Origin of the sequence: Nocardioides sp. GCM10023255 (assembly GCF_042653125.1) — a bacterium.
Taxonomy (GTDB): domain Bacteria; phylum Actinomycetota; class Actinomycetes; order Propionibacteriales; family Nocardioidaceae; genus Nocardioides.
Genome location: NZ_JBHSHU010000004.1, coordinates 115,344 through 326,868 on the forward strand (window position 1 = coordinate 115,344; position 211,525 = coordinate 326,868).

207 protein-coding genes and 1 tRNA gene (1 of these 208 running past the window's edge) are annotated in these 211,525 nt (G+C 73.2%); 105 read left to right on the forward strand and 103 right to left on the reverse strand.

Features of this window, described 5'->3' with window-relative positions; all coding sequences use genetic code 11:
- Positions 1–930, forward strand: the 3' portion of a protein-coding gene (locus tag ACFO9I_RS08055; protein WP_379179586.1) for a glycoside hydrolase domain-containing protein. 423 nt of this gene lie to the left of the window's left edge; only the last 930 of its 1,353 coding nucleotides appear in the window; its start codon lies beyond the left edge, outside the window; its stop codon occupies positions 928–930.
- Positions 931–960: 30 nt separating this feature from the next.
- On the opposite strand, the gene ACFO9I_RS08060 is transcribed toward ACFO9I_RS08055, so the two are convergent.
- The 3 genes from ACFO9I_RS08060 to purS are packed head-to-tail and all read right to left on the reverse strand — an operon-like array spanning position 961 to position 2,332.
- Positions 961–1,407 carry a DUF3817 domain-containing protein gene (locus ACFO9I_RS08060; protein WP_379179588.1) on the reverse strand — a complete coding sequence of 149 codons (447 nt, stop codon included), beginning with the start codon at positions 1,405–1,407 and terminating at the stop codon, positions 961–963.
- Positions 1,404–2,072 carry a phosphoribosylformylglycinamidine synthase subunit PurQ gene (gene purQ / locus ACFO9I_RS08065; protein ID WP_379179590.1) on the reverse strand — a complete coding sequence of 223 codons (669 nt, stop codon included), beginning with the start codon at positions 2,070–2,072 and terminating at the stop codon, positions 1,404–1,406. Before purQ ends, ACFO9I_RS08060 begins: the two co-directional genes overlap by 4 nt.
- On the reverse strand, positions 2,069–2,332 hold the full coding sequence (gene purS / locus ACFO9I_RS08070; RefSeq protein WP_379179592.1) for a phosphoribosylformylglycinamidine synthase subunit PurS: 264 nt from the start codon (positions 2,330–2,332) through the stop codon (positions 2,069–2,071). The genes purQ and purS overlap by 4 nt, the downstream gene beginning before the upstream one ends.
- A 101-nt stretch (positions 2,333–2,433) precedes the next feature.
- On the opposite strand from purS, the gene ACFO9I_RS08075 reads away from it, so the two are divergent.
- The gene (locus ACFO9I_RS08075) at positions 2,434–2,940 is read left to right on the forward strand and encodes a general stress protein (RefSeq protein ID WP_379179594.1); all 507 of its coding nucleotides are present in this window, start codon (positions 2,434–2,436) and stop codon (positions 2,938–2,940) included.
- A gap of 12 nt (positions 2,941–2,952) precedes the next feature.
- Here the strand turns inward: ACFO9I_RS08075 and ACFO9I_RS08080 are convergent, their stop codons facing one another.
- The 3 genes from ACFO9I_RS08080 to ACFO9I_RS08090 are packed head-to-tail and all read right to left on the reverse strand — an operon-like array spanning position 2,953 to position 5,912.
- A complete protein-coding gene (locus tag ACFO9I_RS08080) occupies positions 2,953–4,530 on the reverse strand; it encodes a long-chain-fatty-acid--CoA ligase (protein WP_379179596.1) in 1,578 nt (525 codons plus the stop codon).
- A gap of 36 nt (positions 4,531–4,566) precedes the next feature.
- Positions 4,567–4,974: an SRPBCC family protein gene (locus tag ACFO9I_RS08085; protein ID WP_379179598.1), complete on the reverse strand. Its 408-nt coding sequence runs from the start codon at positions 4,972–4,974 to the stop codon at positions 4,567–4,569.
- Positions 4,975–4,985: 11 nt separating this feature from the next.
- Positions 4,986–5,912 carry a phosphoribosylaminoimidazolesuccinocarboxamide synthase gene (locus ACFO9I_RS08090; protein ID WP_379179600.1) on the reverse strand — a complete coding sequence of 309 codons (927 nt, stop codon included), beginning with the start codon at positions 5,910–5,912 and terminating at the stop codon, positions 4,986–4,988.
- Positions 5,913–5,996: 84 nt separating this feature from the next.
- Between ACFO9I_RS08090 and ACFO9I_RS08095 the strand changes: the two genes are divergently transcribed.
- On the forward strand, positions 5,997–6,959 hold the full coding sequence (locus tag ACFO9I_RS08095) for a sulfotransferase family protein (RefSeq protein WP_379179602.1): 963 nt from the start codon (positions 5,997–5,999) through the stop codon (positions 6,957–6,959).
- Between the two features lie 30 nt (positions 6,960–6,989).
- Here ACFO9I_RS08095 and ACFO9I_RS08100 read toward each other — a convergent pair whose 3' ends face one another.
- Together ACFO9I_RS08100 and ACFO9I_RS08105 are read right to left on the reverse strand one after the other, a co-directional pair.
- Entirely contained in the window at positions 6,990–7,880 is an 891-nt protein-coding gene (locus tag ACFO9I_RS08100) for a hypothetical protein (RefSeq protein WP_379179604.1), read from the reverse strand.
- 137 nt (positions 7,881–8,017) lie between these two features.
- The gene (locus ACFO9I_RS08105) at positions 8,018–8,608 is read right to left on the reverse strand and encodes an antibiotic biosynthesis monooxygenase (protein WP_379179606.1); all 591 of its coding nucleotides are present in this window, start codon (positions 8,606–8,608) and stop codon (positions 8,018–8,020) included.
- 62 nt (positions 8,609–8,670) lie between these two features.
- Between ACFO9I_RS08105 and ACFO9I_RS08110 the strand changes: the two genes are divergently transcribed.
- The gene (locus ACFO9I_RS08110) at positions 8,671–9,282 is read left to right on the forward strand and encodes a hypothetical protein (RefSeq protein ID WP_379179608.1); all 612 of its coding nucleotides are present in this window, start codon (positions 8,671–8,673) and stop codon (positions 9,280–9,282) included.
- A gap of 6 nt (positions 9,283–9,288) precedes the next feature.
- Here the strand turns inward: ACFO9I_RS08110 and ACFO9I_RS08115 are convergent, their stop codons facing one another.
- A complete protein-coding gene (locus tag ACFO9I_RS08115; protein WP_379179610.1) occupies positions 9,289–9,561 on the reverse strand; it encodes an acylphosphatase in 273 nt (90 codons plus the stop codon).
- Between the two features lie 69 nt (positions 9,562–9,630).
- Here ACFO9I_RS08115 and ACFO9I_RS08120 point away from each other — a divergent pair, with 69 nt between their 5' ends.
- Positions 9,631–11,073, forward strand: a complete 1,443-nt coding sequence (locus ACFO9I_RS08120) for an MFS transporter (protein WP_379179612.1) — start codon at positions 9,631–9,633, stop codon at positions 11,071–11,073.
- On the opposite strand, the gene purB is transcribed toward ACFO9I_RS08120, so the two are convergent.
- The 4 genes from purB to ACFO9I_RS08140 form a co-directional block, all read right to left on the reverse strand.
- Positions 11,070–12,488, reverse strand: coding sequence for an adenylosuccinate lyase (gene purB, locus ACFO9I_RS08125; RefSeq protein ID WP_379179614.1), 1,419 nt, complete (start codon positions 12,486–12,488; stop codon positions 11,070–11,072). The genes ACFO9I_RS08120 and purB overlap by 4 nt on opposite strands.
- A 48-nt stretch (positions 12,489–12,536) precedes the next feature.
- Positions 12,537–13,133: a hypothetical protein gene (locus ACFO9I_RS08130; protein WP_379179615.1), complete on the reverse strand. Its 597-nt coding sequence runs from the start codon at positions 13,131–13,133 to the stop codon at positions 12,537–12,539.
- A gap of 181 nt (positions 13,134–13,314) precedes the next feature.
- A complete protein-coding gene (gene purD / locus ACFO9I_RS08135; RefSeq protein ID WP_379179617.1) occupies positions 13,315–14,580 on the reverse strand; it encodes a phosphoribosylamine--glycine ligase in 1,266 nt (421 codons plus the stop codon).
- A gap of 49 nt (positions 14,581–14,629) precedes the next feature.
- Positions 14,630–15,916 (reverse strand): adenylosuccinate synthase, encoded by a 1,287-nt coding sequence (locus tag ACFO9I_RS08140; RefSeq protein WP_379179619.1) that lies wholly within the window; start codon positions 15,914–15,916, stop codon positions 14,630–14,632.
- A gap of 137 nt (positions 15,917–16,053) precedes the next feature.
- Here ACFO9I_RS08140 and ACFO9I_RS08145 point away from each other — a divergent pair, with 137 nt between their 5' ends.
- Positions 16,054–16,971, forward strand: coding sequence for a diacylglycerol/lipid kinase family protein (locus tag ACFO9I_RS08145; RefSeq protein ID WP_379179621.1), 918 nt, complete (start codon positions 16,054–16,056; stop codon positions 16,969–16,971).
- A gap of 39 nt (positions 16,972–17,010) precedes the next feature.
- Here ACFO9I_RS08145 and ACFO9I_RS08150 read toward each other — a convergent pair whose 3' ends face one another.
- Positions 17,011–18,003: a DNA-binding response regulator gene (locus ACFO9I_RS08150; RefSeq protein WP_379179623.1), complete on the reverse strand. Its 993-nt coding sequence runs from the start codon at positions 18,001–18,003 to the stop codon at positions 17,011–17,013.
- Between the two features lie 330 nt (positions 18,004–18,333).
- Here ACFO9I_RS08150 and lysS point away from each other — a divergent pair, with 330 nt between their 5' ends.
- Positions 18,334–20,082 carry a lysine--tRNA ligase gene (gene lysS, locus ACFO9I_RS08155; protein WP_379179625.1) on the forward strand — a complete coding sequence of 583 codons (1,749 nt, stop codon included), beginning with the start codon at positions 18,334–18,336 and terminating at the stop codon, positions 20,080–20,082.
- 60 nt (positions 20,083–20,142) lie between these two features.
- On the opposite strand, the gene ACFO9I_RS08160 is transcribed toward lysS, so the two are convergent.
- The gene (locus ACFO9I_RS08160; protein ID WP_379179627.1) at positions 20,143–20,568 is read right to left on the reverse strand and encodes a DUF3151 domain-containing protein; all 426 of its coding nucleotides are present in this window, start codon (positions 20,566–20,568) and stop codon (positions 20,143–20,145) included.
- A 28-nt stretch (positions 20,569–20,596) separates the two neighbouring features.
- Here ACFO9I_RS08160 and ACFO9I_RS08165 point away from each other — a divergent pair, with 28 nt between their 5' ends.
- Positions 20,597–22,135 (forward strand): DHA2 family efflux MFS transporter permease subunit, encoded by a 1,539-nt coding sequence (locus ACFO9I_RS08165; RefSeq protein WP_379179629.1) that lies wholly within the window; start codon positions 20,597–20,599, stop codon positions 22,133–22,135.
- 73 nt (positions 22,136–22,208) lie between these two features.
- Here ACFO9I_RS08165 and fbaA read toward each other — a convergent pair whose 3' ends face one another.
- Entirely contained in the window at positions 22,209–23,243 is a 1,035-nt protein-coding gene (gene fbaA / locus ACFO9I_RS08170; RefSeq protein WP_379179631.1) for a class II fructose-bisphosphate aldolase, read from the reverse strand.
- Between the two features lie 111 nt (positions 23,244–23,354).
- On the opposite strand from fbaA, the gene ACFO9I_RS08175 reads away from it, so the two are divergent.
- From ACFO9I_RS08175 to ACFO9I_RS08190, 4 genes are read left to right on the forward strand one after another with little or no spacing between them, the layout of a single operon-like run.
- Positions 23,355–23,843 carry a DUF2867 domain-containing protein gene (locus ACFO9I_RS08175; RefSeq protein ID WP_379179633.1) on the forward strand — a complete coding sequence of 163 codons (489 nt, stop codon included), beginning with the start codon at positions 23,355–23,357 and terminating at the stop codon, positions 23,841–23,843.
- The gene (locus ACFO9I_RS08180; RefSeq protein ID WP_379179634.1) at positions 23,840–24,307 is read left to right on the forward strand and encodes a TIGR00725 family protein; all 468 of its coding nucleotides are present in this window, start codon (positions 23,840–23,842) and stop codon (positions 24,305–24,307) included. The genes ACFO9I_RS08175 and ACFO9I_RS08180 overlap by 4 nt, the downstream gene beginning before the upstream one ends.
- Positions 24,308–24,363: 56 nt before the next feature.
- The gene (locus ACFO9I_RS08185) at positions 24,364–25,281 is read left to right on the forward strand and encodes a hypothetical protein (protein WP_379179636.1); all 918 of its coding nucleotides are present in this window, start codon (positions 24,364–24,366) and stop codon (positions 25,279–25,281) included.
- Entirely contained in the window at positions 25,278–25,766 is a 489-nt protein-coding gene (locus ACFO9I_RS08190; protein ID WP_379179638.1) for a SigE family RNA polymerase sigma factor, read from the forward strand. The genes ACFO9I_RS08185 and ACFO9I_RS08190 overlap by 4 nt, the downstream gene beginning before the upstream one ends.
- 23 nt (positions 25,767–25,789) lie before the next feature.
- Here ACFO9I_RS08190 and ACFO9I_RS08195 read toward each other — a convergent pair whose 3' ends face one another.
- Together ACFO9I_RS08195 and ACFO9I_RS08200 are read right to left on the reverse strand one after the other, a co-directional pair.
- A complete protein-coding gene (locus tag ACFO9I_RS08195) occupies positions 25,790–26,482 on the reverse strand; it encodes a TrmH family RNA methyltransferase (RefSeq protein ID WP_379179640.1) in 693 nt (230 codons plus the stop codon).
- Positions 26,483–26,496: 14 nt separating this feature from the next.
- On the reverse strand, positions 26,497–27,138 hold the full coding sequence (locus tag ACFO9I_RS08200; RefSeq protein WP_379179642.1) for a maleylpyruvate isomerase N-terminal domain-containing protein: 642 nt from the start codon (positions 27,136–27,138) through the stop codon (positions 26,497–26,499).
- Between the two features lie 69 nt (positions 27,139–27,207).
- Here ACFO9I_RS08200 and ACFO9I_RS08205 point away from each other — a divergent pair, with 69 nt between their 5' ends.
- A complete protein-coding gene (locus tag ACFO9I_RS08205; RefSeq protein WP_379179644.1) occupies positions 27,208–27,894 on the forward strand; it encodes a DedA family protein in 687 nt (228 codons plus the stop codon).
- Positions 27,895–27,918: 24 nt separating this feature from the next.
- Here ACFO9I_RS08205 and pyrE read toward each other — a convergent pair whose 3' ends face one another.
- Complete coding sequence (gene pyrE, locus ACFO9I_RS08210; protein ID WP_379179646.1) at positions 27,919–28,452, reverse strand: orotate phosphoribosyltransferase; 534 nt, start codon at positions 28,450–28,452, stop codon at positions 27,919–27,921.
- Between the two features lie 32 nt (positions 28,453–28,484).
- Between pyrE and ACFO9I_RS08215 the strand changes: the two genes are divergently transcribed.
- Positions 28,485–29,651 carry a pyridoxal phosphate-dependent aminotransferase gene (locus ACFO9I_RS08215; protein WP_379179648.1) on the forward strand — a complete coding sequence of 389 codons (1,167 nt, stop codon included), beginning with the start codon at positions 28,485–28,487 and terminating at the stop codon, positions 29,649–29,651.
- A gap of 75 nt (positions 29,652–29,726) precedes the next feature.
- On the opposite strand, the gene ACFO9I_RS08220 is transcribed toward ACFO9I_RS08215, so the two are convergent.
- The 5 genes from ACFO9I_RS08220 to ACFO9I_RS08240 form a co-directional block, all read right to left on the reverse strand.
- Positions 29,727–30,743 carry a hypothetical protein gene (locus ACFO9I_RS08220; protein WP_379179650.1) on the reverse strand — a complete coding sequence of 339 codons (1,017 nt, stop codon included), beginning with the start codon at positions 30,741–30,743 and terminating at the stop codon, positions 29,727–29,729.
- Positions 30,744–30,765: 22 nt separating this feature from the next.
- The gene (clpB, locus tag ACFO9I_RS08225; protein WP_379179652.1) at positions 30,766–33,351 is read right to left on the reverse strand and encodes an ATP-dependent chaperone ClpB; all 2,586 of its coding nucleotides are present in this window, start codon (positions 33,349–33,351) and stop codon (positions 30,766–30,768) included.
- A 141-nt stretch (positions 33,352–33,492) separates the two neighbouring features.
- Positions 33,493–34,992: a cobyric acid synthase gene (locus ACFO9I_RS08230; RefSeq protein WP_379179654.1), complete on the reverse strand. Its 1,500-nt coding sequence runs from the start codon at positions 34,990–34,992 to the stop codon at positions 33,493–33,495.
- A gap of 19 nt (positions 34,993–35,011) precedes the next feature.
- Positions 35,012–35,980 (reverse strand): Abi-alpha family protein, encoded by a 969-nt coding sequence (locus ACFO9I_RS08235; RefSeq protein WP_379179656.1) that lies wholly within the window; start codon positions 35,978–35,980, stop codon positions 35,012–35,014.
- Entirely contained in the window at positions 35,977–37,296 is a 1,320-nt protein-coding gene (locus ACFO9I_RS08240; RefSeq protein ID WP_379179658.1) for a hypothetical protein, read from the reverse strand. Before ACFO9I_RS08240 ends, ACFO9I_RS08235 begins: the two co-directional genes overlap by 4 nt.
- A gap of 158 nt (positions 37,297–37,454) precedes the next feature.
- Between ACFO9I_RS08240 and ACFO9I_RS08245 the strand changes: the two genes are divergently transcribed.
- Positions 37,455–38,297, forward strand: coding sequence for a pentapeptide repeat-containing protein (locus ACFO9I_RS08245; protein WP_379179660.1), 843 nt, complete (start codon positions 37,455–37,457; stop codon positions 38,295–38,297).
- Here the strand turns inward: ACFO9I_RS08245 and ACFO9I_RS08250 are convergent.
- Positions 38,254–39,141 (reverse strand): alpha/beta hydrolase family protein, encoded by an 888-nt coding sequence (locus tag ACFO9I_RS08250; RefSeq protein WP_379179662.1) that lies wholly within the window; start codon positions 39,139–39,141, stop codon positions 38,254–38,256. The genes ACFO9I_RS08245 and ACFO9I_RS08250 overlap by 44 nt on opposite strands.
- A 306-nt stretch (positions 39,142–39,447) precedes the next feature.
- Between ACFO9I_RS08250 and ACFO9I_RS08255 the strand changes: the two genes are divergently transcribed.
- Positions 39,448–40,149, forward strand: a complete 702-nt coding sequence (locus tag ACFO9I_RS08255) for a hypothetical protein (protein ID WP_379179664.1) — start codon at positions 39,448–39,450, stop codon at positions 40,147–40,149.
- 11 nt (positions 40,150–40,160) lie between these two features.
- Here the strand turns inward: ACFO9I_RS08255 and ACFO9I_RS08260 are convergent, their stop codons facing one another.
- From ACFO9I_RS08260 to dnaK, 4 genes are read right to left on the reverse strand one after another with little or no spacing between them, the layout of a single operon-like run.
- On the reverse strand, positions 40,161–40,613 hold the full coding sequence (locus ACFO9I_RS08260; protein WP_379179666.1) for a heat shock protein transcriptional repressor HspR: 453 nt from the start codon (positions 40,611–40,613) through the stop codon (positions 40,161–40,163).
- Positions 40,613–41,785, reverse strand: coding sequence for a molecular chaperone DnaJ (gene dnaJ / locus ACFO9I_RS08265; protein ID WP_379179668.1), 1,173 nt, complete (start codon positions 41,783–41,785; stop codon positions 40,613–40,615). The genes ACFO9I_RS08260 and dnaJ overlap by 1 nt, the downstream gene beginning before the upstream one ends.
- Before the next feature lie 34 nt (positions 41,786–41,819).
- On the reverse strand, positions 41,820–42,443 hold the full coding sequence (gene grpE, locus ACFO9I_RS08270) for a nucleotide exchange factor GrpE (RefSeq protein WP_379179670.1): 624 nt from the start codon (positions 42,441–42,443) through the stop codon (positions 41,820–41,822).
- Positions 42,440–44,293: a molecular chaperone DnaK gene (gene dnaK, locus ACFO9I_RS08275; RefSeq protein WP_379179672.1), complete on the reverse strand. Its 1,854-nt coding sequence runs from the start codon at positions 44,291–44,293 to the stop codon at positions 42,440–42,442. The genes grpE and dnaK overlap by 4 nt, the downstream gene beginning before the upstream one ends.
- A 249-nt stretch (positions 44,294–44,542) precedes the next feature.
- Between dnaK and ACFO9I_RS08280 the strand changes: the two genes are divergently transcribed.
- Together ACFO9I_RS08280 and ACFO9I_RS08285 are read left to right on the forward strand one after the other, a co-directional pair.
- Positions 44,543–45,046 (forward strand): SigE family RNA polymerase sigma factor, encoded by a 504-nt coding sequence (locus ACFO9I_RS08280; protein WP_379179674.1) that lies wholly within the window; start codon positions 44,543–44,545, stop codon positions 45,044–45,046.
- Complete coding sequence (locus ACFO9I_RS08285; RefSeq protein WP_379179676.1) at positions 45,043–46,035, forward strand: hypothetical protein; 993 nt, start codon at positions 45,043–45,045, stop codon at positions 46,033–46,035. The genes ACFO9I_RS08280 and ACFO9I_RS08285 overlap by 4 nt, the downstream gene beginning before the upstream one ends.
- Positions 46,036–46,074: 39 nt before the next feature.
- Here the strand turns inward: ACFO9I_RS08285 and ACFO9I_RS08290 are convergent, their stop codons facing one another.
- Positions 46,075–46,518, reverse strand: a complete 444-nt coding sequence (locus ACFO9I_RS08290) for an NUDIX hydrolase (protein ID WP_379179678.1) — start codon at positions 46,516–46,518, stop codon at positions 46,075–46,077.
- Positions 46,519–46,604: 86 nt separating this feature from the next.
- Here ACFO9I_RS08290 and ACFO9I_RS08295 point away from each other — a divergent pair, with 86 nt between their 5' ends.
- Entirely contained in the window at positions 46,605–47,450 is an 846-nt protein-coding gene (locus tag ACFO9I_RS08295) for an aldo/keto reductase (RefSeq protein ID WP_379179680.1), read from the forward strand.
- A 15-nt stretch (positions 47,451–47,465) separates the two neighbouring features.
- On the opposite strand, the gene ACFO9I_RS08300 is transcribed toward ACFO9I_RS08295, so the two are convergent.
- The gene (locus ACFO9I_RS08300; protein ID WP_379179682.1) at positions 47,466–47,963 is read right to left on the reverse strand and encodes a MarR family winged helix-turn-helix transcriptional regulator; all 498 of its coding nucleotides are present in this window, start codon (positions 47,961–47,963) and stop codon (positions 47,466–47,468) included.
- Positions 47,964–48,002: 39 nt separating this feature from the next.
- Here ACFO9I_RS08300 and ACFO9I_RS08305 point away from each other — a divergent pair, with 39 nt between their 5' ends.
- Positions 48,003–48,929, forward strand: a complete 927-nt coding sequence (locus tag ACFO9I_RS08305; protein ID WP_379179684.1) for a DMT family transporter — start codon at positions 48,003–48,005, stop codon at positions 48,927–48,929.
- 114 nt (positions 48,930–49,043) lie between these two features.
- On the opposite strand, the gene ACFO9I_RS08310 is transcribed toward ACFO9I_RS08305, so the two are convergent.
- From ACFO9I_RS08310 to ACFO9I_RS08320, 3 genes are all read right to left on the reverse strand, one after another.
- A complete protein-coding gene (locus tag ACFO9I_RS08310; RefSeq protein ID WP_379179686.1) occupies positions 49,044–49,598 on the reverse strand; it encodes a hypothetical protein in 555 nt (184 codons plus the stop codon).
- Positions 49,599–49,667: 69 nt separating this feature from the next.
- Positions 49,668–50,915, reverse strand: coding sequence for an MFS transporter (locus ACFO9I_RS08315; protein WP_379179688.1), 1,248 nt, complete (start codon positions 50,913–50,915; stop codon positions 49,668–49,670).
- Positions 50,912–51,556: an ArsR/SmtB family transcription factor gene (locus ACFO9I_RS08320; RefSeq protein WP_379179690.1), complete on the reverse strand. Its 645-nt coding sequence runs from the start codon at positions 51,554–51,556 to the stop codon at positions 50,912–50,914. The genes ACFO9I_RS08315 and ACFO9I_RS08320 overlap by 4 nt, the downstream gene beginning before the upstream one ends.
- A gap of 132 nt (positions 51,557–51,688) precedes the next feature.
- Here ACFO9I_RS08320 and ACFO9I_RS08325 point away from each other — a divergent pair, with 132 nt between their 5' ends.
- Together ACFO9I_RS08325 and ACFO9I_RS08330 are read left to right on the forward strand one after the other, a co-directional pair.
- The gene (locus ACFO9I_RS08325) at positions 51,689–51,871 is read left to right on the forward strand and encodes a hypothetical protein (RefSeq protein ID WP_379179692.1); all 183 of its coding nucleotides are present in this window, start codon (positions 51,689–51,691) and stop codon (positions 51,869–51,871) included.
- Entirely contained in the window at positions 51,858–52,304 is a 447-nt protein-coding gene (locus tag ACFO9I_RS08330) for a hypothetical protein (RefSeq protein WP_379179694.1), read from the forward strand. Before ACFO9I_RS08325 ends, ACFO9I_RS08330 begins: the two co-directional genes overlap by 14 nt.
- A 12-nt stretch (positions 52,305–52,316) precedes the next feature.
- On the opposite strand, the gene ACFO9I_RS08335 is transcribed toward ACFO9I_RS08330, so the two are convergent.
- On the reverse strand, positions 52,317–53,633 hold the full coding sequence (locus ACFO9I_RS08335; RefSeq protein ID WP_379179696.1) for an MFS transporter: 1,317 nt from the start codon (positions 53,631–53,633) through the stop codon (positions 52,317–52,319).
- Positions 53,634–53,692: 59 nt separating this feature from the next.
- The gene (locus ACFO9I_RS08340; protein ID WP_379179698.1) at positions 53,693–55,078 is read right to left on the reverse strand and encodes a cytochrome P450; all 1,386 of its coding nucleotides are present in this window, start codon (positions 55,076–55,078) and stop codon (positions 53,693–53,695) included.
- A 73-nt stretch (positions 55,079–55,151) separates the two neighbouring features.
- Between ACFO9I_RS08340 and ACFO9I_RS08345 the strand changes: the two genes are divergently transcribed.
- The 4 genes from ACFO9I_RS08345 (at position 55,152) to ACFO9I_RS08360 (ending at position 58,832) form a co-directional block, all read left to right on the forward strand.
- Positions 55,152–57,314 (forward strand): PAS domain-containing sensor histidine kinase, encoded by a 2,163-nt coding sequence (locus ACFO9I_RS08345; protein WP_379179700.1) that lies wholly within the window; start codon positions 55,152–55,154, stop codon positions 57,312–57,314.
- Positions 57,307–57,801 (forward strand): pyruvoyl-dependent arginine decarboxylase, encoded by a 495-nt coding sequence (locus ACFO9I_RS08350; protein WP_379179702.1) that lies wholly within the window; start codon positions 57,307–57,309, stop codon positions 57,799–57,801. Before ACFO9I_RS08345 ends, ACFO9I_RS08350 begins: the two co-directional genes overlap by 8 nt.
- On the forward strand, positions 57,794–58,378 hold the full coding sequence (locus ACFO9I_RS08355) for a hypothetical protein (RefSeq protein WP_379179704.1): 585 nt from the start codon (positions 57,794–57,796) through the stop codon (positions 58,376–58,378). Before ACFO9I_RS08350 ends, ACFO9I_RS08355 begins: the two co-directional genes overlap by 8 nt.
- 73 nt (positions 58,379–58,451) lie before the next feature.
- The gene (locus tag ACFO9I_RS08360) at positions 58,452–58,832 is read left to right on the forward strand and encodes a response regulator (RefSeq protein WP_379179706.1); all 381 of its coding nucleotides are present in this window, start codon (positions 58,452–58,454) and stop codon (positions 58,830–58,832) included.
- A gap of 52 nt (positions 58,833–58,884) precedes the next feature.
- Here the strand turns inward: ACFO9I_RS08360 and ACFO9I_RS08365 are convergent, their stop codons facing one another.
- Together ACFO9I_RS08365 and ACFO9I_RS08370 are read right to left on the reverse strand one after the other, a co-directional pair.
- Complete coding sequence (locus ACFO9I_RS08365; RefSeq protein WP_379179707.1) at positions 58,885–61,431, reverse strand: ABC transporter permease; 2,547 nt, start codon at positions 61,429–61,431, stop codon at positions 58,885–58,887.
- Position 61,432: 1 nt separating this feature from the next.
- A complete protein-coding gene (locus ACFO9I_RS08370) occupies positions 61,433–62,191 on the reverse strand; it encodes an ABC transporter ATP-binding protein (RefSeq protein ID WP_379179708.1) in 759 nt (252 codons plus the stop codon).
- 206 nt (positions 62,192–62,397) lie between these two features.
- Here ACFO9I_RS08370 and ACFO9I_RS08375 point away from each other — a divergent pair, with 206 nt between their 5' ends.
- Entirely contained in the window at positions 62,398–63,726 is a 1,329-nt protein-coding gene (locus ACFO9I_RS08375) for a GAF domain-containing sensor histidine kinase (RefSeq protein WP_379179709.1), read from the forward strand.
- A 1-nt stretch (position 63,727) separates the two neighbouring features.
- On the forward strand, positions 63,728–65,779 hold the full coding sequence (locus ACFO9I_RS08380) for a GAF domain-containing protein (protein ID WP_379179987.1): 2,052 nt from the start codon (positions 63,728–63,730) through the stop codon (positions 65,777–65,779).
- On the opposite strand, the gene ACFO9I_RS08385 is transcribed toward ACFO9I_RS08380, so the two are convergent.
- Together ACFO9I_RS08385 and ACFO9I_RS08390 are read right to left on the reverse strand one after the other, a co-directional pair.
- The gene (locus ACFO9I_RS08385) at positions 65,717–66,112 is read right to left on the reverse strand and encodes a response regulator (protein WP_379179710.1); all 396 of its coding nucleotides are present in this window, start codon (positions 66,110–66,112) and stop codon (positions 65,717–65,719) included. The two genes, ACFO9I_RS08380 and ACFO9I_RS08385, sit on opposite strands and share 63 nt — an antisense overlap.
- A 108-nt stretch (positions 66,113–66,220) precedes the next feature.
- Complete coding sequence (locus ACFO9I_RS08390) at positions 66,221–66,901, reverse strand: response regulator (protein ID WP_379179712.1); 681 nt, start codon at positions 66,899–66,901, stop codon at positions 66,221–66,223.
- 72 nt (positions 66,902–66,973) lie between these two features.
- Here ACFO9I_RS08390 and ACFO9I_RS08395 point away from each other — a divergent pair, with 72 nt between their 5' ends.
- On the forward strand, positions 66,974–67,852 hold the full coding sequence (locus ACFO9I_RS08395) for a DMT family transporter (protein WP_379179714.1): 879 nt from the start codon (positions 66,974–66,976) through the stop codon (positions 67,850–67,852).
- Positions 67,853–67,892: 40 nt separating this feature from the next.
- Entirely contained in the window at positions 67,893–69,188 is a 1,296-nt protein-coding gene (locus ACFO9I_RS08400) for a cytochrome P450 (RefSeq protein WP_379179716.1), read from the forward strand.
- Here the strand turns inward: ACFO9I_RS08400 and ACFO9I_RS08405 are convergent.
- From ACFO9I_RS08405 to ACFO9I_RS08435, 7 genes are all read right to left on the reverse strand, one after another.
- The gene (locus ACFO9I_RS08405; protein ID WP_379179718.1) at positions 69,154–70,026 is read right to left on the reverse strand and encodes a hypothetical protein; all 873 of its coding nucleotides are present in this window, start codon (positions 70,024–70,026) and stop codon (positions 69,154–69,156) included. The genes ACFO9I_RS08400 and ACFO9I_RS08405 overlap by 35 nt on opposite strands.
- 54 nt (positions 70,027–70,080) lie before the next feature.
- Entirely contained in the window at positions 70,081–71,001 is a 921-nt protein-coding gene (locus tag ACFO9I_RS08410) for a sucrase ferredoxin (RefSeq protein WP_379179720.1), read from the reverse strand.
- Complete coding sequence (locus ACFO9I_RS08415) at positions 70,998–72,155, reverse strand: cupin domain-containing protein (protein WP_379179722.1); 1,158 nt, start codon at positions 72,153–72,155, stop codon at positions 70,998–71,000. The genes ACFO9I_RS08410 and ACFO9I_RS08415 overlap by 4 nt, the downstream gene beginning before the upstream one ends.
- Positions 72,156–72,157: 2 nt before the next feature.
- Positions 72,158–72,448 carry a hypothetical protein gene (locus ACFO9I_RS08420; RefSeq protein ID WP_379179724.1) on the reverse strand — a complete coding sequence of 97 codons (291 nt, stop codon included), beginning with the start codon at positions 72,446–72,448 and terminating at the stop codon, positions 72,158–72,160.
- Positions 72,449–72,622: 174 nt separating this feature from the next.
- On the reverse strand, positions 72,623–73,510 hold the full coding sequence (locus tag ACFO9I_RS08425) for a sucrase ferredoxin (protein WP_379179726.1): 888 nt from the start codon (positions 73,508–73,510) through the stop codon (positions 72,623–72,625).
- A gap of 57 nt (positions 73,511–73,567) precedes the next feature.
- Positions 73,568–74,218: a response regulator gene (locus ACFO9I_RS08430; protein ID WP_379179728.1), complete on the reverse strand. Its 651-nt coding sequence runs from the start codon at positions 74,216–74,218 to the stop codon at positions 73,568–73,570.
- Positions 74,215–76,191, reverse strand: a complete 1,977-nt coding sequence (locus ACFO9I_RS08435) for a sensor histidine kinase (RefSeq protein WP_379179730.1) — start codon at positions 76,189–76,191, stop codon at positions 74,215–74,217. Before ACFO9I_RS08435 ends, ACFO9I_RS08430 begins: the two co-directional genes overlap by 4 nt.
- A 174-nt stretch (positions 76,192–76,365) precedes the next feature.
- On the opposite strand from ACFO9I_RS08435, the gene ACFO9I_RS08440 reads away from it, so the two are divergent.
- Positions 76,366–76,908 carry a hypothetical protein gene (locus ACFO9I_RS08440; protein WP_379179732.1) on the forward strand — a complete coding sequence of 181 codons (543 nt, stop codon included), beginning with the start codon at positions 76,366–76,368 and terminating at the stop codon, positions 76,906–76,908.
- 12 nt (positions 76,909–76,920) lie between these two features.
- Here ACFO9I_RS08440 and ACFO9I_RS08445 read toward each other — a convergent pair whose 3' ends face one another.
- The 5 genes from ACFO9I_RS08445 to ACFO9I_RS08465 form a co-directional block, all read right to left on the reverse strand.
- On the reverse strand, positions 76,921–79,857 hold the full coding sequence (locus ACFO9I_RS08445; RefSeq protein ID WP_379179734.1) for a helix-turn-helix transcriptional regulator: 2,937 nt from the start codon (positions 79,855–79,857) through the stop codon (positions 76,921–76,923).
- Between the two features lie 60 nt (positions 79,858–79,917).
- The gene (locus ACFO9I_RS08450) at positions 79,918–80,061 is read right to left on the reverse strand and encodes a hypothetical protein (protein ID WP_379179736.1); all 144 of its coding nucleotides are present in this window, start codon (positions 80,059–80,061) and stop codon (positions 79,918–79,920) included.
- A gap of 184 nt (positions 80,062–80,245) precedes the next feature.
- The gene (gene hutI, locus ACFO9I_RS08455; RefSeq protein WP_379179738.1) at positions 80,246–81,415 is read right to left on the reverse strand and encodes an imidazolonepropionase; all 1,170 of its coding nucleotides are present in this window, start codon (positions 81,413–81,415) and stop codon (positions 80,246–80,248) included.
- Positions 81,412–82,827: a formimidoylglutamate deiminase gene (locus ACFO9I_RS08460; RefSeq protein ID WP_379179740.1), complete on the reverse strand. Its 1,416-nt coding sequence runs from the start codon at positions 82,825–82,827 to the stop codon at positions 81,412–81,414. Before ACFO9I_RS08460 ends, hutI begins: the two co-directional genes overlap by 4 nt.
- A complete protein-coding gene (locus ACFO9I_RS08465) occupies positions 82,824–84,038 on the reverse strand; it encodes an allantoate amidohydrolase (protein ID WP_379179742.1) in 1,215 nt (404 codons plus the stop codon). The genes ACFO9I_RS08460 and ACFO9I_RS08465 overlap by 4 nt, the downstream gene beginning before the upstream one ends.
- A 10-nt stretch (positions 84,039–84,048) precedes the next feature.
- Here ACFO9I_RS08465 and ACFO9I_RS08470 point away from each other — a divergent pair, with 10 nt between their 5' ends.
- The 5 genes from ACFO9I_RS08470 (at position 84,049) to ACFO9I_RS08490 (ending at position 87,642) form a co-directional block, all read left to right on the forward strand.
- A complete protein-coding gene (locus tag ACFO9I_RS08470) occupies positions 84,049–84,690 on the forward strand; it encodes a nitroreductase family protein (RefSeq protein ID WP_379179744.1) in 642 nt (213 codons plus the stop codon).
- A 138-nt stretch (positions 84,691–84,828) separates the two neighbouring features.
- Positions 84,829–85,386, forward strand: coding sequence for a DUF1992 domain-containing protein (locus ACFO9I_RS08475; protein WP_379179746.1), 558 nt, complete (start codon positions 84,829–84,831; stop codon positions 85,384–85,386).
- A gap of 64 nt (positions 85,387–85,450) precedes the next feature.
- Positions 85,451–86,542 carry an HpcH/HpaI aldolase/citrate lyase family protein gene (locus tag ACFO9I_RS08480; RefSeq protein ID WP_379179748.1) on the forward strand — a complete coding sequence of 364 codons (1,092 nt, stop codon included), beginning with the start codon at positions 85,451–85,453 and terminating at the stop codon, positions 86,540–86,542.
- Positions 86,539–87,411: an HpcH/HpaI aldolase/citrate lyase family protein gene (locus ACFO9I_RS08485; RefSeq protein ID WP_379179750.1), complete on the forward strand. Its 873-nt coding sequence runs from the start codon at positions 86,539–86,541 to the stop codon at positions 87,409–87,411. Before ACFO9I_RS08480 ends, ACFO9I_RS08485 begins: the two co-directional genes overlap by 4 nt.
- Positions 87,412–87,501: 90 nt before the next feature.
- On the forward strand, positions 87,502–87,642 hold the full coding sequence (locus tag ACFO9I_RS08490) for a hypothetical protein (protein WP_379179752.1): 141 nt from the start codon (positions 87,502–87,504) through the stop codon (positions 87,640–87,642).
- Between the two features lie 34 nt (positions 87,643–87,676).
- On the opposite strand, the gene ACFO9I_RS08495 is transcribed toward ACFO9I_RS08490, so the two are convergent.
- The 3 genes from ACFO9I_RS08495 to hutU are packed head-to-tail and all read right to left on the reverse strand — an operon-like array spanning position 87,677 to position 90,979.
- Positions 87,677–87,970, reverse strand: coding sequence for a peptide methionine sulfoxide reductase (locus ACFO9I_RS08495; protein ID WP_379179754.1), 294 nt, complete (start codon positions 87,968–87,970; stop codon positions 87,677–87,679).
- A gap of 47 nt (positions 87,971–88,017) precedes the next feature.
- On the reverse strand, positions 88,018–89,277 hold the full coding sequence (locus tag ACFO9I_RS08500) for an MFS transporter (protein ID WP_379179756.1): 1,260 nt from the start codon (positions 89,275–89,277) through the stop codon (positions 88,018–88,020).
- A 25-nt stretch (positions 89,278–89,302) separates the two neighbouring features.
- Complete coding sequence (gene hutU, locus ACFO9I_RS08505; RefSeq protein ID WP_379179758.1) at positions 89,303–90,979, reverse strand: urocanate hydratase; 1,677 nt, start codon at positions 90,977–90,979, stop codon at positions 89,303–89,305.
- 148 nt (positions 90,980–91,127) lie between these two features.
- Between hutU and ACFO9I_RS08510 the strand changes: the two genes are divergently transcribed.
- Positions 91,128–91,814, forward strand: coding sequence for a helix-turn-helix transcriptional regulator (locus tag ACFO9I_RS08510; RefSeq protein ID WP_379179760.1), 687 nt, complete (start codon positions 91,128–91,130; stop codon positions 91,812–91,814).
- Between the two features lie 55 nt (positions 91,815–91,869).
- On the forward strand, positions 91,870–93,114 hold the full coding sequence (locus ACFO9I_RS08515; protein WP_379179762.1) for a vanadium-dependent haloperoxidase: 1,245 nt from the start codon (positions 91,870–91,872) through the stop codon (positions 93,112–93,114).
- Positions 93,115–93,126: 12 nt separating this feature from the next.
- Here the strand turns inward: ACFO9I_RS08515 and hutH are convergent, their stop codons facing one another.
- Positions 93,127–94,692 (reverse strand): histidine ammonia-lyase, encoded by a 1,566-nt coding sequence (gene hutH, locus ACFO9I_RS08520; protein ID WP_379179764.1) that lies wholly within the window; start codon positions 94,690–94,692, stop codon positions 93,127–93,129.
- A gap of 252 nt (positions 94,693–94,944) precedes the next feature.
- On the opposite strand from hutH, the gene ACFO9I_RS08525 reads away from it, so the two are divergent.
- From ACFO9I_RS08525 to ACFO9I_RS08560, 8 genes are all read left to right on the forward strand, one after another.
- The gene (locus tag ACFO9I_RS08525) at positions 94,945–96,219 is read left to right on the forward strand and encodes a choice-of-anchor P family protein (RefSeq protein WP_379179766.1); all 1,275 of its coding nucleotides are present in this window, start codon (positions 94,945–94,947) and stop codon (positions 96,217–96,219) included.
- A 161-nt stretch (positions 96,220–96,380) separates the two neighbouring features.
- Positions 96,381–97,568: an MFS transporter gene (locus tag ACFO9I_RS08530; RefSeq protein WP_379179768.1), complete on the forward strand. Its 1,188-nt coding sequence runs from the start codon at positions 96,381–96,383 to the stop codon at positions 97,566–97,568.
- 96 nt (positions 97,569–97,664) lie between these two features.
- Positions 97,665–98,003 (forward strand): hypothetical protein, encoded by a 339-nt coding sequence (locus tag ACFO9I_RS08535; RefSeq protein WP_379179770.1) that lies wholly within the window; start codon positions 97,665–97,667, stop codon positions 98,001–98,003.
- 30 nt (positions 98,004–98,033) lie between these two features.
- Entirely contained in the window at positions 98,034–98,807 is a 774-nt protein-coding gene (locus ACFO9I_RS08540; protein WP_379179772.1) for an IclR family transcriptional regulator, read from the forward strand.
- Between the two features lie 52 nt (positions 98,808–98,859).
- Entirely contained in the window at positions 98,860–101,337 is a 2,478-nt protein-coding gene (locus ACFO9I_RS08545) for a hypothetical protein (RefSeq protein ID WP_379179774.1), read from the forward strand.
- A 154-nt stretch (positions 101,338–101,491) separates the two neighbouring features.
- Positions 101,492–103,048, forward strand: a complete 1,557-nt coding sequence (locus ACFO9I_RS08550) for a M4 family metallopeptidase (protein WP_379179776.1) — start codon at positions 101,492–101,494, stop codon at positions 103,046–103,048.
- A 233-nt stretch (positions 103,049–103,281) separates the two neighbouring features.
- Positions 103,282–107,034 (forward strand): heterodisulfide reductase-related iron-sulfur binding cluster, encoded by a 3,753-nt coding sequence (locus tag ACFO9I_RS08555; protein ID WP_379179778.1) that lies wholly within the window; start codon positions 103,282–103,284, stop codon positions 107,032–107,034.
- 474 nt (positions 107,035–107,508) lie between these two features.
- Complete coding sequence (locus ACFO9I_RS08560) at positions 107,509–108,882, forward strand: HNH endonuclease signature motif containing protein (protein WP_379179780.1); 1,374 nt, start codon at positions 107,509–107,511, stop codon at positions 108,880–108,882.
- Positions 108,883–109,254: 372 nt separating this feature from the next.
- On the opposite strand, the gene ACFO9I_RS08565 is transcribed toward ACFO9I_RS08560, so the two are convergent.
- Together ACFO9I_RS08565 and ACFO9I_RS08570 are read right to left on the reverse strand one after the other, a co-directional pair.
- Positions 109,255–109,539, reverse strand: a complete 285-nt coding sequence (locus tag ACFO9I_RS08565) for a hypothetical protein (RefSeq protein WP_379179782.1) — start codon at positions 109,537–109,539, stop codon at positions 109,255–109,257.
- 10 nt (positions 109,540–109,549) lie between these two features.
- Positions 109,550–111,298, reverse strand: a complete 1,749-nt coding sequence (locus ACFO9I_RS08570; RefSeq protein WP_379179784.1) for a sodium:solute symporter family protein — start codon at positions 111,296–111,298, stop codon at positions 109,550–109,552.
- Between the two features lie 192 nt (positions 111,299–111,490).
- Here ACFO9I_RS08570 and ACFO9I_RS08575 point away from each other — a divergent pair, with 192 nt between their 5' ends.
- The 3 genes from ACFO9I_RS08575 (at position 111,491) to ACFO9I_RS08585 (ending at position 113,218) form a co-directional block, all read left to right on the forward strand.
- Complete coding sequence (locus ACFO9I_RS08575) at positions 111,491–112,036, forward strand: pilus assembly protein HicB (RefSeq protein ID WP_379179786.1); 546 nt, start codon at positions 111,491–111,493, stop codon at positions 112,034–112,036.
- 162 nt (positions 112,037–112,198) lie between these two features.
- Positions 112,199–113,023: a DUF4097 family beta strand repeat-containing protein gene (locus ACFO9I_RS08580; RefSeq protein WP_379179788.1), complete on the forward strand. Its 825-nt coding sequence runs from the start codon at positions 112,199–112,201 to the stop codon at positions 113,021–113,023.
- Between the two features lie 45 nt (positions 113,024–113,068).
- Positions 113,069–113,218, forward strand: coding sequence for a hypothetical protein (locus ACFO9I_RS08585; protein ID WP_379179790.1), 150 nt, complete (start codon positions 113,069–113,071; stop codon positions 113,216–113,218).
- Between the two features lie 4 nt (positions 113,219–113,222).
- On the opposite strand, the gene ACFO9I_RS08590 is transcribed toward ACFO9I_RS08585, so the two are convergent.
- The 6 genes from ACFO9I_RS08590 to dcd form a co-directional block, all read right to left on the reverse strand.
- Positions 113,223–114,176, reverse strand: a complete 954-nt coding sequence (locus ACFO9I_RS08590) for a siderophore-interacting protein (RefSeq protein WP_379179792.1) — start codon at positions 114,174–114,176, stop codon at positions 113,223–113,225.
- A complete protein-coding gene (locus ACFO9I_RS08595; RefSeq protein WP_379179794.1) occupies positions 114,173–115,042 on the reverse strand; it encodes an ABC transporter ATP-binding protein in 870 nt (289 codons plus the stop codon). Before ACFO9I_RS08595 ends, ACFO9I_RS08590 begins: the two co-directional genes overlap by 4 nt.
- 1 nt (position 115,043) lies before the next feature.
- Positions 115,044–116,090 (reverse strand): FecCD family ABC transporter permease, encoded by a 1,047-nt coding sequence (locus tag ACFO9I_RS08600; RefSeq protein ID WP_379179796.1) that lies wholly within the window; start codon positions 116,088–116,090, stop codon positions 115,044–115,046.
- Positions 116,087–117,103, reverse strand: a complete 1,017-nt coding sequence (locus tag ACFO9I_RS08605) for a FecCD family ABC transporter permease (protein WP_379179798.1) — start codon at positions 117,101–117,103, stop codon at positions 116,087–116,089. Before ACFO9I_RS08605 ends, ACFO9I_RS08600 begins: the two co-directional genes overlap by 4 nt.
- Positions 117,103–118,152, reverse strand: coding sequence for an iron-siderophore ABC transporter substrate-binding protein (locus ACFO9I_RS08610; RefSeq protein ID WP_379179800.1), 1,050 nt, complete (start codon positions 118,150–118,152; stop codon positions 117,103–117,105). Before ACFO9I_RS08610 ends, ACFO9I_RS08605 begins: the two co-directional genes overlap by 1 nt.
- Positions 118,153–118,309: 157 nt before the next feature.
- On the reverse strand, positions 118,310–118,885 hold the full coding sequence (gene dcd, locus ACFO9I_RS08615) for a dCTP deaminase (protein ID WP_379179802.1): 576 nt from the start codon (positions 118,883–118,885) through the stop codon (positions 118,310–118,312).
- Positions 118,886–118,945: 60 nt separating this feature from the next.
- On the opposite strand from dcd, the gene ACFO9I_RS08620 reads away from it, so the two are divergent.
- The 5 genes from ACFO9I_RS08620 to ACFO9I_RS08640 all read left to right on the forward strand — a co-directional run bounded on the left by ACFO9I_RS08620 (position 118,946) and on the right by ACFO9I_RS08640 (position 123,424).
- Positions 118,946–119,752, forward strand: a complete 807-nt coding sequence (locus tag ACFO9I_RS08620; protein WP_379179804.1) for an SGNH/GDSL hydrolase family protein — start codon at positions 118,946–118,948, stop codon at positions 119,750–119,752.
- A gap of 36 nt (positions 119,753–119,788) precedes the next feature.
- Positions 119,789–119,864: transfer RNA gene (locus tag ACFO9I_RS08625), tRNA-Gly, on the forward strand.
- 285 nt (positions 119,865–120,149) lie between these two features.
- The gene (locus tag ACFO9I_RS08630; RefSeq protein ID WP_379179806.1) at positions 120,150–121,442 is read left to right on the forward strand and encodes a C39 family peptidase; all 1,293 of its coding nucleotides are present in this window, start codon (positions 120,150–120,152) and stop codon (positions 121,440–121,442) included.
- Complete coding sequence (locus tag ACFO9I_RS08635) at positions 121,442–122,617, forward strand: hypothetical protein (RefSeq protein WP_379179808.1); 1,176 nt, start codon at positions 121,442–121,444, stop codon at positions 122,615–122,617. Before ACFO9I_RS08630 ends, ACFO9I_RS08635 begins: the two co-directional genes overlap by 1 nt.
- 144 nt (positions 122,618–122,761) lie before the next feature.
- Positions 122,762–123,424 carry a DUF2461 domain-containing protein gene (locus tag ACFO9I_RS08640; protein WP_379179810.1) on the forward strand — a complete coding sequence of 221 codons (663 nt, stop codon included), beginning with the start codon at positions 122,762–122,764 and terminating at the stop codon, positions 123,422–123,424.
- 7 nt (positions 123,425–123,431) lie between these two features.
- Here the strand turns inward: ACFO9I_RS08640 and ACFO9I_RS08645 are convergent, their stop codons facing one another.
- Together ACFO9I_RS08645 and ACFO9I_RS08650 are read right to left on the reverse strand one after the other, a co-directional pair.
- A complete protein-coding gene (locus tag ACFO9I_RS08645; protein WP_379179811.1) occupies positions 123,432–124,256 on the reverse strand; it encodes a hypothetical protein in 825 nt (274 codons plus the stop codon).
- Positions 124,257–124,263: 7 nt separating this feature from the next.
- Positions 124,264–124,770: a SigE family RNA polymerase sigma factor gene (locus ACFO9I_RS08650; protein WP_379179813.1), complete on the reverse strand. Its 507-nt coding sequence runs from the start codon at positions 124,768–124,770 to the stop codon at positions 124,264–124,266.
- Positions 124,771–124,905: 135 nt separating this feature from the next.
- Between ACFO9I_RS08650 and ACFO9I_RS08655 the strand changes: the two genes are divergently transcribed.
- A complete protein-coding gene (locus ACFO9I_RS08655; protein ID WP_379179815.1) occupies positions 124,906–126,000 on the forward strand; it encodes a hypothetical protein in 1,095 nt (364 codons plus the stop codon).
- A gap of 4 nt (positions 126,001–126,004) precedes the next feature.
- Here the strand turns inward: ACFO9I_RS08655 and ACFO9I_RS08660 are convergent, their stop codons facing one another.
- Together ACFO9I_RS08660 and ACFO9I_RS08665 are read right to left on the reverse strand one after the other, a co-directional pair.
- Positions 126,005–126,463 carry an RrF2 family transcriptional regulator gene (locus ACFO9I_RS08660; RefSeq protein WP_379179817.1) on the reverse strand — a complete coding sequence of 153 codons (459 nt, stop codon included), beginning with the start codon at positions 126,461–126,463 and terminating at the stop codon, positions 126,005–126,007.
- A gap of 41 nt (positions 126,464–126,504) precedes the next feature.
- A complete protein-coding gene (locus ACFO9I_RS08665; RefSeq protein WP_379179819.1) occupies positions 126,505–127,404 on the reverse strand; it encodes a sulfite exporter TauE/SafE family protein in 900 nt (299 codons plus the stop codon).
- A 223-nt stretch (positions 127,405–127,627) separates the two neighbouring features.
- Here ACFO9I_RS08665 and ACFO9I_RS08670 point away from each other — a divergent pair, with 223 nt between their 5' ends.
- Positions 127,628–129,502, forward strand: coding sequence for an acyl-CoA dehydrogenase (locus ACFO9I_RS08670; protein WP_379179821.1), 1,875 nt, complete (start codon positions 127,628–127,630; stop codon positions 129,500–129,502).
- Positions 129,503–129,511: 9 nt separating this feature from the next.
- Here ACFO9I_RS08670 and ACFO9I_RS08675 read toward each other — a convergent pair whose 3' ends face one another.
- Positions 129,512–132,262 carry a cation-translocating P-type ATPase gene (locus ACFO9I_RS08675; protein WP_379179823.1) on the reverse strand — a complete coding sequence of 917 codons (2,751 nt, stop codon included), beginning with the start codon at positions 132,260–132,262 and terminating at the stop codon, positions 129,512–129,514.
- A gap of 176 nt (positions 132,263–132,438) precedes the next feature.
- Here ACFO9I_RS08675 and ACFO9I_RS08680 point away from each other — a divergent pair, with 176 nt between their 5' ends.
- A complete protein-coding gene (locus tag ACFO9I_RS08680) occupies positions 132,439–132,645 on the forward strand; it encodes a DUF6458 family protein (RefSeq protein ID WP_379179825.1) in 207 nt (68 codons plus the stop codon).
- A 23-nt stretch (positions 132,646–132,668) separates the two neighbouring features.
- Positions 132,669–133,271: a LysE/ArgO family amino acid transporter gene (locus ACFO9I_RS08685; RefSeq protein ID WP_379179827.1), complete on the forward strand. Its 603-nt coding sequence runs from the start codon at positions 132,669–132,671 to the stop codon at positions 133,269–133,271.
- A 132-nt stretch (positions 133,272–133,403) separates the two neighbouring features.
- Here the strand turns inward: ACFO9I_RS08685 and ACFO9I_RS08690 are convergent, their stop codons facing one another.
- Positions 133,404–135,167: an NHL domain-containing thioredoxin family protein gene (locus tag ACFO9I_RS08690; RefSeq protein WP_379179829.1), complete on the reverse strand. Its 1,764-nt coding sequence runs from the start codon at positions 135,165–135,167 to the stop codon at positions 133,404–133,406.
- Positions 135,168–135,279: 112 nt separating this feature from the next.
- Between ACFO9I_RS08690 and ACFO9I_RS08695 the strand changes: the two genes are divergently transcribed.
- The 3 genes from ACFO9I_RS08695 (at position 135,280) to ACFO9I_RS08705 (ending at position 138,250) form a co-directional block, all read left to right on the forward strand.
- Entirely contained in the window at positions 135,280–136,218 is a 939-nt protein-coding gene (locus ACFO9I_RS08695) for an acetoacetate decarboxylase family protein (protein WP_379179831.1), read from the forward strand.
- Positions 136,219–136,493: 275 nt separating this feature from the next.
- Positions 136,494–137,309 (forward strand): maleylpyruvate isomerase family mycothiol-dependent enzyme, encoded by an 816-nt coding sequence (locus ACFO9I_RS08700; RefSeq protein ID WP_379179833.1) that lies wholly within the window; start codon positions 136,494–136,496, stop codon positions 137,307–137,309.
- Complete coding sequence (locus tag ACFO9I_RS08705) at positions 137,306–138,250, forward strand: oxidoreductase (protein WP_379179835.1); 945 nt, start codon at positions 137,306–137,308, stop codon at positions 138,248–138,250. The genes ACFO9I_RS08700 and ACFO9I_RS08705 overlap by 4 nt, the downstream gene beginning before the upstream one ends.
- Before the next feature lie 6 nt (positions 138,251–138,256).
- Here the strand turns inward: ACFO9I_RS08705 and ACFO9I_RS08710 are convergent, their stop codons facing one another.
- The 8 genes from ACFO9I_RS08710 to ACFO9I_RS08745 form a co-directional block, all read right to left on the reverse strand.
- Complete coding sequence (locus ACFO9I_RS08710; RefSeq protein WP_379179837.1) at positions 138,257–138,598, reverse strand: hypothetical protein; 342 nt, start codon at positions 138,596–138,598, stop codon at positions 138,257–138,259.
- A 119-nt stretch (positions 138,599–138,717) separates the two neighbouring features.
- Entirely contained in the window at positions 138,718–140,289 is a 1,572-nt protein-coding gene (locus ACFO9I_RS08715) for a hypothetical protein (RefSeq protein ID WP_379179839.1), read from the reverse strand.
- Entirely contained in the window at positions 140,286–141,080 is a 795-nt protein-coding gene (locus tag ACFO9I_RS08720; protein ID WP_379179841.1) for a crotonase/enoyl-CoA hydratase family protein, read from the reverse strand. Before ACFO9I_RS08720 ends, ACFO9I_RS08715 begins: the two co-directional genes overlap by 4 nt.
- A 67-nt stretch (positions 141,081–141,147) precedes the next feature.
- Complete coding sequence (locus ACFO9I_RS08725) at positions 141,148–142,260, reverse strand: glycerophosphodiester phosphodiesterase (RefSeq protein ID WP_379179843.1); 1,113 nt, start codon at positions 142,258–142,260, stop codon at positions 141,148–141,150.
- A 119-nt stretch (positions 142,261–142,379) separates the two neighbouring features.
- Entirely contained in the window at positions 142,380–144,029 is a 1,650-nt protein-coding gene (locus tag ACFO9I_RS08730) for a phospholipase D family protein (RefSeq protein WP_379179845.1), read from the reverse strand.
- A 46-nt stretch (positions 144,030–144,075) separates the two neighbouring features.
- Positions 144,076–144,822, reverse strand: coding sequence for an ABC transporter permease (locus ACFO9I_RS08735; RefSeq protein ID WP_379179847.1), 747 nt, complete (start codon positions 144,820–144,822; stop codon positions 144,076–144,078).
- A gap of 45 nt (positions 144,823–144,867) precedes the next feature.
- Positions 144,868–145,257 carry a phage holin family protein gene (locus tag ACFO9I_RS08740; RefSeq protein ID WP_379179849.1) on the reverse strand — a complete coding sequence of 130 codons (390 nt, stop codon included), beginning with the start codon at positions 145,255–145,257 and terminating at the stop codon, positions 144,868–144,870.
- Between the two features lie 81 nt (positions 145,258–145,338).
- The gene (locus tag ACFO9I_RS08745) at positions 145,339–145,623 is read right to left on the reverse strand and encodes a DUF2218 domain-containing protein (protein ID WP_379179851.1); all 285 of its coding nucleotides are present in this window, start codon (positions 145,621–145,623) and stop codon (positions 145,339–145,341) included.
- 397 nt (positions 145,624–146,020) lie between these two features.
- Between ACFO9I_RS08745 and ACFO9I_RS08750 the strand changes: the two genes are divergently transcribed.
- Positions 146,021–147,061: a PP2C family protein-serine/threonine phosphatase gene (locus ACFO9I_RS08750; protein ID WP_379179853.1), complete on the forward strand. Its 1,041-nt coding sequence runs from the start codon at positions 146,021–146,023 to the stop codon at positions 147,059–147,061.
- Between the two features lie 9 nt (positions 147,062–147,070).
- Here the strand turns inward: ACFO9I_RS08750 and ACFO9I_RS08755 are convergent, their stop codons facing one another.
- The 3 genes from ACFO9I_RS08755 to ACFO9I_RS08765 form a co-directional block, all read right to left on the reverse strand.
- Entirely contained in the window at positions 147,071–147,229 is a 159-nt protein-coding gene (locus ACFO9I_RS08755) for a hypothetical protein (protein ID WP_379179855.1), read from the reverse strand.
- Between the two features lie 173 nt (positions 147,230–147,402).
- Complete coding sequence (locus ACFO9I_RS08760) at positions 147,403–148,389, reverse strand: fumarylacetoacetate hydrolase family protein (RefSeq protein WP_379179857.1); 987 nt, start codon at positions 148,387–148,389, stop codon at positions 147,403–147,405.
- Positions 148,390–148,570: 181 nt separating this feature from the next.
- Positions 148,571–149,134, reverse strand: a complete 564-nt coding sequence (locus ACFO9I_RS08765) for a hypothetical protein (RefSeq protein WP_379179859.1) — start codon at positions 149,132–149,134, stop codon at positions 148,571–148,573.
- Positions 149,135–149,206: 72 nt separating this feature from the next.
- Between ACFO9I_RS08765 and arr the strand changes: the two genes are divergently transcribed.
- Complete coding sequence (arr, locus tag ACFO9I_RS08770) at positions 149,207–149,623, forward strand: NAD(+)--rifampin ADP-ribosyltransferase (RefSeq protein WP_379179860.1); 417 nt, start codon at positions 149,207–149,209, stop codon at positions 149,621–149,623.
- 3 nt (positions 149,624–149,626) lie between these two features.
- On the opposite strand, the gene ACFO9I_RS08775 is transcribed toward arr, so the two are convergent.
- On the reverse strand, positions 149,627–149,923 hold the full coding sequence (locus ACFO9I_RS08775) for a DUF4193 family protein (RefSeq protein WP_379179862.1): 297 nt from the start codon (positions 149,921–149,923) through the stop codon (positions 149,627–149,629).
- Positions 149,924–150,244: 321 nt separating this feature from the next.
- On the opposite strand from ACFO9I_RS08775, the gene ACFO9I_RS08780 reads away from it, so the two are divergent.
- Positions 150,245–150,448: a cold-shock protein gene (locus ACFO9I_RS08780; protein ID WP_379179864.1), complete on the forward strand. Its 204-nt coding sequence runs from the start codon at positions 150,245–150,247 to the stop codon at positions 150,446–150,448.
- Between the two features lie 57 nt (positions 150,449–150,505).
- Here the strand turns inward: ACFO9I_RS08780 and ACFO9I_RS08785 are convergent, their stop codons facing one another.
- Positions 150,506–150,946 carry a VOC family protein gene (locus ACFO9I_RS08785; protein ID WP_379179866.1) on the reverse strand — a complete coding sequence of 147 codons (441 nt, stop codon included), beginning with the start codon at positions 150,944–150,946 and terminating at the stop codon, positions 150,506–150,508.
- A 207-nt stretch (positions 150,947–151,153) separates the two neighbouring features.
- On the opposite strand from ACFO9I_RS08785, the gene ACFO9I_RS08790 reads away from it, so the two are divergent.
- Complete coding sequence (locus tag ACFO9I_RS08790; protein ID WP_379179868.1) at positions 151,154–151,354, forward strand: hypothetical protein; 201 nt, start codon at positions 151,154–151,156, stop codon at positions 151,352–151,354.
- A 109-nt stretch (positions 151,355–151,463) separates the two neighbouring features.
- Positions 151,464–153,098 (forward strand): phosphoglucomutase (alpha-D-glucose-1,6-bisphosphate-dependent), encoded by a 1,635-nt coding sequence (gene pgm / locus ACFO9I_RS08795; protein ID WP_379179870.1) that lies wholly within the window; start codon positions 151,464–151,466, stop codon positions 153,096–153,098.
- Here pgm and ACFO9I_RS08800 read toward each other — a convergent pair.
- Positions 153,079–153,648: a hypothetical protein gene (locus ACFO9I_RS08800; protein ID WP_379179872.1), complete on the reverse strand. Its 570-nt coding sequence runs from the start codon at positions 153,646–153,648 to the stop codon at positions 153,079–153,081. The two genes, pgm and ACFO9I_RS08800, sit on opposite strands and share 20 nt — an antisense overlap.
- Before the next feature lie 208 nt (positions 153,649–153,856).
- Between ACFO9I_RS08800 and ACFO9I_RS08805 the strand changes: the two genes are divergently transcribed.
- The 5 genes from ACFO9I_RS08805 (at position 153,857) to ACFO9I_RS08825 (ending at position 158,489) form a co-directional block, all read left to right on the forward strand.
- Positions 153,857–154,789, forward strand: a complete 933-nt coding sequence (locus ACFO9I_RS08805) for an ABC transporter ATP-binding protein (RefSeq protein WP_379179874.1) — start codon at positions 153,857–153,859, stop codon at positions 154,787–154,789.
- On the forward strand, positions 154,773–155,708 hold the full coding sequence (locus ACFO9I_RS08810) for an ABC transporter permease (RefSeq protein ID WP_379179876.1): 936 nt from the start codon (positions 154,773–154,775) through the stop codon (positions 155,706–155,708). Before ACFO9I_RS08805 ends, ACFO9I_RS08810 begins: the two co-directional genes overlap by 17 nt.
- Positions 155,705–156,619 carry an ABC transporter ATP-binding protein gene (locus ACFO9I_RS08815; RefSeq protein WP_379179878.1) on the forward strand — a complete coding sequence of 305 codons (915 nt, stop codon included), beginning with the start codon at positions 155,705–155,707 and terminating at the stop codon, positions 156,617–156,619. Before ACFO9I_RS08810 ends, ACFO9I_RS08815 begins: the two co-directional genes overlap by 4 nt.
- Entirely contained in the window at positions 156,616–157,341 is a 726-nt protein-coding gene (locus ACFO9I_RS08820; RefSeq protein ID WP_379179880.1) for an ABC transporter permease subunit, read from the forward strand. The genes ACFO9I_RS08815 and ACFO9I_RS08820 overlap by 4 nt, the downstream gene beginning before the upstream one ends.
- Positions 157,342–157,436: 95 nt before the next feature.
- Complete coding sequence (locus ACFO9I_RS08825) at positions 157,437–158,489, forward strand: SIS domain-containing protein (RefSeq protein WP_379179882.1); 1,053 nt, start codon at positions 157,437–157,439, stop codon at positions 158,487–158,489.
- Positions 158,490–158,511: 22 nt separating this feature from the next.
- Here ACFO9I_RS08825 and ACFO9I_RS08830 read toward each other — a convergent pair whose 3' ends face one another.
- Both ACFO9I_RS08830 and ACFO9I_RS08835 read right to left on the reverse strand, forming a co-directional pair.
- Positions 158,512–159,741 carry a fatty acid desaturase family protein gene (locus tag ACFO9I_RS08830; protein WP_379179884.1) on the reverse strand — a complete coding sequence of 410 codons (1,230 nt, stop codon included), beginning with the start codon at positions 159,739–159,741 and terminating at the stop codon, positions 158,512–158,514.
- 41 nt (positions 159,742–159,782) lie between these two features.
- Positions 159,783–160,946, reverse strand: a complete 1,164-nt coding sequence (locus ACFO9I_RS08835; protein ID WP_379179886.1) for a ferredoxin reductase — start codon at positions 160,944–160,946, stop codon at positions 159,783–159,785.
- A 98-nt stretch (positions 160,947–161,044) separates the two neighbouring features.
- Here ACFO9I_RS08835 and ACFO9I_RS08840 point away from each other — a divergent pair, with 98 nt between their 5' ends.
- From ACFO9I_RS08840 to ACFO9I_RS08855, 4 genes are all read left to right on the forward strand, one after another.
- The gene (locus tag ACFO9I_RS08840) at positions 161,045–162,223 is read left to right on the forward strand and encodes a PucR family transcriptional regulator (RefSeq protein WP_379179888.1); all 1,179 of its coding nucleotides are present in this window, start codon (positions 161,045–161,047) and stop codon (positions 162,221–162,223) included.
- A gap of 114 nt (positions 162,224–162,337) precedes the next feature.
- A complete protein-coding gene (locus ACFO9I_RS08845; protein ID WP_379179890.1) occupies positions 162,338–162,883 on the forward strand; it encodes an RNA polymerase sigma factor in 546 nt (181 codons plus the stop codon).
- A complete protein-coding gene (locus tag ACFO9I_RS08850; protein ID WP_379179892.1) occupies positions 162,880–163,560 on the forward strand; it encodes an anti-sigma factor in 681 nt (226 codons plus the stop codon). Before ACFO9I_RS08845 ends, ACFO9I_RS08850 begins: the two co-directional genes overlap by 4 nt.
- Before the next feature lie 31 nt (positions 163,561–163,591).
- Entirely contained in the window at positions 163,592–164,272 is a 681-nt protein-coding gene (locus ACFO9I_RS08855; protein WP_379179894.1) for a fasciclin domain-containing protein, read from the forward strand.
- 44 nt (positions 164,273–164,316) lie between these two features.
- Here ACFO9I_RS08855 and ACFO9I_RS08860 read toward each other — a convergent pair whose 3' ends face one another.
- Positions 164,317–165,312, reverse strand: a complete 996-nt coding sequence (locus ACFO9I_RS08860) for a cation diffusion facilitator family transporter (RefSeq protein WP_379179896.1) — start codon at positions 165,310–165,312, stop codon at positions 164,317–164,319.
- Between the two features lie 96 nt (positions 165,313–165,408).
- Here ACFO9I_RS08860 and ACFO9I_RS08865 point away from each other — a divergent pair, with 96 nt between their 5' ends.
- Positions 165,409–166,353, forward strand: coding sequence for an SGNH/GDSL hydrolase family protein (locus ACFO9I_RS08865; RefSeq protein ID WP_379179898.1), 945 nt, complete (start codon positions 165,409–165,411; stop codon positions 166,351–166,353).
- A 5-nt stretch (positions 166,354–166,358) separates the two neighbouring features.
- On the opposite strand, the gene ACFO9I_RS08870 is transcribed toward ACFO9I_RS08865, so the two are convergent.
- The gene (locus ACFO9I_RS08870) at positions 166,359–167,543 is read right to left on the reverse strand and encodes an MFS transporter (protein ID WP_379179900.1); all 1,185 of its coding nucleotides are present in this window, start codon (positions 167,541–167,543) and stop codon (positions 166,359–166,361) included.
- 138 nt (positions 167,544–167,681) lie between these two features.
- Here ACFO9I_RS08870 and ACFO9I_RS08875 point away from each other — a divergent pair, with 138 nt between their 5' ends.
- Positions 167,682–168,116: a MarR family winged helix-turn-helix transcriptional regulator gene (locus ACFO9I_RS08875; protein ID WP_379179902.1), complete on the forward strand. Its 435-nt coding sequence runs from the start codon at positions 167,682–167,684 to the stop codon at positions 168,114–168,116.
- 46 nt (positions 168,117–168,162) lie between these two features.
- Entirely contained in the window at positions 168,163–168,303 is a 141-nt protein-coding gene (locus ACFO9I_RS08880) for a hypothetical protein (RefSeq protein WP_379179904.1), read from the forward strand.
- 19 nt (positions 168,304–168,322) lie between these two features.
- Here the strand turns inward: ACFO9I_RS08880 and ACFO9I_RS08885 are convergent, their stop codons facing one another.
- Both ACFO9I_RS08885 and ACFO9I_RS08890 read right to left on the reverse strand, forming a co-directional pair.
- Complete coding sequence (locus ACFO9I_RS08885) at positions 168,323–169,831, reverse strand: amidohydrolase (protein ID WP_379179906.1); 1,509 nt, start codon at positions 169,829–169,831, stop codon at positions 168,323–168,325.
- Positions 169,832–169,890: 59 nt separating this feature from the next.
- The gene (locus ACFO9I_RS08890; RefSeq protein ID WP_379179908.1) at positions 169,891–171,351 is read right to left on the reverse strand and encodes a DHA2 family efflux MFS transporter permease subunit; all 1,461 of its coding nucleotides are present in this window, start codon (positions 171,349–171,351) and stop codon (positions 169,891–169,893) included.
- A 125-nt stretch (positions 171,352–171,476) separates the two neighbouring features.
- On the opposite strand from ACFO9I_RS08890, the gene ACFO9I_RS08895 reads away from it, so the two are divergent.
- Complete coding sequence (locus ACFO9I_RS08895) at positions 171,477–172,118, forward strand: hypothetical protein (protein WP_379179910.1); 642 nt, start codon at positions 171,477–171,479, stop codon at positions 172,116–172,118.
- Between the two features lie 167 nt (positions 172,119–172,285).
- Here ACFO9I_RS08895 and ACFO9I_RS08900 read toward each other — a convergent pair whose 3' ends face one another.
- A complete protein-coding gene (locus tag ACFO9I_RS08900) occupies positions 172,286–173,770 on the reverse strand; it encodes a serine/threonine-protein kinase (RefSeq protein ID WP_379179989.1) in 1,485 nt (494 codons plus the stop codon).
- 124 nt (positions 173,771–173,894) lie between these two features.
- Between ACFO9I_RS08900 and ACFO9I_RS08905 the strand changes: the two genes are divergently transcribed.
- The 5 genes from ACFO9I_RS08905 (at position 173,895) to ACFO9I_RS08925 (ending at position 178,793) form a co-directional block, all read left to right on the forward strand.
- Positions 173,895–174,794 (forward strand): ABC transporter ATP-binding protein, encoded by a 900-nt coding sequence (locus tag ACFO9I_RS08905; protein WP_379179911.1) that lies wholly within the window; start codon positions 173,895–173,897, stop codon positions 174,792–174,794.
- A complete protein-coding gene (locus ACFO9I_RS08910) occupies positions 174,791–175,591 on the forward strand; it encodes an ABC transporter permease (protein WP_379179913.1) in 801 nt (266 codons plus the stop codon). Before ACFO9I_RS08905 ends, ACFO9I_RS08910 begins: the two co-directional genes overlap by 4 nt.
- Before the next feature lie 73 nt (positions 175,592–175,664).
- Positions 175,665–176,234, forward strand: a complete 570-nt coding sequence (locus tag ACFO9I_RS08915) for an RNA polymerase sigma factor (protein WP_379179915.1) — start codon at positions 175,665–175,667, stop codon at positions 176,232–176,234.
- Positions 176,234–177,715, forward strand: coding sequence for a M1 family metallopeptidase (locus ACFO9I_RS08920; protein ID WP_379179917.1), 1,482 nt, complete (start codon positions 176,234–176,236; stop codon positions 177,713–177,715). The genes ACFO9I_RS08915 and ACFO9I_RS08920 overlap by 1 nt, the downstream gene beginning before the upstream one ends.
- Positions 177,716–177,785: 70 nt before the next feature.
- Positions 177,786–178,793 carry an NAD-dependent epimerase/dehydratase family protein gene (locus ACFO9I_RS08925; protein WP_379179919.1) on the forward strand — a complete coding sequence of 336 codons (1,008 nt, stop codon included), beginning with the start codon at positions 177,786–177,788 and terminating at the stop codon, positions 178,791–178,793.
- Positions 178,794–178,799: 6 nt separating this feature from the next.
- Here the strand turns inward: ACFO9I_RS08925 and ACFO9I_RS08930 are convergent, their stop codons facing one another.
- A complete protein-coding gene (locus tag ACFO9I_RS08930) occupies positions 178,800–179,405 on the reverse strand; it encodes a nitroreductase family protein (protein WP_379179921.1) in 606 nt (201 codons plus the stop codon).
- Between the two features lie 136 nt (positions 179,406–179,541).
- Between ACFO9I_RS08930 and ACFO9I_RS08935 the strand changes: the two genes are divergently transcribed.
- Positions 179,542–181,035: a carboxyl transferase domain-containing protein gene (locus ACFO9I_RS08935; RefSeq protein WP_379179923.1), complete on the forward strand. Its 1,494-nt coding sequence runs from the start codon at positions 179,542–179,544 to the stop codon at positions 181,033–181,035.
- On the opposite strand, the gene ACFO9I_RS08940 is transcribed toward ACFO9I_RS08935, so the two are convergent.
- From ACFO9I_RS08940 to pdhA (ACFO9I_RS08955), 4 genes are all read right to left on the reverse strand, one after another.
- Positions 181,026–182,396 (reverse strand): serine/threonine-protein kinase, encoded by a 1,371-nt coding sequence (locus ACFO9I_RS08940; protein ID WP_379179925.1) that lies wholly within the window; start codon positions 182,394–182,396, stop codon positions 181,026–181,028. The genes ACFO9I_RS08935 and ACFO9I_RS08940 overlap by 10 nt on opposite strands.
- 136 nt (positions 182,397–182,532) lie before the next feature.
- Entirely contained in the window at positions 182,533–184,020 is a 1,488-nt protein-coding gene (locus ACFO9I_RS08945; protein ID WP_379179927.1) for a dihydrolipoamide acetyltransferase family protein, read from the reverse strand.
- A 10-nt stretch (positions 184,021–184,030) separates the two neighbouring features.
- Positions 184,031–185,014 carry an alpha-ketoacid dehydrogenase subunit beta gene (locus ACFO9I_RS08950; RefSeq protein ID WP_379179929.1) on the reverse strand — a complete coding sequence of 328 codons (984 nt, stop codon included), beginning with the start codon at positions 185,012–185,014 and terminating at the stop codon, positions 184,031–184,033.
- Positions 185,011–186,234: a pyruvate dehydrogenase (acetyl-transferring) E1 component subunit alpha gene (gene pdhA, locus ACFO9I_RS08955; RefSeq protein WP_379179931.1), complete on the reverse strand. Its 1,224-nt coding sequence runs from the start codon at positions 186,232–186,234 to the stop codon at positions 185,011–185,013. Before pdhA (ACFO9I_RS08955) ends, ACFO9I_RS08950 begins: the two co-directional genes overlap by 4 nt.
- A 146-nt stretch (positions 186,235–186,380) precedes the next feature.
- Here pdhA (ACFO9I_RS08955) and ACFO9I_RS08960 point away from each other — a divergent pair, with 146 nt between their 5' ends.
- Together ACFO9I_RS08960 and ACFO9I_RS08965 are read left to right on the forward strand one after the other, a co-directional pair.
- On the forward strand, positions 186,381–186,848 hold the full coding sequence (locus tag ACFO9I_RS08960; protein WP_379179933.1) for an SRPBCC family protein: 468 nt from the start codon (positions 186,381–186,383) through the stop codon (positions 186,846–186,848).
- Complete coding sequence (locus tag ACFO9I_RS08965) at positions 186,845–187,057, forward strand: DUF2945 domain-containing protein (RefSeq protein WP_379179935.1); 213 nt, start codon at positions 186,845–186,847, stop codon at positions 187,055–187,057. Before ACFO9I_RS08960 ends, ACFO9I_RS08965 begins: the two co-directional genes overlap by 4 nt.
- A gap of 7 nt (positions 187,058–187,064) precedes the next feature.
- On the opposite strand, the gene ACFO9I_RS08970 is transcribed toward ACFO9I_RS08965, so the two are convergent.
- On the reverse strand, positions 187,065–187,481 hold the full coding sequence (locus ACFO9I_RS08970) for a nuclear transport factor 2 family protein (protein WP_379179937.1): 417 nt from the start codon (positions 187,479–187,481) through the stop codon (positions 187,065–187,067).
- A gap of 107 nt (positions 187,482–187,588) precedes the next feature.
- Positions 187,589–188,155 (reverse strand): DinB family protein, encoded by a 567-nt coding sequence (locus ACFO9I_RS08975; protein ID WP_379179939.1) that lies wholly within the window; start codon positions 188,153–188,155, stop codon positions 187,589–187,591.
- 61 nt (positions 188,156–188,216) lie between these two features.
- On the opposite strand from ACFO9I_RS08975, the gene ACFO9I_RS08980 reads away from it, so the two are divergent.
- Positions 188,217–189,197, forward strand: coding sequence for a helix-turn-helix transcriptional regulator (locus ACFO9I_RS08980; RefSeq protein WP_379179941.1), 981 nt, complete (start codon positions 188,217–188,219; stop codon positions 189,195–189,197).
- A 21-nt stretch (positions 189,198–189,218) separates the two neighbouring features.
- Here the strand turns inward: ACFO9I_RS08980 and ACFO9I_RS08985 are convergent, their stop codons facing one another.
- On the reverse strand, positions 189,219–190,217 hold the full coding sequence (locus tag ACFO9I_RS08985; protein ID WP_379179943.1) for a LacI family DNA-binding transcriptional regulator: 999 nt from the start codon (positions 190,215–190,217) through the stop codon (positions 189,219–189,221).
- 126 nt (positions 190,218–190,343) lie between these two features.
- Here ACFO9I_RS08985 and ACFO9I_RS08990 point away from each other — a divergent pair, with 126 nt between their 5' ends.
- The 3 genes from ACFO9I_RS08990 to ACFO9I_RS09000 are packed head-to-tail and all read left to right on the forward strand — an operon-like array spanning position 190,344 to position 194,424.
- Positions 190,344–191,735 (forward strand): MFS transporter, encoded by a 1,392-nt coding sequence (locus ACFO9I_RS08990; RefSeq protein WP_379179945.1) that lies wholly within the window; start codon positions 190,344–190,346, stop codon positions 191,733–191,735.
- Positions 191,732–192,628 (forward strand): shikimate dehydrogenase, encoded by an 897-nt coding sequence (locus tag ACFO9I_RS08995; protein WP_379179947.1) that lies wholly within the window; start codon positions 191,732–191,734, stop codon positions 192,626–192,628. The genes ACFO9I_RS08990 and ACFO9I_RS08995 overlap by 4 nt, the downstream gene beginning before the upstream one ends.
- Positions 192,625–194,424 (forward strand): sugar phosphate isomerase/epimerase and 4-hydroxyphenylpyruvate domain-containing protein, encoded by a 1,800-nt coding sequence (locus ACFO9I_RS09000; protein ID WP_379179949.1) that lies wholly within the window; start codon positions 192,625–192,627, stop codon positions 194,422–194,424. The genes ACFO9I_RS08995 and ACFO9I_RS09000 overlap by 4 nt, the downstream gene beginning before the upstream one ends.
- Positions 194,425–194,449: 25 nt before the next feature.
- Here ACFO9I_RS09000 and ACFO9I_RS09005 read toward each other — a convergent pair whose 3' ends face one another.
- Both ACFO9I_RS09005 and ACFO9I_RS09010 read right to left on the reverse strand, forming a co-directional pair.
- The gene (locus ACFO9I_RS09005; protein WP_379179951.1) at positions 194,450–195,364 is read right to left on the reverse strand and encodes a cation diffusion facilitator family transporter; all 915 of its coding nucleotides are present in this window, start codon (positions 195,362–195,364) and stop codon (positions 194,450–194,452) included.
- 9 nt (positions 195,365–195,373) lie between these two features.
- Complete coding sequence (locus ACFO9I_RS09010) at positions 195,374–196,288, reverse strand: glutathione S-transferase family protein (RefSeq protein WP_379179991.1); 915 nt, start codon at positions 196,286–196,288, stop codon at positions 195,374–195,376.
- A gap of 152 nt (positions 196,289–196,440) precedes the next feature.
- Here ACFO9I_RS09010 and ACFO9I_RS09015 point away from each other — a divergent pair, with 152 nt between their 5' ends.
- The 3 genes from ACFO9I_RS09015 to ACFO9I_RS09025 all read left to right on the forward strand — a co-directional run bounded on the left by ACFO9I_RS09015 (position 196,441) and on the right by ACFO9I_RS09025 (position 199,212).
- Complete coding sequence (locus ACFO9I_RS09015) at positions 196,441–197,172, forward strand: hypothetical protein (protein ID WP_379179953.1); 732 nt, start codon at positions 196,441–196,443, stop codon at positions 197,170–197,172.
- A 118-nt stretch (positions 197,173–197,290) separates the two neighbouring features.
- Positions 197,291–197,863: an ArsR/SmtB family transcription factor gene (locus ACFO9I_RS09020; protein WP_379179955.1), complete on the forward strand. Its 573-nt coding sequence runs from the start codon at positions 197,291–197,293 to the stop codon at positions 197,861–197,863.
- A complete protein-coding gene (locus ACFO9I_RS09025) occupies positions 197,860–199,212 on the forward strand; it encodes an MFS transporter (RefSeq protein WP_379179957.1) in 1,353 nt (450 codons plus the stop codon). The genes ACFO9I_RS09020 and ACFO9I_RS09025 overlap by 4 nt, the downstream gene beginning before the upstream one ends.
- 116 nt (positions 199,213–199,328) lie before the next feature.
- Here the strand turns inward: ACFO9I_RS09025 and hisC are convergent, their stop codons facing one another.
- Both hisC and ACFO9I_RS09035 read right to left on the reverse strand, forming a co-directional pair.
- Positions 199,329–200,408 carry a histidinol-phosphate transaminase gene (gene hisC, locus ACFO9I_RS09030; protein WP_379179959.1) on the reverse strand — a complete coding sequence of 360 codons (1,080 nt, stop codon included), beginning with the start codon at positions 200,406–200,408 and terminating at the stop codon, positions 199,329–199,331.
- A 10-nt stretch (positions 200,409–200,418) separates the two neighbouring features.
- The gene (locus tag ACFO9I_RS09035) at positions 200,419–200,982 is read right to left on the reverse strand and encodes a VanZ family protein (RefSeq protein ID WP_379179961.1); all 564 of its coding nucleotides are present in this window, start codon (positions 200,980–200,982) and stop codon (positions 200,419–200,421) included.
- Positions 200,983–201,105: 123 nt separating this feature from the next.
- On the opposite strand from ACFO9I_RS09035, the gene ACFO9I_RS09040 reads away from it, so the two are divergent.
- The 11 genes from ACFO9I_RS09040 to ACFO9I_RS09090 form a co-directional block, all read left to right on the forward strand.
- Positions 201,106–201,777, forward strand: coding sequence for a GntR family transcriptional regulator (locus tag ACFO9I_RS09040; protein WP_379179963.1), 672 nt, complete (start codon positions 201,106–201,108; stop codon positions 201,775–201,777).
- A 40-nt stretch (positions 201,778–201,817) separates the two neighbouring features.
- A complete protein-coding gene (locus tag ACFO9I_RS09045) occupies positions 201,818–202,204 on the forward strand; it encodes a phage holin family protein (protein WP_379179965.1) in 387 nt (128 codons plus the stop codon).
- Positions 202,204–202,755 carry a low molecular weight protein-tyrosine-phosphatase gene (locus ACFO9I_RS09050; RefSeq protein WP_379179967.1) on the forward strand — a complete coding sequence of 184 codons (552 nt, stop codon included), beginning with the start codon at positions 202,204–202,206 and terminating at the stop codon, positions 202,753–202,755. The genes ACFO9I_RS09045 and ACFO9I_RS09050 overlap by 1 nt, the downstream gene beginning before the upstream one ends.
- Complete coding sequence (locus ACFO9I_RS09055; RefSeq protein ID WP_379179969.1) at positions 202,752–203,609, forward strand: fructosamine kinase family protein; 858 nt, start codon at positions 202,752–202,754, stop codon at positions 203,607–203,609. The genes ACFO9I_RS09050 and ACFO9I_RS09055 overlap by 4 nt, the downstream gene beginning before the upstream one ends.
- A gap of 46 nt (positions 203,610–203,655) precedes the next feature.
- A complete protein-coding gene (locus ACFO9I_RS09060) occupies positions 203,656–204,381 on the forward strand; it encodes a response regulator transcription factor (RefSeq protein ID WP_379179971.1) in 726 nt (241 codons plus the stop codon).
- Positions 204,378–205,859, forward strand: a complete 1,482-nt coding sequence (locus ACFO9I_RS09065) for a sensor histidine kinase (RefSeq protein ID WP_379179973.1) — start codon at positions 204,378–204,380, stop codon at positions 205,857–205,859. The genes ACFO9I_RS09060 and ACFO9I_RS09065 overlap by 4 nt, the downstream gene beginning before the upstream one ends.
- Positions 205,860–205,943: 84 nt before the next feature.
- Positions 205,944–207,272 (forward strand): phosphoribosyltransferase family protein, encoded by a 1,329-nt coding sequence (locus ACFO9I_RS09070; protein WP_379179975.1) that lies wholly within the window; start codon positions 205,944–205,946, stop codon positions 207,270–207,272.
- Between the two features lie 107 nt (positions 207,273–207,379).
- Positions 207,380–209,125, forward strand: coding sequence for an acetate--CoA ligase (gene acsA / locus ACFO9I_RS09075; protein ID WP_379179977.1), 1,746 nt, complete (start codon positions 207,380–207,382; stop codon positions 209,123–209,125).
- Positions 209,122–210,138 (forward strand): pyruvate dehydrogenase (acetyl-transferring) E1 component subunit alpha, encoded by a 1,017-nt coding sequence (pdhA, locus tag ACFO9I_RS09080; RefSeq protein WP_379179979.1) that lies wholly within the window; start codon positions 209,122–209,124, stop codon positions 210,136–210,138. Before acsA ends, pdhA (ACFO9I_RS09080) begins: the two co-directional genes overlap by 4 nt.
- Position 210,139: 1 nt before the next feature.
- Positions 210,140–211,138 carry an alpha-ketoacid dehydrogenase subunit beta gene (locus tag ACFO9I_RS09085; RefSeq protein WP_379179981.1) on the forward strand — a complete coding sequence of 333 codons (999 nt, stop codon included), beginning with the start codon at positions 210,140–210,142 and terminating at the stop codon, positions 211,136–211,138.
- Positions 211,135–211,525, forward strand: a 391-nt coding sequence (locus ACFO9I_RS09090; RefSeq protein WP_379179983.1) for a biotin/lipoyl-containing protein, incomplete at its 3' end; no start/stop codon positions are given. The genes ACFO9I_RS09085 and ACFO9I_RS09090, both read left to right, overlap by 4 nt.

The window sequence follows — 211,525 nt, forward strand, 5'->3', positions numbered from 1 at the left end:
CAGGGCCGGGCCGAGGCGGTGAAGACGGTCGGAGTCGCCACCTCGCTGGGCATCGTGAAGGGCAGCACGCTCTGGTACGACCTCGAGGGCTACGACAACTCCAACACCAACTGCCGGGAGTCCGCGCTGGCGTTCCTCAGCGGCTGGACCTGGGCCCTCCACGACCTCGGCTACGTCTCCGGCGTCTACTCCAGCGCCGGCTCGGGCATGGTCGCCCTCGACAACGCGCGGGTGAGCCGTCCCGACGCGTTCCACCTGCCCGACCAGATCTGGATCGCGCGCTGGGACGGCAAGGCTGACACCTCCACGTCGTACATCCGCGAGGACGGTTGGCAACCGCACGCCCGGATCAAGCAGTACCAGGGTGGTCACGACGAGACCTGGGGCCGGACCCGCATCAACATCGACCGCAACTACCTCGACCTGGGCCGCGGCTCGGTGGCGGCGCGCGAGACCCACTGTGACGGGGTGCGCGTGAACTGGCGCGACTACGTCCGGATCAGGCCGGCGACCGAGCAGCGCACCCCCGATGCCGGCCAGGTCTCCGCGCTGCAGTGCCTGCTCAAGGAGCACGAGGTGTACGGCGGCAAGGTCAACGGCGTCTACAACGCCAAGACCGTCGCCGCCGCCAACGCCTGGCAGCAGCAGCACGGCCTCGAGGTCAGCTCCACCTGGTCGCGCACCAGCTGGATGACGCTGCTCGCCGACGGCGACCGTCCGGTCCTGAAGATCGGCTCGGCCGGACCCGCCGTACGCCGCGTCCAGCGGGCGCTCAACGCCGCCAGCCGCTCCTCGCAGGTGGTCGTCACCGGGGTCTTCAGCCCCGCGACCCAGTCGGCGCTGCGAGCCTGGCAGGACCGGGCCGGGCTGACGGTGGAGGGCATCGCCAACCCGAAGACGTGGCAGGCGCTGGCCGCCGGTCGGCGCTGACCTGCCGCAAGCCCGCAGGTCGGCCGGGGATCAGCCCGCGGGCGGACCCACCAGCAGGGCGACACCGGTGAGCGCGGCGACCGCGACCAGGCCGGCCAGTGCGCCGCGCAGCGGGTTGCGCAGCAGCCAGGCGGCGACCCGCTCGTCCGGGCGGACCGGCGCGTCCGAGAGCAGCCGCCAGGAACCGGCCAGCGCGCCGCGCCTCTCGGCGTACCGGTCGAAGGGGATCGTCGCGAACGGCGGGATCGACGACACCAGGCCGAGCAGCAGCCGGCCGCGCGACCAGCGCTGGTCGACCGCGACCAGGACCGTGGTGAGGCAGTAGGCGATGAACACCACGCCGTGGACCATCCCGAAGACGCGGACCCCGAGCTCGGTGGTCTGGGTGACGTACTTCAGGAACATGCCGGTCAGCAGCAGCGCCCAGGTGACCGCCTCGGCGATCGCGACCCGGCGGAACAGCAGCAGGGGGCTCACGACAGCACGACCTCCGCGAGCGAGGCGAAGAAGCCCAAGCCGTCGACGCCGGACCCGGTGAGCTCCTCGACGGAGTGCTCGGGGTGCGGCATCAGGCCGACGACGTTGCCGCGCTCGTTGGTGATGCCGGCGATGTCGCGCATCGACCCGTTGGGGTTGTCCACGAGGTAGCGGGCGACGACCTGGCCCTCGCCCTCGAGCCGGTCGAGGGTCTCGGCGTCGGCGACGAAGCCGCCCTCACCGTTCTTGAGCACGATCGTGACCTCGGCGCCGGCGGCGTACCCCGACGTCCAGGCGGTCCGGTTGTTCTCGATCCGCAGGCGCTGGTCGCGGCAGACGAACTTGCGGTGGTCGTTGCGGATCAGCGCACCCGGCAGCAGGTGGGACTCGCAGAGGATCTGGAAGCCGTTGCAGATCCCGAGGACGGGCATGCCCCTGCGGGCCGCCTCTACGACCTCGGTCATCACCGGCGAGAAGCGGGAGATGGCCCCGCAGCGCAGGTAGTCGCCGTAGGAGAAGCCACCCGGGAGGACCACCGCGTCCACACCGCGCAGGTCGTGGTCGCCGTGCCAGAGCGCGACGGCCTCGTGGCCGCCGAGACGGACCGCGCGCTGCGCGTCGACGTCGTCCAGCGAGCCCGGGAAGGTGACGACCCCGACCTTCACTCGACGGCCCCGACGGGGGTCTCGACCGAGACGGTGAAGTCCTCGATGACCGGGTTCGACAGGAGGGTCTCGGCCATCTGGCGGACCTCGGCCAGCGTGTCCTCGGTCAGCTCGCCTGCGATCTCGAGCTCGAACCGCTTGCCCTGGCGGACATCGGTGACTCCGGAGAACCCCAGCCGCGGCAGGGCGCCGAGGACGGCCTTCCCCTGCGGGTCGAGGATCTCGGGCTTGGGCATGACGTCGACGACGACTCGGGGCACGGACGGCTCCTACTGCTCGGGCGAGCGGGCGGGGGGCGGCTCCGATTCTACGGGACCTTCGACCTGCGGCCCCCGCTGGTCCGCTCGGGCAGACTGGACGCATGAGCATGAGCACCGGCTTCGCCCGCCAGCACCCCATGAAGCTGCAGTTCCCGCAGTCGCTGGCGGTGTACGACGACTACGAGTCCGCGCAGAAGGCCGTCGACTTCCTGTCCGACAACAAGTTCCCCGTCGAGCAGTGCATGATCGTCGGCACCGACCTGAAGCGGATCGAGCGGATCACCGGGCGGCTCACCACCGGCAGGGTCGCCGCGGGCGGTCTGCTGTCCGGGCTCTGGCTCGGCCTGTTCGTCGGCCTGGTCTTCGCGCTCTTCGACACGGGCAACAACGCGGTCGCGGTGGTCACCTCCACCATGCTGTTCGGCGCGCTGTTCGGCGTCGTCTGGGCACTGGCGGGGTACGCCGCCACCCGCGGCCACCGCGACTTCTCCTCGGTCACCTCCGTGGTCGCCACGAAGTACGAGGTGCTGGTCGAGCACAAGGTCGCCCAGCAGGCCCGCGAGCTGCTGGCACAGCTGCCCGGGGCCCTGCCGAACCCGTTCGCCTGAGCCGGACCGACGTCAGGTCAGCTCGCGCTTGAGGATCTTGCCGGTGGCGGTCATCGGCAGGGACGGGACGATCTGGACCAGCCGCGGGTACTTGTAGCTGGCCATCTGCTCCTTGCTCCAGGCCACCAGGTCCTCGGCGGTCGTGGTGGCGCCGTCGTTGAGGATCACGAACGCCTTGATCTCCTCGCCGTGGCTCTCGTGGGGCACGCCGACGACCGCGGCGAGCGACACGTCGGGGTGCGTGAGCAGGACCTCCTCGATCTCGCGGGGGTACACGTTGTAGCCGCCGCGGATGATCATGTCCTTGGACCGGTCGACGATGTAGTACCAGCCGTCCTCGTCGCGTCGGCCCAGGTCGCCGGAGCGGAACCAGCCGTCCCGGATCGCCTCCTCGGTGGCCTCGGGCCGCTTGTAGTAGCCCTTCATGATGTTGTGGCCCTTGATCGCGATCTCGCCGACCTCGCCCTCGGGGGCCTCCTCCCAGCTGTCGGGCCTGATCAGCTTCATCTCGACGCCGGGGATCGGGATGCCGATCGAGCCCACCCGCACCTCCCCGCCGTACGGCGAGAAGCTCGCCACCGGTGAGGTCTCGGACAGCCCGTAGCCCTCGAGGATGGTGACCCCGAACTTCTTCTCGAAGTCCTTGTGCACCTCGACGGGGAGCGCGGAGCCGCCCGCGGCGGCGACCCGGAGGTTGCCGGCCAGCCGCTCGACGTCGACCGCCTTCCCGTCCGGCTGGGTGCCGAGGGCGCCCAGCAGTCCCCAGTACATCGTGGGGACGCCGGCGAAGAACGTGACCTCCTCCTTGCCCATCAGCGCCAGCGCCTGGTGCGCCTCGAAGCGCGGCAGCATCACGACCGTGCCGCCGAAGGCGAAGGCACCGTTCTGGATGACGGTCTGGCCGAAGGAGTGGAACAGCGGCAGCACGCACAGGTAGGTGTCGGGCCTGTCGGCGTCGGCACCGAAGAGGTCCGCGCCCGCGAGCGCGTTGTCGCGCATGTTGCGGTGCCGCAGCTCGGCGCCCTTCGGCTGCCCGGTGGTGCCGGAGGTGTAGAGGATGACCGCCGTGTCGTCCTCGTCGGTCGCGACCGTCTCGAAGGTCGCAGGCTGCCCGGCGACGGCCCGGCCGAAGGTCTCGACACCCTCGATCGGGGACTCGGCCGCCGGATCGGCAGTGACCAGGAAGAAGTCGGTGCACCCGTCGGCCTGCTGGAAGCCCGCATACCCCTCCTGGCCGATCGGGAGGTCCGCGGTGCCCTCGAAGCAGAAGTAGGCCTTCGCGTCGGAGTCGCCGAGGTGGTAGGCCACCTCGCGGCCCTTGAGCAGCACGTTGAGGGGAACCACGGTCGCGCCGGCCTTGAGGATGCCGTAGTAGACGATCGTGAAGTACGGCAGGTTCGGGCAGCTCAGCGCCACCTTGTCGCCGTGCTCGATGCCGCGCGAGACCAGCAGGTTGGCCACCCGGTTGGCGGCGCCGTTGACCTGGGCGTACGTCAGGCGCGTGTCACCGAGAACCACCGCGTCGCGGTCCGGGAACCGGCGGGCGCTGTCCTCGAGCAGGGTCGACAGGTTGTACAACGTGGCCTCCATCACGAAAGGGCGTGGTGGGGCCAACCTACTCAGGAGTCATGACCGCGACGAGAGGATGTCCGCGGCACGGCGCAGGTCGGCACGGACCGCCGGCACGGCCAGCCTCGTCAGCGCCGTCCCGACCGGGCGCAGCGGCCCCGCCCCCTCGACGGCGAAGTCGAAGCGCACGTCGCACCCCGAGGCGGTGGGCGTGAAGGCGAGGTCGAGCACCGCCCGGAAGCCGCGCCAGGTGCCGCGCTCGGACCAGCGGCGCGGCCGGTCCAGCTCGGTGGTCTCCATCGCCGGGCGCAGCCCCGGGCGGGTCACGTCCACCCACCGCTGACCGACCCGCGGCTCACCGGTGACGCCCTCGACGCCGGCCAGGCTGGACTGCCACGCCGGCCGGTTGGCCGGGTCGGCGAGGTAGTCGAAGGCGACCTCCGGCGACACGGGGAACGCCACCACGCCCGAACCCGTCACCAGGCCTGCCCGGTGAGCAGCTCGAACGCCTCGACGTAGCGGGCGCGGGTGCGCTCGACGACCTCCGGCGGCAGCGCCGGCGGCGGGCCGCCCGCGGCCCGGTCCCAACCGGCCTCGGGGGACAGCAGCCAGTTGCGGACGATCTGCTTGTCGTACGACGGCTGGGTGCGGCCCGGCTGCCACTGGTCGGCCGGCCAGAACCGCGAGGAGTCGGGCGTGAGCACCTCGTCGCCCAACACGATCTGGGGCAGCACGGTCTGGGGGCGCACGCTCGCACCGCCGGTGCGTCGCCCGAACTCGAGCTTGGTGTCGGCCAGGACGATGCCCCGCTCGCGGGCCACCTGCTCGGCGCGCGCGTAGACCGCCATGGTCAGCCGGCGCAGCTCCGCGGCCGCCTCGTCGCCCACCTCGCGCACCACCGCGTCGTACGACACGTTCTCGTCGTGGTCGCCGAGGGCCGCCTTGGTGGCGGGCGTGAAGATCGGCTCCGGCAGGCGGCTGCCGTCCTCGAGGCCCTCCGGCAGCGCGATCCCGCACACCTCGCCGGTGGCCCGGTAGTCGAGCAGGCCGGAGCCGGTCAGGTAGCCGCGGGCGACGCACTCCACGGGGAACATCTCGAGCTTCTCGCAGACGACCGCCCGGCCGCGCACGGCCTCGGGGACCTGCGTGGACACCACGTGGTTGGGCACGATGTCGGCGAGCTGCTCGAACCACCACAGCGACATCCGGGTCAGGATCTCGCCCTTGTCGGGGATGGTGGTGTCGAGCACGAAGTCGAACGCCGAGATCCGGTCGCTGGCGACCATGAGCAGGCAGCCGGCGTGCTCGCCGGTCTCGAGCTGGTACAGGTCGCGCACCTTGCCCGAGTGCAGGTGCCGGGCACCCTCGATCGTCGGGGCGTCGGGGATGTCGATGTCGGCCACGGGGCCAGCCTAGTGAGGACCGGGTGCGCATCGTCCGTCGAGTAAGTACAGTGGTTTACACGTCTTACGATCAGGGTGGTGCCCATGGAACGCAGACCCCAGCCCGACTTCCTCATCATCGGCGCGCCCAAGGCCGGCACGACGGCGTTGCACGCCGCGCTGGCCCAGCACCCCGAGGTGTTCATGAGCAGCCCGAAGGAGCCCAAGTTCTGGCTCTGCGACGAGGCGCCGCCGCCGGCGTGGCGCGGGCCGGGCGACGCCCACTCGCAGCAGGAGTGGGTCTGGCGGCGCGACGACTACGAGCGGCTCTTCACCGGCGCCGGCCTCGCGCAGGTCCGCGGCGAGAGCACGCCGTTCTACCTCTGGAGCAAGGGGGCGCACCGGCGGATCGCGGAGGCGCTCCCCGACGTCCGGCTGGTCGTCGTCGTCCGCGACCCGGTCGACCGCGCCTACAGCAACTGGATGCACCTGTGGTCCGACGGGCTCGAGCCCCTCGACGACTTCACCGAGGCCTTCGACCGCCAGGACGAGCGGGTCCGCGCGGGGTGGGCGCCGTTCTGGCGCTACCGCGAGCTGGGGATGTACGGCGAGCAGCTGGCCCACCTCTTCCGCTACGTCGACCCGCAGCGGGTGCTCCTGATGCGCTACCGCAGCCTGGTCGACGAGCCCCGCGCCGCCATCGACCGCACCTGCCGGTTCCTCGGCATCAGCCAGGGGCTGGTCGGCAGCATCCCCCGCGACAACTCCCGACCGTTCGTGCCGCCGGGCTGGCGGCCGCGGCTGATCGGCCCGGTCGTGCGCGCGGGGGCCCGGATGGGCCAGTTCGCGCCGCCCCACGTCTGGCGTCGCGCGAGCGTGCCCCTGGTGTCGCAGCTCAGCAGCGCCGCCGACGCGGCCCGGCCGCTCCTCGACCCGTCCAGCCGCGAGCGCCTGGTCGCGGCGTTCGCCGACGACATCGCCACCCTGGGACGGCTCACGGGCGAGGACTTCGGGGACTGGCTCTCCCCCACCAGCCGCGGCTCGTTCGTGCAGCGCACCTCGGCCTGACTCCTGTCCTCGGGCCCGGACCGGCGCCGGTCAGCGCACGCAGGTCACCAGGTCGTGCGCGCCGTCCGGGCGGGCCACCTCGGCGTAGAACCGGGTCCCCCCTCCGGGCAGCGCGACCGACGTGACGTAGCGGAAGGCGCCGTCGGAGTGCGGCGAGGCCAGCGGCGCGAGCCGGGCGTCGGGCACCAGCCGGGCGCCGTCCCACCGGGCCACACCGGTGCGCTCGTGCCAGTTGGAGGCGGCGTCCGGGCGCCCGTCGTACAGCACGACGAGGGGGTCGGCCGCCAGCACCGCGGTCACCCGCGCCCCGCGCGCGTCCCACTCCCCGGATCGCCCGGCGAGCACCTCCCCGTTGTCGGTCCACTCCAGACCATCGGCGCTGGTGAGCCGGCGCGTGGTCATCCGGTCCTCGTGCCCGGGGTCGGTCAGCGGGTGGCAGCACAGCCACATCTCCCACCCGTCGGCGGTCCGGGTGACGACCGGGTCCTTGACGGCGGTGTCGTCGTCACCGGCGAGGACGAGACGGCGCTCACCGGTCGGGAGCGCCTCGGGCGTGAGCGCCGTCAGGCTGTCGACCCACCAGTGCTTGCTGCCCGGCGTCGCGCAGGAGAGGTAGAGCCGCCAGCCCACGTCGGGGACCGGCACGAGCACGGGTCGCTCGAACGACTCGCTGCCGAACGCCTCGCGCTCCACCTCGGCGACGGTCTCGAAGCGGACCCCGTCGCAGGAGCGCGCGACGACCACCGAGACGCCCCGGCCGTCGGTGAGCGGCCGGCGGTTGCGATAGGTCAGCCAGTAGGTGCCGTCCACGAGCACGGCGCTGGCGGCGCCGGCCCAGTTGCCCGGGCCCGGCCCCGGGGCCGCGACGACCACCTCGGCGTCGTCCGCGGCCGGCAGGGGCGGGAGCGTGTCGACGGTCATCCGGTCAGCATAGTCGACAAATTTCGTCGACTATAGGGCCGAGGCGACGCTCCTGCCGATCGCACGGGCGTGAGAGGTGGTTCCCGAGAAGTTCATGGCCAGCATCCGACCCCACCGCGGCCGGCCTCGGAACCCCCTCAGGCGGTGGCCGTTCGCCGCCAGGGGGCCGGCTCGCCCTGCAGCCACCAGCTCAGCGTCCGGGTCATCCGGGGCAGCACGACGTAGGTCATCAGCGGCGTCATGACCAAGGTGGTCACCAGCGCGCGCTCCAGCAGCGTGATGTCGGGCGCCACGTGCGTCAGGACCCACGACGCCAGCAGGCTCAGCGGGAAGAACGCCAGCCAGATCACCGTCGCCTGCTTGTACCGCGGCGGTGCGGCCTGCGGCAGCCGCAGGTCACGGACGTCACGCGTGGTCGGGTCGTCGAACCAGCCCTCGATGCCCGTCCGCCGCTCCACCCGCGACTCCACGACCCCGAGACCGGCGGACGCGTCGCGCCACCACTGGCGCTCGTGCGAGGACTCCCAGCCCGCGAGCGCATCGGCGTCCGCGAACCGGTAGAGGACGTGCCAGGTCTCCGAGTCGCGCTCGGGCCGGACCCATCCGGCGCCCAGGAAGCCGGGGAACTTCTCGGCGAGGGTCATGCCGGCGGACATCCAGCTCATCATCTCGGCCTCGCGGCCGGGGTCGAGATGACGCGTGATGGAGACGGTCACGGGTGAGCTCATCGGAAAATCGTCGGCCCGGGGGCGTTGCCCCGCAAATTCGCGTCTGCTGGCACAGTGTGCCCATGCCGGAGTCTGCTGAAGAGGTCTACGCCCGGGTCGTCGCCGCTGTCGGGGAGGACGGCCGCCTGCCGACCCCGCCGCTCGTCGAGTGGGACATCTTCCCGTGGGAGGTCGTCGACGGCGCGATCGTGCCGAAGGTGCTGCCGCCCCCGGCCGACGAGGAGCCGCGGGCCGGGGAGGCCGGCGCGCCGTGCCCGACCTGCGAGCGGGACCCCGCCCGCGACATCTGGGAGAACGAGCGCTGGGTCGTGACCCGGATGGCGGAGCCGACCGGGCTGCCGATCGCGCTGTTCCTGCAGAGCAAGGAGCACCAGGACTTCAGCGAGATGGACGACGAGCTCGCCTCGGAGTACGGCCGGATCTCGGTCTGGCTGAGCCGGATCATGTGCCGCCTGCCGAACATCGGGCGGGTGCACGTGAGCCGCTGGGGCGACGGCAGCAGCCACCTGCACGTCTGGTTCGTGGCGCGGACCGCCCGACAGGCCGGCGTCAAGGGCAGCTTCGCCATCCAGTGGGACGACGTGCTGCCGCCGGTGCCCGAGGACGTGTGGCGCGCGGACCTGGCCACCATCGCCCACAAGCTGGCCAACCACGACGGGCGCGCGCTGGTCTGAGCCGCCTCAGAAGCGGACCTCGAACGACCGAGCGCCGCCGTCGCGCGACTCCCGCACGGCGACGTGCTGGACGCGGGCCATCGGCGGGCCGCTGCTGCACCACCCGACGAGCGCGTCGACCGCCTCGGCGTCGCCCTCGAAGTGACCGCCGACGGAGCCGTCCGGCTCGTTGCGGACCCACCCGGCGACGCCCAGCCGGTGCGCCTGCTGCTCGGTGTACATCCGGAACGCGACGCCCTGCACCCGACCGGTCACCCGCACGTCCACTGCCTTGCGCACCCGCCCATTGTGCGCGTCGTACGACGGACCGACGCGCCACGGCTTGGGCGGCCGGGTCAGAGTGAGGGGGTGAGCGAGGAGACCGCGACCGCCGCGCCGGGCGAGCAGGAGGCCTACGAGCCCGACCCCCGGCGCTGGCGGATCCTCGGCGTCACGCTGGTGATCGGGTTCATGGCGCTGCTCGACGTCACCATCGTCAACGTCGCGATCCCCTCGATCCGCGCCGGGCTCGACACCTCGGCCTCGACGGTCCAGTGGGTGGTGTCCGGCTACGCGCTGGCCTTCGGCCTGACGCTGGTGACGGGCGGGCGGCTCGGCGACGCCTACGGGCGGCGCCGGATGATGCTCGTCGGGCTGACCGGGTTCGTGGTCGCCAGCGCGGCGGTGGGGCTGGCGCCGACCGCGGGGTGGGTGATCGGCGCACGGCTGGTGCAGGGGGCGGCCGCCGGGTTCCTGACGCCGCAGAACTCGGGGCTCATCCAGCAGCTCTTCCGGGGGCCAGAGCGCGGGCGCGCGTTCGGCTTCTTCGGGCTGACGGTCTCCATCTCCTCCGGACTGGGGCCCGTGATCGGCGGCGTCATCATCACCCTGCTCGGCGAGGAGAACGGCTGGCGCTACCTCTTCCTCGTCAACGTCCCGATCGGCCTGGTCGCGATGGTGTTCGTGGCCCGGATGGTGCCGCAGCGGCCGCGGGAGTCCCAGGACCGGACCCGCCTCGACCACCTCGGTGCGGCGCTGCTCGGGGGCGGGGTGCTGTGCCTGCTGTTCCCCCTGGTGAGCGTCGAGAGCGGGGCCCGGCTGCCGTTGCTGCTGCTGGCCGGCGCCCCGGTGTTCCTCTGGGGCTTCGTGCGCTGGGAGCGGCGGGTCGGGCGGCGTGGCGGCGCACCGCTGCTCGACGTCGGCCTGCTGCGGCGTACCCCCGGCTACGCCAACGGGCTGGCGGTCGGCGCGCTCTACTTCACCGGCTTCACCGGGATCTTCCTGGTGCTCTCGGTCTACCTGCAGGAGGGGATGGGGTTCTCGCCGCTGGCCGCCGGCCTGCTGCTGACACCGTTCGCGGTCGGGTCGGCGTTCACCGCGCCGCTGGCCGGCAGGCTGGTCTCGCGGATCCACCGGCTCATCACGGTCATCGCCCTCAGCGTGATGATGGCCGGGGTGCTGGTGGTCGCGCTGCTCGTCCCGGGGCGTGGCGCCGAGGGACTCTGGCTGGTGCTGGTGCCGCCGCTGCTGGTCGCCGGCCTCGGTGGGGGCGGGGTCGTCTCCCCGAACTTCACCCTGTCCCTGGCGGAGGTCCCACCCCAGATGGGCGGCGCTGCCGGTGGTGCCCTCCAGACCGGCCAGCGGATCGGGTCCTCGATCGGCGCGGCCCTGTTGATGACGGTCTACGGCCTCGCCGCCACCTCGTCGCCGGGCCGGGGTCTCCAGCTCGCACTGCTCTCCTCGCTCGCGGTCCTCGCCGTCGCCATGGTGATGGCCGTGCGGTCGCTGCGCCAGGAGGGCCGGAGCGGCTAGAGGATCGCGCCCGGGGAGTACGCCGCGGCCTCCGGGTACCGCGCGGTCACCTCGGCCACCCGGCGCACGACGCTCTCGACCTGGTCGACCGCGGCGCCGGTGAAGGTGATCGGCTCGGCGACCAGCGACTCCAGCTGCCCGGCGGTGAGGCCGAGGCGCGGGTCGGCGGCGAGGCGGGCGAAGACGTCGTTCTCGGCCTGGCCACGACGCATGTCGAGGGCGACGCCGACGGCGGCCTCCTTGATCGCCTCGTGGGCGACCTCGCGGCCGACCCCGTTGCGGACCGCGGCCATCAGCACCTTGGTGGTGGCGAGGAACGGCAGGTAGCGGTCCAGCTCGCGCTGCACCACCGCCGGGAAGGCGCCGAACTCGTCGAGCACGGTCAGGAAGGTCTGGAAGAGCCCGTCGGCGGCGAAGAAGGCGTCCGGCAGAGCGACCCGGCGTACGACGGAGTCGGAGACGTCACCCTCGTTCCACTGGTCGCCGGCGAGCTCGCCGATCATCGACAGGTGGCCGCGGAGCACGACCGCCAGGCCGTTGACCCGCTCGCAGGAGCGGCTGTTCATCTTGTGCGGCATCGCCGAGGAGCCGACCTGGCCCTCCTTGAACCCCTCGGTCACCAGCTCGTTGCCGGCCATCAGCCGGATCGTGGTGGCCAGGTTGGACGGGCCGGCCACCAGCTGCACCAGCGAGGAGACCACGTCGAGGTCCAGCGAGCGCGGGTAGACCTGGCCGACCGAGGTCAGCACCCGCTCGAAACCGAGGTGGGCAGCCACCCGCTGCTCGAGCTCGGCGAGCTTGGCGGCGTCGCCGTCGAGCAGGTGGAGCATGTCCTGGGCGGTGCCCATCGGCCCCTTGATGCCGCGCAGCGGGTAGCGACCCAGCAGGTCCTCGATCCGCTCGAGCCCGATCAGCATCTCGTCGGCGACGGTGGCGAACCGCTTGCCGAGCGTCGTCGCCTGCGCCGCCACGTTGTGCGAGCGGCCGGCCATCACCGTGGTCTCGTGCTCGGCGGCCAGGCGGGCCAGGCGCGCCAGCGCCGCGACGGCCCGGTCACGCAGCAGCGCCAGCGACTGGCGGACCTGGAGCTGCTCGACGTTCTCCGTCAGGTCGCGCGAGGTCATGCCCTTGTGGATGTGCTCGTGCCCCGCGAGCGCGCTGAACTCCTCGATCCGCGCCTTCACGTCGTGGCGGGTGACCCGCTCGCGCGCGGCGATCGACTCGAGGTCGACCTTGTCGACGACGTCGCGGTAGGCCTCGACGACCCCGTCGGGCACCTCGATGCCGAGGTCACGCTGCGCCTCGAGCACGGCGATCCAGAGCTGCCGCTCCAGCACGATCTTGTGCTCGGGGGACCAGATCTGGGCGAGGTCCGCTCCGGCGTAGCGGGTGGCGAGGACGTTGGGGACGGTCACGCGATCTCCTGCACTGCGGTGGCTCGGTCCCCCGATTGTCCCACGCGCTCAGCCGGTCTCCGGACGGGAGGGAGTGCCCGTCCACTGGGCGAACGCCGGCATCCGCCGGATCGCGAAGTCCCGGCCCGGCCCGCTGTGAAGGCGGTGCCCACGCACCTGCTCGAACCACGGCCCCGGCTCGCGGAGGGTCAGGTCGGCACTGCGGACCTGACGCAACGCCACGCCGGTCAGCTCCGCGCCGAGGGCCACGAACCCCGCGACCGTGGCCACGAACGGCACGAACCCGAGCTGCTCGCACCGGGCAGACAGCAGGACGCGGGTCAGATCGGACAGGTCCCACCCGCCCCGCAGCCCGTGCAGCTGAAGGTCTCGAGGGGCCGTCATGTCCACGTCCCGACGAGCGATGAAGACCTCGCGGCCCCGCCGCCGGATCTCGGCGTCCATGGCGAACGGCGCGCTCTGCCCACCGTGCTCCAGCCAGGGCCAGGTTGCGAGCTCGAGCACCTTCGCGCGCTCGTACAGATGGGCAGCCGACGTGATCTGCGCTGGCCCGGCGAACCCGGCCGCCAGCAGACGACGGGCCTGCCGACCGGTCACGCCTGCGCACGCGAGCAGCGACGCAGCCTGACGAGCGGAGATGAGCACCACGGCACGCTAACCGTGCGCGGATCGGTCCGACAGTGCGCGCCGTCGCGCCTGTGGAAGAGGCACCTCGCCGGGGCTCCGTGCACCGGCTGCCTGCCGAGGACGCCTGACCAGCACGCCCGACGAACACCTGCGTCGAGCACTGGGGAGAGGGTCGCGAGTGTGCCCCTCTCCCCAGTGCTCAGCCGGATGCCTTGAGGGCGATGTCGGTGCGGCGCTGGACGCCCTCGAACTCGATGGCGGCCACACCCTCGTACGCCGCGGCACGGGCGGCCGCGACGTCGGGACCGGTCCCGACCACCGCGAGCACCCGCCCGCCGGCCGTCACGAGGTCGTCACCGGACAGGGCGGTGCCCGCCTGGATCACGTGGACCCCCTCGATCGCCTCGGCCCGATGGAGGCCGGTGATCACCTCGCCCGACGACGAGGACTCCGGGTAGCCGCCGCTGGCGAGGACGACCGCCACCGCCGCGCCGTCCTTCCACGCCGGGGGCGGCACGTCGGCGAGGGCGCCGGTCGCGGCGGCGTGCAGCAGCGTGGCGAGCGAGGAGTCGAGCAGCGCGAGCAGCGGCTGGGTCTCGGGGTCCCCGAAGCGGGCGTTGAACTCCACCACCCGGGTGCCCCGCGAGGTGAGCGCGAGCCCGGCGTACAGCAGCCCGGCGAACGGCGTGCCGCGGCGGGCCATCTCGTCGACGGTCGGCTGCAGGACGGTGCGCAGCACCTCGTCGACCAGCCCCTCGGGCGCCCAGGGCAGGGGCGTGTAGGCGCCCATGCCGCCGGTGTTGGGGCCCTGGTCGTCGTCGCGGATCCGCTTGAAGTCCTGGGCCGGCAGCAGCGGGTAGACCGTGGTGCCGTCGGTGACGGCGAAGAGGGAGACCTCGGGGCCGTCGAGGTACTCCTCGATCACGACCTGCTCGCACGCGGCCGCGTGGTCCACCGCCGCCTGGCGGTCCTCGGTCACGACGACCCCCTTGCCCGCGGCGAGGCCGTCGTCCTTGACGACGTACGGCGCCCCGAGCTCGTCGAGCGCGGCCGCGGCCTGCTCGGGGGTGGTGCAGACGAACGCCCGTGCCGTCGGCACCCCCGCGGCCTCCATGACCTCCTTGGCGAACGCCTTGGAGCCCTCGAGCCGGGCGGCCTCGCGCGTCGGCCCGAAGCAGGCGATCCCACGCTCGCGGACGGCGTCGGCGACCCCGGCCACCAGCGGCGCCTCGGGGCCGACCACGACGAGGTCCACGCCGAGGGAGGCCGCGAGGCCGGCGACAGCCTCACCGGACAGCGGATCCACCGGGTGCAGGGTCGCCGGGCCGGCCATGCCGGGGTTCCCGGGGGCCGCGTGCACCGCGGTGACGACCGGGTCCTGGGCCAGCGCCCGCACCAGGGCGTGCTCACGACCACCGGTGCCGATGACCAGGACCGAGAGGGAGGACGGCGAGGGGGAGGTCACGGGCGTCAAGGGTAGTGCCGCTCGACGTCCACCCCCGCCGCGGTCCGCGTCAGGCCGGGTGCACCTCGATCGTCTGCTCGCGGCCCGGCCCCACGCCCACGCCCCAGATGCGGGTGCCGGAGATCTCCTCGAGCGCCTGGACGTAGGCCTGGGCGTTCTTGGGCAGGTCCTCGAAGGTCCGGCAGCCGGAGATGTCGGTCCTCCAGCCGTCGAAGTACTCGTAGACGGGCTTGGCGTGGTGGAACTCGGTCTGCGTCATCGGCATCTCGTCGTGGCGCACGCCGTCGATCTCGTAGGCGACGCACACCGGGATCCGGTCCCAGCTGTCGAGCACGTCGAGCTTGGTGAGGAAGTAGTCCGTCAGCCCGTTGACGCGGCTGGAGTAGCGCGCGACGACGGCGTCGTACCAGCCGCAGCGACGGGTCCGGCCGGTGGAGACACCGATCTCGCCGCCGATCCTCTGCAGGTTGATGCCGTCCTCGTCGAACAGCTCGGTGGGGAACGGGCCGGAGCCGACGCGGGTGGTGTAGGCCTTGATCACGCCGATCACGCGGTCGATCCGGGTCGGGCCGACCCCGGCGCCGGTGCAGACCCCACCCGCGACCGGGTTGCTGCTGGTCACGAAGGGGTAGGTGCCGTGGTCGACGTCGAGCATCGTGGCCTGGGCGCCCTCGAACAGCACGGTGCGGCCCTCGTCGAGCGCGGTGTTCAGCAGCAGTGAGGTGTCCTTGACCATCGGCCGCAACCGGTCGACGTACGACAGCAGCTCCTCGACCACGGCGTCGACCTCGATCGCGCGGCGGTTGTAGACCTTGGCGAGCAGGTGGTTCTTGATGTCGAGAGAAGCCTCGACCTTCTGCCGCAGGATGCCCTCGTCGAAGAGGTCGGCGACCCGGATCCCGACGCGGTTGATCTTGTCGGCGTACGCCGGGCCGATGCCCCGCCCGGTCGTGCCGAGCTTGCTCGCGCCGAGGAACCGCTCGGCGACCTTGTCGATCGTCGAGTGGTACGACGCGATGACGTGCGCGTTGGCGCTGACGACGAGGTCGGCGACCTCCACCCCGCGCTCGAGCAGCGCGTCGAGCTCGCGGAACAGCGCCTCGGGCGAGACCACGACGCCGTTGGCGATCACCGAGGTGGCGCCGGGCGTCAGGATCCCGCTCGGGAGCAGGTGCGTGGCGAACTTCTCGCCGTTGACCACGATGGTGTGGCCTGCGTTGTGGCCGCCGCTGGTGCGGACGACGTAGTCGATGGTCTCGGTCGTGGCGAGCTGGTCGGTCGCCTTGCCCTTGCCCTCGTCGCCCCACTGGGCGCCGAGGATGACGATGGCGGGCATCGCTTACCCCTCAGGTGGACTGCAGGAAATGCAAGGAGCCCCGGCAACAGCGCACCGGGGCTCTTGCGGCCACACGATACCGCAGGACGTCCGGATGGCCCTGCTCGACGGACCGCGCCTCGGATAGGGTCCGGCGAGTGGACCCCCTACTCGTCATCACCAACAGCGACGCCGGCACCGCCGACCAGGAGTCGCTGGAGCTCGCCCTGACGGTGCTGCGCGAGCACGCGTCCGTGGAGGTCCAGGCCACCGGCGACCCCGGTGAGCTCGACGGCGTCCTGCACCGCGCCGGCTCCCGCCGGATCGTGGTCGCGGGCGGCGACGGCAGCCTGCACGCGGTCGTGTCGGCGCTGCACCGTCGCAACGACCTGAAGGGCTCGGTGCTCGGGCTGCTGCCGCTCGGCACGGGCAACGACTTCGCCCGCGGCGTCGACATCCCGCTCGACATCGAGGAGGCCGCCCGGGTGATCCTGCACGGCGAGGTGCGGCCGATGGACCTGGTGGTCGACGAGGTCGGCGAGGTGGTCGTCAACAGCGTCCACGTCGGGGCCGGGGCCAACGCCAGCCGCCGCGGCGCGCGCTGGAAGGAGCGGCTGGGCTCGGTCGGGGTGGGCAAGGTCAACCTCGGCAAGCTCGGCTACCCGATCGGCGCCGCGCTCACCGCCTGGAACCCGCCGATCCTGCGGCTGCGGGTCGAGGTGGACGGACGTGTGGTGAACGACTTCGACGACCCGGTCCTGATGGTCGCCGTCGGCAACGGCTCCTCGGTCGGCGGCGGCGCCGAGCTCACCCCCGACGCCACGCCGGAGGACGGCCGCGTCGACGTGATGATCTCGCGGGCGGTCGGCCCGCTGGAGCGGGTCCGGTACGCCATCCACCTCGGCCTCGCCCGGCACCCCGAGCGCGACGACGTCACCTACCTGCGCGGCTCGACGGTGTCGGTCTCCGGCGAGGAGTTCTGGGTGAGTGCGGACGGGGAGATCTACGGCCCCGAGCGGCAGCGGACCTGGCACGTGGAGCCCGAGGCCTACTCGATGGTGCTGCCCCGCTCGTAGCCAGTCGCGTCACCGGGAGTCGCGTCACCGGCAGCCACGTCACAACCAGCCGCGGCGCACGGCCTCCACCCCGGCCTGGAACCGGGTGTCGGCGCCGAGCTCGGTCAGCACGTCGGCGACGCGGCGGCGTACCGTCCGCAGGCTGATGCCGAGGGTCCGGGCGACCTGCTCGTCCTGGGCGCCCGAGGCCAGCTGCTGCAGCATGAACCGGCGCAGGTCGGGTCGAGCCTCGCCGCGGTCGAGGGCGGGCACCGGCGCGGCGCGCTCCCACAACAGCTCGAAGAGCAGCGTCAGCGCCTCGACCAGTCCCTGCTGGCGCACCAGCGACCGGGGCTCGTCGGTGAAGCCCAGCGGCTCGGGCAGCACGGCGTGCGTGGTGCCGATGATGAACATGCGGGTCGGGAGGTCGGGCAGCACCCGGATCTGCTCCCCGATCTCGGCGCGGGCTCGCAGGGTGTCCGGCGCCTCGGTCAGGGCCCGCACCGGGTAGATCGCGCGCGAGCGCCGGCCGCTGGCGATGAGGTCGCGGACCACGCCCAGCATCGCGTCCTCACGGGGGATCCGCCACTGGTCGGGGCGCAGCCAGAGGATGTCGCCCTTGCTCTGCGCCATCAGCGCAGCGATCAGCGCGACCGGCTGACCGCCGGAGCTGATCTCGCCGTCGATCGGCTCGACGTCGTGCACCTCTCCCGGCGCCGGACGCGCTGCACCGGCGGTCAGGAAGGGGATCGCGGCGGCCAGCGCGTCGAGGCGGCGGCGGGCCCGGGCCGCCTCGCCGGCCTGGTCCGCGACCAGCCTGGCCAGCGCCTCCGAGGGCGTCTCGACGAACACCCGGCCGGCCTCGATCCGGACCACCTCGTGCTCCATCAGCGGCGCGAGGTCGGACATCAGCTCCTGGGGCGAGCGCAGCAGCGCCTGCGCGACCGAGACCAGCTCACGGCCGGACTGCTTGAGCACCCGCTCGTAGAGCCGGTCGACCGTGGGCGGGAAGCCGAGGGCGGTCATGACGCTGATCGGGGCGCGGCGCGGCATTCTGGCAGGTTAGTGTCAAGGGCCGCTGTTAGCCAGCTGGCACGGACCTGTCAATGCGAAGATTCCTGTGCGCGTCGCGCAGCCGCACCTCCTCTCGGGGAGGGCGCGGCGGCAGGCACGACCCACATCGGGGGATGCGGTCGAGCAGCCGACGCAAGGGACAGGGCGTCGGAATCGCCACAGGGGACGATTCCGAGGCCCTTCCCGCATTTGCGGCCCGTTCCCGCCGCGGACGCCTCGTCCGCCTTTCGGAGCGGTGCCCCGCGCCCGGTAGCGTTGCGGCTCGGCACACCACCCGAGCACGACCGAGCAGCAGGAGCAGCGAGCAGCATGGGACGAGGCGCAGAGGCCTCCACGGGGCACGCCCCCACCGACTGGGTCACCCGCGCGGCGGACGACGCGATCCGCCACGCCCGGCAGGCCGACGAGCTGGCCGGCACCGACGGCGGCCGGGTCATCACCTGCGCGTCCGGTGCCAGCCCGTCCGGACCGGTGCACCTGGGCAACCTGCGCGAGTTCCTCACCGTGCACTTCGTCGCCGAGGAGATCCGGCGGCGCGGGATCGCGGTGCGCCACCTGCACAGCTGGGACGACTACGACCGCTTCCGCAAGGTGCCGGCCGGCGTCGACCCGTCCTGGTCCGAGCACATCGGCCGCCCGCTGTCCGCCGTGCCGGACCCGTGGTCCTGCCACGAGTCGTGGGCCGAGCACTTCAAGGCGCCGCTGCAGGCCTCGCTGCGCGAGATGGGCGTGGAGATGGAGGAGGTCTCCCAGACCGAGCAGTACCGCGCCGGCGCCTACCGCGACGAGATCCTCACCGCCGTGCGCCGCCGCGACGAGATCGAGACCGTGCTCGCCGCCTACCGCACCAAGAAGACCGCCCCGGTCGCCGAGAGCGAGCAGGAGGCCGAGGCGCTCGAGGAGTCCGTCGCCGACGAGGACGACGAGACCGGGGTGCCGGACGGAGCGGCGGGCGACCTGTCCCGCTTCCCCTTCAAGCCCTACTGCCGCGACTGCGGCCGCGACACGACCACGGTCACGTCGTACGACGACGAGACGACCGACCTCGCCTACACCTGCCAGGCGTGCGCGTTCGAGGGCGTCACGAACCTGACCACCCAGCACGAGGGCAAGCTGGTGTGGAAGGTCGACTGGCCGATGCGCTGGTCGGTCGAGGGCGTGGACTTCGAGCCCGGCGGCGTGGACCACGCGACGCCCGGGTCGTCGTACACCGTCGGCAAGGAGCTGGTGAAGAGGATCTACGGCGGGCGCGCCCCGTCGTTCGTCGGCTACTCCTTCGTCGGCGCGGGCGGCCAGGTCAAGATGTCGTCGTCGCGGGGCAAGGTCCCGACCGCGGCCGACGCGCTGAAGATCCTCGAGGCGCCGATCCTGCGCTGGCTCTACGTCCGCCGGCAGCCGAAGCAGGCGTTCAACGTCGACTTCGGCGCCGAGGTGGTGCGCCTCTACGACGAGTGGGACGCGCTGGGCCGCAAGGCGGCGAACCCCGACAAGCGCGACGCCCAGGTCCTCGCCTTCGAGCGCGCCTCCGCGACCGCCGCAGCCGGCACCCTGCCCACCCCGGCGGTGGTCGTGCCGTTCCGCGTGCTGTCCTCGGTCGCCGACGTGACCGCCGGCAGCGCGGAGCTGATCAGCCGCACGATCGGGCACGTGGGCTACGAGCACGCCGACGTCGACGAGCTCGAGCCCCGGCTCAGCCGGGCGATGACCTGGATGGCCGACTTCGTCCCCGCCGAGGACCGCACCACCGTGCGCACCGAGCCGGACCGCGACCGGCTGGCCACGCTCTCCGACCGCGAGCGCCAGTGGATCAGCCTGCTGCTCGACGGCCTCTCCGAGGAGCTCGACATCGAGCCGGTGACCACGCTGGTCTACGGTGTGCCGAAGCTCGCGCACGGGCTGCCGCTGGACGCCGACCCGACCGACGAGGTCAAGGCCGACCAGAAGGCGTTCTTCAAGCTGCTCTACAACCTGCTGGTCGACGCCGACCGCGGCCCGCGGCTGCCCACGCTGATCGTCGCGCTGGGCACCGGCCCGGTGCGCTCGCTGCTGACCCCCTGACGGACCGGCCCGGCGGCGTCACCCGGGCAGCGTCACCCGGGCAGCGTCATCCGAGCGGCGTCATGCGAGCAGGGCGTCGTAGGCCGCGGGGCTGGAGTCGCGCAGGAACTCCGAGCAGCGCTCCCACTCCGCGGTCTCGCCGATGGCGCGCGCCGCTGCGGCGAGCATCGCCAGGCAGCGCAGGAAGCCGCGGTTCGGCTCGTGCTCCCACGGGACCGGGCCGTGGCCCTTCCAGCCGTTGCGACGCAGCATGTCCAGGCTGCGGTGGTAGCCGACGCGGGCGTAGGCGTAGACGGTCACGTCGTCGGCGTCCGCGTCGCGGGCCTGCTCGGCCAGCGCGGCCCAGGCGAACGGCGAGGCAGGGTTACGGCGTACGACGTCCACCGGAGCCTCCCCCGCAGCCAGCTCGGCGGCGGCCGGGTCCTCCGGCAGGTGGGTGGGCGGGGGGCCGGCCATCAGGTCACCGAAGGAAGTCATGGAGGCCATTGTCCATGGCCGGGTGTTGACTTCTCCCATGACCCACTCCGCACCTGTCACTCGGGCCGAGACGCAGGAGAAGGACCCGTGGCCGGCCCTCTTCGCGCTGTGCATCGGCTTCTTCATGATCCTGGTCGACACGACCATCGTCTCGGTCGCGACCCCCGCCATCATCGAGGACCTGCACGCCGGCGTGAACGACGTCGTCTGGGTGACCAGCGCCTACCTGCTGGCCTACGCCGTCCCGGTCCTCATCACCGGGCGGCTCGGCGACCGGTTCGGCCCCAAGCGGCTCTACCTGACCGGGCTCACGGTGTTCACCCTGGCCTCGCTGTGGTGCGGGCTGACGGGCACCATCGAGGGCCTGATCATCGCGCGGGTCGTCCAGGGCCTCGGCGCCTCGATGATCACCCCCCAGACGATGGCGATCATCACCCGCATCTTCCCTGCGGCCCGGCGCGGCGCGGCGATGGCGCTCTGGGGTGCCACCGCCGGTGTGGCCACGCTCGTCGGCCCGATCCTCGGCGGCGTGCTGGTCGACGCGCTCGGCTGGGAGTGGATCTTCTTCATCAACGTGCCGGTGGGCCTGGTCGGCTTCGTGCTCGCCTGGCGGCTGGTGCCGACCCTGCCGACGCACTCGCACAGCTTCGACTGGCTCGGCGTCGCGCTCAGCGGCCTCGGCATGTTCCTGCTGGTCTTCGGCATCCAGGAGGGCCACCAGTACGAGTGGAGCACGGCGATCTGGCTGATGATCGCCACCGGCCTCGTCGTGCTCGCGGCCTTCGTGTTCTGGCAGTCGCGCAACACCCGGGAGCCGCTGGTCCCGCTGGGCCTGTTCCGCGACCGCAACTTCTCGCTGGCCAACGTCGCCATCACGGTCATGGGCTTCTCGATCACGTCGCTGTCCATCCCGATCATGATCTGGGCCCAGGTGGTCCGTGGCCTGAGCCCGACGCGGGCGGCGCTGCTGCTGGTGCCGATGGCGGTCATGACGCTGGTGCTGGCCCGGCTGGTCGGCCAGCTGACCGACCGCGTCCACCCGCGGATCATCACGGCGTTCGGGTTCGCCTGCCTGTTCGCCGGCCTGCTGTGGCTGTCCACCGTGATGACCCCGGACACCTCGATCTGGTGGACGGTGCCGCCCATGGTCGTCTTCGGCATCGGCAACGCCTTCGTCTGGGCGCCGAACAGCGCGACCGCGACCCGCAACCTGCCGGTCCAGCAGGCCGGTGCCGGGTCCGGCGTCTACAACGCCACCCGCCAGGTCGGCGCGGTGCTGGGCTCCGCCGCGATCGCGGTGCTGATCGACTCGCGGCTCGCTGCCGAGGGGCTGCCGTCGTTCAGCGGCCAGGGAGGGGGCGAGGGCGCCTCCGCGGGCAGCGGCCTGCCGCCCCAGGTCGCGCAGGCGTTCAGCGACGCGATGGCGACCTCGGTGCTGCTGCCCACCGCGGCCTTCGTCCTCGGTTTCATCGCGGTGCTCTTCTTCGAGAAGCCGAAGCACCAGGGCTTCGGCGTGACCGCCGGTGAGTCCGCCGCACCCGGGACGGGCGCCCGACCGGTCGTCGACGCGGGCTGACCTCCAGCAGGACGTCAGACGGCCCGGTCGCTGGAGCGACCGGGCCGTCTGACGTTGCGGGGGGTGCGGAGCCTCAGGCGGAGACGGACTTCCCGGCCGAGCGGAGGTTCTCGCAGGCCTCGACGACACGCGCGGCCATGCCGGCCTCGGCGGCCTTGCCCCAGGCGCGCGGGTCGTAGGCCTTCTTGTTGCCGACCTCGCCGTCGACCTTCAGGACGCCGTCGTAGTTGGTGAACATGTGGCCGGCCACCGGGCGGGTGAAGGCGTACTGCGTGTCGGTGTCGACGTTCATCTTCACCACGCCGAAGTCGACCGCCGCACCGATCTCCTCCGCGGTCGAGCCGGAGCCGCCGTGGAAGACCAGGTCGAACGGGCGCGCGCCGGCCTCGAGGCCGAGCTCCTTCACGACCGCCTCCTGGGCGTGCTTGAGGATCTCGGGGCGGAGCTTGACGTTGCCGGGCTTGTAGACGCCGTGCACGTTCCCGAAGGTCAGCGCGGTCATGTAGCGGCCGTCCTCGCCGGTGCCGAGCGCCTTGACGGTGGCGATGGCGTCCTCGGGGGTGGAGTAGAGCTTCTCGTCGATCGCACCGACGACACCGTCCTCCTCGCCGCCGACGACGCCGACCTCGATCTCGAGGATGATCCGGGCCTTGGCGCACTTCTCGAGCAGCTCGCGGGCGATCTGGAGGTTCTCGTCCAGCGGCACGGCGGAGCCGTCCCACATGTGCGACTGGAACAGCGGCAGCTCGCCGCGGGCGACGCGCTCGGCCGAGATGTCGACCAGCGGGCGCACGAAGCCGTCGAGCTTGTCCTTGGGGCAGTGGTCGGTGTGCAGCGCGACGTTGACCGGGTAGTTCTTGGCAACCTCGGCGGCGAACGCGGCGAAGGCGACCGAGCCGGTGACCATGTTCTTCACCGACGGGCCGGAGAAGTACTCCGCACCACCGGTGGAGACCTGGATGATCCCGTCGGACCCGGCGTCGGCGAACCCCTTGAGGGCGGCGTTCAGGGTCTGCGACGACGACACGTTGATGGCCGGGAACGCGAAGGCGTTCTTCTTGGCCTCATCGAGCATCTGGGCGTAGGTCTCGGGGGTGGCGATGGGCATCTGGAACTCCTCGGCCGGCGTGCTGGGCGCGTCCCACCCTAGTGGCTCCGCGACGGACCGCAGAGGGGTCGTTCGGTCCTCGGTGCCGGGGGCAGCGCCTAGGGTCGGGGCGTGACCCTCCCGACGTTGCGCACCAGCCGCCGCAGCAGCGAGCTCGACCTGCCCGCGGACGCCGCGTGGGCCGTGGTCGCCTCCGGCAGGGCTGGCCGCCAGTGGTACGTCGACGCCGCGCCGTTCGTGCTGCGCGGCGGCCTCGACCGGCTCGTCGGCGGCCGTGGCCGGCCGTGGGACCCGCCCGGCACCCCGCTGCTGGCGGCGGGCGACACCGCCGGCTTCTGGCGCGTCCTCGCCGCGGGCCACGACGGCGACCGGCGCCGGCTCGTGCTCGAGGCCGCGGTGCGCGCACCCGGCCGGGTCGTGCTGACCACCGAGGTCGAGCCCGCCGACGAGGCGCGCAGCCGGCTGCACCAGGAGGTGGCGTTCGAGCCGCACGGGGTGCTGGGCCGCGCCTACCTGCTGGTCGACCTGCCGGCCCGCGAGGCGGTCGCGGAGCTCGTGCACCGGCGGCTCCTGGCCGACCTGGTCACGGGACCGCGATGAGCGTCGCGGGGCGCTACGTCGCCGTGGTGGGGCCGGCCGGCACGGCCCGGGGGTCCGACCTCGTGCACGCCGAGGGGGTCGGCCGCCGGCTCGCGCTGGCCGGAGCCGTCGTGCTCACCGGCGGGCACCACGGGGTGATGCGGGCAGCGGCCGCGGGGGCGACCGGCGCCGGCGGGGTGGCCATCGGCCTGCTGCCCGGGCTGGACCGCGCCGCGGGTGCCGTCGAGCACACCTACCTGCTCCCCACCGGGCTGGGCGAGCTCCGCAACGGGCTGCTGGTCCGGGCCGCCGACGCGGTGGTGGCCGTCGGGTGCAGCTGGGGCACGCTCAGCGAGATCGCGCTGGCCCGGCGGACCGGCGTACCCCTCGTCCTCCTCGACCCCTGGGAGCTGCCCGAGGACGTGGGCACGGTGGTGGCCGACGCCGCCGCGGCGATCGAGGCGCTGGCGGAGCTGCTGCCATGACAACCTTTCGCCGCTGCGAGCCGTATCCCACCTGAGAGCACACGACAGGGGGAGCCATGGACATCCGCGACGAGATCGACCGCAGCTTCGGCTCCGGTCCCGAGCCCGGGCCGGTCACCGCACTGGTCTCCGAGGGACGGCGGGCGCTGCGACGTCGGCGGCTCGTGACCGGGGCGGCGGCCGCCGCCGTGGTGGTCGCGATCGGCGGCACCACCGCCCTGGCCACCGCCGGCGGCGGTCATCCTCAGGGAGCTCCGGTCGCCGGCGAGCCGAAGGCCACCACGACGACCGGATCGCCCACCCCGTCACCCACGACCGCGCCCGAGCGGTTGGCTGTCGTGACGGACAAGAGGGCCGCGCTCATGGGCATGGACGTCTCGCTCCAGCCGGACGGCACCCTGCACGTGGCTCCGGGCGTCAAGGTCGTCCGCGTGGTCGACAACCCCTACCACCGCAAGGCGCCGTCGATCTCCGCCGCGGTCGTCTACCGGCTCAACGGCCAGACCTACTGGTACGCCGGCTACGTCGACAAGCTCAAGGGCGGGGGCTCCGCCAGCCAGCAGGCGATGACCGAGCTCGGCTTCCGCGACTGGATCGACGAGCAGGCCCCCATCCAGGGCTCCGAGCGGGGCGGCGACCCGGGCAGCGACGTGACCGAGTGGCCGGGCCAGGTCACCATGCAGCTGGTGCGCTTCGACGGCGACAGCGAGCGGCTCCAGCCGCTCGACGCGGTGACGATGGTCCAGCAGCGACCGCACCCCGCCGTGGGTGAGTCCTTCGCGGGCCCGGACGACCGGACCGCGGTCGCGGAGGTGGAGTTCGAGGGCGAGCGCTACTACGTCCTGGCCCGCCGCTCCGCCGGCGCCCCGGCGCAGTACATCGCGGTCTCCGCCGCCGACGGGGGCGCCACCCTGGACGCGTTCCTGGACCTCGCGCGCCAGCGCTACGCCGAAGGCGGCGGTGGGCTGCTGTGAGGGCCGAGAACCGCGACGCGGCGTACACCGACTTCGTGCGGGCGCGCCGCACCCACCTGCGGCGGATCGCCTACGCGATCTGCGGCGACTGGCACCGCGCCGACGACCTGGTGCAGACCGCCCTGGTCAAGCTGTACGTCGCCTGGCCGCGGGTGCGCCGCGACGGCCACGAGGAGGCGTACGTCCGCACGATCATCGTGCGGGCGAACATCGACGAGTCCCGACGGCCGTGGCGCCGGGAGGTGTCCGGCCTCGACGGACCCGAGCGCGAGGCACGCGAGCCGCTGCCGGTCGAGGAGCGCTCGGCGCTGTTCGACGCCCTGCAGCAGCTGCCGCTCATGCAGCGCAAGACGGTGCTGCTGCGGCACTGGCTGGGCCTGTCCGTGGCCGAGACCGCCGCGGAGCTGTCCATCAGCCAGGGCACGGTCAAGAGCCACAGCTCCCGCGGGCTGGCGGCGCTGCAGGAGGTGCTCGCCTCGCACTGAGCAGGGGTCGTGCGGCCCTCGGGTCAACCCCGCCAGGCGGCGTCGCCGGAGAGATCGGCGTGCGCGCGCACCCACGCGTGCATCGCGATCGCGGCCGCGGCCGAGGCGTTGATCGAGCGGGTGGAGCCGAACTGCGCGATCGAGAACGTCCCGTCGACGGCCTCGCGGGCCCCCGCCGAGAGCCCGGGCCCCTCCTGGCCGAACAGGAAGCAGACCCGGCGCGGCACGGTCATCGTCTCGAGGTGCTGCGACCCGGGCAGGTTGTCGATGCCGAGCAGCGAGACCGGCCCACCCGGCTGCTCGTGGAGGTACGCCGCGAGGTCGGCCACCGTCGGGTGGTGCCGCACGTGCTGGTAGCGGTCGGTCACCATCGCGCCGCGTCGGTTCCAGCGGCGGTTGCCCACGATGTGCACCTCGGCGGCGAGGAACGCGTTCGCCGAGCGGACGATGGTGCCGATGTTGAAGTCGTGCTGCCAGTTCTCGATCGCCACGTGGAAGTCGTGGCGCCGGCTGTCGAGGTCGGCCACGATCGCCTCGACCGTCCAGTACCGGTAGCGGTCCACCACGTTGCGGCGGTCGCCCTCGGCGAGCAGCTGCGCGTCGTACTGCTCCCCCGTCGGCCACGGCCCCGGCCAGGGCCCGACCCCGACCTCCTCCGGGCCGTGCGGCATGGGGTCGTACGGCGCCCGGCGCTCCGCCATCAGCCGCTCGTCCATCAGCCCGTCCTCCATCAGAAGGCCGACACCGACCCGGGCGCCCGCTGCGGGCGGCTGAGCGCCCGCACGACCGCGGCCTGGCCGTGGCGGCGCACGGACACGCCCGCGAGCAGCGTTATTACCGGGGTGACCACGTCCTCGGGGAACTCCGGCGTGGGCACGTCGATGCTCGCGGCGAGGTCGTCGGCGTGGACGACGATCTCCATCAACCGGGTGACCACCCAGTCGTGGGAGGTCAGGCTCCACCCCTGCCAGGGGATGTGCACGGTGTCGGGGTCCCGGGGCGCCCGCAACGCCGTCGGCAGGTCCGCCAGCGTCGAGTCCAGCAGCTCCTTCAGCGCGTCGGGCCCGCCCGCGGCCTCGGCGTCCGAGCCCTCGCGGATCCCCACGTTGACCTCGTCGTCGAGGGAGGAGTGCACCCAGGCCGCGCGGTCGTAGTGCTCGATCACCCCGATCGGCTGCTCCTCGGACGGCGCTGCAGTGAGCAGCCGCAGCATCGTGACCGCCTGGCCCACCAGGTGGTGCGCCAGGCCGCCGACGCTCATGCCGGCGCAGGCGCTCTCGTCGGTCCACCGGGCGGCCACCTCGGGCCGGGTGGCGAGCTCCCCCGCGATCCGGGCTGCGGCGAGGAAGGCGTCGGCGTCGCGGTCGTCCACAGCCGGAACCGTACCCCTCCGCCCGAACGCGTCAGGGAACGCTCAGGACCTCCCGGGTACCGTTGATCCGTGACCGTGCTGCTGGATCTCCATCCGTTGCTGCTCGGGATGAGCTGGATGGACCCCAACTGGCTGCTCGACCAGTTCGGCAACACGCTCTTCTGGGTCAGCCTCGCCATCGTGTTCATCGAGTGCGGGCTGCTCTTCCCGTTCCTGCCCGGCGACACGCTGCTCTTCGGCCTCGGGCTGTTCATCGCCTCGGAGAAGGTCGACCTGATCCCCGGCGCACCGTTCGTCGAGCTGCTCTTCGCGCTCGCGGCGCTCACCCTCGCCGGCTTCCTCGGCAACGTGTCCGGCTACGAGATCGGGCGCTGGCTCGGGCCACCGCTCTACGAGCGCGACGGTCGGGTGCTCAAGCAGAAGCACTTCGACAAGACCTCGGACTTCTTCGACCGGCACGGCAGCAAGGCGCTGGTCATCGGGCGGTTCGTGCCGTTCGTCCGCACCTTCATCACCGTGGTCGCGGGCGTGACCAAGATGCACCGGGGCCGCTTCTTCACCTGGAGCCTGGTCGGCGCGATGCTCTGGGTCATCAGCATCACCCTGCTCGGCTACTTCCTCGGGTCGGCGTTCCCGTCCCTCGGCGAGAACCTCGACAAGGCGATCATCGCGATCCTCGCCTTCTCGCTGGTCCCCGTCGTCTACGAGTGGTGGCGACACAGCCGGCACCAGGCCGCCGACCAGCAGGCCGACTGACCCGGACGCCCGATCGGAGCCGGGTCAGCGACGAACGGCGTCGAGCTCGGCCTTGGTGAGCACCGGGCGCACCTCGAGCCCGACGTCCTCGAGCGGGTTCTGGCCCTCGGGGCTGCGGTCGATCGCGCAGACGACCACCTCGACCACCGCGCCCGCCTCGCGCAGCGCCCGGGTCGCGTCGCGCACGGCACCACCGGTGGTGATCACGTCCTCGATCAGGGTGACCCGCCGCCCGGCGACGTCCGGGCCCTCGGCGAGCTTGCAGGTGCCGTACTCCTTGGCCTTCTTGCGCACGAACAGCGCCGGGAGCCCGGTCAGGCCGGACACGCTGGTCGCGATCGGCACCCCGCCGAGCTCGAGTCCGCCGAGAAGCTCGGTGTCGGCCGGCAGCAGGTCGAGCATCTGCTGCGCCACCCGGTGCAGCAGCCGGGGGTCCGACTCGAAGAGGTACTTGTCGAAGTACTCCGAGGCCACCTGGCCGGACCGGAGCGTGAACTCACCGGTCAGGCGGCAGCAGGCGTCGATGTCGCGGGCGAGGTCTGCGTCTGCGTTGGTCACGCCCCGCAGGGTATCCGCGTTAGGTTCGAGCCATGCTCGCCTCCCGCCTCCAGGGCATCCCTCCCACGATCTTCTCCGAGATGTCGGCGCTCGCGGTCCGCACCCGGGCGGTGAACCTCGGGCAGGGCTTCCCGGACGTCGACGGGCCGCCGGAGGTGATCGCGCGGGCGGTGGCCGCGCTCGAGGGCGGGCAGAACCAGTACGCCCCCGGGCCGGGCGTCCCCGCCCTGCGGCAGGCGATCGCCCGCCACCAGCAGCGCCACTACGGGCTCGAGCTCGACCCGGACCGCGAGGTGGTGGTGACCACCGGGTGCACCGAGGGGATCGCCGCGGCGCTCCTCGGGCTCGTCGACCCGGGTGACGAGGTCGTCGTGCTGGAGCCCTACTACGACTCCTACGTGGCGATGATCCAGATGGCGGGTGGCGTGCGCCGTCCGGTGACGCTGCGCGCGCCCGACTACCGGCTCGACCCGGACGAGCTGCGCGCAGCGGTGACCCCGCGGACCCGGCTGATGCTGGTCAACAGCCCGCACAACCCGACCGGCACCGTGCTCACCCCCGAGGAGCTCGCGGTCATCGCCGAGGTGGCGGTCGAGCACGACCTCGTGGTGGTGACCGACGAGGTCTACGAGCACCTGACGTTCACCGGGCACCGGCACGTCCCGCTGGCGACCCTGCCCGGCATGTCCGGGCGCACCCTCACCCTGTCGAGCGCGGGCAAGTCCTGGTCGTTCACGGGCTGGAAGGTCGGCTGGGCCACCGGCCCCGCCGAGCTGGTCGGGGCGGTGCTGGCCGCCAAGCAGTGGCTGACGTTCACCTCGGGCTCCCCGCTGCAGCCGGCGGTCGCCCTCGCCCTCGACGAGGCGCCGGACTTCCCGACCCGGCTGGCCACCTCGCTGCAGGAGCGCCGCGACCTGCTGTGCGCCGGCCTCGGCGACGTCGGGCTGGACGTGCGGGTCCCCGAGGGGACCTACTTCGCCACGGCCGACGTCTCCGCCCTGGGCTGGGCCGACGGCCTGTCGTTCTGCCTGGCCCTGCCCGAGCGGGCCGGCGTCGTGGCGATCCCGAGCCAGGTGTTCTACGACGACCCCGACGCCCCCGGCGCCGGCCGGCACCTGGTCCGCTGGGCGTTCTGCAAGGAGCCCGAGGTCATCGAGGAGGGGCTGCGCCGGCTGAAGGGCGCCGACCTGCACGCCTGACGCCGACCCGTCGCAGCTTCACGTCGTACGAGGCCGACCCGTCGCAGCTTCACGTCGTACGAGGCCGACCCGTCGCTACTTCACGTCGTGCGACGCCGACCCGTCGCCCGTGCCGTCGAACCAGGCGCGCACGTCGGGGCGGACCAGCAGCGCGAGGGTCACCACGCTGGCGGCGAGCGGGAGCACGAGCAGGAACTGCCCCAGCGTCGCGAGCAGCAGGCAGACCGCCGAGGCCGACGCCGAGCCGACCAGCGAGAGCCGGGCCCAGCCGACCCGGCGGAACGCGAGCCCGGCCAGGACCATCGCGGCCAGCGACCACACCACGACCACGCCGCCCACCGCGAAGGTGGCCGTGCGCAGGGTGTCGTCGGAGAGGCCCTGGGCGGCGAGGTCGGGGTTCTGCCTGTGCAGCTCCTCGAAGACCAGGTCGGGGCTGGCCGCGAGCAGGGCCATGCTGGCGGCCATCGCCAGCAGCGTGAGGCCGGCGCAGACCCAGGTCAGGACGCAGGCCCACGACACGGCCGCCGGACGCACGGTCGGGTCCGCCTCGAGCCGCGGCAGCAGCTCCGGGGCGGCCTGGGCCGGGCGGGACGCGGGCCACGGGGCCGGCGCGACCGGCTCGGGCGCCGGCGTGGGTGCCTTCCCGTCGAACCAGTCGCGGGCGGGCTGGAACCACAGCATCACCGACGACGCGGCGACGACCGAGGCGAGGAAGCCACCCGAGACCAGGCCGGTCACGAACAGCGGGACCGCCAGCAGGGTCAGCGCCAGGCGGGCGCTCCGGCTGCGGCGCAGCACCTGGTAGCCCAGGATCGCCGCGGCGGTCGCGCAGCCCGCGGCCACCATGCAGAGCACCCGGAGGATGTCGAGCACCCCGGACACGTCCAGCCCGAGCGTGTCACCGGGCGGCTCGGCGAGGAACTCCTGCGCCGCCTGCCGGGTCTCGAGCGTGTGCAGCCCCGCGACCCGCTCGAAGACGGTGAGGACGACCAGCGCCGACCCGCCCATGATCAGCCAGGCGGCCAGGGTCACCTGGCGGGGGCGGGGCGGCGCTGGCGTGGGCCCGGGATCCTGCCGGGCGGGTGCGGTCATGCACCCATTCCACCAAACGCGGTCACACGGCCAGCGTGAGGCCGTCCTCCCCACGGTCCACGCGCACGACGTCGCCGTCGGTGACCTCGCCACCGATCAGCATCCGCGCCAGCGGGTCGCCGATCGCGCTCTGGATCAGCCGCCGCAGCGGACGGGCGCCGTACGCCGGGTCGTAGCCGGTGTCGGCGAGCCAGCGCCGGGCGGCGTCGCTGACCTCGACGGTGATCCGGCGCACCGCCAGCCGCTTCTCCAGCAGCGAGAGCTGCAGGTCGACGATGTGGGTCAGCTCGTCGAGCGTGAGCGCGTCGAACATGACCACCTCGTCGAGGCGGTTGAGGAACTCCGGCTTGAACGACGACCGCACGACCGCCATCACCGAGTCGCGCTTCTTCTCCGCGTCCAGCGTGGGGTCGACCAGGTAGTGCGACCCGAGGTTGCTGGTCAGGATCAGCAGCGTGTTGCGGAAGTCGACGGTGCGACCCTGGCCGTCGGTCAGCCGGCCGTCGTCGAGCACCTGCAGCAGGATGTCGAAGACCTCGGGGTGGGCCTTCTCGACCTCGTCGAGCAGCACGACGGAGTACGGCCGGCGGCGGACCGCCTCGGTGAGCTGACCACCCTCCTCGTAGCCGACGTAGCCGGGAGGGGCACCGACCAGGCGGGCGACCGAGTGCTTCTCGGAGTACTCGCCCATGTCGATGCGCACGATCGCCCGCTCGTCGTCGAACAGGAAGTCCGCGAGCGCCTTGGCAAGCTCGGTCTTGCCGGTGCCGGTCGGGCCGAGGAACAGGAACGAGCCGGTGGGCCGGTTCGGGTCGGAGATGCCCGCGCGGGAGCGGCGTACGGCGTCGCTGACCGCCCGGACGGCGCCCTCCTGCCCGATCAGGCGCTCGCCGATGACCTCCTCCATGCGCAGCAGCTTCGCGGTCTCGCCCTCGAGCATGCGGCCGGTGGGGATGCCGGTCCAGGCCTCGACCACGTCGGCGACCTGCTCGGCGCCGACCTCCTCGCCGACCAGCGGCTCGAGGTCGGAGCGCTCGGCGTCGACGACGGCGTTGATCTTCTTCTCCAGCGCGGGGATCGACTCGTAGTTGATCCGGCTGGCGGCCTCGAGGTTGCCCTCGCGCAGCAGCCGGTCGGCCTCGCTGCGCAGCTGGTCGAGCTGGCGGCGGAGCTCGCCCTCCCCCTCCAGCGAGGTCTTCTCCTGCTCCCAGCGGACCTCGAGCGCCCGGAGCTCCTCCTCGCGGTCGGCCAGGTCGGCCTTCAGCTTGGCGAGCCGCTCGACCGAGGCGTCGTCGGACTCCTTCTCGAGCGCGAACTGCTCCATCTTCATCCGGTCCACCTGGCGGCGCAGCTGGTCGATCTCCTCGGGCGAGGACTCGATCTCCATGCGCAGCCGGGACGCGGCCTCGTCGATCAGGTCGATCGCCTTGTCGGGCAGCTGGCGGCCCGGGATGTAGCGGTCGGACAGGGTCGCCGCGGCGACCAGGGCCGCGTCGGTGATCCGGACGCCGTGGTGGGCTTCGTACTTCTCCTGGATGCCGCGCAGGATCTGGATGGTGTCCTCGACGCTGGGCTCGCCGACGAAGACCTGCTGGAAGCGGCGCTCGAGCGCGGGGTCCTTCTCGATCCGCTCGCGGTACTCGTCGAGGGTGGTCGCGCCGATCATGTGCAGCTCGCCGCGGGCCAGCATCGGCTTGAGCATGTTGCCTGCGTCCATGGCGGAGTCGCCGCCGGCGCCGGCCCCGACGACGGTGTGCAGCTCGTCGATGAAGGTGATGATCTGGCCGCCGGCGTCCTTGATCTCCTCGAGGACGGCCTTGAGCCGCTCCTCGAACTCACCGCGGTACTTCGCGCCCGCGACCATGGCCGCGAGGTCGAGGCTGAGCACCCGGCGACCCTTGAGCGAGTCGGGGACGTCGCCGGCGACCACGCGCTGCGCCAGCCCCTCGACGACGGCGGTCTTGCCGACGCCGGGCTCGCCGATGAGGACCGGGTTGTTCTTGGTGCGCCGGCTCAGCACCTGGACGACGCGCCGGATCTCGGCGTCCCGCCCGATCACCGGGTCGAGGCGGCCTTCCTCGGCCGCCCTGGTCAGGTCGACGGAGTACTTCTCGAGCGCCTCGTAGGTCGACTCGGCCTCCTGGCTGGTCACCCGACGGTTGCCGCGCACGGCGGTGAGGCCCTCGCGCAGGCCCTGCTCGGTCAGCCCGGCGTCCTGGAGGGCCTTCTGGGCCGAGCTCTCGGTGCCGGCGATCGCGATGAGGAGGTGCTCGGTGGCGACGTAGTCGTCCTTCATGCTGCCGGCGAGGTCGAGGGCGGCGGCGAGCACCCGCGTCAGCGCTGCGGACGCGCCGGGCTGCTGGACGGTCGAGCCGCTGGCGCGCGGCAGCGCCGTCAGCACGCGCTCGGCCTGGGCGGTCAGCGCACCCGCGTCGACGCCGGCCTTGGTGACCAGGTTGCGGGCGGTGCCCTCCTCCTGGCGCAGCAGCGCGACCAGCAGGTGGATGGGCTCGGTGTTGGTGTTGCCGGCCGTCGTGGCGGACAGCTGGGCGGCCTCGATCGCCTCGCGGCTGCGAGTGGTGAACTTGTCGGCGCCGAACTGACTCATGGGCTCTTGTCTCCTGGGAGCGACTTCCTCGAGGACGGGCACCCAGTGTGCTCGTCACTGGTCACAACGCGCGAGAAGTTGAGTCTGTTCCGCTCAACTTTTGTGAATTTCGTGAGGCGGGTCCAGGCGCGCGGACCGCGGTCAGCCGGCCCCCGGCGCCAGCAGCGGGAGCCCGGGCGGCGGGCCGCTGAGCGCCAGGTCGAGCAGCGCGCCCACGTCGAGGTGCTCCTCGGCCAGGTCGGCCAGCAGCTCGAAGCGCGCCTCGCGGCGCTCGGCGAAGCACACCCCCGCGGGGGCGTACGACGTCCCCGCCGCCGCCGCGGCCTGCCCCAGCCACGCCTGCCGGAAGCCGTCGCACTCCAGCAGGCCGTGCCACAGGGTCCCCCAGACGCTGCCGGCGCGCGCGCCGCCGGGGACCTCGGTGGCCCCCGGCCCGCGGGCGACCCGGCCGTGGTGGATCTCGTAGCCCCGCACCGGCTGGCCTAGGGCCGACCCCGAGGGCAGCGCGAGGACCTTGGCGGGCTCGAAGACGGTCTCCACGTCGAGCAGCCCGAGCCCCGGCACCTCGGCCCCGGCCGGCCCCTCGACCCCGTCCGGGTCGCTCACCGACCGGCCGAGCATCTGGAAGCCGCCGCAGACGCCGAGCACGGCGCGGCCCGCGGCCGCGTGCTCCAGCACCGCCCGGTCCAGGCCCCGCTCGCGCAGCCAGGCCAGGTCCGCCAGGGTCGCGCGGGTGCCGGGCAGGACCACCACGTCGGCCCCGGCCAGCGCCCGCGGCTCGCTGGCGAAGACCACGTCCACCGACGGCTCGAGCCCGAGCGCGTCGACGTCGGTGAAGTTGCTGATCCGCGGCAGCCGGACCACGGCCACCCGCAGCGTCGGCCCCGCCTCGTCCGTCGCCCGCCGACCGCCCAGGTCGAGGGCGTCCTCGGAGTCCAGCCACAGGTCGGGGTGCCACGGGAGCACGCCGTGCACGGGGCGCCCGGTCAGGCCGCGCAGCTGCTCGAGCCCGGGCTCGAGCAGGGCCAGGTCGCCGCGGAACTTGTTCACGACCCAGCCGGCGACCAGCCGCTGGTCCGCCTCGTCGAGCAGCGCCAGCGTGCCGAACATCGAGGCGAAGACCCCGCCCCGGTCGATGTCGCCCACGACCACCGTCGGGATCCGGGCGTGCCGGGCCAGCCCCATGTTCACGAAGTCCCCGGCGCGCAGGTTGATCTCGGTGGGGCTGCCGGCGCCCTCGGCGACCACGACGTCGTACCTGCCGGCGAGGTCGTCGTACGCCGCGAACGCCGCGTCGCGCAGCTGGGTCCGGCCGCCGAGGAAGTCGGAGGCCCGCAGGTCGCCCGCCGGCTGCCCCATGACCACGACGTGGCTGCGCCGATCGCTGCCGGGCTTGAGCAGCACCGGGTTCATCGCCGGCTCGGGCACCGCCCCGGCGGCCAGTGCCTGGCTCCACTGCGCCCGACCGATCTCGGCGGCGCCGCCGTCGGCGAGGCACACCATCGAGTTGTTCGACATGTTCTGCGCCTTGAACGGCGCGACCCGGACCCCACGCCGGGCGAACGCGCGGCACAGCGCGGTCGTGACCACCGTCTTGCCGGCGTCCGACGTCGTCCCGGCGACCAGCAGTGACCCACGCACGGCCGCACCGTAGCGGGACTCAGGCGCTGGGCGGCTCGCCGCCCTCGGGCTCGGGCGGCAGGGCGTGCTGGGGGAAGTCGGTGGCGGCGACGGACTCGTCGACCAGGCAGGTCCGGCAGAAGTCCTCGCCGAAGGGCGTCAGGTGGATGCTGCGGCGCACGATCTTGGCGAACTTCACCGAGTGCACCGCGGCCAGCACGTCGGGCTGGGCCTCGACCACCTGGTACTCCATCGGGTCGCGCAGCGACTCCCGGGAGAACCACACCAGGCCCAGCCGGAACAGGTTGTTGAGGTACGCCGGCACCTGGTCGAGGTAGCGGCACCCCGCCCGCGCGCCGACCATCGAGAGCCCGGGGGCGATCAGCTGGCTGTTGACCATGCCGATCGGCCCGCCGGTCCGGACGTCCACGCTCGGCTGCGGGCCTCCCTGGAGCAGGAGCAGCAGGATCCGGGCCTCGTCGGGGGCGAGCTCGTCGAGGATCCGCTCGTAGGCCGGGTGCCCGACATCGGTGCTCCAGACGTCACGGGAGCGCTCCAGCAGCCGGGCGCCGCGCTCGCGCAACGACCGGGGCGCCTCGTGCGCGTGGCCGTCGGTGGGCTCCGGCGGCTCGGCGAGCTCCCCGAGGGACTCCCCCGCCGTCATCAGGGCGCGGGACAGCGGGACGCCCGAGGAGACGGCCCGGGCCAGCCCGCCGATCACCGAGGCCGCCTCGGTGGCGTCGCGGGCCAGCGCCGCCGCCTCGTCCGCATCCGTCACCGCCCGCGCCACCCGCCGGCCGGCCCGGGCGGACGTCCGCACGCCCCACTCGGTCGTGTGCCACCAGGCCGAGGCCGCCACCCGGGCCAGCCCCGGCAGCGCCTCGACGGCGGGCGCGAACCCGTCGGCCACGCCGAGCGGCAGCTGCGGCCCCCGCGGCTCCGGGGGCACCGGCGGGTCGAGCTCCGCCTCGGGGACGCCGTCGTGCCCGGAGGTCGTCGGCTCGCTCATCCGCCCGCTCCGAACAGCCACAGGTGCAGGAACCCGCCCCCCAGGCCCATGATCGCGCCGTGGGCGTACAGCATCCACTCGTCCTCCTTGATCGCGGCGCGCATCATCTCGACGAAGTCGCGCGGCGGCAGCTCCTTGGTCCGGCGCGCGACGAGGACCTGGATCCTGTCGGCCTGGCGACGGCTGAAGGCGGGGTCCTTGAACGGCGTGAGGGTGCGCCCGACCGCCTCGCGGGCCACGGACTCGCGGATGGTGTCGAAGCGGGCCGGGCCGACCGCGACCCGGACCGCGGCGCGCGCCGGCCCGGCCGCCCTGTCGATGGCCGGTCGCAGCGCGGTCGCCAGCATCTGCCGGGTCCGGTCGCCGCGCGGCCCGTCGAGCAGGAAGTCGCCGATCCGCTCGAGGGTGATCACGTCCTCGGCGATGATCCGGGCGTACACCTCGGCGGCCTCGTCCTGGCGGCGCAGGAAGAGGCCGTGCACCTTGATGCCGAGGATCCGCCGGGGCTCCGGCGGCTCGAAGATCAGCCACATCCCGAGGGCGTTGGTCATCCAGCCGACCACGACCCCGAGGATCGGCAACAGCCACCACTGGCCGAAGAAGCTGTCCACGACGGCCACCGGGATGCCGAGCAGGAAGCCGAACACGAACCCGAACGCCACCATCAGGTTCAGCTCGCGCTGACCGAAGTCGCGGAAGATCCGCACCACGAGCGAGGGGTTCGCGCGGAAGTGGTCGATGACCATGATCTTGGGGTCGAGCAGCTGGTCGATGTGGACCCCGATCTCGTCGGTGACCCGACCCACCACCGCGGGCAGCTGCGCCTGCACCCGCTCGACCACGGCCTCGCGCAACGGGCGCGGCAGGTCGCGCCACAACCGCGGGTGCTCGCGGCGCATGACCTCGTCGACCAGCTCGGGGATCTCCGGGCGGAAGACGGTGACGATGTGCTCGGCGATCTGGTCGGGCTCGAGCTGCTGGTAGAACTCCGCGGGCGTGCCCAGCTTCGAGATCGCCTTGTCGACGGCGATGCTGCCCATCTTGGCGGCCCGCGCGGGGATGATCCCCTGCCAGCCGATGCCGCCCTGGAGCAGGCCGGGCACCTCCTGCACCTTGCGCGGCAGCACCGAGGCGAGCTCGCGCATGCCCGGGATGCGCACGCCGTGGAAGCGGACCGGCTTGAAGAGCATGACCAGTCCCGACCAGTTGATCAGCCAGCCCACGACGCCGGTGAACAGCGGGATCGTGACGAAGTGCACCCAGCTCACGCCGGCGGCCCACTCGTCCAGCCACTCCACGACTGGCGCGTCCAGCATCGGCGTCACCCCTCGGGTCTACCCCGGTGCGGGGCGATCCAACCGGACGAACCATAACGAGCCCGCCTTACAGATGGCCAGCACTTGTAAAGCGGCCCTCGTCACAGCCGGGCGCCGCCGGCCGGGGGCGCCCCAGCGCCTGCTGCGAGGATGACCGGGTGCCGACGACCTCCCCCGAGCCCGAGCTCGAGGCCGACTGCTCACGCTGCTTCGCGCTGTGCTGCGTGCTGCTGCCCTACCGTCGGGACGCCGGCTTCGGCGCCGACAAGCCAGGGGGCGTGCCCTGTCACCACCTCCAGCGCGACGACCGGTGCGGGATCCACGCCGACCTGCGCGAGCGTGGCTGGTCGGGCTGCGCGGTCTTCGACTGCTTCGGGGCCGGCCAGCACGTCTCCCAGGTGACCTACGGGGGTACGTCGTGGCGCGACCACGACGACCTCGGCGAGATGGCGGCCGTCCTCTCCGTCGTACGCCACCTGCACGAGCTGCTCGCCCACCTCGGCGAGGTCGGGCGCAGGGCCCCCGACCCCGCGGCGGAGGAGCTGCGCCGGCGGCTGCTGGTGCTGCGCGACGCCACGCCGGTGGAGCTGCTGACCGCCGACGTCGACGAGCTGCACGAGGAGTGCGCCGCCCTGCTGACCGCCGCGAGCGCGCGGGTGCGCGGCCCCGGGCGCCCCGACCTCGCCCGTGCCGACCTGGCCGGGCGGGACCTGCGGCGCCGGGACCTGGCCTCGGCGACGCTGCGCGGCGCGCTGCTGATCGGCGCCGACCTGCGCGGCGTGGACCTCGGGGCCGCCGACCTCCTCGGGGCGGACCTGCGCGGGGCGGACCTGCGGGGCACCGACCTGCGGGAGGTGCTGTTCCTCACCGGCCCGCAGCTGGAGGCGGCGCGCGGCGACGCCACCACGCGGGTGCCCGACCGGCTGCGTCGGCCCGGCGCGTGGCCCGCGGCCGCTGCTACGCCCCCGAACGGTCAGCCCCGACCAGCAGCTGCTCGGTGAAGAACGCCACTGCCTCGGACCCGACCCGTTCACGCGCCCGAGGACGGTCGGGCGTGAGCGGCTCGATGAAGTCGTGATGCCCGACGCCGGGCCCGACCTCGAGCCCGTGAGCCGCGGGCAGGTGATCGAGCAGCGGTCGCACGTCCCGCTCGAACGGGTTGGTGGTGTCGGCGTCGCCCCACCGGACCTCCACGGGCACCGGGACCGATGCCAGGCTCCGCGGTGTCAGCAGCGCGCCCAGACCCGGAGCCACCAGGAACGCCGCCGCGACCCGCGGATCCCGCAGCTGGACGCCGGCCCCGGCGGCAGCGTGCGCCAGCTCGTCGGGGCTGTGCCGGGCCCGCAGCTGCTCGAGCGCGTCCGGCATCTCCTCGATCGGCGGCAGCGGCACGTCGCCCGCAAGCACCGACGCCACGAGGGGCGCGTCCACGCGGGCTCCCACCAGGGCGGCCGCGGTGTACCCGCCGAGGGAGAAGCCGGCGACCCCGACCGCGGAGGGCCGGAGCTCGTCCCACACCGCGTCGAGGAGGAACGTGATGTCACGGGGGCGCTCCCACACGAGCAGGAAGCCTTCCGGGTGGTAGCCGTCGACGTGGTTGTTGCCGTGGTGGTCCAGGCTCAGCACGCGCAGGCCCGCCGCGGCCAGTGGTCGTGCCAGCCAGCCCATGTCGCGGCCCGACCCGCCGGTGCCGTGCGAGACGACGACCAGGGGTGTTCCCGCCGGGGCGTCCGGAGCCCAGTCGTAGACCCGCACCGGGCGACCCTGCGTCGGATCACGGAGGTCCGACCGGGACCGGTCGACCAGCAGCCGCGCCGCGGGCTCGATCACTTTTGTTGCCAGCACCCGCGCGACTGTAGCGGCGCAGCACCGCCTGCGGGTGCGGTCGGCCGACACCGGACCTCGGGGTCGTGTGACCAGGGCCTCCCCGCCCTGATTTTGGCCGTCGCTCCGGCGTCTTGCCACGATGGAGGACGTCCCGGTGGCAGCGATGGAGCGCCACGCCGGGACGTTTGACCGCCGGGTACGACGTGCCGAGGCGACCCGCTGGGTGAACCCGGGTCGCCGTCGCCCGTGCCTGGGCCTGCCGGGGGGAGGCGAGCCGCTGCGCGGCCGCAGGCAGGAACCGACCCCCACCCGAGGAAGTTCCCCATGTCCCCTGTGTCCAGGCTGTTCTCCAAGCGCACCCATGCGGTGCTGCTCCCCGCCGCGGTCCTCGCGCTGGCCCAGTTCGTCGGGCCCCAGTTCGTCGGGCCCGAGCTCGTCGGGCCCGACCCGGAGCCGACGACGAGCTCGAGCGCGTCGGTGACGACGACGGCGGACCAGCCGTCCACCCGGTCGTCCCAGCAGGCGTCCGGGCAGCCCTCCGAGGCGGTCGAGCAGCGCATCGACGCGGCCCGCGAGGCGGGCTGCACGATGGCGCACACGGCGCTGCGCGCCACGCGGGACGCGAAGATCCCCTACTACGTGGGCTGCGCCTTCCTGGTCCAGGAGACCGGCGGCGGCCGCAACGTCTTCGGGCACGACCCGACGGTTTTCGCCGGTGCCGGCAAGGTGACCCGGGCGAAGTACCTCGCCTACAAGACGGTGCGCGAGCGCACCGGCCAGATGCAGGGCGTCGGACCCATGCAGCTGACCTGGTACAGCTACCAGGACCGCGCGGACCGGCTCGGCGGCGCCTGGAAGCCCTACCCGAACATGCTCGTCGGCTTCCGTCACCTGGCCGCACTGCACCGCTCGACCGGGAGCTGGACCGCCGCCGCGCACGAGTACAACGGCGGCGGAGCGGCCGCCGAGGCCTACGCGGTGACCATGGACGAGCGGTTCACGCAGATGCGCGACGCCCTCGCCTGACCGGCGGGGCGTCAGCGGCTGTTGCGGCGCCAGACGACCAGGGACTGGCCGGGGCTCGGCTGGCGCAGCACCGGCAGCCGGTTCGGCGGCGCGGCCACGGCTCCGTCGGCGCGCCGCGCGGCCAGCGCCTGGCGCAGGGCGTCGCGGGTGGCCTCCAGCTCGGCCGCCAGCTCCTCGTTGCGCTGCGCCAGCGCGGTCACGTGGTTCTGCAGGTCGAGGATGCGTCGCACCCCCTCCAGTCCGATCCCGGCCGAGGTGAGGTCGGCGATCTGGCGGAGCAGCTCGATGTCGCGGTGCGAGTAGCGCCGGCCGCCGCCACCCGTGCGGCCCGGTGTGATCAGGCCCAGCCGCTCGTAGGTGCGCAGCGTCTGCGGGTGCAGGCCGGTGAGCTCGGCGGCCACGCTGATGACGTAGACCGCCGCGTCCGGGCCGGGCGCCCGGAAGTCGCGCGCGCCGCCCTTCATCACGAGCCCTCGAAGAGGTTCGCGCGCATCGGCTTGCCGGCCGTCGCGGCCCGGTAGGCCTCGATCGCCTGGAGGGTGGCGTCGTCGAGCACGCCCGGCACCTGGACCTCGACGGTCGCGAGCAGGTCGCCCACGGTGCCGTCGGCCTTGCGGGCCCCCTTGCCGCGGACCCGGAAGGTGCGCCCGTTGGGCGTGCCGGCCGGGACCTTCAGGGTCACCGGGGCCCCGGACAGGGTCGGGATCTTGATGTCCGCGCCGAGTGCGAGCTCGTCGAAGGAGACGGGCACGTCGAGGGTGAGGTTGTCGCCCTTGCGGCCGAAGATCCGGTGCGGGGACACCTTGACCGTGACGAAGAGGTCGCCGGCCGGACCGCCGTTCTCGCCGGCCGCGCCCTTGCCGCGCAGCCGGATCCGCTGGCCGTCCTTCACCCCGGCGGGGATCCGGGCCTGGATGGTCCGGGCCGACAGGCCGCGCCCGCTGCCGTGGCAGGTCGGGCAGGGCTCGTCGTAGACGAGCTGGCGGCCACCACAGGCCGGGCAGGTCTCGTTCATCGAGAACGCCCCGCCGACCGAGGCGACCACGAAGCCGGCGCCCTCGCACTCGGGGCAGACGTGCGGCTTGGTGCCCGGCTTGCCGCCGGTGCCCGAGCAGTCGGGACAGGGGGCGTCGGAGGTCAGCCGCAGCGAGATCGTGACGCCGTCGAGCGCGTCGGTGAAGCTGATCGTCGCCGTCGTCTCGACGTCGGCGCCCTTCTGGGGGCGGCGCTGCTGGGTCCGCTGCCGGCCGCCTCCGAAGAGGTCGCCGAACATGTCGCCGAAGCCGCCCCCGCCGCCGGCGCGGTCGCGCAGCAGGTCGTTGAGGTCGAACCCGCCGGCACCGCCCGCGGGCCCACCGCCACCGAACCCGCCCCGGAAACCACCGGCGTACAGGTCGCGCATCTCGTCGTACTTCTTGCGCTTCTCGGCGTCGCCGACCACGTCGTAGGCCTCGGCGACCTTCTTGAACTTCTCGTGCTTGGCCGTGTCGCCGGGGTGGGAGTCGGGGTGGTTGGCGCGCGCCAGCTTGCGGTAGGCCTTCTTGATCTCGTCGGCCGTCGCGTCCTTCTTCACGCCCAGCTCGGCGTAGAAGTCCTTGCTGGCCCAGTCGGCCCGCATCCCGTCAGTGGCACTCATCCGCGCACCCCCTCTCCGTCATCCTCGTCGTTCCTCACTCGCCCGCGGGGTCGACCACGAGCACCTGCGCGGCCCGGACCACCCGGTCGCCGATGCGGTAGCCGGCCTTCGCGATCACCTTGCACGTCGTCACCGACACCTCCGGGTCCTCACCGATGTGGGAGAGGGCCTCGTGCAGGCTCGGGTCGAACGGGTCGCCCACCGCACCGAACCGGGACAGCCCCAGGCTGGTGACCACCCGCTCGAGCTGGTCGGCCACGGCCTTGAAGCCGCCGTCGACCTCACCGTGCTCGCGGGCCCGGTCGATGGTGTCGAGCACCTCGACGATCGGGGCGAGCGCGGCGTACGTCGCGTTCTCCCGGATCAGCTCGCGGTCCCGCTCGACGCGGCGCTTGTAGTTGAGGTACTCGGCCTGCAGCCGCTGCAGGTCGGTGGTCAGCTCGGCCAGGTCGCGCCGGGTGCGCGTCAGGTCGTCCTCGAGCTCGACGTCACCGGCCTCCTGCCCCTCGGCAGGAGCCTCGACCTCGGTCTCGTTGGCCATCTCCGCAGCCTCCTCCCCGAAGGACCCGGGCGTCCCGGGGGCCGGGCCCGTCGAGACCTCGGGGGTCTCGACGGGCTCGGCCGGGTCCTGGGCACCGTGGTGGGGTGCGTCGGTCACTTGGCCTCACCCTCGGCGGGGCCCTCGTCGACGATCTCGGCGTCCACGACGTCCTCGTCGGCCTCGCCGGAGGCGCCGGTGGTGCCACCCGCAGCGGCCTGGTCGGCCTCGGCGGCGGCGTACATCGCGGCGCCCATCTTCTGGCTGGACTCACCGAGCTTGCTGACGCCGGCCTGGATCTCCTCGGCGGACGCCTCGGCGTTCTCCAGGGTGGCCTTCAGCGCGTCGACGTCGGCCTTGACCTCGGTCTTGACGTCCTCGGGGATCTTCTCGCCGTTCTCGTCGAGGAACTTCTCGGTCGAGTAGACCAGCGAGTCGGCCTGGTTGCGGACCTCGACGGCCTCGCGACGCTTGGCGTCCTCCTCGGCGTACTGCTCGGCCTCGCGGACCATCCGGTCGATGTCGTCCTTCGACAGCGCCGAGCCGCCGGAGATCGTCATCGACTGCTCCTTGCCCGAGGCCTGGTCCTTCGCGGTGACGTGGACGATGCCGTTGGCGTCGATGTCGAAGGTGACCTCGATCTTCGGCACGCCGCGCGGCGCCGGCGGCAGGCCGGTCAGCTCGAAGTTGCCGAGCGGCTGGTTCTGCGACCACATCTGGCGCTCGCCCTGGGCGACCTTGATCTCCACGGACGGCTGGTTGTCGTCAGCGGTGGTGAAGATCTCCGAGCGCTTGGTCGGGATCGTGGTGTTGCGCTCGATCAGGGTGGTCATCACGCCGCCCTTGGTCTCGATGCCGAGGGAGAGCGGGGTGACGTCGAGCAGCAGCACGTCCTTGACCTCGCCCTTGAGGACGCCGGCCTGAAGCGCGGCACCGACGGCCACGACCTCGTCGGGGTTGACGCCCTTGTTGGGCTCCTTGCCGCCGAGCAGGTCCTTGACCACCTCGGTCACCGCGGGCATGCGGGTCGAGCCACCGACGAGCACGACGTGGTCGATGTCCTTGACCGCGACGCCGCCGTCCTTGAGCACCTGCTGGAACGGCGCCTTGGTGCGGTCGAGCAGGTCGGCGGTGAGCTTCTGGAACTCGCTGCGGGTCAGCCGCTCCTCGAAGTGCAGCGGGCCGGACTCGCCGTGGGTGATGTAGGGCAGGTGGATCGTGGTCTCGGAGGACGAGGACAGCTCGATCTTCGCCTTCTCCGCGGCCTCCTGGAGGCGCTGCTTGGCGATCTTGTCGGCCGCGAGGTCGACGCCGTTGTTGTCCTTGAACTTCTTGACCATCCAGTCGACGACGCGGGCGTCCCAGTCGTCACCACCGAGGTGGTTGTCACCCGAGGTCGCCTTCACCTCGACGACACCCTCGCCGATCTCGAGCAGGGACACGTCGAAGGTGCCGCCACCGAGGTCGAAGACGAGGATCGTCTGGTCGTCGCCCTTGTCGAGGCCGTAGGCCAGCGCGGCGGCGGTCGGCTCGTTGACGATGCGGGACACGTTGAGGCCCGCGATCTCGCCGGCCTCCTTGGTGGCCTGGCGCTGCGCGTCGGAGAAGTACGCCGGCACCGTGATCACGGCGTCGGTGACGGTCTCACCGAGGTAGGCCTCGGCGTCGCGCTTGAGCTTCTGCAGGACGAACGCGCTGATCTGCTGCGGCGTGAAGTCCTTGTCGTCGATCTTCTGCTTCCAGTCGGTGCCCATGTGGCGCTTGACCGAGCGGATCGTCCGGTCGACGTTGGTCACTGCCTGGCGCTTGGCGACCTCGCCGACCAGCACCTCGCCGGACTTGGCGAAGGCGACGACCGAGGGAGTGGTGCGGGCGCCTTCCGCGTTTGCGATGACGGTGGGTTCGCCACCCTCGAGGACGGCGACGACGCTGTTCGTCGTGCCGAGGTCGATGCCGACCGCACGTGCCATGAGTTGATACCTCCGGTGTTGGATGCCACAAGTCTTCGGTGACGCCATCCTGCGTCGATGGCGACGAGTCTGGCAAACAAGTTGAGTGCATTCAACTCAACTCTGTTCATGGGGTCCAACGCAGCCTGCGGTGACACTTGTTCCCGCGGCGGCCCGGAATCTTCGGGGCGGCAGAACCGATGCCGACACGATCGCGTAGTAGTCATCGAGAGCCCGCGGGACGTCGGCTCGGGACACAGGGGGTCATCCATGCAGCTCGGCGACAGGTCCGACTCGGACTTCGACGACTTCGCGCTCGCCGCGTGGCCGCGCCTGCGCTGGTCGGCCTACCTGCTGTGCGGAGACCACCACCTCGCCGAGGACCTCGCCCAGACCGCACTGGTGCGCACCTATGCGCGCTGGGGATCGGTACGCCGGGCTGACGCGATGGCCTACACCCGCAGGGTGCTGGTGAACCTCAACATCGACCGGGTCCGCCGCCGGCGTCCGGTCGAGCTGGGCGACCTCGACGTCGACGCGACGGCCTCGCCCGACCGCACGGCGGGCAGCGACGACCGCGACGAGGTGGTCCGGTTGCTGTCGGCACTCACCGAGAAGGAACGCCGGGTCGTCGTGCTGCGGCACTACTTCGACCTCTCCGAGGCGGCCGTCGCGGCCGAGCTCGGGATGGCCCGCGGGACCGTGAAGAGCACCCTGTCCCGCGCCCTGGCCAAGCTCCGCGCCGACCAGTCACTGTCCGGGAGGACCTCATGAACGACCTCGACCTCCAGCAGCGCCTCGCCACGCCCCACCTCGATCAGCTCGGCCGGCCGGACCTCGCCGCCATCCGTCGGCAGGGCACCCGCCGGCGCCGCGGTCGGGTCGCGGCCGTGGTCGCGGGCTCGGCCCTCGCCGTCGCCGCCGCGGCCGGGGTCGGGGTCGGCCTCGGGGGCGTGGGTTCCGACGGCGCCGGCCGCCAGACCACCGTCTACGCCCCACCGAAGGCGCCGGCGGAGCTGTCCCCGCTGGCGAGGCGGGTGCTGAGGGACGTCCCCGGGGCGGTGCGGGTCTCGGCCGGCCAGGTGGTCATCCCCGGCCCCGGCACCGGCCGGCAGCACGACGAGGAGCTGCCGGCCGGGATGCTGGCCGAGCCTCCGGTGCCGCTCGGCGCGCACACCTACGTCGGCGTGACGGCGTACGCCCCGACGCAGTTCCCGGCCTGGCTCTACGACGAGGTGCAGCGGATCGAGCAGGAGGAGCTCGGCAACGAGAAGGACGGCTACCCCGTCGGCTCGACCGAGATGGGCATCCTGGTCGACAGCGGCAAGGCCGAGCTGGCCTGCCTGGCTCCCCGCTCCTCCTCCGGCGAGCAGATGCCGGGCAGCGCGTGCCACCCCGCGCTGGTCTCGACGGTCGGCGGCAGTACCTACCTCCGCTGGGGCATGGGCTCCGACGACTTCCTCGAACCGGGCAAGGAGATGGAGCTGTTCACCAGCATGGACTACACCTCCGGCTCTCCGCGGACCCTGTGGATCGGCGGCCTGGACGGCACCGCCGTCGACCGGGTCGCCCTCGAGCTGGCCGACGGCTCCACGGTCGACGCCACGGTCCTGGCCGGCACGCTGGTGCCGGGCGACACGATGTTCTGGGCCGACGTCGCCGGCGAGCTGACCCACGTGACGGCGTACGACGCCGACGGCGACGTGGTCGACGACCACGCGGTCACGTCCTGCAACGGCGGGGTCGACTGCGAGGTGCGCTGACCCACCACCGGGCCGCGCGGTCCGGCCGGCCGATCCCGGTCAGGCCCCCGCTGCGCGCCAGAGGGCGATCGAGGCGTCCACCGAGGACGCGCGGGGCAGCCGCGGCACCTCCCCGAGGTGGATCCAGCGGGCCTCGTCGGTCGTCCCGTCGGTCTCGTGCGTCAGCTCCCCGCCGACGACCTCGGCCTCGAACACGACGCGCACGTGCTTCAGCGGCCGGTCGGTCTCGACGAAGCGCCGGTGCGCGGGGACCACCCGGGTGTCGACGCCGAGCAACCGCCCGGGCCGCACGTCGTACCCCGTCTCCTCACGCAGCTCCCGCACCAGGCCCTCCTCGAGGCTCTCGTGCAGCTCGACGCCGCCGCCGGGCATCGTCCACTGCGGCGGGGAGGGCTCGTTCCACAGGGCCAGCAGGATGTGGTCGCGGTGGTCGACGATGACGGCGTACGCCGCCAGCCGGGTGTCGAAGTCGGGGTGGTCCACGTGGGAAGGTTCACAGTCCCCGCGGGGCGGGCGCAAACACCCCGCATGACCGGAATAGCGGCCGGGCACGCATTGTCATGCCCACCATGACGGTTCCCACGATCACCCTGAACAACCAGACGACCATCCCGCAGCTCGGCTTCGGCGTCTTCCAGGTGCCGCCGGCGGAGACCGCTGCGACGGTCACCCAGGCGCTCGAGGTCGGCTACCGCCACATCGACACCGCGCAGATGTACCAGAACGAGGAGGGCGTCGGTGAGGCGATCAAGGTCTCCGGCATCGCCCGCGACGAGCTCTACGTCACCAGCAAGCTCAACAACGGCTTCCACGAGCCCGACGCCGCCCGGCGCGCGTTCGACGAGACGCTGACCAGGCTCGGGCTGGACCGGATCGACCTGTTCCTCATCCACTGGCCGCTGCCGACGCTGTACGACGGCGACTTCGTGTCCACGTGGCGGACCCTCGCCGAGTTCGTCGAGGACGGCCGCGCCACCTCGATCGGCGTCTCGAACTTCCAGCCCGCCCACCTCGACCGGATCATCGCCGAGACCGGCGTGGTGCCGGCCGTGAACCAGATCGAGGTGCACCCCTACTTCACCAACGAGGACGCCCGCGCGGCCTCCATCCGGCACGGCGTCGAGGTCGAGGCCTGGTCCCCGATCGCCCAGGGCAAGGTGCTCGACGACGAGGTGATCAACAAGATCGGCGCCGACTACGGCAAGACCGCCTCCCAGGTCACGCTGCGCTGGCACGTCGAGCGCGGCGACATCGTCTTCCCGAAGTCGATGAAGGCCGAGCGGATGCGCGAGAACTTCGAGATCTTCGACTTCTCGCTCACCCAGGACGAGGTCGCGGCGATCAGCGCGCTGGACCGGGGCGAGGACGGCCGCACCGGTCCGAACCCGGACACGTTCGACTACGTCCCGGACTGACGCCCTCCCGCACGATCAGGCGTCGAGGGCCCGGCCCCACACCTCCAGCAGGTGTGCGAGCTGGGCCCTCTGCCGTTCGCTGAGGCTGCCGACGAGGCGGTGCTCGTTGGCCATGTGCGCCTCGAAGGCACGGTCGATGAGCTCGCGACCTGCGTCGGTGAGCGCGACCACCCGGCCGCGGGCGTCCCGGTCGGAGTGACGACGGGTCACCCAGCCCTGCTGGGCACACCGGTCGACCCGCTTGGTCACCGCACCGGAGGACACCATCGTCCAGGCGGCCAGCTCGCTGGGGGTCAGCTCGTACGGCGCCCCCGCGCGGCGCAGCGTCGCCAGCACGTCGAACTCACCCTCGCCCAGCCCGAACTCGCCGTAGACGGCGACCAGCTCCTCGGCCAGCCGGGCGGCCAGCCGGTGCAGCCGGCCGATGACCCCCTGCGGCGAGACGTCGAGGTCGGGCCGCGCGTCGTGCCACTGCGCCATCACCCGGCCGACGTGATCGAGATCGCTCCGCATGGCGGGAATATACCTTCCGGAGAAACTATTATGCTTTCCATGGAAACTAATCAGGCGCGTCTCGCGCTCGTCACCGCGGTCGCCCCCGTCGCCTGGGGATCGACGTACCTCGTGACCGAGACGTTCCTGCCCCCGGACCGGCCGCTGTTCGCCGCCGCGGTCCGGGCGCTGCCCGTCGGGCTGTTCCTGCTCGCGATCCGTCGTCAGCTGCCCACCGGGCGCTGGTGGGGCCGCGCGACCGTGCTGGGACTGCTCAACATCGGGATGTTCTTCCCGCTGATCTTCCTCGCCGCCTACCACCTGCCGGGCGGGCTGGCGGCGACCCTGCAGGCCACGGCCCCCATGGTCACCATGGCGCTGGCCTGGCCCGGGCTCGGCGAGCGGCCGGGCTGGGCCCGGGTGATCGCCGCCCTGGTCGGCGCCCTGGGTGTCGGCCTGCTGGTCCTGCGCTCACCCGGCGAGGTCGACGCGGTCGGCCTGGCCGCGGCGTTCGGGTCGGTGCTGGTCTCGGCGCTGGGCTACGTGCTGGTCAAGCGCTGGCCGGCGCCCGTCGACAACCTCACGCTGGTCTCCTGGCAGCTGGTCGTGGGCGGCCTGGTGCTGGTCCCGGTCGCCGCGCTCGTCGAGGGCGCGCCGCCCCGGATCGACCTCCCGGCCGCGGGCGGCTTCCTCTGGCTCGCCGTGGTCGGCACCGGCCTCGCGTACCACTGCTGGTTCCTGGGCCTGCGCAGCATGCCGGCCGGGGTCGTGTCCCTGATCGGCCTGGTCAACCCGGTCGTGGGCACCCTGCTCGGCGTCGTCCTCGCCGGCGAGCTCTTCGGCTGGACGCAGGCGCTGGGCATGGTCCTGGTCCTCGGCGGCGTCCTGGCCGGCCAGCCCGCCGTGCACGCGATGCTGCGCCGTCGTACGCCCGCGCCTGCCGTCCCCGCCCACGAGGAGCGCGAGCTGGTCCGCAACGCCGCCTGACGGGTAGTCCGGCACGTTTCGTCGCCCCGGCCCGGACGTACCGGGACGTCACGACCAGAACGTGCCGGACTACCCGCCGAGAACGTGCCGGACTATCCCAGGAGTTGGGGCAGGTCAGCCGATGGTGACCTTCACCTCGTTGGACTGCAGCTTGGTGTCGGTGTCGACGACGCGGAACCGGTTCACGCCGGTCTGGCTGGTCTGCACGTAGGTGGAGAACGTCTCGTTGCTGACCGAAGCGGTCACGGGGAAGTCCGTCCAGGCGCCGTTGGTGAACCGCTGGACCTGCAGGATCGCGCCCTCACCACCGGGGTAGACGCCGGTCAGGTCGATCTGCTCCATCGGCCCGACCGCGGTCTCGCCGGCCGACAGGGAGATCTTCTTCTCCGGCGACCTGCTCTTCTTCGGCTCCTTCGGGGGTGCCGAGCTCGAGGACTCCTCGCCCGGGGCCAGCGTGATCAGCGGGCCCGAGGCGGCCGTGGTCCTCGACGGCTTGGGGAGGTACATCGAGCGCTCGGCCGAGGAGTTCGAGGAGTCGGAACCGCCGTCGAGACCCAGCACGCGGGTGCCCAGGAGCGCCGCGAAGCCGAGGACCAGCCCGACCACCACCGCCACCCCGACGAGAGCGAGCAGCCCGGTGAGGACCGGGCGTTCTTCTCGATCGTCCATGTGGCAGTGCACCCCCAGGTCGTGCTGATGGTCGTACGGACCGGTCGCGCACCATTCTCGGTGACCGGGTCAAGCAGGGCCAATCGGTGCGCCCCGGTCCCGGAACCCCCACGCCCCCCAGGCCGAGAGCGCGGCCATCCCGGCCCCGAACGCCAGCGCCGTCGCGGTCACCGACGAGGTCGCGGCGAGCCACCCGAACAGCGGCATCATCGCCGGCATCAGGGCGAAGTCGGAGAGGCTCGTCATCGAGGACGCCCGCCCGAGGTACGCCGGGTCGATCGATCGCTGGAAGGCGCCCGAGACCAGCACCGACGCGCAGCCGGCGGTGAGCCCGACGACCACGGCACCGGCCACGAGCACGACCCGGGAGGGGGCTCCGAGGCAGGCGATGCCGCAGCCCTGCACCACCAGCACGAGGAACCCCGCCAGCGCGTCGCGTCCGGGACGCCACCACATCGCCAGCAGGGCACCGGCGGCAGCACCGACGCCGACCGTCGCCTCGACGGCGCCCAGCGTGGTCGCTCCCCAGCCCGAGGCCGCCACGCGCAGCGAGACGCCGACCGCGAGCGCCGGACCGACGAACAGGTTCAGGCCGGACAGGGACACGACGAACCGCCGGGCGCGCGGGTCGCGACGCACGTAGCCGAACCCCTCGACCAGCCCCTGACGGACCGAGCCGCTCGTCACCCGGGGCAGCTCGATCCGCGGCCGCGCGACCAGCCACAGCGTCACGCCGACGACCACGAACGTCGCGGCGTCCACGAGCATCGCGGCCCCGAAGCCGTACGCCGCCGCCAGCCAGCCGCCGACGCCGGCCCCGACGAAGACCGAGAGCCTCCTGGCCACCTGCTGCATGCCGGCCACCCGGCCGAGGTCCTCGGCGCGGACCAGCTGCCGCGGGAGGGTGGCGTTGGCCGGGTTGTGGATCGCGTCGGCCACGCCGAAGAGCAGCGCCACCCCGAGCAGCAGCGGGACCCGGGGCGCGCCGCCCTGCCAACCGGCCACCCCGACGAGCAGCACCAGCACCCGTACGGCGTTGCAGGTGAGCAGGATCCGGCGGGTGTCCCACCGGTCCGCCAGCGCGCCCCCGAACAGCAGGAAGGCCGCCTGCGGCAGCATCACCGCGCCGACCAGGAAGCCGGCGAGGGCGGGCGGGGCCGCGTGGACCGCGGCCCAGGCGAAGCCGATCGTGAAGACGCTGTCGCCGGTCCAGGAGACCGTGCTGGCAGCGACCAGGGCCTGGACCCGGCGGTCACGCCGCAGCGGGGGCAGGTCCTCGCCCGGGAGGACGGCGACCGGCCGCCCGAGGCCGATCACCGGACCACCGGCACGGCGTAGGCGAAGACGAACACCGGCTCGCGCTCGGCGTCCGGCCGGGCCTCGGCGTCCTCCCGGCAGCCGCGGGTCCACTCCGCGAGCAGGTCGGCGATGCCGGCTCGCAGCTCCTGCAGCTGCTCCCGGGTCGCCCGGGCCAGGCTCTCGGTCACCATTGCGGCCTCCTCCCAGGCGGGGTCGAGCCGATCCCGGTGCGCGTACCACTCCACCGCGTGCTCGACGTGGTGGCGGAGGTTGGCCCGCTCGGCGGCGGTGGCGACCTCGCGCGCCGCCGGGCTGTCGTAGTCGAGCACCGACCAGCTGAGGCGGCGTGGCAGCGCACGCCACCAGCTCTGGCGGGTGTCGCGGGCGAGCTCGGGCGCCGGCTCGACGAAGCCCTGCGCGTGCAGGGGCTTCAGGTGGTGGCTGACGCTGCCCACGGCGACCCCCAGGCGTCGCGCCAGCACCCCGACGGGGGCCGGTCCCTCCAGCACCAGCAGCTCGAACAACCGTCGCCGCAACGGGTGGTGGAACGCGACGAGGGCATCCACGGGCGCCGACGTGTCTCCCCGGTCGCGGGCGTCGCGCACCCCTGGTGCGGGCGCGCTGTCACGGTGGCGTTCTTCGGCGGTCTTCCGGGGCATGGCCGGGACGCTAGGGCGCCGCGACATCGATCGACAAGACTCCTTGTATAACTCCCGTCGCCAGGCCGGGACCTTGTCCACAGATCGCCCGGACCCGGTTTCCGCCGAGCCGGGCCCGCGCAGGCTCCGGTCATGACGATCTCGCTCCCCCAGGTCCTGCAGCACGCGCCCCGCGCGCTGACCCACCACGGTCCGGCCATCACCGCCTCGGCCACGATCCCCGCCCCCGACGTGCGGGTGCCGGGCGACCTCGACGCCTGCGGGACCTCGCCAGTCGCCGCCGTGGTCGAGCAGGTGTCCCGTGCGCCCCGCTGACCTCGGCATCGCGGTGCCGCGGGGGTGGAGGCGCTCCGCCGACCCGGCCCACGGCCTGCTGCTCGCGGCGCGGGCGAGCGTCCTCCCGAAGAGCGGGTTCCGCCCCACGCTCACGCTGCGGTGCGAGCCCGTCACCGGCGACCGGGCGGCCTGGCGGGACGCGGCCCTGCGCGAGGCCGCGGAGAGCCTGCCGGCGTTCGAGGTCGAGGACGCGGACGAGTTCGAGCTGGCCGGCCGGGACGTGAGCTACCGCCGCTACGCGCACGCCGCCGGCAGCGCCGACGTGATCTGCGAGGAGTGGGCGTGGCAGCTCGACGGCCTCGGTGTGGTGCTCACCGGAGCCGTGGCCCGCGAGGACTACCCCGACCACTGCGACCTCTTCGAGGCGGTCGCGGAGGCCTTCGACCCGGGGTCGGGGTCCGCGGTCGCCTGACCCGGACGGTCCCTACGCGGTCGATCCCTCCACGCCCTCGACGCCCTCGCCGGCGCGCCGGCGGGCCTCGCGCTCGGCCACGGCGTACCGGTCGGTGCGGGCGTCGTAGGACCAGAAGTCGCGCAGCGCCAGGGCGGTCGCCCCCACGCCCGCGACGCACGCGAAGCCACCGCTGACGATCGCACCACGCACGGTCCACAGGTCGGCGGTCACGCCGGCGCGGACCTGGCCGCCCAGCGGCCCCAAAGAGTAGGACAGCATCTCGATGCCGGCCAGCCGCCCCCGCATGCCCTCGGGGATCGTCTGGTTCCACACCGTGCCGCGGAACACGGCCGAGACCATGTCGGCCGCCCCGGACAGCATCAGGAAGACGGCCACCAGCCAGATGCTCGGCATCAGGCCGGCCATCCCGACGCAGGCGCCGTACGCCGCCGCGGCGATGACGATCGCGCGGCCGTGGTGGTGGATCCGCGAGGTCCAGCCGCTGAGCGCGGTCGCGAGCAGGGCGCCGACCGTCTCCGCGGAGTAGAGGAGGCCGAGCAGCTCCGGACGGCCGAAGACCTCCTCGGCCAGCGCCGGGAACAGCACGACCGGGAGCGCCAGCAGCATCGCCGCGATGTCGACGAGGTAGGTGCCGAGGAGGTCGCGCCGCGAGAAGGCGTAGCGCAGACCCTCCCCGATGCCCGCCAGGCTGGGCGGCGTGGTCTCCTCGCGGTGCGGGTAGGGCCGCATCGCCATGAACAGCACGCTGGCCACCAGCAGGCCGCTGATGTCCACCAGGAAGCACCAGCCGATCCCGACGTAGGCCACCAGCAGACCGCCGAGGGCCGGGCCCACGAGCACGCCGAGCTGCATGCCCAGGCTGGTCAGGTTGTTCGCCGCGGTGATCTGCTCGTGCCGCACCGTGCGCGGCATCAACGCCTCGCGGGAGGGCCGCTGCAGCGAGGAGGACGACGCGAGCAGCCCGGAGACCACGAAGATCACCCAGATGCTCGGGTCGTCACGGAACGCGTTGACCGCCAGCACCGCGGTGAACGCGGCCTGGGCCAGCCCCGTCCAGATGAGCAGCTTGCGGCGGTCCACGTGGTCGGCCAGCGCGCCGCCGTACAGGCCGAACACCACCAGCGGCACCAGCTCGACGAGGCCGATCGCGCCGACCGCGAAGTTGGAGCCCGTGAGCGTGTAGATCTGGTACGGGATGGCGACGTAGGACACCATCGCGCCGAAGTAGAAGACGGTGCCGGCGAGGAACAGCAGCCGGAAGTCGCGGGACTCCCGCAGGGGTGTCACGTCCATCCGGACGGCACGCAGTCGCTCTCGCCAGCTCACGAACGACAATCGTGGCACCCTGCGGCCCGCCGCCGCACCGGCTTTTCGCGCGGACCGGCCTAGCGGGTCACCCGGATCCGCGCACCCCGCCGCGGGACGCTGGTGATGTTGCGGACCCGGGGGCGGTCGTTCCCCACCGCGGTGACGTCGTACGCCGTGAGCACCTCACGCAGCACGGCGACACCCTCCATGAGGGAGAAGCCGGCCCCGATGCAGCGGCGGACGCCGCCGCCGAACGGGATCCAGGTGTTGGTGGGAGGGTTCTGGCCCAGGAACCGCTCGGGCCGGAACACCTCGGGGTCGGGGTGGTTGTCCGCGCGGGCGTGGCTGACCAGGATCGACGGGCCGACCGTGGCGCCGGCCGGCAGGTCCCAGCCGCCGATGGTGACGGGCTCCATGAGCGTGCGGACCACCATCGGGATCACCGGGTGCAGGCGCATCGACTCCTTGAGCACCGCGTCGAGCCAGGCGTCGTCACCGCCGCGGGCGGCCTCGCGCGACCGCGCCAGCAGCCGCGGGTCGCGGCCGAGCTCGTAGAGCGCCCAGGCGAGCGCGGTCGCGGTGGTCTCGTGACCGGCGAGCAGCAGGGTGACCAGCTGGTCGCGCAGCTCGGTGTCGTCCAGCGCGTCCGTGCCGTCCTCGCCGTCGCGGACCAGGATCAGCCGGGACAGCACGTCGGTCCGCTCGGCGAGGTCGGGCGCGGCACGGCGCTCCCGGATCTCGGCGTGGATGAGCCGGTCCAGCTCGTGCTGGTTCTGCACCGTGCGCTTCCAGGGCCCGAAGCGCTGGAGCCTCGGGTAGCCCCAGCCGAGCAGCACCGCGGGACTGACGTCGACGGTGGCGTTCACCCGCGGCCGGAGCGCGGCGAGCCGGCGCTCGTCGGTCACCCCGAAGACCACCCGCAGGATCACCTCGAGGGTGAGCGCGTTCATCCGGTCCAGCGCCCGGAACTGCGAGCCGGGCGTCCAGCTCGCGACCTCGGCGCGGGCCACCTCGGTGACCAGCGACTCGTAGCCGCGCAACGCGTGGCCGTTGAACGCCGGCATCAGCAGCTTGCGGGCCCGCTTGTGCTCGCCGGAGTCCTGCAGGAGCAGCGAGTGCTCCCCCATGATCGGCCCCAGGATGGCGTTGGCCTTGCCGGCGTGGAAGACCTCCGGGTCGCCGGCGAAGATCTCCTTCGCGTGCTCGGGCCGGGTGAAGACGACCAGCGGTCGGCCGCCCGGGACCAGCCGCACCGTGAAGACGTCTCCGTACCTGCGGTGCAGGTAGGGGTGGAACCAGTGCCGGAAGCGCAGCAGCCCCGCGCTCTGCACCAGCACCGGCCAGCGCGGCCCCGGCGGGAGCGCGGAGGTGTCGACGGGCGGCAGCGGACCACCCCCGACGAAGCTCATCCGGCGGAATCGTTCCTCGGTCAGCTCGTCGATGTCCCGGTCGATCGTGGCCATGCTCACATACTACGAGTACGTCAAGGGTCGGTCGCCCCTCGTGGAGCCTCTTCTGCTGGTAGCGTCGCGGCCCATGGGCAGCACGCCGTCGCTCGCGTCGCAGCGGCGGCGTTTCGCCGTCGCGGTGCCGGTCGCCGCGCTGCTGACGGTGCTCTTCGCGATCCTGCTCCAACCCGGCTTCGGCGAAGCCGTGCGCGAGTCGGCCAGCGGCCTCGGGCTGCTCACCGCCGGCGTCGTCACCGCGATCAGCTGCGGCGTGCGGGCGCGGCAGACCACGGGCCGACGCCGCCGCTCCTGGCGGCTGCTCATGTGTGCGGGCACCGTGGCCGTCGCCGGCAACCTCTGGGTCGCCGCCACCGGCGCCGACCCCGTGGACTCGCCGAGCGCGGTCAGCAACGCCAGCATCGCGATCGCGCTGCTGCTGTCGATCGCCGGCCTGCTCAGCTTCCCGAGCGCGCGCCGACGTGGCCTCGACCAGCTCCTCATGTCCCTGGACGGCCTGATCGCCGGCAGCGCGGTCCTGGTCATCGCCTCGGTGCTCGTCTACTCCGAGCTGCTCGACTCCGTCACCGACGACTTCGCCTCCCGGTCCGCGGCACTGCTCTTCCCGGTCCTCGACGTCGTGCTCGCCACCGTCGCCCTGCTCCTGCTGCTGCGCACCAGCGGCCGCGACCGTCCCGCCCTCGCCCTGGTCACCGCCGGCTTCCTGACGTACGCCGTCGCGGACCTCGCGTTCGCGGTGCTCTCGTCCCAGGAGCGGTTCCACTTCGGCACCACCCTCGACCTCGGCTGGATCGTCGGCTACCTGCTCATCGGGCTGGCCGCGTGGTACCCGAGCGACCAGGCCGACGGCGCGCCCGAGCACGCCGAGAGCCACGGGTCCGACGCCCGTGGGACGGTGCTCGTGGTCACGGTCCTGCTGACCGCCGGCGTGGTGCAGGTCGGCTTCGGCAGCGGCGGCCGGCTGCCCGTCGCCCAGTCCGCGCTGTGGCTGGTGCTGATCCTCTCGGCCGGCCTGCGGCAGACCCTGCTCGCCTCCGACAACGCCGCGCTGCGCCGCGGCCTCGAGCGCCGGGTCCGCGAGCAGACCGCCGACCTCACCCGGCTGGCCCGGCAGACCGAGGTGCTGCTCACCTCCGTCGGCGACGGCATCTACGGCGTCGACCCCGAGGGCCGGATCACCTTCATCAACCCCTCGGGCGCGGCGGCGCTGGGGTACGACCCCCAGGCGCTGCACGGCCGGAAGGCCCACGACCACTTCCACGCCCCGGCCGAGGACGGCACGCCCTACCCCGCGCAGGGCTGCTACATCGACGACGCCATCCGCAGGGGCATCGTGGCCAGCTCGGAGGAGGACGTCTACGTCCGCTCCGACGGCGCGACGTTCCCCGTGGAGATCACCGCCTCCCCCCTCGTCGACGGCGAGGAGGTACGGGGCGCGGTGGTGGCGTTCCGTGACGTGACCCAGCGCCGCGAGGTCGACCGGATGAAGAACGAGTTCCTCTCCGTGGTCAGCCACGAGCTGCGCACCCCGCTCACCTCGATCCGGGGATCGCTGGGGCTGCTCGCCAGCGGCCGCCTCGGCGAGCTCCCGCCCCGCGCGGACTCGCTGGTCGACAACGCGCTGCAGAGCAGCGAGCGGCTGACCCGGCTGATCAACGACCTGCTCGACATCGAGCGCATCGAGTCCGACTCCCGACCGATGGAGATCGAGTCGCTCGAGGCCGGCCACCTGCTGGCCAACGCCGCCCAGGCCATGGAGGGGCTCGCCACGTCGACGAAGGTCCGGATCGAGGTCGGCGCCTGCTCCGGCCGGGTGCTGGCCGACGAGGACCGGGTCATGCAGACCCTCACCAACCTGATCGGCAACGCGGTCAAGTACTCCGACCCCGGCAGCGTCGTCGTCCTCGAGGCCGAGGACCGCGGCGACCACGTCCTGTTCCGCGTCCGCGACTGCGGCCGCGGCATCCCCGAGGAGAAGCTGGAGAGCATCTTCGAGCGCTTCGAGCAGGTCGACTCCTCGGACGCACGGCTCAAGGGTGGGACCGGGCTCGGCCTGGCAATCAGCCGCGGTATCGTCGAGCGCCACGGCGGACGGATCTGGGCCGAGAGCCAGCTCGGGATCGGCACCACCATCCACTTCACGCTGCCGGCTGCTCCGGCGCGGGCCACCGACACCCCGGGTGCCGTCCAGCACGCCGGTGGCTCGACCACGAGAGGGACCCACGATGCGTGACCACGCCGGTCCGGACATCACGATCCGCACCGGGTCGGGGACGGGCCGCACCCTGCTCTCCGCCTTCGACGACGCGCTCTGGCTGGCCGGGGTCGCGAACTTCAACCTGATCACGCTCTCGTCGGTGATCCCGCCGCGGAGCCGGGTCCGGGTCGTCGCCGACCAGCCGCTGGCCGGCGGCCACGGCGACCGGCTCCACTGCGTGCTGTCCACGGCGTACGCCGACCACCCCGGCGAGATCGTCTGGGCCGGGCTCGGCTGGACCTTCGACGAGCAGGCCGGTGGGCTGTTCGTGGAGCACCACGGCGGCAGCGAGGAGTCGCTGCTCGAGCAGATCGAGCTGAGCCTCGCCGACATGGGTGCGCGGCGAGGGGGCGCGTTCGGCCCGGTGCAGACCGTGACGACCTCGGCGCACTGCGTGGACCGACCCGTGTGCGCGCTCGCCGTTGCCGCCTACGAGGTCACCCCCTGGGGGCCCGGTGCTTGACCGGTCGGCGTCGACGATCGACATCTCGGTCGAGACCGAGGTCGACGACGCCACCGCCGCGGCGTACTACCAGCTCTACCGGCAGACCTTCGGGGCGCTCGAGACCCGCGCGGTGGCCCGGCAGCTGCTGCACGAGCACGAGTTCCTCGAGGAGATGCGCGACCCGCGGGTGCACAAGTACGTCGCCTGGAACGACGAGCGCGAGGTGATCGGGATGTCCACGCTGACCGCGGACCTCCAGACCGTGCCCTGGATCAGTCCGGCCTACTTCGCGCACCACTATCCCGAGCACACCGCCCGGCGCGCGGTCTACTACCTCGGCTTCACCCTGGTGGACCGGCGGCGGCGGCAGACCCGGGTCTTCCGGGCCATGGTCGAGCGGATCGTCGAGCTACTCGTCGCCGAGCGCGCGGTCTGCGCGTGGGACATCTGCGCCTACAACGACGACCTGATCGGGCTCAACGACAACATCGAGCGGATCCTGCGCGGGTGCGCCGAGGTGACGGTCGCTCCGATCGACCGGCAAACCTACTACGCCGGGACCTTCCACGGGCCGCTGCCCACCAGCGAGGCCTGACCTGCGGGTCCCGGGGACGCGGACCCGCCCGCGCCCCTAGCATTGGAGCCTTCGGAGGTCGAGGAGGGCCGCGATGACCGTCCCCACCGTTCTCGTCGTCGACGACGACGACTCGGTCCGCGAGATCACGCAGCTCGCGCTGGAGGTCGTGGCCGGGTGGCGGGTCGTCGCCGCCGACCGTGGCGCCACCGCCCTCGAGCTCGCCCGCACCCTGCAGCCCGACGCGATCCTGCTCGACGTGATGATGCCGGAGATGGACGGCCCCACGACCTTCCGCCACCTGCAGGCCGACGAGGCGACCCGGGACATCCCGGTCATCCTGCTCACCGCGAAGGTCCTCGCCGGCGAGCGCCAGCTGTGGGACGAGCTGGCGATCCGCGGCGTGATCCCGAAACCGTTCGACCCGATGACGCTGCCCACCGAGGTCTCCCGGATGCTCGGCTGGGAGGCCTGACAACGCAACGGCCCGGTGGTGTCGAGGACACCACCGGGCCGCTGCGCGCGCGTCAGTCGGTCACCACCGCCTTCAGCACGTCGACCTTGGCCGCCGTCCGGGCCGGACCGATCGCGGCGACGACACCGGCCACCGCCGCCAGCCCGACGTAGAGCAGCACCTGCACGACCGGGATCGAGACCGCCTCGATGCCCTCGTCCTTGAGTGCCTGCGACAGCGCCAGCCCGATCGCGATCCCGAGCCCGGCGCCGCTCACGGCACCGATCAGCGAGATCACCGCGGACTCCCACCGGACCATCGCCCGGACCTGGCCGCGGGTCATGCCGACCGCGCGGAGCAGCCCCAGCTCGCGGGTGCGCTCGAAGACCGACAGCGCCAGCGTGTTGACGATGCCCAGCAGCGCGATGACCACCGCCAGCAGCAGCATCACGGTCACGAGGGTCAGCAGCTGGTCGATGAACCCGCTGGCCTCCTTCTCGAAGCCCGCCCTGTCGAGGACCTTGGCGTCGGGGTGGTCGGCCAGCGCGTCCGAGATCGCCGCCTGCACCTCGCCACGGTCGGCGCCCGGCTCCAGCGTGAGGAACGCGCTGGAGACCAGCTGGGGGCCGGCGAAGGCGTTCTGCCCGGCGATGCTCAGGACGTAGTCGTCACCGATCCAGCCCTTGCCGTCGTACACGCCGACCACGTGCAGCCGGTGCGCACCCGTCTGGGCGAACTCCGCCGTGATGGTGTCGCCGACTCGCCAGTGGTGCTTCCGGGCGGCCGACTCGGCCACCAGGACGCCGTCCCTGCCCAGGTCCTCGACCGACCCCCGGGAGATGTCGAGACCCATGATGTCGCCGGCCGTGGCCGGGTCCACCGAGGAGAAGCTCGAGGGCTGGTGGTCGAACCGGGCCTCGCCCCAGCCGCTGGGCGACACCTCGGCCACACCGTCGACCCCCTCGACGGCACCGACCACCGACTGGCTGAACCCGGGCGCCTGGGCGCTCGACGTCACGACGTACAGGTCGGCGTCGATGTCCTCGGCGACCACGTCGCCGAAGGACGCCTTCAGCGACGAGGCGAAGACCCCCATGCTCACGACCAGGGTGAGGCCGATCATCAGGGCCGCCGCCGTGGCGGAGGTACGCCGCGGGTTGCGGACCGCGTTCTGCCTGGCCAGCTCGCCGGGCATGCCGCGCATCCGCAGCGGAGCCGCGATCGCCGCAGCCAGCGGGCGCACCAGGATCGGCAGCGCCACGATCAGGCCGACCATCGCCGCGAGCAGCCCGAGCCCGAAGACCAGGAAGCTGGCGTCGCCGTAGAGGTTGGCCAGCATGCCGCCGGCGCCGGCACCGATCACGGCCAGGCCGGCCGCGGCGCGCCGCTTCGACGGCTTCTCGGCCCCCGGGGTGGACTCCCGGAGCGCCTCGACCGGCAGCACCTTGGTGGCCCGGCGGGCCGGGACCAGACCGGCGAGCACGGTGACGAGGGTGCCGACCAGGAAGGACAGCCAGATGGCGGTGGTGGGGACCTGCAGCGCGGTGAACGGCAGGGCGAGCCCCACGACGTCCATCAGCACCTTGAGCCCCTTCGCGACCGCCAGGCCGAGCCCGAGCCCGATGGCCGAGGCCGCGACCCCGAGGAGCACCGCCTCCATGAGCAGGCTGGTCATCACCTGGCGCCGGCGGGCACCGATCGCCCGCAGCAGCGCGATCTCGCGGGACCGCTGGGTGACGGTCATCGTGAAGGTGTTCCAGATGATGAAGGACCCCACGAACAACGCGATGCCGGCGAAGGCGCCGAACACGATGCCGACGATCCTGAAGTTGGCCTTGATCGCGTCGGCGTTCTCCTGGGCGACGGCGTCACCGGTGACGGCCTCGGTCCCGGCCGGCAGGACGGCCGACAGGCGGTCGGCCAGCTCGGCCTGGGAGACGCCGGGGTCGGCGCTCACGTCGATGCTGTCGAACGTGCCGGGCGTACCGAGGACCTTCTGGGCGGTCGCGGTGTCGAAGTACGCCGAGGTGGTGCCCCCGAGGTCCTTGACCCCGTTGCCGTACCCGACGGTCCCGACGACGGTGAACTCCCGGGTCGAGTCCTGCAGCAGGACCTTGATCGTGGAGCCGACCGCGATGTCGTGGTCCTCGGCGCTGGTGGCGTCGATGGCGACCTCGTGGCCGTTGGTCGGGGCGGTGCCGGAGAGCAGCTCGACGTCGCCGCGCAGGTCCTCGTCGGCCGGCATGCTGTAGCCGTTGGTCGGGGCCCCGCCGTTGGTGGTGATGGCGCGACCGTCGTTGTCGGTCAGCAGCGCGTAGCCGGACACCGACCCCTCCGCCGCCCGGACGCCGTCGACCTGGTTGATCCGGTCGAGGACCGAGGCCTTGATCGGGCCGTGCTCGGTGCCGACGCCCTCGGTCGAGGTGTACGGCGCCTCCGTGCGCACGACCGCGTCGGTGCCGGAGCCGATCTTGCCGAAGAGCTGCTCGAAGGCCAGGCCCATGGTGTTGGTCAGGATCAGGGTCCCGGCCAGCAGCGCGACGCCGAGTGCGATCGACGACGCGGTGAGCACGAGTCGCAGCTTGTGCGCGACCATGCTCCTGAAGGTTGCGGTCCACATGTCAGCCTCCCAGTCGCTTCATGTAGTCGAGGACCTCGTCGGCCGAGGCGGCGTGCAGCTCGTCGACGATCCGGCCGTCGGCGAGGAAGATGACCCGGTCCGCGTAGCTCGCGGCGGTCGGGTCGTGGGTGACCATCACGACGGTCTGGCCGAGGTCGGTGACCGCGGTCCGCAGGAACGCGAGCAGCTCGGCGCCGGACGCGGAGTCCAGGGCACCGGTCGGCTCGTCGGCGAAGACGATGTCGGGCCGGGACGCGAGCGCCCGAGCCGCGGCGACCCGCTGCTGCTGGCCTCCCGACAGCTCCGAGGGCCGGTGCGAAAGCCTTTCGGTCAGGCCCACCGTGGCGACGACCGAGGCCACCCAGTGCGGGTCGGGCTTGCGGCCGGCGATCCGCATCGGGAGCAGGATGTTCTCCGCCGCGGTCATGGTCGGCAGCAGGTTGAACGACTGGAAGATGAACCCGATCCGGTCGCGGCGCAACAGGGTGAGCGCCTTGTCGCCGAGCCGGGTGATCTCGGTGTCGCCGAGGTAGACCTCGCCGGACGTGGGCCGGTCGAGACCGGCGAGCATGTGGAGCAGCGTCGACTTGCCGGAGCCCGAGGGGCCCATGATGGCGGTGAACTGGCCCTCCCCCAGGCCGACGCTGACGTTGTCGAGTGCCGCCACGGCGGCGTCGCCGCTGCCGTAGGACTTGCTGAGCCCCTCGGCCCTCGCCACAGCGGCGGTCGAGACGCGGGGGGTGGTGGTGAAGACGGTCATGGCTCGGTTCTCCTGAGGTCGGGGCCGCCCACGGATCGGGGCAGGTCACCAGCACACGCCGGTTCGGGGTCCGAGACGATCGGGCTGGGCGCACTCGGGCAGGCGGTGGCCGCCCGATGCCCGACGGGTGATCGTGCGGCCAGCCCCACCCCGGGGGTGGGGGCAGGCACCTCCCGCACCGGGCCGCGAGCGCGCACACTGCTGACATGACCTGGTGGGCGGCACGGCGTCGTCGGACGCGGCGCGAGCTGGCGGCGGACGCCCTCGAGCTGGCCGGCCTGGTCGTCTTCGCCGTCCTCGTGTACGTCGTCGTCGTGCTGGGCGGCGGCGCGCTGACCGGCCGCACGTCCGAGCCGGCGCTCTCCCTCTCGGTGCTGGCGACCGCCGTGCTCGCCCTGGCCTTCGACCCCGTGCAGACGCGGCTGGCCGGGGTGGCGGCGCGGGTGGCGCACGGCGGCGCGCCCCCGCCGTACGACGTGCTCCGCCGCTTCACCGCGACCGCCACCGGGACCTACCCCGCCGAGGAGCTGCCGTCCCGGATGGCGCGGGTGCTGGCCGAGGGCACCGGTGCCACGTGGTCGCAGGTCTGGCTCGTGGTCGACGACCGACCGACGCTGGCGGCGACGTGGCCGCCCGGCGCCGTCCCGGGTCCCCAGCGCGGCGAACCGCCCCCGTGGGACCTGGACGTCCCGGGCCGGCGTCGGCTGCCCGTGCGCCACGGCGGCGAGCTGCTCGGAGTCCTGGTGGTCCAGGAGCACGAGCACGTGCCGCTGACCTCGGTGGAGGAGCGTCTGTTCGCCGGCCTCGCCGGCCAGGCCGGCCTGGTCCTGCGCAGTGCCCGGCTGCGGGCCGAGCTCGAGGGGCGGCTGGCCGAGCTGTCCCGCCGGGCCGAGGAGCTGCGCGCCTCGCGCCAGCGGCTGGTGGACGTGCAGGACGAGCGCCGCCGCACCCTCGAGCGCGACATCCACGACGGGGCGCAGCAGCACCTCGTCGCCCTGGCGGTGAACCTGCGCCTCGCCCACACCCTGCTGAGCCGCTCGCCGGACCGGGCAGGGGAGCTGCTGGCGAGCCAGCACCAGGCGGTCGCGGACGCGATCGACACGCTCGCCCAGCTCTCCCGCGGCATCTACCCGCCGCTGCTGGCCGCCGGCGGACTGCCGGTGGCGCTCGAGGCCTCGGTGACGGCCGGAGCGGTCCCCGTCACGGTGACCGCCCGCGACGTCGGGAGGTACTCCCCCAACGTCGAGGCCGCTGCGTACTTCTCCTGCCTCGAGGCGGTGCAGAACGCCGCCAAGCACTCCGGCGCCGCGACGATCCGGGTGTCGCTCGTCGGCGGTCCGGAGGCCCTGACGCTCACCGTCGAGGACGACGGCCGCGGCTTCGACCCGGCCGCGACCCCGGAGGGCGCCGGCCTGGCGAACATCAGGGACCGCGTCGAGTCGGTCGGTGGCACGGTCAGCACCGTGTCCGGCCCGGGTCGCGGCACCTGCGTCCGGGCCACGCTGCCGGCCTCCCCGACGGTCGTCGGTGGCTGAGATGCTGCCGCGCCTGGCCTGGTCCCTCGCCGCACTCACCCTGGCCCTGGTGGTCGCGGACGTGCTGGTCTCCGCGCAGTCGGTGTCGCTCGCGTCCGAGACCGCGGTCGCGGTGCACGGCTTCCCGTTCGTGCACGGCGCCGTGCTCGGGTCGGCGGTGATGGGGGCGGTGATCGTCGCCCGCTACGAGCGGCACCCGATCGGCTGGCTGCTGGGCCTGGTCGGCGTCACCAGCGCCGTGTCCCTGCTCACCGAGGCCTACGCCTACTGGGTGCAGGAGGCCGACGGCCCGGGACCGGAGGTGCTCGGCGGCGTCGCCGCGTGGGCGTCGTGGCTGTTCGGCGGACAGCTGGCGATCGCCGGCATCGCCCTGATGTTCCTGCTCGCCCCCGACGGGCACCTCGTGTCGCGACGCTGGCGCCCCGCCGTGTGGCTCACCGGTCTCGGCGCCCTGATGTGCCTGGGCGCGGTCCTGTCCATGGATCCGGCGACCTTCCGGCTCGAGACCCAGGAGGACGTCGTCGGTCCGGTCCGGCGCGCCCTGCTCACGGGCGGGTTCCTGCTGATCAGCGCCGGCCTCGTGGCATCTCTGGTGTCGATGGTCGGCCGGCTCCGACGCAGTCGCGGCGAGCAGCGCCAGCAGCTGCGGCTGATCGCACTCGCGGCCGGGTTGGTCGCCCTCGGCATCCTCAACCTGCTCGTGGTCCAGTCGCTGAACGGCGGGAGCCAGACCTGGCTCGCCGGGGTCCCGCTGTTCGTCGCCTACTTCCTGATGCCGATGCTGTTCGCGGTGGCCGTGCTCCGCTACCGGCTCTACGACATCGAGGTCGTCATCAACCGGACGGTCGTCATCGCCGCGGGGAGCGCGTTCGCGGCGGTCGGCTACACCACGATCGTGGTGACGGTGGGCCGGGTCGTCGACGAACGGACCGGGGGCTTCTGGTTGTCCCTGCTGGCGACCGCGCTCGTGGCGGTGGCCTTCCAGCCCCTCCGCCGCCGGGTGGTGCGGCTGGCGAACCGGCTCGCCTACGGGTCGCGGGCCCAGCCCTACGAGGAGCTGTCGGAGTTCAGCCGGCGGCTCGCCGAGACACCGTCCGCGGACACGCTGCTCCCCACGGTCGCGGCCGCGGCCGGCGAGGCCCTCGCGGCCCGGTCCGCCACCGCGACGCTGTCGGTGCCCGGGACCGACCCCGTCCGCGCGACCTGGGGCGAGCCGTCCTCCGGGGCCACCGACACGCACGCGGTCCCGGTCGTCGGCGAGGGCGGCGTCCTCGGCTCGGTCGAGGTGGCCATCCCGCGCGGACGAAAGCTGCGGGCCGCGGACGAGCGCCTCCTCCGCAGCCTGGCCGACCAGGCGGCCGTGGCGTTCCGCAACGTCGCGATGCAGGCCCAGCTCGCGGGGCACGTGGCCGAGCTGGACCGGGCGACCGGGGAGCTGGCCGGCTCCCGGGCGCGCGTGATCGAGGCCGACGACGCGGCCCGGCGGGCGCTCGAGGAGGCGATCTCGCGCGACGTGCTCCCGCACCTCGTCGTGGTCGCCGACGGCCTGCCGCCGGCCGACGCGCCCGGCCACGACGCACCCGTCCAGGACGCCGCCGCGGTCGAGGAGCTGGTCGCGTCCGTCAACGCCGCACTGGAGGCCCTGCGCGAGCTGACCCGCGGCGTCTTCCCGACCCAGCTGGCCCGGGCCGGTGTCGAGCCGGCGCTGCGCTCGTTCCTCGCCCGCACCGACGCGTCGACCGTGCTGAGCGTGGACCCCGCGGTGACCGGGGCGCGCTTCCCCGACCGGGTCGAGGCAGCCGTCTACTTCGGCGCCACGCGAGCGGCGGCCTCGCAGCCGCCGCCGGACGCGATCGAGCTGACCGTCGACGGGAGCGACCTGCTGCTGACCGTGCGCGGCATCGGCGTCGGTCAGGTCGACCTCCAGGGCATCGTCGACCGGGTGGAGGCGGCCGGCGGGTCGGTGGCCGAGGCCGGGCGGGCGCTGGTGCTACGCGTCCCCGCCGGCGCCGGTCGGGCGGACCTGGTCGCGAGCGGCCAGCCAGGCCTCTGAGAGCCGGTCGGGACCGAACGTCGCCTTGGCGAGGTACGTCGCTGCGCCGGACCCGGTCAGGTCGAACTGGTCCTCGTCGTACGTCGAGAGCAGGACCACGACCGGGCCGCCGGCCGCGGTCAGCCGCCGGCTCGCCTCGATCCCGTCCAGGCCCGGCAGGTGCACGTCCATGAGCACCAGGTCCGGCTCCAGCTCGTCGGCGGCGACCAGCGACTCCTCACCGGACGCGACCGACCCGACGACGACGAACCCGTCGGTCGCGTCGACGACGGTCGCCATCGCCCGGCGGAACGGCTCCTGGTCGTCGACGACCAGGACGCGGACCTGGGGCATCGGACACCTCCTCGGACGCCATCGTCCCCCCGGAGCCGCGTGCTCCGGGAGGGTGCTGCCCGCACCGCTGGCTGCGGTTTCCCCCTCCCCGCCACCCCGCCGTCCCCCTCACCGCGGTGTCGGACCGCCGGTGGCCTCGAGGTAGGCCAGCACCGCCATCACCCGGCGGTTCACCTCGGACTCGTTGACCAGGCCGAGCTTCTGGAAGACCGAGCCCACATGCTTCTCCACCGCGCGCTCGCTCATGAACAGCGCCTTGGCCGTCGCGGCGTTGCTGCGCCCGGTGGCCAGTGACTGGAGCACCTCGCGCTCCCGCTCGGTGAGCCCGGAGAGCGGCGAGCTGGACTCCCGGCTGCGGCGGTCCAGCAGCCCCTCCACGACCTTCGGGTCCAGCGCCGACCCGCCGCGCGACACGTCGTACAGCGCCCGGACCAGGTCGTCGACCTGCGAGACCCGCTCCTTGAGCAGGTAGCCGAGCCCCGCCACCCCCTCGGAGAGCAGCTCGAAGGCGTAGTCCTCCTCGACGTACTGCGACAGCACGACCACCCCGGTCTCGGGGTAGTCGGCGCGGATCCGCTTGGCGGCGTCGATGCCCTCGGTGGTGAAGGTCGGCGGCATCCGGATGTCGGTCAGCACCGCGTCGGGACGGTGGGTGGCCACCGCCGCGTGGAGCGCGTCGGGGTCGGCCACCGTCGCGACCAGGTCGACCTCGGCAACCTCGGTGAGCAGCCCCGCGACACCCTCACGCACCAGGTAGTTGTCGTCCGCGAAGACGACGCGCACCGCCATGGACTCACTGTAGGCCGCCCGACGCGCCCGTAGGGTCGGGATGGTTCCGCTCCCGTCCGCAGGAGGCAGCCGGTGAAGCCGTCGCTGATCGCGCTCGCCGCTGCCTGCGGGTTCGCGGTCTCGACGTCGCTGCAGCACCGCGCGGCCAGCGGCGTCCCCGGTCCGGCCGGCGCGGTGCGTCTCGTGCTCCGCCTGCTGGCGACACCCCTCTGGCTCCTCGGATCCGCGCTCGGGCTGGTCGCGTTCGCGCTGCACGCCCTCGCCCTGCACCTGGGAGCGCTCGCGCTCGTCCAGCCGCTGATGCTGTGCGGGGTGGTGCTCGCCGTCCCGGTGCGGGCGGCGCTGGGCAGGCGCCTGCCGCACCGCAGCGAGCTGACGGCCGTCTCGCTCACGGTGCTCGGTCTGGCACTGTTCCTCTCCGCCACCCGCCTGACGAAGGGGTACGCCGACCCCTCGGCCGACCGGGCCGCGGCCGCGTGCGCGGGAGTCCTCGCGGCCTTCCTGCTCCTGATCTGGCTCGCGGCCCGGCAGCGGGTCGCGACCAGGCGGGCGGCGCTGCTCGGGGCCGCCTCCGGAGTCGTGTTCGGCGCGATGGCCGGCCTGATCAAGTTCGTCGCGCACGACGTGCAGGTCGCCGGGGCCTGGCCGGCGCTCGCGACCTGGCGACCGTGGGTCCTGCTGCTCGCGGGGCTGGGCGCGGTGACCACGAACCAGCGGGCCTTCCACGCGGCCCGGCTGGCGGCGTCGATGCCGATCCTCAACGTCGTCAACGTGCTGGTCGCGATGGCGTTCGGCTGGATCGTGTTCGACGAGGCACCGGTCCGGGGCCCGCTCTCGCTGGCGGCCCAGCTCGGCTCAGCGGCCCTCGTGGTCGCCGGGCTCACATGGATCGCTCGCCTGGAACCGGCCGCTCCTGCGCAGGCACCGGCTCCTTCTCGACCTGCGGGCTAGGCTCGTCCCGTCAGCATCACCCGCCTGCTGGGAGGGCCGCATGGCGCGCGTCGCGAGCTTGCTCCGGGCACGGACCAGGCGTGGGGTCCTGGCCCTCGCCGGCCGCCGTGGCGGCGAGGTGGCCGCCAGCGACCGGGTGCCGGCGCGGCTGACCTGGCCGCTGCGACGTGACGGCCTCGACCCCGGTGACCGGTTGTCCCGGCTCAGCGAGGACGAGCCGGTGCACCTGCTGACGAGCTTCCTCGGCCTGAAGGTGTGGCTGGTGACGGCGCCGGACCAGGCGCGGTCCGTGCTCGCGAACGAGGTGGACTTCAGCAACGACATCCGCCCGCACATCGGGTCCCGGGGGCCCGTGACCGGCGGCGACATCGGCGGCCTCGGCTTCACCGACCCGCCGGAGCACACCCGGCTGCGGCACCTGCTGACCCCGCAGTTCACGGTGCGTCGTCTGGAGCGGCTCCGCCCGCTCGTCACCGGCATCGTCGAGCGCCAGCTCGACGCCCTGGAGTCCCGGGGCCCGGTCGTCGACCTGGTGCCGGAGTTCGCGTTCCCCGTCCCGTTCTCGGTCATCTGCGAGCTGCTCGGCCTGCCGGACCGGGACCGTGAGACCTTCCGGCAGCTCGGGTCGCAGCGCTTCGACGTGCGCCACGGCGGGCACGGGACGTTCGGAGCCGCGTCGCGCTCCCGCGATTTCCTCCTGGAGGCGACCCGTCGCCAACGGGCGCGGCCGGGGGACGGCCTCATCGGCGACATCATCCGCAACCACGGGGACGAGGTCAGCGACCTCGAGCTCGCGGGGCTGGCCGACGGCGTGTTCACCGGTGGTCTCGAGACGAGCGCCAGCATGCTCGCGCTCGGCACCGCGGTCCTGCTCGAGCACCCCGACGACTACCGGGCGCTCGTGGACCGGCCCGAGAGCGTCGAGCCGACGGTGGAGGAGCTCCTGCGCTACCTGTCGGTGGTCCAGGTCGCGTTCCCGCGGTTCGCCAGGCACGACCTCGTGCTGGCCGGCCGGCACGTCGCCGAGGGCGACGTCGTGGTCTGCCACCTGGCGGCCGCGAACCGCGCCGGCGACGGGAGGCACGGGTACGACGCGGCGCGCGGCCACGGCTCCCACCTCGCCTTCGGGCACGGCTTCCACCGGTGCGTGGGTGCCGAGCTCGCCAGGATGGAGCTGCGTACGGCGTTCCCCGCGCTCGCCCGCCGGTTCCCCGACCTCGCGCTGGCGGTCCCCCCGGACCGGTTCGACCTGCGTCAGCTGTCGATCGTGTTCGGGATCGGATCCCTGCCGGTGCGGCTCGTCACCGACCGGACCGGGCCCTCTCCAGCTGGCTGAGCCGCGCCAGCGACGCGTCGGTGGCGAGCTCGCCACGGGCGTCGGGGTGGTCGAGGTAGAAGCGGGCGAGGTCCAGCACGGCGTACGGGTCGACAGCCAGGTCGCCCGCGTCCACCGAGGGTCCGGTGCTGCCCGACAGCAGTTGCAGCGGGTCGGGCTCGACGGTCGAGCCCTCGCGCAGCTCGAAGCTCAGCCAGTTGTGGACCTGCTCGTCGACCGAGGTGAAGGCGCCGCGGGTGCGGCGCCGCCAGTGGGCGTGCACCCGCTCGACCTCGTCCCAGGGCACGGTGACGGTCTCCCGCCCGAGCCGCGTCACGACCGCTCCCGGTGTGAGCAGCAGACCGCGCTCGACCAGCCGGCGGCCGCGGATCCCCGCCCGGCTGCCGAGCAGCAGCAGGACGCCGATCAGCAGCGCGACCAGCGAGCCGACCACCTGGCCGAGGTCACCGGCCTGCGCGCCCTCGACGGCCATCCCCACCCCGGAGGCGGACAGCACCAGACCGATGACCGCGCAGGCCACGATCGTGGTGAGCCGCATGGGGTGGACCGGCAGCAGCAGCCCGGCGCCGTCCGCACCGTCATGACGGCGGGCGGGCAGGCGCCTGCGAGGCAGGTCCATGGGGAGCAGGCCGAAGCAGACGCCGACCACGACGAGGAAGACCGCGGCGAGGTACTTGCCCTGCAGGCCCGCGGCGATGCCGGGGCCGACGAAGATCGCCGCACCGAGGACCCCCGCCACCCGCAGGAAGATCCGTCGCCGCGGCTTCAGGTGCCACCCGACCCCCACGGTGTTGAACGCGAGGGGTGTCGCCCGGTCGGTCATCGGCTGCTCGGTCACGGGCGGGTCCTACCCACCCCGGACGCGCGGCACACCCGCGTCCCCCACCGGTCCTCAGCGGCGCTCGATGCCCAGCAGCTCGTGGTGGGGCAGGGGGTTGTCGCGGCCCGCTCGGCACGTCAGCCGCGCCTGCTCGGGGCCGCGGGTGGTCCGCACGCGCACGGCGTACGACGCCCCGGCGACGTCGAAGACGGCCTCGGTGACGCCGTCGGCCCCGGACCGGGCGGTGAGCGTGAGCGCGTCGAGCCGGGTCTCGGCGAGGTCACGGCGCAGCGCGATCTCGGCGTGCTGCACAGCCATCGGCAGGCCCGACCGGCCGCGCAGGTGGTCGAGGTCGAGCTCGCCGGAGAGGTGCGCGCCGGCGACCGCGAGGGCGGACTGCGGCTCGAGGCGCCCGTAGTAGAGGCCGTGCGGCAGCACCAGCAGGTTGCCCGCGAACCGGTCGCCCCCGATGTGCGACACCTCCCAGGTCTCCTCGGGGTGGGCCTGCGCCAGCGACCGGGCCAGCGGCCGGCCGCGCTCGGCGCAGCACGCGTCGTGTCGGCCGTGGGTGCACACGCACAGCAGCGAGCCGTCGTACGCCGTCAGCCCGCTGGGGCGACCGGTCCGCAACCCGGCGAGGTCGAGGTCGAGCACCTCACCCAGGTCGTCGACCCGGGCGCCCTCGAGGCGGGGCCGGTGCGGGTGGGCGAAGGCGGCGAAGACCCACGGGCGGGCGACGCCGGGCCGGGCGCCGGGGCGGCGCACGAGCAGGACCCGGACCCCTGCCTCGGCGGCCGCCGCCCGCAGCCGCTCACCCAGGCCGTCGGGGAGGCGGGCGTCTCGCAGCGCGTCGACGCCCCAGGGGCCGGGGTGCTCGAGCAGCAGGAAGGCGCGCACGGTCGAGGCGGTGCCGGCGACGGACTCGTCGCGCAGCAGGCTGGCGGCCGCGCACCGGAAGTCGGGGTCGCCCGGCGCCGGCGCGCCCCCGGTCACGCCGATCCCTCGGGCACGATCGCGAGCAGCCCCTCCCGGACCAGGCGCCGGCAGAGCACCAGGCGGGACTCGGCGTCGAGCACGCCGGCGAGGTCGGCGGGGGTGAGCCGCGGCCGGGCGCGGACCTCCTCCAGGGCGGGCCTGATCCAGGCGGGCACGCCCATCGACCGGTCACCGAGCAGCACCTCCACCCGGTCGCCCCGGTCGAGCAGGACGCAGGGGTGACCGGGCCGCCGGCGCAGCGGCGTGGCGTCGTCGAGGTCGGCCACGGCCAGCACGTCGCGCAGCCCGCCGGACAGCCGTGGGCCGCGGCCGGTGAGGAAGCGGCGTACCTCCCGCTCGACCGCGGCAGGGGCGTCGAGGTTGCGGATGTGAGCGGCGACCGCCTCGAGCCGTCGACCCAGCTCGTCGGCGAGCGTGACCGGGTCGTCGAGGTAGCCGGCCGGGAGGTGCTCGTCGGTGACGCCGTCGAGGACGGCGCGGACGCTGCGCTCGACCAGGCCACGCCAGGTCAGCTGGTTGATGCCGAGGGTGACGTGGAGCGACACCGTCTCCTGGGCGCGGGCGGCGTGGGGGGTGCCGGTGGGGAGATACATCGACAGGCCGGGCTCCAGCCGCACCTCCTCGACGCCGTCGGGGGTGTGCACCTCCCACTGCTTGGACCCGGCGGTCTGGAAGACGAAGACGTCATGGGAGTCGGAGTGGACGTCGAAGCCCTGTGCTCCCGGGGGCGTGAGGTAGGCGTTGGCCTGGCAGGGGTGGCCGAGCTCGAGCTCCAGCTCGGCGACGAGCCGGGTCAGCGGCGGCCAGTAGCGGTGCAGCCCCTGGAAGACCACCGTCGCGCCGTCGGCGAAGAGTGCCAGCGCCTTGCGCGCGTCGACGAGGCCGGTGAGCGGCTTGCCGGCCAGCGTCGCCCCACGGGTGTACGACGCCTCCGGCAGCACCGCTCCGTCCCGGGCCAGCCGGATGCTCGGGGTGCGGATCGCGCTCGAGGTGAGGAGCTGGTCGGCGTCCTCCAGCGAGAGCAGCCCGACCAGGCGCTCGGGGTCGGTGCGGTGCAGGTGCACGCGCGACGCCCAGACCTTCGCGAGGAAGGTCTGGGCGTCACCGCTGAGCAGGTCGAGCGCTGAGCCGGTCTCGGCGGAGTCGGGCACGGTCAGGACGCGTCGCCGTCCGTGGTGTCGGTGGCGTCCCCGTCGGTGCCGTCGGAGTCGGTGCCGTCGGAGTCGGTGCCGTCGCTGTCACTGGCGTCGCCGTCGGTGGTGTCGGTCGCGTCCCCGTCGGTGCCGTCGCTGTCGGTGCCGTCGCTGTCGCTGGCGTCGCCGTCGGTCGTGTCGGTCGCGTCCCCGTCGGTGCCGTCCGCGTCACCCAGGCCGACCGCCGGGTCGCCGGCGGGAGCGGTGGTCATGTCGTCGTCGCTGAGCGGCTCTTCGGGCGTGGTCGTCATGCGTCCTCCTGGGTCGGTGGTGGTGGGCCGGCCGGGGCCTGCCCGTGGTCAGTCTGCTGCGCGGCCAGGTGCCGGACAAGGCCGTGACCGGTTCAGCTGGGGACGCCCGCGGACCCGACTTCTCAGCCGGTCCCTGACGTTCTGGGGCGTTGCAACGGCTGAGAACGTCAGGAGTCACCGGTGCACCGGTGACTCCTGACGTACCCATGACCGGACCCGGTACTCCCAGCCGCCCTTGGTCGCGAGGTCCGCGCAGCTCTGCCGGCGCGGCGCGGCAGGGGTGCGCTCGACCTCCACGAGGAGGTCGTCGTGCGGGGTCCCGAGGACGACCCGGTCGTCGTCGGCCGCCCGCAGCACCAGCGCGTCCACGTCCTCGAGCCCGAGCTCGGCCCGCAGGTGCAGCTCGGCGACCTGCGCCGCGGCGGGATGGCCGGCGCGGCCGCGGACGACGGAGCGTGGGAGCCGGCCCGCCTCGAGCTCCTTGGCGGCCGCGACCGCCGTCTCGGGGTCGAGGCGGCCGAGGGCGACGGCGGAGGGCAGCGCGAGCATCGTGCCGGAGAAGCGGTGCCCACCGAGGTGGGTGGTCTCCCAGGTGGCCTCGGGCCAGCGCGCGGCGAGCGCCGCGGCCACGGGGCGACCCACCTCGGCGCAGCAGCGGTCCCGGCGCCCGTTCGTGCAGACCAGCCACAGCGGGCCGTCGTACGCCGCGAGGTCAGGCGTCCCGGCGCCCGGGGCGGCCACGTCGAGGTCGAGGAGGTCGCGCACGTCGTCGAGGACGCCCGTCCAGACGCGGGGCGTCCCGGCCAGGTGTGCGGCGAAGACCCGCACCCCGTCCCCGGTGCCGTCGTCGCCGCCGTGCCGGCGGACCAGCTGCACCCGTACGCCGTCGAGCCCGCCGAGGTGCTCGCGGACCTCCTCGGGGAGCCGGCTCTCGGCGACCGCCTTGCGGCCCCAGGGCCCGGCCTGCTCCACGAACAGCCAGACGGCATCCTCGGGCGCGGTGCCCGCCATCGGCTCGGCGTCGGCCAGGCTGGCAGCGGCGCAGCGGAAGTCCTCGGTCACGCTGCGATTGTGCCGGTCGGTCCCACCCGGGGCCGCGCCGCCCGGGCCGGACGGCCCTCACGGGTCCTCGACGTCGAGACCGGCCGCGACCGCGCGGAGGGCGGCCGCCGTCCGGTCCGGCACCTCGAGCTTGAGCAGGACCGACGACGTGATGTTGCGGACGGTCTTCTCCGCGAGCCCGAGGCGCCGGGCGATCTCGTGGTTCCGGTGTCCTCGAGCGATCAGGCGGAGCACGTCGGTCTCCCGCGCGGTGAGCCGTGGCAGTGGGAGCGGCTCCTCCTCGGGGATGCGGGTGTACGCCGCGACCAGCCGCGCGCCGATCGTCGCGTCGAGGACCGTCTGACCTGTCGCCGCCGTCTCGACGGCCCGGACGATCGCCAGCGCGTCGGCGCCCTTCAGCAGGTATCCCCGGGCGCCGGCAGCGAGCGCGGCGCGCACCAGTGCCTCCTCGGAGTGCATGGTGACGGCGATGACCGGGAGGCCCGGCCTGGTCCTGGTCAGGGTGCGGATCGCCGTGACCCCGTCCGCATCGCTCATGCCGAGGTCGCTCAGCACCACGTCGGGCTCCAGCTGGTGGACGATCGAGACCAGGGCGGCCCCGTCGGCCGCTTCTCCGACCACCTCGATGCCGTGCGCCTGCTCGAGCACTGCGCGCAGCCCGAACCGGAAGGCCGGGTGGTCGTCGGCGATGACGACACGGATGCTCATGCCCGGCCCGCCAACGGGAGCTCGACGTCCACCACTGTCCCGCCGGAGTCGGCCCGGGACGTGATGGTGAACGTCCCTCCGGTGGACCGGGCGCGGCGCTGCATCGAGGTCAGGCCCACGCCGTGACCGGCGTCGTGCATGCCGACGCCGTCGTCGCGGATCCGGACGCGCACGCTGCCGTCGCCGGGGGTGAGCGACACCTCGCACGCTGTGGCCCGGGCGTGCCGGGCCACGTTGTGCAGGGCCTCGCCGATGATGCGGAACGCCACCTCTGCCAGGTCCGGCGGCAGCCGGTCGACCCCCATGTCGCACCGGAACGACGGTCCGTGCGCACCGTCGAAGCCCAGCACGTCGGCGGCCCGACGTACGGCGGCGTCCATCCGCTGCGGGTCGAGCGCGGGCGGACCCAGCGCGTCGAGCGCGTGGCGCACGTCGAGGACCGCCGCCTGGGCCAGCTCCCTGGACTGTCGGAGCAGTGACCGGGCCGCCGGCTCGTCGCCCTCCAGGGCCACCTCGACGGCCTGCAGGCCGAGCGCGATGCCCGACAACGACGGGCCGAGGCTGTCGTGCAGGTCGCTGCGGATGCGTTCCCGTTCCTCCTGGGTCGCGGCGTCCACGCGTCGACGTTGCTCCTCCACCTCGCTCGCGAGCCGCTGCGTGCGCACGAGCGTGGCGAGGTGCGGGGCGAGCACGGCCACGATGCGCCTGCCCGGCTCGTCGGACGGGGGTGCGAGGCGCAGCACACCGAGGTGCTCGCCCGACCCCCGCAGCTCCACCTCATCGGCACCGGCCATCTCGTGGCCCGCTGCCGCGAGGGTCCGCCCGCGAGCGTCGACGACGGCGGCATAGGGCACCTGCACCGCCTCCACCAGCGCGGACAGGAGGCTGGACAGGCCTCCGTCGGTGGTCGCCAGGCCGCCGTGGGCGGTGACCCGGCCGAGCGCCGAGAGCGGGTCGGCCCGGTCCCCCAGGACGAAGCGGTCGACGGTGCGCCGGAGCCAGCCGGTGACGGGCCCGACCAGGACCGCGACGACCGCGGCGGCCCCCAGCAGGGGGATCGGTCCGCTCGGGGCGAGCCGGGCCACCGCGGTCGAGACGGACGCCACGACCAGTGCCACCAGAGCCACGAGCGGCACGTAGAAGAGCGCGCGCCGGATCACCAGGTGGATGTCGAGCAGCCGGTAGCGGAGCACGCCCACCGCGACCGCCACGCCGAAGAACGCGTACCCCAGCCCGGCGTCGGGGAGGGAGTAGAAGTACTCGATGCAGGAGGGCGCGAGCGCCGCCAGCAGCCAGATCAGCTGCTGCCGCTCCGGGGCCGTGGACCTGAGCATCCTCACGAACGCCGCGACGAGGCCGCCGAGGACTGACACCGCGAGCGCGAGGGCCGACGGGACCACGATCACCCCGCTCACCCAGTCGGGCGCGGTCCAGGGCAGCCGCAGCCCGGGCACGAGGTCGGTGGGCCCGAGCACCAGCGCGAGCTCGAGGCAGATCCCCGCGGTGCCGAGCAGGCCCGCCAAGACGAACAGCCGCCGCAGGCGTGTCTCGGCCCGGCCCGATGGGTACACCGAGGGCAGCACCGCCACCGGCAGGACCAGGGACGGGAACCAGGTCCACTCCGCCAACGAGGCCGCGAGGAAGCTGCCGGGTCCCGGGTGGGGGGTGGCGTACTGGGCCTCGGCGTAGGCCGCCGTCGCCAGCGACAGGGCCTGGAGGAGGACCGGCAGCAGGAGCAGCCACCCGATGATGTTGCGCGGCCTGATCCACGCCACGGTGAGGCCCGCCGCCGCGACGACGGCGAGGGAGACGAGCCACGACGGCGACACCCCGGTCGCGACCGCGGGGTTCCCCTCCAGACGCACGGCCACCGCACAGCAGGCTGCTCCTGCCACGACGGTCGCGATCGCCGCCGCGCGGAGGGTGGGCTCGCCCACCACCACGGGACGTCGCCAGCGTGCACTGCGGGCCATGCGACCACCTCGGGACCAGTGTCCGCCCGCCCGGGGGCGATGTCACCGGGACGACGTCCCGTCCTCCCGTGAGGTTCTCCCGGCGACCCGGGACCCGTGCCTCCGGCCTCGCTCGCGCGTGATGCGAAGAGTGTGAGCCGGAGCCGGTGTCGCACCGGAGCCGGAGAGGAAGTCATGAGGATGTCGAAGGCCCTGGAGAAGCTGCTGGTCCCGGCGGCAGTGGTCGGCCTGGTCACCGGGGCGGCCGTCTCCGCGGACGCCGGTGTCGTCGGGTCGACCGCACCCGCCGACGGTGGTGCCCCGCACACGACGGCCGGCGCGGCGGCACCGCGCCACGAGCACTCGATCCGGAGCAGCCGGGCCGAGGGACGCTTCACCTGCGGGGACCTCACGCTGCGCGTGACCGACGGGCGGGAGACCGAGGAGACGGACGCCGACCTGCGTCACGGCGTGGCACACGTCTCCATCAGCCGTGTCTCGCGACGCGTGGTCCTGGCCGGCTCGGACGGCCGCACCTACCGGGCGTCCAGCGTCGTGGCCGCCTGGTTCGTCCTTCGTGCACCCGACCTCGAGCACCCGGTCTCGGGCCTGGAGGTCATCCAGGTCATGTTCCGCGGCGGGCCGCGCAAGAGCCCCGGGTGGCTGCGCGAGACGATCCGGACCGTGGACGGTCACGAGACCGACGTCGTCTCCGGCCCCTGCGACTTCGCCGGGTGAGACGCGACGGCCCTAGGTGATCAGGCCCCGGCGCCGGGCGATGGCCGCGGCCTCGGTGCGCCCGGCCGCGCCGAGCTTGCCGAGGATGTTGGACACGTGCACGCTCACGGTCTTGGCGCTGATGAACAGCTGCTTGCCGATCTCGCCGTTGGACCGGCCCTCGGCCACCAGCGCGAGGATCTCGCTCTCCCGGGCGGTCAGCGTGTCCGAGGTGGCGTCACCGCGGGCGGGGGTGCTGCCGAGGGCGCGCAGCTCGGTGAGCAGCGGCTCGGCGCCGAGCCGGTGCGCGGTCTCGCGGGCCCGGTCGCCGACCGCGCGAGCGCCTGCCGGGTCGCCGCTGGAGCGCAGCACGGTCGCCAGGACGACCCGTACCCGGGCGAGCTCGTGGACGTCACCGAACTCCTCGACCAGCGCCTCCGTCTCCCGCCACGTGGCGAGCAGGTCGTCCAGCGACGGCGCGTCCACGCCGGCCAGCCAGCGGACCCGGAGCGTCTCGGCGTCCAGCCGCCGCATCCACGCCCGCCCCTCCGGGCCCCAGTGACCCGACGGGTCGGAGTAGCGGTCCAGCACGACGTGCCCGTCGGCGTGCAGGCGCTCGACCTGCTCGGCGTACGCCGTCCGCTCCGCCGCCGCGAGGTGCGGCATCGTGTGGGCGACCGCTCCGGCGGCCACCGCGGCCAGCCGGATGCGGGCGCTGAACCAGGGGTGCCAGATCGCGCTGAGGACGTCGACGACGTCGGCGTACACGCGCAGCGCGGCAGCCGGGTCGCCGCGACGCCCGGCCTGACGCATCTCGACGGCGGCCGAGTGGATCGCGACCGCCCCCTCCTTGCGCCAGTAGCGGCGCAGGGCGGCCGCCTCCGCGGCCACGTCGGCGCCGCGGGCGTCCTCGACGTGGAGACGGATGCCGTCGAGCAGCGCCCGCGAGATCCCGGGCGGGGACTGGCCGGTGACGTCGCACAGGGTGAACACCTCGTCCCACTCGCCGTTCACGAGCTTCACCCAGGCGAGCTGGTGGCGGGACTCGAAGGCGTACGGCGCCCACGGCACCCCCGCCTCGACCGCCCGTTCGACCGCGCTGCGGAACCAGCGCTCGGTCTCCTCGAACTCCGCCCAGTCCTCGTAGGACCGGCCGAGCAGGAACCTGCCGCGCAGCTCGGCATGCAGCGCCCCGGACTGCTCGGCGCGGGCGACGGCCTCGGCCAGCGCGGAGCGCAGCGCCTCCTTGGGACCCGCCTTCTTCAGGCCGCTGAGGGTGGTGATCGCCTCGGAGGCGAGCTCGGGCAGGTCGAGCCGCTCGGCGAGGCCGAGGGCCTCGAGCCCCTGGGCCTGGGCCTCCTCGAAGCGGCCGCGGCCGGCCAGGATCCGGGCGTGCACGGCCAGCACCTTGGCACGCAGCCCGCTGGCGCCCTCGGGGACGAGGTCCACGGCCTGCCGCGAGATCTCGAGGGCGTCCTCCTGGGACTCGGTGACCACGAGCGCGTTGGCCCGGGCGGACAGCATCCGGGCCCGCTGCGCCGGCGGTGCGTCCTGCGGCAGCCGGTCGAGCTGCTCGCCGACCAGCGCCGCGGCGCGGATCGCGTGGCCGCTGGCCATCAGCGCGTCGCAGGCCTTGGCGACCAGCTTGGAGAGGTCGCCGTCGAGCTCGACGGCCCGCCGGGGGTCGGCCAGCAGCTCGAGCGCCTGCTGGTAGTGCTGCGCGGCCTCGTCCGGGCCGCCGACCGCGATCGCCTCGTCGCCGGCGCGGACCGCGGCGGTCAGCGCGGTCTGCAGGTCCATCGCGAGCCGCGCGTGCCGGGCCAGCTCGGCGGCGGTGCCGCGGGCCGCGCCGGTGCGCAGGGCCTCGGCGTACGCCGCGTGGAGGCGCACGCGCTCGCCGGGCAGCAGGTCGTCGTACACCGCCTCACCGAGCAGCGCGTGCCGGAAGGAGTAGTGACCCTGGCCGGCGACCAGGATGTTCATCTCGACCGCGCGACGCAGGCCCTCGTCGAGGGCGGTGGACGGCAGCCCGGAGGCGGCGGTCAGCATCTCGTGGGAGACCTTGCGGCCGGCGACACTGGCCACGCGCACGACCTGGCGGGCGGCGTCGTCGAGCCGGTCGAGCCGGACCAGCAGCACGTCGGCCAGGTCGTCGGGCACCCAGCGGCCGGGGCCGGAGACCGCGCCGACGAGCTCCTCGACGAAGAAGGCGTTGCCCTCGGCGCGGTCGACGATGTCGGCGATCTCGCACTCGTCGAGGTTGTCGGCGTGCAACTCGGCGATGAGCGCGCGGACGTCGGGGGCGGCGAGGGGACCGAGCTGGACGCGCTCGACGCCCCGGATGCGGGACCACTCCGCGACCTGGCGGCGCAGGGGGTGGCGGCGGTGCAGGTCGTCGGAGCGGTAGGACGCCACGAGCGCGACCGGGCCGAGGAAGGGGCGGGAGAAGAGGAAGCTGAGCATGTCGCGCGTCGACTGGTCGGCCCAGTGGGCGTCCTCGATGACGAGCAACAGGGGTGCCTTGGCGGCGGCCGCCTCGAGCAGCGCGTGCACGGCCTCGAAGAGGTCGGCCCGGTCGAGGGCGGCGGACTCGGTCCCGGTGGTGCCGTCGGGGGCGCCCAGGACGCGGCGACCCGGCTGGAGCCGGGCCAGGGAGGAGTGCACGGTCGCGACGGACTCGACCACGTCGGGGAGGTCGGCCGCGAGGCGGCCGAGGACCTCGGAGAACGGCAGGTAGGGCAGCGCACTGTCGCCGAAGTCGAGGCAGTGGCCGGCGAAGACCTGCCAGCCCTCGGTGAACGCGAGGTCACGCAGCTCGGTGAGCAGCCGGGTCTTGCCGACCCCGGCGTCACCGGAGAGCAGGACCGCCGCGCGCTCCTGGCCGGGGACAGGACGGACGCCGAGCAACGAAGCGATCTCCGTCAGCTCGGCGTCTCGTCCCACCAGGACCTGGCTCGTCTGTGTCGCCACGTGGTCCATGATCCCGTGCGCGTCCACCCTATTCATCTCTGTGAGGCCGTTTCGGGTGGATCAGCGGGGCTGGTGGCCGGCCACCGGCGCCCGGCGTCCCCGGGTGAGACGGCCGCGGCGCTGCCGGCCGGCGCGGGCGGACGAGATCTGCTCGGTGCGGTAGGCGATCTCGGCCTGGGCGAAGGAAAGGTTCGACTCGTACATGGTGGGCTCCTCAGCTCCTCGTTGATGAGACGAGATTCGTCCACTGAGGTAGGCCCGCACATCGGGCAACTGCCTTATCCGGGGGGCTGAGGTGGGCCGGGGTGCCTTAGGCGGCCGCTGGTAACGCTCCGTCAGGGCTTCTGGTGCTCCGCTGTGGCGGCGCACCAGCTTGCCCAACGGAGCGTCACAAGGTCGAGGTGACCGGGCGGCCGGCCTGCCAGACCCCGCGCACGAGGGGTACGCCGGGCCGGTAGGCCAGGTGCACGTGGGTCGGCGCGTCGAGGACCATCAGGTCGGCCCGGCGGCCCGGGACCAGCGCGCCCACGTCGTCCCGGTCCAGCGCCGCGGCGCCCGTGGCGGTGGCCGCGTGGACCGCCTCGGCCGGGGTCATCCCCATCTCGCGGACGGCCAGCGCGATGCACAGCGGCAGCGAGCTGGTGAAGCAGGAGCCTGGGTTGCAGTCGCTGGCGATCGCGACCCGGACGCCGGCGTCGAGGAGCCGCCGGGCGTCGGGGTAGGGCTGCCGGGTCGAGAACTCGACCCCCGGCAGCAGCGTGGCGATCGTCCCCGAGTCGCGCAGGGCGTCGACGTCGGCGTCCTCGAGGTAGGTGCAGTGGTCCACCGCGACCAGCCCGAGCTCGGCGGCGAGGCGCACGCCGGGTCCCGGGCCGAGCTGGTTGGCGTGCAGGCGGCCGCGGAGCCCACGGGCGGCGCCGGCGGCGAGGACCGTCCGCGCCTGGTCGCCGTCGAAGGCGCCCCGCTCGCAGAACACGTCGATCCAGCGCGCGTGCGGGGCCGCCGCGTCCAGCATCGGGCCGGTGACCAGCTCGACGTACTCCTCCGGCGTCGTGCCCTGCGGCACCACGTGCGCGCCGAGGAACGTCGTCTCCTCGGTGAACTGGCGGGCCACGGCCAGGGTGCGGGCCTCGTCGCGGACGCTCAGGCCGTAGCCGCTCTTGATCTCGACCGTGGTGGTGCCCTGCCCCCGCATCTCCTCGACCAGCCGGGCGACGTGGCTGGTGAGCTGCTCGTCGGTGGCGGCGCGGGTCGCGGCGACGGTCGTACGGATCCCGCCCGCGGCGTAGCTCTCCCCCGCCATCCGGGCCGCGAACTCCTGGGCGCGGTCGCCGGCGAAGACCAGGTGGCTGTGGCTGTCGACGAAGCCGGGCAGCACCGCGCGGCCGCCGACGTCGACGCGCGCGTCCGCCTCCGGGGCCGCGGCGGCCGGCCCCACCCAGGCCACGTGCGCGCCCTCGAGGACCAGGGCGGCGTCCTCGACGACACCGAGCAGGTCGTCGGCGGCGGGGTCGTTGGTGACCAGCTCGCCGATGTTCGTGATGAGCGTGGAGGTCATGCCAGCCCCTTCCAGATCGCGTCGATCGCCGCGTCGAGCTCGCGCCCGATGTCGGCCCGGTCCCCGTGGCCGACCACGACCCGGCCGTCGACCATCACCTGGGTGACGTCCTCGGCCGCGGCCGCGAACACGGCGGTCGCCTCGTCGGCGCCGGTCCCGGCGGTCCGGACGCTGCTGGTGCCGAGCGTGACGAGGTCGGCGCGGAGGCCCTGCCGGATCTCGCCCGCCGCGCCGAACCCGAGGCTGTGGTGGCCGGTCACCGTGGCGGCCCCGAGGAGCTCGGCGGCGCGCCAGTGGCCGCGCTGCCGGGTGGCGAGCCGCTCGTCGAGCTCGACGGCGCGCATCTCCTCGAACAGGTCGATGACCGCGTGGCTGTCGCTGCCCAGGGTGAGCGGGCTGCCCGCGTCGTGCAGGGCCCGGCTCGGGCCGATCCCGTCGCCGAGGTCCCGCTCGGTGGTGGGGCAGAAGCAGGAGTGCGTGCCGCTCTCCCCCAGCAGCCGCACGTCCTCGTCGGTGAGGTGCGTGGCGTGCACCGCGGAGGTGGTGCGGCCGAGGACGCCGTGGTCCGCGAGGAGGCGGGTCGGGGTGAGGCCGTACGCCGCCGCGCACGCGTCGTTCTCGGCCACCTGCTCGGAGAGGTGGACGTGCAGCGGCACCCCCGTGGTCGGGTGGCCGCCGCGGGCACCGGCGTCGGGCCGCTGTCGCGCCCACTCGGCGACCGTGGACATCTGCTGCGGGGGCACGGCGCGCACCGAGTGGATCGCGGCGCCGACCACCACGCCGTCGGCCCCGGACAGGTCGCCCACCCGCCGCGCCCAGGCCTCCGCGTCGCCGTCGGAGTAGCGCGCCTGGACGCCCTCGACCGGCTTGCCGAACCCCGAGCTGAGGTAGCAGGTGTCGAGCAGCGCGATCCGGATGCCGGCCTCGCGCGCGGCCTCGACGAGCGCGTGGCCCATGGCGTTCGGGTCGTCGTACGGCGTGCCGTCGGGCTGGTGGTGCAGGTAGTGGAACTCGCCCACCGCGGTGACCCCCGCGGCCGCCATCTCCCGGTAGGTCGCCCGGGCGAGGGCAAAGTAGGTGTCCGGGTCGAGGGTCGCCGCGACGGCGTACATCTGCTCGCGCCAGGTCCAGAACGTCCCCCGGTCCCGCTGGGTGCGCCCCCGCAGCGCCCGGTGGAAGGCGTGGCTGTGGCAGTTGGCGAGGCCGGGGAGGGTGAGGCCGGGGATCCTGACGGAGTCACCGGCCGGCCGGGTACTCCTGTGCTTGTCGGCCAGTGCACCGGCCGACAAGCGAGGGGAATGGTCGACAACCCCCACCGAGGTGAAGATCCCGTCCTCGATCTCGACGAGCACGTCGTCGCGGACCGCCCCGTCGACCCACGCCCGTTCCAAGAGGTACGACGTGGCACTCACCGCGCGAGCCTCTCCAGCGTGTCGGCGAGGGCGGAGACACCCACCAGGCAGTCGGGCATCGAGGCGTGCTCGTCGGGCGAGTGGGAGATCCCGGTGGGGTTGCGGACGAAGAGCATCGCGGTCGGGACGCCCGCGGCGGAGAGGATCCCGGCGTCGTGCCCGGCCTGGGTGGGGATCACCGGCCAGTCGCCCGACTCGTGGTCCGCCGCGACCCGCCGCGCCAGGTCGGGGTCGAAGGCGACCGCCGACGACACCGACTCGGCCGTCATCCGCACCGACGTGCCGTCCCGCTCGGCGCGCTCGGTGGCCTGCCGCTCGATCGTCTCGACGAGCGACGCGAGCTCCGCGCCGTCCGAGCACCGCGCGTCCAGCCACGCGGTCACCCGCGAGGGGATCGCGTTGGTGCCGTTCGGCACCACCTCGAGCCGGCCGAAGGTGGCGCGCTGGCCGGCCAGCCGCGCCTGCTTGTTCGCAGCCAGCGCCGTCATCGCGTAGGTCAGCATCGGGTCGGCCCGGTCCTCCATCCGGGTCGTGCCCGCGTGGTTGGCCGCGCCGGTGATGTCGAAGCGGTAGCGCCCGTGCGGCCAGATCCCGCTGGCCACCCCGACCGCCTCGCCGCGGTCGACCAGGTCGCGCCCCTGCTCAACGTGCAGCTCCACGAAGCACGAGACCTTCGCCGCCAGGTCCCAGGGCTCGTACGCCGCGGCACCGAGCCCGGCCCCGGCGAGCGCGTCCTCGAACGAGACGCCGTCCCGGTCCCGCAGCGCGAGCGCGTCGCGCCACGCGACCGCCCCCGCGGCGAGCCGCGAGCCCAGGCAGGCCAGGCCGAAGCGCGACCCCTCCTCCTCGACGAAGACCGACACCCCGACCGGTCGAGCGGGCACGAAGCCCCGCGAGCGCAGCACGTCGACGGCCTCGAGCGCCGAGACCACGCCGAGCGGGCCGTCGTACGCCCCGCCGTCGAGGACCGAGTCGAGGTGCGAGCCGGTCAGCACGCCCGGCCCGGTGACGCCGGCGGGCTCCCACCAGGCGACGAGGTTGCCGACCGGGTCGGACTCGAGCCGCAGCCCCCGCGCGTTCGCCTGCTCGACGAACCAGGCGCGCAGCTCGGTCTCGGCGGCGCCGTACGGCTGACGGAAGTAGCCGCCCGACCGGGCCGACCGCCCGACCGGCGCGAGGTCGGACCACATCCGTTCGAAGTCGTCAGGCATGCTGCGCCCCATGGAGTTCCAGGACGTCGTACGCCGTCGCCGGATGGTCCGCAGCTACGCCGAGACCCCCGTCGACCCCGCGGTCGTCGCGCGGGCGCTGGCCAACGCCACCCGCGCCCCGAGCGCCGGGTTCAGCCAGGGCTGGGCGTTCCTGGTCCTCGACACCCCCGAGGACGTGCGCCGCTGGTGGGCGACCACCTCCGACGACGTCGAGCACCCCGACGCCTGGCTGGCCGGGATGATGCGCGCACCGGTCGTGATCGTCCCCTGCTCCAGCAAGGCCGCCTACCTGGGCCGCTACGCCGAGCCCGACAAGGGCTGGACCGACCGCGACGAGGCCCGCTGGCCGATGCCGTTCTGGCACATGGACGCGGCGATGGCGAGCCTGCTCGTCCTGCAGACCGCGGTGGACGAGGGTCTGGGCTCCTGCTTCTTCGGCATCCCCCCGGACCGGGACGCCGCGGTTCGTCGCGAGTTCGGCATCCCGGACGCCTTCGACCCCGTCGGCGTGATCACGCTGGGCCATCCCGGCGACGAGTCGTCCGGGGCGAAGGGCTCCCCGTCGCGGCGCCGGCGCAAGCCGCTGGCAGAGGTCGTCCATCACGGCCGGTGGGGGCAGGAGTGGGGGCACGCCTCCAGTCCATCGGCGTAGGCCGTCGCGGTCAACGAGCCACCCCGCACGCCGGTCTCACATCCGAGACACGCACCCGCCCTCGCTCGAGCTGACCGTCGGAGATCCGGCGAGGCGCTGGGGCCGACGTCTATCCTCGGGAGCCTGGGGGTGAGACACGTGCCCGAGAGCGAGGAGCGGCCCCACGAGCCGCAGGAGGCCGACCGGAAGCCGGCCCAGGACGCCCGGACGGGCCGCAGCGCGGCCGCCGTCCGGATGCAGCACCAGGCGAGCTGGGTCGACCAGCAGGTCCGGGTGGCGATGGCCAAGGGCGAGTTCGACAACCTGCCCGGGGCCGGCAAGCCGATCAAGGACCTCGGCCGCCAGCACGACCCGGACTGGTGGCTGAAGAAGCTGGTCGAGCGCGAGCAGATCGCGCTGCTGCCGCCGTCGGTGCAGCTGCGCAAGGAGGACGCCGAGCTCGACGCCCGTCTCGACACCCTCAACGTCGAGGCCGAGGTGCGCCGCGAGGTCGAGGAGTTCAACGCCCGCGTCATCGCGGCCCGCTACCGGCCGCCGGAGGGTCCGCCGCTGATCACGATGCCGCGCGAGGTCGACGTGGAGGTCGAGCGGTGGCGCGAGCGGCGTGCGGCGCTGCGGGCCCGCCAGGCCGAGGCGGTCCGCGCCAGCGCCCCCGCACCTGCCCCGCCCCGCAGGCGCCGGTGGTGGCGGCGCTGACCTGCACGTCCACTGTTGAATCGGTCATACCGGCCGGTAACCCTGCGCTGCTAGTTTCCGCGACATGCCCAGCTCATCTCGCAGCGCCAAGGACTTCTTCCGCCCCCTCGCGGTGGGCGCCCCGACTCCCCTGACCGAGATCCCCGCCCGCCCCAGCCGGGCGATCCACTTCTTCGACCCCAGCAACGAGAAGATGGCCGCCAAGGTCCCGCAGATGGTCGGCACCGTCGACGTGCTGCTCGGCAACCTCGAGGACGCGATCAAGGCCGACAACAAGCTCGCCGCTCGCGAGGGGCTGGTGCGGATCGCGCAGGAGACAGAGTTCGGGCCCACCCAGCTGTGGACCCGCATCAACGCGCTCGACAGCCCGTGGGCGCTCGACGACCTCACCACGCTGGTCCCCGCGATCGGCGACAAGCTGGACGTCATCATGGTGCCGAAGGTGCAGGGCGCCGAGGACATCCACTACGTCGACCGGCTGCTCGCCCAGCTCGAGGCGAAGGCCGGCCTGGACCGGCCGATCCTCGTCCACGCGATCCTCGAGACCGCCCGCGGCGTCGCGAACGTCGAGGAGATCTGCGGCGCCTCCCCGCGCATGCAGGGCCTCTCCCTCGGCCCGGCCGACCTCGCCGCCGACCGCCGGATGAAGACCACCCGCGTCGGCGGCGGCCACCCCGGCTACCTCGTCCGCGAGGACCCGCCGCGCATCGACGGCGTCGCCAACCTCGAGGCCAGCCGCGCGACGTTCCAGCAGGACCTGTGGCACTACACGATCGCGCGCATGGTCGACGCCTGCGCCATGCACGGGATCTACCCCTACTACGGGCCGTTCGGGGACATCGCCGACGTGGTGGCCTGCGAGGACCAGTTCCGCAACGCCTTCCTGCTCGGCTGCGTCGGCACCTGGAGCCTGCACCCCAAGCAGATCGCGATCGCCAACAAGGTCTTCAGCCCCAGCGTCCAGGACATCCGCCACGCCCGCCGCGTGGTCGCCGCCATGGGAGACGGCACCGGCGCGGTCATGCTCGACGGCAAGATGGAGGACGACGCCTCGCTCAAGCAGTGCCTCGTGCTGGTCGAGCTCGCCGAGCAGCTGGCCGCGATCGACCCCGAGCTGAAGAAGCAGTACGACGCGATCGAGGTGCAGGGCCAGTGACCGACCAGGACTTCCGCCCCCGCCGCTCCGTCCTCTACATGCCCGCGTCCAACGACCGGGCCCTGGAGAAGGCGAAGAGCATCCCCTGCGACGGGCTGATCCTCGACCTCGAGGACGCCGTCGCCCCCGACGCCAAGCCCGAGGCCCGCGAGAAGGCGTGCGCGGCGGTCCGCTCCGGTGAGTACGGACAGCGCGAGCTGACCATCCGGATCAACGGCGCCGACACCGAGTGGCACGCCGACGACCTCGCCGCCGCCTGCGCCGCCGGTCCCGACGCGATCGTCGTCCCCAAGGTCAACAGCGCCGACGCGGTGCTCCAGCTGGTCGAGGCGATGGCCGGTCACGGCGCGCCCGGGCACACCAGCCTCTGGGCGATGCTCGAGACGCCGTACGCCATGCTGCACGCCGAGGAGATCGCCGGGGCCTCCGACCGGCTCACCGTGCTGGTGATGGGGACCAACGACCTCGTCAAGGAGCTGTACGCCGAGCACGTGCCCGGCCGCCAGCCGGTGCTGGCCGGTCTCGGCCTGGCCCTGCTCGCGGCCCGGGCGACCGGCAAGGTTGTCCTCGACGGCGTCTACAACGACGTGAAGAACACCGACGGCTTCCTCGCCGAGTGCCGGCAGGGCCGCGAGATGGGCTTCGACGGCAAGACGCTCATCCACCCCGGCCAGGTCGAGGGCGCCAACGAGGCGTTCGCGCCGAGCGAGCAGGCCGTCGAGGACGCCCGGGGCATCCTGCGGGCCTGGGAGGACGGGGCGGGGTCGGGCGTCGTCACCTACAACGGCCGGATGATCGAGAACCTCCACGTCGAGTCTGCGCGGCGCACGCTCAGCATCCACGACGCGATCCGCGCGCTGGCCGGGTGAGACTCTTCGAAATCGTCAGCGCAAAGGAGAGTTTGAGAAGGTCTCCGGCGTGGTACGTCTCTGTCGACCTGACCTTGGGAGGAGGTTGACATGGTTGTTCTTGGTTTGATCCTGCTCATCATCGGGCTGCTCACGGTCCCGGCGCTCGTCTACATCGGCCTCGCCCTCATCATCGTGGGGCTCATCTTGAACTTCGTCCCGATCGGTGGCACCCGACGACGGTTCTACTAGCCCACCCGCAGTGCACGCGACGACCCCCGGACCCTCAGGTCCGGGGGTCGTCGCGTTCGCCCGCTCCGACCGCGGTGAAGCGGGCCAGGAAGTCCAGCACCCGCTCGACGGGCATCTCGCAGGGCCGCAGTGCCGGCTCGTCGCCGACGAGGTACAGGTTCGCGCTCACGACGCCGGACCCGCCGAGCTCCTCGGCGTAGACCCGCTGGCTCCGCCCGCCCACCTGCTCCGCACGGGTCACGCCCCACCGCGCGCCGTCGTACTCCACGACACTGTGACCGAGGGGCACGCGCGCGAAGAGCCGGGACGGGTCCACGTCAGGACTCACCCGGCGATCATGGCAGGCGCCGGCGTTCGTCGCGGGCACCACCGCGGCTACCGGGTACGCAGCGCCCAGCGGCAGACCGGCACCTGCAGCACCCCGGCGCCCAGCACCAGCGCGCCCATCACCCACCAGCCGGGCCGCCCCCACTCGATGCAGAGCAGCGTGATCAGCGTGGGAGCGATGACGTTGGAGACCGAGAACCCCAGGCTGGCGAAGCCCTGGTACTGCCCCTGCCGCTCCATCGGCGCCAGCCCCATGGAGATGCCCCACTGGCCGCCGCTGGAGATCATCTCGCCGACCACGTGCACGCCCGCCCCGACGACCAGCAGGGCGACCGCGGCGACCGCACCCACCCCGCTGCTGAACGACACGAGCACGAAGCCCGCCGCGATCCAGGCGCAGCCGACCACCATCGCCCGCACCGAGGACGGCACGTCGTCGACGCCGCGGGTCATCCGGACCTGGAAGAGGGCGACGACCACCGTGTTGAGCACGAGCAGCACGGCCACCATGGAGGTCGGGGCGTCGGTGTGGGCGGCGATCCAGAGCGGGATGGCCAGCTCCATCACCACGAAGTGCATGGCGACCAGTCCGTTGAGCAGGGTGACCGCGACGAACGGCCGGTCACGGAGCACCGCCAGCCGCGGCTCTCCCGCGGCCCGGGCCGGCGCCGGCTCCAGGTGCGGCAGCCGGGTGCACAGCAGCCCGGTCACGACGGTGAGGACCGCGTCGAGCGCGAACACCGCCAGGTAGGCCCAGGTCCGGTCCACGAGCAGCGCGAGGCCGCCCAGCATCGCCCCCAGGCTCATCGCGACGTTGGTGACCGCGCGCAGGTAGGCCTTGAACTGCACGCCCCGGCCACCCGTCGCGACCCGCGCGATGTAGCCGTTGCGGACCGCCCCGTTGCCGAACACCAGCACGTTGGAGACCGCCATCACCAGCATCAGCGCCGGGACGGAGCGGGCCACGAGCAGGCCGAGCAGAACGACGCCGGCCGCGACCGTGAGGGCACGCATGACCTCGCGGGGGCCGCGGGTGTCGCCGAGGTGGCCCAGCGGGACCTGGCCGAGCATCGCGACGAAGGTGGCGACCGACAGGACCAGGCCGACGTCGGTGGCCGCGAGGCCGACCTCCTGGGTGAAGAACAGCGCGAAGGTCGTCGTCGTGGCGCCGGTGCCGGCCCGGTTGACGAACGTGCCGAGCGCGAGGACCCGCAGGCTGGGGTCGGTGGGGATCCCCCGACGGGTCAGCCGGGGCGGTACCGCCGCCGGTGGTCTGATCTCCTCCGCACCAACAGCCCCTTCGGTCACCGGAGCATTCTGGACGACCCCGCCGTCACCGCGCCAACGGGTTGTCGGCCATGGGGATGCGGACCCCGCGCTCGGCGGCGACCTCGACCGCGCGGTCGTAGCCCGCGTCCACGTGCCGGATCACGCCCATGCCCGGGTCGTTGGTGAGGACCCGCTCGATCTTCTGCGCGGCCAGCTCGGTGCCGTCGGCCACGCACACCTGGCCGGCGTGGATGGAGCGGCCCATGCCGACACCGCCGCCGTGGTGGATGGACACCCACGAGGCGCCCGAGGCGGTGTTGACGAGCGCGTTCAGCAGCGCCCAGTCGGCGATCGCGTCGGAGCCGTCGAGCATGCTCTCGGTCTCGCGGTACGGCGAGGCGACCGACCCGCAGTCGAGGTGGTCGCGACCGATCACGATCGGGGCCTTGAGCTCACCGGAGGCGACCATCTCGTTGAACTTCAGGCCGGCGAGGTGGCGCTCGCCGTACCCCAGCCAGCAGATCCGCGCCGGCAGCCCCTGGTAGTGCACCCGCTCCCCGGCCATCGTGATCCACTTCCGCAGCCGCTCGTTCTCCGGGAAGAGCTCGAGGATCGCGCGGTCGGTGGCGGCGATGTCGGCCGGGTCGCCGGAGAGCGCGGCCCAGCGGAACGGGCCCTTGCCCTCGCAGAAGAGCGGTCGGATGTACGCCGGCACGAAGCCGGGGAACTCGAACGCCCGGTCGTAGCCGCCCTTGCGGGCCTCGTCGCGGATCGAGTTGCCGTAGTCGAACACCTCGGCGCCGCGGTCCTGGAACTCCACCATCGCCCGCACGTGCGCCGCCATCGACTCCCGCGCCCGCTTGGTGAAGCCGACCGGGTCCTCGGTGCGCTCGCGCTCCCAGTCCTCGAAGGCGGTGCCGATCGGGAGGTAGAACAGCGGGTCGTGGGCGGAGGTCTGGTCGGTCACGACGTCGATCGGCGCGCCCATCTCCAGCAGCGCGGGCACCATCTCGGCGGCGTTGCCGAGCACCCCGATGGACAGCGCGCGGCGCTCGTCGCGCGCGGCGACCGCCATCGTCACGGCCTCCTCCAGGGAGCCGGCCTGCACGTCGAGGTAGGCGTGGTCGATGCGGCGCTGGATCCGCGACTGGTCGCACTCGATGCAGATCGCCACGCCGTCGTTCATCGTCACGGCGAGCGGCTGGGCGCCGCCCATGCCCCCCAGCCCGGCGGTCAGCGTGATGGTGCCGGCCAGCGAGCCCTCGAACGTCTTGTCGGCCACGGCCGCGAAGGTCTCGAACGTGCCCTGCAGGATCCCCTGGGTGCCGATGTAGATCCACGACCCGGCGGTCATCTGGCCGTACATCGTGAGCCCGAGGTCCTCGAGCCGGCGGAACTCCTCCCAGTTGGCCCAGTCGCCGACCAGGTTGGAGTTGGCGATGAGCACGCGCGGCGCCCACACGTGGGTCTTCATCACGCCCACCGGCTTGCCGGACTGGACGAGCATCGTCTCGTCGTCCTCGAGCGTGCGCAGGGTGCGGACCAGGGCGTCGTACGCCTCCCAGCTGCGGGCGGCCCGACCGGTGCCGCCGTACACGACGAGATCCTCGGGGCGCTCGGCGACCTCGGGGTCGAGGTTGTTCATCAGCATCCGCAGGGGTGCCTCGGTCTGCCAGGACTTCGCGGTGAGGTCGGTGCCGGTCGCGGCGTGGATCGGCAGGCGCGGGTTCGACGTGGTCATGTCTCCATGAAAGCCCTCGACCCGGCGCGGCCACCAGCACCGGCCACACCGATCAGTCTCGTGACCGAGACACCGCCCCCGCCCAGATGGGGTATGCCCCGGGGGTCCGCACCCGCCTACGGTGGCAGCAGGCCCCAGGGAGGCCGCGATGCCCGACCTGCTCCTCTCCGACACGGACCAGGCCGCCCTGCGCTCCCTGCAGGCGGCGGAGCCGGTGCCCGGGCGGCCGCTGCCCGGCGACGAGGTGCTCGAGCAGCTCGCCCGGCTGATCCCGTGCGACGCGCTGGGAGCACTGCTCAGCGACCCCGAGGTGGGCGTCGTCGAGGAGGTCGAGCTGCTGCGCGGCCGCTGCCCCCGGCTCGCCGGCACCGGGTACGACGGGCCGGTCGCCCTCGGCCTGCTCCGCTGGACGAGGACCACCGGCGGGCCGGGACCGCCGTGGGGTGCCGGCGCGGCCGACTGCATCGCCCTCGGAGTGCGCACGGGACGGGAGGCGATCGCCCAGATCTGGCTGGACCGGCGGGCGCGGGTCTTCACCCCGCGCGACCTCCTGGTGCTGTCGGTGGTCGCCCCGACCCTGCGCCGGCTGGTCCGCGAGGCCGCACCGGTCGCGCTGCCCGACGACCTCACCGTGCAGGAGCGGCGGACCCTCGCCCTCGTCGCGACGGGCCTCTCCAACGCCGAGGTCGCGGAGCGGATGAGCGTGGCCACCTGCACGGTGCGCAAGCACCTCGAGCACGCCTACCGCAAGCTCGGCGTCACCAACCGGCTGGCCGCCGCGACCGCGCTGCACGGGCGGGCCCTCGGCGCCGAAGTTTCGCCCGAACGCGAATAGCCGCGCCCGCGTCGGTGGACTAGGCAGGAGGCATCCCCTGATCCCGGAGGCACCGATGCCACTCGCCCGTCGAACCTGCGCACTGGTCTGCACCGTCGTCCTGACCTCGACCGGTCTCGTCCTGTCCCCGTCCGCCGGGGCGGCACCCTCCACCCGCGTCCCCGCGAGCCACCACCGCGAGAGCCCCCAGGTCGCGCTGGACTGGGAGCTGTCCTCGTTCCGCACCGTCTACACCGACGGCCTCACGCCGATCCCGGTCGGCGTCCCCGTCCTCGGCTTCACCTCGGTGGCCATGAACAACGCCAACCGCATGTCGCGGCACCTGCACCGCAGCTCGGAGACCGCCGCGGTGGCCACCGCGGCCCACGACGTGCTGCTCCACTACTACCCGACGGCCGCCCCCGCGCTGGACGCCGACCTCGCCACCAGCCTCGGCCCGGTGCCCGAGGGACGGGCCCGGGCCAACGGCATCCGGGTCGGCCGGCGCGCGGCCGTGCGCATGCTGGCGAGCCGGGTCGGCGACGGCTACCTCGACCCCGACATCCACTACTCCAAGGACCCGGGACCGGGCGTCTGGCAGCCGATCCCTCCCAACCCCGACATGGTCGCGGCGTGGCTGGGCTCGTTGCGCCCGCTCGTCACCAGGCACCCGGTGGCGTGGGGGAAGAAGCCCTACCCGCTCGACAGCCGCGCGTACGCCCGCGACTTCAACGAGGTCCGGCGCCTCGGCCGCGTGGACTCGACCGTGCGCACGGACGCGCAGACCGCGACCGCCCAGTTCTACAACTCCAACTCCGCGACCATGGTGGGCGAGGCGCTCATCCGCCGGCTCGGTGACCACCCGATCGGGCTCCGCGCCACCACCCGGATCTTCGCCGCCATGCACGCGGCGATGACGAACTCGGTCATCCGGACCTGGCAGCTCAAGCGCGACGTGGGCTTCTGGCGTCCCGAGCAGGCGATCGCCCTGGCCGACACCGACGGCAACCCGCGCACCCGGGTCGAGACCGGTTGGGCACCGCTGGTGCCGACGCCGAACTACTCCGAGTACGTCAGCGGGCACGCCAGCCTCACCGCCCCGGCGATCGAGGTCATCCGGCGGACGCTCGGGGAGCGCACCCCCCTGGAGCTGGTCTCGGTCAACAGCCCCGACCCCCGGCTCTACACACGCCTGAGCGCCATCGAGCGGGACGCCTTCAACGCCCGGATCTGGTCGGGCCTGCACTTCCGCAAGGCGATGACCGACGGCTACGAGATCGGCCACCGCTCGGCCCGGCAGGTCTTGGCCGCCCTCCGGTGAGCCGGCGCGCGGTCAGGCCAGCTCGCCGACCACGTCCTCGACGCTGCCGAGGACGGCGCCCGACCGGACCAGCTCGACCGCCGTCTCGATCTCGGGCGAGAGGTGGCGGTCGGGGCCGGGGCCCTCGATCCCGGAGGCGCGCAGCAGGCGCACGACAGCCCCCGTCGCGGGCGAGGGCTCGAGCGGGCGTCGCAGGTCGAGCGCCCGGGCCGCGGTGAGCACCTCGATCGCGACCACGCGGGTCAGGCCGTCGACCGACCGGCGCAGCTTGCGGGCCGCCGACCAGCCCATCGACACGTGGTCCTCCTGCATGGCGCTGGAGGGGATCGAGTCGACCGAGGCGGGGACGGCGAGCCGCTTGAGCTCCGAGACGATCGCGGCCTGGGTGTACTGCGCGATCATGTGCCCGCTGTCCACGCCCGGGTCGTCGGCGAGGAACGGCGGCAGGCCGTGGTTGCGGGCCTTGTCGAGGAAGCGGTCCGTACGCCGTTCGCTGATCGAGGCCACGTCGGCGGCCACGATCGCGAGGAAGTCGAGGACGTAGGCGACCGGCGCCCCGTGGAAGTTGCCGTTGGACTCGACCCGCCCCTCGGCGGCGAGCACCACTGGGTTGTCGACGGCCGAGGCCAGCTCGCGGCCCGCGACCGTTGCGGCGTGCTCCACGGTGTCGCGGGCGGCCCCGTGCACCTGGGGGCAGCAGCGCAGGGAGTAGGCGTCCTGGACCCGGTTGCAGTCCGGGCCGCGGTGCGAGGCGACCACCCCGGAGTCCGCGAGCACCCGGGTGAGGTTGGCGGCCGAGAGCGCCTGCCCGGGGTGCGGCCGGATCGCCTGCAGCTCGGGGGCGAAGACCCGGTCGGTGCCGAGCTGGCCCTCGACGGACATCGCCGCCGCGACGTCGGCGGTCCGCAGGAGCATCCGCAGGTCGGCGATCGCCATCACGAGCATGCCGAGCATCCCGTCGGTGCCGTTGATCAGCGCCAGCCCCTCCTTGGCCGCCAGCTCGACCGGCACCAGGCCCGCGGCGGCCAGGGCGTCCGCGGCCGGCACCAGCGTCCCGGTGGCGTCGCGCACCTCGCCCTCGCCCATGAGCGCGAGCGCGCAGTGCGAGAGCGGCGCGAGGTCGCCGGAGCACCCGAGCGAGCCGTACTCCCGCACGACCGGCGTGATCCCGTGGGTGAGCAGCGCGGCCATCAGCTGCGCGGTCCCGAGGCGCACGCCGGTGTGCCCGGTCGCCAGCGTGGACAGCCGCAGCAGCATCAGCGCCCGGACCACCTCGCGCTCGACCTCCGGCCCGGAGCCGGCGGCGTGGGAGCGGACCAGCGAGCGCTGCAGCTGGGCGCGCATGTCGGTCGGGATGTGGCGGGTCGCGAGGGCGCCGAACCCGGTCGAGATGCCGTACGCCGGGGTGCTCGCCGACGCCAGCTCCTTCACGACGTCGCGGGCCCGGCCGATCGCGGACACGGCGTCGGGCGCCAGCTCGACGCCGGCCCCGTGGCGGGCGACCGCCAGCAGGTCCTCGGGGGAGACGGGCCCGGTCCCGACCGGGACGGTGCGGGTGGCGGTGGGTGCGTGCTGCATGATCCCATCCAACGTCGCCGTCGGGGGCCGCACCATCACCGGGAACCCGCCACCGTCTCGGATCCCAGACTCCGTGACCCGCACCACATAGCACTCCCGTCAGAATTCGTCAGATCGAGCGTCTGAACATCATCGGAACTGGGTAGTAACCACCCGATGGCCGGGGGACCATTCGGGCTACCGGGTCACGAGTCCGCAACGCACGGCCCGGGGCGCAGCTAGGTCTCGGGCTCTCCAGGGAGAAGAGAGCTCATGCGCAAACTCATCGCGACATCCACCATGCTGGTGCTCGGCTCGACAGGTTCGGTCGTCCTCGCCCCACCGGGCACCGCCGCCGACGCCGGCACGACGGCCCGGACCCAGCCGACGGCGTTCGCCCTCCAGACCTCCGGGTTCGGCACCCGGGTCCGCGGTGGCCAGGTGCCCGCCGGCTCCGACGACACGGCCTACACCGTGATCGCGTGCACCAACAAGGCCGGGCTCACCCGCCAGAACCATGTCGCCGAGGAGACCCTCCCGGGCGTCGGCAAGGCCTCCGAGATCACCACCAAGGTCTGGACGACCCAGAGCAGGAAGGGCGTCGTCACGTCGCGGTCGCGCAACAGCGTGGCCCGGGTCGTGCTCGCCGACTCGCCCCTCGGCTCGCTGTCGATCGACGGCCTGCGGTCCGTCTCGAAGGCGTGGCACGACAGCTCGGGCTTCCACTCCTCGACGAAGACCAGCATCGGTTCCATCACCCTCACGCCGGCAGCGGGCGACCCGCAGCAGCTGGACCTGCCCACCCCCGACCAGCCGCTGGAGGTGCCCGGCCTCGCCACCATATCGCTGGGCAAGTCCCACAAGTCCGCGGGCAGCGGCGGCGCGAAGGCCACCGCCGAGGTGCTGCGGATCGACGTCACGGCCTCCGGCTCGCGGGCCCGGATCGGGCACACGTACGCCGAGATCGACGGCGGGGTGAAGAGCGGCATCTTCGGCGGCTTCGCCTCGGGGCTGCGCGCGAACGCCGCGGACAGCAACATCACCACCGGTCGCACCCCCTACCAGCCGATGCCCTGCCAGGGCACCGGCGGTGAGACCGAGGTCAGCAGCACCGCCGCCGTCGACCTGGGCGGCCAGATCGTCGTCGGCGCGGTCGAGAGCCGGCAGCGCGCCGAGCAGACCCGCAAGCGCGCTGGTGGCTTCGAGCAGGGCAGGGTCGCCAGCATCGACATCGGCGACGGCGCCCTGGTCGTCAAGGGCATCGTCGGCCGGGTCAACGTGCACCGCACGGGCGACCACCTGCACAAGCTGGTGCGCAACATCAAGGGCACCACGATCGGCTCCATCACGGCCGACGGCGAGCCCCAGACCTTCCCCGACACCGGCGTCCTCGAGATCCCGGGCGTGGCGAGGCTGGAGTCCAGCATCAAGCACAAGATCAAGGGCGGGATGGCGGTGACCGCGCTGCGGATCACCCTGCTCGACGGCACCGGCGCCACGATCAACCTCGGCCAGGCCAAGCTCTTCGTCAAGCCGAGCGGTCGCTGACACCGGGCCACGGCCACATCAGCACCGACGCCGGACGCGGGCAGCCGCGTCCGGCGTCGGCGCGCTCGAGGACGGACCGACGCGGGGGCCGCGACGTACGTCACAGGTCACGTGGCAAGACGTGAACCTGTCGGCGGCGCAGCGGGCGTTGACTGACGGTCGTGACCACGACCGCCGACCTCGACCCCGGCACGCTGCGCCGCTGGTCGATGTTGGGCGCGAGCACCCTGGCCCAGGCCGCGGCGGCGATCATGATGCACGGGCCGGCCTTCCTGATCCCGGCCCTGCACGCGGACGGTCTCACCCTCGCCGAGGCCGGGCTGGTCGCCGCGGCGCCCACGGTCGGCGTGATGCTCGCGCTGGTCGCCTGGGGGGCGGTCTCCGACCGGTACGGCGAGCGCCGCACCCTGGTCTCGGGCCTGGCGGCGACCACCGCGTTCGGAGTCGTCGCCGCCCTCACCGGCGGCACCGCCATGCTGGCGGTGGCGCTGCTGCTCGCCGGGGCCGCCGCGGCGAGCACCAACGCCGCCAGCGGCCGGGTGGTGGTCGGCTGGTTCCCGCCGGCGCGCCGCGGCCTGGCGATGGGCATCCGGCAGATGGCGCAGCCGGTGGGTGTCGGCATCGCCGCGGTCAGCATCGCGGTGGTCGCCGACCGCCACGGTGTGCAGGCCGCGCTCTGGGTCCCGACCCTCGCATGCGCGCTCGGCCTCGTGGTGGTGGCGATCGTCGTCCTCGACCCGCCCCGGCCCGACCCGCGTGGCGGCGGGTCGGCCAACCCCTACCGTCGGGACCGCTTCCTGGCCCGCGTCCACGGCGTCTCGGTGCTGCTGGTCGTGCCGCAGTTCCTCGTGTGGACGTTCGCCCTCGTGTGGCTGGTGCAGGACCGCGGCTGGTCGCCCGCCGCGGCCGGCACCCTGGTCGCCGTGGCCCAGGTGGCGGGCGCCCTGGGCAGGATCGCGGTCGGGCACCTCTCGGACGTCGTCGGCAACCGGATGCGACCGCTGCGTGGCGTCGCCGTCGCCGCGGCTGCGGTGATGGCGCTGCTCGGGCTCGCCGCGGGCCGCGACTGGTCGGTGGCGGTCGCCCTGCTCGTGGTGGCGACCGTGCTCACCGTGGCCGACAACGGCCTGGCCTTCACCGCCGTGGCGGAACGGGCCGGGCCGCACTGGTCGGGCCGGGCGCTCGGCGTGCAGAACACCGCGCAGTTCCTCTCCGCCTCGGCGGTGCCACCACTTGCGGGCCTCGCGATCACCCACCTCGGCTTCGCCGCGGCGTTCGCGCTCGGCGCCCTCTTCCCGGTGCTCGCGGCGCCGCTGGTGCCCGTCGCCGGGGAGCGCGAGCTGAGCTGATCGGGCACGGGTGGGCGTAGCCCCCGGCCGGACGGGGTACCGGTGGTCCACCACGAGTTCCGGGGGCGTCCCGGGACCGCTGCGTTGGGAGGAACCATGCCCGGAGGAGCCATCGGCTGGATCGTCGTCCTCGTCGTCATCCTGGTGCTGCTCGGCGTCGTCGTCGCCGTCATGATGAACAAGAGGAAGACCGAGCAGCGCCGGGCGCAAGCCGTCCAGCTGCGCACCGACGCCGCAGCCCGGTCCGACGAGATCGCGCAGGCCGACCGCGAGGCCAAGCTGGCCGAGGCCGACGCGGCGGCCGCCCGGGCCGAGGCCGAGCAGGCCGAGCGGCGGGCCGCCGAGGCGCGACAGGGGGTCCGGATGGACCAGGCGATGCAGGAGGACCGGATCCGCGAGGCGCAGCGGATCGACCCCGACGACAAGCGCGTCTGACCACCCGGCCCCGGCGATAGGGTCCGGGGCATGAGCCAGGTCCCGGCGGCGACGCGCACCCTGCGCGTGCTGCGGTTCCTGGCCAGCCAGCCGGACCCGGTGCCGCTGGACCGGATCATGCGGGCCTGCGACCTGCCGCGCAGCACCGCGTACCACCTCCTTCGGGCGATGGTCGACGAGGGCTTCGTGGTGCACCTGCCCGAGGAGCACCGCTTCGGCCTCGGGGTCGCCGCCTTCGAGGTGGGCAGCGGCTACTCCCGACAGGAGCCGTTGCAGCGGATCGCGCGGCGGCCGCTCGCGGCCCTGGTCGACCGCGTCGGCCAGAGCGCGCACCTCGCCGTGCTGCACGGGCGCGACGTCCTCTACGTCGTCGAGGAGCGTGCCCCCGGGCGGCCACCGCTGGTCACCGACGTGGGGGTGCGCCTCCCGGCCCACCTCACGGCCAGCGGTCGCGCCATCCTGGCCGGGCTGCCGCCGGCGCAGGTCCGCGCGCTCTACCCCGGCCCCGCGGCGTTCGTGGACCGGCACGGCCTCGGGCCGCGCACCCTCAGCGCGCTGCGCACGGTCCTCGCCGAGACCCGGCAGCGCGGCTACGCCACCGAGGAGGGCGAGGTCACGCCGGGCCTGGCCAGCGTCGCGGCGGCCGTGCTCGACCACAACGGCCACCCCGTCGCCGGGGTCGCGGTCACCTATCCCGAGGGCGACGCGGCCGCGATCGCCGGGCAGGTGCGTCGTACGGCGGACGCGCTGACCCGCCGCCTCGGCGGCACGCCGGCGACCGCTCCCCCGCGCGCGCAGGAGTGACGTCACGCCGTCCGGCTCGTTGAGGGAGCGAGCCCACGACGGAGGAACGCCCGTGCCCGATCGCAAACGAGGTCCTGTCCGCCGCCTGCTGTGGTCCGGGACTCTGGCCACCGCCCTCGTGGCCACGGCCGTGGCCGTCCCGTCCTACGGGAGCCGCGACGGCAACCTGCTCGCCCGCTACGACGCCACCAAGGTCGCCGCGCTCGAGGCGCTCCCCCACGTCGACCCGCCCGGCACCGCGCCGCACGACCACAACGACCCGGCCACCAAGAACTCGCTGTCGCGCGCCGGTGAGACCGGTGGCGACACCGCGGACCCCACCACCGCCGCCGAGAAGAAGGCCAGCGCCGGCTACGTCGCCACGGAGCGTGCACTGCGCGACCCCCGGTTGACGACCGTGCCGGTGACCGGTCCCCGGCTCCGGCACCCGCAGGACCGCTACGCGCTCGCCGGCGGCTGCTACACGCTCACCCCTGCCGGCGCGCCCCTGTTCTTCAAGGCCACCGACCTCGGCAGCTACCTCCTCTACGACGCCCGACGCCGCTTCGTCAGCGCCGCGGGCGGCACGACCACGCAGCCCGGCCCCGACACCGAGTGGACCGCCCGGATGCGAGCCGGTCGTCTCACCTTCCGCAGCGGCGACACGACACTGCGCCGCGGCGGCAGCACCTCGTTCCGGCCGACCCGGACGGACGGGTGCGCGGCGTACCCCGAGGCCCAGGTGGACGTCTCCGGCGACCCGCACGCCGGCGTCACGCCGTACCAGGAGGTGCGCGGCTACGTCGACGCCCACACCCACGGGATGGCCTTCGAGTTCCTCGGCGGCGACGTCCACTGCGGCAAGCCCTGGGACCGGTACGGCGCGCCGTACGCGCTGAGGGACTGCCCCGACCACGCGGCCGGCACCAGCCCGCTCGAGGCCGTCCTCTCCGGCGAGCCGCACCACGACCCGGTCGGCTGGCCGACGTTCAAGGACTGGCCGGCACCGGAGTCGCTCACCCACGAGGGCACCTACTACCGGTGGCTGGAGCGCTCCTGGCGCGGTGGGCAGCGGATCTTCGTGAACCTGCTGGTCGAGAACAACCAGCTGTGCCAGCTCTACCCGATCAAGCACAACTCCTGCGACGACATGGACTCCATCCGCCTCCAGGCGAAGGACATGTACGAGATGCAGGACTACATCGACGCCCAGTTCGGCGGCCCGGGCAAGGGCTTCTACCGGATCGTGAGGAACCCCTTCCAGGCCCGCAAGGTGATCAACGCCGGGAAGATGGCCGTGATCATGGGCATCGAGACCAGCGTGCCCTTCGGCTGCACCTTCAAGGCGTTGCCCGGCGGCGACCGGCCGGCGGCCGAGTGCACGCCCGAGAACATCGACGAGCAGCTCGACCAGGTGCACCGGATGGGCGTGCGCCAGATGGAGCTGGTCAACAAGTTCGACAACGCCCTGTCCGGCATCGCCGGCGACAACGGCGAGACCGGCGTCGCCGTCAACAGCGCCAACTTCCTGGAGACCGGCAGCTTCTGGGACATGCGGCACTGCGAGCCGGCCGACCCCGAGGCCCACGACAAGAACCAGGTCGCCGCTCCCGAGATCTCCGCGGAGCAGCAGGACGCGCTGTTCGGCGCCATCGGCCAGCTCTACGACACGGCCGACCTGCCGGCCCTCCCCCTCTACGGCCGGCCCGACCACTGCAACGCCCGTGGGCTCACCACGCTCGGTCAGCACACGATCGACGCGCTGGCGGACCGGCACATGATCTTCGACCCCGACCACATGAGCGTCGAGGCCCGCGACTCCGCGCTCGACCAGGTCGAGGCGATGCACTACCCGGGCGTGGTCTCCAGCCACTCCTGGTCCACCCCCGACGCCTACCCGCGGATCTACCGGCTGGGCGGCTTCGTCACGCCGTACGCCGGGGACTCCACCGGCTTCGTGGAGAAGTGGCGCGCCCACGTGGGCTGGGCAGACCGGCGCTACTACTGGGGCATCGGCTACGGCGCCGACATGAACGGCCTCGGCGCCCAGGGCGACCCGCGCGGCAGCGACGTCGCGAACCCGGTGACCTACCCGTTCCGGGGGCTGAACGGCGTCACGGTCCGCCAGCAGCACGCCGGCCGGCGGGTCTACGACATCAACGCCGACGGCGTCGCGCAGTACGGCCTCTACCCGGACTGGATCGAGGACCTGCGCCGGGTGGCCGGCACCGAGCACGCCGGCGACGGGGCCGCGATCGCCGACGACATGGCCCGCGGGGCGGAGGCCTACCTGCAGATGTGGGAGCGGGCCGAGGGCATCGCCCCCGACTCCTGCCGCAACCCCGAGCAGCGGGTGACCGTGCCGCGGGCGCGGGACCTGGTGCGGCCCGGCATGTCGACGCGAGCGGTGATGACGGCCGTCGGGCAGCCCTACGAGCGGCTCGGTGACCACTACACCTTCTGTGCCCGCACGGCGTCCGAGCCGGAGGTGCGCCTGCAGGTGACGTTCGACGAGCGCGGTCGGGTGACGGGGCTGCGGCGGCTGGGCTGAGGCCCTCACCCGTTCGGGTCACCTGCAAGTTCGTGCACCGCAGGTTTGTGCACGGAAGATCTCTTGTCGGGTGGGGAGGGCGCGGGATGGAATCCGCTCACCGGTCCGTCCCACCGGAGCGGTCTCCACCCCCCTCACCCCCAGGAGCTCGTGCATGAAGCCCATGCTGGCTTCTGCCCTCGCGCTGGGCTGCGTCTCCGCAGCCATGGTCACGACGGCAGGAAACTCTCAGGCAGCCCCCTCCACCCAGGACCGTGCCGCGGCGAGCATCAGCGCCGCCCGCACCAACGCCCAGCAGCACGCCGGTGTCGGCGCCGGCCAGGGCCTCGTGGTGCGGGACACGGTGCTGGACGCCGGCGGCGCCAGCCACGTCCGCTTCGAGCGCACCTTCCACGGCCTCGAGGTCGTGGGTGGTGACTTCGTGGTCCACCAGGCCCAGGGCGGGGCGTTCCGCTCAGTCACCGGCCGCACCATGAAGCCGTTCTCGCTGCCCACCACGGCGTCGGTGAAGGCCCGGGAAGCGACCCGGAAGGCCGCCGCCACGGTCGACTTCGGCAAGACCCGGGCGACCCCCGAGCTCGTCGTGCTGGCCGATCACCGCGCCCCCACGCTGGCCTGGCGGGTCGACGTCACGGGCCGCAACGCCGACGGCTCCCCCGCCGGCGAGTACGTCTTCGTCGGCGCCCGCAACGGCAGGGTCCTCGACCACTGGGCCTCCGTCCTCGAGGACACCGGCACCGGCACCGGCATCGTCGACGGCACCGTCTCGCTGCAGACCACGCTGTCGGGTGGGAAGTACACGATGGTCGACGGCACGCGCGGCGGCAACGCGACGTACAACGGCCCGCTGAGCAACAGCTCGACGCCCGTCTTCAGCGACGCCGACAACGTCTGGGGCAACGGCTCCACCAGCGACCCGGCCTCGGCCGGCGTCGACGCCCACTACGGCATCGCGACGACCTGGGACTTCTACAAGAACACCTACGGTCGCAACGGCATCGCCAACGACGGCAAGGGCGCCCGCTCCTTCGTCCACGACGGCGCATACGTCAACGCCTCGTGGAGCGACTCCTGCTTCTGCATGCGGTACGGCGACGGCGACTCGACGACGTACCCGCTGGTGGCCCTCGACGTCGCCGGTCACGAGATGAGCCACGGCGTCACCAGCCGCACCGCCAACCTCACCTACCGGGGCGAGTCCGGCGGCCTGAACGAGGCCAACTCCGACATCTTCGGCACCATGGTCGAGTGGTACGCCAACAACGCCCAGGACGTGCCCGACTACGTCATCGGCGAGGAGATCTACCGCAGCTACAACCCGGCCACCAACTACATCCGTCGGATGGACAAGCCGTCGCTCGACGGGGGTAGCCAGGACTGCTACACGACCCGCACCAAGTCGGTCGACGTCCACTACTCCTCGGGTGTGGCCAACCACTACTTCTACCTGCTGTCCGAGGGCAGCGGCGCGAAGACGATCAACGGCATCGCCTACAACAGCCCGACCTGCAACGGCGTCGCCGTGACCGGGATCGGCCGGGACGCCGCCGCCAAGATCTGGTACCGCGCGCTGACGGTCTACATGACCTCCAGCACCAACTACGCCGGTGCCCGCGTCGCCAACGTCAACGCGGCCACCGACCTGTACGGCGCCGGCTCCACCCAGGTCGCGGCCGTGAAGGCAGCCTGGACGGCCGTCGCGGTGAAGTGACGCGCTGAACCCGCTCGGCGAACGGCGGCCGGTCCTCGGGGACCGGCCGCCGTTCGTCGTTCCGGACCCGGCCGGCGACCACCCGGCGTACACCCGTCCACCGCGAAGTTACCTGCGGGTAGGATCCGTCTCACAGCCTTCGGGGACTGACGTGGGCGAGCCCGCCGCCCTAGGCTCGCGAAACGCGTCCCGAACCGATGACGTTCAGCCGCCTCGACGAGGAGCAGTAGTCCATGCAGATCTTCGCCATCGTTGTCTCACTCGCGATCGCCGCGGTTGGCATCGCCCTGTTCGTCAGGGCCATCCGCGAGATGATCGCGGTGATCAAGGTGGGAACGCCGACCAGCCGCAGCGACAACCCCGGCGGCCGGACCGTCACGCTCCTCAAGGAGTCGCTCGGCCACACCCGGATGCTCCAGTGGACCCTCGTGGGCGCGGCCCACTGGTTCGTCTTCATCGGGTTCGGGCTGCTGTTCTTCACCCTCGTCACGGCGTTCGGCCAGCTCTTCGACGCGCACTTCGCCCTGCCGCTGATCGGCCACTTCTTCCTGTGGGAGTGGGTCTCGGAGATCGTCACCGGGATCATGATCGTGGCGATCATCGGCTTCATCGCCTACCGCGCCAGCAGGCCCAGGGAGCGCGAGCGCGGCCCCCGCGGCCGCCTCTGGGGCTCCACCATGTGGCAGGGCTTCTTCGTCGAGGGCGTCATCCTCGGTGTCGGCCTGTGCATCGTGCTGCTGCGCGGGCTCGAGTACGCCCTGCTCTCGCACGGCGGCGAGCACGCCGACAACGCCTCGGCATTCCACTTCCCGCTGACCTTCTGGCTCGGCGAGGCGTTCTCCGGGATGTCGGTGTCGACCACCGAGAACCTCATCTACCTGATCGCCATGCTCAAGATCGTCATCTCGTTCGCGTGGATGATCACCATCTCGCTGAACCTCACGATGGGCGTGGCCTGGCACCGCTTCCTCGCGTTCTTCAACATCTGGTTCAAGCGCGAGTCCTCCGGCCGCACGGCGCTGGGCGCGGTCAAGCCGCTGACCTCGGCCGGCAAGGCGATCACCCTCGACGACATCGACGACCTCGACGAGGACTCCGTGCTCGGTGTCGGGTCGATCGAGGACTTCAGCTGGAAGGGCATCCTCGACTTCACCTCGTGCACCGAGTGCGGCCGCTGCCAGTCGCAGTGCCCCGCGTGGAACACCGACAAGCCGCTGTCGCCCAAGCTCCTGATCACCGCGCTGCGCGACCACGCGTACGCGAAGGCGCCGTACCTCCAGGCCTCCGAGGAGGACCGTCCGGCGCTGCTCGAGGGCAGCGACACCCTCACCCGGGAGGCCGAGCGGCCGCTGATCGGCGAGACCGGCGACGACTGGTTCTACATGCCGGAGGACGGCTCGGCGGTCATCGACCCCGACGTGCTCTGGTCCTGCACCTCCTGCGGCGCCTGCGTCCAGCAGTGCCCCGTCGACATCGAGCACGTCGACCACATCGTCGACATGCGCCGCTACGCCATCCTCGTGGAGTCCAACTTCCCGGCCGAGCTCAACGGGCTCTTCAAGGGCCTGGAGAACAAGGGCAACCCGTGGAACATGTCGCCGAACGCGCGCATGGACTGGGCCAAGGGCCTCGACTTCGAGGTCAAGGTCGTCGGCGAGAGCATCGAGTCGCTCGACGAGGTCGAGTGGCTGTTCTGGGTCGGCTGCGCCGGCGCCTACGAGGACCGCGCGAAGAAGACCACCCGTGCCGTCGCCGAGCTGCTCGACATGGCCGGCGTCAGCTTCGGCGTGCTGGGCAACGGCGAGACCTGCACCGGTGACCCGGCCCGCCGCGCCGGCAACGAGTTCGTCTTCCAGGGCCTGGCCCAGCAGAACGTCGAGACGCTGAAGGAGGCGAAGGTCAAGAAGGTCGTCTCGACCTGCGCGCACTGCTTCAACACGCTCAAGAACGAGTACAAGGACTTCGGCATCGAGCTCGAGGTCGTGCACCACACGCAGCTGCTCAACCGCCTCGTGCGCGAGGGCCGGCTGACCCCGGTGCGCGACGGCGCCGGCGCCGCCAAGCGCTCCATCACCTACCACGACCCCTGCTACATCGGTCGCCACAACGGCGTCTACACGCCGCCGCGCGAGCTGCTCCAGGTCCTGCCCGGCGCCGAGTTCGTCGAGATGGAGCGCAACTCGGAGCGCTCGTTCTGCTGCGGCGCCGGCGGTGCCCGGATGTGGATGGAGGAGAACCTCGGCGAGCGGATCAACGTCAACCGCACCAAGGAGGCCGTCGGCACCGGCGCGGACCAGATCGCGGTCGGCTGCCCGTTCTGCCGGGTGATGCTCTCCGACGGGCTCACCGCCGAGCAGGCCAAGGGCGAGGCCCGCGAGGAGGTCGAGGTCCTCGACGTCGCGCAGATGCTGCTCGCCTCGGTGAAGGGCGAGAGCGCGACCAAGCTCCAGGCCGGTGCCGGCGCGGCGGCCGGTGCCGGCGCGGCGGCCGGTGCCGGCGCGGCGGCCGGTGCCGGCGCGGCCGGTGCCGGCGCGTCCGCTGCGGCCGAGGCCCGGTCGGTGGAGACCAAGGCCGAGCCCGAGGCCGGGGACGAGACGCAGACCGAGGAGACCGTCACCGCGACCGAGGACGCCGGACCGGCCGCCAAGGCCAGCGGTGGTTCCTCGCTCTTCGACGAGCCCGAGGCCAAGGAGGAGCCGGCGAAGACGGCTGCCCCCGACGCCTCGGTCGAGCAGGAGGCCAAGGCCGCCGCATCCTCCGGAGGGTCGCTCTTCGACCTCGGTGGCGACGAGCCGGAGGCGAAGGCGGAGGCTGCCGGGGCCGAGCCCGAGGCCAAGGCCGCCGAGGCGAAGCCCGCCAAGGCTGCGTCTTCGCAGGCTGCGTCCGAGCCGGACCTGGGCTCGGGTGGCTCGCTCTTCGACCTCGGTGGCGACGAGCCCGAGGCGAGGGCGGAGGCTGCCGAGGCCGAGCCTGCCAAGGCCGAGCCCACGAAGAAGGAGCCCGCGGAGAAGAAGCCGGCGGAGGAGCAGCCGGCAGCCGAGTCGTCGGCGAAGGCCGCTCCGGCCAGCGAGATCCCGTCGGGCGGTTCGCTCTTCGACATCGCGGCCCCGGAGCCCGCCGAGCAGCCCGCGGCGAAGGCCGAGCCCGAGGCGAAGGCCGAGCCTGCACCTGCAACCGAGGACGAGCCGGAGGACAAGGCCGAGGACAAGGCCGCCGCCGAGGCGAAGACCGGCGACGAGCCGAAGGCCGCACAGGCGGCGAGCTCGGCGCCGGCCACCGAGATCCCGTCGAGCGGCTCGCTCTTCGACATCGAGGCCCCGGAGCCGGCTCCTGCGCCCGCCGCGAAGGCGGAGCCCGAGGCCACGGAGCCCGAGGCCACGGAGCCGGAAGCGACGGAGCCGGAGCCGTCGGCTGCGGCCGAGACGGAGGCGCAGCCCGCCGAGGCGGAGCCCGAGCCTGCGGAGCGGCCGAAGGCCACGAAGTCGACCCCGAGCGCGACCCCCGCCACCGAGATCCCCGAGGGCGGCTCACTCTTCGACATCGAGGCTCCCGAGCCGGCCGCTGCGCCCGCCGCCCCGGCGAAGCCCGAGCCTGCAAGCCAGGACGAGCCTGACGCACCGGTCGAGGCCGACGCGACCGAGGCCGAGGCGTCCGAGACCGAGGCGTCCGAGACCGAGGCGTCCGGCGAGGACACCCCGGCCGAGGGGCTCAGCGCCGGCGCCGCCGTCAGCGCGGCTGCCACGGCAGCGGCCAGCTCCGCCGGCGACGAGGAGCCTGCCGAGCCGGAGGCCGACGCCGCTGCCGCGGAGCCGGCCGCAGAGCCGGAGCCGGCTGCGGAGGCCGTCGAGGAGCCGGAGCCTGCCGACGAGCCGGCCGCGAAGGTCACGGAGACGAAGAAGCAGTCCGCTGCGTCCAGCAACGGCGAGGCCCACCAGCCGAAGACCGACGTCGACATCAACGAGTCGGGGTCGCTCTTCGACCTCTGATCCTCGACTCCGCCCGATGGCGGTGATGCCCGGCCACCTGATGGCTGGGGATCACCGCCATCTGGCTTTCTCGGGGTCCTTTCGGTGGCGGTCTTCTCGGCTGCAGTTGCGGCCTTCTCGGCTGCGGTCGGCTCGGTTCAGGTCGGCTCCTGTTGCGGTTCGCTCCCGGCTCTCCGGCTGCTTGGGGTCGCGGTCTTGGCTGGCTACCGGGGAGGTGAGCTTCGGTTGGGGCCGGCTCCCGGGTTTCGGGCCTCGGTCACGTGCGGTTTGGTCCCCAACCGCATCACTTCTCGCGATTTCGATGCGGTCTCTGACCAATCGGCGCGGTCCCATCCGGCCGTCCCGACTGAGCCCCCGACCGCCATCGGCACCGACTCGGAATCCTCGAAACTTTCTTCGCAAATCGTCTCGCCAGGCGAGATATCCCCAGGTCAGGAGCCCGGGACTGTCGGTGCTCTCTGGTTGGGTCGGGACATGGAGCAGCAGCCCACCGACACCACGACCACCCCCGCCGGGGTGGCCGTCGCCGCGGGTGCGCTGCTGGCCCGGCTGGGCGAGGTGCTCTGGGCCGCCAAGACCAGCGACGAGCTGGTCGACGTGGTCGCCGCGCTGGAACAGGTCCGCTGCCAGGTCGCCGCCCTCCAAGCGCCCGCGCTGGCCGAGATCGACGCCCGCGGGGTCGCCCGGACCGAGCTCGCCTGGGCCTCGACCGCGGAGTGGTTCACCCACCTCGCCGGCCTGCACCGCACCGAGGGGCACCGCACCGTCCGCCAGGCCGCCGCCCTGGTGACCGACTACGCGACCACCCACGCCGCCCTGTCGCGTGGCGCGATCTCGCCGGAGCAGGCGTCGGTGATCGTGACCGCCGTCGACAGGCTGCCGCTCGACCCGACCGTCCGCGCCGAGGGCGAGGCCGCCCTGCTGACCGAGGCAGGCCGGCTGAACGCCACCGACCTCACGGTCGTCGGCAGACGCCTCGAGGTGGTCGTCGACCCGGACAGGGCCGAACGCAAGCTCGAGCAGGCCCTCGAGCGGGAGGACCGCGCCGCCCACCACCACCGCTACCTCGCGATCACCGAGGACGGCGCCGGCGGCATCCGCCTGCGCGGCCGCGGCACCGTCGAGGACGCCGCCGTCATCAAGGCCGCCCTCCTCCCCCTCACCAAGCCCGAGCCCGCCCGCACCCACAGTGCCGACGGGAACGGCGCCGACGGGAACGATGCCGACGCCGGTTCCGACTGCGAGGGGCAGAAGGACCCGCGCGACCACGGCGCCCGCCTGTGGGACGCCCTGGTCGAGACCGCCCGGCACGCCCTGACCACCGAGCTGCCACCCGACTGCCACGGCGCCACCCCCCGGATCACGGTCACGGTCAGCCTCGACACCCTCCGCGGACAGGTCGACTGGACCACCCTGGGCGCAGGTGGGGTGACCGATGACGGCCTCCAGCTGACCCCGGCCGTGGTCCGACGCTTGGCCTGCGACGCCGACCTCATCCCCATCGCCCTCGGCACCAGGGGCGAAGTGTTGGACGTCGGCAGAACCCACCGCCTCGTCACCCCGGCCCTCTGGCGAGCCCTCGTGTGCCGCGACCACCACTGCGCCTTCCCCGGCTGCACCCGGCCACCGGTGATGGGCCACGCCCACCACATCACCCCCTGGGCCGACGGCGGCGCAACCAGCCTCGACAACCTCGTCCTGCTGTGCGGCCACCACCACCGGGTCATCCACCACACCCCCTGGCAGGTCCGGATCAGCCAGGCCGACGGCCGCCCCGAGTTCCAGCCACCCCCGAAACCCGGCCACCCGCATCAGGAGTGGATCAGATCCAGACCCAGACGCGAGTAGAGAGACCCATCAAGAACCGAGCACGGCCAGGAATCGACAACACCCACCAGCAGAGAAGGGCGAAGGACGAGGAAGGCGGGCCGAGCGGGCCCGCAGCCGCGAACCGCGCGCAAGGAGCGTAAAAGCGAGGCGCGGCGCCGAAGCGGCGCCCAACCCCAACGGAGGGCGCCGGCGACGCGGCAAGCCAAGCGACGGCGCACGGTCCGCGGCGGAGGGCACGCACGAGCCAGCACCGAGCCACAGCCGGATGAGAAGCCCGGCCACCGCCGGAAGGGCAATGAACACCATCCGAAGCCACAGCAACGAGAAGGGCCCGGCCACCGCCGAGTCATCGACGGCGACCGGGCCCAGATGCCCGCTCAGAGAGTTGCGTCAGTGCGCATCCATGTGCCCCGGACCAGGATCAGCTTCAGCGTCGTCCGGCACGACGACCGGCCGCAGCTTGGCCCAGGTCATGAAGATCGCCGCGGTGACGAGCAGGGCGATGCCCGTCCAGAGGTTGGCATTGACGTCGCCGGTCTTCTCGTCCTGCGGGTCGGCGAAGATGCCGAGCAGGAACAGGATCACGCCGTAGATCCCGAGCAGGCCGCCGATGATGTTGCGGATGTCCAGCAGGCCGGCGGTGTGGCCGCTGCGGGCGGTGGAGTGGGTCGACATGTCGTCCTCCTCAGAAGGCGGCGTTCAGGGCGATGACCATGACCAGCGCGAGCCCGGCCAGCGGCAGGGTCCGGCGGTACCACGGGTACGACGCCTCGTGGGCGTCCACGAGGTCCTCGCGCGGGGTCTCGGAGTAGACCAGGCCCTTGAGCTCGGCGGCGGGCTTCGGCTTGGTGACCAACGAGACGACGATGCTGAGCACGATGTCCACGACGAAGGCCACGCCGGCGGCGAGGAACGCCGCGCCCTGGCCGCCGACCGGGATGACGCCGGTGCTGGCGGAGCCGAAGGCGTCCTTGCTGAGGAACGCGACGGCCACGGCGGAGAGCGTGCCGGAGACCAGGCCCACCCAGCCCGCGGTGGCGGTCATCCGCTTCCAGAACATGCCGAGGATGAACGTCGCGAACAGCGGGGCGTTGAAGAACCCGAAGAGGGTCTGCAGGTAGGTCATGATGTTGCTGAAGTTGGCGGCGATCCCGGCGGTGAAGATCGCGATGACGGTGGCGCCGACGGTGGCGATCCGGCCGACCCGCAGGTAGTAGGTGTCGTCACGCCCCTTGACCAGGTAGTCGCCCCACAGGTCGTAGCTGAAGACCGTGTTGAACGCCGAGATGTTCGCGGCCATGCCGGCCATGAACGCGGCCAGCAGGCCGGCGATGGCGAGCCCGAGCAGGCCGTTGGGGAGCACGTCGCGCATCAGCAGCAGCAACGAGTCGTTGTAGGTGACCCCTTCGCCCGAGGCACCGCCCGGGACGGTGCCACCGGCCTTGACCTTGGCGATCTCGGAGACCAGCACCGCCGCGATCATGCCGGGCAGGATCGTGATGAACGGGATGAACATCTTGGGGAAGGCGCCGATGATCGGCGTCTTGCGCGCCGAGGAGATCGAGTCGGAGGCCATCGCCCGCTGGACCTCGACGAAGTTGGTGGTCCAGTAGCCGAAGGAGAGCACGAAGCCCAGGCCGAAGACGATGCCGATCACCGAGAGCAAGGAGGAGTCGAAGCCGGAGAGCGCCTGACCGGGCCAGGAGTTGAGCTGGTCCGCGGCGGAGGGCGCGCCGCCCTTGCCGGCGGCGTCGGTGAGCTTGTCCTTCAGCCCGTCCCAGCCACCGACCCGGTGCAGCCCGAGCAGCGTCAGCGGCAGCAGGGCCGCGACGATGACGAAGAACTGCAGCACCTCGTTGTAGATCGCGGCCTTGAGCCCGCCGAGGGTGATGTAGGAGAGGACGACGACCGCGGCGACGATGAGCGCGACCCACAGGGGCCAGCCGAGCATCGCGTGCACGATGCTGCCGAGCAGGTAGAGGTTGATGCCCGCGATCAGCAGCTGCGCGATCGCGAAGGACAGCGAGTTGACCAGGTGTGCGCCGGGCCCGAAGCGACGGAGCATGAACTCGGGGACCGAGCGCACCTTCGACCCGTAGTAGAACGGCATCATCACCACGCCCAGGAAGAGCATGGCCGGGATGGCACCCACCCAGAAGTAGTGGACGGTCGGCACCCCGAACTCGGCCCCCGAGGCCGACATGCCCATGATCTCGACGGCTCCGAGGTTGGCGGAGATGAACGCCAGCCCGGTGACCCAGGCGGGCATCGACCGCCCGGACAGGAAGAAGTCGAGGGACTCGGAGACCTGGCGTCCGGCCATCAGGCCGATGCCGACGACGAAGCCGAAGTAGATGACGAGGATGAGGTAGTCGACGGCGTTCGCCTGGATGAGCGTGTCGCTCGCGAGAACCGTGATGCCCGAGTCAGCCAATGCGCTGCCTTCCGTGCGTGTTCGGGGGTGTTGACGCGCCCCACACCGTAGACCCGAGCGGTGGAAGTCGTCCCCCACTGGTACCCCGATCCGTGACGGCTGACACCATCGCGCACCACGTGACGTCATCCGACGTCATTCTGATGTCAGTGGCCCTTGACGTGACGTCATCGTGGTGTCAAAGTGATGCACATGGACATCACGCCGTACATCGACAGCCTCCGTCGGGACCTCGTCGCGGCCGCGGAAGCCGCCGGCCCGGAGACCAGGCAGGCAGCCGAGCGCCTCACCTTCGCCCTCGACCCGGCGGCGCGGCTCGCGCTGATGGAGGCCGTCTCGCAGGCAGCGTCCGAGATCACCGCCGAGATGCCCGACGGTGGCGTGGACGTCCGGCTCAGCGGGCGGGAGCTGGACTTCGTCGTGCACGCGGCTCCCCCGATCCCGCCGGCCCCGCCCACGCCGCCGGCACCCCCCGCCGCCGAGGAGGCCGAGGAGGACGGGACGATCGCCCGGATCACGCTCCGGATGCCCGAGTCGGTCAAGGCCCGCGCCGAGGAGCTCGCCGCCCGGTCCGGCCACTCGCTGAACACCTGGCTGGTCAACATCGTCCGCGCCGCCACCCGCGAGAACGTCGTCGACGTCGACCTCGACCTGTCCAGCATCCCGTTCCTCGGCCACGACCCGTTCGGCGGCAACGCCCCGGGCCGCGGCACCAGGAGGATGACCGGCTGGGTCTGAGCACCCCGCCACCGCCCGCACCAGCCGTCAGCTCCGCCGACGGGACCAGCAACAGGCTGGCCCCGCGGACAGACACACCCTCGAGCAGCACCCACAGCACGTCCGACACCCACAGCACGTCCGACACCAACAGCACGTCCGACACCCACAGGGGAGAACAGCATGTCCGAGTACCACTTCGAGACCCACCGTCCGGTCAGCCTTCTGGTCGAGATCGGCAAGGGCAGCGTCAAGATCCTCGCCGCCGACACCACCGAGTCGTACGTCGAGGTCACCGGCCGCGACGCCGAGTCGGTGCGGGTCGAGCAGACGGGAGACCAGATCAGCGTCGTCGCACCGAAGATCCGCTCCGGCTTCCTGGCCGGGGACGGGCGCCTCGACGTCACCGTCACCGTCCCCACCGACAGCGAGCTCGTGGTGCGGACCGGCAGCGCCGCCATCACGGTCGACGGCGTCGTGAGCACCAGCCAGCTGCGCAGCGGCTCCGGCAACGTCCACGTCGACACCTTCGACGGCCCCTCCGTGGTCGAGACCGGCTCCGGCGACATCCGCATCGACGAGGCGCGCGGCGAGCTGCGCGTGAAGAGCGGCTCGGGCGACGTCAACATCGGCAGCACCGCCGCCAGCACCGCGGTCTCGACGGGGTCCGGCGACGTCGAGCTCGGCACCAGCGCCGGCCCCACGGTCGTGAAGACCGGCTCCGGGGACCTCAAGGTCGTCGACTCCCGCAGCGACGTCTCGCTCACGACCGGAAGCGGGGACCTGCAGGTCAACGCGGCCCGGCGTGGCCGCGTCACCGCCAAGGGCGCCTCCGGCGACGTACGCCTCGGCATCCCCGCAGGCGTGCCGGTGTGGACCGACATCTCCACCGTGTCGGGCGCCATCCGCAGCAACCTCCGTGGCGCCGGCCAGCCGGAGGAGGGCGCCGACCACGTCGAGGTCCGTGCCAAGACCGTCAGCGGCGACATCGTCCTCACCGAGGTCTGAGCCACCCCATCCGCCACCCGCCCACCACCAGCACAGGAGGCCACCATGAGCACCCACTACCTCGTCGAGACCGAGGCCCGTCAGCAGATCGCGGAGCGGATCGCCCGGGCCTCGGCCCCGCGGATGCCGCACGTCCCGCCGCGGCACCGCTTCGCCCGGAGCCTGCGCCGCGTCGCCGACCGGATCGACACCTGACCGGTCACGGACCCATCGCCACCCCCCGGCGCCAGTAGCCCATGAAGGCGACCTGGCGCCGGTCCATGCCCAGCTCGCCCACGAGGGCGCGGCGCAGCGCGGTGACCACTCCGGACTCCCCCGCGATCCAGGCGTAGAGACCGTCGAGACCCGGGCGGCACGGCACTCTCCCGACGCCGACCTCCTGCCCGGACGACGAGTGCGTCGGGGTCTCCCACAGGTCCGTCCCGACCTCGTCGGCCGGCAGGTCGGGGACAGGCTCGGCACCGGCCCCGAGGTGCGTGAGGACGGCCGCCCGCAGCCGCTGCCCCAGGGCCGCCCCCTCGCGGGGCAGCCACACCACGTCCACTCCCGCGGGATGCCGTGGCCGCTGGACGTCGCCGCCGAGCGGCACCTCGAGGAACGCGGCTCCGACCGTGTCGGCGGGCAGGTCCTCCAGGATGCTGCACACGGCTGGGACGGCGGTCTCGTCGGCGGCCAGCAGCAGCACCCGCGCGTCGCCGGGCGCGAACTCGATGCCCCCGAACGGTTCCCCGCGACGGGGCGCCACCACGACCAGCCGGTCGCCCACCTCCGCTCGCGAGGCCCAGGACGACCCCGGCCCGGTGGCCCCCGGCTCGGGGTGGACCACGAAGTCCACGACCAGCCGGGTCGCCGCACCCGAGCCGCGCACGTCCCGGATCGTGTAGGTGCGCAGGTGGCCCCGCTCCTCGACCGGCAGCCCCAGCCACGTGGCGTACCACGACTCGTCCGCGTCACGGAACGACGGCAGCCGGCCGTCGGCCCCGGGGATGACGAGCTTGATCCGCTGGTCCAGCAGCGGGCCGTCCACCCCGAAGTCCGCGAGGGCCGGCCCGCCGAGCTCGACCCGGACGTAGCTGGGTGAGAGCCGCTGCACGGCGACCACCTCGACCTCGTCGAGGATCATCGGCAGCCGGTACGACGCCGTCGCGGTCATGCCCCGCTCCCTGCGGTGGTGGCGGGTCCGCCGTGGTGCCGCCCGAGGGGGACCACCAGCGGCGTGCCTGACACCGGGTCGGTGATCACCCGGCTGCCCAGGCCGAAGACGTCGGCCACCGTGTCCTCGGTGACCACCGCCGCGGGCGCTCCCTCGGCCACGACCCGCCCGTCCCTCATCGCGACCAGGTGGTCGGCGTACCGCGCGCCGAGGTTGAGGTCGTGGAGCACCATCACGACGGTCGTGCCGCGGGCGCGGTTCAGGTCGGTCAGCAGGTCGAGCATCTCGACCTGGTGCGCGACGTCGAGGTACGTCGTGGGCTCGTCGAGCAGCAGCAGGTCGGTGCCCTGGGCCAGCGCCATCGCGACCCAGACCCGCTGCCGCTGCCCACCGGAGAGCTCGTCCACGACGCGGCCGGCCAGGTCCGCGGTCCCGGTCAGGTCGAGCGCCTCGGCGACGGCGCGGTCGTCCGTGCGGGACCACCGGCCGAACGCCCCCTGGTGCGGGCGCCGCCCCCGGCCGACCAGGTCGACGACGGTGACCCCCTCGGGAGCGGTCGGGCTCTGCGGGAGCAGACCGAGCACGCGCGCGACCTCCCGGGTGGGCCTGCGGTGGATGGCCTGCCCGTCGAGCAGCACGGCTCCGGACGCCGGCCGCAGCAGCCGGGCCAGGCCGCGCAGCAGCGTGGACTTGCCGCAGGCGTTGGGGCCGACGATGACGGTGACCCGGTCGTCAGGGACCCGCACGGTGAGGTCCGCGACGACCCGGCGGTCGGCGTACCCCAGCGAGACCCGGTCGGCGACCAGCCGGGCGGTGTCGGCCCCCGGGGCACGGCCGGGAGCCTCGTGGTCCTCGAGGACTGTCATCTCAGGTGCTCCTTCCAGGGCGGCCGCGCACCAGCAGCCAGAGCAGGAACGGCGCCCCGAGGGCGCCGGTGACGACGCCCACCGGGAAGTTGACGTCGACGAGCAGGTAGTCGGCCACGTAGTCGCCGCCGACCACGACGATCGCCCCGACCAGCCCGGCCCCGACGACGGTGGTGCGACCGGCGTTGAGGGCTCGGGCGATCGGTCCGGCCAGGAAGGACACGAACGCGATCGGGCCGGCAGCGGCGACGGCCACCGCGACGAGCACGACGGCGAGCAGCAGCAGGGCGTCGGCACGCCGGCGGCCGACACCCAGACCGGCGGCGGCGTCGTCGCCCAGCTCGACGATCCGCAGCGACCGCGCCGACCAGGCCGTCAGCGGCACGAGCAGCAGCAGGAAGGCGAGGAGCGCCCGGATGGTCGGCCAGTCCGCGGCGCTCACGCTGCCGGTCAGCCAGCGCAGCACCAGCTGGGCGTCCCACACGTCGGCTCGGGTGAAGAGGTACTGGATGACCGACATCAGCGCAGCGGCCGTCCCGACCCCGACCAGCACGAGCCGGTGGCCGGCTCCCGACCCGGCGACCAGCCGGACCAGCACCGCGACGGCCACGGCTCCGACCACGGCCGAGACCGACACCGCGGTGCCGGTCGAGTCGAACGTGACGATCGCGAGCACGGCCGCGGTGCTCGCCCCCAGGCCGACCCCCAGGATGTCGGGGCTCGCGAGCGGGTTGCGCAGCGTGGTCTGGAAGATCGCGCCGCCGACGCCGAACGCGACTCCGACGAGGGCGCCGAGCACGGCGCGCGGCAGCTTGCTCTCCATCAGGATGAACGAGGCGCCGGGAACGTCCTCGCCGCGCAGGATCCGGACGAAGTCGGCGACGGTGATGGTGAAGTCGCCGAGCAGCACCCGTGCCGCGAGGACCCCCAGCAGCAGGACCGCCAGGCCGCCCACCACCAGGCGAGCCCGCCGAACCGGGCCACGGCGGGCCGCGCGGACCGGCTCGACCGGAACCGGCCGGGACCCGAGCCAGGTCGTGGTCGTCACCGCGCGCCCAGCCGACCGCGACGGACCAGGGCCAGGAACACCGGGACCCCCACCACGGCGGTCATGATCCCGACCTGCACCTCGGTCGGCGGCATCACCACGCGCCCGGCCGTGTCGGCCGCGACGACCAGGACCGCGCCGTACCCGAGCGAGAGAGGCAGCAGCCGCGTGTGGGCACCGCCCACGAGGGCACGTACGCCGTGCGGCACGATCAGGCCCACGAACGCGATCGGACCGGCCAGCGCCGTGGCGCCACCGGCCAGCAGCACGCAGGCCAGCCCGAGGACCAGCCGGTCCCGCACGACGCTGCGGCCGAGGCCTCGAGCCAGGTCGTCGCCGAGCGCGAGCGTGTCGAGCGTCCGCGAGCCGGCCAGCGCCAGCACCGCCCCGGCCACGAGGAACGGCAGTCCGGCCAGCAGCACGTCGAAGCCCCGACCGCCGACCGTGCCGACCTGCCAGAACCGGAAGCTCTCCATCGTGGCCCGGTCGACCAGCAGTGCGGCGGTGGTCCAGCTCGTCAACGCAGCGGAGACCGCGGCACCGGCGATGACCAGCTTGACCGGGGTGGCTCCGCCCCGGCCCAGCGTGGCGATCGTGTGCACGGCCAGCATCGCCAGCGCGGCGCCCGCCAGCGCGAACCACAGGTACGCCCCCAGGTCGGACACACCGAGCACCGAGATGGCCAGCACCATCGCGAACGACGCGCCCGCGTTGACGCCGAGGATGCCGGGGTCCGCGAGGGGGTTGCGGGTCAGCCCCTGCATGCAGGCACCCGCCAGGCCCAGGGCCCCGCCCACGGCGAGACCGAGACAGGTCCGGGCCAGTCGTGCGACCGCGACGGGGTGGTCGGGGTCGTCCCCGGTCAGGATCGCGAGGGGCGAGACGGCCGTGGACCCGACCAGCACCGACGCCAGCACGGCCACCGGCAGCACGACGACGAGGGCGGCGGCGGCGCCGGCCCGCGCCCGGACGGTGCTGACCGACCGCAGGGGCGCCGCCTCCAGGACGGCCATCAGTCCCCGTCGACGGCGTCGGCGACGTGCGGGAGGAAGTGCTCGATGACGTAGGGGATCGACAGCGGGCTCGGGTTGGTCACGGCCAGGCCGACCTGCTTGTCCACCTCGGCGTAGGCGTGCCCCCGCGCGATGGCCGGGATCCGGCCCAGCAGCGGGTCGTCGGCGTACGTCTCGAGGTCGTCCGCGCCCTCGGCATAGGTCAGCAGCACGTCGGACTCCAGGTCCGCGGCCCGCTCGGCGGAGACGTTGCCGTAGAACTGCCCCTTCCCGACGGCGGTGTCGACGACGGGGGCGTTGACCAGGCCGAAGTCGTTCATCATCGAGACACGCGGGTCCTGCGGGGCGTAGATGCCGACGGTGGACAGGTCGGTGGTGGTCAGGTACGCGAAGACCAGGGACGCCCCCTCGAGCTGCGGGTACGCCGCCTTCGCGTCGTCGATCTCCTCCTGGGTCCCCGTCTCCACCTCGTCGGCGAGGGCGCTGCGTCCGAGGGCCTCGCCGACCATGTGCAGCGAGGTCTGCCACGGGGTGGTCCACGGCGCGTCCGGGTAGGCCACGACGTCGGCGATCTTGCTCAGCCGGTCGTACTCCTTCTCGGTGATGCCCGAGCTGGTGGCCAGGACCAGGTCGGGGGCCAGCTTCGCGATCTCCTCGACCGGGGCGCCGTCCGCGTCGTCGTACCGCACCGGCGCCTCGGCCCCCATCTCCTCGATCCGCGCGTCGAACCAGTCCGAGGACCCGGCGTCGTTCCCGCCCCACGTCAGCTCGGTGGCCCCGACCGGGACGACCCCGAGGGACAGCACGGCGTCCTGGTCGGACCAGCCCAGGGTGACGACGCGGGTCGGCTCCTCCTCGATCGTGGTCTCGCCGAACGCGTGCTCGATGGTGACCGGGAAGGCGCCGGCGTCGGACGTGGTCGTGCTCGTGGGGGTCTCGGCGTCCGCGGCGGTGGAGTCGGTGCTGCACCCGGTGAGCAGCGTTGCCGCGAGCAGCCCGCCCGCGAGGGCGCCGCGCGAACGGGCCGGGAGGAGGCGTCGGTGGTCCATCGGAGTCCTTCGTGGTTAGGTAAGCCTTACTTAGGCAAGCCTTACCTTAATCAGATGGGTCCGGGCATGACGAGAGGGGGTCGGCCCGTCTCGCGGACCGACCCCCTCGCGGAGCCCGGGGTCGCGGCCTCGGCAGGGCCGCCTCAGGTGATGCGCCTCAGATGTCGGTGCGGTGGAAGTTCTGGAACGACCGCGACGGGGTCGGGCCGCGCTGGCCCTGGTAGCGCGAGCCGTACTTCGCCGAGCCGTACGGGTGCTCCGAGGGCGAGGAGAGCCGGAAGAAACAGAACTGCCCGATCTTCATGCCCGGGTAGAGCTTGATCGGCAGCGTGGCGACGTTGGCCAGCTCCAGCGTGACGTGCCCCGAGAAGCCCGGGTCCACGAAACCGGCGGTGGCGTGGGTGAGCAGCCCCAGCCGGCCCAGCGACGACTTGCCCTCGACCCGGGCCGCGATGTCGTCGGGCAGCGAGACCACCTCGTACGTCGAGCCGAGCACGAACTCACCCGGGTGCAGGATGAACGGCTCGTCACCCTCCGGCTCGACCTGGCGGGTCAGGTCGGACTGGTCCGCCGCGGGGTCGATGTGGGGGTAGCGGTGGTTCTCGAAGACCCGGAAGTACCGGTCGAGGCGCACGTCGATCGACGACGGCTGCATCATCTCCGGTTGCCACGGGTCCATGGTGATCCGGCCGGAGTCGATCTCGGCCAGGATGTCGCGGTCTGACAGCAGCACGTGCGCACCCTACCGGCCCCCGTCGGTCGTCGACCGGTCCCGACCGGCGAAGATGAGGGCATGTCGTTCCACCGGTACGTCGCCGTCGGCGACTCGTTCACCGAAGGGGTCGGCGACCCCGACCCCACCCGCCCCAACGGCCTGCGCGGCTGGGCCGACCGGGTCGCGGAGGTCCTCGACCACCAGGCCGGCGACGCCGGCTTCGGCTACGCCAACCTCGCGATCCGCGGGCGCAAGCTGCACGCGATCATCGCCGAGCAGCTCGACGCGGCGATCGCTCTCGAGCCCGATCTCGTCACCGTGTACGCCGGCGCCAACGACATCCTGCGGCCGCGGGTCGACCTCGACGCCCTGGTCGCGGACTACGACCGCGCGCTCGGGCGGCTCGCCGGCACCGGCGCCCGCGTGCTGGTGTGGACCGCCTTCGACCCGGGCGGCTCGGCGATCTACCGCCCGGTCCGCGGCCGGTTCGCCCTGTACAACGAGCTGGTCCGCGAGAGCGCCGACCGGCACGGCGCGACCGTCGTCGACTTCTGGCGCCTCAAGGAGTACCGCGACTGGCGCTACTGGGACGAGGACCGGATGCACATGGGCCCGGCCGGTCACCAGCGGATGGCGATCGAGGTGCTCGACACCCTCGGCGTGGACCACGGCCTCGAGCCCCTGCCGCTGCGCGACGTCGACGCCCCGTCCCGGCGCGAGCAGCTGCGCGAGAACCTCGACTGGGCCCGCGAGGCCGCGCTGCCCTGGGTGCACCGCCGGCTCACCGGACGCTCGTCCGGCGACACCGTCAGCCCCCGGTACCCGACGCTCGCGCGACTCGCCGTACCCCTCTCTCCCCGACCCGTGTCCCCGGGCGGCGACTGATGAACTAGCATGTGCGCCGACCGGTCCGCCGGTCATGCGGATGTAGCTCAGTTGGTAGAGCGCGACCTTCCCAAGGTCGATGTCGCGAGTTCGAGTCTCGTCATCCGCTCCACACCTCGGTCGCGCTCACGAGCGCGACACCCGTCATCCGCTCCACGCTCGGTCGCGCTCACGAGCGCGACACCCCACCGAACGTCGATGTCGCGAGTTCGAGTCTCGTCATCCGCTCCACGCTCCAGACGAAGCCGCGACCCTCACGTATCGGGGGCCTGCGGCTTCTGCCATTTGCCGACCCCGACCACCTCGGTGACTGTTGTGACTTGTGGGTCACTTGACGTCTTGCGTGACCAGCGGGGACAGTGGTACGTCAAGTCGTCGACGTGTCTCGAGGATCGCAATGCCCCGCCCCCGCCCCCGCACCCTCGCCATCGGCGCCCTCGCGCTGCTCCTCGCCGCCGCCCCGTTCGTGCCGCGCGGCGGTGACGACGACGGCGCCCTGCTGCCCTCAGGCGAGCAGGAGCAGCGCGGCCTCGCACCGGCCGCCACCGCTCCGCTGGGCTCGGTGAGCGCCGCGAACCAGGCCGAGATCGACCGCGTGCTCGCGCAGGGCCGGGCCGCTGCCCGGACCCTCGGCCGGGTGCCGGTCGCCCAGGAGCCCGACCGGCTCGCGGCGGCCCTGGTCCGCTGCGCGGAGTTCGACGGCCAGCGTTACTGCCTGCACTCCGGGTGGACCGAGGACTCCGAGACCGAGGTCCAGGCCCGGATGGCGACCGCCGCCCGCGCGGTGGCGTCCCGCCCGCAGGGCCGGACCACCACGGGCGACCTCGACGAGCTGGCCACGCTCCAGCGGCTGGCCCGGATGGACCCGAGCGCCCGCGAGGCCCAGGAGCGGTCCGAGCTCACGCTCGCCGCCCGCTCGGTGGCCAAGGTGTGGCTGCTGCGTCACGAGATCGAGGGGGTGCCGATCCCCGCGGAGTTCCTCGCCGCCCACCCCGAGGCCACCACCGCTGCGCCCGGCGCGACGAGCGCCCAACCCGCCGCGCGCACCGCGTCCGCGTCGCCGACCGCGAGCGCCACGCCGACCAGCGACCCGAGCGTCCAGCAGCGCAAGCACCGCCGGGACTACCCGCAGCGCTCGGTGGTGCTCGACACCCAGCAGGTGGCCGAGCAGCAGCGCACCTACTGGTGCGGCCCCACCACCATGCAGATGATCGCGTGGGGCTGGAAGGACAAGGACCTCGGCCAGGCCCACTGGGCCGACAAGCTCGGCACGACCACCAGCGGCACGGCGATCACCGACATGGTCCGGGTCGTCAACGCCAGCACGGGCTGGGACCGCGCCGACCACGCCGGCGCCTACATCACCCTCGACATCGGCGACTACACCTTCGGGAAGTGGCAGCTCCTGCTCTTCCGCCACATCGACGACTACCACGCCCCGGTGGTCCTGCACCCGATCCTGCTGAAGAAGTACTACCCCTACCTCGACGACGACGCGTCCGGTCACTTCCAGGCCGGCCGCGGCTACGACAAGCGTGGCAAGAAGTCCAACCAGATCGGCTACTTCGAGCCGTGGAACCAGCAGCGGTTCGACCCGTCCGAGCCTTACATCGCCCGGGTGCAGTGGCGCTCGGCGTACAAGAGCTACCGGGCCAACCTCGCCCACTTCCAGCACAACATCGGCGTCTGATGCCCGCTGCCCTGCGCCGGTACGCCGTTCCCGCGGCGGCCCTGCTCGTCGGCCCCCTCCTGACGCTGTCGGCGTGCTCGGACGACAAGGACGGCAGGACGGACGCCACCCCGGCGACCTCGTCCGCGTCGTCCGGCCCGGCGTCCTCGAGCACCAGCCCGTCCGCGAGCTCCAGCCCGTCCTCGAGTGCCGACGGCTCGGCGGTGCCCCCCGGAGGGACCGCCGAGGAGCCCGCCGTGCTCGAGGCGCGGACCCGGCTCCTCGACTGGAAGCGGCTGCCGGGCTCGGTCGACGACACCGTGACCCGGAGCGGTGAGTGGACCCTGACCGTGGACGAGGCGGGCACGAGGGCCAGCATCGAGGGCCCCGGGTCCGGCTCCGGGATCGCTGCCGGCCCGGGCCGGACCGTCTCCGACGCCCTCATCGACCGGGACTACGCCGTCGTCGTGCTCCAGGACAAGCAGGAGACCCGGCCGAGCATCGCGCAGGTCGTCGACCTCCGCAGCGGCAAGAGCTTCACCCTCGACGGCAGCTCCGACGTGCCGACCACCAACGGCGGCACGTGGGCCCTCGCGGACGGCACCCTGGTGCACGCGACGGTCCACCAGGGCTCCTACTGCACCGCCACCGTCGACCTGGCCACGAGGAAGTCGACCCTGGGCTGGTGCGCGCCCGCCCGCCACGGCTTCAACAGCGCCCGGATCACCCCGGCGGGCACCTCCCTGCTGACCTTCGACGACTCGCAGCCGGCCTGCCGCACCGTCGTCGAGCTCGACGGCACCGACGTCACGCCGTTCGAGGGCGTGCCCGACTGCAAGGGCTGGGACGGTCTCCTGGTCGACGGCGGCGCGGTCTGGTCGGTCATCCCGCGCGAGCGCGAGATCGAGACCGCCCACGTCTACGCCCGCACCGGCGACGGCTACTACGACCTCGGCCCGGCCACGTCCGGGTCGCTGACCTGGTGCGGCGACGCGGCGTACTTCTCACGCGACCCGCAGCGCGACGCCGACCCGGCGAGGTTGCTGCGCTGGACCGCCGAGGACGGGCTCGAGGTCGTCTACGAGTCCGGCGGCGGGCGGGCTTTCCTGAGCACCCCGCGCTGCGGTGGCGACACCATCAGCGTCACCGCCCTCGCCGAGTCCGGCGACGAGCAGGTCAGCGCGCAGATCGGCTGACGCGGGTCGCGTCATGGACTGCGGCTCCACCCGTTCCACCCCTGTCGGAGCGATCCGGCACCCGGACGCGGGGTGGTGGCGTCTCAGCGGCACGCCATCATCCCGCCCCGCGGTCACCGCCCGCCCGGACCGTAGGGTTGTCGGGTGAGCCCTGCAGCCGAGCCCGCCTTCACGGGCATCCCGGTGGCGGCCCTGGACTTCTACGACGACCTCGAGGTCGACAACACGAGGTCGTTCTGGGAGAAGCACAAGGCCGTCTACGACGAGTCCGTCAAGGCACCGATGACCGCGCTGTGCGCCGCGCTCGAGCCGGAGTTCGGCCCGGCGAAGGTGTTCCGCCCCTACCGCGACGTGCGCTTCGCCAAGGACAAGACGCCGTACAAGACCCACCAGGGCGCGTTCGTGCCGGCCGGCCCCGCCACCGGGTGGTACGTCCAGGTGTCGGCGCAGGGCGTACGGACCGGTGCCGGCTTCTACGAGGCGAGCTCGCCGCGCCTGGCCGCGATCCGCGCCGCCATCGACGACGAGCGCCGGGGCACCGAGCTCGAGCGCATCCTCGCCACCCTGGCCGGCGCGGGCTGGGACGTCGGCGGCGACCGGCTGAAGACCTCGCCCCGGGGCTACGGCGCCGACCACCCGCGGATCGACCTGCTCCGGCACCGCTCGCTGACGGTCGGGCGGTCGCACGGCTTCGAGCCGTTCATCCACACCCCGGAGCTGCTCGACGTCGTCCGCGACGACTGGCGCGCACTCCGGCCCCTCGTGGAGTGGGTGGCCGAGAACGCCGAGCCGCGCGCCGGCGCCTGACCCCGGTTCAGTAGAACCAGACGTCGCTGCCGGCGACGGCCGTCAGGTCGTCCAGCGACAGCGGCGGGGCGTCGGTGAGCGGAGCCGCGTCCTTGCCGTCGGCGGCGTTGTAGGACAGCGCCGAGACCTGGAAGCCGTTCTGCCACACGGTCGCCCCCTGTGCGGTCACCCGGTCCGCCGTGGTCGGGCCCCAGGTGAGCACGGGGTCGCCGTCCGCGTCGGTGGAGCACGTCGTGCCCTGCCCGCCGGCCCGGCAGTCGCGCTGCGGGTTCGCGCCGGCCGGCTCGATGACGACCGTCGTCAGCGTGCCCTGCCAGCTGAAGTGTGCGACCAGGGTGTCCGGCCCGGACGCCGGGGAGTACGGCGCCGAGGTCCGCAGCTCACCCGCGCCGTCACGTCCGAGGATCTCCCCCACGGTGGCCGGCACCTGCGGGGCCGCGACCGTGATGGTGTCGCCGAGGGTCGGCGGCGGCATCGACACGGACGCCGACGGGGGCGTCGACACCGAGGCCGAGGGCGGGGTGGACACCGACGGCTCCGAGGTCGGTGTGGGCAGGGGGGTCGACGATGGGGGCGCCGACGGGGTGGGCGAGGGCGTGGGGTCGCTCGCCACCGGCGTCGAGCGGTCCCCACCCCCGAGAGGTACGACGACCGCCCCGACGCCGATGACGCCGAAGACGGCGAGCGCGGCGGCCGCCGTACCGGCTCGTTGGCGGCGGCGCAGGGCGCGGCCGCGGGTGATGCCCGCCGCGACGAGGCGCTGCGGGTCGGAGGGAGACGGCGGCGAGCCCTGCACGAGGAGCTGGCCGATGTGCTCGTCCTGGTGGTCCATGACTGTCCTATCGGTGGTGGAGGAGGTCGACGAGCGAGGGTCCGAACACGGCACGCAGCCGCTCGAGGGCTCGCAGGGTCCGGCTGCGCACCGCCCCCTGGCTGCAGCCGAGGACCTCGGCCACGTCCGCGACCGGCCGGTCGTCGAGGTAGCGCAGCACCAGCACCGCGCGGTCCAGCGGCTGCAGCTCCCCGAGGGCCCCTGCCAGCGCGACCCGCAGGTCGGTGTCGTCCCCCCGGGCCGCGAGCTCGACGGGCGCCTCGATCGGGCGCTCGTGCGTGCTCGACCGCCGCTGGGCACTGATGAAGACCCGCACCAGGCAGGTCTGCGCGTACGCAGCCGGGTTCTCGATCGGGCGTCCCAGCCGGCGGTGCCAGCGCACGTAGACCTTCGCCAGGGTCTCCTGGACCAGGTCCTCGGCACGATGCGCGTCACCGCACAGCAGCCAGGCCGAACGGTGGAGCTGCGGGATCCGCGCGAGCGCGAACTCCTCGAACTCCCGGTCCTTCGTCATCTCTCTCCTCAAGGCTGGCGTCACCCGTACGACGCCGCCTGCCCAGGAAATGTCACAGCGAAATGTCACACGGGCCGGCCCGGCCCGTCACGTGGCGTTCACCGGCCCCTCGCCCGGGACCGCGAGCGTGGTGCCATGGCACGCCGCACCGTCCACCTCCACGTCGGACTGCCCGGGACCGGCGGGGACATCGTCCCCGCTGCCCTCGCCAGGCACGCCGAGGCCCTACGCGCCCAGGGGATCTGTGCCCCGGCCGGGGCCGACGAGATGCTCCGGGCCACGCTCGAGATCACCCGCGATCACCGGGCCCACGGCCTGCGGCGTCGGGACGTCGAGGGCAGCTGGGCGGCGATCTGCCGCCGGGCCCAGCGGGAGAGGGGTCCGGTCGTGCTCGGCCACGAGCTGCTCGCCGCCGCCACCCCCGAGCAGGTGGCGCTGCTGCTCGACGGGCTCGCCGGGTTCGAGGTGCACGTGCTCCTCACCGCGACCGACCCCGCGTCGCAGCTGGCCGCCGGCTGGCGGCGCACCCTCGCCGCCGGCGGCGCGACGTCGTACGCGCGGTTCCGGCGCCGGGTGCTCGACCCCGCCCGTGACCACCCGCAGGCACGCGAGTTCTGGGCGGCCCACGACCTGACGGCGGTGGCCGCCCGCTGGGCGGCCGCCCTCGGCGACCCTCGACGCGTGCACGTCGTCGTGCCACCCGCCGGGGCGCACGACCCGCGGCCCGCGATCTGGCAGACCCTCGGCGAGCTGGTCGGCTTCGAGCCGCTCGCCCTGCCCCACGACGAGATGGCCCTCGACGAGGTCGCGGCCGCGGTCGCCCGCGGGCTCAACGACGCCCTCGACGGCCGGCTCGGGTCGGTGGAGCACCGGCAGGCGGTCGCCCACTACCTGGGGGACGCCGCGTGGAGCGGCCCGCGCGCCGTTCCGACGGCCGCGGCGTACGCCGACCTGAGGGCGATCGCCCTGCTGTGGAGCCGGCAGGTGACGGCCAGCGGGTACGCCGTCATCGGGGACCTCGCCGACCTCTCGCCGGCCGAGCCGGCCGGGAACGGCGCCGAGCAGGGGCCGGCGCTGGAGGACGTGCTGGCCCGGACGACCGACGCGCTCGCGGACCTGGTCGTCGAGACGACCCGGCTGCGCCAGCGCGCCGCCGAGCTGGAGGCTCGCAACCGGTCCCTGGAGACGCGGCGGCTGCGGCTCGCGCCGAGGCTGACGCGCGCCTCCTGAACGGTCAGTGCGGCTGCCAGGCGTCCTCGTCGGCGGTGCGGGTGGTGACCGCGCGAGGCAGCTTGCCGTCGGCGAGCTGCTGGATCGAGACCTGCTCGAACACGTCGCGCAGCGAGCGCCGGGCCGCGATCCACACGTGCTGGAGGACCTGCGCGGACTCGTTGTAGCTGACCGCCTCGGGGCGCAGCCCGTAGACGGAGACCAGCGGCCCGTCGACCGCCCGGATCACGTCGGCGACGGAGACCGTCTCGGGGTCGCGACCCATCCGCCAGCCGCCGGACTGGCCGCGCTGGGAGATCACGATGCCGGCCTTGCGCAGGTCCGCGAGGATGGCCTGGAGGAAGCCGTGCGGGATCTCCTGGAGCCGGCCGAGCTCCTCGGCACTGACCGCGCGACCGTCCTGGCGCGCTGCCATCTCGATGAGTGCGCGCAGCGCGTAGTCGGACTTGGCTGAAACCCGCATGGGTGCAGTCTGTCAGATTTGTCGATCCAGACACTCGACCATCAGGCGGTGGCGTGGGTCGGACTCCTCCGGGCGACGCGTTCGGGGTCGGCCTGGTCGAGCTTGACCGCCCAGGCCACCCAGAGCACCCACAGGGTGAAGACGACCGCGGCCAGCAGGCCGCGGGTGATGCCCGAGGCGTCGAACCAGTCGCCCAGGGTGGTCAGGTTGGTCATCACGATCAGGCCGCCGGCGCTCACGCCGAGCACCCGGGCCGGCAGGAGGCGCACGACCACGGCCGCCACCGGGGCGGCGAGGCAGCCGCCCACGAGCAGCGCGCCGACGAAGGCCCAGTCGATCCCTTGGCGGCCCAGGGCGACCAGGAACCCGAGGGACCCGCCGACCGACACGACGAACTCGGCCGTGTCGACGGAGCCGATGACCTTGCGCGGCTCCAGCCGCCCCGACGACAGCAGCGTCGTGGTGCCGACCGGGCCCCAGCCGCCGCCCCCGATGGCGTCGAGGGCGCCGGCGAGCAGCCCCACCGGGGCGAGCAGCCGCGCACCCGGGCGACCGCGGAACCGCAGCCGCCCCGGTCCCACCGACAGGAACCGCCAGGTGACGTAGCCGCCGAGGACGAGCAGCAGCGCGGCCACGACGGGCACCGCGACGTCGGCGTCCAGGCTGACCAGGAACGTGGCGCCGGCGAACGCGCCCACGAAGCCGGGCACCGCGAGGATCCCGACGACCCGCCAGTCGGTGTTGCCGAGCGTGTGGTGGGAGATGCCCGAGACCAGCGACGTACCGATCTCGGAGAAGTGGACCGCGGCCGAGGCGGCGGCCGGGCTCAGGCCGCCCGCGAGGAGCAGCGTCGAGGAGGTGACGCCGTACCCCATGCCCAGGGCGCCGTCGACCAGCTGCGCCACCAGCCCGGTGAGCGCGAGGACGACCAGCGTGCGCACGACCTGCCTCCTCGGTGGACGATACGTCAAATCAATACTTTGTCGTCTCAATTAATAGACAATGCGGGTTCCGTGTCAACGGCGGGCATCGCCCGTGTCCCACAGGACGGTCCGGAGACGCGGATCACCCCGCCTTGCCTCGCCCCAGACGCCCTTCTATCATTGAAGTTACCGGCCAGTAGAACTGTGCTGACCGGCTCCCCGACATCGAGAAGGTGGATCCGTGAGCCACTACAAGAGCAACCTCCGCGACATCGAGTTCAACCTCTTCGAGGTGCTCGGCCGCGACGACGTGCTGGGCACCGGCCCGTTCGCCGAGGTCGACGGCGCGACCGCGCGCGAGGTGCTGGCCGAGGTCGACCGGCTCTCCCGCGAGGACCTCGCCGCGTCGTACGAGGACAGCGACCGCAACCCGCCGGTGTTCGACCCCAAGACCAACGAGGCGCCGATCCCGGAGTCCTTCAAGAAGAGCTACCAGGCCTGGATGGACGCCGAGTTCTGGCGTCTGCAGATCTCCGAGGAGCTCGGCGGCACCCCCGCCCCGTCCAGCCTGGTCTGGGCGATCGGCGAGATGGTGCTCGGCGCCAACGCGCCGGTGTGGATGTACGCCGCGGGCCCGGCGTTCGCGGGCGTAGTGCACCGCAACGGCAACGACCGGGACAAGCGCATCGCGCAGCACATCGTGGACCGCGGCTGGAACACCTCGATGGTGCTGACCGAGCCCGACGCCGGCTCCGACGTGGGTGCCGGCCGCGCCAAGGCCACCCCCAACGACGACGGCTCGTGGAACATCGAGGGCGTCAAGCGCTTCATCACCTCGGCCGAGTCCGACCTGTGCGAGAACATCATCCACCTCGTCCTCGCCCGCCCGGTGGGCGTCGAGGGCGCCGGCGGCCCGGGCACCAAGGGCCTCTCGCTCTTCATCGTCCCGAAGATCCACTTCGACCACGAGACCGGCGAGCTGACCGGCGAGCGCAACGGCGTCTACGTCACCAACGTCGAGCACAAGATGGGCATCAAGGTGTCCAACACCTGCGAGCTCACCTTCGGCGACAGCTCCGTGGGCGGCGGCGAGCCGGCCAAGGGCTGGCTGCTGGGCGAGGTGCACGACGGCATCGCACAGATGTTCCAGGTCATCGAGAACGCTCGCATGATGGTCGGCACCAAGGCGATCGCCACGCTGTCGACCGGCTACCTCAACGCGCTGGACTTCGCCAAGGAGCGCGTCCAGGGCGCCGACCTCACCCAGGCGGCCGACAAGACCGCGCCCCGCGTCACCATCACCCACCACCCGGACGTGCGTCGCTCGCTGATGACGCAGAAGTCGTTCGCGGAGGCCATGCGCGCGCTGGTGCTCTACACCGCGTCGTGGCAGGACAAGGTGATGCTGGCCGAGCACGCCGGCGAGCGCGACGAGCTGGCCGAGAAGGTCAACGACCTGCTGCTCCCGATCGTCAAGGGCTACGGCTCGGAGCGCTCGTGGGTGCTGCTGGGCACCGAGTCCCTGCAGACCTTCGGTGGCTCCGGCTTCCTGCAGGAGTACCCGCTCGAGCAGTACGTCCGCGACGCGAAGATCGACACGCTCTACGAGGGCACCACCGCCATCCAGGGCCAGGACTTCTTCTTCCGCAAGATCGTCAAGGACCAGGGCAAGGCGCTGGGCCACCTGGCCGGCGAGATCCAGTCGTTCATCGCCAGCGAGGCGGGCAACGGCCGGCTCAAGGTCGAGCGGGCGCTGCTCGCGACCGCCCTCGAGGACGCCAACGCCATCGTGGGCGCGATGATCAACGACCTGATGTCGGCCGACGCCAGCGCCGAGGGCGGCGACCTGCGCAACATCTACAAGGTCGGGCTCAACACGACCCGCCTGCTGATGGTGCTCGGCGACGTCGTCTGCGCCTGGCTGCTGCTGCGCCAGGCCGAGGTCGCCCTGCAGAAGCTGGACGGCGACCCGGGCAGGGACAAGGCCTTCTACGAGGGCAAGGTCGCGGCCGCGCAGTTCTTCGCGCACACCAACCTGCCCCGCCTCACCGCCGAGCGCGCCATCGCCGAGGCGACCGACCTGTCGCTGATGGACCTCGACGAGGCGGCCTTCTGACCTGACACCTCACGCCTCGACCCGCTCGCGTCCCAAGGACCGGGCGGGTCGAGTCGTGTCCGGGGCCGGACGCCGGCGGGACCGGCGCCAGAGCTCGTCGGCTCCCCACACCAGGACCGGCAGCGGCAGCAGCGCGACGACCTGCCACGCCTGCGGGGCGGTGGTGCCGAAGATCGGCTGCAGCCACGGCACCAGGACCACGCAGGCGGCGAAGGCCACCTCGAAGGCGATGCCCCACAGCAGCAGGGGATTGCTGAGCAGCCCGATCTGCCACAGGGAGGCGTGCTCGGTGCGGGAGGCGACGGCCGTCCCGATCTGGCAGGCGACGATCCCGAGGAAGCTCATCGTGGTGGCCTGGACCCACACGTGGTGCAGCGGACCCGACGAGACGTCGTCACCGAGGCTCCAGCCGCCCTGCACGAGGGTGGCGAGGAACAGCAGCAGCACCAGCGCAGCCGAGACCCCACCCATCAGGCCCCACGCACGGAACAGCATCGGGCCGTCGATGACTCCCTGGCCCCGGCGACGCGGAGGGCGGCGCATGATGCCCGGCTCCGCCGGCTCCCGGCCCAGGGCCAGCGCCGGCAGCGTCTCGGTACCCAGGTCGATCGCGAGGATCTGCATCACCGTGAGCGGCAGCGGGACCTGCCCACCCGAGAGGGCGTAGAGCAGGAAGGGCACCGCCTCCGGGGTGGCGTGCGCGAAGATGTAGACGATGAACTTGCGGACGTCGTCGTAGACCCGACGCCCCGCCTCGACCGCGGTCACGATCGTCGCGAAGTTGTCGTCGGTGAGCACCATGGTCGCGGCCTCGCGGGCGACGTCGGTGCCCGACCGACCCATGGCCACCCCGATGCCCGCCTTGCGCAGCGCCGGCGCGTCGTTCACGCCGTCACCTGTCATCGCCACCACGTGGCCCTGGTGCTGCAGGGCGTCGGCGATCCGCAGCTTCGCCTCCGGGGAGCTCCGGGCGAAGACCAGCTCGCGGTTCCCGGCCAGCAGCGCGTCGAGGTCGGCCTCGGGCATCAGCTCGAGCTCGGCACCGGTGACCACCCGGGTGTGCTCGTCACCGATGCCGACCTGCTGCGCGATCGCTCTCGCGGTGAGGCCGTGGTCGCCGGTGACGACCAACAGGCGGATGCCGGCGGTGTGGCACCGTGCCACGGCGTCGCGCACCTCCTTGCGCGGCGGGTCGACCATGGCGACCAGGCCCAGCAACGTCAACCCGGTCTCGGCCTCCTCGCGGGACAGGCCGCGGGCGTCCGTGCCCGGGAGCGTCCGCTCGGCCAGGGCCAGCACGCGCAGGCCGTGCTCGGCCCAGCGGTCGGTCAGCGCGGCCACCTCGCGACGGCGCGCCTCGTCGAGCTCGGTCTCCCCGGTCTCGGTCGCCATCCGCGTGCACCGTGGCAGGAGCTCCTCGGGGGCGCCCTTGGACCGCAGCAGCATCCGGCCGTCGACGAGGTCGACCGTCGACATCCGCCGCAGCACGGGGTCGAAGTGGAACTGGACGCGCCGGGTGGGATGGTCGACGCTCGACGGCGCGCCCACGTCGGCGGCGAGGTAGAGCAGGGCCAGCTCGGTCGGGTCCCCCTGCTTCCGCTCCGGGTCGGCGGGGTCCCAGCGCGCGTTGTTGCAGGCGCTGCCGGCGCTCGCCAGTCGGCGCAGCAGCGCGGACGGGGTGGTGGAGTGCCTGCCGAGCAGGTCGAGCTCGCCCCCGGCCGTCCAGACCCGCACGGTCCGCATGCTGTTGAGCGTCAGCGTGCCGGTCTTGTCGGTGCAGATCACGCTGGTCGAGCCGAGGGTCTCCACCGCGGAGATCCGCTTGACCAGGGCTCCCTCCCGGGCGAGCACCCGGACGCCGAGTGCGAGCGCCAGGGTGATCGTGGGCAGCAGTCCCTCGGGCACGTTGGCCACGAGCAGGCCGATCGCGAAGTTGACGGCGTCCTGGAGGCTGAGGCCGGCCAGCAGCGTCCCGAGGGGGATGAAGCCCAGTCCCAGGCCGAGGGCAACCAGGGCGATCAGGCGGGCGACCCGCTTCACCTGCTTCTCGAGCGGGCTCTCCTGGTACTCGCTGCGCTGGGACAACGCGGCGATCCGCCCGAGCTCGGTGCTCATCCCGGTCGCGAAGACGACCCCGGTCGCTTCTCCCTCGGTGCAGCTGGTCCCGCTGAAGACGATGTCGGCGGCCTCCAGCAGCGGTCCGTGGTGGAATCCGGGCAGCGGTGCGCGCAGCACCGGCATCGACTCCCCGGTCAGGGTCGAGATGTCCATCTCCACGGATCCCGACAGCAGCCGGGCGTCCGCCGACACCCGGTCACCCTCGGCGATCACGATGACGTCCCCCGGCACCAGGTCGCGAGCGTCGACCGTGCACACCTCGCCGTCGCGGCGCACGGTCGCCTGGGGCGGCAGGTACGCCGTCAGGGCCTCGACCGCCTGCTCGGCGTGCCGCTCCTGGACGAACGCGAAGAGCGCGTTGATCACCACCACGAACACGATCGCCAGGGCCAGCGGCGGTGTGCCGCCGACCCAGGCGAGGACCGCCGCCGCCCACAGCAGCAGCGCCAGCGGGTGCACCAGCTGACGGCCCAGCTGCCCGGGCCAGGTCCGCCCGTGCCGGCGTACCAGCTCGTTGGGCCCGCTCACCTCGAGGCGACGGGCGGCCTCGCGACCGGTCAGCCCCTCGCGGTGGCTGCGCAGGTCGCGCAGCAGCCGGTCCAGCGCCTCCTCGGGGTCGATCCGGTGCGGCGTCTCGCTCACCCGGTCCCCTCTCCACGTCGGTGGCTACAGCAGACCGGGTCGCGTCGTGCCGTGGCAGGGTCGAAGGTCAGCCGGCACGGCGGCGGCGCGGGAGGCGTTTCCCGCTGCCGGGACGCGGGCAGACTCCGGCCACGGTGGCCGCACCCCCGTCGGCCGTCACGAACCAGGAGACAGTCATGGGTTTCGGAGCCGGCATCATCCTGCTCGTCGTCGGGCTGGTCCTCGTGACCGGAGCCGTCGACCTGCCCCGGTCGGTCGACGACGTCGTCGCCACCACCACCGTGGGCTGGATCTGCGTCGTCGTCGGCGTCCTCGGGCTGCTGCTGCCGCTGGTCGCGCAGCGCCGGTCCCGGACGCACGTCGAGGAGCGTCACTACAGCTGAGCGCGAGGCCCTAGCGTGGCGTGGTGCTCGACGCGACCCTGACCGGACTGCTCACCGGCCTGTCCCTGATCGTCGCGATCGGTGCGCAGAACGCCTACGTGCTGCGCCAGGGGCTCGCCCGCGAGCACGTCGGCCTGGTGGTGCTCGTCTGCACGGTGTCCGACGTGGTGCTGATCGTCGCCGGCGTGGCCGGGATCGGGACGATCGTGGAGCAGGCGCCGTGGGCGATCACGGTCGTGCGCTGGCTCGGCGTGGCCTTCCTGGGGTGGTACGGCGTGGGCTCGCTGCTGCGGGCCCGGCGTACGGAATCACTGCGGGCCTCCGGCGCCGGCACCACCTCGCGGCGGGGTGCGCTCGGCCGCGCGTTCGCGCTCACCTGGCTCAACCCGCACGTCTACCTCGACACGGTGCTGCTGCTCGGCTCGATCGCCAACCACGAGGGCTCGACGGGTCGGTGGTGGTTCGCGCTCGGCGCCTGCCTGGCGAGCGCGGCGTGGTTCACCGGGCTGGGGTACGGCGCCCGGCTCGCCTCGCGGCTGCTCGCCCGGCCGCGGGCCTGGCAGGTGCTCGACGTGGCGATCGGGCTGGTGATGCTGGCGATCGCCGTACGCCTGGCCCTCGGCTGATCCCGACCCTCGACGCCGAGTCGGCGCAGACTCGCCGATCGGGCCGGCACTTGCGCCGACTCGACCGCTTCCGGGCCGGCACTTGCGCCGACTCGACCGGTTTCGGGCCGGCACTTGCGCCGACTCGACGGGTCAGCCGGCGCCGCCGAGCGGGAGGACCAGCGCGGCCTCGCCGCCGGTGCCGATCCGCACCGGCACGCCCCAGTCCTGCTGGTGCATCCGGCAGGCCGCGCCCTCGCCGCCGTCCTCGTCGCACGAGGCGGCGCGGGCGGCGATGTGGAGGACGCCCTCCCCGACGCCCGGGTCGAGGGTGATCGTGCGGGTCAGGTCGGTGCCGAGACCGGCGCCGTCGCGGATCAGCGCGGGCGGGGTGGCCTCGACGACCAGCTGCGACGGCGGGCCGAACCGGTCGTCGACCTTCTGACCCGGGGGCGGCTCGAAGGACACCACCAGCTCGAGGGCGGCTGCGACCTCGGTGACCGGCCGCTGGGTCGTGTGCGCGAACCCGTCGGTCGTGGTGGCCGCCGCCCCGAGCGCGACCCGGGTCAGCCGGTGGGCGCCCGACTCGACGACGAGGAGGTGCTCGCCGGCCACGAGCGCGCCGCTGGGCTCGGCCAGCCCGGTCGCCAGCGTGGACATGGTGGCCGTGGCGGGGTCGAAGCGACGGACGGCACCGTTGTAGGTGTCGCAGACCGCGACGCTGCCGTCCGGCAGCACGGTCACGCCGAGCGGGTGCTGGAGCAGCGCCTGGTCGGCCGCGCCGTCGCGGAACCCGAACTCGAAGAGGCCGGAGCCGACCGCGGTGCGGATCTCCACCGGCCCGCTCGACGAGGAGCCGTCCACCCACCGCAGCGACGACGTCTCGCTGTCGGCGATCCAGAGCCGGTCACCGTCCGGTGCCAGGCCGGAGGTCTGCGCGAACCACGCCCCGGGCGCGGGGCCGTCGAGCAGGCCCTCGTTGGTGGTGCCGGCCGCGACGGCGACCTCGCCGGTGCGCGGGTCGAACGTCCAGAGCTGGTGGATGCCGGCCATCGCCACCCAGACCCGGTCCTGCCACCAGGCGACGTCCCACGGGCTGGAGAGCCGGTCGGTGCCGTCGCCCTGCATCCACTGGGTCCCGTCGCCGGCGAGCACGCTCACCTCGCCCTCGTCCAGGGCGATGCCACGCAGCTGGTGGTGGACGGTGTCGGCGACCACCACGTCGTACCCCACCTCGGCGGCGACGTCCGGGGGCAGCAGGCAGAGGCCGTTCGGCTCGCGGAAGCCGGCGAACCGGCGCAGCACCCGGTCGTCGCCGGCCTCGTCCGCAGCGAGCTCGACCACCTCGTCGTGACCGGCGTCGGCGACCAGCACGCGGCCGTCGTCGAGGCGGACCGCCTTGGCCGGGAAGCGCAGGTCGGTGGGCTCGACCGTCGGCGGGACGTACGGCGAGTCGCCGGGCTGCAGCGTCCCCTTCGCGCGGTGCTCCTCGACCAGGTCGCCCAGCAGCGCGTCGATCGCGTGCGCGTGGCCCTCGCCGGCGTACTGCGCGACGACGTAGCCCTCGGGGTCGACGAGCACGAGAGTCGGCCAGGCGCGGGCGGTGTAGGCCTGCCAGGTGACCAGCTCGGGGTCGTCGAGGACGGGGTGGTGGACGCCGTAGCGCTCGACGGCCTGCGCCAGCGCGACCGGGTCGGCCTCGTGGACGAACTTCGGCGAGTGGACGCCGATGACGACCAGCTCGTCGGCGTACTTCTCCTCCACGGGGCGCAGCTCGTCGAGGACGTGCAGGCAGTTGATGCAGCAGAAGGTCCAGAAGTCGAGCAGCACGAAGCGCCCGCGCAGGTCGGTCAGGGACAGGGGGCCGTCGGTGTTCAGCCAGCCGCGGCCGGCGAGCTCGGGGGCACGTACACGCACCGGCCCATTCTCGCGCGCCGCCCCAAGTGCCCGGCACCCCGGTGACCAACGGCCCTGCAGGGCGGTATCGAGGGCGGCGGAGCCTGAGGAGGCGACCGAGGGAGGGACCACGATGGCCACACCGGAGGAACACGCCCGGCACGGGCCCGACCGAGGGGACTTCTACGACTGGTCCGGTCCGCGGCCGCAGCGAGCGGTCGGGGGCCGCCTGTTCGAGATGCCGGCGTTCTACCACCGGATCACCTGCTTCTACTCCGTCCACCTCGCCGACCACGCCGCCGTGCGTGACGAGCTGCCCTCGCGCGAGGTCGAACCGGTGCGCTGGTTCGACGGCAGCGCGGCGGTGCAGGTCGTGGCGCTCCGGTACGACGAGGTGACCGGAGTCGTGGACGGCCGGCCAGCGAGGCTGGCGCCGTACGGCGAGGTCGGGATCTCGGCGCTGGTGAGCAGGCACCGGTGGCCCCGCGGCGTGGCCATGGCGGCGTCGGACCGGGTCAGGTTCGGCGGCTTCGTGCTCGACCTGCCGGTGACCACGGCCGAGGCGCGTGACCTCGGTCGCGAGGTGTTCGGGTTCCCGAAGTTCGTGGCCGACATGGACTTCCGGGACGGCCCCGGGGAGCAGGCCGTGTCGCTCTCGGAGGAGGGCACGCCCATCCTCGACCTGCGCGTCCGTCCGGCCGGACGGGTGGTGCGGGTGCGCCGACCGTGGTTGATGTACTCCTCGCTCGACAACCGGCTCCTGGAGACCGAGGTCCCGATGGTGGGCCACTGCCGGGGTCGCAAGCTGCGCCCCGACGCCGAGCTGCGGCTGGGCGACCACCCGGTCGCGGAGCGGCTCCGTCGTCTCCGGGTCCGACCCGAGCCGGTCGCCGCGGCGACCTACCTCGGTCTGCGGATGGTGCTGCCGGCCGGTGTGCCCGTGGGCAGCGCGCGTGCCCACCCCGGCCATCCGGGGCGCGAGCGGGACCGCGGCCGCCTGACGGTCGACTACATCGGCACCGGGCCGATCGACCAGTACGCACCCGCCGGTGGGGTCCTGCACGTCGGGTGAGTGGCCCTGAGCGACCCGGCTCGGCGTCCGGCCACCGCCCGCCCTCCAGGCTGCCACCCAAGGACGGTCGCGCATCCTCCACAGCGGACGAGGCAGGATCGGTGCGTGTCGGCAACGGTGTGGAGATGAAGGCCCTCATCATCATCGTCGCCATCGTCGCCCTGCTCTCCTTCGTCCTGGTCACGTTGGCGAAGAAGAGCGGCCGCGAGTAGCCGCACGCGCTCGGGACTCGGCGGGTGCCCGGCCGTGCACGGGCGCCCTCTAGGCTGCCGCCCATGACCGATCGGGAACGACTGGCCGGGTACGTCGACGTGTGGTGGCAGGCGGTCAACGACTTCCTCGACCTGCTCGAGCAGGTCCCGGCGGAGCAGTGGCACGCGCCGACCGACCTGGCCGGGTGGGACGTGCACGCCGTGGCCGCGCACATCGCCCACCTCGAGGCGGTGCTGGCCGGAGCGCCGGAGGAGACCGTCGAGGTCGGTGAGCCCGAGCACGTGACGGGCCTGATGGGGCTCTACACCGAGCAGGGCGTGGTCGCCCGCCGGGACCGCACGCCCGACGAGCTGATCAACGAGATCCGCGAGGCGGCCACCGCGCGCCACACCGCGCTGCTGGCCGACCCGCCGACCGACGCCACTGCGAAGCCCGAGCGGATCTTCGGCGGCGTGCCGTGGGACTGGGAGCGGCTGCTGCGCAACCGTCCCCTCGACCTGTGGATGCACGAGCAGGACATCCGCCGCGCCGTCGACCTGCCGGGCGGCATGGACTCCGCCGGCGCGCGGCACACCGCGGCGTACCTCGCCGAGAGCCTCGGCTTCGTCCTCGCCAAGCGGGCCGGGGCACCGGCCGGCACCACCGCCGTGCTGGAGGTGGGCGGCCAGGAGCCGGTCGCGTTCGTCGTCGACGACGCCGGCCGGGGTGCGCCGCTCCCGACCGTCCCGACCGACCCGACCGTGCGGCTGCGGCTGGAGCGCGAGGCGTTCATCGTGCTGGCGGGTGGGCGGTGCGCCCCGGACCCGGGCTCGGTCGAGGTGACCGGGGACCGGGAGCTCGGCCGCCGGGTCCTCGACGCGTTCGCGGTCACCCCGTGACCCGGGCGGCCGCCGACCTCTGGCGGATCGAGGACATCCCCGACCAGGCCGGACGCACGGTGCTGGTGACCGGCACGACCCTCGGCGGGCTCGGCCACCACACGGCGCTCGAGCTGGCCCGCCGCGGCGCGCGGGTCGTGCTCGCCGGGCGGACGCCGGAGCGGCTCTCGGAGACCGAGAAGGCGATCCGCGAGGAGGTCCACGCCGCGGAGCTCGACCAGCTGCAGGTCGACCTGGCCGACCTCTCGTCGGTACGCCGGGCCGCCGAGGAGGCGGTCGGTCTCGGCCCGATCGACGTGCTCGTCAACAACGCGGGCGTGATGGCCACGCCGTACCACCGCACCGTCGACGGCCTCGAGCTGCAGATGGCGACCAACCACTTCGGGCCGTTCCTGCTGACCGGCCTGCTGCTGCCGCAGCTGGTCGCGAGCGAGGCGGCCACCGTGGTGACGGTGAGCTCGCTGATGCACCGGACGGCCCGGTCGGCGCCGCTGGAGGACCCGCGGCAGCGCGACGGCTCCCGCTACGCGCGCTGGCCGGCGTACGCCCGGACCAAGCTGGCCAACCTGCTGTTCACCCACGAGCTGGACCGGCGCGCCCGTCGCGCCGAGCTGCCCGTCAAGGCGCTGGCCGCGCACCCCGGGTTCGCGGGCACGCGCCTGGTGGTCAACGGGAGGTACGGCCGGACCGACGGCCGGGTCGCCTCCATCCTCGACGCGGCCGTGCGGGCCGTCGCGCAGCCGGCCGGGATGGGCGCCTGGCCGACGCTGATGGCGGCCACCGCCGACCTGCCGGGCTCGACGTACTGCGGTCCGAGCGGGTGGGCCGAGCAGCGGGGCCTGCCGACCGTGGTGGGCAGCACGAAGCTCGCTCGCGACGAGGTGGCCCAGCGCCGGCTGTGGGAGATCAGCGAGGAGACGACGGGGATCCGCTACCCCTGAGGGCGGTCACCGGCAGAACGCGTGCAGCACCCCGGGCCTCCCGTCGAGCCAGATGTCGAACCCGACCCGGGCCGGCACGATCCGCGCCCGCTCTCCGGGCCTGGTCACCACCGCCCTGGTCGGGACCACGCCGTGCGGCGCCGCACCCGTCCAGCAGGCGTGCCGCTCGACGAGCACCGCCGCCCGGGTGGGCCGGGCGAGGTCGGGGCGCACGGCGCCGACCGTGGCCTGGTCACCCGCGGCGACCGTGACCGACCAGGCCCCCAGCCCCAGCGTGGCCAGCACGAGGTTGCCCACCGTGCGCCGCACCACGAGTGACCACGCGCTCCCCGTCGCATCCGCGAACATGACGTCCTCCTCGGCTCCGCCTGCCCCGGTCGGGGTGGCAGGACGAGGTCATCACCGGGCACATGGAGACGGCATGGAGCCGAGATGGCACCGGCTTGGAGGAGACTTGGGAGCCGGGGTCAGGAGCGGTCGCGGACCCGGACCAGCCCACCGCGGGTGCCGACGTACGCCGAGCCGTCGCGGGTGAGCGTGATCGCGGCGTGGTCGTCGTTGCGGAGCATCCCCAGGCCGGTGCGCACCGCGAAGACCCTGCGCCCGGTGCGGACGTCGAGGGCGGTGAGGTACCACGCGTCCGCGCCCCACCAGCTGTGCGGCTTGGTCCAGGCGTAGAGCAGCCCGGTCGCGAGCGACAGCCTCGGGGCCGAGGACGGGGCGACCTGGTCGGAGGTCCAGCGCACTGTGCACGTCCCCCCGACCACGTCGACCCGGGCGATCCCGCCGTCGCTGGTCCGGCCGAGCACGGTGCTCAGCGGCCCGCCGTACCCGTGGTTGTTCTCGACCACCACACCGGTGCCGACCGAGACCAGCGAGCTGCCGGTGGCGCTCTCGTCGTCGCCGAACACCGCCGCCTCGCACACCAGGTCACCGGAACCGGTGTCGTAGAACTGCACGTGCATCCGCGGGTCGGCGTTGTCGGTGATCGCGACCAGCCCACCCGGCAGCAGCGTCGGCGAGCTGCCGCTGCCCTGGCTGGGCTGCCCGGACTTCTGCTCGCTGCCGCGGTCGTACGCCGTCTGCCACGCCACCCGGGGGCGCCCGGAGGGGTCTGCGACCAACCGGTACAGCGCCTCGTCGGTCACCACGTAGGCCCCCGTGCGGCCGACCGCGAAGGGGGTGGTGATCCGCTGCCCCAGGTCCAGCGAGCGGGTGTGTCCGGACGCGGGGTCGACGGTGCCGACCCGGCCCTGCCTGGTCGACCACCACAGGGAGCCGTCCCAGTCCGGCAGCAGCCCGACCAGGCAGTCGTCGTCGGGCACCCGGTCGGAGAGGTCGTAGCTCGCCTCGGTGGTCAGGTCCGGGTCGCCGTCGGCGTCGGCGGTCGCGACGACCAGCACCCGCCGGTCCCGGGTCGCGAGGACCACGCGGTCCTCCTCGTCGAGGTGGAAGTCGCGGGCGCAGCGGTCGTCCGGCGCCTTCCCGGCGGGCAGCTGCTTGGTCGCGACCGGGTTCATCGAGTCGGGGTCGATCACGTGCAGGACCGGCCCGTTGCGGTCGCTGCACAGCGCGACGAGCCGGTCGTGGGAGTCCGCCGCGAGGCCCGGGCACTCCTCGAGGCCGAGCCACGACGTGTCGACCTCGGGCGACTCCCCCAGCGGCCCCGCCCACGGGAAGGTGCCGCTGCCACCCGCGTCGCCGCGCACCGACCCCCGACCGACAGGCGCGAGGTGCGGGTGCTGCGGGACGTCCACCTGCAGCGGGCGGACGGCGGCCGGGCGGCCGACGTACCCCGGCGTGACGAGCGCTCCGGGCCCCGGCGGCATCGGCAGCCAGCCATCAGGCACCAGCACCACCAGCCCGGTCAGGGCGAGCACGGCGGCGCCGACGGCGGCGACGACCCGCCAGGTGGGGCGCAGCCACGCCCGCACCCCCGGGACGAGCAGCGTCGCCAGCGCCGCCGGCACCACCCACGGCCCGATCGCGAGCCAGAGGAGGCCCACCCCGAGCAGGGCGAGCGTGCGCTGGAACCTCATCGACCCCTGGGCCCGAACTCCGGCACGAGCTTGCGGAACGCTGCCTCGCGGGCGACCTTCGTGTTGCGGGCGACCAGGAGGCGCGCCTGCTCGACGCGCTCGCGGGCGAAGGTACGCCGCGGGCTCGCCGTCCAGGTGTCGTCGAAGAGCCGCTTGGCGGCCGCGAGCTGGTCGGGCGAGCGCTCCCGCAACCGGGCGACGAGCTCGGCCGCCGCCTCGAGCGGGTCGTCGGCGAGCCCGGTGACCAGGCCCAGCTCCGCCGCCTGCTCCCCGGTGACCGTCTCCGCGGTCATGGTCAGCCGCTTGGCCGTGTCGATGCCGACCAGCTGCGCCAGGCTGCGGATGCCCGACATGTCCGGGATGATCCCCCACTTGCCCTCGAGCACCGACCACCGCGAGTCGGGGGTCGCGAACCGGAAGTCCGCGGCCAGCGCGATCTGGAGGCCGCCACCCAAGCAGTGGCCGTGCACCGCGGCGACGACCGGGACCGGCAGCCGGCGCCAGGCCCAGCAGGCCTCCTGGAACGTGTTGGTCCCGCGCCAGGGCCGCGGCACGAAGCTGGTCACGATGCGGGCGGGCTCCTTGAGCACCGTGGCGAAGTCGAGGCCGGCGCAGAACGCGTCGCCCTCCCCGGCGAGCACGGCCGCGCGCAGTGTCCGGTCCCGGCGCAGCCGGTGGGCGGTGGCGACGAGGTCGTCGAGCGTGTCGAGGGTCAGCGCGTTGAGCTTGTCGGGTCGGGCCAGCCGGACCTGGGCGACGCCGTCCTCCACCGTGCAGGTCACCGTGCTCATGGCAGCAGCCTAGGAGGGTCGTGTGCCCCACGACGCGCTATCGCGCGTTCTGGGGCACACGACCCGATCACACTCCAGAGAGCCAGGCGTCCCGCGCGTCCACCGCCGAGTCGGTGTAGTCGGCGAACAGCCCGTCCACCCCCGCGTCGAGGAACGCGGTGATCTCGGCGCGGATGTCGCCCTTGGCGTTCGGATCGGTGCCACGACGGAAGTTGGTGGCCATGAACTGGTTCTCGTCGCGCAGCGTGTAGATGACCACCTCGAGCCCCGCGTCGTGCGCGTCGTCGACCAGGGCGCTGGGCTCCCCCGTCGCGCCGGTCGCCGGGTCGCGCGGGAGGACCTGGTCCTTGTTCGGTCCGACCCAGTCGGCGTACGCCGAGATCTTCCTCAGGCCCGTGGGGGTGACCATGTCGGCGTACGTCGTGCCCGGCTGGTCGGCCGGGCCGCCGGTGGCGTCGGTGAGCTGCTCGAGCGGCAGGTCGGTCATCGTGTCCAGCTGCTCGAGGTTGCCGATCTCGAAGGACTGGATCAGCACCTCGTCGTTGCGGTTGTCGAGGTGGAACCGCTTCAGCGTGCGCAGCATCGGCTCCTCGAGGGAGAGACCGATCGAGTCGAAGTACGACGGGTGCTTGGTCTCCGGGGCGACCCCAATGGTGCGGCCGGTGCGCCTCTCCTCACGCTGCACCAGTGCCAGGACCTCGGCGAAGGTGGGCACCTCGTAGCGGCCGTCGTACCGCGTGTTGCCCGGGCGCACCTGGGGCAGCCGCTCCACGGCGCGCAGCGTCTTGAGCTCGGCGAGCGTGAAGTCCTCGCTGAACCAGCCGGTGACCTGCTTGCCGTCGATGGTCCTGGTGGTCTTCCGGTCGGCGAACTCGGGGTGGTCGGCGACGTCGGTGGTCCCGGTCAGGTCGTTCTCGTGGCGGGCGACGAGGACGCCGTCCTTGGTGGACACCAGGTCGGGCTCGATGTAGTCGGCGCCGAGGTCGATCGCCAGCTTGTAGGCCGCCAGCGTGTGCTCGGGACGATAGCCGGAGGCGCCGCGGTGCGCGACCACGATCGGGGTGCTCACGGCGCGGTCGTGCGCCTTCGGGGTGTCGGCGTGGGCGCCGGCGGCGGTGGTCAGCGGGAGGCCGGCGGCGAGCAGGCCGGCGAGGACGGGGAGAACGGTCCGAGATGTCATGGCCCCGACCCCATCGGGGAGAGATGACCCGGAGTCGATGGGTGCGTGAACCGCGGATGTCCCCCCGGCGAGCGTCGTGCGGCTCAGGGTGCGCTGGGGCGCACCCGGGACCGCACGGGTCAGAAGGCGTCGCGTCGGCGCAGCGAGCGCGGTCGGCCGTCGGGGTCGTGCACGGTCAGGTAGACCGGGAGCGCCAGGGCCCGGGTCAGCCGTCCGAGCTCCGGCGGCTCGAGCCGGCGCAGGCGCCCCGGGGGCCGCGGGCCGACCCGGCCGCCCTCGTGCCAGGCGTCGAGCGCGGCCGCTGCCTCGGCGTACGCCGTGAAGAACCCCTCGGGCGACACGCAGTCGCCCATCACGTCCAGCAGCTCACCGTCCGGCAGCTCACCACTCGCGGCGACCGGCCGGTCGAGGTGCTCGGCGGCCAGCGTCAGCCGCAGCCGACGGGCATAGGCGTGCGGGTCCTCCCCCTGGTCGACCACGACCGCGGACAGCTCGGAGTCGTGGGTCCACGAGCGCCGGTTGAAGTTGTCCGAGCCGATCGTCGCCCACGTGTCGTCGACCACGCAGCACTTGGCGTGCACGTAGACCGGGGTGCCGGCGTGGTTCTCGATCCCGTAGACCGCGACCCGGTCGGGCGCCACCGACATCATCTCGAGCATCGCCCGGCGCCGTCCCAGCAGCTGCGGGGTGCGGGTGACCGCGCCGTCCCGGTCGGGGTGCTGCGGCACGACCGCGACGACGTGCAGGTCGGGATGGTCCCGGAGCGCCTGGGTGAAGACGTCGCCGACGTGGTGGCCCCAGAGGTACTGGTCCTCGACGTAGACCAGCCGCCGGGCCCGGGACAGCGCCTTGGTGTAGCCGCGCGCCACGCTGCGCTCCCCGCCGTTGGCGAACGGGTAGTCGCGGTCCAGGCGCAGGTCGGGGTAGGTCCGCAGCAGCTGGACGGCATGGGTTCCGCCGTCGACGGGGGGCGGCGGGGGTGCCTGCTCCGGCAGCGGGTCCGGGTCGAGGTCCATGCGGGCGACCCGGTCCTTGAGGTAGCGCAGCGGGCTGCGGCTCAACGGGGTCGGGTCCAGCCAGCGCTCGCGGAAGACGGTCTCGACGTCGTGGACGGCCGGCCCGCTGATGGCGGCCTGGATGTCGTGCCAGGGCGGGGTGTCGCCGTACTCCTCGGCGAGGTCCATCGCCTGGGGGTCGCCGTGGTGGTCGGCGTCGTCGCGGCGCGAGTGGCACAGGTCGATGCCCCCCACGTAGGCGACGTCGCGGGACGGGTCGTCGCGGTGCCGGATCACCAGCATCTTCTGGTGGTGGGACCCGCCCAGGCGCACCCGCATGTCCAGGAGCGCCTCGGCGCCCCGCTGCTGCAGCCGGCGGCCGAGCAGCCGGTTCTGCCCCGACGTGAAGCCGAACGCCTCCGCGTGCGAGCGCCACACCAGGCCGCGCACGTCCACGCCGCGCTCGTCGACGCGGGCCAGCACCTCGGCGACCTCGCTGCCCGGCTCGCCGGTCAGCCGCTCGTCGGCGTCGCCCTGCCAGTCGGTGAAGAGGATGAGGTCGCCCGCCCGGGTGGCCTCGATCCGCTCGAAGAGCTCGGCGAAGTACGTCGCACCGTGGACGAGCGGGCGGACCAGGTTGCCCTCCGACCAGGCCCGTTCTCCCGGGTGCTGGTCGTCCAGCCGCGTCTCGGGGTTGCCACGCTCGGGCTGCGTGAGCAGCCAGTCGGTGGGATCCGGCGTGGGGTCCTGCGTCAGTTCTCGGGGGTCCGGCACCCACCCACCCTGCCCGACGGCTCGCGCCGCCACACCTGCGGGCGGCTCAACCGCCGGCGACGACGTACGGCGTGCGCCCGGCGAGGCGGGTCACCACGACGCCGGTCACGGTCATCGTCAGCGCGATGCCGGCCAGCACGACCAGCTGGAACTGGGCCGCGGTGGCGGGGCTCGCGCCACCGAAGAGGGCACCGACGAAGGCGCCCGGCAGCGTGACCAGGCCGGTGGAGCGGGTCTGGTCGAGCGTGGGCAGCAGCGACTCGCGCACCGCCTCCCGCCCGATCGCCTCGTGGGCCTGCGCCGGGGTGGCACCGAGGGAGAGCCACGCCTCGACCTCGTCGCGGCGGGCGCGGGAGCCGCGCAGGAAGTTGCGGCCGGCGAGGGTGGCGGCGGTCATCGAGTTCCCGATGACGATGCCCCCCACGGCCACCAGGTAGCGCACCTGGAGGTCCACCAGCCGGAGCCCGAAGACGACGACCAGGGTGAGCAGCGCCCCGGCCAGCACGCCGAGGAGCGCCGTACGCCGGCCGTGCCACAGGTCGCGGAGCCGGCCGGCGGCGGTCCACGAGGCGGTGCTGAGCATCAGCAGCACGAACCCGGCCACCGTCCACGGCACGCTGAGGATGCCGCGCAGCAGCAGCGCGACCACGGTGAGCTGGACCGCCGCGCGCGCGATCGAGGAGAGCGGGAGCAGGCCGAGCCCGACCCCGGCCCAGCGGGCGACGACGAGCGTGAGACCGGTCATCGCGAACAGCCCGGCCCCGAACCAGGCGTAGTCGGCGACGGAGCTCACCGGGGCATTGTGCCCCGCGCCGGTGGCGGTGACCGGCGTGGTGCCCTACGCCGACTGACGGTTGTCGACGGCCTTCTTGACCAGGACGAGGGGCAGGATCAACGCGGCGAGCAGGGCGGCGAGCCACACGATCAGGGTGGCGAGGACCCAGGTCGTGGCCCCGCTGATGGAGAGCCCGTCGGAGACGGCCGCGGTGATGGCCAGCCCGACGAACGTCGTGACCAGCGCGACGCCGCCGCGGAGCGCGGGGACGCTGGTGAGGGCGATCCTGGTGAGGAGGGGGTCGACGAGCACCTCGACGACGGTGAAGATCAGCACGGCGACGACGAACGCGGCCCCGGTGATCGTCATGTCGTCGAGCACGACCGCAGCGACGACGAGCCCCACGGCATTGGCGAGCAGCCTGATCCCCGCGCCGATGAGCAGTCTGATCATGCCCGGACCGTACGAGCCCCTGGAGCCGAGTGACAGTGCCCAAGGTCCCGCAGGGCCGGGGGCCTGACTACCGGTGCCGACTCACAGGTGCCAGACGACGTTCAGCTCCTCGCGCTGGCCGAACCGCTCGAGGTGGTCCTTGACGACCTGCGCGAACCGCGCGGCGTCGTCGCCGTCGGGGACGCTCAGCTCCACCTCGAGGGCGCCGTCGACCGGCGTGAGGACGAGCACCTGCCCGGTGTTCCAGCGCTGGACGGTGGCGCCGTCCTCGGTCGAGACCGGTCCGCGCTCGGACCAGTGGTTGACGAGCTGCTTGGCGTAGCGCTCCGGTCTTTCGGTCGCCATGCTCCCGTTGACGGTCGTCATCTGGTGCCCCCTCATGTGCCGTCGATCTGTACCCACCGGCGCGTCACGCATGCCGTCACGCTCTCGGTTCGATGACGAATCATGCACCGCGCCGCCGGCGAGCAACAGGGCCCAGCGACCGTGGTGTGCGACGGGAGCGCCGGACCTCCTCGGCGGTCCGGACGCGGTCGTCGACCGTGTGCCGTGCGTAGGTGATGGAGAGGGACGGGTTCGCAGAGAAGGGATTCATGTCCCCCACGCTCGCCCTAAGGGGGCCCCGGGGACATCGGGAAGCCTCCCCATCCTGGTCGCGTCCGGCACCTCAGAGTGGGGCCGAGGGCTCCGCGCAGGGGTGACCGGCGGCTAGGCTCGGGACGACCGCTCTTCATCGGGCGTGACCCGACCGAGGAGACGAGGCATGAGCGCAGGCGAGCGGCAGCAGAACGTCGCGCTCGTGGGCGCCCTGCTCGTGCTGGTGGTCCTGCTCGCTCTCGACATCGTCCTGCCCGGGACGGTGCTGAGCGGGTCCTACGCGCTCGCGGCGCTGATCACCGGGGCCGTGACCACCGTGCGACGGACCGCCGTGATGGCGGTGCTCGCGTTCGCCCTCTCCAGCGTCTCGTGGATCTGGAACGACAACTTCGCCAGCCTCGACTGGGACATCCGGCTGGTCCTGACCTTCATCGTCGGCGCCCTCGCCGTCGTCATCGCCACCATCCGGGTCCGCCGCGAGCACGACCTGCGCCGGATGACCGTGATCGCCGAGACCGCGCAGCGGGCCGTGCTCCGGGCCATGCCCAGCGCGGTCGGCTCGCTCGGGTTCGCGGCACGCTACGTCTCCGCCACCCGGGAGGCGCTCGTCGGCGGCGACCTCTACGAGGTGGCCGAGAGCCCGTACGGCGTCCGCGTCATCGTCGGCGACGTGCGGGGCAAGGGCCTCGATGCCGTCCAGCTGGCCGGCACGGTGCTCGGCGCCTTCCGGCGCTCGGCGTTCACCCAGGAGAGGCTCGCGGACATCGCGAGAGACCTCGACGCGGTCGTGCAGGCGGTCGCCGGCGACGAGGACTTCGTGACCGCCGTGCTCGCGGAGTTCCACGACGACCACACGGTGACGATGGTCAACTGCGGCCACCACCCGCCGCTGCTGGTGACCGGGGACTCGGGGGCGGAGGTGGTGCCGACCGGCACCCCGGAGCCGCCGCTGGGCCTGGGTCCCGTGCCCACCTCGGTCACGTCCGGCTGGCCGGACGGCTCCCGGATGCTCATCTACACCGACGGCCTCGTCGAGGCGCGCGACCGGCGCGGCACGTTCTTCCCGCTCGGCGAGAACGCTCCGCTGCTGCGGGCCGGCAGCCTGGACGAGGCGCTCGACCGGCTGCTCGACCGGCTCGTCGCGCACACCGGCCGGCAGATCACCGACGACCTCGCGCTGGTGCTCGTCGAGCACCGCACCACCTGAGGACGGCGGTCAGCCGGTGGCCGTCTCCGTGCTCTCCGGCACCTTCACAGGCGCCAGTGCCTCGCCCTCGCAGCAGTTCGCCTTGAACTTGCAGTGCGGGCAGAACCAGCGGGTGGCGATGGGGTCGAACTCGTACCCGCACGCCATGCACGAGTAGTACCCGGACATCGGTCGTCCTCCCTGTCGGCGCTCGATGCTCCGACCTTCTCACGCACCCGCCGTCCGCCGGCGTACGACGCGGCGAGCCGGGGCCGCCACGCTGCTGGACGGCCCCGGCACCCTGCGCTTCGGAGCAGACCGGGGCGCCGGATTGGTCTCCGGCCGGACTCTCCCCGGCCGGTTCACAAACCAGCGGTCCTCCGCGACCGTGCGTGCTGCGCGGAGCGGCGGCGTACGCCGGGCAGGGCGGGCGCCGCCGCAGCCACGGCCACGGTGTTGGTGACCGACCCGATCCCCTCGACGGCCACGGTCACGACGTCGCCCGGCCGGAGCGGCGGCGGGTCCTGGGCGCCCCGCCGGCCCCAGAGCTCGGCGAGGCAGCCGCCGTTGCCGGTGGTGCCGGAGCCGAGCACGTCGCCCGGCAGCACCCGGCTGTCACGCGAGGCGTAGGCGATCATCGCCTCGAACGTCCAGCCCATGTTGGAGAGGAGGTCGTGACCGACCTCGACGTCGTTGACCGAGACCGTGCACCACAGGTCCAGGAACCCGTCGGCGTCACGGAGCGGCTCGAGCTCGTCGCGGGTGACGATCCAGGGGCCCAGGGTGTTGGCGAAGTCCTTGCCCTTGGCCGGCCCGAGGCCGACCTGCATCTCGCGGCGCTGCAGGTCGCGCGCCGACCAGTCGTTGAGGATCGTGTACCCGAAGACGTGGTCCGCGGCCTCCTCGACCGACAGCGACCGTCCTTCGCGACCGACCACCACCGCGACCTCGAGCTCGAAGTCCCGGGCCACGCAGGCGGCCGGGAAGGGCACCGCGTCCCCCGGCCCGAGCACCGTGTGCGGGGTGGTGAAGTAGAAGGTGGGCGCGTCGTACCACGCCTCCGCGACTCCCGGGACGCCGTCGATGCTGCGGCGCACGCCCTCGACGTGCTCCTCGAAGGCGACGAAGTCGCGCATCGTGGTCGGCGAGAGCGGTGCCAGGAGACGCACCGACGCCAGCGGCGTTCCTTCGGAGTCCAGGGCGTCGGCGCCGAGCTCCACCGCCTCGACCAGACCTCGATCGATGACGTCCCTCATCGTCAGGCCGTCCGGGAAGGGGTGCACCAGGTGGTCCCCGACCACGCCGACGCGCGTCACACCGGTGCCGTCGAGGTAGGTGGCGAGCTTCATGCGACGAACTCCGCCTGGCGTCGGGTGTCGGTCATCGTCACGCCCTCCACGGTCGGGTCCCGGCGCACGCCGGCGCCCGGTGGACGACCAGCATGTGGCTCCGGTCGGGTCCGGGGAACTCCGACGTGGACATGCCCGGCATCGGAGACGTCGATGATGCCCGGCCGGGCGGGCTGCCTCCCTACGGGTGCACCGTGGCCAGCCAGGCGTCGAAGCACCGGACGAAGCGGTCGTGGCTGGCGACCATGGCCGCCGCGTCGCCGGGCACCCGCAGGACGTGGTCGCCGGGGACGACCAGGTGCTCACCCGGGAGCGCGTCGAGCACGTCCTGGTCGAGGAAGGGGTCGCCGGAGCCGATGACGACGAGCTGCGCAGCGGGGTAGGACCGCAGCGGCTCGGCGACGTCGGGCTCGGTGAGGAGCGGCGTGAGCCACGCCGCGTCGTAGCCGCGCGCGGCGGCGACGGGGGCGGCCAGCGTTCCGAGGGACTTCGCGACGACGAGGACGCGACCTTCGTGGCCGTCGACCGCCGCCTCCAGCTCGGATCCCACCCAGGCGACCTCCTCGGCGTCGCTGTCGAGCTGCGGCACGTCCCACCAGACCTGGCGCACGTCCCAGCCCCTGCCGAGGGCCACCTGGGTGGCGAAGAAGAGCAACGGGCCGTCAGGGGAGTACCTGCTGCCGGGGAGGACGATGCACCGGCCGACCGGGGTCCCGTCAGCGGCGTGGTCGACGTACCGAGTCATGGGCGACACGGTCGCACGCCTGCGCGGTCGAACGCCTCTCCGCGCCCCGCCGACGGGCAGGGGACCTAGGCTGTGGCGGTGCGCGACGTGCTGGACGAGGGGCCGTTCTTCCACGGCACCAGGGCCGACCTGCGGGTGGGGGACCTCCTGACCGCGGGCTACCGGTCGAACTACCGACCGGAGGTCGTGATGAACCACGTGTACTTCACGGCGCTGCGTGACGGCGCGGGGCTGGCCGCCGAGCTCGCGGAGGGCGAGGGCGCTCCGCGCGTGTACGCCGTCGAGCCGACCGGCGCGTTCGAGGACGACCCGAACGTGACCGACAAGAAGTTCCCCGGCAACCCCACGCGGTCCTACCGCAGCAGGGAGCCGCTCCGGGTCGTCGGCGAGGTGGCCGACTGGACGCGCCTGACCCCCGAGGCGCTCCAGGCCTGGCGCGAGCGGCTGGCAGTGCTCCGCGCAGACGAGCGCGGCGAGATCATCAACTGATCGTCAGGCGCAGTCGCCGCAGAGGTCGACGCCCGGCGAGGACCGCCGGGACTCGTGCTGGACGAGGAAGCAGGCAGTGCAGGTGAACTCGTCGCTCTGCTTGGGGGTGACCTCGACGGAGAGGGTCTCGTGGGAGAGGTCCGCACCGGGCAGCTCGAACGACTCGGCCAGCTCGGTCTCGTCCTCGTCGACCTTGCCGGAGGTCTTGTCCTGGTCGCCCGAGGTGAGGCGGCGGGCCTCCAGGCTCTCTTCCTTCTGTTCTTCTTCGGTCTTGCGGGAGGCGTCGTAGTCGGTGGCCATGTGGGGGTCCTCTCGGGGCGGAGCGCGAATGCTAGCCCCGGACGTCGTCGCGGCCCGCAACGGCGACGTCGCCGGGGGGCGGCGGCACCGGGGGGACGGCGTCGTCCGGGGCGGCGGACCGCGCCGAAACCGTGAACACACCACCGGTGGCGTACCGTGGGTCATGTTGAAGGGACGGCTCTGCACGCGTCCTGGCCGCACACGATGTCGCGGCTCGTATCTCATACCCCTGGTCTTCGGTTCGCTGGACATCAGCACAGGTGGATGTCTTCAGCGGGTCGAGGGCACGACGCCCCCGACATGTGAACAAGGGAAAAGATCATGGCTCAGGGCACCGTCAAGTGGTTCAACGCCGACAAGGGCTTCGGCTTCATCTCGCAGGACGGCGGCGGCGAGGACGTGTTCGTCCACTTCTCCGCCATCCAGTCCGGCGGCTACAAGTCGCTCGACGAGAACCAGAAGGTCGAGTTCGACCTCGCCCAGGGTCCCAAGGGCCCGCAGGCCGAGAACGTCCGCGTCTCCTGACCTCACCACGAAGAGCCCCGACCCGCGTCTGCGGTCGGGGCTCTTCGTGCACGGGCTTCAGCCGAGCTGCTCGAACAGGGACACGATGATCCCTTCGGGTCCTCGCACGTAGGCCATCCGCACGCTGTCCTGGTACTCGCCGATCCCCCCGACGAGCCCGTACCCGTCCTCCGCCACCGCGTCGACCGCTGCCTGGAGGTCGCCGACCTCGAAGGACACGTTGCGCAGGCCGAGCTCGTTGGCCATCGCCAGGGGCGAGCCGGGAACGTGGTCGGGCGTGACGAAGCTCGAGAGCTCCAGGCGAGACCCTCCGTCGGGCGGCCGCAGCATCGTGATCCGGCAGTGCGCACCGGGGATGCCGCAGACGGTCTCGACGAACTCGCCCGCCACCGATCCGGTGCCCTCGACCTCGAGACCGAGCCGGACGAAGAACGCCGTCACCGAGTCGAGGTCCGCGACGGTGATGCCGACGTGGTCGAAGCGCCTCACGTGTGCCATGGGGGTCAACCTCCGGGTGTTGTCGTGCCCTGCGGACCGAGGACGCGGCCGACGCCGGGATCTCGACATCCGACCGCCGGGCTGGTGTTGCCCCAGCCCACCGTAGGTCGCGGGAGCGACAGTCGCGCTGCGTTCACTGGTCTCGATCACTGTCGACAGGAGGGCCCTGCCGCGGTTCCATGGAGGTGGCACCCGGAAGGAGCGCTCATGACTTATCTGAGCCCCGGCGTCTACGTCGAGGAAGTCGACAGCGGGTCGCGACCCATCGAAGGGGTCGCGACGTCGATCGCAGCGTTCGTCGGGCTGGCGCCCGGGGGGCCGCTGGACAGCCCGGTACTTCGCGTCGCGGTCGGTGTCGGCCTCGTTGTCCTCGTCGCGGTGGTCGTGCGACGTCGACGCGCTGCGTGACGTTCAGCTCCGGCGTGCTGAGGCAGGCGGGGGGGGTGCCAGCAGCCGCCCGCCCGGACCCGCTCGAGGGCAAGTGACGCCCGTTGACCGGGGCGGCATGATGACCTCCATGGCCGACCCCCGCGCAGGACAGCCCGCCGAGCCCTCGGACCTCGTCGACGTCGCCCACCTGGTGACGGCGTACTACACCGGGGTCCCCGACCCCGACGACGTCGACCAGCAGGTCGCGTTCGGGACCAGCGGGCACCGCGGCACGTCGCTGCGGACCGCCTTCAACGAGACGCACATCCTCGCCACCACGCAGGCGATCTGCGACTACCGCCGCGAGCAGGGGTACGACGGCCCGCTGTTCATCGGGCGCGACACCCACGGCCTCTCCGAGCCGGCGTGGGCGACCGCGCTCGAGGTGCTGGTCGCCAACGACGTGACCGTCCTGGTCGACGACCGCGACGGCTACACACCGACCCCGGCGGTCTCCCACGCGATCCTGCGAGCCAACCGCGGCCGCTCAGGAGGGCTCGCCGACGGCATCGTGGTCACCCCGTCGCACAACCCGCCCACCGACGGCGGGTTCAAGTACAACCCGCCGCACGGCGGTCCCGCCGACACCGACGCGACGTCGGTCATCGCGGCGCGCGCCAACGAGCTGATCAGGTCCGGGCTGGGCGAGGTGAAGCGGGTCCCGTTCACGCGGGCGCGGGCGGCGGCGTCGTCGTACGACTTCCTCGGGACCTACGTCGACGACCTCCCGAACGTCCTGGACATCGATGCGATCCGCGACGCCGGCGTCCGGATCGGCGCCGATCCGCTGGGCGGGGCCAGCGTGGCCTACTGGGGCGCGATCGCCGAGCGGCTCGACCTGGACCTGACGGTGGTGAACCCGCTGGTCGACCCGACGTGGCGGTTCATGACGCTGGACTGGGACGGCAAGATCCGGATGGACTGCTCCTCCCCCAACGCGATGGCGTCGCTGATCCGGCGGAAGTCGGAGTACGACGTCGCGACCGGCAACGACGCCGACGCCGACCGGCACGGCATCGTCACCCCCGACGCGGGCCTGATGAACCCCAACCACTTCCTCGCGGTCGCGATCGGCTACCTGTTCGGCGGCGCGCGACCCGGCTGGCCCGACTCCGCGCGGATCGGCAAGACGCTGGTCTCATCGTCGATGATCGACCGGGTCGCTGCCTCGCTCGGCAAGCCGATGGTGGAGGTGCCGGTCGGGTTCAAGTGGTTCGTGCCCGGCCTGATCGACGGGTCGTTCGGCTTCGGCGGCGAGGAGTCCGCGGGCGCGTCGTTCCTGCGCAAGGACGGCACCACCTGGACCACCGACAAGGACGGCATCCTGCTGGCCCTGCTGGCCTCCGAGATCCTCGCGACGACCGGGAAGACGCCCTCGCAGCACTACGCCGCCCTCGTGGAGCAGCACGGCGACCCGGCGTACGCCCGCATCGACGCGCCCGCCGACCGCGAGCAGAAGGCGAAGCTCGGCGCCCTCTCCCCCGACGACGTGTCGGCGACGTCGCTGGCGGGCGAGGAGATCACCGCCAAGCTCACCGAGGCACCTGGCAACGGCGCGAAGATCGGCGGGCTCAAGGTGGTCACCGGGTCGGCGTGGTTCGCCGCCCGGCCGTCGGGCACCGAGGACGTCTACAAGATCTACGCCGAGTCGTTCCGCGGCCCCGACCACCTCGCCGAGGTGCAGGCCGAGGCCCGTGAGGTGGTCAGCGCGGCGCTCGGCTGACCTGCGCCCGACCGCCCGGCGCCGGGCCGACCCGCTCCCGCAGACCGGCGGCGAGAGCGGCGACCGTGACCGCGTCGACGAGGCCGCCGAGCGTGCGCGCGAGCCTCGGCCGCCGCACGCCTGAGAGCCGGAGCCGCAGCTGGACCCGCGTGCCGGGCGGCGCCTCGCGCAGCACGATCGCCCAGGACAGGTCGACCCGGCCCCGGCGAGAGGTGTGCACGAGCACGCGCGGTGGCTCGAGGCGCGCAACGGTGAAGGTCGCGTCCCTTCCACCCCAGTCCGCGATGACGTCCCCGACCTCGAGAAGCTGCAGGGCGGGATCGACCCGCCGGAGTGCGCGTCGCCCCGCCGGCACGGCCCGCTCGACCTGTCGCGGGAGGTACCAGCCGGCGCGCTGCTTGCCGAGCTGGACGAACCACGGCCACACCCGGGCCACCGGTGCCGCGAGCGTGAAGGCGCGGTCCATCACCACGCCCGCGTCGGGCACCAGCTCGTCGCCGGGCAGCGGCCGCGCCACCTCGTCGTACGTCGCGGCGACGGAGCGGAACACGCTGCCGACCGTACGCCGGACGGCGCAGCGTCCGTGCCGACGTGCCGGACGACGACGGAGGGAGCGCCGTCTCCGGGGTCACGGTGGGTGTGTACCTGTTCCGCAACACCGATGCCACGGGATAGTCCGGCACGTTCTGGCCCTGCCTGCACCGCGCCGAAGACGAAAACGTGCCGGACTATCCGTCGCAGACGGCTACGTTGAGTCCGTGGTGGTCATCGAAACCGTGGGTCTGACCAAGCAGTACCCCCGGGTGACCGCGCTCGACGGGCTCGACGTGGGCATCGGGGACGGGGTCACCGGGCTGGTCGGCGCGAACGGTGCCGGCAAGTCGACGCTGATCAAGATCCTGCTCGGCCTGCTGCCGGCGACCAGCGGGAGCGCGAGCGTGCTGGGGTACGACGTCGCGACCCAGGGCGGGGAGATCCGGGCGCTGGTGGGCTACATGCCGGAGCACGACTGCCTGCCGGCCGACGTCTCCGCGAGCGACCTGGTCGTCCACCTCGGCCAGATGTCCGGCCTGCCCTACCCGGCCGCCCGCGAGCGCGCCTCCGACGTATTGCGCCACGTCGGGCTGGCCGAGGAGAGGTACCGCCCCATCGGGGGCTACTCCACCGGCATGAAGCAGCGCGCCAAGCTGGCCCAGGCGCTCGTCCACGACCCGCGGCTGGTGCTCCTCGACGAGCCGACCAACGGCCTGGACCCGTCCTCGCGCGACGACATGCTCGCACTGGTGCGCCGCATCGGCACCGAGTTCGGCATCGCGGTCCTGGTCACCTCCCACCTGCTCGGCGAGCTGGAGCGGGTCAGCGACCACGTCGTCGTGCTCGACAGCGGCCGGCTGCTCCGCTCCTCGGCGACCACGGACTTCCTGAACACCACCGGCAACCTGCTCGTCGAGGTGCAGGGCCGCCCCGACGCGGACCGGCTGCTCGGCCAGGCGCTCGTCGACGCCGGCCTGCGCGCCTGGCCCTCGGACGGGCGGATGGTCGAGGTCGAGGCCCGCGACGAGGGCACGCGCGACGTCGTCCGTGACCTGGCCGTCGAGCTCGGGCTGGGGCTGGTCCGGATGCAGGAGCGCCACCACCGCATCGAGGACGTCTTCCGGGACGGGGGTGCCGGCAGTGTCCAGCCCGTCTGACTTCACCGGGGCGGCCGACCCCGCGCCCGCCGCGGCGCCGGCCGCCGTGATCCACGACCTCGGCTACCGCTCCTACACCGGCCCGCGGCTCGGGGAGCGGGAGGTCGCCTGGGCGCTGCTGGTCACCGGCCTGCGCAACTGCTTCGGCCTCGGCCGCTCCGGGCGCTCGAAGGTGCTGCCGATGATCCTGCTCGGGCTGATGCTGCTGCCCGCGCTGATCCTGGTCGGCGTCCTGGTGCAGGCCAAGGGGCTGCTCGGGCTCGACGAGCAGATCGTCGCCTACAGCATCTACCCGCTGACCACCCAGCTGCTGATCTCGGTCTTCGTGGCGTCCCAGGCCCCCGCCCTGGTCTCGCGCGACCTGCGGTTCCGCACGATCACGCTCTACCTCGCCCGCCCGCTGCGGCGTACGACGTACGTCCTGGTGCGCCTGGCCTCCCTGACGGCGGCGACGTTCGTGCTGATCGGCGCGCCGCTGCTGCTGATGTACCTCGGCGGACTGCTCGCCGAGCTGCCGCCCGGCCGGGAGACGGGGCGCGTCCTCGGCGCGCTGGTGGGGGCGCTGCTGCTCGCCGCGTGCCTGTCGGGGCTGGCCGCGCTGGTGTCCGCGCTGACGATCCGGCGCGGCCTCGCGGTCGCGGCGGTCATCGTCGTGCTGCTGGTCAGCTACACCGTCGTCGCCACGATCCAGGGGATCTCGCTCGAGGCACACCACCCGCGGGTCGGCGAGGTCGCCGGCATGTTCTCGCCGTACACGCTCGTCAACGGCGTCCAGGTCTTCCTCTTCGACTCCCCCGAGGCCACGCCGACGCCACCGACCGGCACCGGCATGGGCCTGCTCTACCTGCTCGTCACCGCGCTCGTCGTGCTCGGCTCGGTCGGTGCCATGCTGCGTCGCTACCGGGAGGTCCCCGTATGACCGTGATCGAGCTCGACCACGTGTCGCGGTGGTACCGCAACGTCGTCGCCGTCAACGACGTCACGATGACGATCGGCCCCGGCGTGACCGGGCTGCTCGGCCCGAACGGCGCCGGCAAGTCCACGCTGATCGCCATGATGTCCGGCTTCCTCGCGCCCTCGACGGGCACGGTGACGCTGGACGGCGAGCCGCTGTGGCGCAACGAGCAGGTCTACCGCAAGATCGGGCTCGTGCCCGAGCGCGAGGCGCTGTTCGACTACCTGACCGGGCGGCAGTTCGTGCTGGCCAACGCCGAGCTGCACCGGCTCCCCGACCCTAAGGCGGCCGCCCAGCGGGCGCTGGCCACGGTCGAGATGAGCGACGCGCAGGACCGCGTCATCTCGACGTACTCCAAGGGCATGCGGCAGCGGGTCAAGATGGCGTCCGCGCTGGTCCACGACCCGGCGGTGCTGCTGCTCGACGAGCCCTTCAACGGCATGGACCCCCGGCAGCGGATCCACCTGATGGAGCTGCTGCGCACCATGGGGGCGGAGGGCCGCACGGTGCTGTTCAGCTCCCACATCCTCGAGGAGGTCGAGCAGGTGGCCCGGCAGATCGAGGTGGTCGTCGCCGGCCGGCACGCCGCCTCCGGCGACTTCGGCGCGATCCGCCGGCTGATGACCGACCGTCCCAACCGGTTCGTGCTGCGCACCTCCGACGACCGGACGATGGCGTCGATCCTGCTCGCCGACCCGTCGGTGCGCGGGGCCCGGCTCCGCTCCGAGGGAGGGATCGAGCTGGAGGCGTCCGACTTCGGCCGGTTCAGCGAGGTGCTGCCCCGGCTCGCGCGCGACCACGGGGTCCGGCTGCTCGAGGTCACCCCGACCGACGAGTCGCTCGAGAGCGTCTTCGCCTACCTGGTGTCGTCATGAGCGCGGTCTGGTCGCCGACGATCGCGCGGCTCGGCTACCGCAGCGTCTTCGGCCGCCGCCGCGGCATCCTGCTCTTCGCCCTGCCGGTGGTGCTCGTCGGGCTGGCCGTGCTGGTCCGGGTGCTGGTCGGCTCGGACGAGACCGGTGCGCGGCACACGCTCTACGGCCTCGGCCTGGTCGTGGTCGTCCCGCTCGTCGCGCTGCTCTCGACCACCGGCCTGCTGGCTCCCGAGATCGACGACGGCTCGATCGCCTACCTGCTCGCCAAGCCCATCTCGCGGCACACGATCGTGCTCAGCAAGCTCGCGGTCGCGGCCTCCTGCGTGATCGTCTTCGCGGTCCTGCCCGTCCTGGTCGCCGGCCTGGTGCTGCGCCCCGGCGACCCCGGCTTCGGGCTCGGGCTCGCCCTCGGTGCACTCGCCGGCGGACTGGCCTACTGCTCGCTCTTCGCGCTGCTCTCCGTGCTGACCCGGCACGCCGTGGTGGTCGGCCTGATCTACCTGCTGATCTGGGAGAGCCTGCTCGGCGGCCTGCTCGACGGCATCCGCTGGCTCAGCATCAGCCGCTGGTCGGGCGCGATCGCCGAGCCCGTGGCCGACGTCCCGCTCGTGACCGACCTCGGGACGTCGTACGCCGTCGTGGCCACCCTGCTCGTCGTCGTCCTCGGCGTCTGGCTCACGGGCCGGCGGCTGCGCGGCTTCAACCTCACCGGCGACGAGTAGGCCGGGTCCGGCCCCGTCGAGGTGTCCGCAGGGGCGTTCGGTGATGTCCCGGGCAGAACGGGTACGTGACAGGGATCCAGCACAGGAGGCATCACGTGAGCAGCCGGATGGCCGCCGAGGTGGCCGAGCAGCCCCAGGCCGTGCGCCGCACCCTCGACGCCCTGCTGCCCCAGCGGGCCGAGGTGCGCCGGCTGGCGCAGGGGCGCCGACAGGTGCTCTTCGCGGCCCGCGGCTCCAGCGACAACGCGGCCGTCTACGGGCGCTACCTGCTCGAGACCCGCGCGGGGGTGCTCGGCAGCCTGCTCTCGCCCAGCGTGGCCACCCACTACCGCGCGCAGCTCGACCTCACCGACGCCCTCGTGGTGTGCGTGTCGCAGTCCGGCGCCACGACCGAGATCGTCGAGACCCAGACCTGGGCACAGGCCAACGGCGCCGCGACGCTGGCGATCACCAACGTCGAGGGCTCGCCGCTCGCGGAGTACGCCGACCTCGCACTCGTCACGCTGGCCGGCCCCGAGCTGGCGGTGCCGGCGACGAAGACCTACCTCACCCAGCTGGTCGCGATGGCCGTCGTCGGCACCGCGCTCGCGCCCGACCCGCACGCCCTCGATGCCGAGCTCGCCCGGGTCCCCCACGAGGTGGAGCGGCTCGTGCACGAGGCCGGCGGCGTGCCGGCCGCGGTCGAGGCGCTGCGCGACGCGGCGTACGCCGTGGTCTCCGGGCGCGGCCTGATGATGGGCACGGCGCTGGAGACCGCGCTGAAGCTGGAGGAGACCTGTCTGCGGCCGGTCCGCGGCTACTCGTACGCCGACCTGCGCCACGGCCCGATCTCGGTGGTGACCGACGGGATGACCGCGGTCCTCGTGGCCGCACCCGACGGGCCGCTGCTCGCCCCGATGGTCGAGCTCGCCGACGACCTCGCGGCCCGGGGCGCCACGGTGGTGGGTATCGGCGGCGACCCGGCCTTCGCCGGGTCCTGCGCCGTGCACGTGCCGGGCCCCGAGCTGCCCGAGGCCCTGGCGCCGCTGGGCGCGATCGTCCCGGCCCAGCTGGTCGTCGAGTCGCTCGCCCGCGAGCTCGGGCTCGACCCGGACAACCCCCGGGGCCGGGCGAAGGTGACCGTCACCGACCCCCGGGAACAGCCCTGAGCCGAGCCCGGCTCGACGATGCTCAGGCGGCTGCGGCCACCTTGCGGGCCTGCTGGTTGAGGCGGGCCTGGGCGGCACGGCGGATCTTGGGGCCGCCGGTCGTCATCTTGTAGAGCATCTTGAGCTGGGGCACGAGGTTCTTGGTGCTGGTGGTGGCCAGCCAGCCGTTGGGCAGCGACAGCCGGATCACCTTGTGCCAGGCGCTCGCGACCTGCTTGGGCAGCGGAGCGGCGTGGTAGTTGAGGTCGTACTTGTCGAAGAGGTCCTTGACCCTCGGCGCGATCTCGGCGTACCGGTTGCTGGGCAGGTCCGGGAACAGGTGGTGCTCGATCTGGTGCGACAGGTTGCCGCTCATGATGTGCATCGCCTTGGAGCCGGAGATGTTGGCCGAGCCGAGCATCTGGCGCACGTACCACTCGCCGCGGGTCTCGCCCTCGATCGAGCGGCGCTCGAAGGTCTCGACGCCCTCCGGGAAGTGGCCGCACATGATGATCGAGTGGCTCCACAGGTTGCGGACCACGTTGGCGGTGAAGTTCGCGGCCAGGGTCGGCAGGAACGAGCCGGTGGGCAGCGACATCAGCGGGTGGACCGCGTAGTCCTTGGTGGCCTGGTTGCGGATCTTCTTCAGCACGCCCTTGAGACGGCGCTGGAAGTCGGGATCCTTGGTCTGCTTCTTCTTGATGGTGGCGCCGAGCTCGAGGTCGTACGCCGCGATGCCGTACTCGAAGAAGCACGCGTTGATGAAGTTCCACAGCGGCTGAACCAGGAAGAACGGGTGCCACGGCTGGTCCTCGTCCACGCGCATGATGCCGTAGCCGAGGTCGTTGTCCTTGCCGATCACGTTCGTGTAGGTGTGGTGCAGCTCGTTGTGCGAGTGCTTCCACTGCTCGGCCGGCGTGGCCATGTCCCACTCCCACGTCGTGGAGTGGATCTTCGGGTCGCGCATCCAGTCCCACTGGCCGTGCAGGATGTTGTGGCCGATCTCCATGTTCTCGAGGATCTTCGCCACCGACAGGCCGGCGGTGCCGACCACCCAGGCCGGCGGGAAGACGGAGGCGAGGAGCACCGCGCGCGAGCCGAGCTCGAGCTTGCGCTGCACGCCGATGACCTTGCGGATGTACTTCGCGTCGCTCTCGCCGCGGGCGTCGAGGACGTCCTGGCGGATCGCGTCCAGCTCGTGGCCGAGCTGCTCGATGTCCTCGGGGGTGAGGTGCGCGATCGGGTTCTCGGACTTCTTCTGCAGTGCGGTCATGGTGTCGCTCCTTCTCGGGGGATCGAGCGGGTGGGGAGAGGTCAGTGGTCGATGTCGCAGTCGCCGGCGGCGGCGCTGATGCAGGTCTGGATGATCACGCCGTCGCCGGGGGCGGCCACGGTCAGCTGGCCGTTGCGCAGGTCGCGGACGGCGCCCTCGCGCAGCGGCAGCACGCAGCCGAAGCAGACGCCCATCCGGCAGCCGCTGGGCATCAGCACGCCCGCGGCCTCGGCGGCGTCGAGGATCGGCGTGGAGCCGTCGGCCTCCAGGGTGGTGCCCGACTTCGCGAAGGAGACCGAGCCCCCCTCGCCGGTGACGACGACCGAGGTGCGGAACCGCTCGATGTGCAGCGGCAGGTCGCGCTCGGCGTGGTGCGCCTCCAGGGCGTCGAGCAGGCCGACCGGGCCGCAGGCGTAGGTCGTGCGCTCGGCCATGTCGGGGACGATCGTGTCGAGGTCGTGCACGTCGAGCAGGCCGTCGGTGTCGGTGTGCAGCTCGACCAGGCGCAGCCGCCCCGCGGCGGCGTACCGGCGAAGCTCCTCGCCGAAGATGACCTCCGAGCGCGAGAGCGCGGAGTGGAGCAGCACGATGTCGGCCTCGAACGGCACCGCCCGGGAGAACAGGTTGCGCAGCATGCCGATCACCGGCGTGATGCCGGAGCCCGCGGTGACGAGCAGCAGCTTGGTGGGCATCGGGTCCGGGAGCACGAAGTCGCCGTCGGCCTGGCCGAGGTGGATCATCTGGCCGGGGCGCACCTTGCGCACGAGGTGGTTGGACACGACGCCGTCGGGGATCGCCTTGACCGTGATGCTGATGCAGCGGTCGGGACGGGGGCCGTGGGTCAGCGAGTAGGTGCGCCACAGGCGGACGCCGTCGACGTCGACGCCGACGCGGAGGTACTGCCCCGGCACGTGGCCGGCCCAGTCCTTGCCCGGCTTGATGACGATGGTGGCGGCGTCGGCGGTCTCCGGGGTGACCGAGACGATCCTGCCGCGCAGGTCGGCACCCTTGCGCAGCGGGTGGAAGACGTCGAGCACGTCGTCGAGCTCGAGCGGGGTCACCGCCGCCTCGGCGAAGCGGCGCAGGCCGTCGCGCAGGCTGCGTCGGGGGGCCGGGCGGGAGGTCGGACGGGGGGTCGGACGGGGGGTCGTGTCAGGGGACGCGGAGGTCGCTCCGGAGACGCGAGGAGTGACATCGATGCTCATGACACCCACTGTCCTTCATCGAAGGGCGTAAAGTCCTGTCCGTCGAGCGTGAAGACGCAGGTCACATTTGTTCGCAGGTGACAACAAGGAGTGCCGTCATGGCCCGCCCCACCCGTCGTACCGCCGGGCACCGCCTCCAGCTGCCCGCCGAGGCCGTCAGCGAGATGCGCTCGAGGCTGCCCGCGGTCGCCGAGGAGACGGTGACCGCGATCATCGCGGAGGTGCCCAGCTACGAGGGCGCGCTGACCGGCCCGATGGGCGAGAACATCCGCAACGCCGTGCAGCTGGCGCTCGGCGGCTTCCTCTCCCTGGCCAGCGGCCGGCGCGGCGCCGACCCGCGTACGCCGACCGCCCCGGCCGTCGAGGGCGCCTACCAGCTCGGGCGCGGCGAGGCCCGCAGCGGCCGCAGCACCGAGGCCCTGCTCGCGGCCTACCGCGTCGGGGCCCGGGTCTCCTGGCGCGAGATGTCCACGACCGCCGTGGCCGGCGGCATCCCCGCCGAGACGCTGGTCGACTTCGCCGAGCTGGTCTTCGCCTACATCGACGAGCTGTCCGCCGCGAGCGTGGCCGGCCACACCGACGAGCTCGCCACGACCGGGCGCGTCCGGCAGCGGCTCCTGGAACGGATCGCACGGCACCTGCTGTCCGGCGCCTCGACCGAGACCGTCGCCGCCGCCGCCGAGCGGGCCGGGTGGGAGCCCCCGACCACGCTGACCGCGGTCGTGGTCCCGGAGGCCCAGGTGCGCCCCGTGCTGGCGGCGGTCGCGTCCCGCACGCTGGTCGCCGCCGACCTCCCCGACCTCGAGGACCACGCGCTGCTGCTCGTCCCGGACGTGCACGGGCACCGTCGGCAGGCCTTGCTGCGCGCGCTGGCCGGTCGCGGCGCGATCGCCGGGCCGGCACGACCGTGGCTCGAGGTGCGCGCGTCCTACGAGCGGGCGGTCCGGGCCCGCTCCCTCGGGATCACCGACGACACCGAGGCCCACCTCACCCAGCTGGTGCTCGGCGCCGACCCCGAGGCCCTCGCCGACCTGCGCGCACAGGTGCTCGCCCCGCTGGAGGGACTGCGCGCCGGCTCCGCCGAGAAGCTCGCCGACACGCTCCGCTCCTGGCTGCTCCACCACGGGCGGCGCGAGGACGTCGCCGAGGAGCTGTTCGTCCACCCGCAGACGGTCCGCTACCGCATGGGACAGCTGCGCGAGCTGTACGGCGACCGGCTCGACGACCCGGCCACGGTGCTCGCGCTGACGATCGCGCTGGGGGCCGAAGGGCCCTGAGACGTCCGGCCCGCGAGGGCCGAAAGACTCTGACCCCGCTCGTGACCGACCACCAATTGTCGGTATATCCCAGAACACGGCAACCATCCGCGCGGCCGGACCGAATCACCTCACATGGAGAGCGGTCAGGCCATCGGGCTACGCCTCGCGCGGCGCGACGAGTCCGCCCTCGAGGAGGCCTACGCGGCGTACGGCGGGAGCCTGCTGGCCTACCTGCGCCGCTACGTCGGGCCGGACGAGGCCGAGGACGTGCTCCAGCGGACGTTCCTCGACGTGTGGCGGCACGCCGGGCGCTACCAGCCCAGCCAGCGGTTCAGCACCTGGCTGTTCACGATCGCGCACCGACGGGCCGTGGACGCCCTGCGCGCCCGCCGCCACCAGGTCGTCGACGTGGAGGCAGCGCGCGACCTCGTCGGCGAGGACGGCCGGGAGACCGCCGAGCGCTTCGCCGAGGCGGCCGACGTCCGGGCCGCGCTGTCCCGGCTGCCCGAGCACGAGCGGCAGGCCCTGGAGCTGACCTACTACGCGGGCCTGACCCAGCGGGAGATCGCCGACCGGCTGGACGTGCCGATCGGCACCGTCAAGGCCCGGGCCTCCCGCGCGACCCGGCGCCTCGGGGCCCTCATGCGCGACCAGCTGCGGGAAGGAGGAGCCGCGTGAACGACCACCCCGACCTGCTCGGCCTGCTGCGCGCCGAGCTGACCAACCAGGACGTCGCCCACGCCGGCGAGCACCTCGACTCCTGCCCCGACTGTCGCGGCGACCTCGCCGAGCTCGCCACCGGGCACGCGATGCTCACCCGCTCGGCCCGGACGCTGGAGGAGCCGTCGAGCGAGGCGGTCCCGCTGCCACCGCTGCGCCGACCCTCGCGCAGCACCGGCTGGCGGCCGCGGCTGCTGGTCGCCGCGGCGGCCGTGGTCGCCGTCATCGGCGCCGGCCTCACCGCGATCCTCCTCGACCGGGGGGACGGGGCGCCGGCCCCCGTGCGCGAGCAGCTGAGCGCCACCCTCGACCCGGTCGAGGGCTCGGCGCGCGGCCAGCTGCTGATGTCCGTGGGGCCGGACAGCGCCCGGATGTCCATCACCACCCGAGACCTGCCCCGGGCCCGCAGCGGCCAGTTCTACGAGGCCTGGCTGCTCGACCCCGCCACCCAGAAGATGCTCCCCCTCGGCCAGCTCGGCCCCACCGGGCAGGCGTCCTTCGAGATCGACGACCGTCTCCTCGGCCGCTACACCGCCGTCGACGTCAGCCTCGAGGACGACGACGGGAACCCCCAGCACTCCGTGACCTCGGTGCTGCGCGCGTCGTACGACGCCCCGCCCCCCGCTGCTTCGTGACGTCTCACCCAACCCACCGGAAGGAACAACCATGAAGATCCGTTACACCGCTGCCGCGCTGGCGACCGTCCTGGTCGCGGGCACGGCGGCCGCCACCCCGGCCCAGGCCCAGGCACCCGGAACGGACCGCAAGCTCGGCCACAAGAGCTTGGCGAAGGTCCTGGCCGCGGACGGCAACAAGTTCGACCAGAACTGGGGCGACTTCGACATCGTGGACAAGGCCGTGCACCTGGTGCTGAAGAACAAGCCCGACAGCCCGGTCGGCGTGCTGGCCCACGGCCGGAAGCGGGTGACGGCGTTCCTGCCGACCGACAAGGCGTTCCGCAAGCTGGTCAAGCAGGCGACCGGCACCGCACCCGCCACCGAGAAGGAGGCCTACCAGCAGCTCAAGGCGATCGCCGCGCAGCTCTCGCCCTCCGACCCGGTCACCCTGGTCGAGAACATCCTGCTGTACCACGTGGTGCCGGGAGCGACCATCACCTATCGGCAGGCCAAGAAGGCTGACGGCGCCAAGCTCCAGACCGCCTTCCCCGGCGGCCTGACGATCAAGGTAGACGTCCAGGGCCGGAAGGTCTTCCTCAAGGACAAGGACCCGGACGACACCAACCCCCACGTGATCAGGCCGCGCAACATCAACAAGGGCAACCGGCAGATCGCGCACGCGATCAACCTGATCCTGCGTCCGGCGAACCTTTCGGCACCCTCGGCCTGACGGTCGACGGGCCCACCGGAACGGGCGAGCTCCTCGCGGGCGCCTCAGGGCGTCAGCGAGGGCTCGTCCGGGTGGGCGAGGGTGAGGACGGCGTCCTCGATCAGGTCGTTGTCCTCGATCTCGCGCTCCACGTCGCGGATCCGCCGGGCGAGGTCGGGCTCGGCGTCGTCGCCGGTCAGGTCGACGGCGGCCACGACGAACAGCCGGCTCGGGCCGACGTACTCCACGTGGAGGTAGGTGATCCGGTCGATGGACGGGTGCTCGAGCAGGCCGTCGAGCACCCGCTTGCGCATCTCCGCCGAGCCCTCCCCCATCAGGTAGTCCATGTTGCGGCGCATCAGGAAGACCGCGACGAAGGCGAGCAGCACGCCGACCGCGATCGAGCCGGCCGCGTCCCAGTAGGCATCGCCGGTGAGCTGGTGCAGCCCGATGCCGGCGCCGGCGAACAGGATGCCGAGCAGTGCCGAGAAGTCCTCGAAGAAGACCGCGCGCAGCGTGGGGTTGGAGGTGCGCTCGACGAAGCGGAGCGGGTGCATCCCCCAGCGCCGGGAGGCGCCGTGCACCTGGCGTGAGGCCTGGACGAACGACGTCCCCTCGAGCACGAACGCGATCGCGAGGATCACGTAGTTGATGGTGTAGCTCGGCGTCTCCGGCTCGGCGAAGAGCTCACTGACGCCGTGCCAGATCGACACCACCGCACCGGCCGAGAACAGGCCGAAGGCGGCCACCAGGGACCAGACGTACGTCGCCCGGCCGTAGCCGCGGGGATGGGACTCGTCGCGGGGCTTCCTGCCCTGCCGCTCGGCGATCAGCAGGAACACCTCGTTGCCGGTGTCGGCCCACGAGTGCGCCGCCTCGGCCATCATCGAGGCCGAGCCGGTCACGAAGCCGGCGAAGGTCTTCGCGACCGCGAGCAGGCCGTTCGCGACCAGCGCGATGATGACGGTGAGCGCCGAGTCGCCACCCTTGGCCTGGTCGTCGGGCACCTCGACCGACACGGGGGTGCCGTCGCCGGCCTGCTGGGCGTGTTGGGTGGTCACCTCTCAGTACTACCCCTTCCGGGACCGTCCAGTCTCCCGGGGGCGCCTCGGCGCCGCTGGGTGCACACCCGTACCGTCTCCGGGCAGGAGGTGCGCATGCCCCGGAAGTCCCATACCGCACGAACCCTGGCCGCTGCCCTGCCGGCGCTCGCCGTGCTGCTGGCCCTGGCCGCGACCGGCTGCTCCGGGAGCGACGCGGTCGAGCCCGGCGCCGCGGAGGCGTCCGCGCCGACCCCCTCGGCCAGCGTCACCGACGCCTCCGGGCCGGCGACGTACGCGCGCTACGTGGCCCTCGGCGACTCCTACACCGCCGCCCCGCTGGTGCCCGACACCGACGTCACCAACGGCTGCCTGCGCTCGACGAACAACTATCCCGCCCTGGTCGCCGCGGACCTGTCCGGCACGCAGCTGGTCGACGTCAGCTGCAGCGGGGCCGACAGCAGCTCGATGGTCGGCGTCCAGCAGACCGGCAACCAGGCCCAGCCGCCGCAGTTCGACGCCCTGACCCCGGAGACCGACCTGGTGACCGTCGGCATCGGCGGCAACGACTTCGACCTGTTCGCCACCCTGGTCGGGACGTGCGCCAAGCTGCGCTCCTCCGACCCCGAGGGCGCGCCGTGCGAGAAGCGGTTCACCTCCGGCGGCTCCGACCGGCTGGCCCGCGAGCTGCGCCAGATCCGCGGCCACGTCGCGGCGATCGTGGCGGGCATCCGCGACCGGGCGCCGAAGGCCCGGGTGGTCGTCGTCGGCTACCCCCAGATCCTGCCGCCGAGCGGGACCTGCCCCGACCTGCTGCCGCTGGCCACCGGTGACTACGACTACGCCCGCCGGATCAACGAGGGGCTGGCGCAGGCGGTCGAGCAGGGCGCCCGCAAGGCCGACGCGTTCGTCGACGTCTTCGGCCCCAGCGCCGGCCACGACATCTGCTCCGACGACCCGTGGATCAACGGCCGGGAGACCGACACCAGCCGGGCCCTGGCCTTCCACCCCTTCGCCGAGGAGCAGGAGGCCCTGGCCCGGCTGGTGCTGGCGGAGCTGTAGGTCGCTCAGGCCGTCACGAGCTCCTCGGACCGCTCCGGCCGCACCGGCGCACGACGGGCCGCGCGCTCGGCGAGCACCAGCACCACCAGGGCGGCGAACGCCAGAGCGGCACCGACCCACAGCGGTGAGGTGAACCCGAGGCCGGCGGTGATCGCGACACCACCCAGCCAGGCACCGAGGGCGTTGCCGACGTTGAACGCCGCGATGTTGGCGCCGCTCGCGAGCGTCGGCGCCTCGCCGGCGTAGGTCATGATCCGCATCTGCAGTCCCGGCACGGTGGCGAAGCCGAACGCCCCCATGAGCACCAGCGCGACCACGGTGGCGACCTGCGAGCCGGCGGTGAGCGCGAACAGCACCATCACCACGGTGAGACCGGCGAGCACGACGAGCAGCGTGCGGGGCACGTCGACGTTGGCGGCGCGGCCGCCGAGCAGGTTGCCGACGAACAGGCCACCACCGAAGAGCACCAGCAGCCACGGGACGGCGCCGGACGCGAAGCCGCTCACCTCGGTGAGCGTGTAGGCGATGTAGGTGAAGGCGCCGAACATGCCACCGAAGCCGAGGACGGTCATCGCCAGCGACAGCCAGACCTGGGGGTGCCGGAAGGCCCGCACCTCGTGACGCAGGCTGCCCGACTCCTCGGCGCGGCTGCCCGGCACCAGCAGCGCGATGGCGACGAAGGCGGCGATGCCGATCGCGGTGATCGCCCAGAACGTCGATCGCCAGCCGAGCTGCTGGCCGAGCAGGGTGCCGAGCGGGACGCCCAGCACGTTGGCGATCGTCAGCCCGCCGAACATCAGCGCGATCGCGCCCGCCTTCTTGGCCGGCTCGACCAGGCTGGCCGCGACCACCGAGCCGATCCCGAAGAACGCACCGTGGCACAGGGCGGCGATCACACGGCCGGCGAGCATCACGGCGTACGTCCCGGCCACGGCGGAGAGCAGGTTGCCGGCGATGAACAGCACCATCAGGCCGAGCAGCACCTGCTTGCGCGGCAGCCGGGTCACGCCGGCGGTCAGGCCGATCGCACCGACCGCGACGCTGAGGGCGTAGCCGGAGATCAGCCAGCCGGCGGTCGCCTCCGACACCGCGAAGTCGGCCGCCACCTCGGGCAGCAGCCCGGCGATGACGAACTCGGTCAGCCCGATGCCGAACCCGCCGACGGCGAGTGCGAGAAGTCCGGGTTTCATGCTCACCTCCAGATCGTGCGCGGGCTGATATCCCGCGTCTGCAACACTATCGTTTGATTGCGACGTTAGTTGCACACGCGGACTATTGCAAACAGTTGGTACAGTGGGGTCCGTCACCGCAGCACCGAGGAGGCATACGTGGGAATCAGCGACGAGGCCGTCGAGGTCCGCGCCCAGGGATGGCGCCGGCTCGCGGCCCTGCACCAGCTCATCGAGAGCCGCCTGGAGAAGGCGCTGCAGGCCGAGCACGAGCTGTCGGTCGTGGAGTTCACGGTGATGGACGCGCTGTCGCGCCAGGACGGCTGGCACATGCGGATGGCCCAGCTCGGTCGCGCCGCCGGCCTCTCCCCCAGCGCCTCCACCCGGCTGGTCAACCGGCTCGAGGACCGCGGCCTGCTCACCCGGATCCTGTGCGCGGACGACCGGCGCGGCATCTACACCGAGCTGACCCCCGCAGGGCGCACGGCGCTGGACCGCGCGCGGCCGGCGCACGACGACGCCCTCGAGGCCGCGCTCACCGAGGCCGAGAACACCCCCGAGCTCGCCGACCTGGTCAAGGCGGTCACCGGCTGATCCCGGCCGGGTTCATGACTCGTCCGGCGGCGGGTACGACCCCCGCATGAGCATCCCGACCGATCCCGCACCCGATCCCGACGTCGTCCCGAGCGGCGACCCGCACGGCATCCCCACCCCGGAGCCGTCGCCCGGCGAGGACCCGGGCACGACCCCCGACGTGGAGCCGGCACCCGACCCGTTCTGATCCGGGAGCGCCCGGACCCCTAGCGCACGTCGTGCGCGACGGCCCCGCCGACGAACGTCGCCGCGACCGGCATCGTGCGCAGCAGCTCGCCGTTGGCCGCCGAGTTCGCGCTCCCCGCGAGGGGGTCCCGGTCCAGCAGCACGAGGTCGCCCACCGAGCCGGGGCCGACCGTCGGCTGCCCGTCGACCGAGGCGGCCAGCGCCTCGGCCGGGGTGAGCGCCTGCTCGGGGTGCCACGGCGCGCGCTCGTCCGCGCTGCGGTGTACGGCCGCCGCGATGGCCAGCCATGGGTCCAGCGGCGAGACCGGCGCGTCCGACCCCATCGCCAGCTCCACGCCCTCGTCGAGCATCCAGCGGAACGCGAAGCACCGCTCCGAGCGCTCGCCCCAGATCTTCTCGGTCAGGTCGCGGTCGTCGAGCAGGTGCGCGGGCTGGATGCTGGCGCGGATCCCCAGCCCGGCCATCCGGGCGATGTCGGCGCGCCGCGCCATCTGCGCGTGCTCGATCGAGCCGCGTGCCCCCGTGCTCGCGTAGGCGTCGAGAGCGGCCCCGACCGCCGCGTCGCCGATCGCGTGGGTGGCGACCTCCAGCCCGCTCGCGTGGGCGCGCGCGAGGAGGTCGCGCAGCTCGTCGGTCGACAGGTTCGGCTGGCCGGAGGGGTACTCCAGGCGGTGGGCGTCGGCGTACGGCTCGCAGCACCAGGCCGTGCGGGTGTTGAGCGAGCCGTCGCTGATGATCTTCAGCGGCCCCATGACCGCCCGGGCGTCGCACCCGGGCAGCGGGTCGCCGGTGCGCAGCCCGGCCGCGATGACGTCCTCGAGCGTGTCGGCGTACGTCGCCATCCGGATCCGCAGCAGGTCCGCCCCGGCCGCCCAGCGCTCGGCCCACTCGCGGGCACCGCCGCTGAACTCGAAGTCCACGATGCCGACGATCCCCAGGGACGCCGCGTGCTCGAGCGTGCGGCGGTAGGCCTCGGCCGACGTGCCGTCGTCGCCGACCAGGGTGGAGAGGCGGGCGTACGCCGCGAACCACTCGGCCTCCCGGACCACCGAGTCACGGACCGGCATCGCGAGGTGCATCAGCGCGGTGGTGTTGAGCCACGCGTGGTGCCCGTCGCCGGAGATCAGCACCACGGGGGTGTCCCCGGACACCGCGTCGAGCTCGGAGACCGTGACGTCGCGGTCCCAGCCGCCCGAGCGGTGGCCCCAGCCGATCACCGGGTGGTCGGGCCACTCGGCGATCCGCTCGGCCACCAGCCGGGTCGCGTCCTCCGGCGACCGGGCCGAGGCCAGGTCGAGCCGCTGGCTGGCCAGCGTCCACTGCCCGAGGTGGACGTGCTGGTCCCACAGGCCCGGGATCGCCCAGCGTCCCTCCGCGTCCGACTCCGGTACGCCGTCCGGCCGGTCGAGGCCCGGGCCCACGGCGGTGACCCGGCCGTCCTCCACCAGGACGTCGACGGGTCGGTCGGGGGCGTCCTCGCCCGGCGAGAGCGGGACGAGGCGGGCGTCGCGGATCAGGTGGCTCGTCACGATCGGCACGCTAACGGCCGCCGCCCGGTGAACCTGCGACGGGTCGGCCCGCTGAGACGTCACGAGGCGACGGGGCGGCACACCTCCTCGTCGACGGGCGCCGGCTCGGCGAGGGGGCGAGGCCGGAGCAGGGCGCCGCCGAGGACGGCGGCGAGGAGGGCGGAGACGGCACCGGCGGCGAAGGCGACCTGGAAGCCGCCGTTGAGGGCCTCCAGCGGTGCGCTGCCGTCGGCGAGCAGCGAGCCGGTGCGGTGCGCGGACAGGCTCACCAGCACCGCGAGCCCGAGAGCGCCGCCCATCATGAAGGACGTGTTGACCACCCCGGACGCCAGACCGGACTCGTGCGGCTCCACGTCGCCCATCGCGGCCAGCAGCACCGGGTTGAACGCGATGCCCGCACCGGCGCCGAGCAGCAGCATCGAGGGCAGCACGTCCGTGACGAAGCCGCCGCCGACCGGGGCGCGCGAGAACAGCGCCAGGCTGGCGGCGGCCAGCAGCAGGCCCGCGGTCAGCGGCACGCGGATCCCGAAGCGCATGACGAGGCGGTCGGACACCCGCAGCGAGCAGAACGCCATCACCACGCTGGTGGGCAGGAACGCCAGGCCGACCTCGAGGGCGTCGTAACCGAGGACCCGCTGCAGGTAGAGCGCGGCGAGGAAGAACCACGCGAACATCGCGGCCGCCCACAGCACCCCCACGACCTGGGAGACGGCGACGTTGCGCAGGGAGAACAGCCGCAGCGGCACCAGCGGGTACGCCGTCCGGGCCTCCCAGGCGACGAACCCACCCAGCAGCACGACCGACGCCCCGAGCAGGCCCAGGGTGCGCACCGAGGTCCAGCCCGCCTCGTTGCCACCCACGATGCCGTAGACCGAGAGCATCAGCGCCACCGTGACGAGCAGGGCGCCGGGCACGTCGAGGCGCCCGGTGCCGGGCACGACGTCGTCGGCCGGCAGCACCCGACGGGCGCCCAGCCACACGGCGACCCCGACGGGCACGTTCACCAGGAAGATCCAGTGCCACGAGAAGAGTCCGGTCAGGACCCCACCGGCCAGCACGCCCACGGCGCCACCCCCGGACATCACGAAGCCGAAGAAGCCCATGGCCTTGGCCCGCTCGGCCGGGTCGGAGAAGAGCCCCATGATGAGGGACAGCGCGACCGCCGAGACCGCGGCGCCCCCGAGTCCCTGCACCGCCCGGCCGACCACGAGCAGGCCTGCGGACGGCGCCAGCCCGCAGGCGACGGACGAGACCGTGAAGGCGACGACCCCGACCGAGAAGACCCGCTTGTTGCCCAGCAGGTCACCGAGCCGGCCGCTGAGCAGCAGGAACCCGCCGAACGTGAGCAGGTAGGCGTTGACGACCCAGGCCAGCGCGGACGCCGAGAACCCGAGGTCGGTCTGGATGGAGGGCAGGGCGACGTTCACGATGCTCGAGTCGAGCACGATCATCAGGTCGCCCAGGCAGAGCACGTAGAGGGCCAGCCAGCGGGTCCGGTGGTCGAGGGCGTGGGGTGCCATCGGGGATCTCCTGTCGTCACGCCCCGGTCCCGGGGCTCCTACCCCCACCACGAACGGCGGGCGACGTACACGACAGACCCGGGCGAACGGCGGAACTCATCGTCGCGACGGCTACGGTGTCGCCCATGGGCGTGCGGGGACTCGGGGCGGTGCTGGCGCTCGCCCTGCTCGGCGCCGCGGGCGGGTTCGCCACCGGCCACGTGCTGCGGGACGCCCCGGTGGCGGCCGCCGAGGCCGCGCCGGTCCCGGCGTCGGATCCCTCGATCCCGGTCGACCCGGTGCGCGACTTCGCTCCCGACATCGGCTACCCGCCGCTCCAGGCCGGCCTGGACTACCGCCGGCACACGCTCGGTGACGCGCCGTACGAGTGGGTCTACGCCGCCCCGAAGGGCTGGGTTTCGACGACGGAGGCGCTCGACGAGGTGCGCTGGCGCCCCGCGGACGAGCCGACCGTGGGCGGTTTCAGCCTGCGCGTGAAGCTCTCGACCGAGCACAAGACCAAGGCCGCCATGGTCGCGCAGAAGCTCTCCGCGATGCAGGCCGGCTACGAGGACGTCGAGGTCCTCGGCCAGACCCAGGACCTGCTGTCGTTCAGCTACCGCGACCCCGACACCGACCGGCTGCGCTTCAACACCTTCCAGTGGTTCAGCGTCCCCGGCTCGGACGAGGCGACGTTCGAGATGTCGGTCGTGGGCCGCGAGGTCGACCGGACCGGGCTCGACAACCTGATGACCGAGGTCTCCCGGAGCATCGCCAAGGTGCAGTAGGCGACCAGGGCGTCTCTCAAGTCGGCGCCGTCGCGAGCGGGATTTCGCGCCGTATCTGGCAAGGCGGAGGCGCGAAGGCGGGACGGAGTCCCGACGAGTCGCCGACAACGCCGCCAGATCGGATGCGAGAGCCCGCGCAGCAGGCGCCCCGACCAGAGAGACGTGCCCTAGATGCCGTGCGTCTGCACGGCGTCGAGCACCTGGTTGGCCGTCGCCCGGTCGGCGCTGCGCACCTGCACCCACAGCAGCCGGTTCTCGGCCACCTGCACCACCCGCTCGACCGTCACACCGCCCGGGCACGCGGAGTAGACGACGGTGACCGAGTCGTTGCCGTCGACGGTGTCGTCCACGGGGTCCTGCGCGTCACCGCACTCGGGGTGCCGCGGCACCTGCGTGGGCAGCTCGCTGCCCGGGAGGATGCCGACGAACACGCCCTGGCCGGCGCCGTCCGTCGCCGTCCAGTGCGCGGAGGTGCCGACCGACAGCGCCGGGAAGACCGCCTTGTCGCCCGGCGGCGTCCAGCCGTCCTCGGCGACCGCGCGGTCCCACCCCTCGGGCACGCTCACCGACAGGTAGCCCTGCGCGTCGCTCAGCGTCGCCTCGCGGCCCATCCGCTGCTCGGCCAGGTAGCCGGTCGCGCCGCCCACGACCAGCGCGACGACGCCCGCGCCCGCGGCGACCGCCCGACGCCGCCCGCGGCGCGGGGGCGAGGGCGGTGCCAGGTCGTCGGAGGCCGGTCGCGGCGTCGGGGCCGCCCCCGGCTGGGTCAGCTGCGGGTCGACCGGCAGCCAGGGCTGCGGTGCCGCCGGCTCCTGCGGGCCGGTGCCGACCGGGCCGAGCGCCGCGGCGAGTGCCGCGACGAAGGACGCCACGTCGGGCCACCGGTCCTCGCGGTCCGGGGCCAGCCCGCGGGCGACCACCGCGTCCACCGCGGGCGGGAACGAGCGCTCCGGCGTCGAGAGCGGGGGCGGCGGCCCCGGGTCGGCGGCCGCGGCCAGCGAGGCGTGGGAGTACGGTGCCCGCCCGCTGAGCAGCTGGTGGGTCAGGGAGGCCAGGGAGTACTGGTCGGCCCGGGCGTCGAGGCCCTCGCCCTGCGCCTGCTCGGGGGCGACGTAGGAGGGCGTGCCGGCGATCATCGTCAGCCGCGAGGACATGTCCAGCGCCTTGCCGAGGCCGAGGTCGCCCACCATCGCGCGCACCTCGGTCTCGCCGGGTCGCGGGCCCTCGACGGTGCGGAACAGCACGTTCGCGGGCTTCACGTCGCGGTGCAGGATGCCGCGCTGGTGCAGCGCCTGCAGCCCCGCCCCGACCTGGCGGACCACCTCGAGCGCCTGCCCCGGGGTGAGCCCCTCGACCTCGAGCCGGTCCGCGAGCGTCCCCTGGTCGGCGTACGACATCACCAGGTAGGGACGGCCGTCGTCGAGCTCGCCCGCGTCGTAGACGGCCACGACGTGCGGCGACTCGACCTTGCGCAGGTAGCGGCCCTCCTCGAGGAACCGCTGCCGGACGTGGTGGTCCTCGGTCCAGTTGTCCGCGAGGACCTTCACCGCGACCGGCGAGTCGAGCTGCTCGTCGTAGGCCAGCCAGACGGTCGCGAACCCCCCGGAGCCGATCCGCCGGCGCACGGCGTAGCGACCGAGTCGGGAGGGCATGGACACCCCAGCATTATGGGGGCTCTCGGGGTCGACCCCGAGAAGGGTCAGGGGTGGGTCCCGGGGTCGGGTTCAGCGGCTTCCCCGATGTGCGGACCCGCCCCGGCGCGCGAGTCTCTTCCGCATGATCACTGTCCAGAGCCTCACCAGGAAGTACGGCGACTTCACCGCGGTCGACGACGTCACCTTCACCGCACGGCCCGGTCGCGTGACCGGGTTCCTCGGCCCCAACGGCGCCGGCAAGTCCACGACGATGCGCGTCCTGGTCGGGCTCACGCCCCCCACGTCCGGCACCGCCGAGGTCTGCGGACACCGGTTCGCCGACCTGCCCAACCCGGGCCTCGAGGTCGGCGTCCTGCTCGACGCGTCGGCGCAGCACGCCGGCCGCACCGGCCGCGAGATCCTCACGGTCGCGGCCAGGACGATGGGCCTGCCGTCGCGGCGGGTCGACGAGATCCTCGAGCTGGTCAGCCTGACCCCGGAGGAGGCCGGGCGCCGGGTGCGCCACTACTCCCTCGGCATGCGCCAGCGACTCGGGATCGCCACCGCGCTGCTCGGCGAGCCGGAGGTGCTGATCCTCGACGAGCCCGCCAACGGCCTCGACCCCGCGGGCATCCGCTGGATGCGCGACCTGCTGCGGGGGTACGCCGACCGCGGCGCCACCGTGCTGCTCTCCTCGCACCTGCTGCACGAGATCGAGGTCGTCGCCGACGACCTGGTCGTCATCGGCCAGGGCCGGATCGTCGCGCAGGGCACCAAGGCCGAGCTGCTGGCCGCGGCCGGCACCCTGGTCCGGACCGCCGACCCCGCCGACCTGGCCCGGGCGCTCACCGCCTCGGGCATCACCCACACCACCACCGCCGACGACACCCTGCGCACCGACGCCGACCCCGAGCTGGTCGGCAAGGTCGCGCTCCAGGCCGGCATCGCCCTGCGCGAGCTGCGCCCGGCCGACGGCGCCGGCCTCGAGGAGATGTTCCTCGAGCTCACCGCCGACACCCAACGAGAAGGAGCGGTCGCATGACCACCACGACCCTGCCCGCCCGCGACCTGGCCCGGCGCACGCCGCCGCGCCCGATCCCGCTGTCCCGGATCGTCGCGGTCGAGGCACGCAAGAGCTTCGACACGAGGTCCGGCTTCTGGATGCTCGCGAGCATCGGCATCACCGCCCTGCTCGCGACCGCGGCCGTGATCCTCTGGGCTCCGGACAGCAGCCTGACCTACGACTCGTTCGCCGCCGCCATCGGCGTGCCGATGACCATCATCCTGCCGATGATCGCGATCCTCTCGGTCACCGGCGAGTGGAGCCAGCGCAGCGGGCTGACGACGTTCACGCTGGTGCCCCACCGAGGGCGGACCATCCTGGCCAAGGGCATCGTCGCCGTGGCGGTCGGCGTGGCGTCGATCCTGGTGGCCTTCGCGATCGGCGCGGTCGGCAACGTCGTCGGCGCCGCCATCGCCGGCGTCGACACCACCTGGGACCTCGGGCTCGACAGCCTGCTCTACATCGTGCTCGCCAACGTGCTGGGGCTGCTGATCGGCTTCATGCTCGGTGTGGTCATCCGCAACTCGCCCGGTGCGATCGTGTCCTACTTCGTCTACTCGTTCGTGCTGCCGACGCTCTCGATGGTGCTCGCGGCCAACCAGCAGTGGTTCAAGGACCTGCAGCCGTGGGTGGACTTCAACTACACCCAGAGCACGCTCTTCGACGGCGGGCTGACCGGCGAGCAGTGGCTGCAGCTGGGGATCACCGGACTGGCCTGGCTGGTCATCCCGCTGGCCGTCGGCGTCCGGATGGTGCTGCGGTCCGAGGTGAAGTGAGCCCACGTCCTGCCCCGCTCCCTCCATGATCTGCGGCTACATGATTTCGGGTGAGCGGGGCAGGATGTGCGGCATGTCAGGGGACACGACGCACGACGCCGCCACCGCCGACGAGATCGACGAGCTGGCCCGCCGCGCCCGGGACGGGGACCGCGACGCGCTCGAGCTGCTGCTCGCGGCCGTCCGCCCGCGGGCGCTCAACGTGTGCCGGGGGGTGCTGCCCTACACGCCGGACGCCGAGGACGCCTGCCAGGAGGCGCTGATCAACATCGCCAACAAGATCGGCAGCTGGGGCGGCCGCGGCCGCTTCACCACCTGGATGCACGTGGTGGCGGTCAACTCCGCGCGCACGACGTACCGCCGGATGAAGAACCAGGCGGTCGCCAGCGACGTGCTCCCGCTCGAGAAGCCCGACCCGCGCACCACCAGCGTCATCGCAGGCACCCGTCTGGACCTGCTCGAGGCGATGGAGCGCATCGAGCGCGACCACCCCCAGTTCGTCGAGCCGCTGCTGCTGCGCGACGTCTACGGCCTGTCCTACGAGGAGATCGCCGAGCAGGTCGGCGCGCCCCTCGGCACCGTCAAGGCGCAGATCCACCACGGCCGCAAGCTGGCCCGGCCGCTGCTTCGGGCGGGCGACTGATGCGCCGGATCCCCCTGGGCCTGGCGGCGGCCCTGCTCGCGGCCGGGCTGGCCGCCGGGTGCTCGGCCGACGACCCCCACCCTGAAGGCTCCCCGGCGTCCACGGGATCCACGGGCTCCGGCGGCGGCCCGGCCGCCCCGGCCAGCACACCGGCCACCGACGACCCCGCGCTGGACGTCGCGCTGAGCACGCCGGTGGAGGACGACGTCTACCCCGACGTCGGCGACCCGGGCGTGGACGCGCTCCACTACGGGCTCGACCTCACCTGGTCCCCCGAGGCCACCACGCTCACCGGCGTCGAGACGCTGGTCTTCCGCGCGACCCGGGACGCCCGGCGGTTCCAGCTCGACCTCGAGCAGGCCCTGGAGGTCACGTCCGTCCGCGTGGACGGCGAGGACGCCGACTTCGACCACCCGGGCAAGGACCTGGTCGTGCACGCGCCCGTCACCAGGGACGCGCGGCACACGCTCGTCGTGGAGTACACCGGCAGGCCCGAGCCGGTGGACGCACCCACCACCCGCTCCGACTTCGACACCGTCGGCTGGACCACCACCGCCGACGGAGGCGTCTGGACCATGCAGGAGCCCTTCGGCGCCTACTCGTGGTACGCCGTGAACGACCAGCCCTCGGACAAGGCGCTCTACGACTTCACGATCTCCGTGCCCTCCCCGATGGTCGGTGTCGCCAACGGCACCCTTGAGTCTCGCGACGAGGTCGACGGCGACACCGTCACCCACTGGCGCCTCGACGAGCCGGCGGCCTCCTACCTGACCACGATCGCGATCGGCGACTACCTCGACGTGCGCGACCGCTCCGACAGCGGTGTGCCGGTCACCTACTGGGTGCCCACCGACCGGCCCGACCTGACGGCCGGGCTGCGGTCCGCGGCCGACGAGCTGGACTGGATCGAGGCGAGGCTGGGGCCCTACCCCTTCTCCTCGCTGGGGATCGTCCTGGTCGACTCGCGCAGCGGCATGGAGACCCAGACCATGCTCACGCTGGGCGAGACCGACTACGCCACCTCCCCCGAGGTGCTCGTGCACGAGATGGTGCACCAGTGGTACGGCGACGTGGTCACCCCCGCCAGCTGGAGCGGCGTGTGGATGAGCGAGGGCATGGCGATGTACCTCCAGGGCATGTGGCAGGCCGAGAGCACCGGCGTCCCCTTCGAGCAGGTGCTGCAGGGCTGGGCCGCGCAGGAGCCCGCGATGCGCCGCCAGTCCGGCCCGCCGGCCGACTTCGACCCGGCCACCTTCGGCGAGGGCAACGTCTACTACGGCCCTGCCCTGATGTGGGACGCACTGCGGCGCAAGGTCGGCGACGACGCGTTCTGGTCCGGCGTGCGCGCCTGGCCGGAGGCCCACGAGGACGGCAACGCCACCTACGACGACATCGTGTCCTTCTGGTCCGACCGCACCGGGCAGGACCTCGAGCCCCTCTTCGACGCCTGGCTGCTCGGGCGGGCGTCCCCGCGCTCCTGACGCCGACACGTCGCTTCTGCCGAGAGCGGAAACCGTTGCCCGAGGGCGGCCGACACGGTTCGGTGGGGGCATGCGACTCCTGGTGCTCGGTGGTTCGGTGTTCCTGTCCCGCGCGGTGGCCGAGGAGGCCCTGCTCCGCGGTCACGACGTGACCTGCGCGTGCCGAGGGTCCTCCGGGTCCCTGCCCGAGGGCGTGCGGCACGTCGCGACCGACCGGTCCGCGGGCCTGCCCGACGAGCTCGCCGACGAGTACGACGCCGTGGTCGACGTCGCGCGGCTGCCCTCGTGGGTGCGCACCGCGGTCGCGCGGACCCCCAGCGCCCACTGGGTCTTCGTCTCCACGATCAACGTCTACGCCGACGACTCGGTCCCCGGAGGACCCGGCACGCTCCCGCTGCGCGACCCGGTCCACGACGACGTGGACCTGAAGGAGGACCCCGGGGCCTACGGGCCGATGAAGGTCTCCTGCGAGCAGGCGGTCACGCAGGGCGCCGCGTCGGCCACCGTCATCCGACCCGGCCTCATCGTCGGCCCCGGCGACCCCTCGGGCCGCTTCTCCTACTGGCCCGCGCGGCTGGCCGACACCGCCGACCACCCCGAGGTGCTGGTCCCCGGCTCGGCCGACGACCCGGTGCAGGTCATCGACGTGCGCGACCTCGCCGCCTGGATCGTGACCTGCGCCGAGGACCGCCGCGCGGGCACCTTCGACGGCACCGGCCGGGCCACGACCCGTGCGGCGTTCACCGACGCGGTCGCGGCGGCCGCTCGCGAGCTCGGGCTGCACGACCCGACCTCGACCACGTTCACCGCCGTCGAGCAGGACTTCCTGGTCGAGCACGAGGTGGCGCCGTGGATGGGCCCGGCCTCGGTGCCCGTGTGGCTGCCGATGCCGGAGTACGCCGGCCTGATGGCCCACGACGTGTCCGCGTCGTACGACGCCGGGCTGACCACCCGGCCGCTGTCGGAGACCGCGCGGGACACGCTGCTCTGGCTGCGCGAGACGCCGGACGCCGCGGTCACCGGCTGGTCGCGCGAGGCGGAGGAGAAGGTCCTGCGCGCCTGGCACGAGCGCGGCTGAGCCGGGTCAGCGCAGGTCGAGCCCCGCGCCGAACGTCGCGCCGAACGCCACCTCGGCCAAGGGCTTGCGGGTGCGCGGACGCCCGTCACGCTCGCGGGCCAGCGGGTCACCCGGCTCGTCCACCGGCAGCGCCCGGCCCAGCGCGACGCCCGTGGTGACCCGCCAGTGCCGCGGCACCCGCGCCACCTCGGCCAGCCGCTCGTGGTCGAACCCGGCGAACTGGTGGACCACCAGGCCTAGGGCCAGCGCCTGGACGCTGAGCTGGGCGACCGCCTGGCCGAGGTCGTAGGCGGCGTAGTCGGAGTAGACGAACGCGTCGTCCTCGGGCCCCGTCGCCACCTGGTGGAGGGTGAAGAGCAGGGCGCTGGCCCGTGGCGCCCACGACAGGTTGCCCCGCGACAGCAGCGGCACGAACGCCTCGTGGGCGGCGTCCCCGCGTCGGGCGACCAGGAAGGCCCACGGCTGGGAGTTGCCGGCCGAGGGCGCCCAACGCGCGGCCTCGAGGAGGGCCCGGAGGTCGTCGCCGGACAGCTCGTGGGTGTCGTCGTACGACCGGACGCTGCGGCGGTCGCGCAGCAGCGGGAGCAGGGCGGACGAGGCCTCGAGGGTCACGAGGGGCGAACAGGTCGCCGCGGCCCGGTGTTCCCGAGCCGCCCGCCCACCCGACGACCGCCTACCAATCACCGGCCCCAGCGACGGCAATCTCTGACAACAGCAGGAGGCATCGGGCCGGGCTAGCCTTCCGGAGGTGACGACCTCACCGCGCCCCGCGCGCCTCTCCGCCGCCGACCTCATCGACCTGGTCCTCGACGAGGGGTCGTGGACGTCGTGGGACCAGCCGCCGGTGCGCGGCGACATCTCCGAGGAGTACGCCGTCGAGCTCGCCGCCGCGGCCGAGAAGAGCGGCGTCGACGAGTCCGTGCTCAGCGGCGAGGGACTGATGCACGGCCGTCGGGTCGCGGTGGTGATGGGCGAGTTCGCGTTCCTCGCCGGCTCCATCGGCCGGGCGTCCGCCGACCGGCTGGTGGCGGCGATCGAGCGGTCCACCCGCGAGGGCCTGCCGCTGCTCGCGGCGCCGGTCAGCGGCGGGACCCGGATGCAGGAGGGCACGCCGGCGTTCGTGCAGATGGTGCGGATCTCCGAGGCGGTGGCCGCGCACAAGGCGGCCGGCCTTCCCTACCTCGTCTACCTGCGCCACCCCACCACCGGCGGCGTCATGGCCTCGTGGGGGTCGCTGGGCCACGTGACCGTCGCCGAGCCGGGCGCGCTGGTCGGGTTCCTCGGCCCGCGGGTCTACGAGGCGCTCTACGGCAAGCCGTTCCCGGACGGCGTGCAGACCTCGGAGAACCTCTACGCCCACGGCATCATCGACGCGGTCGTCGCGCCCGAGGAGATCGCCGGGATCCTCGACCGGGCGCTCACCATCCTGCTCGCCCCGCGGCACGGCATCCAGCCGGTGCCGGCCCCGATCCCGCTCACCCCGCTGCCGGACGTCGAGACCTGGGACGCCGTCACCCGGTCGCGCCGGCCGGACCGGCCCGGCGTACGCCGGCTGCTGAAGTACGCCGCCAGCGACGTCATCCCCCTCAACGGCACCGGTCAGGGCGAGCACGACCCGGGCCTGCTGCTCGCGCTGGTCCGCTTCGGCGAGGCCCCCTGCGTCTTCCTCGGCCAGGACCGGCGGGGCCAGACCGCCGACCACCCGATGGGTCCCGAGGCGTTGCGTGAGGCCCGGCGCGGCATGCGGCTTGCCTCGGAGCTCGGGCTGCCGCTGGTCACGGTGATCGACACGCAGGGGGCCGCGCTCTCCGCGGACGCCGAGAACGGCGGGCTGGCCGGCGAGATCGCGCGCTGCCTGGCCGACCTGGTCACGCTCGACGCACCGACCCTGTGCCTGATGCTCGGCGAGGGCAACGGCGGCGGCGCCCTGGCCTTCCTGCCCGCGGACCGGGTGGTGGCCGCCCAGCACGCGTGGCTCTCCCCGCTGCCGCCCGAGGGGGCCAGCGCGATCGTGCACCGCGACCTCGACCACGCCCCGGAGATGGCCCGGGCGCAGCGGGTTCGCGCCCTCGACCTGCGCGACCTGGGCATCGTGGACCGGATCGTGGCCGAGATGCCCGACGCCGCCGACGAGCCCGAGGCGTTCTGCCAGCGGGTCGGCGCGGTGCTCGAGCACGAGCTGGCCGCGCTCCTCGACGCGGGCCCGGGCTCCCCCGCGGAGCGTGCGCGCCGCTACGTGTGAAGCCGGCGCGACCTCAGGTCAGGCAGCTGAACGTCGCACTGGTGAGGGCCTCCTTGAGCGCCGGCTCGTCCCCGAGATCGGGGTCGAGGAAGGTCTGGTCCTCGTCGAAGAAACCCTGCTGCACCAGGGCGTCGAGCCCCACGTCGTCGACGACGGTGCGGGCCACGCACTCGGACTGGGTGGCGTCCATCAGGCCCTGCTCCTCCAGCGCCGAGGCGAAGCTGTCGATCGCCTGCTGCTCGTCCGGTGACGAGCCGGAGGCGGTCGAGGCCGGGGCGTCCGGGGTCGGGGTCGCGGAGCTCGGCTCGTCGGTGGCCGGGGCGGACGTCGTCGGCGTGTCCCCCGCGACCGAGGCGGGGTCGTCGCCGCCGGAGGTGACGGCGTACGCCGTCACGACGCCGAGCGCGACCAGCAGCGCCACGAGGACGACCACGAGACCGACCCGACGGCGGCCCGCGGGCGCCGGGGTCCCGGCCGGGGGGTGCGGCCGACAGCGGGGAGGTCCCCGGTTGGTCGCTCAGCGCGATCGCGCGGCGCAGGTCGTTGCGCATCGCCCCGGCCGATGCGTAGCGCTCCTCGGGCCGCTTGGCCATCGCGGTGCGCAGGATCCGGTTGACCTCGGCGACCAGCGCGCTGGTTCCCTCCAGCTGTGGGACCGGCTGCTCGAGGTGGGCGGTCACGACCTGGAAGTCCGAGGTGCCGGAGTACGGCGCGGTGCCGCTGACCGTCGCCCACAGCAGGCACCCCAGGGAGTAGACGTCGCTGGCCACCCCGGCCGTGCCTCCGGTGTGCAGCTCGGGTGCCATGTACGTCGGCGTCCCGATCGTCCCGGTCGTGTGGAGGGTCTGCTCACCGTCGACCTGGCGGGCGATGCCGAAGTCGCCGAGGTACGCCGCCACCCCGGCCTCCCGGCGCCGGACCAGCACGTTCGCGGGCTTGATGTCGCGGTGGACCAGCCCGGCGGCGTGCGCGTCGGCCAGCCCGGCGGCGACCTGCCCGATCAGGTCCACGGCCGTGCGCAGCGGGGGTGCGCCGTGCGCCTGGATCATCAGGCCGAGGTCGCCGTCGGGCACCAGCTGGGTCGCGATGTAGAGCCGGCCGTCGGCCTCGCCGTGGGCGTAGACGTGCACGACGTGCGGGGAGTCCAGCGAGGCCTGTGCCTGCGCCTCGCGGGTGAAGCGGGCCCGGAAGCCCGGGTCGTCGGCGAGGTGCGGGGAGATCACCTTCAACGCCACCTGCCGGTCGAGCACGGTGTCGAGCGCCTCGAACACCACGCCCATCCCGCCGCCCCCGAGCCGCCGGCCGATCCGGTAGGAGCCCATCATCTCCCCGGGCGCGGGGTAGCCACCGAGACTCGTCACGCCCCAGTCCTACCCCCGGCCGACCCGTTCAAGCACGTCGAGTCGGCGTTGGTCGACCACATCAGGCGTCAACCAGCGCCGACTCGGCGTGGGCAGGATCAGAACACGTGGGCGGGATCAGAGCACGTGCGGCGAGTCAGAAGAGCAGGGCCGTGGCCGGGTCCTCGAGGATGCCGGCGACGTCGGCGAGGAAGCGCGAGCCCTTCTCGCCGTCGATGTGCCGGTGGTCGAAGGAGAGCGCCAGCGTGGTGATCTGGCGGATCGCCAGCTCGTCCTCGCCGTCGGCCCCGGTGACCACCCAGGGCTGCTTGCGGACCGCGCCGAAGCAGAGGATCGCCGACTCGCCGGGGTTGATGATGGGCGTGCCGGCGTCGACGCCGAAGACGCCGACGTTGGTGATCGTGAACGTCCCGCCGCTCATCTCGGCCGGCTGGGTCCTGCCCTCACGCGCGGTCGCGGTGAGCTGGTTGAGCGCACCCGCGAGCTCGAGCAGGGACAGCGAGTCGGCGTCCTTGACGTTCGGCACGACCAGCCCGCGCGGGGTCGCGGCCGCGATGCCGAGGTTCACGTAGCCCTTGAGCACGACCTCCTGCGCGGCCTCGTCCCAGAACGAGTTGATCTCCGGGGTCCGCTTCATCGCCAGCATCACTGCGCGGGACAGCACCAGCAGCGGCGAGACCTTCACGTCGCGGAACTCGCGACGCGCCTTGAGCCGCTCGACGAGCTCCATCGTGCGGGTCACGTCGACGGTGATCCACTCGGTGACGTGCGGGGCGGTGAAGGCGGACTGGCTCATCGCCTGCGCCATCATCTTGCGCACGCCCTTGATCGGCTCGCGGGTCTCGCGCTGACCGGCCGGGACGTCGTACGAGGTGGTCGCAGGAGCAGCCGGGGCGTAGGACGTGGCGCCCGAGCCCGAGGCCGCGGACTCGACGTCCGTGCGGGTGACGGTGCCGTTCGGGCCGGTCGGGGTGACCCGGGTGATGTCGATGCCGAGGTCCTTGGCCAGCTTGCGCACCGGCGGCTTGGCCAGCGCGCGGGCGGCGGTCGGCGAGGTCACCGACTCGGGCACCAGCGCGGTCGCCTGCTGGCGTCCACCGACCGGGATGGCCGAGGTTGCGGGCACGGCGGGCTCGTCGGCGGCCTCGACCTGGGGTGCAGGACCGGGCTCGAACGCGCCCTGGGTCTGCTGGTGCGCGGCCGCGGCCCCGGCGGCCACCCCGGCGGTCGGCGCGCCCTTGCGGGCCCGGCGTACGGCGCCGCGCTCGACCTTGTTGCGACCGACCAGGCTCTCGCCCTCGCCGCCGCCGGAGGCGCGCGGGTTGGACAGGTCGATCTCCATCTCCGGCTGGGCCGGAGCGGCCGGGGCGGGCTGGGCCGGCGCCGCGCTGGCGTCGCCGATCGAGATGATCGGCGTGCCGACGGGGACGGTCTCGCCCTCGGGCACCATCAGGTCGAGCACGGTGCCGGCGAACGGCGACGGCAGCTCGACCAGGGACTTGGCGGTCTCGATCTCGACGATGATGTCGTTGATCGCGACGACGTCGCCGACCTTGACCTTCCAGGCCACGATCTCGGCCTCGGTCAGGCCCTCGCCGACGTCGGGAAGCTTGAACTCAGACATGCGCGGCTCCTCAGAAGCTCAGCGAGCGGTCGACGGCGTCCAGCACCCGGTCGAGGTCGGGGAGGAAGTCCTCCTCGATCCGCGAGGCGGGGTACGGCGTGTCGAAGCCGCCCACGCGCAGGACCGGGGCCTCGAGCGAGTAGAAGCACTCCTCGGTGATCCGGGCAGACACCTCCGCCCCCATGCCGAGGTTGACGTGCGCCTCGTGGGTGATCACGGCGCGGCCGGTGCGGCGCACCGAGTCCAGCACCGGGCCCATGTCGAGCGGGGAGAGGGTGCGCAGGTCGATGACCTCGAGCGACTTGCCCTCCACCGCGGCCGCCTCGGCCGCCTTCATGGCGGTCTTCACGGTCGGGCCGTAGGCCAGCACGGTCACGTCGGTGCCCTGGCGGACCACGCGCGAGGTGAAGAGCGGCTCGGGCTGCGCGGTCTCGTCGAGCTCGGCCTTGTCGGCGTGGTACTGCCGCTTCGGCTCGAGGAAGATGACCGGGTCGTCGCACGCGATGGCCTGCTGGATCATCCAGTAGCCGTCGACCGGGTTGGAGCAGGCGACCACCTTGAGGCCGGGCGTGTGCGCGAACTGCGCCTCCGGCGACTCGCTGTGGTGCTCGACCGCGCCGATGCCGCCACCGAACGGGATCCGGATGACCATCGGCATCTTGCTCCTGCCCTTGGAGCGGTAGTGCATCTTCGCGACCTGGCAGACGATCTGGTCGTAGGCCGGGTAGACGAAGCCGTCGAACTGGATCTCGACGACGGGCCGGTAGCCGCGCAGCGCCATGCCGACCGCGGTGCCGACGATGCCGGACTCCGCGAGCGGGCTGTCGATGACACGGTCCTCGCCGAAGTCCTTCTGCAGGCCGTCGGTGATCCGGAAGACGCCGCCGAGCTTGCCGACGTCCTCACCCATGACGAGGACCTTGGGGTCGTCCTCCATCGCCTTGCGCAGCCCCATGTTGAGGCCCTTGGCGAGCGTGATCTTCTGGTTGCTCACGAGTGGCTCCCCTCGAACGACTCGAGGTACGCCGCGTAGCCCTCGCGCTCGGCGCGCAGCTCGTCGGTCTCCTCGGCGTAGACGTGGTCGAACATGCTCATCGGCGTCGGGTCGGGCAGCGCCTTGCAGCCCTCGCGCAGGTGGTGGCCGAGGTCGTCGGCCTCCTGCCGGACCGCGTCGAAGAACGCGTCGTCTGCCAGGCCGTTGCGCTTGAGGTAGACCTCGACGCGGGCGATCGGGTCCTTGAGCTTCCAGTGCTCGACGTCGTCGGAGAGCCGGTAGCGGGTCGGGTCGTCGGTCGTGGTGTGGGCACCCATCCGGTAGGTGTACGCCTCGACGAACGTCGGGCCCTGACCGTCCCGGGCCCGCTGCAGCGCGGCCTGCGTGACGGCGTACGTCGCCAGCACGTCGTTGCCGTCGACGCGGACGCCGGGGAAGCCGAACCCCAGCGCGCGCTGGTAGAGCGGGATGCGGGTCTGGCGCTCGATGGGCTCGGAGATGGCCCACTGGTTGTTCTGGCAGAAGAAGACGACCGGCGCGTTGTACGACGCGGCGAAGATGAACGCCTCGTTGACGTCGCCCTGGCTGCTGGCGCCGTCGCCGAAGTGGGCGATCACGGCGGCGTCGCGCTCGGGGTCGCCGGTGCCGACGACGCCGTCGCGCTGCATGCCCATGGCGTAGCCGGTGGCGTGCAGGGTCTGGGCGCCGATGACGATCGTGTAGAGCCCGAAGTTGTTCTCGTTCGGGTCCCAGGCGCCGTGGTCGACCCCGCGGAACAGGCCGAGGAGGTTGAGCGGGTCGACGCCGCGGCAGTAGGCGACGCCGTGCTCGCGGTAGGTCGGGAAGACGTAGTCCTGGGGGCGCAGCGCGCGGCCGGCGCCGATCTGCGCGGCCTCCTGGCCGAGCAGCTGGGCCCAGATGCCGAGCTCGCCGTGGCGCTGCAGCGCGGTGGCCTCGGTGTCGATGCGCCGGGTGAGGACCATGTCGCGGTAGAAACCGCGGACCATCTCGGCCTCGTCGTCGGCGGACATGCCGGCGCCGAAGCTGAACTCGGGGTGCTCGACGCGCTCGCCCTCGGGGGTGAGCAGCTGGACGAGCTCGGGGCCGCCGTCTGACTGCGACGGTCCGAAGACCTCCACCAGATCGGGGCCGAAGCCGGGACTTCCGGACTGGGTCACGTGCACTCCTTCGAGGTCATCGGCTCCGCGGGGTCTCCGCATGCCGATCGGCGGGATCCGACCAGCGGCGCGGGGGTGGTGCGCTCTGTGATCGGGACCACAACGGGCTCGCGGACAACTTACCGGGGCGCCGCGGGCCGGGGCCAATCCGCCGGGTCCGTTCGGGGCCTGCGCCTACTGTCGGTCCCATGACCTCACGCATCGTCTCCGCCAGCACGACGGTCGCGGCGCCGCCGGACGTCGTCTTCGCGATCCTCGCCGACCCGCGCCAGCACCCGCGCATCGACGGCTCCGGCACCCTGCAGGGCACGGTCTCGGGCCCCGAGCGACTCTCGAAGGGCGCGCAGTTCGGGATGGACATGAAGATGTACGGCCTGCCGTACAAGATCCGGAACCGGGTCGTGGAGTTCGAGGAGGACCGCCGCATCGCGTGGCGGCACTTCGGCGGCCACCGCTGGCGCTACGAGCTCGAGCCGGTCGAGGGCGGGACCCGGGTGACCGAGTCCTTCGACTACTCGCGCTACAACCGGCTCTGGTCGACCCTCATCGAGGTCACCGGCTTCCCGGCGCGCAACCGGCGCGGCATCGAGGAGACGCTGGTCCGGCTGTCCGCGGCCGCCGAGCAGGACGCCGCGCGGGCGGGTGAGGGCGCATGAGCATCCGCACGGGCAGCGAGGTCAGCTGGTCCTGGGGCAACGGGACCGCCTCCGGCAAGGTCGTCGAGATCCATCACGAGAAGGTGACCCGGACCCTCCAGGGCAGCGAGATCACCCGCGACGGCAGCGACGACGACCCGGCGTACGTCATCGAGCAGTCCGACGGCGCGCGGGTGCTCAAGCTGCGCAGCGAGGTGGAGAAGGCCTGAGCCCCGCTCAGGTACCGGTCGCACCCGGCGGCCGGTAGAGCTGCTCCACGGCGGCCGCGATGTCCCCGGCGTCGCGCTCCACGGGCTCCACGTAGAGGCGCGCCTCGGCGATCAGGTCGTCGCGCACGGTCGCGATGATGACGCCACGCATCGCGAAGGGCTCGCCGTCCGTGTGGCGACCCTGCCAGTCGACCTCACCCCACTCGGTGTCCCCGTCCCGGGCCGACGCCTGCAGCTCGGCCCGGAAGTCCGGCACGCCCGCGAACACCGCGGTCCAGTTCTCCAGCACCTGGGCCCGACCGGTGAAGGCGCGGCCGGGGTGGGCCGGCTGGGCGCTCACGTAGTCCTCGGCGAAGTGGGACGCCATGCGCGCGGCGTCGTGGGCGTTCTGCGCCTCGGTGAGGCGCTCCAGGATGCTCCTCATGGCGCCGAACCTAGTGCCGGGACCGCCCCGGCGGTCACGGCCAGAGGTCCCCACTGACGGCGACCTCGACCGCGGCCGACCGTGACGGCACGGGCGCGAGGGGCCTCTCAGGGGCGCCAGTCGGCCGGCGGGTCCTCGCCGGTCCGTCCGTCGACGGCCTCGCGGATCAGGTCCGCGTGGCCGGTGTGCCGGCCGTACTCCTCGATCAGGTCGCAGACCATGCGGCGCAGGCTCGGCCGGCGGCCGTCGGGCCAGGTGAGGTCCACGGGCTGGTCGAGCCCACCCTCGGCGAGGGCGGCGTCCAGCTTCGCGCGCGACGTCGCGACCGCGCCGTCCCAGAGCGCGTAGAGCTCCTCGGGGGTGTCGTCCGCCGCCGAGGACCAGTCCCAGCCGGGGTCGGCCTCCCAGTCGACGCTCTCCCACGGGGCGCCCGGCGACTCCCGGGCCAGCTTGAGCCGGAAGTAGTACGCCTCGACGAACGCGAGGTGCTTGAGCAGGCCGCCCAGGGTCATCGAGGAGGCGCCGATCCGAGTCTGCAGACCGGCCGCGTCGAGGTCCGCGGCCTTCCAGCGGAAGGTGGTCCGCTGGCGGTCGAGGGCGCCGACGAGGTGCTCGACCTCGGTGCCGGCGACCGGGGGCTCCCAGGGCGGAGGGGTGTGGGTCTCAGTCGTCATGGCGACACCGTAGGAGGCAAAGCGGACGGATCGTTTCCGTTTCGGGTGCGACCATGGTCGGGTGGACGAGACGAACCCGACCGCCCGCGCGCTGGTGTGCCTCGAGCTGCTCCAGGCCAGCCCGGGCATCACCGCGGAACGGCTGGGCGAGCGCCTCGGGGTGTCGGGCCGGGCCGCCCGGCGGTACGTCGCGGTCCTGCGCGAGGCCGGGGTGCCGGTCGAGTCCGAGCGGGGACGGTACGGCGGCTACCGCGTCGGGCGCGGGCACCGGGTGCCTCCGCTGATGTTCACCACCACCGAGGCGCTGGCCCTCGTGATGGCCGTCCTGGAGGGCGACCACGCCGCCGCCGACGCGGACGACCCGGTGGGCAGCGCGCTCGGCAAGATCATCCGGGCACTCCCCGCGCCGGTCGCCGAGCCCGCCGACGCCGTACGCCGGATCGGCGCCGCGCGCCGGGCGCACGAGGACACGACCCCCGACCCGCAGACGACGGTGCAGGTCGTGGAGGCCTGCGCCGCGGGGCGCCGGCTGCGGCTCGGCTACCGCACGGGAGCAGGTCACGACCGGGAGCTGGACGTCGACCCGTGGGGCGTGGTGACCCGGCACGGCCGGTGGTACGTCCTCTGCTGGTCGCACCCGAGCGCCGCCCGACCCGCCGGGGGCCGCCGCGTGCTCCGCCTCGACCGGGTCGTGCGCGTCGAGCCGCTCGGGCAGACCTTCACCCCGCCCGACGACCTCGACCCGGTCCGCGAGGTCGAGGAGCACCTGTCCGACGGCTGGACCCACCAGGTCGAGGTGGTCGTGGACGCACCCGCGGCCAGCGTCGCCTCGTGGATCCCTCGCAGCCTCGGTCGCCTCGAGCCGCTCGACGACGACCGCACCCGCCTGGTCGGCTCGACCGACGAGCCGCTCTGGTACGCCCAGCAGCTCGCGCTGCTGCAGGCGTCGTTCCGGGTCGTCGGCCCGGCCGAGGTGCAGGACGCGGTCCGGTTCATCGGGCAGAACCTGGTGCGGGCCGGCGGTGCAGGAGTCGCCGGTTGACCGGTGACTCCTGCACGGACCTCACCCCGGCGCCGGCCCCGTCGAGGCCCGCACCACGAGCTGGGTCGGGAGCACCCGCGCCGAGGGCTCGACGACCCCGGCGTACGCCTGCTGGGCGAGGACCTCGACCGCGCGGGCGCCGGCGTCCTCGGTGCGCTCGGCGAGCGTGGTCAGCGGCGGGGTGCAGAAGTCGGCCCCGAAGATGTCGTCGAAGCCGACGACGCTGACCTGGCCGGGCACGTCGACGCCGCGCTCCGCGAGGCGCCGGAGCACGCCGATCGCCAGCATGTCGTTGTGCGCGACCACCGCGGTCGCCCCGGCGGCGAGCACGGCGTCGGCCGCGGCCGGACCGCCCGCCAGCGTCGGCGTGTAGGGCCCGAACCGCGTCGCGCTCATCCCGTGCGACTCAGCCGCGGCCCGCAGGCCGGCCCAGCGCCGGGCGCCGGACCAGGACTCCGCGGGGCCGCCGAGGAACACGAAGGACCGGTGCCCGTGGGAGGCGAGGTGGTCGACCATCTGGCGGGTGCCGTTGTCGTAGTCGGCCACGACGCAGCTCACCCCCGGGGTCGCCCGGTTGACCAGCGCCAGCGGGTTCACCTCGGCGGCCTCGCGCAGCCGGGCGTCGGGCAGCCGGGAGGCGCTGAGCACGAAGCCGTCGACGGCCGGCCCGAGGCGCCGCACGAGCTCCTCCTCGGTCGTCGGGTTCTCCTGGGTGTCGCCGAGCACCAGCGTCAGCCCGGCCGCGGCCGCGGCCCGCTCGGCGCCCTTGATCACGCCGGCGAAGTAGGGGTTGGTGATGTCGGGGACCAGCAGCGCCAGGGTGCTGCTGCGCCCCGACTCCAGCGCCCGGGCGGTGGGGTTGGGCGCGTAGCCGAGCTGCTCGGCGACGGCGAGCACGTGCTCGCGGGTGTGCGCGTTGACCCGGCCGGGCCGGCTGAAGGCCCGCGAGACCGTCGACGGCGCGACACCGGCGGCCGCCGCGACGTCGGTGATCGTCGCGCGGCGCCGACGCTCAGGCACGGCATTCCACGGTGGCCATGGACCCAGTATGGCAAGAAATGGCAAACGATTGCCATGTGACTGCCGCCACTTCCACACTCGACGACGAGCCCCTGGACCAGCAGGGTGAGACGTGAGGACCGAGAGATGACCCAGTCACCGACCAGCCGGGACACCGCCCGGCGCACGCCGAAGAAGGCCGCCATCGCCGCCTGGAGCGGCAGCGCCCTGGAGTACTACGACCTGGCCATCTACGGCACCGCCGCGGCCCTGGTCTTCCCCGACATCTTCTTCCCCGAGGGCAACGACTCCGCGGCCACCATCGCCGCGTTCGCCACCTTCGGGGTCGCGTACGTCGCCCGCCCGATCGGCTCCTTCTTCATGGGCCACATCGGCGACCGGATGGGCCGCAAGAAGGTCATGGTCGGCACCCTGCTGCTGATGGGCGTCTCGACGTTCCTGGTCGGCTGCCTCCCGACGTACTCCCAGGTGGGCCTGCTCGCCCCCGCCCTGCTCGTCCTGCTCCGCCTGCTCCAGGGCCTCTCCGCGGCCGGTGAGCAGGCCGGCGCCAACTCGATGTCCTTCGAGCACGCGCCCGACGACCGGCGCGGCTTCTTCACCAGCTTCACCTTGAGCGGCACCCAGGGCGGCCAGGTGCTCGCGCCGGCCGTGTTCCTGCCCCTCGCCGCGGTGCTCCCCGACGACCAGCTGCAGTCCTGGGGCTGGCGGGTGCCGTTCTGGCTCAGCGCCCTGGTCGTGCTCATCGGCTTCATGATCCGCCGCACCCTCGACGAGACCCCGGAGTTCGAGGCCCAGGAGCTCGAGAAGAGGACCGACATCACCACCGCCGCCTCGCACACCCCGCTCGGGCTGCTGTTCCGCCACCACTGGCGGGGCGTGCTGCGCGTCTTCTTCGCCGCTTTCATCGCCATGGTGAACACGACCTTCCAGGTCTTCGCGCTGAACTTCGCCACGTCCGACGACTACGCCGTCGGCATCAGCTCCACCACCATGCTCTGGCTGGCCATCGTCGCCAACCTGGTCGCGATCGCCACCATCCCCTACTGGGCCCGTCTCTCCGACCGGGTCGGCCGCAAGCCCGTCTTCGTCTCGGGCCTGGTCGGCAGCGCCGTGCTGGTGGTGGCCTTCCTGGGCGCGATCTCCGCCGGCAACGCGCCGCTGACCTTCGTCCTCGGTGTCGCCCTGGCCGGCGTCGTCTACTCGATGCCCAACGCCGTGTGGCCGGCGACGTACGCGGAGTACTTCCCGACCAGCGTCCGGCTCTCCGGCATGGCCGTCGGCACGCAGTTCGGCTTCGCCCTCGCGGGGTTCACGCCGACCATCGCCGGGTGGATCATGGGCGGCGACGCCGACAACTGGTGGAAGGTCGCCGCCTTCGCCGCCGGTGCCTGCCTGGTCTCCGCGGTCGCCGTCCTCACCGGACCGTCGAACACCCACCGGCTCGCCACCCGCGACGTGGGCGTGCGCCGCGAGACCCGCGTCGAGGGTCGCGCCGTCACCGTCGGGGTGGCGTCGTGAGCGAGCCGGTCACCGCCGCGGGCGCGGAGAAGACGTCGTACCTCCTCGGCCTGGTCGGCGCCGGCATCGGCGCCTCCCTCACCCCGGCCATGCAGGAGCGGGAGGGCCGCGAGTCCGGGCTGCTGCTGAGCTACCGGATCATCGACGCCGAGAAGACCGGTCTCGGGGTCGAGGACCTCCCCCAGGTCCTCGCCTGGGCCCGGCGGCTCGGGTTCGACGGGCTCAACATCACGCACCCCTTCAAGCAGGCGGTCGTCCCGCTCCTCGACGAGCTCTCCGACGACGCCCACGACCTCGGCGCGGTCAACACGGTCGTCTTCCGCGACGGCCGGGTGCTGGGCCGCAACACCGACTGGTCCGGCTACGGCCGGGCCTTCCGCCAGGCGCTCCCCGACGCCGTCGAGGACCGGGTGGTCCTCGTGGGCGCCGGCGGCGCCGGGGTCGCGGTCGGCTACGGCCTGCTGGAGCAGGGGGCCGAGCACGTCGCCGTGCTCGACGCCGACCGCGACCGCGCCGACGCGTGCGCCGTCCGGCTCGCCAAGCGGTTCGGCGACCACCGGGTCACCGCCGTCGACGACCTCGAGCGGGCGCTGGCCGACGCGCGCGGCCTGGTCAACGCCACCCCGATCGGGATGCTCGGCCACCCGGGCACGGCGGTCCCCGGCCGGCTGGTCACCGACCGGCTGTGGGTCTCCGACGTCGTCTACTTCCCGCTGGAGACCGAGCTGGTCCGGCTGGCGCGCTCCCGTGGCTGCCGCGTCGTGCCCGGGGGCGGGATGGCGGTGCACCAGGCGGTCGGCGCCTTCGAGTACTTCACCGGCCGGGTCCCCGACGCGGACCGGATGTCGCGCCACTTCGCCCGACTGACCTCAGGGGAGCTGACGGCCCGATGAGGAAGGGCATCGCCACCGTCTCCCTGAGCGGGCTGCTCGCCGACAAGCTGGTCGCGGTCGCCGCGGCCGGCTTCGACGGCGTCGAGCTCTTCGACAACGACCTGGTCGCGAGCCCGCTGCGCCCCCGGGAGGTGGCACGGCGCTGCGCCGACCTCGGCCTGTCGATCGACCTGTTCCAGCCGGTCCGCGACCTCGACGGGGTCGCTCCGGAGCGCTTCGACGCCGTGCTGCACCGGGTCCGCACCAAGCTCGAGGTGATGGCCGAGGTCGGCGCCACGACCTTCCTGGCGTGCTCGAACGTCGGCGCCGACGCGGTGGACGACCGCGACCTGTCCGCCGAGCAGCTGCACCGGGTCGGCGAGCTGGCGGCGTCGTACGGCGTGACGATGGCCTTCGAGGCGCTCGCCTGGGGCCGGCACCTGAACCGGGTCGGCGATGCGTGGGACGTCGTACGCCGCGCCGACCACCCGGCGGTCACCCTGGCGGTCGACACCTTCCACCTGCTCGCGCGTGGCGACGACGGGTCGGCGCTCGACGGCGTGCCGGGCGACCGGATCGGCTTCCTGCAGGTGGCCGACGCCCCGCTGCTGGACATGAACGTGCTCGAGTGGAGCCGACACTTCCGGTGCTTCCCCGGCCAGGGGACGCTCGACGTCGCGGGCGTGGTGGCCGCGGTGCTCCGCGCCGGCTACCGCGGGCCCCTGTCGTTGGAGGTCTTCAGCGACGCCGTCCGCGAGGCCGACCCCGCCGAGACGGCCCAGGACGCGATGCGGTCGCTGCTCTTCCTCGAGGACCAGCTGGCCGCGCTCGTCGACGGTCCGGTGACCGCCGCCCCGCCGCCGCCCGCGCGGGTCGACGCGGCGTTCGTCGAGGTCACCGGGGCCCCCGGCCTGCCCGACCTGCTGACGTCGCTGGGCTTCGAGGTCGCCGGGCGGCACCGCACCAAGCCGGTGACCCGGTGGCGCAACGGAGGGGCGAGCCTCGTCGTCAACGACACCCCGCCGGTTGGTGCGGTCCCCCACGCGCTCGGCGTCGCCGCCCCCGCGGTGGAGACGGTCGCCGCCCGGGCCAAGGCCCTGCTGTGGCCCGCGGTGGACCGGAGCCGCGGCGCCGGCGAGGCACTGCTGCCGGGCATCACCTCCCCCTCCGGCCTGCACGTGTTCGTCAGCGCCGAGCCCGGGGCGGCCGACGACTGGCGCCGTGACTTCTCCGCCACCTCCGGACCCGGCGAGGGCTGGCTCGGGATCGACCACGTCGCGGTCGCCGTGCCTCCCGAGCACTTCGACCAGCAGGTCGCCTTCTTCCGCACCCTGCTCGACCTCGCGCCCGGATCGGTGGAGGAGTTCATCGAGCCGCACGGCCGGCTGCGCAGCCGCGCGCTCCGGCCCGTCGCCGGGGACCTGCGCGTGGTGCTCAACGTCGAGGACGTCCGCGCCGGCAGCCGCCGGCGCTCGGGGATCACCCAGGTCGCGTTCGCGTGCGCCGACGTGGCCGCGCAGGTGCGCGCGCTGAGGGGCCGGGGCGTGCCGCTGATGCCGGTGCCGGACAACTACTACGTCGACCTCGATGCCCGCTTCGGGCTGGACCCGGAGCTGCTCGCCGGGCTGCGCGAACACCAGCTGCTCTACGACCGGGTGGGCGACGGCGAGCTGCTGCACGCGTTCACGCTGCCGCTGGACACCGGGTTCCACGTGGAGCTGCTCGAGCGGCGGGGCGGGTACGACGGGTACGGCGCCGCCGGCACGCACGTGCGGCTGGCTGCGCAGGCGGCGGCAGCTCCACCGGTCAGCCGGTGAGACCAGCACTCGGCAGGTCGGGGTCTCAGTGCGCCTCGCCGAGGTCCTCGTGCTCGCGATGGCTCACCGGCTCGACCTGGAACGTCGCGTGCCGCACCCCGAAGTCCTCGGTCGTGCAGGCGCACAGCTGGTCGAGGATCCCGCCCACCCCGTGCTCGGCCAGCGCCTCGTCGGTCACCGTCACGTGCGCCGACAGGCTGGGGATCCCGCTGGTGATCGTCCAGGCGTGCAGGTCGTGCACGTCGACCACGCCGGGCAGGTCGTGGAGGTGGCGCTGCACCTCGGCCAGGTCGAGGTCGTGGGGCGCGATCTCCAGCAGCACCGCCGCCGAGTCGCGCAGCAGCAGGAACGACCGCGGCAGGATCAGCAGCGCGATCAGGAGCGACGCGACCGCGTCGGCCTGCTGCCAGCCGGTGGTGAGGATGACGACGCCCGCCGCGACCGTGAGGACCGAGCCGACCAGGTCGCCGAACACCTCGGTGGCCGCACCCCGCAGGTTGAGCGACCCGGTCTCGGAGCGCGACAGCACGGTCATCGAGACGCCGTTGGCGACCAGCCCCACCGCCGCGAACGCGATCATCGGGCCGGCGTCGACGTCCGCCGGCGAGAACAGCCGGCCGATCCCGGCGTACAACAGGTAGCCGCACACCCCGAGCAGGACCAGGGCGTTGAGCAGCGCGGCCAGGATCTCGGCGCGGTGGTAACCGAACGTCGAGCGCGGGCCGCCCGGCAGCGTCGCGACGTACGACGCCCCCAGCGCCAGCACGATGGCGGCCACGTCGGTCGCCATGTGCCCGGCGTCGGCCAGCAGCGCCAGCGAGCCGGCCACCCACGCGCCGACGAGCTCGACGACCAGCACGGTGGCCGTGACCACGAGGACGAGCCGCAGCCGCCCGCGGTCCTCCGCCCGCCCGGAGGCGTGGCCGTGGTCGTGACCCATGGCCACAGACTAGGAGAGCGACTCCCGCCCGTGCGGGGTCGCCCAGACCGAGCGGTCCGGCCCCTTCGGCACGATCTGCGAGGGGTTGATGTCGCGCTGCACGACGTAGTAGTGCGCCTTGATCTGGTCGAAGTCGATCGTCTCCCCGAAGCCGGGGGTCTGGAACAGGTCGCGCGCGTAGCCCCACAGCGCCGGCATCTCGCTGAGCTTCTGCCGGTTGCACTTGAAGTGCGAGTGGTAGACCGCGTCGAAGCGGGCCAGCGTCGTGAACAGCCGGACGTCGGCCTCGGTGAGCCGGTCACCCATCAGGTAGCGCTGTCCGGTGAGCCGCTCCTCGAGCCAGTCCAGCGCCGACCAGAGCCGGTCGTACGCGCGGTCGTAGGACTCCTGGGACCCGGCGAATCCGCAGCGGTAGACGCCGTTGTTGACCTCGGTGAAGACCCGCTCCATCACCTCGTCCATCTCCTCGCGGAGGTCCTCGGGCCACAGGTCCGGGGCGTCGGGACGGTGGAACTCGCGCCACTCGTGGAAGAGGTCGTGGGTGATCCACGGGAAGTCGTTGGTGACCACCTGCCCGGTCGGGATGTCGACGACCGCCGGCACGGTGATGCCCCGCGGGTAGTCGGGGACGCGCGCGAAGTACGCCTCCTGCAGCCGGTGGATGCCGAGCACCGGGTCCACGCCGCCGGGGTCGTTGCCGAAGTTCCAGCTCTCCTCGCCGTGGGTGGGCGCCGGCCGGCCGACCGAGATCACGTCCTCGAGGCCGAGCAGGCGGTGCACGATCAGCGACCGGTTCGCCCACGGGCACGCGGGCGCCGCGACCAGCCGGTAGCGGCCGGGCTCGACCGGCCACAGGTCGCCCTCGACCGGTCCGTGGTCGGGCTTGCGCGCCTCGTGGGTGATCCGGTCCGGGATGTAGTCCATGTCCCGGTCGTAGTCCTCGCCCGCCTTGATGAAGCTGGTGCCGCTCCGGCCGGCGCTGCCCTGGTCGCTGCTGTCGTCCATGACAGTGGTGTACCCACATCGGGGACGTCCGACCCTGACGCCGGCCGGGCGCAGCGCCGAGCGTCGGGGGCATGACGACGAAGGCGACCCCGTTGCAGACGGTCCGGGCCCTCGCGGTGGTCTCGGGAGGGCCGCTGCTGCTGGCGCTGGGCGCGGTCACGGCCCCGCTGTCCGCCGTACGCCGCTGGCCCGACCGCGCCCCCGGACCTGCGGCGCGGCGTACGGCGTGGGCGGCCACCGCCGCCGGGCTGGCGCTCCCGTGGGTGTACGTCGGCGCGGTGCGGCCGTGGCTGCAGCGCTGGGGCGCGACCGAGGAGGAGCGTCGGCGCCGCTACCCGAGCGACGGCGAGCGACCGCCGCTCTCGACCAGCACCCGTGCGGTCACGGTCCGCGCGCCCGCTCACGAGGTGTGGCCGTGGCTGGTGCAGATCGGGCAGGACAAGGGCGGCTTCTACTCCTACGACTGGCTGGAGAACCTGGCCGGCTGCCGGCTGCACACGGCCGACGAGGTCCACGCCGAGTGGCAGGACCTCGAGCCCGGTGACCCGCTCGTGCTCGCGCCGGGGTTCGCGACCCGCGTCACCGAGGTCGACCCCCCGCACGCCCTGGTCATCGAGGGCTGGGGCGGCTACGTCGTGGAGCCGGACTGGGACGGTGGCTGCCGCCTGATCGCCCGCTCCCACGTCGACCGCGGCCCCGGCGCCCTGGCCTACTACCTCCTCCTCGAGCTGCCGCACGCGGTGATGGAGCGCCGGATGCTGCTGGGCATCAAGGAGCGGGCCGAGGCCGCTCACGCGGGATAGTCCGGCACGTTTCCGACCGGTCGTGGCGGGCGGTACGCCGCAAACGTGCCGGACTATCCCTCCAAAAAGATTGCAAAGACATCTTTGCAAATGAATCTTTGCGGTCTAGGCTGCCGCTGTGGACCTCACCTCGATCACCCCTTCGCCGGCCGGGCTGAAGGCGCTCGCGCACCCCGTCCGGCTGCGGATGCTGGGGATACTGCGCATCGACGGGCCGGCGACGGCGACCATGCTGGCGACCCGGCTCGGACTGAACAGCGGCGCGACGTCGTACCACCTGCGGCAGCTCGCGCAGCACGGCTTCGTCGAGGAGGACACCGAGCGCGGCAACGCCCGGGACCGCTGGTGGCGGGCCGCGCACCAGTCGACCACCACCGAGCTGACCCCGCCGGACGACCCTGACGAGCGCGAGACGCTGGAGGCCTATCTCCAGTCCGTCGTCGTCGTGATGACCCAGACGCTGCAGCGCTCCGTCGAGGAGCTTCCCCTCCTGCCGAAGGCGTGGGCCGAGGCGACGACGTACAGCGACTGGGTGGTCCGCCTGACCCCGCAGCGAGCGCTCGCGCTCGTCGAGCAGGTGATGGCGACGATCCAGGAGGCCGAGGACGAGGAGGACGACGACGCCGTCGAGTACGTCGTCCAGCTCAACGGCTTCCCCTACCCCGGCAAGCTCGGAAGGAGCCCCGAATGAGCACCCGCAAGCCGCTCTACGGCTGGCTGACCTCGGAGGCGATCTCGCTCACCGGCACCCGGGTGTCGATGCTCGCCCTGCCGTTCTTCGTCTACACGACCACGGGCAGCGCCACCCGCACCGGCCTGGTGGCGGTTGCCGAGATGCTGCCGCTGGTGCTGCTCAAGGTCCTCGGCGGGCCGCTCATCGACCGGCTCGGCGCGCGCCGCGTCAGCATCGGCTGCGACCTCGGGAGCCTGGTGGCGGTCGGCGCCATCCCGGCCCTGCACCTGCTCGGCCTGCTGACCTTCCCGGTCTTCCTGGCGCTGGTCGCTGTCGCCGGCGCGCTGCGTGGTCCCGGCGACAGCGCCAAGCAATCGCTGGTGCCCGTCCTGGTCGCGCACGCCGACGTACCCATGGAGCGGGCGACCGGCCTGTACGGCACGGTCGAGCGCTCCGCGTCGATGCTCGGCTGGGCCTTCGCCGGCGGCCTGGTGGCGGCGGTCGGCCCGACCAACGCGCTCCTGGTCGACGCCGCCACCTTCGGACTGTCCGCGGCGGTGCTCGCGTGGTCGACCCACGGGTTCGGGAGCGGCACGCGGGCAGAGCCGGCGCCGGCAACCGACGCCACAGCGGGCTCGCCGGGCTACCTCGCCCAGCTGCACGAGGGCTGGACCTTCCTGCGCAGCGACCGGGTGCTCGTGGCGATGACCGCGATGGTTGCGCTGACCAACCTGATCGACCTGGCCTTCACCTCGGTGCTGGTGCCGGTCTGGGCGGTGGAGTCCGGTGGCGGGGCGACCGCGATCGGCCTGCTCTTCGGAGTGTTCAGCGGTGCGGCCGCGCTCGGCTCGGTGGTGGCCGCCGCCTGGGCGGACCGTCTCCCGCGCTACCGGACCTACCTGTTCGCGTTCCTTATCTGCGGGTTGCCGCGGTACGCCGTCCTCGCGCTCGACGCCCCGCTGTGGGCGGTGCTGGCGGTGGCGGTCGCCGGCGGCTTCGCCTCCGGGTTCCTCAACCCGGTGCTGGGCGCGGTGACCTTCGAGCGGATCCCCGCCCCCCTCGTCGGCCGGGTCACCTCGCTCACGTCGGCGCTCTGCTTCGCCCTGATGCCCCTCGGCGGCCTGCTCGGCGGTGGCCTGACCAGCGCGTTCGGGCTGACGACCGCGATGCTGGTCTGTGGTGGCGCCTACTTCCTGGTCACGATGCTGCCGGCGGTGGACCCGCGCTGGCGCGAGATCGACCACCGACCTGTCGCGGCTTCACGTCCTGAGGCCGCCGACCCGTCGCTCTTTCACGACCAGGACGCATCGACCCGTCGCCCGTCGACGACCGACAGTCGTGAAGCTGCGACGGGTCGGCGCGCCTGACGCGTCAAGCCGCGACGGGTCGACGTGCTGACGCGTCAAGCCGCGACGGATCGACGTGCTGACGCGTCAAGCTGCGACGGGTCGACGTGCTGACGCGTCAAGCCGCGACGGGTCGGTCAGCGCGGGAACCCCTGGGCCAGCTTGATCAGCCGGTCGTTGGCCTCGTCCTCGCCGATGGAGACCCGGGCGCCCTCACCGGCGAACGGGCGCACCACGATGCCGAGCTCGTCGGCCGCGGCCGCGAAGTCGGCAGTGCGGTCGCCGAGCTCGAACCACACGAAGTTGCCCTGGGCCTCCGGGACGTCCCAGCCGGCGGCACGCAGCCCCTCGACCACGCGGGTGCGCTCGGCGACCAGCGCCTCGACGCGCTCGAGCAGCTCGGGCTCGCGCTCGAGCGACGCGATGGCGGCGGCCTGGGCGACGGTCGACACCCCGAACGGCAGGGACACCGCGCGCAGCGCGGCCGCGATCGGAGCCGGGGCCACGGCGTACCCCACCCGGAAGCCGGCCAGTCCGTAGGCCTTGGAGAAGGTGCGGGTGAGCACGACGTTCTGGTGCGCGCGGTAGGTCGCGATCCCGTCGACCGGGTCGGCCATCCGGACGAACTCGACGTAGGCCTCGTCCACCACGACCAGCACGTGCGGCGGCACCTTGGCCAGGAACGCGTCGAGCTCGGCCTGCGTCACCGCGGGGCCGGTGGGGTTGTTGGGCGTGCAGACCAGCACCACCTTGGTGCGGTCGGTGATCGCCGCCGCCATCGCGTCGAGGTCGTGGCGCCCGTCGGCCAGCACCGGCACCCGGACGGCCGTGGCGGCCGCGGCCGTGACCGCGATCGGGTAGGCCTCGAAGGAGCGCCAGGCGAAGAGCACCTCGTCGCCGGGGTCGCAGAACGCCTGCACCAGCTGGTAGATCAGGCCGACCGAGCCGGTCGCCAGCGACAGGTCCCCGGCCGGCACGCCCAGCTTCTCGGCCAGCGCCGCGTACAACGCGGTCGACCCCATGTCGGGGTAGCGGTTCATCGACGCGACCGCCTCCTGCACCGCCTCGACCACGCCCGGCAGCGGCGGGTAGGGGTTCTCGTTCGAGGAGAGCTTGTACGACGTCATCCCCGGGCGGACCGTCGGCGGCTTGCCCGCGACGTACGGCGGGATCGCGCCGATGTTGGGCCGGGGACGAGGAGCGTCGGTGCTGGTCATGCGGCCGAGATTAGTGGTACTGCCGGCTGCGGCCGCGCCACGGTCGCAGCACCGGCACCAGCACGATCCCGATCGCCACCCCGAGGGCCGCCCCGGTGACGTTGTCGACGACGTCGGTCACGTCGCACGCCCGGTCGATCCGGGCCAGCGCCAGCTGGGTCGCCTCGATCGCCGCGGAGTACGCCGCCAGCCCGACCAGGCCCAGCGGCACCAGCACCCACCCGGCCCGCCAGCGGGCCACCGTGAGCACCAGCAACGCCCCGGACGGCACGAACAGCACGGTGTTGAGCAGCCGCTGCCCGCTCTCGAAGATCCAGAACCCCTCCGGCGCCGGGCCGCCGACGTCCCACGAGCAGCTCGTCAGCCGGTCCTCGGCGTAGACCACCCCCGGCGCGCCCTGCGCCGGGATCAGGGTGACGCAGGCGATCACGACCAGCGACCAGAGCAGCCCGGCGAAGGCGAAGGCAGAGACCGCGCCGAGCCGGCGCCGGGTCGCGAGCGCGAGCAGCAGGCAGAGCGCGCCCGACGTCACCACGCCGAGCAGCATCACGCCCACCCCACCGACCGGGAACACGGGGTGAGGCTATCCAGAGTGCCTGTGCGGCCGTGCCGGCCGCCCGTCCACCCGGCGCCGGCACGAGCGAGTGACAATGGGTACGACGGGGTCGAGCGCCGCCTCCGCCGGGAGGAGAGATCCGTGGGCCAGCAGTTCGGGACCCTGAGCCTGGAGCACTCCACGACCGTCGACCGGGCGGCACGGGAGCTGCGCCGGGCCGTGTTCGACGGCGAGCTCTCGTCGGGCACGCCGTTGCGCGAGGTGGCGCTGGCCGACTCCCTCGGGGTCTCCCGGCCGACCGTGCGCGAGGCGCTCTCGGCGCTGGTCGCGGAGGGGCTGGCCGTCCGCGAGCCCAACCGCGGGGTCGCCGTGGCCACCCCCGACCCGGACTCGGTGCGCGACGTGTGCCGGGCCCGCGCGGTCCTCGAGATCGCGGGGGTGCGCCGCTGGCCCGAGGCCGACGAGCAGCTGCGCGAGCAGGTCCGCGCCGGGCTGGCCGGGTACGCCGCCGCGGTCCGCTCGGGGGCGGGGTACGCCGAGCTCAACGAGCACCACCTCGCCTTCCACGTCTCGCTCGTCGGACTCACCGGCTCCGAGCGCCTGGTGCGCACCGCCGAGGCGCTCGTCGCCGAGCTCCGGCTGGCGCTGGCCCAGGTGGACCGGGCCCGCCGCAACGCACACGACCAGGCGGACTCCCACACCCACCTCGTGCTGCTGCTCGAGCGCGGGGACGTCGACGGTGCCGCGGCGTACCTCGCCGAGCACCTCGCCGACGCCGAGACCTCGATCCTGGACGCCCTCGACCTGCGGTGAGCTGGGCCGGGGCCACGGGCGATCCCCCTAGGATCGCTGCGTGCGCTTCCTCACCTGGCTCATCGGCACCGCGATCTCGTTGTCGGTCGCGACCTGGCTCTTCGAGGGCATCTGGTTCGAGCCCCGGCACGGCGACGTCTCCGAGAAGGTGGTGCCGCTGCTGCTGGTGGCGCTGATCCTCGGCGTGGTCTCGGCGTTCGTGAAGCCGGTCCTGCAGATCCTGTCCATCCCGTTCATCATCCTGACGCTGGGCCTGTTCCTGCTCGTGATCAACGCGGCGATGCTGATGCTCACCAGCTGGCTGGCCGACAAGCTCGACATCGGCTTCCACGTCGACGGCTTCTGGACCGCGGTCGGCGGCGCGATCGTGATCACGATCGTGGACTGGGTCGTCGACGGCGTGCTCGGCTCGGAGCGGGACCGCTGATGACGCTGCCGGCACCACGCACCGAGGGTCGCTACGCGATCGCGCTGGTCTGCCTCGGCAACATCTGCCGCTCCCCGATGGCCGACGTCGTGCTCGGCGCGCGCATCGAGGAGGCCGGCCTGGCCGAGCGGGTCACCGTCGCGAGCTCCGGCACCGGCGGCTGGCACGTCGGCGACCCGATGGACCGGCGCGCGGCGGCGACCCTGACCGCGGCGGGGTACGACGCCAGCCGGCACCGCGCCCGGCAGTTCACCCCCGCCTGGCTCGAGGAGTTCGACCTGGTGCTGGCCATGGACGCGCAGAACCTCGCCGACATCGGCGGCGAGGCCGCCCGCGTGCGCCTGTTCCGCGACTTCGATCCGCTCGTTCCGGGTGGGGAGGTGCCGGACCCGTACTACGGTGGGGCCGACGGCTTCGAGGAGGTGCTCACCATGGTGGAGCGCACCGCGGCGACCATCGTCGCCCACCTGGAGGCTGCCCTGCGCCCGGAGACACTGCGCCCGGAGACCCGGCACCCGGACCGGCCGCGTGCGGAGCATCCCGCGCCGTGACCCGTCAGCCGCTGGTCGCCAGGCGCGCCGAGGACCTCCTCGGCGCCGCCGTGGTGGCCACGGCCCCGGTCGCCGGTGGCGACATCGCGACCGCGACGCGGCTGCGGCTCAGCAACGGCACGACCGCCCTGATGAAGACCCTGCCGCACGCCCCGGCCGACTTCTTCGAGAGCGAGGCCCACGGCCTGCGCTGGCTCGCCGAGAGCGGCGGCGTCGCCGTCCCCGAGGTGCTCGCGGTGGACCACGAGTGCCTGATCGTCGCGTGGGTCGAGCCGGGCAAGGTCACCGCCGACGCGGCGGCCGGCTTCGGCCGGGCCCTGGCCGCCACCCACGGCGCCGGCGCGGCGTCGTACGGCCTGGACCGCGACGGCTACATCGGCAAGCTGCCGCTGCCCAACCGGCCGGCCGACACCTGGGCGGAGTTCTTCGCGACCCGCCGGGTGCTGCCCTACCTGAAGCTGGCGCGCGACCGCGGCGCGATCACCGACCACGACGCCGCCGCGGTCGAGGCGGTCGTCGCCCGGCTGCCCGCGCTGGTCCCCGAGGAGCCGCCCTCGCGGCTGCACGGCGACCTGTGGAACGGCAACGTGCTGTGGGGCGTCGACGGCCGCGCCCACGTGATCGACCCCGCGGCGCACGGCGGCCACCGCGAGACCGACCTCGCGATGCTCGCGCTCTTCGGGCTGCCGCACCTGCCCCGCGTCCTCGACGCGTACGCCGAGGCCAGCCCGCTCGCGGACGGGTGGGAGGACCGGGTCGGGCTGCACCAGCTCTTCCCGCTGCTGGTCCACGCCTGCCTGTTCGGGGGCGGGTACGGCGCCCGCGCCGCGCAGACCGCGCGGGGCTACGTCTAGGCCCGACTCTCAGTCACGACTCAGGCTCGGCTGGCACAGTAGGTCCGTGACCGTCTCGCCTCCCGGGGGCCTGCCCCGGCCCCGTGTGCTCGTCGTCGACGACGACAAGGCCGTGCGCGAGTCGCTGCGACGCTCGCTCGAGTTCAACGGGTACGCCGTCAGCCTGGCCGCCGACGGCGCCGAGGCGCTCGCGGGACTCAGCTCGCCGGCGGCGGGAGCCGCGCCGGACGTCGTGGTGATGGACGTGATGATGCCGCGCCTCGACGGCATCGAGACCACCAAGGCGCTGCGCGCCGCGGGCAACGACGTCCCGATCCTGGTGCTCACCGCCCGCGACGCCGTGGGTGACCGGGTCGAGGGCCTCGACGCCGGTGCCGACGACTACCTCACCAAGCCGTTCGCGCTGCAGGAGCTGCTGGCCCGGCTGCGGGCGCTGCTGCGCCGCGCGGTGCCCCGGGAGGACGAGGCCGAGGACAAGCTCGCCTTCTCCGACCTCTCGATGGACGTGGCGACCCGCGAGGTCCGTCGCGGCGACCGGCTGGTGGAGCTGACCCGGACCGAGTTCACGCTGCTGGAGATGTTCCTGCGCCGCCCCCGGCGGGTGCTGGAGCGCTCGTTCATCCTCGAGGAGGTCTGGGGATACGACTTCCCCACCACGGCGAACTCGCTGGAGGTCTACGTCGGCTACCTGCGCCGCAAGACCGAGGCCGAGGGCGAGCCGCGGCTGATCCACACCGTGCGCGGGGTCGGCTACGTGCTGAAGGAGACATGAGCGCGCTCACCCCGCCCCCGTCGCCACCCGGAGCCACACCCCCGGAGCCACCTCCGCCCGCGGTGCCGCCGGGAGACGACCGGCGCTGGCACTACCGGCGGTCGCTGGCGAGCCGGGTGACGCTGCTGACCACGATCGCCGTCGGCCTCGCGGTCGCCTTCGTGGCCGCCGGCGCGTTCCTGACCGTCAAGATGCAGCTGCAGTCCACGCTCGACCAGTCGCTGCTCGACCGGGCGCACGCAGCGGCCAAGTCCGACGCGCTGTCCCGGATCACCGACAACTACAAGCTGCCCTCGTGGGCGCTGGGCGCCTCCGACGTACGCATCGCGTTCATCTACGACGACGGCAGCGGTGTCGTGCTCGACAACGGCCCCGACCTCCCGCTGGGCGACCCGGAGTTCCAGGTGTCGGCGGGCCGGTCCGAGTCGAGCACCCGGACCGTCTCGGTCGAGGGGACCCGCTACCGCGTCGTGGCGGTGCCGACCACCAGCCGCGGCCAGGCCCTGGTCATCGCGCAGTCCCTCGACGGCCAGGAGCGGGTGCTGGCCCGGCTCGGCGTCGTGATGCTGCTCTTCGGGCTCGCCGGCGTGATCGCCGCCGCGATGGCCGGGTGGGCGGTGGCCCGCAACGGCCTGCGCCCGGTGCGGCGCCTGACCACCTCGGTCGAGCACATCGCCCGCACCGAGGACCTCACCCCGCTGCCGGTCGAGGGCGACGACGAGATCGCGCGGCTGGCGACGGCGTTCAACCAGATGCTCACCGCCCTCTCGGCGTCCCGCGACCGCCAGCGCCAGCTGGTCGCCGACGCCGGCCACGAGCTGCGTACGCCGCTGACGTCGCTGCGCACCAACCTCGACCTGCTGGCCCAGGCCGACGGCCCCCACGCGGGCGGCGGGCTGCCGCCCGCGGCACGGGCCGAGCTCCTCGAGGACGTCCGGGCCCAGATCGAGGAGCTCACCACCCTGATCGGCGACCTGGTCGAGCTGGCCCGCGACGAGCCGCTCACCCACGTGGTGGAGTCGGTGGACCTCGCCGAGGTCGCGGACCGGGCGGTCGCCCGGGTCCGGCGCCGCGCGCCGGGCGTGACGTTCGAGGTGGCCACCGGGCCCTGGTGGGTCACCGGCGAGCCCGCCGCCCTGGAGCGGGCCATCACCAACCTCCTCGACAACGCCGCGAAGTGGAGCCCGCCGGGCGGCACCGTGCACGTGCGGCTGGACGACGGCGTGCTGACCGTCGACGACCAGGGCCCCGGCATCGCACCCGACGACCTGCCCCACGTCTTCGACCGCTTCTACCGCTCCCAGGAGTCGCGCTCCATGCCCGGCTCCGGGCTGGGGCTCTCGATCGTGCGCCAGGTCGCCTCCCGGCACTCCGGCAGCGTGGTGGCGGACGGCTCGCCGGCCGGCGGTGCGCGCCTCACCCTGGAGCTGCCGGGCGCCCCGTACCCGCCCGCGGAGGACGCGGCCTTCACCTCCTGACCGGAGATGGTCCAACGCCCCTACCGGGCGGGACCTGCGGGGCACAGCGTTGAGGCGTCCGAACCGTGCCGGAGGTGACTCCCTATGTTCCAGGACCGTGCCGACGCAGGACGACGGCTGGCGCGCGCGCTCGCCGGCTACCGCACCGCGAACCCGGTCGTGCTCGGGCTACCCCGGGGCGGGGTGCCGGTCGCCTTCGAGGTGGCCAGAGCCCTCCAGGCCCCGCTCGACGTGCTGTGCGTGCGCAAGCTCGGGCTGCCCTCGCAACCGGAGCTGGCCGTGGGCGCGGTCGGCGAGGACGGCGTGCTCGTGGTCAACCCGGACGTGGTCGCCGCCAGCGGTCTGACCGCGACCGCCCTCGACGCGCTCGAGGAGACCGGGCGTGCCGAGCTCGACGACCGGGTCCACCGGCTGCGCGGCGACGGCCGCCGACTCGCGCTGGGCGACCGCGTGGCCATCGTGGTGGACGACGGGATCGCGACCGGCGCCACCGCCCGGGCCGCCTGCCAGGTCGCGCGGGCGCACGGCGCCCGGTCGGTCGTGCTCGCCGTCCCGGCCGCCTCCAGCCGGACGGTGGCGGAGCTGCGGCGCGAGGTCGACGACCTGGTCTGCCTCGACCAGCCGCACCCGTTCTGGGCGGTCGGGCAGGTCTACCGCGACTTCGGCCAGGTCGCCGACGCCGAGGTGCTGGCGCTGCTCGCGAGAGCGTCGTGGTCGAAGCAGGCGCCGGCGGTCGAGGCCGATCCACGCGCCCCCCGGGAGGTCCTCGTCCCCGTCCCGGGCGCCGGGGCGCCGCTGGCCGGCATCCTCGACGTACCGCCCCGCCCCCTCGGCCTGGTCGTGTTCGCGCACGGCAGCGGCAGCAGCCGGCTCAGCCCGCGCAACCGGCGGGTGGCCGCGGTGCTGTCCGAGGCCGGTCTCGGGACCCTGCTGATGGACCTGATGACCGTCGGCGAGGAGGGTGACCGGGAGCTGGTGTTCGACATCGCCTTCCTCACCGAGCGGCTGGTCGGCGCCTGCTCCTGGCTGCTGCAGCAGCCCGGCTGCCGGCACCTGCCGCTCGGGCTGTTCGGAGCGAGCACCGGCGCAGCGGCCGCCCTGTCCGCAGCCGCGGACCCGCGTCTCGACGTGTCCGCGGTCGTCTCCCGGGGCGGTCGGCCCGACCTGACGACCGCGGACCTCGCCCGGGTGCGCACACCCACCCTGCTCATCGTCGGCGGTCACGACCCCCAGGTGCTGCAGCTCAACCGCCGGGCCCAGGACCGGCTCCCCGACGCCAGCCTGGTCGTGGTCCCCGGCGCCACGCACCTGTTCGAGGAGCCCGGCACCCTGGACCGGGTCGCGCAGCTGGCCCGCGACTGGTTCCTCGGGCACCTGGTGCACCGTCACGGCGTCGCCACACCCACCGGCTGACGCCGCCCGGAGGGGCCTGACCCAAGGCCCTGCCCCGTGCCGACCTTCGGCCCTGCACCGCGGCCCGGGTCGGCGATGGACTGGCGGGACCCGGAAGGAGCGGCCCCGTGCCCGACCAGACCCCGCCGTCGTACGACGAGCTCCCCTACGACCGGCTCCGCAGGACCTTCACCTGGCAGCAGGCCCGCGCCGCGCTGTCCGGGCTGCCCGGGGGACGCGGGCTCAACATCGCCCACGAGGCCGTCGACCGGCACGTCGACGCCGGGGCCGGTGACCTCCCGGCACTGCGCTGCGTGGCCGAGGACCGTTCCACCCGGACCCTGACCTACGAGCAGCTGCGCCGGGAGACCAACCGGTTCGCCAACGTGCTCGTCGAGCTCGGCATCACCCGCGGCGACCGGGTGATGACGCTGCTCGGACGGCAGGAGGAGCAGTACGTCGCCGCGCTCGGCACGCTCAAGCAGGGGGCCGTCCTCTCCCCGCTGTTCTCCTCCTTCGGACCCGAGCCGATCCGCCAGCGGCTGCTGCTCAGCGGGGCGCGGGTGCTGGTCACGACCGCGACCCTGTACCGCCGCAAGGTCGCCGGCCTCCTCGACGACGTACCGACGCTGGAGCACGTCCTCGTCGTGGGCGAGCCGCCGGACCAGCGCACCACCAGCCTGACCGCGCTGCTGGCCGACGCCTCGGAGGACTTCGAGATCCCGGACACCCGGCCCGACGAGCCGGCGCTGCTGCACTTCACCAGCGGCACGACGGGCCGCCCCAAGGGCGCGGTGCACGTGCACGAGGCGGTGGTCGCCCACCACGCGACCTCGCGGTTCGCGCTCGACCTGCGCGAGGGCGACGTGTTCTGGTGCACCGCCGACCCGGGCTGGGTGACCGGCACGTCGTACGGCATCATCGCGCCGCTCACGCACCGGGCGACCGTGGTGACCTACGCCGGGGAGTTCGACGCACGGGAGTGGTACCAGCTGCTCGAGGAGCAGCAGGTCAACGTCTGGTACACCGCGCCGACCGCGCTGCGGATGCTGATGAAGTACGGCGCCGACGCGGCCCGGGCCCACGACCTGTCCGCCCTGCGCCACATCGCCAGCGTCGGCGAGGCGCTGAACCCCGAGGTGGTGACCTGGGGCAGCGAGGCCTACGGACGCCCCATCCACGACAACTGGTGGCAGACCGAGACCGGCGCGATCATGGTGAGCAACTACCCGGGCATGGCGATCCGGCCCGGCTCCATGGGCCGCCCGATGCCGGGGGTCGAGGCGGCCGTGCTGGTCCGCGGCGAGAACGGACGGGCCCTCGTCGAGGACGGACGGACCCGGGTCGCCGGGCCGGGCGTCACCGGCGAGCTCGCGCTGCGGCCCGGCTGGCCGTCGATGTTCCGCGGCTACCTCGGCGAGGAGGAGCGCTACCGCTCGTGCTTCGGCGGCGGGTGGTACCTCAGCGGCGACCTGGCCCGCACCGACGAGGACGGCTACTTCTGGTTCGTCGGCCGGGCCGACGACGTCATCAAGTCGGCCGGCCACCTGATCGGGCCGTTCGAGGTCGAGACCGCGCTGATGGAGCACCCGGCCGTGGTGGAGGCCGGCGTGATCGGCAAGCCCGACCCGGTCGCCGGCGAGCTGGTGAAGGCGTTCGTGACCCTGCGCCCCGGCTACGAGGCGACCGAGGACCTGCGCCGTGAGCTGCTGGCGTTCGGGCGCCGCGGGCTCGGCGGCCTGGCTCCCAAGGAGATCGACTTCGACCAGCACCTGCCGCACACGAGCAGCGGCAAGGTGATGCGCCGGCTGCTCAAGGCCCGTGAGCTCGGGCTCCCCGAGGGCGACGTCTCGACCCTGGAGCACTCGTCATGAGCCTCCTCGACGAGCAGGGTGCACCCCGGCCGGGTGGCACCGGCAGCGAGCACCGCACCGGGCTGCTGCGCACGATGCTGCTGATCCGCCGCTTCGAGGAGCAGTGTGCGGAGCTCTACAGCGCCACCCGGATCCGCGGCTTCCTGCACCTCTACGTCGGCGAGGAGGCGGTCGCGACCGGGGTGATGGCCGCGCTGCGGCCCGACGACGCCGTCGTCTCGACCTACCGCGAGCACGGGCACGCGCTGGCCCGCGGCGTGCCGGTGGAGTCGCTGATGGCGGAGATGTTCGGGCGGGTCACCGGCTGCAGCCGTGGCCGCGGCGGCTCCATGCACCTGTTCGACATGGCCACCCGGTTCGTCGGCGGCAACGCGGTGGTCGCCGGCGGGATCCCGCTGGCGGTCGGGCTGGCGCTGGCCGACCACATGCAGCACCGGGACCGGGTCACCGCCTGCTTCTTCGGCGACGGTGCCGTCGCCGAGGGCGAGTTCCACGAGGCGATGAACCTGGCCGCCCTGTGGCGGCTGCCGGTGCTGTTCTGCTGCGAGAACAACCGCTACGCCATGGGCACCTCGATCGCCAAGGAGCACGCCCAGACCGACCTGGCGCTGCGCGCGTCGTCGTACGGCATGGCCGCCTGGCCGGTGGACGGCATGGACGTGCTGGCCGTGGAGGAGGCCGCCACCCGGGCCGTGGAGGAGATCCGCGGTGGCGGAGCCCCGGTGTTCCTGGAGCTGCGGACCTACCGGTTCCGGGCGCACTCGATGTACGACCCGGACCGCTACCGGACCAAGGAGGAGGTCGCGGCCTGGCGGGGCCACGACCCGCTGGCCGCGCTCCAGGAGCTGATGCGGGCCGAGGGCCAGCTCGACGACGCCGGTCTCGCCGCCCTCGAGGAGGAGGTCGCCGGGCTGCTGGCCCGCGCGATCGAGGCCGCCGACGCCGCGGCGCAGGAGCCGGTGGAGGACCTCACCCGCTTCGTGACCAGCCCCGCCGCGGACGCGGGTGAGTGAGGTGACCACCACCGAGACCACGCGGACGACGACCTACCGCGAAGCCATGCGGGAGGCGATGCGGGAGGCGATGCGGGCCGACGAGCGGGTGTTCCTGATGGGTGAGGACGTCGGCAGCTACGGCGGCTGCTTCGCGGTCAGCCTCGGCCTGCTGGAGGAGTTCGGGCCCGACCGGGTCCGGGACACGCCGCTGTCGGAGTCGGGGTTCGTGGGTGCCGGCATCGGTGCCGCGATCGGCGGGATGCGGCCGATCGTCGAGATCATGACGGTCAACTTCAGCCTGCTGGCGCTCGACCAGATCCTCAACAACGCCGCGTCGCTGCTGCACATGTCCGGCGGGCAGTTCAACGTGCCGCTGGTGATCCGGATGACCACCGGAGCGGGCCGGCAGCTGGCCGCGCAGCACTCGCACAGCCTGGAGGGGTGGTACGCCCACATCCCGGGCCTACGGGTGCTGGCGCCCGCCACGGTCGAGGACGCCCGCGGCATGCTCGCGCCGGCGCTGGCCGACCCGGACCCGGTGCTGATCTTCGAGCACGGCTCGCTCTACAACCTCTCCGGCGAGCTCGCCGCCGACGCGGGCCCGGTCGACCTCGACCACGCCGCGGTCCGCCGCACCGGCGAGGACGTCACGATCGTGGCGTACGGCGGCACGGTGCCGAAGGCGATGGCGGCCGCGGACCTCCTCGCCTCCGAGGGCCGCTCGGCCGAGGTCGTCGACCTCCGCACCCTGCGGCCGCTCGACGACGCGACCGTCCTCGCGTCGGTGCGGCGCACGCACCGGGTCGTGGTGGTCGACGAGGGCTGGCGCACCGGCAGCCTGTCGGCCGAGGTCAGCGCCCGGATCACCGAGCAGGCGTTCTACGACCTCGACGCCCCCGTGGAGCGGGTGTGCACCGCGGAGGTGCCGCTGCCCTACCCGCGCCACCTCGAGGAGGCCGCTCTCCCCCAGCCCGCGACGATCGCGGACGCCGCCCGGCGCACCCTGGGGCAGGGATGAGCGACTTCACGATGCCCTCGCTGGGCGCGGACATGGACGAGGGGACGCTGCTGGAGTGGCTCGTGAAGCCCGGCGACGCCGTGCACAAGGGCGACATCCTGGCCGTGGTGGACACCTCCAAGGCGGAGATCGAGGTCGAGAGCTTCGCCGACGGCGTGGTCGACCAGCTCGTGGTCGAGCCCGGCACGAAGGTCCCGGTCGGCGCGGTCCTGGCCACGCTCGCCCCCATCGTCGAGTCGACGCAGGCTCGTCGCGAGGAGCCGCCGAGTCGGCGCGAGGTCGTCGCGGAGAAGACACCGACCCACCGCGAGGCCGGCGCGCAGCCCCACGTCTCCTCCCCGCTGGTGCGTCGCGAGGCCGAGCAGCTGGGCCTCGACCTCGGCTCGC

Bases quoted from the DNA above. Each gene is read 5' to 3' on its own strand.
- ACFO9I_RS08635 (WP_379179808.1), top strand. From the start codon at position 121,442: ATGCCCGCTGCCCTGCGCCGGTACGCCGTTCCCGCGGCGGCCCTGCTC.
- ACFO9I_RS08655 (WP_379179815.1), top strand. From the start codon at position 124,906: ATGGCACGCCGCACCGTCCACCTCCACGTCGGACTGCCCGGGACCGGC.
- ACFO9I_RS08890 (WP_379179908.1), bottom strand. From the start codon at position 171,351: ATGGCACCCCACGCCCTCGACCACCGGACCCGCTGGCTGGCCCTCTAC.
- ACFO9I_RS08905 (WP_379179911.1), top strand. From the start codon at position 173,895: ATGATCACTGTCCAGAGCCTCACCAGGAAGTACGGCGACTTCACCGCG.
- ACFO9I_RS09010 (WP_379179991.1), bottom strand. From the start codon at position 196,288: ATGGACTACATCCCGGACCGGATCACCCACGAGGCGCGCAAGCCCGAC.
- ACFO9I_RS08900 (WP_379179989.1), bottom strand. From the start codon at position 173,770: ATGCCCTCCCGACTCGGTCGCTACGCCGTGCGCCGGCGGATCGGCTCC.
- ACFO9I_RS08855 (WP_379179894.1), top strand. From the start codon at position 163,592: ATGAAGATCCGTTACACCGCTGCCGCGCTGGCGACCGTCCTGGTCGCG.
- ACFO9I_RS08540 (WP_379179772.1), top strand. From the start codon at position 98,034: ATGAGCCAGGTCCCGGCGGCGACGCGCACCCTGCGCGTGCTGCGGTTC.
- pdhA (WP_379179931.1), bottom strand. From the start codon at position 186,234: ATGCGGAGACCCCGCGGAGCCGATGACCTCGAAGGAGTGCACGTGACC.
- ACFO9I_RS08765 (WP_379179859.1), bottom strand. From the start codon at position 149,134: ATGACTCGGTACGTCGACCACGCCGCTGACGGGACCCCGGTCGGCCGG.
- ACFO9I_RS08790 (WP_379179868.1), top strand. From the start codon at position 151,154: ATGACTTATCTGAGCCCCGGCGTCTACGTCGAGGAAGTCGACAGCGGG.
- ACFO9I_RS08650 (WP_379179813.1), bottom strand. From the start codon at position 124,770: ATGACGAAGGACCGGGAGTTCGAGGAGTTCGCGCTCGCGCGGATCCCG.
- ACFO9I_RS08760 (WP_379179857.1), bottom strand. From the start codon at position 148,389: ATGAAGCTCGCCACCTACCTCGACGGCACCGGTGTGACGCGCGTCGGC.
- ACFO9I_RS08110 (WP_379179608.1), top strand. From the start codon at position 8,671: ATGCCGGAGTCTGCTGAAGAGGTCTACGCCCGGGTCGTCGCCGCTGTC.
- ACFO9I_RS08435 (WP_379179730.1), bottom strand. From the start codon at position 76,191: ATGGCCCGCAGTGCACGCTGGCGACGTCCCGTGGTGGTGGGCGAGCCC.
- ACFO9I_RS08400 (WP_379179716.1), top strand. From the start codon at position 67,893: ATGGCGCGCGTCGCGAGCTTGCTCCGGGCACGGACCAGGCGTGGGGTC.
- ACFO9I_RS08490 (WP_379179752.1), top strand. From the start codon at position 87,502: ATGGTTGTTCTTGGTTTGATCCTGCTCATCATCGGGCTGCTCACGGTC.
- ACFO9I_RS08840 (WP_379179888.1), top strand. From the start codon at position 161,045: ATGGCCCGCCCCACCCGTCGTACCGCCGGGCACCGCCTCCAGCTGCCC.
- ACFO9I_RS08605 (WP_379179798.1), bottom strand. From the start codon at position 117,103: ATGGCCGTCCTGGAGGCGGCGCCCCTGCGGTCGGTCAGCACCGTCCGG.
- ACFO9I_RS08710 (WP_379179837.1), bottom strand. From the start codon at position 138,598: ATGTTCGCGGATGCGACGGGGAGCGCGTGGTCACTCGTGGTGCGGCGC.
- ACFO9I_RS08610 (WP_379179800.1), bottom strand. From the start codon at position 118,152: ATGGACCACCGACGCCTCCTCCCGGCCCGTTCGCGCGGCGCCCTCGCG.
- ACFO9I_RS08965 (WP_379179935.1), top strand. From the start codon at position 186,845: ATGAGCATCCGCACGGGCAGCGAGGTCAGCTGGTCCTGGGGCAACGGG.
- ACFO9I_RS08595 (WP_379179794.1), bottom strand. From the start codon at position 115,042: ATGACAGTCCTCGAGGACCACGAGGCTCCCGGCCGTGCCCCGGGGGCC.
- ACFO9I_RS08945 (WP_379179927.1), bottom strand. From the start codon at position 184,020: ATGTCTGAGTTCAAGCTTCCCGACGTCGGCGAGGGCCTGACCGAGGCC.
- ACFO9I_RS08220 (WP_379179650.1), bottom strand. From the start codon at position 30,743: ATGACCGCACCCGCCCGGCAGGATCCCGGGCCCACGCCAGCGCCGCCC.
- ACFO9I_RS08390 (WP_379179712.1), bottom strand. From the start codon at position 66,901: ATGGCGGTGCGCGTCGTCTTCGCGGACGACAACTACCTGGTGCGTGAG.
- ACFO9I_RS08835 (WP_379179886.1), bottom strand. From the start codon at position 160,946: ATGAGCATCGATGTCACTCCTCGCGTCTCCGGAGCGACCTCCGCGTCC.
- ACFO9I_RS08755 (WP_379179855.1), bottom strand. From the start codon at position 147,229: ATGTCCGGGTACTACTCGTGCATGGCGTGCGGGTACGAGTTCGACCCC.
- ACFO9I_RS08535 (WP_379179770.1), top strand. From the start codon at position 97,665: ATGCCCGGAGGAGCCATCGGCTGGATCGTCGTCCTCGTCGTCATCCTG.
- ACFO9I_RS08215 (WP_379179648.1), top strand. From the start codon at position 28,485: ATGCTCGCCTCCCGCCTCCAGGGCATCCCTCCCACGATCTTCTCCGAG.
- ACFO9I_RS08195 (WP_379179640.1), bottom strand. From the start codon at position 26,482: ATGGACGAGCGGCTGATGGCGGAGCGCCGGGCGCCGTACGACCCCATG.
- ACFO9I_RS08565 (WP_379179782.1), bottom strand. From the start codon at position 109,539: ATGTCGACCCACTCCACCGCCCGCAGCGGCCACACCGCCGGCCTGCTG.
- ACFO9I_RS08715 (WP_379179839.1), bottom strand. From the start codon at position 140,289: ATGAGGTTCCAGCGCACGCTCGCCCTGCTCGGGGTGGGCCTCCTCTGG.
- ACFO9I_RS08910 (WP_379179913.1), top strand. From the start codon at position 174,791: ATGACCACCACGACCCTGCCCGCCCGCGACCTGGCCCGGCGCACGCCG.
- ACFO9I_RS08590 (WP_379179792.1), bottom strand. From the start codon at position 114,176: ATGACCGCGACGGCGTCGTACCGGCTGCCGATGATCCTCGACGAGGTC.
- ACFO9I_RS08785 (WP_379179866.1), bottom strand. From the start codon at position 150,946: ATGGCACACGTGAGGCGCTTCGACCACGTCGGCATCACCGTCGCGGAC.
- ACFO9I_RS08560 (WP_379179780.1), top strand. From the start codon at position 107,509: ATGGAGCAGCAGCCCACCGACACCACGACCACCCCCGCCGGGGTGGCC.
- fbaA (WP_379179631.1), bottom strand. From the start codon at position 23,243: ATGCCCATCGCCACCCCCGAGACCTACGCCCAGATGCTCGATGAGGCC.
- ACFO9I_RS08420 (WP_379179724.1), bottom strand. From the start codon at position 72,448: ATGACGACCACGCCCGAAGAGCCGCTCAGCGACGACGACATGACCACC.
- ACFO9I_RS08240 (WP_379179658.1), bottom strand. From the start codon at position 37,296: ATGCTGGACGCGCCAGTCGTGGAGTGGCTGGACGAGTGGGCCGCCGGC.
- ACFO9I_RS09070 (WP_379179975.1), top strand. From the start codon at position 205,944: ATGTTCCAGGACCGTGCCGACGCAGGACGACGGCTGGCGCGCGCGCTC.
- ACFO9I_RS08370 (WP_379179708.1), bottom strand. From the start codon at position 62,191: ATGACCGTCTTCACCACCACCCCCCGCGTCTCGACCGCCGCTGTGGCG.
- ACFO9I_RS08990 (WP_379179945.1), top strand. From the start codon at position 190,344: ATGACCCAGTCACCGACCAGCCGGGACACCGCCCGGCGCACGCCGAAG.
- ACFO9I_RS08140 (WP_379179619.1), bottom strand. From the start codon at position 15,916: ATGCCCGCCATCGTCATCCTCGGCGCCCAGTGGGGCGACGAGGGCAAG.
- ACFO9I_RS08430 (WP_379179728.1), bottom strand. From the start codon at position 74,218: ATGAGCATCCGTGTCGTCATCGCCGACGACCACCCGGCCTTCCGGTTC.
- ACFO9I_RS09050 (WP_379179967.1), top strand. From the start codon at position 202,204: ATGACGCTGCCGGCACCACGCACCGAGGGTCGCTACGCGATCGCGCTG.
- ACFO9I_RS08280 (WP_379179674.1), top strand. From the start codon at position 44,543: ATGCAGCTCGGCGACAGGTCCGACTCGGACTTCGACGACTTCGCGCTC.
- ACFO9I_RS08375 (WP_379179709.1), top strand. From the start codon at position 62,398: ATGACCTGGTGGGCGGCACGGCGTCGTCGGACGCGGCGCGAGCTGGCG.
- ACFO9I_RS08160 (WP_379179627.1), bottom strand. From the start codon at position 20,568: ATGGCCTCCATGACTTCCTTCGGTGACCTGATGGCCGGCCCCCCGCCC.
- dnaJ (WP_379179668.1), bottom strand. From the start codon at position 41,785: ATGAGTGCCACTGACGGGATGCGGGCCGACTGGGCCAGCAAGGACTTC.
- ACFO9I_RS08660 (WP_379179817.1), bottom strand. From the start codon at position 126,463: ATGCGGGTTTCAGCCAAGTCCGACTACGCGCTGCGCGCACTCATCGAG.
- hutI (WP_379179738.1), bottom strand. From the start codon at position 81,415: ATGACCTCCACGCTCATCACGAACATCGGCGAGCTGGTCACCAACGAC.
- hutU (WP_379179758.1), bottom strand. From the start codon at position 90,979: ATGACCACGTCGAACCCGCGCCTGCCGATCCACGCCGCGACCGGCACC.
- ACFO9I_RS08525 (WP_379179766.1), top strand. From the start codon at position 94,945: ATGCGCAAACTCATCGCGACATCCACCATGCTGGTGCTCGGCTCGACA.
- ACFO9I_RS08815 (WP_379179878.1), top strand. From the start codon at position 155,705: ATGACCGTGATCGAGCTCGACCACGTGTCGCGGTGGTACCGCAACGTC.
- ACFO9I_RS08725 (WP_379179843.1), bottom strand. From the start codon at position 142,260: ATGACATCTCGGACCGTTCTCCCCGTCCTCGCCGGCCTGCTCGCCGCC.
- ACFO9I_RS08075 (WP_379179594.1), top strand. From the start codon at position 2,434: ATGAGCATGAGCACCGGCTTCGCCCGCCAGCACCCCATGAAGCTGCAG.
- ACFO9I_RS08340 (WP_379179698.1), bottom strand. From the start codon at position 55,078: ATGGCCACGATCGACCGGGACATCGACGAGCTGACCGAGGAACGATTC.
- ACFO9I_RS08325 (WP_379179692.1), top strand. From the start codon at position 51,689: ATGACGATCTCGCTCCCCCAGGTCCTGCAGCACGCGCCCCGCGCGCTG.
- ACFO9I_RS08095 (WP_379179602.1), top strand. From the start codon at position 5,997: ATGGAACGCAGACCCCAGCCCGACTTCCTCATCATCGGCGCGCCCAAG.
- ACFO9I_RS08150 (WP_379179623.1), bottom strand. From the start codon at position 18,003: ATGCCGCGCCGCGCCCCGATCAGCGTCATGACCGCCCTCGGCTTCCCG.
- hisC (WP_379179959.1), bottom strand. From the start codon at position 200,408: ATGACCAGCACCGACGCTCCTCGTCCCCGGCCCAACATCGGCGCGATC.
- ACFO9I_RS09015 (WP_379179953.1), top strand. From the start codon at position 196,441: ATGACGACGAAGGCGACCCCGTTGCAGACGGTCCGGGCCCTCGCGGTG.
- ACFO9I_RS08745 (WP_379179851.1), bottom strand. From the start codon at position 145,623: ATGACGACCGTCAACGGGAGCATGGCGACCGAAAGACCGGAGCGCTAC.
- ACFO9I_RS08925 (WP_379179919.1), top strand. From the start codon at position 177,786: ATGCGACTCCTGGTGCTCGGTGGTTCGGTGTTCCTGTCCCGCGCGGTG.
- ACFO9I_RS08895 (WP_379179910.1), top strand. From the start codon at position 171,477: ATGGGCGTGCGGGGACTCGGGGCGGTGCTGGCGCTCGCCCTGCTCGGC.
- ACFO9I_RS09000 (WP_379179949.1), top strand. From the start codon at position 192,625: ATGAGGAAGGGCATCGCCACCGTCTCCCTGAGCGGGCTGCTCGCCGAC.
- ACFO9I_RS08385 (WP_379179710.1), bottom strand. From the start codon at position 66,112: ATGCCCCAGGTCCGCGTCCTGGTCGTCGACGACCAGGAGCCGTTCCGC.
- ACFO9I_RS08105 (WP_379179606.1), bottom strand. From the start codon at position 8,608: ATGAGCTCACCCGTGACCGTCTCCATCACGCGTCATCTCGACCCCGGC.
- hutH (WP_379179764.1), bottom strand. From the start codon at position 94,692: ATGCAGCACGCACCCACCGCCACCCGCACCGTCCCGGTCGGGACCGGG.
- ACFO9I_RS08750 (WP_379179853.1), top strand. From the start codon at position 146,021: ATGAGCGCAGGCGAGCGGCAGCAGAACGTCGCGCTCGTGGGCGCCCTG.
- pgm (WP_379179870.1), top strand. From the start codon at position 151,464: ATGGCCGACCCCCGCGCAGGACAGCCCGCCGAGCCCTCGGACCTCGTC.
- ACFO9I_RS08740 (WP_379179849.1), bottom strand. From the start codon at position 145,257: ATGATCAGACTGCTCATCGGCGCGGGGATCAGGCTGCTCGCCAATGCC.
- ACFO9I_RS08310 (WP_379179686.1), bottom strand. From the start codon at position 49,598: ATGGACGATCGAGAAGAACGCCCGGTCCTCACCGGGCTGCTCGCTCTC.
- ACFO9I_RS08255 (WP_379179664.1), top strand. From the start codon at position 39,448: ATGTCCCCTGTGTCCAGGCTGTTCTCCAAGCGCACCCATGCGGTGCTG.
- ACFO9I_RS08080 (WP_379179596.1), bottom strand. From the start codon at position 4,530: ATGGAGGCCACGTTGTACAACCTGTCGACCCTGCTCGAGGACAGCGCC.
- ACFO9I_RS08915 (WP_379179915.1), top strand. From the start codon at position 175,665: ATGTCAGGGGACACGACGCACGACGCCGCCACCGCCGACGAGATCGAC.
- ACFO9I_RS08960 (WP_379179933.1), top strand. From the start codon at position 186,381: ATGACCTCACGCATCGTCTCCGCCAGCACGACGGTCGCGGCGCCGCCG.
- ACFO9I_RS08365 (WP_379179707.1), bottom strand. From the start codon at position 61,431: ATGTGGACCGCAACCTTCAGGAGCATGGTCGCGCACAAGCTGCGACTC.
- ACFO9I_RS08320 (WP_379179690.1), bottom strand. From the start codon at position 51,556: ATGCCCCGGAAGACCGCCGAAGAACGCCACCGTGACAGCGCGCCCGCA.
- ACFO9I_RS08185 (WP_379179636.1), top strand. From the start codon at position 24,364: ATGGACATCCGCGACGAGATCGACCGCAGCTTCGGCTCCGGTCCCGAG.
- ACFO9I_RS08100 (WP_379179604.1), bottom strand. From the start codon at position 7,880: ATGACCGTCGACACGCTCCCGCCCCTGCCGGCCGCGGACGACGCCGAG.
- lysS (WP_379179625.1), top strand. From the start codon at position 18,334: ATGGGACGAGGCGCAGAGGCCTCCACGGGGCACGCCCCCACCGACTGG.
- dnaK (WP_379179672.1), bottom strand. From the start codon at position 44,293: ATGGCACGTGCGGTCGGCATCGACCTCGGCACGACGAACAGCGTCGTC.
- ACFO9I_RS08345 (WP_379179700.1), top strand. From the start codon at position 55,152: ATGGGCAGCACGCCGTCGCTCGCGTCGCAGCGGCGGCGTTTCGCCGTC.
- ACFO9I_RS08510 (WP_379179760.1), top strand. From the start codon at position 91,128: ATGCCCGACCTGCTCCTCTCCGACACGGACCAGGCCGCCCTGCGCTCC.
- ACFO9I_RS08295 (WP_379179680.1), top strand. From the start codon at position 46,605: ATGACGGTTCCCACGATCACCCTGAACAACCAGACGACCATCCCGCAG.
- ACFO9I_RS08235 (WP_379179656.1), bottom strand. From the start codon at position 35,980: ATGAGCGAGCCGACGACCTCCGGGCACGACGGCGTCCCCGAGGCGGAG.
- ACFO9I_RS08450 (WP_379179736.1), bottom strand. From the start codon at position 80,061: ATGTACGAGTCGAACCTTTCCTTCGCCCAGGCCGAGATCGCCTACCGC.
- ACFO9I_RS08820 (WP_379179880.1), top strand. From the start codon at position 156,616: ATGAGCGCGGTCTGGTCGCCGACGATCGCGCGGCTCGGCTACCGCAGC.
- ACFO9I_RS08780 (WP_379179864.1), top strand. From the start codon at position 150,245: ATGGCTCAGGGCACCGTCAAGTGGTTCAACGCCGACAAGGGCTTCGGC.
- ACFO9I_RS08880 (WP_379179904.1), top strand. From the start codon at position 168,163: ATGAGCATCCCGACCGATCCCGCACCCGATCCCGACGTCGTCCCGAGC.
- ACFO9I_RS08305 (WP_379179684.1), top strand. From the start codon at position 48,003: ATGGAAACTAATCAGGCGCGTCTCGCGCTCGTCACCGCGGTCGCCCCC.
- ACFO9I_RS08585 (WP_379179790.1), top strand. From the start codon at position 113,069: ATGAGCACCCACTACCTCGTCGAGACCGAGGCCCGTCAGCAGATCGCG.
- ACFO9I_RS08165 (WP_379179629.1), top strand. From the start codon at position 20,597: ATGACCCACTCCGCACCTGTCACTCGGGCCGAGACGCAGGAGAAGGAC.
- clpB (WP_379179652.1), bottom strand. From the start codon at position 33,351: ATGAGTCAGTTCGGCGCCGACAAGTTCACCACTCGCAGCCGCGAGGCG.
- ACFO9I_RS08645 (WP_379179811.1), bottom strand. From the start codon at position 124,256: ATGGACCACCAGGACGAGCACATCGGCCAGCTCCTCGTGCAGGGCTCG.
- ACFO9I_RS08555 (WP_379179778.1), top strand. From the start codon at position 103,282: ATGCAGATCTTCGCCATCGTTGTCTCACTCGCGATCGCCGCGGTTGGC.
- ACFO9I_RS09005 (WP_379179951.1), bottom strand. From the start codon at position 195,364: ATGGGTCACGACCACGGCCACGCCTCCGGGCGGGCGGAGGACCGCGGG.
- ACFO9I_RS08920 (WP_379179917.1), top strand. From the start codon at position 176,234: ATGCGCCGGATCCCCCTGGGCCTGGCGGCGGCCCTGCTCGCGGCCGGG.
- ACFO9I_RS08580 (WP_379179788.1), top strand. From the start codon at position 112,199: ATGTCCGAGTACCACTTCGAGACCCACCGTCCGGTCAGCCTTCTGGTC.
- ACFO9I_RS08700 (WP_379179833.1), top strand. From the start codon at position 136,494: ATGACCGATCGGGAACGACTGGCCGGGTACGTCGACGTGTGGTGGCAG.
- pdhA (WP_379179979.1), top strand. From the start codon at position 209,122: ATGAGCCTCCTCGACGAGCAGGGTGCACCCCGGCCGGGTGGCACCGGC.
- ACFO9I_RS08350 (WP_379179702.1), top strand. From the start codon at position 57,307: ATGCGTGACCACGCCGGTCCGGACATCACGATCCGCACCGGGTCGGGG.
- ACFO9I_RS08775 (WP_379179862.1), bottom strand. From the start codon at position 149,923: ATGGCCACCGACTACGACGCCTCCCGCAAGACCGAAGAAGAACAGAAG.
- ACFO9I_RS08845 (WP_379179890.1), top strand. From the start codon at position 162,338: ATGGAGAGCGGTCAGGCCATCGGGCTACGCCTCGCGCGGCGCGACGAG.
- ACFO9I_RS08970 (WP_379179937.1), bottom strand. From the start codon at position 187,481: ATGAGGAGCATCCTGGAGCGCCTCACCGAGGCGCAGAACGCCCACGAC.
- ACFO9I_RS08575 (WP_379179786.1), top strand. From the start codon at position 111,491: ATGGACATCACGCCGTACATCGACAGCCTCCGTCGGGACCTCGTCGCG.
- ACFO9I_RS08630 (WP_379179806.1), top strand. From the start codon at position 120,150: ATGCCCCGCCCCCGCCCCCGCACCCTCGCCATCGGCGCCCTCGCGCTG.
- ACFO9I_RS09025 (WP_379179957.1), top strand. From the start codon at position 197,860: ATGAGCACCCGCAAGCCGCTCTACGGCTGGCTGACCTCGGAGGCGATC.
- ACFO9I_RS08550 (WP_379179776.1), top strand. From the start codon at position 101,492: ATGAAGCCCATGCTGGCTTCTGCCCTCGCGCTGGGCTGCGTCTCCGCA.
- ACFO9I_RS08975 (WP_379179939.1), bottom strand. From the start codon at position 188,155: ATGACGACTGAGACCCACACCCCTCCGCCCTGGGAGCCCCCGGTCGCC.
- ACFO9I_RS08300 (WP_379179682.1), bottom strand. From the start codon at position 47,963: ATGCGGAGCGATCTCGATCACGTCGGCCGGGTGATGGCGCAGTGGCAC.
- ACFO9I_RS08695 (WP_379179831.1), top strand. From the start codon at position 135,280: ATGGCCACACCGGAGGAACACGCCCGGCACGGGCCCGACCGAGGGGAC.
- ACFO9I_RS08720 (WP_379179841.1), bottom strand. From the start codon at position 141,080: ATGAGCACGGTGACCTGCACGGTGGAGGACGGCGTCGCCCAGGTCCGG.
- ACFO9I_RS08180 (WP_379179634.1), top strand. From the start codon at position 23,840: ATGAGCGTCGCGGGGCGCTACGTCGCCGTGGTGGGGCCGGCCGGCACG.
- ACFO9I_RS08865 (WP_379179898.1), top strand. From the start codon at position 165,409: ATGCCCCGGAAGTCCCATACCGCACGAACCCTGGCCGCTGCCCTGCCG.
- ACFO9I_RS08830 (WP_379179884.1), bottom strand. From the start codon at position 159,741: ATGACCGCACTGCAGAAGAAGTCCGAGAACCCGATCGCGCACCTCACC.
- ACFO9I_RS08440 (WP_379179732.1), top strand. From the start codon at position 76,366: ATGAGGATGTCGAAGGCCCTGGAGAAGCTGCTGGTCCCGGCGGCAGTG.
- ACFO9I_RS08380 (WP_379179987.1), top strand. From the start codon at position 63,728: ATGCTGCCGCGCCTGGCCTGGTCCCTCGCCGCACTCACCCTGGCCCTG.
- ACFO9I_RS08360 (WP_379179706.1), top strand. From the start codon at position 58,452: ATGACCGTCCCCACCGTTCTCGTCGTCGACGACGACGACTCGGTCCGC.
- ACFO9I_RS08620 (WP_379179804.1), top strand. From the start codon at position 118,946: ATGTCGTTCCACCGGTACGTCGCCGTCGGCGACTCGTTCACCGAAGGG.
- ACFO9I_RS08680 (WP_379179825.1), top strand. From the start codon at position 132,439: ATGGGTTTCGGAGCCGGCATCATCCTGCTCGTCGTCGGGCTGGTCCTC.
- ACFO9I_RS08465 (WP_379179742.1), bottom strand. From the start codon at position 84,038: ATGCCTGACGACTTCGAACGGATGTGGTCCGACCTCGCGCCGGTCGGG.
- ACFO9I_RS08480 (WP_379179748.1), top strand. From the start codon at position 85,451: ATGCCCAGCTCATCTCGCAGCGCCAAGGACTTCTTCCGCCCCCTCGCG.
- ACFO9I_RS09065 (WP_379179973.1), top strand. From the start codon at position 204,378: ATGAGCGCGCTCACCCCGCCCCCGTCGCCACCCGGAGCCACACCCCCG.
- ACFO9I_RS08515 (WP_379179762.1), top strand. From the start codon at position 91,870: ATGCCACTCGCCCGTCGAACCTGCGCACTGGTCTGCACCGTCGTCCTG.
- ACFO9I_RS08470 (WP_379179744.1), top strand. From the start codon at position 84,049: ATGGAGTTCCAGGACGTCGTACGCCGTCGCCGGATGGTCCGCAGCTAC.
- ACFO9I_RS08870 (WP_379179900.1), bottom strand. From the start codon at position 167,543: ATGAAACCCGGACTTCTCGCACTCGCCGTCGGCGGGTTCGGCATCGGG.
- ACFO9I_RS08260 (WP_379179666.1), bottom strand. From the start codon at position 40,613: ATGAAGGGCGGCGCGCGCGACTTCCGGGCGCCCGGCCCGGACGCGGCG.
- ACFO9I_RS08285 (WP_379179676.1), top strand. From the start codon at position 45,043: ATGAACGACCTCGACCTCCAGCAGCGCCTCGCCACGCCCCACCTCGAT.